The organism is Sphingomonas tabacisoli (genome assembly GCF_042678385.1).
Taxonomy (GTDB): Bacteria; Pseudomonadota; Alphaproteobacteria; order Sphingomonadales; family Sphingomonadaceae; genus Sphingomonas_B; species Sphingomonas_B tabacisoli.
Genome location: NZ_JBHUDY010000001.1, coordinates 540527 through 756104 on the forward strand (window position 1 = coordinate 540527; position 215578 = coordinate 756104).

At 64.9% G+C, this 215578-nt stretch carries 239 protein-coding genes, 4 tRNA genes and 2 pseudogenes (2 of these 245 cut by a window edge); 135 read left to right on the forward strand and 110 right to left on the reverse strand.

The features are described 5' to 3' along the window. The 3 genes from ACFSCW_RS03020 to ACFSCW_RS03030 form a co-directional block, all read right to left on the reverse strand. A protein-coding gene (locus ACFSCW_RS03020; protein ID WP_380886758.1) for a hypothetical protein crosses the window boundary here: on the reverse strand, positions 1–32 show its beginning. The gene continues 223 nt to the left of window position 1, outside the view; the window shows 32 of its 255 coding nt (coding positions 1–32); the start codon lies at positions 30–32; the stop codon falls past the left edge of the window. A 27-nt stretch (positions 33–59) separates the two neighbouring features. Next, entirely contained in the window at positions 60–1262 is a 1203-nt protein-coding gene (locus ACFSCW_RS03025) for a PEPxxWA-CTERM sorting domain-containing protein (protein ID WP_380886760.1), read from the reverse strand. 100 nt (positions 1263–1362) lie between these two features. Then, on the reverse strand, positions 1363–2739 hold the full coding sequence (locus ACFSCW_RS03030) for a helix-turn-helix domain-containing protein (protein ID WP_380886762.1): 1377 nt from the start codon (positions 2737–2739) through the stop codon (positions 1363–1365). Between the two features lie 197 nt (positions 2740–2936). Here ACFSCW_RS03030 and aceA point away from each other — a divergent pair, with 197 nt between their 5' ends. Next, positions 2937–4217, forward strand: a complete 1281-nt coding sequence (gene aceA / locus ACFSCW_RS03035) for an isocitrate lyase (RefSeq protein WP_380886764.1) — start codon at positions 2937–2939, stop codon at positions 4215–4217. Between the two features lie 188 nt (positions 4218–4405). After that, a complete protein-coding gene (locus tag ACFSCW_RS03040; RefSeq protein WP_380886767.1) occupies positions 4406–5683 on the forward strand; it encodes an MFS transporter in 1278 nt (425 codons plus the stop codon). Here the strand turns inward: ACFSCW_RS03040 and ACFSCW_RS03045 are convergent. From ACFSCW_RS03045 to ACFSCW_RS03060, 4 genes and pseudogenes are all read right to left on the reverse strand, one after another. Further along, a pseudogene (locus ACFSCW_RS03045) lies at positions 5680–5916 on the reverse strand (type II toxin-antitoxin system death-on-curing family toxin); the annotation flags it as partial. The gene ACFSCW_RS03040 and the pseudogene ACFSCW_RS03045 overlap by 4 nt on opposite strands. Before the next feature lie 143 nt (positions 5917–6059). Next, positions 6060–6287, reverse strand: coding sequence for an AbrB/MazE/SpoVT family DNA-binding domain-containing protein (locus tag ACFSCW_RS03050; RefSeq protein ID WP_380886770.1), 228 nt, complete (start codon positions 6285–6287; stop codon positions 6060–6062). Positions 6288–6353: 66 nt separating this feature from the next. After that, positions 6354–8675 carry an ATP-dependent Clp protease ATP-binding subunit ClpA gene (clpA, locus tag ACFSCW_RS03055; protein ID WP_380886772.1) on the reverse strand — a complete coding sequence of 774 codons (2322 nt, stop codon included), beginning with the start codon at positions 8673–8675 and terminating at the stop codon, positions 6354–6356. Positions 8676–8808: 133 nt separating this feature from the next. Then, positions 8809–9006, reverse strand: a complete 198-nt coding sequence (locus ACFSCW_RS03060; protein ID WP_380886775.1) for a DUF1192 domain-containing protein — start codon at positions 9004–9006, stop codon at positions 8809–8811. 88 nt (positions 9007–9094) lie between these two features. On the opposite strand from ACFSCW_RS03060, the gene ACFSCW_RS03065 reads away from it, so the two are divergent. The 7 genes from ACFSCW_RS03065 (at position 9095) to ACFSCW_RS03095 (ending at position 14899) form a co-directional block, all read left to right on the forward strand. After that, a complete protein-coding gene (locus ACFSCW_RS03065; protein WP_380886778.1) occupies positions 9095–10078 on the forward strand; it encodes an NAD(P)H-quinone oxidoreductase in 984 nt (327 codons plus the stop codon). A gap of 82 nt (positions 10079–10160) precedes the next feature. Continuing rightward, entirely contained in the window at positions 10161–10781 is a 621-nt protein-coding gene (locus ACFSCW_RS03070) for a glutathione S-transferase family protein (RefSeq protein WP_380886780.1), read from the forward strand. 68 nt (positions 10782–10849) lie between these two features. Continuing rightward, positions 10850–11713 carry a UDP-2,3-diacylglucosamine diphosphatase gene (locus ACFSCW_RS03075; protein WP_380886783.1) on the forward strand — a complete coding sequence of 288 codons (864 nt, stop codon included), beginning with the start codon at positions 10850–10852 and terminating at the stop codon, positions 11711–11713. After that, positions 11710–12732 (forward strand): glycosyltransferase family 4 protein, encoded by a 1023-nt coding sequence (locus ACFSCW_RS03080; RefSeq protein WP_380886785.1) that lies wholly within the window; start codon positions 11710–11712, stop codon positions 12730–12732. The genes ACFSCW_RS03075 and ACFSCW_RS03080 overlap by 4 nt, the downstream gene beginning before the upstream one ends. Positions 12733–12759: 27 nt before the next feature. Further along, positions 12760–13239 carry a (2Fe-2S)-binding protein gene (locus ACFSCW_RS03085; protein ID WP_380886786.1) on the forward strand — a complete coding sequence of 160 codons (480 nt, stop codon included), beginning with the start codon at positions 12760–12762 and terminating at the stop codon, positions 13237–13239. Between the two features lie 106 nt (positions 13240–13345). After that, the gene (locus ACFSCW_RS03090; protein WP_380886788.1) at positions 13346–14167 is read left to right on the forward strand and encodes an RcnB family protein; all 822 of its coding nucleotides are present in this window, start codon (positions 13346–13348) and stop codon (positions 14165–14167) included. A 63-nt stretch (positions 14168–14230) separates the two neighbouring features. After that, a complete protein-coding gene (locus ACFSCW_RS03095) occupies positions 14231–14899 on the forward strand; it encodes a prolyl hydroxylase family protein (RefSeq protein ID WP_380886789.1) in 669 nt (222 codons plus the stop codon). 141 nt (positions 14900–15040) lie between these two features. Here the strand turns inward: ACFSCW_RS03095 and ACFSCW_RS03100 are convergent, their stop codons facing one another. Continuing rightward, positions 15041–15523, reverse strand: coding sequence for an SspB family protein (locus tag ACFSCW_RS03100; protein ID WP_380886791.1), 483 nt, complete (start codon positions 15521–15523; stop codon positions 15041–15043). Between the two features lie 77 nt (positions 15524–15600). Between ACFSCW_RS03100 and hisB the strand changes: the two genes are divergently transcribed. The 8 genes from hisB to ACFSCW_RS03140 all read left to right on the forward strand — a co-directional run bounded on the left by hisB (position 15601) and on the right by ACFSCW_RS03140 (position 20885). Then, positions 15601–16194, forward strand: a complete 594-nt coding sequence (gene hisB / locus ACFSCW_RS03105) for an imidazoleglycerol-phosphate dehydratase HisB (RefSeq protein WP_380886793.1) — start codon at positions 15601–15603, stop codon at positions 16192–16194. Beyond that, the gene (hisH, locus tag ACFSCW_RS03110) at positions 16157–16795 is read left to right on the forward strand and encodes an imidazole glycerol phosphate synthase subunit HisH (RefSeq protein WP_380886795.1); all 639 of its coding nucleotides are present in this window, start codon (positions 16157–16159) and stop codon (positions 16793–16795) included. The genes hisB and hisH overlap by 38 nt, the downstream gene beginning before the upstream one ends. Then, positions 16792–17508 carry a 1-(5-phosphoribosyl)-5-[(5-phosphoribosylamino)methylideneamino]imidazole-4-carboxamide isomerase gene (hisA, locus tag ACFSCW_RS03115; protein WP_380886797.1) on the forward strand — a complete coding sequence of 239 codons (717 nt, stop codon included), beginning with the start codon at positions 16792–16794 and terminating at the stop codon, positions 17506–17508. The genes hisH and hisA overlap by 4 nt, the downstream gene beginning before the upstream one ends. After that, on the forward strand, positions 17505–18272 hold the full coding sequence (gene hisF, locus ACFSCW_RS03120; RefSeq protein ID WP_380886799.1) for an imidazole glycerol phosphate synthase subunit HisF: 768 nt from the start codon (positions 17505–17507) through the stop codon (positions 18270–18272). The genes hisA and hisF overlap by 4 nt, the downstream gene beginning before the upstream one ends. Beyond that, the gene (locus ACFSCW_RS03125; protein ID WP_380886801.1) at positions 18265–18609 is read left to right on the forward strand and encodes a phosphoribosyl-ATP diphosphatase; all 345 of its coding nucleotides are present in this window, start codon (positions 18265–18267) and stop codon (positions 18607–18609) included. The genes hisF and ACFSCW_RS03125 overlap by 8 nt, the downstream gene beginning before the upstream one ends. A 1-nt stretch (position 18610) precedes the next feature. Beyond that, positions 18611–18799, forward strand: a complete 189-nt coding sequence (locus ACFSCW_RS03130) for a hypothetical protein (RefSeq protein ID WP_380886803.1) — start codon at positions 18611–18613, stop codon at positions 18797–18799. A gap of 38 nt (positions 18800–18837) precedes the next feature. After that, positions 18838–19515: a guanylate kinase gene (gene gmk / locus ACFSCW_RS03135; RefSeq protein WP_380886805.1), complete on the forward strand. Its 678-nt coding sequence runs from the start codon at positions 18838–18840 to the stop codon at positions 19513–19515. Positions 19516–19646: 131 nt separating this feature from the next. After that, the gene (locus ACFSCW_RS03140; protein ID WP_380886807.1) at positions 19647–20885 is read left to right on the forward strand and encodes a putative DNA modification/repair radical SAM protein; all 1239 of its coding nucleotides are present in this window, start codon (positions 19647–19649) and stop codon (positions 20883–20885) included. Between the two features lie 153 nt (positions 20886–21038). On the opposite strand, the gene ACFSCW_RS03145 is transcribed toward ACFSCW_RS03140, so the two are convergent. The 7 genes from ACFSCW_RS03145 to ACFSCW_RS03175 form a co-directional block, all read right to left on the reverse strand. Continuing rightward, positions 21039–21545: a glycine zipper 2TM domain-containing protein gene (locus ACFSCW_RS03145; RefSeq protein ID WP_380886809.1), complete on the reverse strand. Its 507-nt coding sequence runs from the start codon at positions 21543–21545 to the stop codon at positions 21039–21041. A gap of 113 nt (positions 21546–21658) precedes the next feature. After that, positions 21659–22294 carry a hypothetical protein gene (locus ACFSCW_RS03150; RefSeq protein WP_380886811.1) on the reverse strand — a complete coding sequence of 212 codons (636 nt, stop codon included), beginning with the start codon at positions 22292–22294 and terminating at the stop codon, positions 21659–21661. Between the two features lie 74 nt (positions 22295–22368). After that, positions 22369–23427: a DNA replication/repair protein RecF gene (recF, locus tag ACFSCW_RS03155; RefSeq protein WP_380886813.1), complete on the reverse strand. Its 1059-nt coding sequence runs from the start codon at positions 23425–23427 to the stop codon at positions 22369–22371. 7 nt (positions 23428–23434) lie between these two features. Continuing rightward, entirely contained in the window at positions 23435–23788 is a 354-nt protein-coding gene (locus tag ACFSCW_RS03160) for a type II toxin-antitoxin system PemK/MazF family toxin (RefSeq protein WP_380886815.1), read from the reverse strand. Continuing rightward, positions 23757–23972 carry an AbrB/MazE/SpoVT family DNA-binding domain-containing protein gene (locus tag ACFSCW_RS03165; RefSeq protein ID WP_380886817.1) on the reverse strand — a complete coding sequence of 72 codons (216 nt, stop codon included), beginning with the start codon at positions 23970–23972 and terminating at the stop codon, positions 23757–23759. The genes ACFSCW_RS03160 and ACFSCW_RS03165 overlap by 32 nt, the downstream gene beginning before the upstream one ends. A 35-nt stretch (positions 23973–24007) precedes the next feature. Further along, positions 24008–24784 carry a Coq4 family protein gene (locus ACFSCW_RS03170; protein WP_380886819.1) on the reverse strand — a complete coding sequence of 259 codons (777 nt, stop codon included), beginning with the start codon at positions 24782–24784 and terminating at the stop codon, positions 24008–24010. Positions 24785–24822: 38 nt separating this feature from the next. Beyond that, positions 24823–25593, reverse strand: a complete 771-nt coding sequence (locus ACFSCW_RS03175; protein ID WP_380886821.1) for a Coq4 family protein — start codon at positions 25591–25593, stop codon at positions 24823–24825. An 85-nt stretch (positions 25594–25678) separates the two neighbouring features. On the opposite strand from ACFSCW_RS03175, the gene ACFSCW_RS03180 reads away from it, so the two are divergent. The 3 genes from ACFSCW_RS03180 to ACFSCW_RS03190 all read left to right on the forward strand — a co-directional run bounded on the left by ACFSCW_RS03180 (position 25679) and on the right by ACFSCW_RS03190 (position 30249). Then, positions 25679–26152: a hypothetical protein gene (locus ACFSCW_RS03180; protein WP_380886823.1), complete on the forward strand. Its 474-nt coding sequence runs from the start codon at positions 25679–25681 to the stop codon at positions 26150–26152. A gap of 66 nt (positions 26153–26218) precedes the next feature. After that, positions 26219–28462 carry a DNA topoisomerase IV subunit A gene (gene parC, locus ACFSCW_RS03185; RefSeq protein ID WP_380886825.1) on the forward strand — a complete coding sequence of 748 codons (2244 nt, stop codon included), beginning with the start codon at positions 26219–26221 and terminating at the stop codon, positions 28460–28462. Positions 28463–28515: 53 nt separating this feature from the next. Further along, positions 28516–30249 carry a putative bifunctional diguanylate cyclase/phosphodiesterase gene (locus tag ACFSCW_RS03190; RefSeq protein ID WP_380886827.1) on the forward strand — a complete coding sequence of 578 codons (1734 nt, stop codon included), beginning with the start codon at positions 28516–28518 and terminating at the stop codon, positions 30247–30249. Here the strand turns inward: ACFSCW_RS03190 and ACFSCW_RS03195 are convergent. The 4 genes from ACFSCW_RS03195 to ACFSCW_RS03210 all read right to left on the reverse strand — a co-directional run bounded on the left by ACFSCW_RS03195 (position 30210) and on the right by ACFSCW_RS03210 (position 33195). Next, positions 30210–31421 (reverse strand): CCA tRNA nucleotidyltransferase, encoded by a 1212-nt coding sequence (locus tag ACFSCW_RS03195; protein ID WP_380886829.1) that lies wholly within the window; start codon positions 31419–31421, stop codon positions 30210–30212. The genes ACFSCW_RS03190 and ACFSCW_RS03195 overlap by 40 nt on opposite strands. Next, on the reverse strand, positions 31414–32010 hold the full coding sequence (locus tag ACFSCW_RS03200) for a CoA pyrophosphatase (protein ID WP_380886831.1): 597 nt from the start codon (positions 32008–32010) through the stop codon (positions 31414–31416). The genes ACFSCW_RS03195 and ACFSCW_RS03200 overlap by 8 nt, the downstream gene beginning before the upstream one ends. Next, entirely contained in the window at positions 32007–32567 is a 561-nt protein-coding gene (locus ACFSCW_RS03205) for a DUF1285 domain-containing protein (RefSeq protein WP_380886833.1), read from the reverse strand. The genes ACFSCW_RS03200 and ACFSCW_RS03205 overlap by 4 nt, the downstream gene beginning before the upstream one ends. A 112-nt stretch (positions 32568–32679) precedes the next feature. Further along, positions 32680–33195 carry a GNAT family N-acetyltransferase gene (locus tag ACFSCW_RS03210; RefSeq protein ID WP_380886834.1) on the reverse strand — a complete coding sequence of 172 codons (516 nt, stop codon included), beginning with the start codon at positions 33193–33195 and terminating at the stop codon, positions 32680–32682. Between the two features lie 97 nt (positions 33196–33292). Here ACFSCW_RS03210 and ACFSCW_RS03215 point away from each other — a divergent pair, with 97 nt between their 5' ends. Both ACFSCW_RS03215 and ACFSCW_RS03220 read left to right on the forward strand, forming a co-directional pair. Continuing rightward, entirely contained in the window at positions 33293–33925 is a 633-nt protein-coding gene (locus tag ACFSCW_RS03215; RefSeq protein WP_380886836.1) for a glutathione S-transferase family protein, read from the forward strand. Next, positions 33883–34668, forward strand: a complete 786-nt coding sequence (locus tag ACFSCW_RS03220) for an SDR family oxidoreductase (protein WP_380886838.1) — start codon at positions 33883–33885, stop codon at positions 34666–34668. The genes ACFSCW_RS03215 and ACFSCW_RS03220 overlap by 43 nt, the downstream gene beginning before the upstream one ends. Here ACFSCW_RS03220 and ACFSCW_RS03225 read toward each other — a convergent pair. Continuing rightward, positions 34661–35008, reverse strand: a complete 348-nt coding sequence (locus ACFSCW_RS03225) for a c-type cytochrome (protein WP_380886840.1) — start codon at positions 35006–35008, stop codon at positions 34661–34663. The two genes, ACFSCW_RS03220 and ACFSCW_RS03225, sit on opposite strands and share 8 nt — an antisense overlap. Positions 35009–35197: 189 nt before the next feature. Between ACFSCW_RS03225 and ACFSCW_RS03230 the strand changes: the two genes are divergently transcribed. The 3 genes from ACFSCW_RS03230 to ACFSCW_RS03240 all read left to right on the forward strand — a co-directional run bounded on the left by ACFSCW_RS03230 (position 35198) and on the right by ACFSCW_RS03240 (position 37970). Next, a complete protein-coding gene (locus ACFSCW_RS03230) occupies positions 35198–35536 on the forward strand; it encodes a P-II family nitrogen regulator (RefSeq protein ID WP_380886842.1) in 339 nt (112 codons plus the stop codon). Next, a complete protein-coding gene (locus ACFSCW_RS03235; protein ID WP_380886844.1) occupies positions 35523–37001 on the forward strand; it encodes an ammonium transporter in 1479 nt (492 codons plus the stop codon). Before ACFSCW_RS03230 ends, ACFSCW_RS03235 begins: the two co-directional genes overlap by 14 nt. A 201-nt stretch (positions 37002–37202) precedes the next feature. Continuing rightward, positions 37203–37970, forward strand: a complete 768-nt coding sequence (locus ACFSCW_RS03240) for a TorF family putative porin (protein WP_380886846.1) — start codon at positions 37203–37205, stop codon at positions 37968–37970. A 59-nt stretch (positions 37971–38029) separates the two neighbouring features. Here the strand turns inward: ACFSCW_RS03240 and ACFSCW_RS03245 are convergent, their stop codons facing one another. After that, positions 38030–40360 (reverse strand): putative bifunctional diguanylate cyclase/phosphodiesterase, encoded by a 2331-nt coding sequence (locus tag ACFSCW_RS03245; protein WP_380886848.1) that lies wholly within the window; start codon positions 40358–40360, stop codon positions 38030–38032. Next, entirely contained in the window at positions 40357–40947 is a 591-nt protein-coding gene (locus ACFSCW_RS03250) for a methylamine utilization protein (RefSeq protein ID WP_380886849.1), read from the reverse strand. Before ACFSCW_RS03250 ends, ACFSCW_RS03245 begins: the two co-directional genes overlap by 4 nt. Positions 40948–41089: 142 nt before the next feature. Between ACFSCW_RS03250 and ACFSCW_RS03255 the strand changes: the two genes are divergently transcribed. Then, on the forward strand, positions 41090–42307 hold the full coding sequence (locus ACFSCW_RS03255) for a hypothetical protein (RefSeq protein WP_380886851.1): 1218 nt from the start codon (positions 41090–41092) through the stop codon (positions 42305–42307). Here ACFSCW_RS03255 and nagA read toward each other — a convergent pair. From nagA to ACFSCW_RS03270, 3 genes are all read right to left on the reverse strand, one after another. After that, on the reverse strand, positions 42297–43448 hold the full coding sequence (nagA, locus tag ACFSCW_RS03260) for an N-acetylglucosamine-6-phosphate deacetylase (protein ID WP_380886853.1): 1152 nt from the start codon (positions 43446–43448) through the stop codon (positions 42297–42299). The two genes, ACFSCW_RS03255 and nagA, sit on opposite strands and share 11 nt — an antisense overlap. Then, complete coding sequence (locus ACFSCW_RS03265; protein WP_380886855.1) at positions 43448–44455, reverse strand: SIS domain-containing protein; 1008 nt, start codon at positions 44453–44455, stop codon at positions 43448–43450. The genes nagA and ACFSCW_RS03265 overlap by 1 nt, the downstream gene beginning before the upstream one ends. A gap of 115 nt (positions 44456–44570) precedes the next feature. Then, positions 44571–45035 (reverse strand): PilZ domain-containing protein, encoded by a 465-nt coding sequence (locus ACFSCW_RS03270; RefSeq protein ID WP_380886857.1) that lies wholly within the window; start codon positions 45033–45035, stop codon positions 44571–44573. A gap of 515 nt (positions 45036–45550) precedes the next feature. Between ACFSCW_RS03270 and ACFSCW_RS03275 the strand changes: the two genes are divergently transcribed. The 13 genes from ACFSCW_RS03275 to ACFSCW_RS03335 all read left to right on the forward strand — a co-directional run bounded on the left by ACFSCW_RS03275 (position 45551) and on the right by ACFSCW_RS03335 (position 52511). Continuing rightward, the gene (locus ACFSCW_RS03275; RefSeq protein ID WP_380886859.1) at positions 45551–46846 is read left to right on the forward strand and encodes a tyrosine-type recombinase/integrase; all 1296 of its coding nucleotides are present in this window, start codon (positions 45551–45553) and stop codon (positions 46844–46846) included. A 90-nt stretch (positions 46847–46936) separates the two neighbouring features. Beyond that, positions 46937–47659, forward strand: coding sequence for a hypothetical protein (locus tag ACFSCW_RS03280; protein WP_380886861.1), 723 nt, complete (start codon positions 46937–46939; stop codon positions 47657–47659). A 113-nt stretch (positions 47660–47772) separates the two neighbouring features. Beyond that, on the forward strand, positions 47773–47979 hold the full coding sequence (locus tag ACFSCW_RS03285) for a hypothetical protein (RefSeq protein WP_380886863.1): 207 nt from the start codon (positions 47773–47775) through the stop codon (positions 47977–47979). Further along, on the forward strand, positions 47979–48203 hold the full coding sequence (locus tag ACFSCW_RS03290; RefSeq protein ID WP_380886865.1) for a hypothetical protein: 225 nt from the start codon (positions 47979–47981) through the stop codon (positions 48201–48203). Before ACFSCW_RS03285 ends, ACFSCW_RS03290 begins: the two co-directional genes overlap by 1 nt. Further along, positions 48196–48417 (forward strand): hypothetical protein, encoded by a 222-nt coding sequence (locus ACFSCW_RS03295; RefSeq protein WP_380886867.1) that lies wholly within the window; start codon positions 48196–48198, stop codon positions 48415–48417. Before ACFSCW_RS03290 ends, ACFSCW_RS03295 begins: the two co-directional genes overlap by 8 nt. Further along, positions 48414–48953 carry a hypothetical protein gene (locus ACFSCW_RS03300; RefSeq protein ID WP_380886869.1) on the forward strand — a complete coding sequence of 180 codons (540 nt, stop codon included), beginning with the start codon at positions 48414–48416 and terminating at the stop codon, positions 48951–48953. The genes ACFSCW_RS03295 and ACFSCW_RS03300 overlap by 4 nt, the downstream gene beginning before the upstream one ends. A 61-nt stretch (positions 48954–49014) precedes the next feature. Further along, positions 49015–49896, forward strand: a complete 882-nt coding sequence (locus tag ACFSCW_RS03305; protein ID WP_380886871.1) for an AAA family ATPase — start codon at positions 49015–49017, stop codon at positions 49894–49896. A 3-nt stretch (positions 49897–49899) separates the two neighbouring features. Next, positions 49900–50478 (forward strand): hypothetical protein, encoded by a 579-nt coding sequence (locus tag ACFSCW_RS03310; RefSeq protein ID WP_380886873.1) that lies wholly within the window; start codon positions 49900–49902, stop codon positions 50476–50478. Further along, complete coding sequence (locus ACFSCW_RS03315; protein WP_380886875.1) at positions 50475–50702, forward strand: hypothetical protein; 228 nt, start codon at positions 50475–50477, stop codon at positions 50700–50702. Before ACFSCW_RS03310 ends, ACFSCW_RS03315 begins: the two co-directional genes overlap by 4 nt. Further along, on the forward strand, positions 50699–50950 hold the full coding sequence (locus tag ACFSCW_RS03320) for a hypothetical protein (RefSeq protein WP_380886877.1): 252 nt from the start codon (positions 50699–50701) through the stop codon (positions 50948–50950). Before ACFSCW_RS03315 ends, ACFSCW_RS03320 begins: the two co-directional genes overlap by 4 nt. Continuing rightward, the gene (locus tag ACFSCW_RS03325) at positions 50937–51677 is read left to right on the forward strand and encodes a hypothetical protein (RefSeq protein WP_380886879.1); all 741 of its coding nucleotides are present in this window, start codon (positions 50937–50939) and stop codon (positions 51675–51677) included. Before ACFSCW_RS03320 ends, ACFSCW_RS03325 begins: the two co-directional genes overlap by 14 nt. After that, positions 51640–51858, forward strand: a complete 219-nt coding sequence (locus tag ACFSCW_RS03330; protein WP_380886881.1) for an HGGxSTG domain-containing protein — start codon at positions 51640–51642, stop codon at positions 51856–51858. Before ACFSCW_RS03325 ends, ACFSCW_RS03330 begins: the two co-directional genes overlap by 38 nt. A 170-nt stretch (positions 51859–52028) precedes the next feature. Continuing rightward, positions 52029–52511, forward strand: a complete 483-nt coding sequence (locus tag ACFSCW_RS03335; protein WP_380886883.1) for a replication/maintenance protein RepL — start codon at positions 52029–52031, stop codon at positions 52509–52511. A gap of 1037 nt (positions 52512–53548) precedes the next feature. Here ACFSCW_RS03335 and ACFSCW_RS03340 read toward each other — a convergent pair. After that, the gene (locus ACFSCW_RS03340; protein ID WP_380886885.1) at positions 53549–54394 is read right to left on the reverse strand and encodes a helix-turn-helix domain-containing protein; all 846 of its coding nucleotides are present in this window, start codon (positions 54392–54394) and stop codon (positions 53549–53551) included. 109 nt (positions 54395–54503) lie between these two features. On the opposite strand from ACFSCW_RS03340, the gene ACFSCW_RS03345 reads away from it, so the two are divergent. Next, positions 54504–54662 (forward strand): ribbon-helix-helix domain-containing protein, encoded by a 159-nt coding sequence (locus tag ACFSCW_RS03345; RefSeq protein WP_380886887.1) that lies wholly within the window; start codon positions 54504–54506, stop codon positions 54660–54662. A gap of 184 nt (positions 54663–54846) precedes the next feature. Here ACFSCW_RS03345 and ACFSCW_RS03350 read toward each other — a convergent pair whose 3' ends face one another. From ACFSCW_RS03350 to ACFSCW_RS03360, 3 genes are read right to left on the reverse strand one after another with little or no spacing between them, the layout of a single operon-like run. Further along, entirely contained in the window at positions 54847–55080 is a 234-nt protein-coding gene (locus tag ACFSCW_RS03350; protein WP_380886889.1) for a hypothetical protein, read from the reverse strand. Beyond that, positions 55070–55300, reverse strand: a complete 231-nt coding sequence (locus ACFSCW_RS03355) for a hypothetical protein (protein ID WP_380886891.1) — start codon at positions 55298–55300, stop codon at positions 55070–55072. Before ACFSCW_RS03355 ends, ACFSCW_RS03350 begins: the two co-directional genes overlap by 11 nt. A 45-nt stretch (positions 55301–55345) precedes the next feature. Beyond that, a complete protein-coding gene (locus ACFSCW_RS03360; RefSeq protein ID WP_380886893.1) occupies positions 55346–55864 on the reverse strand; it encodes a JAB domain-containing protein in 519 nt (172 codons plus the stop codon). A gap of 237 nt (positions 55865–56101) precedes the next feature. Between ACFSCW_RS03360 and ACFSCW_RS03365 the strand changes: the two genes are divergently transcribed. After that, positions 56102–56293: a hypothetical protein gene (locus tag ACFSCW_RS03365; protein ID WP_380886895.1), complete on the forward strand. Its 192-nt coding sequence runs from the start codon at positions 56102–56104 to the stop codon at positions 56291–56293. Positions 56294–57177: 884 nt separating this feature from the next. Continuing rightward, the gene (locus tag ACFSCW_RS03370) at positions 57178–58035 is read left to right on the forward strand and encodes a hypothetical protein (RefSeq protein WP_380886897.1); all 858 of its coding nucleotides are present in this window, start codon (positions 57178–57180) and stop codon (positions 58033–58035) included. A gap of 124 nt (positions 58036–58159) precedes the next feature. On the opposite strand, the gene ACFSCW_RS03375 is transcribed toward ACFSCW_RS03370, so the two are convergent. Further along, positions 58160–58522 carry a hypothetical protein gene (locus tag ACFSCW_RS03375; protein ID WP_380886899.1) on the reverse strand — a complete coding sequence of 121 codons (363 nt, stop codon included), beginning with the start codon at positions 58520–58522 and terminating at the stop codon, positions 58160–58162. 14 nt (positions 58523–58536) lie between these two features. After that, entirely contained in the window at positions 58537–59172 is a 636-nt protein-coding gene (locus ACFSCW_RS03380) for an SOS response-associated peptidase (protein ID WP_380886901.1), read from the reverse strand. A gap of 207 nt (positions 59173–59379) precedes the next feature. Here ACFSCW_RS03380 and ACFSCW_RS03385 point away from each other — a divergent pair, with 207 nt between their 5' ends. Then, positions 59380–59940, forward strand: a complete 561-nt coding sequence (locus tag ACFSCW_RS03385) for a PEPxxWA-CTERM sorting domain-containing protein (RefSeq protein ID WP_380886903.1) — start codon at positions 59380–59382, stop codon at positions 59938–59940. 258 nt (positions 59941–60198) lie between these two features. On the opposite strand, the gene ACFSCW_RS03390 is transcribed toward ACFSCW_RS03385, so the two are convergent. Genes ACFSCW_RS03390 through ACFSCW_RS03400 form a run of 3 tightly spaced genes read right to left on the reverse strand, consistent with a single transcriptional unit; the run spans position 60199 to position 61671 of the window. Continuing rightward, on the reverse strand, positions 60199–60720 hold the full coding sequence (locus tag ACFSCW_RS03390) for an SOS response-associated peptidase family protein (RefSeq protein WP_380886905.1): 522 nt from the start codon (positions 60718–60720) through the stop codon (positions 60199–60201). 16 nt (positions 60721–60736) lie between these two features. Further along, complete coding sequence (locus tag ACFSCW_RS03395; protein ID WP_380886907.1) at positions 60737–61060, reverse strand: hypothetical protein; 324 nt, start codon at positions 61058–61060, stop codon at positions 60737–60739. Continuing rightward, entirely contained in the window at positions 61057–61671 is a 615-nt protein-coding gene (locus tag ACFSCW_RS03400) for a hypothetical protein (RefSeq protein ID WP_380886909.1), read from the reverse strand. Before ACFSCW_RS03400 ends, ACFSCW_RS03395 begins: the two co-directional genes overlap by 4 nt. A 115-nt stretch (positions 61672–61786) precedes the next feature. On the opposite strand from ACFSCW_RS03400, the gene ACFSCW_RS03405 reads away from it, so the two are divergent. Further along, complete coding sequence (locus ACFSCW_RS03405; protein ID WP_380886911.1) at positions 61787–62188, forward strand: hypothetical protein; 402 nt, start codon at positions 61787–61789, stop codon at positions 62186–62188. Beyond that, a complete protein-coding gene (locus tag ACFSCW_RS03410; RefSeq protein WP_380886913.1) occupies positions 62178–64490 on the forward strand; it encodes a hypothetical protein in 2313 nt (770 codons plus the stop codon). The genes ACFSCW_RS03405 and ACFSCW_RS03410 overlap by 11 nt, the downstream gene beginning before the upstream one ends. On the opposite strand, the gene ACFSCW_RS03415 is transcribed toward ACFSCW_RS03410, so the two are convergent. The 3 genes and pseudogenes from ACFSCW_RS03415 to ACFSCW_RS03425 all read right to left on the reverse strand — a co-directional run bounded on the left by ACFSCW_RS03415 (position 64453) and on the right by ACFSCW_RS03425 (position 66372). Then, positions 64453–65100, reverse strand: coding sequence for a PEPxxWA-CTERM sorting domain-containing protein (locus ACFSCW_RS03415; protein ID WP_380886915.1), 648 nt, complete (start codon positions 65098–65100; stop codon positions 64453–64455). The two genes, ACFSCW_RS03410 and ACFSCW_RS03415, sit on opposite strands and share 38 nt — an antisense overlap. A 40-nt stretch (positions 65101–65140) precedes the next feature. After that, a pseudogene (locus ACFSCW_RS03420) lies at positions 65141–65251 on the reverse strand (PEPxxWA-CTERM sorting domain-containing protein); the annotation flags it as partial. Between the two features lie 509 nt (positions 65252–65760). Then, positions 65761–66372 (reverse strand): PEPxxWA-CTERM sorting domain-containing protein, encoded by a 612-nt coding sequence (locus ACFSCW_RS03425; RefSeq protein WP_380886917.1) that lies wholly within the window; start codon positions 66370–66372, stop codon positions 65761–65763. A 185-nt stretch (positions 66373–66557) separates the two neighbouring features. Here ACFSCW_RS03425 and ACFSCW_RS03430 point away from each other — a divergent pair, with 185 nt between their 5' ends. The 5 genes from ACFSCW_RS03430 to ACFSCW_RS03450 all read left to right on the forward strand — a co-directional run bounded on the left by ACFSCW_RS03430 (position 66558) and on the right by ACFSCW_RS03450 (position 73085). Further along, positions 66558–66701 (forward strand): ribbon-helix-helix protein, CopG family, encoded by a 144-nt coding sequence (locus tag ACFSCW_RS03430; protein ID WP_380886919.1) that lies wholly within the window; start codon positions 66558–66560, stop codon positions 66699–66701. Further along, entirely contained in the window at positions 66701–67132 is a 432-nt protein-coding gene (locus tag ACFSCW_RS03435; protein WP_380886921.1) for a hypothetical protein, read from the forward strand. Before ACFSCW_RS03430 ends, ACFSCW_RS03435 begins: the two co-directional genes overlap by 1 nt. Position 67133: 1 nt before the next feature. Continuing rightward, on the forward strand, positions 67134–67412 hold the full coding sequence (locus ACFSCW_RS03440) for a hypothetical protein (protein WP_380886923.1): 279 nt from the start codon (positions 67134–67136) through the stop codon (positions 67410–67412). Beyond that, complete coding sequence (locus tag ACFSCW_RS03445) at positions 67412–68584, forward strand: hypothetical protein (protein WP_380886925.1); 1173 nt, start codon at positions 67412–67414, stop codon at positions 68582–68584. Before ACFSCW_RS03440 ends, ACFSCW_RS03445 begins: the two co-directional genes overlap by 1 nt. Positions 68585–68648: 64 nt before the next feature. Continuing rightward, entirely contained in the window at positions 68649–73085 is a 4437-nt protein-coding gene (locus tag ACFSCW_RS03450; protein ID WP_380886927.1) for a hypothetical protein, read from the forward strand. Between the two features lie 87 nt (positions 73086–73172). Here ACFSCW_RS03450 and ACFSCW_RS03455 read toward each other — a convergent pair whose 3' ends face one another. Together ACFSCW_RS03455 and ACFSCW_RS03460 are read right to left on the reverse strand one after the other, a co-directional pair. After that, positions 73173–73562, reverse strand: a complete 390-nt coding sequence (locus tag ACFSCW_RS03455; RefSeq protein WP_380886929.1) for a hypothetical protein — start codon at positions 73560–73562, stop codon at positions 73173–73175. Next, positions 73562–74119: a Panacea domain-containing protein gene (locus ACFSCW_RS03460; RefSeq protein ID WP_380886931.1), complete on the reverse strand. Its 558-nt coding sequence runs from the start codon at positions 74117–74119 to the stop codon at positions 73562–73564. The genes ACFSCW_RS03455 and ACFSCW_RS03460 overlap by 1 nt, the downstream gene beginning before the upstream one ends. A gap of 277 nt (positions 74120–74396) precedes the next feature. On the opposite strand from ACFSCW_RS03460, the gene ACFSCW_RS03465 reads away from it, so the two are divergent. Next, positions 74397–74666, forward strand: a complete 270-nt coding sequence (locus tag ACFSCW_RS03465; protein ID WP_380886933.1) for a hypothetical protein — start codon at positions 74397–74399, stop codon at positions 74664–74666. A 60-nt stretch (positions 74667–74726) separates the two neighbouring features. Here the strand turns inward: ACFSCW_RS03465 and ACFSCW_RS03470 are convergent, their stop codons facing one another. Then, on the reverse strand, positions 74727–75047 hold the full coding sequence (locus tag ACFSCW_RS03470) for a hypothetical protein (protein ID WP_380886935.1): 321 nt from the start codon (positions 75045–75047) through the stop codon (positions 74727–74729). Positions 75048–75091: 44 nt separating this feature from the next. Here ACFSCW_RS03470 and ACFSCW_RS03475 point away from each other — a divergent pair, with 44 nt between their 5' ends. Beyond that, positions 75092–75217: a hypothetical protein gene (locus ACFSCW_RS03475; RefSeq protein WP_380886937.1), complete on the forward strand. Its 126-nt coding sequence runs from the start codon at positions 75092–75094 to the stop codon at positions 75215–75217. 86 nt (positions 75218–75303) lie between these two features. Here the strand turns inward: ACFSCW_RS03475 and ACFSCW_RS03480 are convergent, their stop codons facing one another. The 3 genes from ACFSCW_RS03480 to ACFSCW_RS03490 form a co-directional block, all read right to left on the reverse strand. Continuing rightward, entirely contained in the window at positions 75304–75963 is a 660-nt protein-coding gene (locus tag ACFSCW_RS03480; RefSeq protein ID WP_380886939.1) for a hypothetical protein, read from the reverse strand. Between the two features lie 119 nt (positions 75964–76082). Further along, positions 76083–76310, reverse strand: a complete 228-nt coding sequence (locus ACFSCW_RS03485) for a hypothetical protein (RefSeq protein ID WP_380886941.1) — start codon at positions 76308–76310, stop codon at positions 76083–76085. A gap of 132 nt (positions 76311–76442) precedes the next feature. After that, entirely contained in the window at positions 76443–76694 is a 252-nt protein-coding gene (locus ACFSCW_RS03490; RefSeq protein ID WP_380886943.1) for a hypothetical protein, read from the reverse strand. A 139-nt stretch (positions 76695–76833) separates the two neighbouring features. Here ACFSCW_RS03490 and ACFSCW_RS03495 point away from each other — a divergent pair, with 139 nt between their 5' ends. The 3 genes from ACFSCW_RS03495 to ACFSCW_RS03505 are packed head-to-tail and all read left to right on the forward strand — an operon-like array spanning position 76834 to position 77360. Next, positions 76834–77016, forward strand: a complete 183-nt coding sequence (locus ACFSCW_RS03495; protein WP_380889996.1) for a ribbon-helix-helix domain-containing protein — start codon at positions 76834–76836, stop codon at positions 77014–77016. After that, on the forward strand, positions 77013–77135 hold the full coding sequence (locus ACFSCW_RS03500; RefSeq protein ID WP_380886945.1) for a hypothetical protein: 123 nt from the start codon (positions 77013–77015) through the stop codon (positions 77133–77135). Before ACFSCW_RS03495 ends, ACFSCW_RS03500 begins: the two co-directional genes overlap by 4 nt. An 18-nt stretch (positions 77136–77153) precedes the next feature. Further along, positions 77154–77360, forward strand: a complete 207-nt coding sequence (locus ACFSCW_RS03505; protein WP_380886947.1) for a hypothetical protein — start codon at positions 77154–77156, stop codon at positions 77358–77360. A gap of 75 nt (positions 77361–77435) precedes the next feature. Here the strand turns inward: ACFSCW_RS03505 and ACFSCW_RS03510 are convergent, their stop codons facing one another. Then, positions 77436–78068, reverse strand: a complete 633-nt coding sequence (locus ACFSCW_RS03510) for a phosphatase PAP2 family protein (RefSeq protein WP_380886949.1) — start codon at positions 78066–78068, stop codon at positions 77436–77438. 39 nt (positions 78069–78107) lie between these two features. Here ACFSCW_RS03510 and ACFSCW_RS03515 point away from each other — a divergent pair, with 39 nt between their 5' ends. Next, positions 78108–78950, forward strand: a complete 843-nt coding sequence (locus tag ACFSCW_RS03515) for a DUF3800 domain-containing protein (protein ID WP_380886951.1) — start codon at positions 78108–78110, stop codon at positions 78948–78950. 486 nt (positions 78951–79436) lie between these two features. Here ACFSCW_RS03515 and ACFSCW_RS03520 read toward each other — a convergent pair. Then, positions 79437–79513: transfer RNA gene (locus tag ACFSCW_RS03520), tRNA-Arg, on the reverse strand. A gap of 56 nt (positions 79514–79569) precedes the next feature. Between ACFSCW_RS03520 and ACFSCW_RS03525 the strand changes: the two genes are divergently transcribed. Next, entirely contained in the window at positions 79570–80322 is a 753-nt protein-coding gene (locus ACFSCW_RS03525) for a queuosine precursor transporter (RefSeq protein WP_380886953.1), read from the forward strand. Here ACFSCW_RS03525 and purQ read toward each other — a convergent pair. The 8 genes from purQ to ACFSCW_RS03565 form a co-directional block, all read right to left on the reverse strand. Then, positions 80319–80987 (reverse strand): phosphoribosylformylglycinamidine synthase subunit PurQ, encoded by a 669-nt coding sequence (gene purQ, locus ACFSCW_RS03530; protein WP_380886955.1) that lies wholly within the window; start codon positions 80985–80987, stop codon positions 80319–80321. The genes ACFSCW_RS03525 and purQ overlap by 4 nt on opposite strands. A gap of 1 nt (position 80988) precedes the next feature. Beyond that, a complete protein-coding gene (gene purS / locus ACFSCW_RS03535) occupies positions 80989–81219 on the reverse strand; it encodes a phosphoribosylformylglycinamidine synthase subunit PurS (RefSeq protein ID WP_380886957.1) in 231 nt (76 codons plus the stop codon). 248 nt (positions 81220–81467) lie between these two features. After that, positions 81468–82799: a surface lipoprotein assembly modifier gene (locus ACFSCW_RS03540; RefSeq protein WP_380886959.1), complete on the reverse strand. Its 1332-nt coding sequence runs from the start codon at positions 82797–82799 to the stop codon at positions 81468–81470. Further along, positions 82799–83995: a transferrin-binding protein-like solute binding protein gene (locus ACFSCW_RS03545; RefSeq protein WP_380886961.1), complete on the reverse strand. Its 1197-nt coding sequence runs from the start codon at positions 83993–83995 to the stop codon at positions 82799–82801. The genes ACFSCW_RS03540 and ACFSCW_RS03545 overlap by 1 nt, the downstream gene beginning before the upstream one ends. Before the next feature lie 176 nt (positions 83996–84171). Continuing rightward, entirely contained in the window at positions 84172–84459 is a 288-nt protein-coding gene (locus tag ACFSCW_RS03550; RefSeq protein ID WP_380886963.1) for a hypothetical protein, read from the reverse strand. Between the two features lie 47 nt (positions 84460–84506). Continuing rightward, a complete protein-coding gene (purC, locus tag ACFSCW_RS03555; protein WP_380886965.1) occupies positions 84507–85286 on the reverse strand; it encodes a phosphoribosylaminoimidazolesuccinocarboxamide synthase in 780 nt (259 codons plus the stop codon). A gap of 121 nt (positions 85287–85407) precedes the next feature. Then, positions 85408–85926, reverse strand: coding sequence for a CAP domain-containing protein (locus ACFSCW_RS03560; RefSeq protein ID WP_380886967.1), 519 nt, complete (start codon positions 85924–85926; stop codon positions 85408–85410). Between the two features lie 50 nt (positions 85927–85976). Beyond that, on the reverse strand, positions 85977–86165 hold the full coding sequence (locus tag ACFSCW_RS03565; RefSeq protein ID WP_380886969.1) for a hypothetical protein: 189 nt from the start codon (positions 86163–86165) through the stop codon (positions 85977–85979). A gap of 115 nt (positions 86166–86280) precedes the next feature. Here ACFSCW_RS03565 and ACFSCW_RS03570 point away from each other — a divergent pair, with 115 nt between their 5' ends. Genes ACFSCW_RS03570 through phbB form a run of 4 tightly spaced genes read left to right on the forward strand, consistent with a single transcriptional unit; the run spans position 86281 to position 91217 of the window. Next, entirely contained in the window at positions 86281–87216 is a 936-nt protein-coding gene (locus tag ACFSCW_RS03570) for a LysR substrate-binding domain-containing protein (RefSeq protein ID WP_380886971.1), read from the forward strand. Positions 87217–87235: 19 nt separating this feature from the next. Next, on the forward strand, positions 87236–89458 hold the full coding sequence (locus ACFSCW_RS03575; protein ID WP_380886973.1) for a xanthine dehydrogenase family protein molybdopterin-binding subunit: 2223 nt from the start codon (positions 87236–87238) through the stop codon (positions 89456–89458). Next, on the forward strand, positions 89455–90462 hold the full coding sequence (hemH, locus tag ACFSCW_RS03580; protein WP_380886975.1) for a ferrochelatase: 1008 nt from the start codon (positions 89455–89457) through the stop codon (positions 90460–90462). Before ACFSCW_RS03575 ends, hemH begins: the two co-directional genes overlap by 4 nt. A gap of 32 nt (positions 90463–90494) precedes the next feature. After that, positions 90495–91217 carry an acetoacetyl-CoA reductase gene (gene phbB, locus ACFSCW_RS03585; protein WP_380886977.1) on the forward strand — a complete coding sequence of 241 codons (723 nt, stop codon included), beginning with the start codon at positions 90495–90497 and terminating at the stop codon, positions 91215–91217. Between the two features lie 36 nt (positions 91218–91253). On the opposite strand, the gene ACFSCW_RS03590 is transcribed toward phbB, so the two are convergent. Beyond that, positions 91254–91562, reverse strand: a complete 309-nt coding sequence (locus ACFSCW_RS03590; protein WP_380886979.1) for a hypothetical protein — start codon at positions 91560–91562, stop codon at positions 91254–91256. A 66-nt stretch (positions 91563–91628) separates the two neighbouring features. Here ACFSCW_RS03590 and ACFSCW_RS03595 point away from each other — a divergent pair, with 66 nt between their 5' ends. Continuing rightward, positions 91629–91910, forward strand: coding sequence for a ribbon-helix-helix domain-containing protein (locus ACFSCW_RS03595; protein WP_380886981.1), 282 nt, complete (start codon positions 91629–91631; stop codon positions 91908–91910). Here ACFSCW_RS03595 and ACFSCW_RS03600 read toward each other — a convergent pair. After that, on the reverse strand, positions 91907–92671 hold the full coding sequence (locus tag ACFSCW_RS03600) for a helix-turn-helix domain-containing protein (protein ID WP_380886983.1): 765 nt from the start codon (positions 92669–92671) through the stop codon (positions 91907–91909). The genes ACFSCW_RS03595 and ACFSCW_RS03600 overlap by 4 nt on opposite strands. Positions 92672–92815: 144 nt before the next feature. On the opposite strand from ACFSCW_RS03600, the gene ACFSCW_RS03605 reads away from it, so the two are divergent. Then, entirely contained in the window at positions 92816–94933 is a 2118-nt protein-coding gene (locus ACFSCW_RS03605; RefSeq protein WP_380886985.1) for a prolyl oligopeptidase family serine peptidase, read from the forward strand. Positions 94934–95007: 74 nt separating this feature from the next. Then, complete coding sequence (locus tag ACFSCW_RS03610; protein WP_380886987.1) at positions 95008–95508, forward strand: hypothetical protein; 501 nt, start codon at positions 95008–95010, stop codon at positions 95506–95508. Positions 95509–95639: 131 nt separating this feature from the next. Here the strand turns inward: ACFSCW_RS03610 and ACFSCW_RS03615 are convergent, their stop codons facing one another. Beyond that, a complete protein-coding gene (locus ACFSCW_RS03615; RefSeq protein ID WP_465270201.1) occupies positions 95640–95996 on the reverse strand; it encodes a GFA family protein in 357 nt (118 codons plus the stop codon). After that, positions 95993–98671 (reverse strand): aconitate hydratase AcnA, encoded by a 2679-nt coding sequence (gene acnA, locus ACFSCW_RS03620; protein WP_380886991.1) that lies wholly within the window; start codon positions 98669–98671, stop codon positions 95993–95995. Before acnA ends, ACFSCW_RS03615 begins: the two co-directional genes overlap by 4 nt. 175 nt (positions 98672–98846) lie before the next feature. Between acnA and ACFSCW_RS03625 the strand changes: the two genes are divergently transcribed. Together ACFSCW_RS03625 and ACFSCW_RS03630 are read left to right on the forward strand one after the other, a co-directional pair. Next, a complete protein-coding gene (locus ACFSCW_RS03625; protein WP_380886993.1) occupies positions 98847–101585 on the forward strand; it encodes a hybrid sensor histidine kinase/response regulator in 2739 nt (912 codons plus the stop codon). A 73-nt stretch (positions 101586–101658) separates the two neighbouring features. Continuing rightward, on the forward strand, positions 101659–101865 hold the full coding sequence (locus tag ACFSCW_RS03630) for a hypothetical protein (RefSeq protein WP_380886995.1): 207 nt from the start codon (positions 101659–101661) through the stop codon (positions 101863–101865). Positions 101866–101883: 18 nt separating this feature from the next. Here the strand turns inward: ACFSCW_RS03630 and glpK are convergent, their stop codons facing one another. After that, on the reverse strand, positions 101884–103347 hold the full coding sequence (glpK, locus tag ACFSCW_RS03635; RefSeq protein WP_380886997.1) for a glycerol kinase GlpK: 1464 nt from the start codon (positions 103345–103347) through the stop codon (positions 101884–101886). Between the two features lie 175 nt (positions 103348–103522). Between glpK and ACFSCW_RS03640 the strand changes: the two genes are divergently transcribed. From ACFSCW_RS03640 to ACFSCW_RS03650, 3 genes are all read left to right on the forward strand, one after another. Continuing rightward, positions 103523–104713: an AI-2E family transporter gene (locus tag ACFSCW_RS03640; RefSeq protein ID WP_380886999.1), complete on the forward strand. Its 1191-nt coding sequence runs from the start codon at positions 103523–103525 to the stop codon at positions 104711–104713. A 52-nt stretch (positions 104714–104765) separates the two neighbouring features. Next, positions 104766–104842: transfer RNA gene (locus ACFSCW_RS03645), tRNA-Asp, on the forward strand. Positions 104843–105128: 286 nt separating this feature from the next. Beyond that, positions 105129–105305, forward strand: coding sequence for a hypothetical protein (locus ACFSCW_RS03650; RefSeq protein ID WP_380887001.1), 177 nt, complete (start codon positions 105129–105131; stop codon positions 105303–105305). On the opposite strand, the gene ACFSCW_RS03655 is transcribed toward ACFSCW_RS03650, so the two are convergent. Both ACFSCW_RS03655 and ACFSCW_RS03660 read right to left on the reverse strand, forming a co-directional pair. Further along, entirely contained in the window at positions 105268–105480 is a 213-nt protein-coding gene (locus ACFSCW_RS03655; RefSeq protein WP_380887003.1) for a DUF2842 domain-containing protein, read from the reverse strand. The two genes, ACFSCW_RS03650 and ACFSCW_RS03655, sit on opposite strands and share 38 nt — an antisense overlap. Then, positions 105477–106046 carry a 5-formyltetrahydrofolate cyclo-ligase gene (locus ACFSCW_RS03660; protein WP_380887005.1) on the reverse strand — a complete coding sequence of 190 codons (570 nt, stop codon included), beginning with the start codon at positions 106044–106046 and terminating at the stop codon, positions 105477–105479. The genes ACFSCW_RS03655 and ACFSCW_RS03660 overlap by 4 nt, the downstream gene beginning before the upstream one ends. 119 nt (positions 106047–106165) lie before the next feature. Between ACFSCW_RS03660 and ACFSCW_RS03665 the strand changes: the two genes are divergently transcribed. The 3 genes from ACFSCW_RS03665 to ACFSCW_RS03675 all read left to right on the forward strand — a co-directional run bounded on the left by ACFSCW_RS03665 (position 106166) and on the right by ACFSCW_RS03675 (position 108745). Next, positions 106166–106402 (forward strand): acyl carrier protein, encoded by a 237-nt coding sequence (locus ACFSCW_RS03665; protein ID WP_380887007.1) that lies wholly within the window; start codon positions 106166–106168, stop codon positions 106400–106402. Between the two features lie 91 nt (positions 106403–106493). After that, positions 106494–107753, forward strand: coding sequence for a beta-ketoacyl-ACP synthase II (fabF, locus tag ACFSCW_RS03670; protein ID WP_380887009.1), 1260 nt, complete (start codon positions 106494–106496; stop codon positions 107751–107753). A gap of 17 nt (positions 107754–107770) precedes the next feature. After that, complete coding sequence (locus ACFSCW_RS03675) at positions 107771–108745, forward strand: quinone oxidoreductase family protein (protein WP_380887011.1); 975 nt, start codon at positions 107771–107773, stop codon at positions 108743–108745. Here ACFSCW_RS03675 and ACFSCW_RS03680 read toward each other — a convergent pair. After that, positions 108742–109191, reverse strand: coding sequence for a GFA family protein (locus ACFSCW_RS03680; protein ID WP_380887013.1), 450 nt, complete (start codon positions 109189–109191; stop codon positions 108742–108744). The two genes, ACFSCW_RS03675 and ACFSCW_RS03680, sit on opposite strands and share 4 nt — an antisense overlap. Positions 109192–109282: 91 nt before the next feature. Between ACFSCW_RS03680 and ACFSCW_RS03685 the strand changes: the two genes are divergently transcribed. From ACFSCW_RS03685 to ACFSCW_RS03695, 3 genes are all read left to right on the forward strand, one after another. Beyond that, on the forward strand, positions 109283–111796 hold the full coding sequence (locus ACFSCW_RS03685) for a penicillin-binding protein 1A (protein WP_380887015.1): 2514 nt from the start codon (positions 109283–109285) through the stop codon (positions 111794–111796). 104 nt (positions 111797–111900) lie between these two features. After that, a complete protein-coding gene (prfB, locus tag ACFSCW_RS03690; RefSeq protein ID WP_380887017.1) occupies positions 111901–113028 on the forward strand; it encodes a peptide chain release factor 2 in 1128 nt (375 codons plus the stop codon). Then, entirely contained in the window at positions 113025–113741 is a 717-nt protein-coding gene (locus ACFSCW_RS03695; protein WP_380887019.1) for a class I SAM-dependent methyltransferase, read from the forward strand. Before prfB ends, ACFSCW_RS03695 begins: the two co-directional genes overlap by 4 nt. Here ACFSCW_RS03695 and ACFSCW_RS03700 read toward each other — a convergent pair. Both ACFSCW_RS03700 and ACFSCW_RS03705 read right to left on the reverse strand, forming a co-directional pair. After that, complete coding sequence (locus ACFSCW_RS03700) at positions 113733–114131, reverse strand: JAB domain-containing protein (RefSeq protein ID WP_380887021.1); 399 nt, start codon at positions 114129–114131, stop codon at positions 113733–113735. The genes ACFSCW_RS03695 and ACFSCW_RS03700 overlap by 9 nt on opposite strands. A gap of 98 nt (positions 114132–114229) precedes the next feature. Next, complete coding sequence (locus tag ACFSCW_RS03705) at positions 114230–115783, reverse strand: MFS transporter (RefSeq protein ID WP_380887023.1); 1554 nt, start codon at positions 115781–115783, stop codon at positions 114230–114232. 110 nt (positions 115784–115893) lie between these two features. Between ACFSCW_RS03705 and ACFSCW_RS03710 the strand changes: the two genes are divergently transcribed. The 4 genes from ACFSCW_RS03710 (at position 115894) to ACFSCW_RS03725 (ending at position 119632) form a co-directional block, all read left to right on the forward strand. Further along, complete coding sequence (locus ACFSCW_RS03710) at positions 115894–116805, forward strand: bifunctional helix-turn-helix transcriptional regulator/GNAT family N-acetyltransferase (RefSeq protein ID WP_380887025.1); 912 nt, start codon at positions 115894–115896, stop codon at positions 116803–116805. Positions 116806–116851: 46 nt separating this feature from the next. Continuing rightward, positions 116852–117979: a tRNA guanosine(34) transglycosylase Tgt gene (gene tgt / locus ACFSCW_RS03715; protein WP_380887027.1), complete on the forward strand. Its 1128-nt coding sequence runs from the start codon at positions 116852–116854 to the stop codon at positions 117977–117979. A 67-nt stretch (positions 117980–118046) separates the two neighbouring features. Further along, a complete protein-coding gene (locus tag ACFSCW_RS03720; protein WP_380887029.1) occupies positions 118047–118628 on the forward strand; it encodes a PilZ domain-containing protein in 582 nt (193 codons plus the stop codon). Positions 118629–118726: 98 nt separating this feature from the next. Then, entirely contained in the window at positions 118727–119632 is a 906-nt protein-coding gene (locus ACFSCW_RS03725; protein ID WP_380887031.1) for a sulfotransferase domain-containing protein, read from the forward strand. Here the strand turns inward: ACFSCW_RS03725 and ACFSCW_RS03730 are convergent. Both ACFSCW_RS03730 and ACFSCW_RS03735 read right to left on the reverse strand, forming a co-directional pair. Continuing rightward, entirely contained in the window at positions 119629–120942 is a 1314-nt protein-coding gene (locus tag ACFSCW_RS03730) for a DEAD/DEAH box helicase (RefSeq protein WP_380887033.1), read from the reverse strand. The genes ACFSCW_RS03725 and ACFSCW_RS03730 overlap by 4 nt on opposite strands. An 83-nt stretch (positions 120943–121025) precedes the next feature. After that, positions 121026–121475, reverse strand: coding sequence for a hypothetical protein (locus tag ACFSCW_RS03735; protein WP_380887035.1), 450 nt, complete (start codon positions 121473–121475; stop codon positions 121026–121028). Positions 121476–121531: 56 nt separating this feature from the next. Between ACFSCW_RS03735 and ACFSCW_RS03740 the strand changes: the two genes are divergently transcribed. From ACFSCW_RS03740 to ACFSCW_RS03750, 3 genes are read left to right on the forward strand one after another with little or no spacing between them, the layout of a single operon-like run. Further along, positions 121532–122959 (forward strand): FAD-binding oxidoreductase, encoded by a 1428-nt coding sequence (locus tag ACFSCW_RS03740; protein WP_380889998.1) that lies wholly within the window; start codon positions 121532–121534, stop codon positions 122957–122959. A 49-nt stretch (positions 122960–123008) separates the two neighbouring features. Beyond that, positions 123009–123782 (forward strand): SapC family protein, encoded by a 774-nt coding sequence (locus ACFSCW_RS03745; protein ID WP_380887037.1) that lies wholly within the window; start codon positions 123009–123011, stop codon positions 123780–123782. Further along, complete coding sequence (locus tag ACFSCW_RS03750; RefSeq protein ID WP_380887039.1) at positions 123782–124375, forward strand: cytochrome b; 594 nt, start codon at positions 123782–123784, stop codon at positions 124373–124375. The genes ACFSCW_RS03745 and ACFSCW_RS03750 overlap by 1 nt, the downstream gene beginning before the upstream one ends. Before the next feature lie 133 nt (positions 124376–124508). On the opposite strand, the gene ACFSCW_RS03755 is transcribed toward ACFSCW_RS03750, so the two are convergent. Further along, positions 124509–125363 carry an N-formylglutamate amidohydrolase gene (locus ACFSCW_RS03755; protein ID WP_380887041.1) on the reverse strand — a complete coding sequence of 285 codons (855 nt, stop codon included), beginning with the start codon at positions 125361–125363 and terminating at the stop codon, positions 124509–124511. Positions 125364–125499: 136 nt separating this feature from the next. Here ACFSCW_RS03755 and cpdR point away from each other — a divergent pair, with 136 nt between their 5' ends. Together cpdR and ACFSCW_RS03765 are read left to right on the forward strand one after the other, a co-directional pair. Beyond that, positions 125500–125877: a cell cycle two-component system response regulator CpdR gene (cpdR, locus tag ACFSCW_RS03760; RefSeq protein WP_380887043.1), complete on the forward strand. Its 378-nt coding sequence runs from the start codon at positions 125500–125502 to the stop codon at positions 125875–125877. 44 nt (positions 125878–125921) lie between these two features. Further along, positions 125922–125996: transfer RNA gene (locus tag ACFSCW_RS03765), tRNA-Val, on the forward strand. A 302-nt stretch (positions 125997–126298) separates the two neighbouring features. On the opposite strand, the gene ACFSCW_RS03770 is transcribed toward ACFSCW_RS03765, so the two are convergent. Beyond that, positions 126299–126373: transfer RNA gene (locus ACFSCW_RS03770), tRNA-Glu, on the reverse strand. Between the two features lie 88 nt (positions 126374–126461). Then, positions 126462–128246: a single-stranded-DNA-specific exonuclease RecJ gene (recJ, locus tag ACFSCW_RS03775; RefSeq protein WP_380887045.1), complete on the reverse strand. Its 1785-nt coding sequence runs from the start codon at positions 128244–128246 to the stop codon at positions 126462–126464. 409 nt (positions 128247–128655) lie between these two features. Here recJ and ACFSCW_RS03780 point away from each other — a divergent pair, with 409 nt between their 5' ends. From ACFSCW_RS03780 to ACFSCW_RS03790, 3 genes are read left to right on the forward strand one after another with little or no spacing between them, the layout of a single operon-like run. Then, a complete protein-coding gene (locus tag ACFSCW_RS03780) occupies positions 128656–129390 on the forward strand; it encodes a hypothetical protein (RefSeq protein ID WP_380887047.1) in 735 nt (244 codons plus the stop codon). Continuing rightward, a complete protein-coding gene (locus ACFSCW_RS03785) occupies positions 129390–130565 on the forward strand; it encodes a M48 family metalloprotease (protein ID WP_380887049.1) in 1176 nt (391 codons plus the stop codon). Before ACFSCW_RS03780 ends, ACFSCW_RS03785 begins: the two co-directional genes overlap by 1 nt. Then, entirely contained in the window at positions 130562–131155 is a 594-nt protein-coding gene (locus ACFSCW_RS03790) for a hypothetical protein (RefSeq protein WP_380887051.1), read from the forward strand. The genes ACFSCW_RS03785 and ACFSCW_RS03790 overlap by 4 nt, the downstream gene beginning before the upstream one ends. Before the next feature lie 2 nt (positions 131156–131157). Here the strand turns inward: ACFSCW_RS03790 and ACFSCW_RS03795 are convergent, their stop codons facing one another. Beyond that, complete coding sequence (locus ACFSCW_RS03795) at positions 131158–131793, reverse strand: S24 family peptidase (protein ID WP_380887053.1); 636 nt, start codon at positions 131791–131793, stop codon at positions 131158–131160. Positions 131794–131891: 98 nt separating this feature from the next. Here ACFSCW_RS03795 and ACFSCW_RS03800 point away from each other — a divergent pair, with 98 nt between their 5' ends. The 4 genes from ACFSCW_RS03800 to ACFSCW_RS03815 all read left to right on the forward strand — a co-directional run bounded on the left by ACFSCW_RS03800 (position 131892) and on the right by ACFSCW_RS03815 (position 134574). Continuing rightward, the gene (locus ACFSCW_RS03800) at positions 131892–132059 is read left to right on the forward strand and encodes a hypothetical protein (protein WP_380887055.1); all 168 of its coding nucleotides are present in this window, start codon (positions 131892–131894) and stop codon (positions 132057–132059) included. After that, on the forward strand, positions 132056–132322 hold the full coding sequence (locus ACFSCW_RS03805) for a hypothetical protein (RefSeq protein WP_380887057.1): 267 nt from the start codon (positions 132056–132058) through the stop codon (positions 132320–132322). Before ACFSCW_RS03800 ends, ACFSCW_RS03805 begins: the two co-directional genes overlap by 4 nt. A gap of 81 nt (positions 132323–132403) precedes the next feature. Next, positions 132404–133381 carry a DNA topoisomerase IB gene (locus tag ACFSCW_RS03810; RefSeq protein WP_380890001.1) on the forward strand — a complete coding sequence of 326 codons (978 nt, stop codon included), beginning with the start codon at positions 132404–132406 and terminating at the stop codon, positions 133379–133381. Between the two features lie 53 nt (positions 133382–133434). Continuing rightward, positions 133435–134574 carry a mechanosensitive ion channel family protein gene (locus ACFSCW_RS03815; RefSeq protein WP_380887059.1) on the forward strand — a complete coding sequence of 380 codons (1140 nt, stop codon included), beginning with the start codon at positions 133435–133437 and terminating at the stop codon, positions 134572–134574. 107 nt (positions 134575–134681) lie between these two features. Here ACFSCW_RS03815 and ACFSCW_RS03820 read toward each other — a convergent pair whose 3' ends face one another. The 3 genes from ACFSCW_RS03820 to ACFSCW_RS03830 form a co-directional block, all read right to left on the reverse strand. Next, positions 134682–135161, reverse strand: a complete 480-nt coding sequence (locus ACFSCW_RS03820) for a hypothetical protein (protein WP_380887061.1) — start codon at positions 135159–135161, stop codon at positions 134682–134684. 185 nt (positions 135162–135346) lie between these two features. Continuing rightward, a complete protein-coding gene (locus ACFSCW_RS03825) occupies positions 135347–137905 on the reverse strand; it encodes an Rne/Rng family ribonuclease (RefSeq protein WP_380887063.1) in 2559 nt (852 codons plus the stop codon). A gap of 338 nt (positions 137906–138243) precedes the next feature. Then, on the reverse strand, positions 138244–139395 hold the full coding sequence (locus ACFSCW_RS03830; RefSeq protein ID WP_380887065.1) for an N-acetyltransferase: 1152 nt from the start codon (positions 139393–139395) through the stop codon (positions 138244–138246). Positions 139396–139483: 88 nt separating this feature from the next. On the opposite strand from ACFSCW_RS03830, the gene ACFSCW_RS03835 reads away from it, so the two are divergent. Beyond that, on the forward strand, positions 139484–140578 hold the full coding sequence (locus ACFSCW_RS03835) for a fatty acid desaturase family protein (RefSeq protein ID WP_380887067.1): 1095 nt from the start codon (positions 139484–139486) through the stop codon (positions 140576–140578). Here the strand turns inward: ACFSCW_RS03835 and ACFSCW_RS03840 are convergent. The 3 genes from ACFSCW_RS03840 to lptF are packed head-to-tail and all read right to left on the reverse strand — an operon-like array spanning position 140568 to position 144382. After that, the gene (locus tag ACFSCW_RS03840; RefSeq protein ID WP_380887069.1) at positions 140568–142082 is read right to left on the reverse strand and encodes a lipopolysaccharide biosynthesis protein; all 1515 of its coding nucleotides are present in this window, start codon (positions 142080–142082) and stop codon (positions 140568–140570) included. The genes ACFSCW_RS03835 and ACFSCW_RS03840 overlap by 11 nt on opposite strands. Continuing rightward, positions 142079–143173: an LPS export ABC transporter permease LptG gene (gene lptG / locus ACFSCW_RS03845; protein ID WP_380887071.1), complete on the reverse strand. Its 1095-nt coding sequence runs from the start codon at positions 143171–143173 to the stop codon at positions 142079–142081. Before lptG ends, ACFSCW_RS03840 begins: the two co-directional genes overlap by 4 nt. A 3-nt stretch (positions 143174–143176) precedes the next feature. Beyond that, a complete protein-coding gene (gene lptF, locus ACFSCW_RS03850; protein WP_380887073.1) occupies positions 143177–144382 on the reverse strand; it encodes an LPS export ABC transporter permease LptF in 1206 nt (401 codons plus the stop codon). Positions 144383–144494: 112 nt separating this feature from the next. Between lptF and ACFSCW_RS03855 the strand changes: the two genes are divergently transcribed. Genes ACFSCW_RS03855 through ACFSCW_RS03865 form a run of 3 tightly spaced genes read left to right on the forward strand, consistent with a single transcriptional unit; the run spans position 144495 to position 146854 of the window. Then, the gene (locus tag ACFSCW_RS03855; RefSeq protein ID WP_380887075.1) at positions 144495–144989 is read left to right on the forward strand and encodes a DUF2141 domain-containing protein; all 495 of its coding nucleotides are present in this window, start codon (positions 144495–144497) and stop codon (positions 144987–144989) included. Then, positions 144989–145951, forward strand: coding sequence for a diacylglycerol/lipid kinase family protein (locus tag ACFSCW_RS03860; protein WP_380887077.1), 963 nt, complete (start codon positions 144989–144991; stop codon positions 145949–145951). The genes ACFSCW_RS03855 and ACFSCW_RS03860 overlap by 1 nt, the downstream gene beginning before the upstream one ends. 12 nt (positions 145952–145963) lie before the next feature. After that, positions 145964–146854, forward strand: a complete 891-nt coding sequence (locus ACFSCW_RS03865; RefSeq protein ID WP_380887079.1) for a hypothetical protein — start codon at positions 145964–145966, stop codon at positions 146852–146854. Here the strand turns inward: ACFSCW_RS03865 and ACFSCW_RS03870 are convergent. The 3 genes from ACFSCW_RS03870 to ACFSCW_RS03880 are packed head-to-tail and all read right to left on the reverse strand — an operon-like array spanning position 146811 to position 150362. Next, the gene (locus tag ACFSCW_RS03870; RefSeq protein WP_380887081.1) at positions 146811–148808 is read right to left on the reverse strand and encodes an ATP-binding protein; all 1998 of its coding nucleotides are present in this window, start codon (positions 148806–148808) and stop codon (positions 146811–146813) included. The genes ACFSCW_RS03865 and ACFSCW_RS03870 overlap by 44 nt on opposite strands. A gap of 50 nt (positions 148809–148858) precedes the next feature. Further along, positions 148859–150115 carry a serine palmitoyltransferase gene (gene spt, locus ACFSCW_RS03875; protein WP_380887083.1) on the reverse strand — a complete coding sequence of 419 codons (1257 nt, stop codon included), beginning with the start codon at positions 150113–150115 and terminating at the stop codon, positions 148859–148861. Between the two features lie 4 nt (positions 150116–150119). After that, positions 150120–150362, reverse strand: a complete 243-nt coding sequence (locus ACFSCW_RS03880) for an acyl carrier protein (protein ID WP_380887085.1) — start codon at positions 150360–150362, stop codon at positions 150120–150122. A gap of 86 nt (positions 150363–150448) precedes the next feature. Between ACFSCW_RS03880 and ACFSCW_RS03885 the strand changes: the two genes are divergently transcribed. Then, positions 150449–150973 (forward strand): Pycsar system effector family protein, encoded by a 525-nt coding sequence (locus ACFSCW_RS03885; protein WP_380887087.1) that lies wholly within the window; start codon positions 150449–150451, stop codon positions 150971–150973. Here ACFSCW_RS03885 and ACFSCW_RS03890 read toward each other — a convergent pair. The 8 genes from ACFSCW_RS03890 to ACFSCW_RS03925 form a co-directional block, all read right to left on the reverse strand. After that, complete coding sequence (locus ACFSCW_RS03890; protein ID WP_380887089.1) at positions 150970–151881, reverse strand: SDR family oxidoreductase; 912 nt, start codon at positions 151879–151881, stop codon at positions 150970–150972. The two genes, ACFSCW_RS03885 and ACFSCW_RS03890, sit on opposite strands and share 4 nt — an antisense overlap. 3 nt (positions 151882–151884) lie before the next feature. After that, complete coding sequence (gene proB / locus ACFSCW_RS03895; protein WP_380887091.1) at positions 151885–152991, reverse strand: glutamate 5-kinase; 1107 nt, start codon at positions 152989–152991, stop codon at positions 151885–151887. A gap of 159 nt (positions 152992–153150) precedes the next feature. Further along, positions 153151–153741 carry a hypothetical protein gene (locus ACFSCW_RS03900; protein WP_380887093.1) on the reverse strand — a complete coding sequence of 197 codons (591 nt, stop codon included), beginning with the start codon at positions 153739–153741 and terminating at the stop codon, positions 153151–153153. A gap of 73 nt (positions 153742–153814) precedes the next feature. After that, positions 153815–154543, reverse strand: coding sequence for an EF-hand domain-containing protein (locus ACFSCW_RS03905; protein ID WP_380887095.1), 729 nt, complete (start codon positions 154541–154543; stop codon positions 153815–153817). Between the two features lie 160 nt (positions 154544–154703). Continuing rightward, positions 154704–155213 (reverse strand): hypothetical protein, encoded by a 510-nt coding sequence (locus ACFSCW_RS03910; RefSeq protein ID WP_380887097.1) that lies wholly within the window; start codon positions 155211–155213, stop codon positions 154704–154706. A 120-nt stretch (positions 155214–155333) separates the two neighbouring features. Beyond that, positions 155334–156332 (reverse strand): DUF2971 domain-containing protein, encoded by a 999-nt coding sequence (locus ACFSCW_RS03915; protein ID WP_380887098.1) that lies wholly within the window; start codon positions 156330–156332, stop codon positions 155334–155336. Between the two features lie 234 nt (positions 156333–156566). After that, on the reverse strand, positions 156567–157616 hold the full coding sequence (gene obgE / locus ACFSCW_RS03920) for a GTPase ObgE (RefSeq protein ID WP_380887100.1): 1050 nt from the start codon (positions 157614–157616) through the stop codon (positions 156567–156569). A gap of 134 nt (positions 157617–157750) precedes the next feature. Beyond that, positions 157751–158335, reverse strand: coding sequence for a TetR/AcrR family transcriptional regulator (locus tag ACFSCW_RS03925; protein ID WP_380887102.1), 585 nt, complete (start codon positions 158333–158335; stop codon positions 157751–157753). A 96-nt stretch (positions 158336–158431) separates the two neighbouring features. On the opposite strand from ACFSCW_RS03925, the gene ACFSCW_RS03930 reads away from it, so the two are divergent. After that, positions 158432–159286 carry a metal-dependent hydrolase gene (locus ACFSCW_RS03930; protein WP_380887104.1) on the forward strand — a complete coding sequence of 285 codons (855 nt, stop codon included), beginning with the start codon at positions 158432–158434 and terminating at the stop codon, positions 159284–159286. Positions 159287–159352: 66 nt separating this feature from the next. Here ACFSCW_RS03930 and ACFSCW_RS03935 read toward each other — a convergent pair whose 3' ends face one another. Continuing rightward, positions 159353–159553, reverse strand: coding sequence for a hypothetical protein (locus ACFSCW_RS03935; RefSeq protein WP_380887106.1), 201 nt, complete (start codon positions 159551–159553; stop codon positions 159353–159355). A gap of 166 nt (positions 159554–159719) precedes the next feature. Then, complete coding sequence (locus ACFSCW_RS03940) at positions 159720–160685, reverse strand: DUF5996 family protein (RefSeq protein ID WP_380887108.1); 966 nt, start codon at positions 160683–160685, stop codon at positions 159720–159722. A 56-nt stretch (positions 160686–160741) separates the two neighbouring features. On the opposite strand from ACFSCW_RS03940, the gene ACFSCW_RS03945 reads away from it, so the two are divergent. The 4 genes from ACFSCW_RS03945 to ACFSCW_RS03960 are packed head-to-tail and all read left to right on the forward strand — an operon-like array spanning position 160742 to position 164096. Beyond that, a complete protein-coding gene (locus tag ACFSCW_RS03945; RefSeq protein WP_380887110.1) occupies positions 160742–161926 on the forward strand; it encodes a zinc-dependent alcohol dehydrogenase in 1185 nt (394 codons plus the stop codon). After that, positions 161926–162561 carry a hypothetical protein gene (locus tag ACFSCW_RS03950; RefSeq protein ID WP_380887112.1) on the forward strand — a complete coding sequence of 212 codons (636 nt, stop codon included), beginning with the start codon at positions 161926–161928 and terminating at the stop codon, positions 162559–162561. Before ACFSCW_RS03945 ends, ACFSCW_RS03950 begins: the two co-directional genes overlap by 1 nt. Positions 162562–162604: 43 nt before the next feature. Beyond that, a complete protein-coding gene (locus tag ACFSCW_RS03955) occupies positions 162605–163384 on the forward strand; it encodes a hypothetical protein (protein WP_380887114.1) in 780 nt (259 codons plus the stop codon). Beyond that, a complete protein-coding gene (locus ACFSCW_RS03960; RefSeq protein ID WP_380887116.1) occupies positions 163371–164096 on the forward strand; it encodes a metallophosphoesterase family protein in 726 nt (241 codons plus the stop codon). Before ACFSCW_RS03955 ends, ACFSCW_RS03960 begins: the two co-directional genes overlap by 14 nt. Here ACFSCW_RS03960 and ACFSCW_RS03965 read toward each other — a convergent pair. The 6 genes from ACFSCW_RS03965 to ACFSCW_RS03990 form a co-directional block, all read right to left on the reverse strand. After that, positions 164075–164449, reverse strand: coding sequence for a Rieske (2Fe-2S) protein (locus ACFSCW_RS03965; protein ID WP_380887118.1), 375 nt, complete (start codon positions 164447–164449; stop codon positions 164075–164077). The two genes, ACFSCW_RS03960 and ACFSCW_RS03965, sit on opposite strands and share 22 nt — an antisense overlap. Beyond that, positions 164446–165456 carry a fumarylacetoacetate hydrolase family protein gene (locus tag ACFSCW_RS03970; RefSeq protein ID WP_380887120.1) on the reverse strand — a complete coding sequence of 337 codons (1011 nt, stop codon included), beginning with the start codon at positions 165454–165456 and terminating at the stop codon, positions 164446–164448. Before ACFSCW_RS03970 ends, ACFSCW_RS03965 begins: the two co-directional genes overlap by 4 nt. Next, positions 165453–165812, reverse strand: coding sequence for a cupin domain-containing protein (locus ACFSCW_RS03975; protein ID WP_380887122.1), 360 nt, complete (start codon positions 165810–165812; stop codon positions 165453–165455). Before ACFSCW_RS03975 ends, ACFSCW_RS03970 begins: the two co-directional genes overlap by 4 nt. Then, positions 165809–167113, reverse strand: coding sequence for a homogentisate 1,2-dioxygenase (gene hmgA, locus ACFSCW_RS03980; RefSeq protein ID WP_380887124.1), 1305 nt, complete (start codon positions 167111–167113; stop codon positions 165809–165811). Before hmgA ends, ACFSCW_RS03975 begins: the two co-directional genes overlap by 4 nt. A 112-nt stretch (positions 167114–167225) precedes the next feature. Continuing rightward, positions 167226–168272, reverse strand: coding sequence for a 4-hydroxyphenylpyruvate dioxygenase (hppD, locus tag ACFSCW_RS03985; RefSeq protein ID WP_380887126.1), 1047 nt, complete (start codon positions 168270–168272; stop codon positions 167226–167228). A gap of 49 nt (positions 168273–168321) precedes the next feature. After that, positions 168322–168756: a MarR family winged helix-turn-helix transcriptional regulator gene (locus ACFSCW_RS03990; protein ID WP_380887128.1), complete on the reverse strand. Its 435-nt coding sequence runs from the start codon at positions 168754–168756 to the stop codon at positions 168322–168324. A gap of 60 nt (positions 168757–168816) precedes the next feature. Here ACFSCW_RS03990 and ACFSCW_RS03995 point away from each other — a divergent pair, with 60 nt between their 5' ends. Beyond that, positions 168817–169812, forward strand: coding sequence for a proline iminopeptidase-family hydrolase (locus ACFSCW_RS03995; protein ID WP_380887130.1), 996 nt, complete (start codon positions 168817–168819; stop codon positions 169810–169812). A gap of 149 nt (positions 169813–169961) precedes the next feature. On the opposite strand, the gene ACFSCW_RS04000 is transcribed toward ACFSCW_RS03995, so the two are convergent. Both ACFSCW_RS04000 and ACFSCW_RS04005 read right to left on the reverse strand, forming a co-directional pair. Then, positions 169962–170396: a response regulator gene (locus ACFSCW_RS04000; RefSeq protein WP_380887132.1), complete on the reverse strand. Its 435-nt coding sequence runs from the start codon at positions 170394–170396 to the stop codon at positions 169962–169964. Positions 170397–170460: 64 nt separating this feature from the next. Next, positions 170461–171852, reverse strand: coding sequence for an MATE family efflux transporter (locus ACFSCW_RS04005; protein WP_380887134.1), 1392 nt, complete (start codon positions 171850–171852; stop codon positions 170461–170463). 143 nt (positions 171853–171995) lie between these two features. On the opposite strand from ACFSCW_RS04005, the gene ACFSCW_RS04010 reads away from it, so the two are divergent. From ACFSCW_RS04010 to ACFSCW_RS04110, 21 genes are all read left to right on the forward strand, one after another. Next, a complete protein-coding gene (locus ACFSCW_RS04010; RefSeq protein WP_380887136.1) occupies positions 171996–172955 on the forward strand; it encodes a cation diffusion facilitator family transporter in 960 nt (319 codons plus the stop codon). Positions 172956–173273: 318 nt separating this feature from the next. Further along, complete coding sequence (locus ACFSCW_RS04015) at positions 173274–174395, forward strand: phage portal protein (protein ID WP_380887138.1); 1122 nt, start codon at positions 173274–173276, stop codon at positions 174393–174395. A 106-nt stretch (positions 174396–174501) separates the two neighbouring features. Then, the gene (locus ACFSCW_RS04020; protein WP_380887140.1) at positions 174502–174810 is read left to right on the forward strand and encodes a DUF6127 family protein; all 309 of its coding nucleotides are present in this window, start codon (positions 174502–174504) and stop codon (positions 174808–174810) included. Next, positions 174807–175154: an HK97 family phage prohead protease gene (locus ACFSCW_RS04025; RefSeq protein WP_380887142.1), complete on the forward strand. Its 348-nt coding sequence runs from the start codon at positions 174807–174809 to the stop codon at positions 175152–175154. Before ACFSCW_RS04020 ends, ACFSCW_RS04025 begins: the two co-directional genes overlap by 4 nt. A 148-nt stretch (positions 175155–175302) precedes the next feature. Next, complete coding sequence (locus ACFSCW_RS04030) at positions 175303–176361, forward strand: phage major capsid protein (protein WP_380887144.1); 1059 nt, start codon at positions 175303–175305, stop codon at positions 176359–176361. A gap of 164 nt (positions 176362–176525) precedes the next feature. Then, positions 176526–176792, forward strand: a complete 267-nt coding sequence (locus ACFSCW_RS04035; RefSeq protein WP_380887146.1) for a spike base protein, RCAP_Rcc01079 family — start codon at positions 176526–176528, stop codon at positions 176790–176792. Continuing rightward, positions 176792–179176: a hypothetical protein gene (locus ACFSCW_RS04040; RefSeq protein WP_380887148.1), complete on the forward strand. Its 2385-nt coding sequence runs from the start codon at positions 176792–176794 to the stop codon at positions 179174–179176. Before ACFSCW_RS04035 ends, ACFSCW_RS04040 begins: the two co-directional genes overlap by 1 nt. An 85-nt stretch (positions 179177–179261) precedes the next feature. Next, positions 179262–179795: a head-tail connector protein gene (locus ACFSCW_RS04045; RefSeq protein ID WP_380890004.1), complete on the forward strand. Its 534-nt coding sequence runs from the start codon at positions 179262–179264 to the stop codon at positions 179793–179795. Beyond that, positions 179795–179998: a hypothetical protein gene (locus ACFSCW_RS04050; protein ID WP_380887150.1), complete on the forward strand. Its 204-nt coding sequence runs from the start codon at positions 179795–179797 to the stop codon at positions 179996–179998. The genes ACFSCW_RS04045 and ACFSCW_RS04050 overlap by 1 nt, the downstream gene beginning before the upstream one ends. Next, positions 179995–180390, forward strand: coding sequence for a DUF3168 domain-containing protein (locus ACFSCW_RS04055; protein ID WP_380887152.1), 396 nt, complete (start codon positions 179995–179997; stop codon positions 180388–180390). Before ACFSCW_RS04050 ends, ACFSCW_RS04055 begins: the two co-directional genes overlap by 4 nt. Continuing rightward, positions 180391–180798 carry a phage tail tube protein gene (locus ACFSCW_RS04060; RefSeq protein ID WP_380887154.1) on the forward strand — a complete coding sequence of 136 codons (408 nt, stop codon included), beginning with the start codon at positions 180391–180393 and terminating at the stop codon, positions 180796–180798. It begins immediately after the preceding gene. Beyond that, on the forward strand, positions 180795–181106 hold the full coding sequence (locus ACFSCW_RS04065) for a gene transfer agent family protein (RefSeq protein ID WP_380887156.1): 312 nt from the start codon (positions 180795–180797) through the stop codon (positions 181104–181106). Before ACFSCW_RS04060 ends, ACFSCW_RS04065 begins: the two co-directional genes overlap by 4 nt. Then, on the forward strand, positions 181106–181303 hold the full coding sequence (locus ACFSCW_RS04070; protein ID WP_380887158.1) for a phage tail assembly chaperone: 198 nt from the start codon (positions 181106–181108) through the stop codon (positions 181301–181303). The genes ACFSCW_RS04065 and ACFSCW_RS04070 overlap by 1 nt, the downstream gene beginning before the upstream one ends. After that, positions 181296–181820, forward strand: coding sequence for a tail tape measure protein (locus ACFSCW_RS04075; RefSeq protein WP_380887160.1), 525 nt, complete (start codon positions 181296–181298; stop codon positions 181818–181820). Before ACFSCW_RS04070 ends, ACFSCW_RS04075 begins: the two co-directional genes overlap by 8 nt. Continuing rightward, the gene (locus tag ACFSCW_RS04080) at positions 181821–184043 is read left to right on the forward strand and encodes a DUF2460 domain-containing protein (RefSeq protein WP_380887162.1); all 2223 of its coding nucleotides are present in this window, start codon (positions 181821–181823) and stop codon (positions 184041–184043) included. Continuing rightward, positions 184040–184852 (forward strand): DUF2163 domain-containing protein, encoded by an 813-nt coding sequence (locus tag ACFSCW_RS04085; protein ID WP_380887164.1) that lies wholly within the window; start codon positions 184040–184042, stop codon positions 184850–184852. The genes ACFSCW_RS04080 and ACFSCW_RS04085 overlap by 4 nt, the downstream gene beginning before the upstream one ends. Next, complete coding sequence (locus ACFSCW_RS04090; RefSeq protein ID WP_380887166.1) at positions 184849–185223, forward strand: peptidoglycan endopeptidase; 375 nt, start codon at positions 184849–184851, stop codon at positions 185221–185223. Before ACFSCW_RS04085 ends, ACFSCW_RS04090 begins: the two co-directional genes overlap by 4 nt. Positions 185224–185393: 170 nt before the next feature. Continuing rightward, positions 185394–187361 carry a phage tail protein gene (locus ACFSCW_RS04095; RefSeq protein WP_380887168.1) on the forward strand — a complete coding sequence of 656 codons (1968 nt, stop codon included), beginning with the start codon at positions 185394–185396 and terminating at the stop codon, positions 187359–187361. A gap of 11 nt (positions 187362–187372) precedes the next feature. After that, on the forward strand, positions 187373–187873 hold the full coding sequence (locus ACFSCW_RS04100; RefSeq protein WP_380887170.1) for a DUF2793 domain-containing protein: 501 nt from the start codon (positions 187373–187375) through the stop codon (positions 187871–187873). 149 nt (positions 187874–188022) lie between these two features. After that, positions 188023–189138: an OmpA family protein gene (locus ACFSCW_RS04105; protein ID WP_380887172.1), complete on the forward strand. Its 1116-nt coding sequence runs from the start codon at positions 188023–188025 to the stop codon at positions 189136–189138. Positions 189139–189357: 219 nt separating this feature from the next. Continuing rightward, positions 189358–189828: a superoxide dismutase family protein gene (locus ACFSCW_RS04110; protein WP_380887174.1), complete on the forward strand. Its 471-nt coding sequence runs from the start codon at positions 189358–189360 to the stop codon at positions 189826–189828. On the opposite strand, the gene ACFSCW_RS04115 is transcribed toward ACFSCW_RS04110, so the two are convergent. Next, entirely contained in the window at positions 189818–190405 is a 588-nt protein-coding gene (locus tag ACFSCW_RS04115) for a GNAT family N-acetyltransferase (protein WP_380887176.1), read from the reverse strand. The genes ACFSCW_RS04110 and ACFSCW_RS04115 overlap by 11 nt on opposite strands. 172 nt (positions 190406–190577) lie before the next feature. Here ACFSCW_RS04115 and ACFSCW_RS04120 point away from each other — a divergent pair, with 172 nt between their 5' ends. Then, positions 190578–190742 carry a Flp family type IVb pilin gene (locus ACFSCW_RS04120; RefSeq protein WP_380887178.1) on the forward strand — a complete coding sequence of 55 codons (165 nt, stop codon included), beginning with the start codon at positions 190578–190580 and terminating at the stop codon, positions 190740–190742. Positions 190743–190806: 64 nt separating this feature from the next. Here ACFSCW_RS04120 and hemF read toward each other — a convergent pair whose 3' ends face one another. After that, positions 190807–191646, reverse strand: coding sequence for an oxygen-dependent coproporphyrinogen oxidase (hemF, locus tag ACFSCW_RS04125; protein ID WP_380887180.1), 840 nt, complete (start codon positions 191644–191646; stop codon positions 190807–190809). Positions 191647–191659: 13 nt separating this feature from the next. Next, positions 191660–192109 (reverse strand): tRNA (cytidine(34)-2'-O)-methyltransferase, encoded by a 450-nt coding sequence (locus tag ACFSCW_RS04130; protein WP_380887182.1) that lies wholly within the window; start codon positions 192107–192109, stop codon positions 191660–191662. 179 nt (positions 192110–192288) lie between these two features. Between ACFSCW_RS04130 and petA the strand changes: the two genes are divergently transcribed. From petA to ACFSCW_RS04155, 5 genes are all read left to right on the forward strand, one after another. Beyond that, positions 192289–192867, forward strand: a complete 579-nt coding sequence (petA, locus tag ACFSCW_RS04135; protein WP_380887184.1) for a ubiquinol-cytochrome c reductase iron-sulfur subunit — start codon at positions 192289–192291, stop codon at positions 192865–192867. Beyond that, entirely contained in the window at positions 192864–194180 is a 1317-nt protein-coding gene (locus tag ACFSCW_RS04140; protein WP_380887186.1) for a cytochrome b, read from the forward strand. Before petA ends, ACFSCW_RS04140 begins: the two co-directional genes overlap by 4 nt. A 12-nt stretch (positions 194181–194192) precedes the next feature. Further along, positions 194193–195050, forward strand: a complete 858-nt coding sequence (locus tag ACFSCW_RS04145; RefSeq protein ID WP_380887188.1) for a cytochrome c1 — start codon at positions 194193–194195, stop codon at positions 195048–195050. After that, positions 195047–195583 carry an adenine phosphoribosyltransferase gene (locus ACFSCW_RS04150; protein ID WP_380887190.1) on the forward strand — a complete coding sequence of 179 codons (537 nt, stop codon included), beginning with the start codon at positions 195047–195049 and terminating at the stop codon, positions 195581–195583. The genes ACFSCW_RS04145 and ACFSCW_RS04150 overlap by 4 nt, the downstream gene beginning before the upstream one ends. Before the next feature lie 75 nt (positions 195584–195658). Then, positions 195659–197374 carry a GGDEF domain-containing protein gene (locus tag ACFSCW_RS04155; protein ID WP_380887192.1) on the forward strand — a complete coding sequence of 572 codons (1716 nt, stop codon included), beginning with the start codon at positions 195659–195661 and terminating at the stop codon, positions 197372–197374. Here ACFSCW_RS04155 and ACFSCW_RS04160 read toward each other — a convergent pair. Continuing rightward, the gene (locus ACFSCW_RS04160) at positions 197371–197577 is read right to left on the reverse strand and encodes a hypothetical protein (protein ID WP_380887194.1); all 207 of its coding nucleotides are present in this window, start codon (positions 197575–197577) and stop codon (positions 197371–197373) included. The two genes, ACFSCW_RS04155 and ACFSCW_RS04160, sit on opposite strands and share 4 nt — an antisense overlap. 214 nt (positions 197578–197791) lie before the next feature. Between ACFSCW_RS04160 and ACFSCW_RS04165 the strand changes: the two genes are divergently transcribed. After that, entirely contained in the window at positions 197792–198433 is a 642-nt protein-coding gene (locus ACFSCW_RS04165) for an esterase/lipase family protein (RefSeq protein WP_380887196.1), read from the forward strand. Here ACFSCW_RS04165 and ACFSCW_RS04170 read toward each other — a convergent pair. Both ACFSCW_RS04170 and ACFSCW_RS04175 read right to left on the reverse strand, forming a co-directional pair. Continuing rightward, on the reverse strand, positions 198425–198817 hold the full coding sequence (locus tag ACFSCW_RS04170) for an acyl-CoA thioesterase (protein WP_380887198.1): 393 nt from the start codon (positions 198815–198817) through the stop codon (positions 198425–198427). The genes ACFSCW_RS04165 and ACFSCW_RS04170 overlap by 9 nt on opposite strands. After that, positions 198814–200868, reverse strand: coding sequence for a S9 family peptidase (locus tag ACFSCW_RS04175; protein ID WP_380887199.1), 2055 nt, complete (start codon positions 200866–200868; stop codon positions 198814–198816). Before ACFSCW_RS04175 ends, ACFSCW_RS04170 begins: the two co-directional genes overlap by 4 nt. Before the next feature lie 85 nt (positions 200869–200953). On the opposite strand from ACFSCW_RS04175, the gene ACFSCW_RS04180 reads away from it, so the two are divergent. After that, positions 200954–202105: an acyl-CoA dehydrogenase family protein gene (locus tag ACFSCW_RS04180; protein WP_380887200.1), complete on the forward strand. Its 1152-nt coding sequence runs from the start codon at positions 200954–200956 to the stop codon at positions 202103–202105. Positions 202106–202147: 42 nt separating this feature from the next. Here ACFSCW_RS04180 and ACFSCW_RS04185 read toward each other — a convergent pair whose 3' ends face one another. Then, positions 202148–202471, reverse strand: coding sequence for a hypothetical protein (locus ACFSCW_RS04185; protein WP_380887202.1), 324 nt, complete (start codon positions 202469–202471; stop codon positions 202148–202150). 315 nt (positions 202472–202786) lie between these two features. Next, positions 202787–203500, reverse strand: coding sequence for an IS6 family transposase (locus ACFSCW_RS04190; RefSeq protein WP_380887203.1), 714 nt, complete (start codon positions 203498–203500; stop codon positions 202787–202789). A gap of 386 nt (positions 203501–203886) precedes the next feature. Between ACFSCW_RS04190 and ACFSCW_RS04195 the strand changes: the two genes are divergently transcribed. Further along, a complete protein-coding gene (locus ACFSCW_RS04195) occupies positions 203887–205218 on the forward strand; it encodes a sensor histidine kinase (RefSeq protein WP_380887205.1) in 1332 nt (443 codons plus the stop codon). Then, positions 205206–205772 (forward strand): response regulator transcription factor, encoded by a 567-nt coding sequence (locus tag ACFSCW_RS04200; RefSeq protein WP_380887207.1) that lies wholly within the window; start codon positions 205206–205208, stop codon positions 205770–205772. Before ACFSCW_RS04195 ends, ACFSCW_RS04200 begins: the two co-directional genes overlap by 13 nt. A 165-nt stretch (positions 205773–205937) precedes the next feature. Here the strand turns inward: ACFSCW_RS04200 and ACFSCW_RS04205 are convergent, their stop codons facing one another. From ACFSCW_RS04205 to ACFSCW_RS04215, 3 genes are all read right to left on the reverse strand, one after another. Beyond that, positions 205938–206882 carry a PEPxxWA-CTERM sorting domain-containing protein gene (locus ACFSCW_RS04205; RefSeq protein ID WP_380887209.1) on the reverse strand — a complete coding sequence of 315 codons (945 nt, stop codon included), beginning with the start codon at positions 206880–206882 and terminating at the stop codon, positions 205938–205940. Positions 206883–206943: 61 nt separating this feature from the next. Beyond that, positions 206944–207543, reverse strand: a complete 600-nt coding sequence (locus ACFSCW_RS04210; protein WP_380887211.1) for a PEPxxWA-CTERM sorting domain-containing protein — start codon at positions 207541–207543, stop codon at positions 206944–206946. A 442-nt stretch (positions 207544–207985) separates the two neighbouring features. Beyond that, on the reverse strand, positions 207986–209743 hold the full coding sequence (locus tag ACFSCW_RS04215) for a histidine kinase famiy protein (RefSeq protein ID WP_380887213.1): 1758 nt from the start codon (positions 209741–209743) through the stop codon (positions 207986–207988). A 392-nt stretch (positions 209744–210135) separates the two neighbouring features. Here ACFSCW_RS04215 and ACFSCW_RS04220 point away from each other — a divergent pair, with 392 nt between their 5' ends. Together ACFSCW_RS04220 and ACFSCW_RS04225 are read left to right on the forward strand one after the other, a co-directional pair. After that, positions 210136–212556, forward strand: coding sequence for a PAS domain-containing protein (locus tag ACFSCW_RS04220; protein WP_380887215.1), 2421 nt, complete (start codon positions 210136–210138; stop codon positions 212554–212556). Positions 212557–212812: 256 nt separating this feature from the next. Next, entirely contained in the window at positions 212813–213529 is a 717-nt protein-coding gene (locus ACFSCW_RS04225; protein ID WP_380887217.1) for an alpha/beta fold hydrolase, read from the forward strand. A 208-nt stretch (positions 213530–213737) separates the two neighbouring features. Here the strand turns inward: ACFSCW_RS04225 and epsC are convergent, their stop codons facing one another. The 3 genes from epsC to ACFSCW_RS04240 all read right to left on the reverse strand — a co-directional run. After that, positions 213738–214715: a serine O-acetyltransferase EpsC gene (epsC, locus tag ACFSCW_RS04230; protein ID WP_380887219.1), complete on the reverse strand. Its 978-nt coding sequence runs from the start codon at positions 214713–214715 to the stop codon at positions 213738–213740. Positions 214716–214791: 76 nt separating this feature from the next. After that, positions 214792–215064, reverse strand: a complete 273-nt coding sequence (locus ACFSCW_RS04235; protein WP_380887221.1) for a protein-tyrosine phosphatase family protein — start codon at positions 215062–215064, stop codon at positions 214792–214794. 56 nt (positions 215065–215120) lie between these two features. Next, positions 215121–215578, reverse strand: partial view of an NUDIX hydrolase gene (locus tag ACFSCW_RS04240; RefSeq protein ID WP_380887223.1) — the 3' portion only. It continues 247 nt past the right edge of the window; 458 of the gene's 705 nt are visible here — the last part of the coding sequence; its start codon lies beyond the right edge, outside the window — the gene reads right to left on this strand; the stop codon is at positions 215121–215123.

The following is a 215578-nucleotide window of genomic DNA, read 5'->3' on the forward strand; positions in this document are numbered from 1 at the left end:
TGAGCGGCAAACAACAACATGCTCAACAGCATAGCAGCCTCCCTGTTTTGCGAGAGAGCTTATCGAAAGCGCGCCTGATGTCCACTTGCTGCGGCCCGGCGCGGTCGCCGGCGAGACGCCGCACCCGCGATGCCAAAGCCCAGAATCATCAGCGCCCAGCTCGACGGCTCCGGCACCGCGTCCGTAACGGGGGTCAGCAGGACATCGAAGCGGACGCCATTCGCAAGGCCCCAGGCGACAATCTGGCGGCTGTCGTTAATGCCGAAAGCGCCTCGAAGGTCGAGCGGGCCGCCCGCGATGAGCTGGCCCAGATCGACCGGACCTTTATCGGCCAACCACAATACGGCATGACCCTCGTCGGTGCCTATACCAGTCACGGGATCGAAGACCGTGTGCGCGACGGAGCCGACTGCATCGCCGAACACGTTGATCGCGGTAAGGTCTCCACCGAAGTAGGTGTCGATAGCGGCGGTGCGGAGCAGCTTGCCGTCGCTGCCCCAGATCGCGAACAGGTTGGTGTCGACGAAGCCGCCATCGCTACCGATGCCGCTCGCCGACACGCTGCCGGCCGTCAGCCCGCTGTCGCTGATCGCGTTGGCATAGCCGTCATTGTAGAAATCGTTCGGCACGCCGCTCAGCCTTTCCAGCAGCGTCACACTCCCGTCCGCTTCCCAGCGGAAGGGCGAGGCGGCGCGGCCGAGCGCCGTTCCGACGGCCACGCCGGCATCGTTCAGACCGTTGATGGCCAAGCTACTCACGCCGGCTGCAGAGGAGAGCACTTCCAGCCCTTGAGCCTGGCTCCAGCGGAAGCCCTGCGTCATGATGCGATTGTTAGCATCGCGCGTGTTGAAGCGGCCGGCCACAATGCCCGCTGCATTCACGCCGGTGGCGACTGCGCTTTCACCTGCGGGGAGGGCGATGGGCGTCAGCGGCCCTTCCCCGAACCGGATGAACGGAATGCTCGTCGCTCCAGTCGCGCCAGTCCGCGCCTGGCCGGCAATGATGCCGTTTTCGGCAATGGCGGTCGCCGTCGAGCGTGTCCCGCCGAACCCGCCAAGCGCCTGATAGCTGCCCGCCGCAGTGCGCAAATAGGCCTGGTAGGTGCTGCCGTCACCGCTTCCACCAACCACATCGCCGTGATTGTTGATCCCGAAGCCCTGCATTGCGACGCCTTCGGGCGTTTGCAGCATGGTCGCGGTAAAGGTGATCGCCTGTGCGGGCGCTGCCGCCAACACGGCGAGCGCGAGAAGATAGGAACGCATGCAACAAACCCCCTGTTTTTCAGTCAGCTAGCGGCGACTGCAGCTCATAACAAGCCGTCGAAACACGGCGTTTCGTTTTGGGGCAGAACGCCGTCCGCTCTCAATCCTCGACGAAGCTGAACGCGCTCAGGCCGCGTTCACGCTCGTTGAACAGCAGGGCGCGGCCGGCGGGAGGGGCGCTGCGCTGGGGGCAGGCGGGGCGGGTGCATTGGCGGCAGCCAAGACCGATCGGCGTCGCCGTCCCGGTCAGGTCGAAACCGCGGGCAAGGGCAAGGCTGCCGGCGAGCTCGGCGGCCAGCCCCAGGCCGATCGCGAACTCGGCCGTCACTTCGCCGGCCCGGCGGCTCTGCGGGTGGACCGTCCGGGCGAACGTGAACCAGCGTTCTCCTGATTGAAGCTCGACCAAGTCGCGCTCGATCCGGCCCGGCCGGTCGAATGCCGCGTGCAGGCGCCACAAAGGGCAGCGTCCTTCCGCTTCCACCAGAGCCGCGCCACTCGCGCCGCCATAGCGCTTGCTCCATTGGCCGGCGCGGTCGATGCGGATCATGAAGAAGGGCAAGCCCCGCGCGCCGACGCGCTGCAAGGTTGTCAGCCGGTGCGCGACTTGCTCGTAACCCGCGCCGAACCGCCGCTGTAGCAATTCGACATCGTACCCGGTCCCCTCGCAAGCACGCAGGAAGCGGGCATAAGGCATCATTACCGCGGCGGCGAAATAGGAGGTGAGGTGGCGGCGGTAGAGCCGTTCCGCCGGCCGCTCGGCGAAGCCCGCGCCTTTCACGAGCGCCTCGATTTCCGTCCGTGCCTCGATCGCGCCCAACTGAAACGCTGCCTGGAAGGTCCGCGACGCCGGGTCGAGCATCTCGGACAGCTGGAGCTGCCGCGCATGCAGGTCCAATCGACGAAGCGCATCGGGTAGAACCTCCACCGGCAGCACGCGCAAGGTCAGGCTGTGCTTGACGCGCAGCCGCTCGGCGATCGCGGCATACAGGTCGCCCACGCTCATCCGAAGCTCGTCGGCCAGCCCTTCTGCGGTGGCGTCGAGGTCCGGGAAGTGATTGCGCCAGCGCTCGATCTCGCGGCGCACCGTCGCTATCGGGTCGTCGGACGGCGCAACCCCGCCGCCGCTGCCGCCGCGATCATAAGCGCGGGCAAACGCTTCCGCGCCACCGGGCGCTGCGGCCAGCCATTCCTCCAGTTCCGACCGGTCGATCTCCAGGTCGGCAAAGATCGGGTCGGCCAGCCGCCGCCGCATCGCGTCGGCTCCGCCGCCCGGCGCCGCGGCATTGAGGCTGCGCGGGTCGAAGTCGAACAGCTCGGTCAGCCGCACCAGAACCTGCGCGGTCAGTGGCCTTTGGTTGCGCTCGATCAGGTTCAGATAGCTGGGCGAAATGCCGAGCTGCTCCGCCATCGCAGCCTGGGCAAGCCCCGACTGCCGCCGGAGCTTTCGCACCTGATGTCCCGCGATCAGCTTTGCCACGCTGTCCTACACTCCATCACTATCGCCACGGTCGCTGAACCGACTCGGAGATCGTGTCAACAATTTACAACATTACGATCTGAGTTGAGGAGGCACAGGACAGCGACACCTTCTTCTCTGAGGCAGCGGGCTTGTTCATGACTTCAATTTCCTCAACTTCGAACACACAGATCGCTTGAAGTTGTAAAGGATTCGACATGACCGATTTCAGCCACCTCGTCGCCGCTCCCGAAGGCCGGTTCGACGGCATCCGTCGCACCTACACGGCGCAAGACGTCGAGAAGCTGCGCGGCTCGGTCCCGATCGAGCATACGCTCGCCCGCCGCGGCGCACTGAAGCTGTGGGAGCTGCTGAAGTCGGAACCCTACATCAACGCGCTCGGCGCCCTCAGCGGCAACCAGGCGATGCAGATGGTCCGCGCGGGGCTGAAGGCGATCTACCTCTCCGGCTGGCAAGTCGCGGCCGACGCCAACACCGCCGGCGCCATGTACCCCGATCAGTCGCTCTATCCCGCAAATGCGGGGCCGGAGCTCTGCCGCAAGATCAACCGCACGCTGCAGCGCGCCGACCAGATCGAGCATAGCGAAGGCGGCGTCACCCGCGACTGGTTCGCGCCCATCGTCGCCGACGCCGAAGCCGGCTTCGGCGGCCCGCTGAACTGCTTCGAGATCATGAAGGCCTATATCGAGGCGGGCGCGGCGGGCGTTCACTTCGAGGACCAGCTCGCTTCCGAAAAGAAGTGCGGTCACTTGGGCGGCAAGGTGCTGATCCCGACCCAGGCGCACATCCGCAACCTCAATGCGGCGCGGCTGGCGGCGGACGTCTGCGGCGTGCCGACCGTCCTCGTCGCCCGCACCGACGCGGAGAGCGCCAAGCTCATCACCTCCGACGTCGATGAGCGCGATCATGAGTTCCTGACGGGCGAGCGGACGCCGGAGGGTTTCTTCCGGCTACGGGATGGAACCGGAGTCGATCACTGCATCAAGCGGGGGATCGCCTTCGCCGAGCACGCCGATCTCTTGTGGTGGGAAACAAGCCACCCGAACCTGGAGGATGCGAAACGGTTCGCCGAGGCTGTGCAGAAAGCGCACCCGGGCAAGATGATGGCGTACAACTGCTCGCCCAGCTTCAACTGGGAAGCGAAGCTGGACAAGGACACGATCGCGAAGTTCCAGCGCGAGCTGGGCGCGATGGGCTACAAGTTCCAGTTCGTCACCCTGGCCGGCTTCCACCAGCTCAACCACGGCATGTTCGAGCTGGCGCGCGGCTACAAGGATCGCGGCATGGCGGCCTATTCGGAGCTGCAGCAGGCCGAGTTCGCGAGCGAGGCTGACGGCTACACCGCGACCCGCCACCAGCGCGAAGTCGGCACCGGCTATTTCGACCTGGTCGCGACCGCGGTGTCGGGCGGCGCGGCCAGCACCACTGCGCTCGCGGAAAGCACCGAAGCCGATCAGTTTAAGAAGGACGCGGCGTGACGCTCAACCCTCTCCCGCTTGGCGGGAGAGGGCGACTCGGCCCTGCGGGGCCGAGCGGGGAGAGGGTCCTGTGGTATGGGGCTCTTTCCCCTCTCCCCGCTCGCGCTCGCAAGCGCGAGTCGCCCTCTCCCCGAAAGGGAGAGGGTTTAGGCTGTCCCACACAGCTCAATCCTGCTTAGAAGGCGGGGATGCCAGCCCACCCGAACCGCCTTCGTTCCATCCTCGGCGGTTCGGCAGGCAATCTGGTCGAATGGTACGACTGGTACGCTTATTCGGCCTTCACGCTCTATTTCGCCCACGCCTTCTTCCCGAAAGGCGATCGCACCGCCCAGCTTTTGAGCGCAGCCGCCGTCTTCGCGGTCGGCTTTCTGATGCGGCCGATCGGCGGCTGGTTGATGGGCGTTTATGCCGATGCCAAGGGCCGCAAGGCGGGCCTGACGCTTTCGGTATCGCTGATGTGCGCCGGCTCCTTCGCGATCGCCGTAACGCCCACCTACGCGCAGATCGGCACGCTCGCGCCGCTGATCCTCGTGGTCGCCCGCATGGCGCAGGGACTGAGCCTTGGCGGCGAATATGGCGCCAGCGCCACCTACCTCTCCGAAATGGCGGGGCGGAAGCACCGCGGCTTCTGGTCGAGCTTCCAGTATGTGACGCTGATCGCCGGGCAGCTCACTGCGCTCGCGCTGCTGCTCGTGCTGCAATCGGTGCTGAGCGAAGCCGAGATCGACGCATGGGGCTGGCGCATCCCGTTCGCGATCGGCGGCGTGCTGGCCGTCGTCGTGTTCTGGATCCGCCGCCGGCTCGCCGAGACCGAGTCCTTCGAAAATGTCCGCCGCGAGGATTCGCCGCGCTCGACCGCGCTCGCCTTGTTCCGCGACCACCCGCGCGAGGCATTCACCGTCATGGCGCTGACGGCGGGCGGCACGCTCGCCTTCTACGCCTACTCGATCTACATGCAGAAATTCCTCGCCAACACCTCCAGCTTCAGCCGCGAGACAGCGAGCACGATCATGACCGCGGCGCTGCTCGTCTTCGCTCTCGTTCAGCCGCTCGCCGGCGCCCTCTCTGACCGGATCGGCCGCAAGCCGCTGATGGTCGGCTTCGGCATCGCAGGGCTGCTCTTCACCTGGCCGATCTTCACGACGCTCGAGACGGTGCGCGATCCCTGGATAGCCTTCGCGCTCGTGCTCGCCTCCCTGCTGATCGTCACCGGCTACACCTCGATCAACGCCGTGGTGAAGGCCGAGCTTTTCCCTGCCCACATCCGGGCGCTCGGCGTCGCGTTCCCGTACGCGCTCGCCAACACACTGTTCGGGGGCACGGCCGAATATGTCGCACTCTGGCTAAAGGACGCCGGGCTGGAACGGGGCTTCTACGCCTATGTCGCCGCGACGATCGGCCTGTCGCTCATCGTGTATCTTCGCATGCGCGACACCCGCGACCACAGCCGCATTGCGGAGGATTAGGCTAGGCGGGCCTGCAGCCACTCGGCAAATGCAGCCTCGGTCATATCGCCAGCCGCAAGCGCCAGCATGGCGTCGACGGCGTCCTGTGTCTCAAAAACGAGCCGCTGTTTGTTCAGTGCGAGGAACAGACGTGCCAACACCCAGGCCGTCCGCTTGTTGCCATCCAAAAACGGATGATTTCGTGCTAATCCAAATGCATAACTTGCCGACAAGGCGCTCGAGCGGAGTTCGCCGTAACTCCATTGATTGCGCGGCCCAGCAAGCGCGCTCTCCTAGAGCCCCGAGTCTCGTATGCCCGAGATTCCACCATGCTCGCGGATTTGTTCATCGTGAATGGCGAGCGCATGGTCGATCGCGATCCAACGCGGTTCCGCGTTCACTGCGCCAGGACGCGGAGAATGTCGGCATCTTCGCGCATTATTTGGCGAGCAAGGGCCATGACTTCGTCGGCCTCTCCCTCCTGTCCGACGAGCGCATAGCCGGAACCCGCCTCTTCTAAACGAAGCGTATCACCCAGTTCGGCGTGCAGGTGATCAAGCACTTCAGGCGGGAGCACCACGCCTGCCTCGTCACCAATCTTCACGATCTTCAGCAGCTTGCCCATGGGACGTTCATAGCAGAAGGGCGGCAACGGACAAATCCGTTACCGCCCTTTGCTCCGTTTCGGATGTTACGCCTTCACGTCCGCCTTGGGCTGGCCGCCCTTTTTCTTCGGCTTCTTGGGCGGGGCGGAGACCATCTCGAAGGCGAGGGCATCGTCCTTCAGATGGACCTTCACTTCGCCGCCGTGAACGAGCTTGCCGAACAGCAGCTCCTCGGCGAGCGGCTGCTTGACCTTCTCCTGGATCAGCCGGCCCATCGGGCGGGCGCCATAGAGCTTGTCGTAGCCCCGCGCGGTCAGCCACGCCTTGGCCTCGTCGTCGAGCTGGATGTGGACGTCACGGTCGGCAAGCTGCAGCTCGAGCTGCAGGATGAACTTGTCGACTACGCGAGCGACCACTTCCGGCGGCAGATAGCCGAACGGCACGATCGCATCGAGGCGGTTGCGGAATTCCGGCGTGAACATCCGCTTGACCGCTTCCTCGTCCTCGCCTTCGCGCGTGACGTTGCCGAAGCCGACCGCCTCGCGCGCCATGTCGCTGGCGCCCGCATTGGTGGTCATGATCAGGATGACGTTGCGGAAATCGACCGTCTTGCCGTGGTGGTCGGTCAGCTTGCCGTTATCCATCACCTGCAACAGGATGTTGAACAGGTCCGGATGCGCCTTCTCGATCTCGTCGAGCAGCAGCACCGAGTGCGGCTGCTGGTCGACGGCATCGGTCAGAAGCCCGCCCTGATCGTAGCCGACATAGCCCGGAGGCGCGCCGATCAGCCGGCTGACCGAATGGCGCTCCATGTATTCGGACATGTCGAAGCGCTGGAGCGGAATGCCCATGATCGAGGCGAGCTGACGGGCAACCTCAGTCTTGCCGACGCCGGTGGGGCCGGTGAACAGATAGTTGCCGATCGGCTTGTCGGGATCGCGGAGACCCGCACGGCTGAGCTTGATCGCGGACGAGAGCTTCTCGATCGCGATGTCCTGGCCGAACACGACGCGCTTCAGGTCGGTCTCGAGATTTTCGAGGCTCTTCTTGTCGTCGGACGAGACGGTCTTCGGCGGGATGCGCGCCATCGTCGCGATCACGGCCTCGATTTCCTTCGGCGTGATCGTCTTCTTGCGCTTGGCAGGCGGCACCAGCATCTGCATCGCGCCGACTTCGTCGATCACGTCGATCGCCTTGTCGGGCAGCTTGCGGTCGTTGATGTAGCGCGCCGACAGTTCCACCGCGGACTTGATCGCGTCCGGCGTGTACTTGACGGAGTGGTGGTTCTCGAACGCCGAGCGAAGGCCGGAGAGAATCTTGATCGTGTCCTCGACGGTCGGCTCGTTCACGTCGATCTTCTGGAAGCGCCGCAGCAGTGCACGGTCCTTCTCGAAGTGGTTGCGGAACTCCTTGTAGGTCGTGGAGCCGATGCAGCGGATCACGCCGCCCGACAGCGCCGGCTTCAGCAGGTTCGACGCGTCCATCGCGCCGCCCGAGGTCGCGCCGGCGCCGATCACGGTGTGAATCTCGTCGATGAACAGGATCGCGTGCGGCAGCTTCTCAAGCTCGCCGACGACCGCTTTCAGCCGCTCCTCGAAATCGCCGCGGTAGCGGGTGCCGGCAAGCAGCGCGCCCATGTCGAGCGCGTAGATCGTCGCGGGCTTCAGCACGTCGGGCACGTCGCCTTCGATGATCTTACGAGCGAGGCCTTCGGCGATCGCCGTCTTGCCGACGCCCGGGTCGCCCACATAGAGCGGGTTGTTCTTGGACCGGCGGCACAGGATCTGGATCGTGCGGTCGACTTCGGGGCCGCGGCCGATAAGGGGATCGACCTTGCCTTCCTTGGCCTTGGCGTTGAGATCGACGCAGAATTGCTTGAGTGCGCTCTCGCTCTTCTGCTTGCCGTCGGTCTTCTGGGCCTTTTCCTCTTCGGCGCCCTTCACTTCGCGAGCCTCGGGCGCGCCGGTGCTGCCCTTGCCGACGCCATGGCTGATGAAGCTGACTGCATCGAGGCGGCTCATGTCCTGCTGCTGGAGGAAATAGACGGCGTAGGATTCGCGTTCGGAGAACAATGCGACCAGCACGTTAGCGCCGGTCACTTCGTCGCGGCCGGACGACTGGACGTGCAGGATCGCGCGCTGGACGACGCGCTGGAAGCCGCTGGTCGGCGACGGATCGGTCTCGCCTTCGACGCGCAGCGCCTCCAGCTCGGTGTCGAGATAGTGAGTGACGGCGTCCTTGAGCTCGCCAAGATCGACGCCACACGCGACCATCACCTTCGACGCGTCCGCGTCGTCGGTCAGGGCCAGAAGAAGATGCTCGAGCGTCGCATATTCATGGCGACGGCTGGACGCCTGGGTCAGCGCCTTGTGCAGCGTGGTCTCGAGCGCGGGGGCAAAAGAGGGCATTCAGATTACTCCTGCGGCCCGGCGGATGCCGGGCACCGCTTCCAGTCCAATGTCGGAAGTGCCGATATGTTCATCAAGCCCATCATGGCCCTCCCCGCCAAACCCGGCTGTGTCGGAAGGCACCGGGCTCGGCTCATCGCTTGAATAACGCGTCGGCGCTTGCGCGATGGTTAACCGCGCGTTCGATCTTCGATTTCGCGCGGGCGATCTCCGCCTCCAGCACGGCGATCCGGCCGTGCAGTTCCTCGACGGACAGGGGGTCGAGATCCTGCTTGACGAGCAAAGTCAGCGGATCGCCGGGGGTCTTGGGAAGGATATCGTCCAAGTCCATGAGCGGAGAAGTTGACCCAAGTTGCTCCCGAGTCAATTAGCGCTGTCACGCAATTCTGGGGATGAGTGTGATCGATTTGCCGGAAACCATGATCGCGATCGACCCGGAAACGCCCGGCGGGCCCGAGGTGCTGCGGCCGGTGGAGCGCCCCGTTCCCAAGCCAGGACCGGGCGAAGTGCTGATCAAAGTGGCGGCCGCTGGCGTGAACCGCCCGGACGTGGTGCAGCGGATGGGCGGCTATCCGCCGCCGCCCGGCGCGCCGTCGATTCCGGGTCTGGAAGTGGCTGGGCAAGTGGTCGCGGCCAACGGGCTGGCGGAAGAGGCGCTGATCGGCCAGCCGGTTTGCGCTCTGATCGCGGGCGGCGGCTATGCCGAATATGCCGTCGCACCGGCAGGGTCGTGCCTGATCGTTCCCGAGGCCCTGTCGATGGTCGAAGCGGCGGCCATGCCGGAGACGTTGTTTACCGTCTGGGTCAACCTGTTCGAGCGGGCCTTCGTCGGCGACGGGGACATGGTTCTGCTGCACGGCGGCACCAGCGGCATCGGCACGATGGCGATTGCGCTGGGTAAATTGTTCGGCCTCAGGATGATTGTGACCTGCGGTTCGGATGAGAAATGTGAACGGGCGCGGGCGTTGGGCGCCGAGGTCGCGATCAACTACAAGACCCAGGACTTTGTCGAAGAGGTCAGGAAAGCGACCGACAGCAAAGGCGTGGCCGCGGTCATCGACATGGTCGGCGGCGACTATCTGCCGCGCAATCTCCGCTGTCTGGCCGAGGAAGGCCGTCACGTCTCGATCGCCGTCCAGCGCGGAGCGACCGCGGAGATTCCGATCTTCGACATCATGCGCAGGCGCCTGACCCTGACCGGCTCGACGCTACGTCCGCGCTCGGTCGAATTCAAGCAGCTCGTCGCCGACGAGCTCGACCGCATGGTGTGGCCGCAGGTCCGCGAAGGCCGGCTGAAACCGGTGATCGACGCGACCTTTCCGCTTGCCGAAGCGGCCCAGGCCCATGCCCGGATGGAGGCCGGCGACCACGTCGGGAAGATTGTGCTTACGGTCGGCGAATAAGCGGAGCTTATCGGCCATTCGTCGAAACTGATTGGCGTTCCCCGCCTCCTCCTGACAGCGGCGACGCGCAAGGGAGAGCGGAATGGACGGGCAGTTGATCCTTCACGAATATGCGCAGTCGGGAAATTGCTACAAAATCCGGCTGACCGCGGCCCACCTCGATATTCCGCTCATCCGGCGCGAATACGATATCATGCGAGGCGAGACCCGGACGTCGGCGTTCCTCGACAACGTCAATGCGAATGGCCGCATTCCGGTGCTGCAGGTCGGCGACCGGTTCCTGCCTGAAAGCAATGCCGCCTGCGTGTGGCTTGCCGACGGATCACACCTGATCCCGAATGATCGCTTCGCCCGCGCCGACATGCTGCACTGGATGTTCTGGGAACAGTATAATCACGAGCCCAACATCGCGACGCTGAAATTCTGGCGGCTGTTCGTCGGCGAGGACAAGCTGAACGACGTCCAGCGCGCGCAGCTTCCGGGAAAACAGGCGGCAGGCGAAGCGGCGCTGAAATTGATGGACGATCATCTGGCGCGCGAGCCCTGGCTGGTCGCCGGCGCCTTCGGTCTCGCCGACATCTGCCTCTACGCCTACACGCACACGGCGGAAGCCGGCGGCTTCCCTCTCGACGCCTATCCGAACGTGCGGCGCTGGTTCGCCGATGTGGCCGCGCAGCCCGGGTACATTGTCATGGACTCGTAACCTCCTGCGATTCTGACTGTCACAATTTGCGTTCATTAGGCTCGGGCGAGAACAGCAGGGGCTCGCACATGAACGCGATCACGCGCATTCCGCTCGAAGGCGATCTGTTTCACGCCTCGGGACCGTACCATCCAGAACCGGCAGTGACCGAGCGTCGCCGCTTCCGGACGATCTGGATTTCGGACATTCATCTCGGCACGCGCGGCTGCAACGCCAAGCTGCTGATCGACTTTCTCGACCATACCGACAGCGACACCATGTATCTGGTCGGCGACATCATCGACGGCTGGCGAATGAAAAAGCGCTTCTACTGGCCGGCGACGCACAACGATGTCGTCTGGCGGGTGATGAAGCGAGCGAAGCGCGGCACGCGCGTCGTCTATATCCCGGGCAATCACGACGAGATGTTCCGCCAGTTCACCGGCCTGAATTTCGGCGGCGTCGAAATCCGCCGCAAGGCGATCCACGAGACTGCGGATGGCCGCAAGCTGCTGGTGCTGCACGGCGACGAGTTCGATACGATCATGCTCGCCCATCGCTGGCTCGCCTTTGTCGGCGACGCTGCTTACGGGCTGCTGATGCGGCTGAACACGGTGGTGAACGCGGTGCGGCAGCGCATGGGCCTGCCCTATTGGTCGCTGTCGAAGACGGCGAAGCACAAGGTCAAGAACGCGGTCGAGTTCATCAGCCGGTTCGAAGAAGTGGTGGCGCACGAAGCCGGCACCCGCGGCGTCGACGGGGTGGTGTGCGGGCACATCCACACGGCGGAGATCCGGTCGATCGGCGGCGTCGAATATTTCAACGACGGCGACTGGGTCGAAGGCTGCACTGCGCTGGTCGAGCATTTCGACGGCCGCATGGAAGTGCTGCACTGGGCCGACGAGATCGCGGCGCGCGACGCGGCGGCACACGAACTGGCGGCTGCCGCGTGAGAATCGCGATCGTCACCGACGCCTGGTCCCCTCAGGTGAACGGCGTGGTCCGCACGCTTCAGGCGGTGCGCGCGGAGCTGGAGCGGATGGGGCATCAGGTGCTGGTGGTCTCGCCCGACCTCTACGGCTCGGTGCCGTGCCCGACCTATCCGGAGATTCGCCTGGCGATCGCCGGCTCGCGCTCGGTCGGCGGGCGGATCGCGGCGTTCGGGGCGGAAGCGGTGCACCTGGCGACCGAGGGGCCGCTGTGCCTCGCCGCGCGGCGCTGGTGCGTCCGGCATGGTCGGCCCTTCACCACCGCCTATCACACGCAATTCCCGGAATATATCGCCAAGCGGACCGGCCTGCCCGCCGAGTGGTTCTGGCGCTACATCCGCTGGTTCCATGCGCCGGCCGAAGCCATGCTGGTCTCGACGCCCTCGATCCGTCGCACGCTGCAGGCACATGGACTGACGAAGGTGAAGCCTTGGGGGCGTGGCGTCGATTTATCGGTTTTCTCGCCCGACGCCGAACCGCCGGCGCCGTTCGCCGAACTGCCGCGGCCCATCCAGCTTTATGTCGGGCGCATTGCGGTCGAGAAGAATCTCGATGCCTTCCTGTCGGCAAACCATCCCGGGTCGAAGGTCTTGGTGGGGGACGGGCCGGCGCGCGCCGAACTGGAGCAACGCTTCCCCGACGCCCATTTCCTCGGCGCCTTGTCGGGCCGCGCGCTCGCCGGTGCCTATGCGGGAGCGGACGTGTTCGTCTTCCCGAGCAAGACCGACACGTTCGGCCTGGTCATCATCGAGGCGCTGGCCTGTGGCACGCCGGTCGCCGGCTATCCGGTCAGCGGACCCGTCGACATACTGACGCCCGAAACTGGCGCGATGCGCGAGAATCTGGATGACGCCATCGCAGAAGCGCTAACTCGCGATCGCCGCATCTGCGCCGCCTATGGCCGGGGCTTTAGCTGGGCGGCAAGCGCGCATCAGTTTCTCGACGCGCTCGCGCCCGCGCCGCCACTCGCCTTGGCGGGCTAGCCGCCGCGCGCTAAGCGTGCGCGGTTCATGACGAAATTCACCGTCAACAACCAGCCGGTCGAATATCTGCTCGACCCCGAAACGCCTTTGCTGTGGGCGTTGCGCGACGCGTCCAATCTCACGGGCACCAAATATGGCTGCGGCACCGGCGAGTGCGGCGCCTGCATCGTCGACATCGACGGCGCGGCGGTGCCGAGCTGCCGCGTATCGATTGCCGCCTGCGAAGGTCGGTTCGTGACCACGATCGAGGGATTGTCGCGCGATCGCAGCCATCCGGTGCAGCAGGTCTTCGCCGCGCTGAACGTCAGCCAGTGCGGATATTGCATTCCCGGCATGGTGATGGCGGCGGCGGTGCTTTTGAAGCGCACGCCCGCGCCCACCGATGCGGATATCGACGCTGCGATCACCAATATCTGCCGCTGCGGCATCTATCCGCGGCTGCGCGAAGCGATCCGGCGCGCGGGACGCGTCGCTCAAGGCGAGATGCTGTCCGCATCCGAGGCTTAGCTTTCTGGAAGCTTTCAGCCCAGTTCAGCCACGACTCATCGACGAAGGCGCAAATGTGCTGCAACATCCGTGGCGCGTGGCTGCGGGGGGTGACGAGGAGAAAGTGATGCGCAAATTCATAGCGATGCTGCTCACTGCGGCCTCGCTGGCGACGCCGGCGATGGCCCAGCGTTGGCGCGACGGCGATAGCGGCAGGCAGGCCGCGCCGGAACGAACTGAACGCCAAGAGCACCGTCAGCAAGGCGGTCAGGATTGGCGCCAGCAGCGGCAGCAGCAGGCTCAGCAGCAGCAACCGGTGCAGCAGCAGCCGCGCCAGGAGTTCCGTCAGGAACAGCGCCGCGACTGGCAGAGCGGCCGTGCAGATCGGCAAGGCTTCCGACAGGACCGACAAGCTTGGCAGGGCGGTCAGGTTCAGAGTGGTGAACAGTATCGCCGCGACGACCGCCGTGACTGGCAGCAGAATCGGTCTGCGGACCGCGGAGACTGGCAGCGTAACCGCCAGGATTGGCAGCGCGACCGTTCGCAGGACCGCAACAACTGGCAGCGGAATAACAACAACTGGCAGGGCCGCAACGCCTGGCAGAACCGCGACGCCTATCGCTGGAGCAACAACGGAAGCTGGAACCGCGAATGGCGTCGCGATCCGCGTTACAACTTCCAAGACTGGCGCCAGCGCAACCGCAGTTCGTACCGTTTCCCGCGCTACGTTGCGCCGCGCGGCTGGGGCTACGGCTATAACCGCTTCTCGCTGGGCGTGTATCTGAGCGCACCGCTGTTCGCGCAGGATTACTGGATCAACGATCCGTTCGAATACAGCCTGCCGCCGGCCTACGGCCCCTACCGTTGGGTCCGCTACTATGACGACGCGTTGCTGATCGACATCCGCGACGGGCAGGTCGTCGACGCGATCTACGACTTCTTCTGGTAAGACGCGTGGGAGCCGGAGCAATCCGGCTCCCATTTTCTTGTACCGCTGCTATCCGGTGCGGCGATGAGTCCCGAAGAAATCGCGCTGCAGACTTCCCCGACTCGCGCCCGGATCGGCGCGGAAACCGGCGTCAGGCTCGCCGCGGCCGGCGTGCCCTCGGTCAAGAGCCCGAACCTCACGCTCTGGTATATCGAGAAGTTCCTGCTCGAGCCCGACTGCGCCTATCTGATCGAGCAAATCGACCGGAACCGCTACCGGTCGACGACCCTGTCCGACACGCCCGACGATAATTTCCGAACGAGCGAAAGCGGCAACCTCAACCGCTGGGACGAGCGCATCCGCGCCATCGACCTGCGCATCTGCGGATTGATGGGCATGGACGAGCGACAGGGCGAGACGCTGCAGGGCCAGCGCTATGCGCCGGGCCAGTATTTCCTGAACCACCATGACTTCTTCCACACGGACCAGGCCTATTGGCCGGATCAGGAAAAAGCGGGCGGCCAGCGCACCTGGACCGCGATGATCTATCTGAACCAGCCGGAAGCGGGCGGCGACACCGCGTTTCTGTCCGCCGGCCTCCGCGTTCCGCCGCGCGCGGGCATGCTGCTGATGTGGAATAACATGGACGCGAACGGCGCGCCCAACATCTATGCCTCGCACGAAGGTTCGAAGGTTGAGGCAGGCGTGAAGTATATCGTGACCAAGTGGTTCCGCGAGGGATTTTGGTGCTAGGGACGTTTCGCCGTCGCCCGCACCCATCCGTCCATCCCGAGCGAAGTCGAGGGACCAACTGCATTAGGGCGTGGAAGAAGTGCGTGCCTCGACTTCGCTCGGCATGGACGGCTTCCTGAGTGTCGCCTGGTTAGACGCCGCCTACTTCTTCCGGCCGAAATCGATGGTGACGACGTTGGAGCCGTCCTCGGCCGGCGTGACGGTCGGACCGTCATTCTCGGCCGGCTCGTGCGGTTCGGGGCCGCCTTCGTCGCCCTGCGCCTGGAACTGGAGCGCGAAATTGACCGCCGGATCGACGAAGCCGGTCACGGCGGCGAACGGAATCGAAAGCTTCGCCGGCACCTGGTTGAACGACAGGCCGACCTCGAAATGCTTCTCGGCGACCTTCAGGTCCCAGAATTTGTTCTGGAGGACGATCGTCATTTCGTCCGGGAAGCGCTCGGTCAGATGCTTGGGCATCTCGACGCCCGGATGCGCCGTCTTGAAGGTGATGTAGAAATGATGCTCGCCGGGGAGCCCACCCGAACGTTCGACCTCGCCCAGCACGCGGCCGACGACCGCGCGCAGCGCTTCCTGCACGATTTCGTCGTACGGAATCAGGCTGTCGGGCGGAGTCTCACTCATGCTTTTGACTCGTAACCTTCGGACGGGACGGGTCAAGCCATGTTGCATTGCGGGACAGTTGTTCGCATGGGAGCGCCATGCGCACGGCCACGGTGAACCGAAACACGGCTGAGACGAAGATCGCCGTAACCGTCAACCTCGACGGGACGGGAGCATATAATGTCGCCACCGGCATCGGCTTTCTCGATCACATGCTGGAGCAGCTTTCCCGCCATTCGCTGATCGATCTCGACGTCGCCGTGGAAGGCGACCTGCATATCGACCAGCACCACACGACCGAGGATTCGGCGCTGGCGATCGGCGATGCGATCTCGAAAGCTTTGGCGGATCGGCGCGGCATTATGCGCTACGGCACTGCCTATGCGCCGATGGACGAGGCGCTGACGCGCGCCGCCGTCGATATTTCGGGACGGCCGTTCCTGGTCTGGAAGCTGGAATTCACCCAGGAAAAGCTTGGAGAATGGGACACGGAACTGGTGGAGCACTGGTTCCAGTCGTTCGCCCAGAGCGCGGGGCTGACGCTTCACGTCGAGAATTTCTACGGCCGCAACAATCACCACCTGGTCGAAAGCGCGTTCAAGTCACTCGCCCGTGCGCTGCGCCAGGCGGTCGAGATAGATCCGCGCAAGGCCGATGCCGTTCCCAGCACCAAGGGGACTTTGGGTGGCTGAGCGAGTCGCGCTGATCGATTACGGCGCGGGCAATCTCCACTCGGTCTGGAACGCGCTGAAAGCGGCGGGCGCGGCGAACGTTGACGTGACCGCCGATCCGCAGGCGATCCGGACCGCTGATCGCATCGTCCTGCCGGGCGTCGGCGCCTTTGCCGCTGCCATGAATGCACTGTCGGATATTCCCGGCATGATTGAAGCCTTGAACGAAACCGTCGTCGAACACGGCCGGCCCTTTCTTGGCGTTTGCGTCGGCATGCAGTTGATGGCGGAAACCGGTGAGGAGCATGGCAGCACGCCCGGGCTGGGCTGGTGCCGGGGCAGGGTGCGCGCGATCGCGCCGCGCGAGGATTTGAAGGTGCCGCACATGGGCTGGAACGATGTCCGTCCGACCGGCTTGCACCCGCTGATCGCATCCGGCGAGGCCTATTTCCTGCACGGTTTCGCCTATGAAGGGTCCGACGTGCTCGCCGAGACCGATCACGGCGGACCAGTTGCCGCGGCGATCGGGCGGGACAACATGGCCGGGGTGCAATTCCATCCCGAAAAGAGCCAGCGCTACGGCCTCGCTTTGCTCGAACGCTTTCTGGAGTGGCGGCCATGATCGTTTTTCCTGCGATCGACCTGAAAGGCGGGCAGGTGGTGCGGTTGGCCGAGGGCGATATGGCGCGCGCGACCGTCTATGCCGACGACCCCGCGGCCCAAGCCGCGCAATTCGGGCAAGCTGGCGCCGAATGGCTCCACGTCGTCGATCTGGACGGCGCCTTTGCCGGATCGAGCGTGAACGGCGATGCGGTGCGGGCGATCGGCATGACGTTCGAGGGCAAGATTCAGCTTGGCGGCGGCATACGTTCTCGCGCGAGCATCGAACACTGGTTTCGGGTCGGCATCGACCGTGCGGTAATCGGTACCGCGGCGCTGACCGATCCCGAGTTGGTGAAGGGCGCGGCGCGGGACTTTCCGGGCCGGATCGTCGTCGCCGTCGATGCCCGGGACGGGATGATCGCGACGCAAGGTTGGGCGGACGTGTCCGATGTGCCGGTGCTCGATCTCGCCCGACGATTCGAGGACGCGGGTGTTGCGGCGCTGCTGTTCACCGATGTCGGGCGCGACGGGCTGCTCAAGGGCGTCAACGTCGAGGCGACCGCCGCGCTTGCCGACGAACAATTGCTGCCGGTCATCGCCAGCGGCGGCGTGGCGGGAATCGAAGACATTCGTGCGCTGAAGGACCACGCCAATATCGAAGGCGTGATCACCGGCCGCGCAATTTACGATGGCCGCCTCGACTTGGCCGAGGCCATTCGGGAAGCGGCATGACCGTTCGCGTCCGCGTCATTCCCTGCCTCGATGTGGCCAATGGCCGGGTGGTGAAGGGCGTCAACTTCGTCGACCTGGCCGACGCCGGCGATCCGGTCGAGCAGGCGCGGGCTTATGACGCTGCCGGAGCGGACGAACTCTGTTTTCTCGACATCACCGCCAGTCACGAGGCGCGGGGCACGATGGTCGATGTCGTCCGCCGGACGGCCGAGGTGTGCTTCATGCCGCTGACCGTCGGCGGCGGTGTGCGTTCGGTCGAGGATGCGCGGGCGCTGCTGCTCGCGGGCGCCGACAAGGTGGCGGTCAACTCCGCCGCCGTCGCACGGCCTGAAGTGGTCGCCGAGATCGCGGACAAGTTCGGCAGCCAGTGCGTCGTCGCTTCGGTCGATGCGCGGGCGGTCGATCGCGGGCGCTGGGAAGTGTTCACGCATGGCGGGCGGCGGGAAACCGGCATCGATGCGGTTTCGCACGCCGTACGGTTGGCCGAGCTTGGTGCGGGTGAGCTGCTGGTCACATCGATGGACCGGGATGGCACGCAGGGGGGCTATGACCTCGCGCTGACAAAGGCGATCGCCGATGCGGTGTCGGTGCCGGTGGTGGCGAGCGGCGGGGTTGGCGAACTTGACCATCTCGTGGAAGGTATACGGGAGGGCCATGCCTCAGCGGTGCTGGCCGCTTCGATCTTTCATTTCGGGCGCTATACGATCGCCGAGGCGCATAAGGCATTGAAAGAGGGTGGATTTCCGGTGCGAAGCCATGACTGACAATCGCCTGCTGCGCCTGACCGAGACGATCCGCAGCCGCCGGGGCGCGGACCCCGAAACCTCCTATGTGGCGCGGCTGTTTCACATGGGCCGCGAGCGGATCGCGCAGAAGCTCGGCGAGGAAGCGGTGGAAGCAGTGATCGCCGCCGCTACCGGCAATGCCGAGGCCTTGAAGGGCGAGGCGGCGGACCTGGTGTTTCACCTCGCGGTGCTGCTCGAAAGCATGGGCCTGAGCTTCGAGGACGTGCTGACCGAGCTCGAACGGCGCGAAGGCGTTTCCGGCCTTGCGGAGAAAGCGGCGCGGTCGGGCGTTGCTGCTCCTGACAAAGGAGACTGAAATGCTGGGCAAAGTGATCGGCGCGCTGGTCGGCGAGGAAATCGGCAAGCGCCACGGGCAGGGCGGCAAAGGCGCGGTGCTGGGCGTGATCGCGGCGGGCGCCATGCGCCGCCTCGGGCCCCTCGGCCTGGTGCTGGGCGGCGCTTATGTCGCCAAGAAAGCGTACGATCGGAGCCGCGAGAAGGCCTGACGCATTGACGCGAGGGCGACTCCACGCCACGAGCGGCCATGCTTCGCCCGACGACGCTTCTCGCTTCCCGCAACGACGATCCGCATAAATTCCGCCGCCGCGGTGTGCTGTTCGTGCTGTCTTCGCCGTCGGGCGCGGGCAAGTCTACCATCTCGCGCATGCTGTTGCAGGCCGATCCGCTGCTGCAGATGTCGGTCTCGGCCACGACGCGCGCGATCCGGCCGGGCGAGCAGGACGGTGTCGATTATCATTTCGTCGATCTGCCGCGCTTCAAGGAAATGGTCGCAGCCGGCGAGTTCCTGGAATGGGCGCACGTCTTCGGTCACCGCTACGGCACGCCGGCCAAGCCGGTCGACGAAATCCTTGCCTCGGGCAGCGACGTGCTGTTCGACATCGACTGGCAGGGCGCGCAACAGCTTCATCAGCTCGCCGGTGGCGACGTCGTGCGCGTGTTCATCCTGCCGCCCTCGATGGAGGAGCTGGAGCGCCGTCTTCGCGCGCGCAACACCGACAGCGACGAAGTGATCAACGCCCGCATGGCGCGCGCGGCGAGCGAGATCGGCCACTGGGACGGCTACGACTATGTGATCGTCAACGACGATGCCGCCAAATGCTTCGAGCAGGTCCGCACCATCCTGCAGGCCGAGCGCCTGAAGCGCAGCCGCCAGACCGGCCTGATCGGCTTCGTCCGCAAACTGACGACGCCGGAATCCTAGATTATCTTCGGCACCCCGGCCTCGAGCCGGGCCCCGCTGCCCCAAGTGAAAAAGAAGAAGCGGGATGCCGGATCAAGTCCGGCATGACGTATGTGCTTGTGTTCGAACGGGGTAGAACGTATCATGAACGTATGGCTCAGCTCGACATCCGGCGGAAGCTCGAGATTCTGGCGGACGCGGCGAAGTATGACGCGTCCTGTGCTTCGTCCGGCACGGCGAAGCGCGACAGCCGGGGCGGGAAAGGGCTGGGTTCGACCGAGGGCATGGGCATCTGTCACGCCTATGCGCCGGATGGGCGGTGCATTTCGCTGCTGAAGATCCTGCTGACGAATAGCTGCATCTTCGACTGCCATTATTGCATCAACCGCAAGAGCTCGAATGTTCGCCGTGCGCGCTTCACGGCGAAGGAAGTGGTCGATCTCACCCTCGCCTTCTACCGGCGCAATTATATCGAGGGGCTGTTCCTCTCCTCGGGCATTATTCGCAGCTCGAATTACACGATGGAGCAGATCGTCGAGGTCGCGCGGTCGCTGCGCGAGGACCATGACTTCCGCGGCTATATTCATTTGAAGACCATCCCGGATGCCGATCCCGAGCTGGTGCGGCTGGCGGGCCTTCATGCCGATCGCGTGTCGATCAATATCGAGCTGCCGACAGCGCGCGGATTGAAGCGGCTGGCGCCGGAGAAGGACGGGGACCGGATCGAGGCGGCGATGGCCGATGTCAAATCGGCGATCGACGAAGCGCAGGACGTGGCGAAGTTCAAGCATGCGCCGCGGCTCGCGCCTGCCGGCCAATCGACCCAGATGATCGTCGGCGCCGACAGCGCGACCGATGGCGATATCGTGCTGCGTGCCTCATCGCTCTACGGCAAATACAAGCTCCGGCGCGTCTATTACTCCGCCTTCAGCCCGATCCCCGACGCAAGCACGGTGCTGCCGCTCCAGCGTCCGCCGCTGATGCGCGAGCACCGGCTCTACCAGTCGGACTGGCTGATGCGCTTCTATGGCTTTCAACCGCAGGAAGTCGTGGCCGCAGCAAATGAGAGCGGGATGCTGCCGCTCGATATCGACCCGAAGCTCGCCTGGGCGCTGAAGCACCGCGACCGTTTCCCGGTAGACGTCAATCGCGCGCCGAAGGAGCTGTTGCTGCGTATTCCGGGATTGGGCGTGAAGGCAGTGAGCGCAATTCTGGCCAGCCGGCGATTGCGGCGGCTCCGCCTCGACGACATTGCGCGCCTGACCGTGTCGGTCGCCAGGCTCCGGCCGTTCATCGTGGCGGAGGACTGGCGACCCATATTGCTGGCCGATCGTGCCGACCTGAAGCCGCTGGTCGCGCCGAAGCGCGAGCAGCTTGAGCTGTTCGGCTAGAGTTGTCATGCCACCGTTGAAAAACCGTTCGGGCTGAGCCTGTCGAAGCCCTCCCTTATTCTTTCGGTGATTCAGAAAAGAAAGGGAGGGGCTTCGACAAGCTCAGCCCGAACGGAATGGGTGTTTCAGTGAAGCCGTGACAATCTATGGGCGTTAACGGCACTCGGGCGGCGTGCTGCCTTGCTCGACCGCGCGGCCGGCAAGCGCGCCCGCGCCGCCGCCGATGATCGTGCCGACCGCACGGTTGCGGCCGCCGTCCACGGCGCGTCCGAGCAGGGCGCCGGCGACGCCACCGATGATCGTGCCGACGGTGCCATCCTTGCGCTTGCAATAGGTCTGGCCGTCATTGCCGCGCCAGGTCGGGCCGTCATAGGCGCGCGAGGCCAGGCGCTCGCGCTCGGCTTCATAACGTGCGCGGGTGTCCTGATAGGCCTGGCGCTCGCGCTCGTAGATGTCGCGTTCACGGTCGAAGCGCGCCTGAGCGGCGTCGAAGCGGCGCTGCGCCGCATCCATGTCGGCCACCGAGCGATCGTCGTAATAGCGATCGTCGTAGCGGCGATCGTCGTAACGCGACGGGGGCGGAGGCACCGGCTGCGCGAGAGCCGCGGCCGACGGCAGCAGCGTCGAACCAAGCGCGGCGGCGAGAACAAATTTACGCATAAAACCCCTCCGTCTGAACCAGATGCGGGCGATTATAGGCCCGCTTGCCTGAACCGCAGGCAACAAAAAAGGCGAGGCCCGAAGGCCCCGCCTCTTCATTCGTCACGATCGCCTCAGCGGCAGTCGTCGCTGCGGTCGATCGCCCGGCCGGCGAGCGCACCTGCGCCACCGCCCAGGATCGCGCCGACCGCGTTGCCGCCGATCGCGGCGCCCAGCGCGGCACCGGCGACGCCGCCGACGATTGTACCGGTCGTGCCGTCGCTGCGGCGGCAATAGGTCCGGCCATCTTCGCCGACCCAGGTCCGTCCATTATAGGCGGACTGTTCGCTGACGCGGTTGCCGGCGCTGTCGCGGAGCACGCCGTAGCGGTCGCGGTAATAGCCGTTCGCGGCATAGCCGGCGCTCCCGGCCACCCAATAGCCGTTCCGGTCACGATACCAGCCATTGCGCTCGGCGCGGCTGGCGGTGACGAGACGGCCCTGGCGGTCACGCAGCGAACCGCGTGCGTCGACATAGAAGCCGTTCGAGTCGGCATAGCCATTTACGGCCGCTTCATTGACTCGGTTACCGTAACGATCGCGCAGCACGCCGTAGCGGTCGCGATAATAGCCATTGGCACCGTAATAACCGCTATTGTTGGTGCCGACATAGCCGGACCCATAGCTGCCGTAATACTGCGCCGCTGCTGGCGCAGACAGGCCGGTCAACGTCGTCGCCGTCAGGGCGAGGCTGGTTAGCAACTTACGCATGACTGTTCCTCCATTTCCCGTCGTCTAAACGGGCGTGGGGAACTCCGGTTTCATTAACCTGAGATAACAGTTGGTCAGCAGAAGCGAATCGTAGCGTTTTCAACGATTAAGCGTGTTGCGGCGGATGAGGCTTCGTCGAACAATGCAGCTTCGGTGCCTGTCATCCAGACCTGGCCGCCATGCTCCAGCCGCTCGAACAGCGCCGCGCGCCGGCGTGGGTCAAGGTGCGCCGCGACTTCGTCGAGCAGCAGGATTGGCGCGCGGCCGGTCCGCTCCGCCACCAGCCCGGCATGGGCAAGCACGATCCCGATCAGCAGCGCTTTCTGCTCGCCGGTCGAGCACAATTCGGCCGGCTGAGCTTTGGCAAGGTGCGTGACGCGCAGATCCTGCCGATGCGGCCCCTCGGGCGCGCGGCCCGCGGCCGCATCGCGGGCACGGTTGGCGGCGAGCGGCCACGGCGCCTCGGCATCCCAGCCGTCCAGGCTCAAGCCGGCGCGCGCGAACACGGTTTCGGGTTCTTCGGCGATCCGCTCGCCGAGCGCCGAGACCGTGCGCCGGCGTGCCTCGCCGATGGCGCGGCCATGCTCGGTCATCTGCGCTTCGAGCGCGGTCAGCCAGGCAGGGTCGGCCGGCTCGTCGGCGGTCAGCAAACGCGTCCGCGCACGCATCGCCGCCTCGTAGCGGGCGGCATGATGGGCGTGGGCCGGATCGAGCGCGAGCACCAGCCGGTCGAGAAAGCGGCGGCGTCCGCCGGCCGCCTCCGTGAACAGCCGGTCCATCGCGGGCGTCAGCCAGAGGATCGAAAGTCGTTCGGCAAGGGCATTGGCCGCAGCCGCAGCGCCATTGATGCGCACGATGCGACGTTCGGGCGCGCTCGCCACCGCTCCGACGCCGATCTCGACATCGTCGGTGAGCCGCGCGGCGATCGCGAACCCTCCCGGGCCGCCTTGCCGCGCCATTTCCGAGAGCGCCGCGCCGCGCAGCCCGCGGCCCGGCGCGAGCAGCGACACCGCCTCCAGCACATTGGTCTTCCCCGCGCCATTCTCGCCGGTCAGGATAACGAGGCCCGGTCCGGGCTCGATCAATGCATCGGCGTAGGAGCGGAAATCGGTGAGGGAGAGGCGGGCGATCAAAGCCCGGTCAGCCGAGTGAAGCGAGCAGCGTCTCGCGAACTTTCGCCAACGTCGTGTCGTCCAATCTTCCGATTAGGGACGCGCGGTGTGTTTCGATCGGCGCGATCTTTGCGGTGCGCACCTTGGACGGAATGAGAAGACCAAGCTTTTCGGAATCGGGAATGGCAATATCCCCGGGCCACAACTCACGTTCGGCGTTTGTGATCATCAGCGTCCACGTCAGAATTCCGTTCGGCCCAAGGGCAGTCCGGCTGACGACCAGCGCCGGCCTAGGCACCAGAACAGGCCGTTCGACATGCGGAAACGGCGCCCGGACGAGATCGCCTGCGCTAAAGATTGTCGTAGACGCTATCGAGTTCATCGGCCCATTCGGTAAAAGTCGCGAACGGGTTCTCGAAGGGATCCGCGGGATTGTATCTCTTGAGCTTCACTTCGCCGCCTTCGATTTCGTACCCGATGAAATCGCCGGGCTTAAGACCAAGCGCAAGTCGGATCGCCCGAGGGATCGTGGTTTGCGACTTCGCCGTGATGCGGCTGTGAATCATGGTCCGAAGGTAAGGATAATCCTTTCCTTCCGCAACTAAAGCCCGGTCAGGCCCTGCTCCGCGAGGCGCTTTTGGGCCTGGAGATAGCGGACCGGCTCCGGGATATCGAGGCGGCGGCGGGCCTGGTCGAGCGGCTCATGGAGGAGCTGCTCGTAATCTTCGCCGGACAGCCAGGCGGCGCGCTTGCCGTTGCGATAGCCTTCCCAAACGGCGCGGAAATAGGCGGTCTCGCCGGTGATCTTCAGCGACTTGAGCGCGGCGCCGCCCGAGATCACGGCCCAGCCGAGCCCGTCGGTCTGCGCATAGGAGAAAGCGATCAGGCAGGATTCACCCAGCGGTTCGTCGGCCTGGTAGCCGGTCAGCACGTGCCAGATGTCGTGGACGTCGCGCTCGCGCCGGCCGATCCAGCCATAGGGGTGCTCCATCTCATCTTCGAGATGCTGGGCCTCGGAAACGTCGGCCAGACCCATTGCGGTGTAGCCGGTGCGGCCGAGGAAATCGCGATAGGCGGCGCCGACCGTGCCCGGCTGGAAGCTGTCAAGAAAACCGGGCTCGCTGAAGCGCTCGGAGAGCTCGACGCGATGATAGGCGATGCGGCCGCCGCCGGGCGTGCGCAGCAGCTTGGCATATTGCTTGGCTGGCGTGTCGGCATTGAGCGCGCGCATGATGCGGAAGGCCTGCACCGTGTCGTCGCTGTTCGCGAGCAGGGCGCGGAGTGCGACCCAGGCCGTTTTCCAGTCGCGCTTCGACGACGTGCCATAGACGACCGGGGATTCGGTCGTGTCGGGCCGGGGAGGAGCAAGCGTCGCCATCGCCGCCAATTATGGTGCGCCGGGCGCTTGGGCAACAACTACAGGCCGGTTTTCCCCATTTCCGCAAGCGCCACCTGGAGCTGGCGGTAGCGGACGGGATCGGACAGGCCGAGGCGGCGGCGGGCCTGGTCGAGCGGCTCGTGCATCAGCTGCTCGTAATCCTCGCCGGAAAGCCAGGCGGCGCGCTTGCCGCTGCGATAGCCTTCGATCACGGCGCGGGCGAAGTCCCAGCTTCCGGTCACGCGCCGGGCCTTGAGCGACGCGCCGAGCGCGATCGCGGCCCAGCCGAGACCCTTCGTTTGCGCGTAGGAGAAGGCGACGAGGCAGGCTTCGCCGGCGGGCTCATCGGCCTGATAGCCGGTCAGCACGTGCCAGATGTCGTGCACGTCGCGCTCGCGGCGGCCGAACCAGGCATAGGGATGCTCGGCGTCGTGCGGCACATTGTCGGCCATCGACACTTCGGCAAGGCCGGCGGCGGAATAGCCGGTGCGGTTGAGGAAGTCGCGATAGGCGGCGCCGACCGTGCCGGGCTTGAAGCTCGCGATATAGGCCGGGTCGCTGAACAGCTTGGTCAGCTCCGTGCGCCGATAGGCGATGCGGCCGCCGCCGGGCCTGCCGAGCAGCTTGTGATAGTTGCGGGCGGCGGTGTCGGCATTCAGCGCGCGCATGATGCGGAAGACCTGAACGGTGTCGTTGCCGTTCTGGAGCAGCTTGCGGAGCGCGGTGAGCGCGCCTTTCCAGTCGCGGCGCGTGTTCGTGCCGGGGACGGGCAGGGGAGCCGCTTGCGGCTGGGCGATCGTTGCTGACATGAGTGTCAGTATATCGATTCGCGCACCATTGTGCAAGCGCCACCGGCATGAGACTGTGGCTCATTGAAACAGGGGAGTCGTCGTCATGCGTTTCCTGTTGATGGTGAGTGCTTTGGCTGTTGCCGCACCTGCTTTCGCGCAGCCTGCCGGCAAGGTCGCGCAGGACGCGGCGATGACGCCGGTCGAGGACGTGAACATCAAGAAAAAGGAGATTCCGGCGGTGCTGCTGTCGGCGGAGCAGGACCCCTATTCGGCGGAAAGCACGCGCAATTGCGCGCAGCTTTCGGTGGCGCTCGGCGAGCTGGATACGGTGCTGGGGCCAGACTTCGACTCAGGCGCCGCCGCGAAGAACGCGACGGCGAGCCGGGTCGCGAAGAGCGTGGTCGGAAGCTTCATTCCCTTCCGAGGCGTGATCCGCGAGGTCAGCGGCGCCGCGGGAGCGCAGCGCCGTTACGACGCGGCCGTCGACGCAGGGATCGCGCGCCGGGGCTATCTGCGCGGCATCGCCCGCACCAAAGGTTGTAAGCGCGCCCCGGCCGTGACTGCAGCGGCGAACTGACCTCATCCACAGATTCTGGAGGCCGGCGCGTTTGCCGGGGCGCGCCGGCTTGCTAACGAGTAGGCGATGACCGATCTTGCCGATCCGTTCGACGCCATTGCGGATGCGCCGTTCGATAGCGCGCTTTCCGAGCGCTATCTCGTCTATGCGCTGTCCACGATCACCGCCCGCTCGCTGCCCGACTTGCGCGACGGGCTGAAGCCGGTCCACCGGCGGCTGCTCTGGGCGATGCGGCTGCTGCGGCTCGACCCGGCGGCGGGCTACAAGAAATGCGCGCGCGTCGTCGGCGACGTGATCGGCAAATACCATCCGCACGGCGACCAGTCGGTCTATGACGCGATGGTCCGCCTCGCCCAGACCTTCGCGCTTCGCTACCCTCTCGTCGACGGGCAGGGCAATTTCGGCAACATCGACGGCGATAACGCTGCCGCCTACCGCTACACCGAGGCGCGGCTGACCCAGGTCGCGATCGACCTGATGGCCGGTCTCGACGAAGGCACGGTCGATTTCCGCCCCACCTATAATGGCGAGGAAGAAGAGCCGGAGATCATGCCCGGCCTGTTCCCGAACCTGCTCGCCAATGGCGCGAGCGGGATCGCGGTCGGCATGGCGACCAGCATTCCGCCGCACAACGCCGCCGAGCTGATCGACGCCGCGATGCTGCTGATCGACCAGCCGAATGCGGAGCCGGCGCAGCTCCTGGAGCATGTGAAGGGGCCGGACTTTCCGACCGGCGGCGTGATCGTCGACTCGCCGGCGGCGATCGCCGAGGCCTATGCGACGGGCAAAGGGGCGTTCCGCGCCCGTGCGCGCTGGACGAAGGAGGATACCGGCCGCGGCACCTGGGTGGCGGTGGTCAGCGAGATTCCGTACGGCGTGCAGAAGGGCAAGCTGATCGAGGAGATCGCCGCCCTCATCAACGACAAGAAGCTGCCGATCCTGGAGGACGTGCGCGACGAGTCCGATGCCGAAGTGCGGATCGTGCTGGAGCCGCGCAGCCGCACCGTCGATCCCGACATGCTGATGGACACGCTGTTCCGCCTGTCCGATCTCGAAGTCCGCGTGCCCTTGAACATGAACGTGCTCGACGCGCACCGCACGCCGCGCGTGCTGGGGCTGAAAGCCGTGCTGGAAGGCTGGCTGGCGCATCAGTTCGTCGTGCTCGTCCGCCGGTCCGAGCATCGGCTGGCGAAGATAGACGACCGCATCGAGCTGCTCGACGGCTATCTGATCGCCTATCTGAACCTCGACCGAGTGATCGAGATCATCCGCACCGAAGATGAACCAAAGCCGGTGATGATGGCGGAGTTCGCGCTGACCGACCGTCAGGCCGAGGCGATCCTCAACATGCGGCTGCGCAGCCTGCGCCGGTTGGAGGAAATGGAGATCAAGGGCGAGCGCGCGAAGCTCGACGAGGAGCGCGAGGGGCTGAAGGCGCTGCTCGCCAGCCCGGCGCGCCAGCGCACGCGGATGAAGCGCGACCTCGCGACGCTCCGCGAACGCTATGGCCCGGAGACGGCGCTCGGCGCGCGCCGCACGACGATCGAGGAAGCCGGCCCGGCGCGCGAATATGCGCGCGAGGCGATGATTGACCGGGAGCCGATCACGGTCGTGCTGTCCCAGCGCGGCTGGATACGCGCGCTCAAGGGACATGCTGACCTCGCCTCGGCGGAGACGATGAAGTTCAAGGAAGGCGATGGCCCGGCCTTCGCTTTCCACGCCCAGACGACCGACAAAATTCTGATCGCAGCCGAAAACGGCCGTTTCTACACGCTGGCTGGCGACAAGCTGCCCGGCGGGCGCGGCTTCGGCGAGCCGGTCGGGCTGATGATTGATCTCGACGGACAGGTCGGCGTGACGGCCTGCTTCGCGGCCGGCGCGGGCAGGCTGCTGCTGGCGTCGTCGGACGGGCGCGGGTTTATCGCCAAGATAGAGGACGCGGTCGCCGAGACCCGCAAGGGCAAGCAGCTCGTCAATTTGCGCCCCGGCGCGAAGCTCAAGGTCGTCCGCCGCGTGCCCGACGATGCGGACTATGTCGCGGTGGTCGGCGACAACCGCAAGCTGGTGCTGTTCCCGCTTTCCGAGCTCCCGGAAATGGGCCGTGGGCAGGGCGTCACACTGCAGCGCTATCGCGACGGAGGCCTGGCCGACGTTATTGCGCTGCGCTTTGCGGACGGCCTGAGCTGGTCGATGGGCGGAGAAAGCGGCCGCACGCGGACCGAAGCCGATCTTTCGCCGTGGCGCAGCGCGCGCGGGGCGGCGGGGCGCATGGCCCCGGTCGGATTTCCGCGCGACAATCGCTTCGGCTGATTGCCGTGCGGTGGTTAGGAGGCGTTTAACCACTCTTCTCTAGGGCGGATGCGATGCCGTCCCGCGCCTCAACATTGCGCAAGCTCGCACCGGTGCCGGAGCTTGTCTCCGATACGGCCGATCTGTCGCAGGAATTCTCGAAGCTGTTCGTGTCTGCGCGGCACCAGTTTCTCGAAGGGCTGCCGCTTCCGGGCGCTTTGATCAGCCTGCAGGATGGCGCGATGCACTGCATCGACTGCAATGCGGAGTTCCGGCGGCTCGGTCAGTCCGATGATGTGCCCATCCTCGACGACCCCGAGATCGGGACGCTGCTGAAAAGCTTTTTCGCCGGCAGCGACAAGATTTCCGACTATGAGTGGATAGACGGCAACCCGATCACGGGCCGAGAATACACGATCCGTCTGGCGCGGATGCAGCTCGTGCTCGCCGAAGCGCCGGCCTGTCTGGTGACCTTGATCGATCACACGGCGGAGCGCGCGGCGCAGAAGAGCCTCCGGCTGGAAATGTTCAACGACGCGCTGACCGGGTTGCCCAACCGCGCTGGATTCGGCGATCGGCTAGAGACTGCGCTCGAGACAGGCCCGACCGGCGCGACAGGCGTGCTCGTCGTCGATCTCACCCGCTTCAGCCGGATCAACGAATCGATCGGCGACGTCGCCGGCGACGAACTGCTCATCACCGTCGCACGACGGATGCTGTCGACGATGCGGGCCAGCGACGTGCTCGCCCGGATCGGCGGCAACGAATTCGGCATCATGGTCGCGATCAAGGATGGTCCCGAAGAACTGCTTGCGGTCGCCGAACGGATCAACGCGGTGCTGGTCGCGCCCTGCCGGCTATCCGATCTGGAAATCCGCATCGGCTGCGCGATCGGCGCCGCTGTTTACGACGGCGAGACCAGCGCCGACGAGCTCATCCGCCACGCGCAATTCGCGTTGAAGAGCGCCAAGGCAAAAAGCGGCATCGAGCTTTATCAGCCCGGCGCTTTCCACATCGCGCGACAGCAGTTTACGACAGAAACCAGCCTGAGACGGGCGATCGAAGCCAATCGGCTGACACTCGCCTTCCAACCGGTGATCGAACTGAACAGCGGGAAAGTGACCAGCTTCGAAGCGCTGGCGCGGTGGCGCGAGGAAGGCGTGGACATCCCTCCCTCGACCTTCATCCCGGTGGCCGAGGAATCGGGATTGATCGTGCCGCTCGGGCGTTGGGCATTGGATGAAGCAGCCCGGACATTGAAGCTATGGGACCGTGTGGCGGGCAGCGATGTCCCCGTGCGGATGGCCGTCAACGTATCGGCGATTCAGATCGCCCGCGACGATGTGCCGACGATGCTGCGGGAAGCGGTCGCCAGGCATGACGTGGCGGCCGAACGTCTGGTGCTGGAACTGACCGAAAGCGTGATCGTCGCCGATCCGGACAGGGCGGCGAAAGCGATGGAATCGATCCGCCAGATCGGTGCGACGATCGCGCTCGACGATTTCGGCACCGGCTATTCCAACCTTGCCTATCTGCAGCGCCTGCCGATCGACGTGCTGAAGATCGACCAGAGCTTCGTGACCGGCATGCTCGGCAACCGCGACAAGGTCGCGATCGTGCGCGCGGTGCTGTCGCTGGCCGAGGCGCTGGGGCTGCGGACCACGGCCGAGGGCGTCGAGACGCTGGAGCTGGCGCAGACGCTGGCGGCGCTCGGTTGCACCCGTGGGCAGGGATATTTCTATTCCGCGCCGCTGAGCGCGGAAGATGCCTATGCCTTCTGGGCGCGGAGCAATTCGCGCGCGACCTGATCGGCGAGTGTTTCCACTGCGCTTCGGTCGGGGAAGCCCGCAGCGATCCAGCGGTCCTCGACCATCTTCAGGCCCTTGGCAACGAGCGGGCCGGCGCTGAGGCCGCGTTCGACAAGCGCACCGCCGGAGATCGGGAGGCGTGGGGGCGTCCAGCCGGCCGCAGCCGCGGCCTGGTCCGGTTGCCCGGCGAGAAGCAGGCGGTCGACGGTGCCTTCGGTGCCGATTCGATAGGCCAGTTCCCGCGGCGGCTCGGAACGGGCGCTGACCGCCAGCGCCAGGCGCTTGCGGATCGCGTTCGACAGCTTGAGCCGTGCGGCGATCTCCTCCGCCTTTGCCGGGTCCTGAGGCAGCAACGCGGCGAGACGGCGCACCGCATCGCCCGGCAGCTCGACCGACCGCTCCGCCGCGATCAGCGCTTTCAGCCGCTCCAGGGCGTCGCCGCCGATCTCGGGCAGCACCGGCTTCAGTATGTCGCGCGCGAGCATATAGCCGATCGCCGGCGCGGGGTCGTCGCATCCCAGCAGCTTCAGCAGCTCGTCGGCGATCCGCTCGCGGCTGAGCGCCATCAGATCGTTCGCGCGCGCGGCGCAGGCGTCATAGGCGGCCGGCTCGGGTTCGCCGCGGCCGAAGCGCGCGTGGAAACGGAAGAAGCGCAGGATGCGCAGATGGTCCTCGGCGATGCGCTGGAGCGGTTCGCCGATGAAGCGGACGACGCCGGCGTGCAGGTCGGCAAGGCCGCCGAAATAGTCGAACACTTCGCCGGTCAGCGGATCGGCGGAGAGCGCGTTGATCGTAAAGTCGCGGCGGGCGGCGTCTTCCCGCCAGCTTTCGGTGAAGGCGACGGTGGCGCGCCGGCCGTCCGTCGAGACGTCGCGGCGCAGCGTCGTCACCTCGACCGGCTTGCCGCCGACGACCACGCCGACGGTGCCGTGGGCGATGCCGGAGGGGCTGCTCCATACGGTCAGTCCGGCGGCGCTCGCGCTTTCCTTGACGGCTTTGGGCAAGATTTGCGTGCCGATGTCGAGGTCGCCTGGCGCGACACCGGCCAGCGTGTCGCGCACCCAGCCGCCGATGTACCGGCTGCGTCCCTCGCCGAAGCCGATCGCCTCGCCCAGCCGGGCGAGTCCGTCGGCGTCCCAGCCGGCCGGGGGCACTGGCACCCGCTCAGTCATCGCGCAACCGATGCGCCAGATTGACGATCATCGCCGCCGTCGCGCCCCAGATCCGCCGGTCGCTCCACAGGATCTCGTAATAGCGGCGGCGCCGGCCCTGCCAATCGACCTCCACCTCCCTATGGTTTGTGGGATCAAGCAGGTAATCGAGCGGGGCTTCGAACCAGTCGGCGACTTCGGCTGCACTGAGCGCGAGCGGCAGGTCGGGCGGCACCACGCCGATGATCGGCGTCACTTCGAAGCCCGTGATGGTCACATAACGGTCCGCCGGCCCCACGACGCGCACCCGATCGCGGGGCAGCGCGATCTCCTCCTCGGCTTCTCGCAGCGCCGCGGCGATCGCGTCCTCGCCGGGATCGATGCAGCCGCCGGGGAAAGCGACCTGGCCGGCATGCTTGCGCAGCGTTTCGGTGCGCTGGGTGAGGATTACGCCCGGCTCGGTGCGGTCGGTGACGGCGACCAGCACCGCGGCGGGCGTGAGGTCAGTCACCGGCTCCAGAACGGCGTCGCGCATGTCGCTGTCGAGCGGCACCGGACCGCGCGCGGCACCGCGGTCCAGCCGTTCGCGCAAGTCGGCGACGAGACTCATGCGATGGGAAAGAAGGCGCCGTCGCTCCACAGGCCCGGCGGGTCTGCGCCTTCATCGAGTGCGGCGTTGGCGAGTTCGTAATAGACCGGGCGGGCGACCAAAGCCTCCATTCCCTTGCGGACCAGCAGATAGGGATGGGTGCCGTCTGCCTTGTTCTCGAATCGCAGCGGATGATCGGGGCCGGCGACGATCAGGTCGCCGGTGTTCAGGCGGAAGGCGAGGCGGCGCTGCTGGCCTTCGCCTTCGCTTTTCACTTCGACGGCGACAAACGGTGCGTCCTCGACCGCGATGTCGAGCTTCTCGGCCGGCGTGACGAGCACATAGGAGCCGTCCGCCTCGCGCCGCAGGATGGTCGAGAACAGCTTGACCATCGCCGGCCGGCCGATCGGCGAGCCCTGATGGAACCAGGTGCCGTCGCGCGCGATCCGCATCTCGCTGTCGCCGCAATGGGACGGGTTCCAGCTCTCGACCGGCGGCAGCTTCGCTTCAGCCGCGAGCTTGGCGATCTCGGCCAGCGACAATCCGGTCAGGTCGGGAGGTGGCGCGGCCATCGGCATGGTTTGGCTCTAGCGTGACTCATTAGGGCCGTCATGCCGAACTTGTTCGGCACAAGGGTGGGCGCGACGGATGCTGGCAACGGCGCGCCAGTCGATCGGAGCGGTTCGGACCTTATCCCGAAACAAGTTCGGGATGACGAATGGAGATGAGCTCGCCTTCCTTCGCCACTTCCCGCCGCACACGGGCGAGCAGGCGGCGCTGCTCGTACGGACCATCGATGCGCCAGCCGGCGGCCGGGGCGGCGGTGAAGCCGAAGCGCTCGTAATATTCGGGATCGCCGATCATCATCAGTGCGCCCGCACCGGCCGCATCCGCTGCCGCGAGCAGCGCCTGCATCAGCGCCTTGCCGATGCCGGCGTTCTGCACATCGGGCGCGACCGCCACCGGCCCCACCATCACGACCTGGTCGACGCCCTGCGCGGCGCGCAGCGCCACCGGCCAGCTTTGCAGCGTGCCGACGAGCCGCTCGCCTTCCCAGGCGGCGAAGCTCAGCGCCGGGATCGCGCTGGCGCCCTCGCGCAGCCGATAGGCCGTGCGCCCGCGTCGATCCGCACCGAAGGCGGCGTCGAGCAAGGCTTCGACGGCATTCGGGTCGGCTTTCGCAAGCGGGGTCAGGGTGACGGCCAACGATTCACTCCATGCGCCCGGGCATGGACGCCCGGAGCGCGGCGCTTTAGCGTCGATGGGACAGAATGAAAGCTGAATGTGAAGGGAGCGTTTCGCGGTGATTCTGTATGACGCGGTCTGGGCGCCCAATCCACGCCGGGTGCGGGTGTACCTGGCGGAAAAGGGGCTGACGATCGAACGACGCATGGTCGATCTGGCCGACGGCGAGAATCTGCGCGAGCCCTTTCTATCCGTGAACGATCGAGGCACCGTTCCGGTGCTGGAGCTCGACGATGGTCAGCGGATCCCCGATTCGGTTGCGATCTGCCGCTATCTGGAAGCGCTGCACCCGGATCCGCCGATGTTCGGCCGCACGCCCGAGGAGATCGGCCAGATCGAGGCCTGGACGCGCAAGATCGAGGCGGAGGGCTATGCCGGCGTCGTTTATGCTTTCCGCAATCGCAACAAGCATATGGTCGGCCGCGCGCTCTCCGGCCATTGGCCGCCGGTGCCGCAGTGCGCGGAACTGGTGATGCGCGGGCAAAATATGTGGAATTGGTTCGTCGAGATGATGGACGCGCGGCTGGAGGGCCGCGACTGGATCGCGACCGAGGCCTACAGCTTCGCCGATCTGACCGCACAGATCACGGTGGACTTCGCCAAGGCGACCCGGCTGTCCGACGGTGCGCTCCCGCCCGCGCTGGCCAAATGGCACGAGCGCGTATCGGCCCGGGCGAGCGCGGCGGCATGACGCCGGAATTCGGCAAGCCTCGCACCGCGATCGTCACCGGTGGCGCCCGGCGGATCGGGTGCGCTATTGCGCGAGCGCTCGCGGCGGACGGCTGGCACGTGCTGATCCATCATCATACGTCCGACGCTTCGGAGCTGGCGCGGGAGTTGGGCGGCTCTGCGGTGCAGGCCGATCTGGCCGATGCGGACGCGGCCCGGACCATCATTGCCGCTCTGGATGGTCTGCCGCCGCCCGCGCTGCTGGTGAACAGCGCGGCGGGATTCGATCTCGACCAGTTCGGCGACTTCGACGCCGGGCAATGGGATCGTCATCTGGCCGTGAACGCCCGGGCGCCGGCGCTGCTGACCCAGGCGTTTGCAAAGGCGGTGCCGGAGGGACAAGGCGCGCTGGTCGTCAACCTGCTCGACGCGAAGTTGGTGCAGCCGAATCCCGACTTTTTTACCTACACCGTGTCCAAAATGGCGCTCGCCGGGGCGATGGAACTGGCGGCGCGGGTGCTGGCCCGGCGCGGCATTCGGGTGTGCGGGATCGCGCCTTCGGTGACGCTCGTCTCCGGCCCGCAGACGCGAGAGAACTTCGAGGACGTGCACCGGCTCAACGCGCTCGGGCGCGGCGTGACGGTCGAGCAGATCGTCGAAGCGCTGCGCTTCATCATCGCGACACCGACGCTGACCGGCCAGACGATCGTGCTGGACGGCGGCCAGCGCTTCCTGCGGCTGGAACGCGACGTTCAGTTCATTTGATCGATTTCAGCCAGGCGATCAGCTTCGCCCGCTTGGTCGCGTCGGGCATGCCCGCATAGACCATCCGGTTGCCGGGCACCTTGGCCCGCGGGTTGGCGATATAGGCGTTGAGTTCGGCTTCGGACCACACGCCTTTCTGGGCTTTCATCGCGGGCGAATAGTTGAATCCGGGCACCGAAGCCTTGGGCCGGCCGACAATTTTGTAGAGCGTCGGCCCAAGCCGGTTCTGGTTCGGCGCAACGGTGTGGCACGCGGCGCATTGCGCAAAGCTCGGGTCCATCTGTGCACCCGCAGCACCAGCCCCGAGCACAATTCCGACCAATCCCAACAGCTTGCGCATGCGAGCCTCCACTCTTCCCAGAGATCGTGACTACCCGCTCCAACCTGAATGACAAGCAACAAATTGGTATCGCACGTTACCTTTTCCGCAACTGCGAAACAAAATACTTCGCAGTTGCACAATTTTTGTTGACGGGGTTGTAACCTGTGTGAAACAGTCCGGCCCCGGGTCAATCGGGGAGACACGGGCGTGAAACTTGTCACTGCCATCATTAAACCCTTCAAGCTGGATGAGGTGCGCGAAGCGCTGACCGCCCTAGGCGTGTCAGGGCTGACCGTGACCGAAGTCCAGGGCTTCGGCCGTCAGAAGGGTCAGAAGGAAATCTATCGCGGCGCCGAGTACGAAACCAACACGGTGCCCAAGATCAAGGTCGAGGTCGTGTGCCCGACGGGGCAAGCGGAACGGGTGGTCGAGGCGATTCAAACCGCCGCGCACACCGGCTCGATCGGCGACGGCAAGATTTTCGTCACGGAGGTCGGCCACGCCGTCCGCATCCGCACCGGGGAGACCGACGATGCGGCGATCTGAGACAATCATGGGGGCGCAGATGAAGTGGAAGTTCGGGCTCGCGGCGCTCGCCGCGGCTTTTGTCGCCATGCCCGCCTGGGCGCAGGAAGCGGCAAACGCCGCCGCAGCCGCGTCGCCCATCCCGGCCGCGACCGTGAACAAGGGCGACACCGCCTGGATGCTGACCTCGACGCTGCTGGTGCTGATGATGTCGGTGCCGGGGCTCGCGCTGTTCTATGGCGGCCTGGTCCGCACCAAGAACATGCTCTCGGTGCTGACGCAGGTGCTGATGATCGTGTGCATGGTCGCGGTGCTGTGGATCACCTATGGCTATTCGGAAGCTTTTACCGGCGGCAACGCCTTTTTCGGCGGCTTCTCCAAGGCGCTATTGATGGGCGTGGACGCCAACAGTCAGGCGGCGACCTTCTCCAACGGCGTCTATATTCCTGAATACGTCTATATCTGTTTCCAGATGACGTTCGCGTGCATCACCCCGGCGCTGTACGTCGGGTCTGTGGCGGAGCGCGTGAAGTTCTCGCCGCTGATGCTGTTCACGGCGCTGTGGGTCACGCTCGTCTATTTCCCGATCGCGCACATGGTCTGGTATTGGGGCGGTCCGGACGCGGTTGCCGCTGCCGCACTCAAGGGTGCCGACGCACTTTCTGCGCAGAATCTGGATGCGGGCTATCTGTTCCAGAAAGGCGCGCTCGACTTCGCCGGCGGCACCGTCGTGCACATCAATGCCGGTATCACCGGCCTGGTGATGTGCCTTCTGCTCGGCAAGCGCCGCGGGTTCCCCAAGGAGCCGATGCCGCCGCACTCGCTGACCATGACGATGATCGGCGCCAGCCTGTTGTGGGTCGGCTGGTTCGGCTTCAACGCCGGTTCGAACCTGGAATCGAACGGCGTGACCGGCGTTGCCTTCATCAACACCTTCGTCGCCACGGCCGCGGCCGGCCTGTCCTGGCTACTGACCGAGCAGGTGGTGCGCGGCAAGCCGTCGCTGCTGGGCGCAGCCTCGGGCGTCGTCGCAGGGCTGGTCGCGGTCACGCCGGCGTCGGGTTACGCCGGGCCGATGGGCTCGGTCGTGCTCGGGCTGATCGTCTCGCCGATCTGCTTCTTCTTCGTCTCCTGGGTGAAGTCGAAGTTCGCCTATGACGACTCGCTCGACGTGTTCGGCGTGCACTGCATCGGCGGTATCACCGGCGCGCTGCTGACGGGCATCCTGGATGCGCCTTATCTCGGTGGCCAGGGCATCGCCGACTATTCGACCAAGCCGGGCACGCTGGTTGCCGGGACTTACGACATGGCCGCCCAGCTCTGGATCCAGCTGCAGGGCGTGCTGGTGACGCTGCTCTGGTCCGGGATCGGCGCCGCGGTCATCTTCATCCTGATCGACAAGACCTGGGGCATGCGCGTCACGCCAGAGGTCGAGCTCGAAGGCCTCGACATCGCCGAGCACGGCGAGCGCGCCTACCATTATTGACGAGGTCCACCTGCGAGGGACTGACTGGGCCGGCGAGCAAACCTCGCCGGCCCTTCTTTTATGTTGCGGTGCAGCATTTTTCCTCTTGTGCACCGCGGCGACTTGCGTCAGATTTGTTTCACGGTCGTATTCGCATCCGCTCACGAGGCGCGGAGTGACCATCGCAGGCTGGACGTCGCGTCAACCCAAAGAGGGGACATCATGCGCACGTCATTTCAGGCCCTGGGGGCAGGGCTGCTACTCGTTTCCACCGCCGCTTTCGCGGAGGATGCCCCGCCACCCGATTTCACGATCACCGGCGGCGCCACCATCGCCAGCCAGTATCGTTTCCGCGGCATTTCGCAGTCGGACAACAAGCCGGTCGTGCAAGGCACGTTCACGGTCGCTCACTCGTCGGGCTTCTATGTCTCGACCTGGGGATCGAGCGCGACCGCCGGCAACAGCACCGTCAATATCGGCGGCACCGAGATCGACGTTTACGGCGGCTGGACGCATGGGCTCGGCAGCAGCGGCGTCACGATCGACGTCGGCGGCTATGGCTATATCTATCCGGGCGCGTCGGGACTCAATTATTACGAGATCTACGGCTCGCTCGCGAAGACCTTCGGTCCGGTGACGGCCAAGGCGGGCGTCTATTTTGCGCCGGACCAGAAGAACACGGTCAAGTCGAACACCTATGTCTATGGCGAGCTGTCGGGCACGATCCCGGGCACGCCGGTGATCCTGCACGGCCATCTTGGTCACACCGGCGGCGCGTTCGACTACACCAAGGACTATATCGACTATACCGTCGGCGCGTCCGTCAAGTGGAAGGCGTTGACCTTCGACCTGTCGCTGGTCGGCACCAACGTGAAGAAGAGCGATGCGCGCCGCGCGCCGTTCTTCGATCAGACCGGCACGCTCAATCCGGGCGAAACCTATCGGGCGGCGAAGCCAGTCGCCGTCGCGTCGGTGACGGCCTCCTTCTAACCCCGGGGGCATGCGCGCGGGGTCGAGCGGACCCCGCGCGCCTTGTGCCGGCAAGCCGTTCAGGCGGCGGCTGCGGTCTTCGCCAGCAGCTCGAGCGTATCCTCGGCCGCCACGGGGCAACTGAACAGATAGCCCTGAATGCTGCTGCAGCCGTGCCGCTGCAGCGTGGCGAGCTGCCTGTCTTCCTCGACGCCCTCGGCCGTGGTTTCCATGTGCAGCGCGTTGGCGAGGTCGATGATCGATTTGACGATCGCGACCGCGCTTTCGTCCGACGCGATCGAGTCGACGAAGCTCTTGTCGATCTTCAGCTTGTCGAAGGGGAAGCTGCGGAGATAGCTGAGCGACGAATAGCCGGTGCCGAAATCGTCGAGCGCGATGCGAACGCCGAGCTCACGCAAGCGATGCAGCAAGTCGACGATCGGCCCTTCGCCTTCGATAAACACCGATTCCGTGATTTCGATCTCCAGCCGCTTAGGCGGAAGGCCGGAGCGGGCGAGCGCCTGGAACACGATGTTGGCGAAGCCGCTGTTGCGGAACTGGATCGGCGACACGTTCACTGCGACCCGCACGTCATCGGGCCAGGCGATCGCCTGACGGCAAGCCTCGTGCATCGCCCATTCGCCGATGGCGACGATCAGGCCGGTCTCTTCTGCAACAGGCACGAATTCGGCGGGCGGGATCATGCCGCGTTCGGGATGGTCCCAGCGCAGTAGCGCTTCGAAGCAGCCGACCCGCTCCGTTTTCAGATCAAAGATCGGCTGGAAGTGGAGTCGGAATTGCCCCGTCGCCAGCGCCTCCCGCAAGTCGAGCTCCAGCTGACGCCGCTTGCGTGCCGCGGCGTCGAGTGCCGGTTCGAAGAAGCGGAACGTGCCGCGTCCATCCTGTTTGGCACGGTAGAGCGCGAGGTCGGCATTCTTCAGCAAGGCGTCGGCATCGGCGCCGTCGGAGGGGCCGATCGCAACGCCGATGCTGACGCCGCTTGCGATCTGGTGACCGTCGGCACGCATCGGCGCCTTCATCCGCTCGACGATACGCTGGGCGACGGTGCGGGCGCGGTCGATATGATCGGTCGACAGGATGATCGCGAACTCGTCGCCGCCCAGCCGCGCGACCACACCGTCCGGCGCTTCTTCCAGCAGCAGCGTCGCGACGATGCACAGCAGCGCATCGCCGACCGGGTGGCCGAGCGTATCGTTGACGCCCTTGAAGCCGTCGAGGTCGAGGCACAGCACCGCGACCTCGCGGCCATTATGCGGTTCGCGCGCCAGTGCGAGCTCGAGCTGCTCATGGAAAAAGCTGCGATTGGGCAGGCTGGTCAGCGCATCGTGAAAGGCCAGGTGGGTGATGCGATGCTCGCGCTCCACAATCCCGGCAGACATGCGGTTGAAGCTTTCGGCGAGGCGGCCGATCTCGTCGGTGCCGACCACTTCCACTTCATTGCGCGCGCCTTGCTCCAGCGCCTGGGCGGCGCGGTCGAGCGCGGCGATCGGTTCGGTGAGTTGCGCCGCGAGCTTCGAGCTGCCGCGGAGCACCAGAATCAGCCCGAGCAGCCCCGCCGAAGCGATGCCGAGCTGCAGCGCCCAATAGGATTCGAGCGCCGCGCTCCAGGGATAGGACAGCATCAGCGCGGCTTGCGCCTTGCCGTTCGGCCCGGGCAGCGGCTTGACCAGCGCGAAGGCGCGGCCGTCCGGCGTGTCGATGGCGACGGGAGAGTGGCCGACCGCCTGCATCGGCACGTCCAGATCGCTCGCCCCGCTGTGCCACACGCCTTCGCGGCCGCGGGTCAGGATCGACGCGGTGAGCGGGATTGCCGACAAGCGCTCCATCGCGCGCATCTGCAGCGCATCGAGCGGCAATACGAACACCACCGACCCGATCTGCACCGGCGCCATCACCGGCGAGACGACATAGCGCCAGACGCCGGCATGCCCGGCAACGACCGCTTCCCGGCGGTTGCCGGACAGATCCTGCGCCACCTGCGCCGCGGATGCCCGCAACGTCGGTGGCGCCTCGCCGATCACGCGGCCGTCGCTTTCTACGACCAACGCGTAGGGAACTCGGGCGCGCTGCTTGAGGCTGGCGAGCGCGGAATCGATCGTTGGCGCATCGCCGCTCGCCACCGCCGCGCGAAAGCCGAAGTCGCGCGCCAGAACGTCGGCGGAATCGCTCAACGAGCGCGCCTGAAGCTGCCACAGCCGGTCGTAAACGGCGCTGGATGTGGTCATCGCCGCGCGCACCGAGTTCCGTGCATGGCCCCAGATCATAACTTGGGCGACGGTGGCGACCCCGACCATGATCAGCGCGAATAGCAATGCGTAGCGCACCGCGAGTCGCGTCCGCAGCCGTGCGAACTGCCATTTCGGCAGCGCGGCCAGAACGCGTCCGATCACCGGCGGATCACCAATGTCGTCGTCAGTCCCCCGCCAGCAACGGTGCCCGGCTGGCTCAACATATTGCCCGGCGCGCGGACGCCGGGGTGCCAAACCGACAGCGTCACGGCGCCGGGCGGGACGTCGCGAAAGGCGGCATGGCCCTTTTCGTCGGTCTGAGCGGCCCAGGGCGTGTCGGAGACGACGACGAAGCCCGACATGGAATCATGGATGTTGCAGCCGAGCGCCACCACGCCCGGCTTATCGAATGTCACCGACCGCGCTTCTTCCTGCCCGTACAGCTTCAGCTCGAACCGCTTCGGCGCGGAGAAGGAATACACGTGGTGCCGGACCCGGTCGCGGTTGGGAAAGCTGACCGAGGCGCCGACCGGAACAATGAGGACATGAGGCTGGAAGGCGATATTCTTTTGCGCGACCACATAGGGGCCGGGCAGCCCGGCCGCGGCGTCCGGCATATGGGCGCTGCGCACCTGCACGACAGCGCCGGCGAGCGGCTTGCCGTCCGGACCGCGCACGTCGATCGAAACCGACGCCGCGTTGGCGGCGGCGGGCACGATCAGCATCAGGCTCGTCAGCAGCGCGCGCATCGCCGGCAGACTAGGGGCGAGGACGTTGTGATTTGGTAAAATAATCCGTTATTCTCAATGCAGTTAGCGCCCCGTTTACCCTGCTGCATTAAGCCTCGGAGCTATGTCCGCCCGGCTCGCGCCTCCCATTCTTGTGCTTGCGTTGCCCCTGGGAGCCGCGGCGGCGCAGAGCTATGACGAGAACCCGTCGGGCCATGCGCTTTACGTGCTGTTGGACGGCCGGTTGACGGCATCCGATGGTGAGCCTGCATGGTTGCCCGGTGGCTTCGGCAAGGCGCGCTTCGGCGGCGGCCAGAACGGTGACACCCGCTTCCGCGCCCGCCCAGTCGAGGCGAATGTCGTCTGGCAGCCACGCCTGACCTGGTCGCTCGACGCCACGATCGCCGTCACTGCGCAACAGGGCCAGGAACACCCTGTCGACCTGTCCGAAGCCTATTTGAGCTACCGTCACGATCCGGTCGGGCCCTGGCGCGCGTCGGCGCGGCTTGGCCTGATGTGGCCGCCGGTTTCGCTCGAACATTCCGGGCCGGCATGGTCGGTGACTGACACCATCAGCCCTTCAGCGATCAACGCCTGGATCGGCGAGGAAGTGAAGGCCGCGGCTGCCGAAGCGAGCCTGTCGCGCAAACTGGGCGAGGGGCGCGTGACCGGCACGGTCGCGCTGTTCGGCTTCAACGACACCGCCGGCACGTTGCTCGCCTTTCGCGGCTGGGCGCTGCACGACGAGAAAGCGACCGCCTTCGGGCAACAGCCGCTTCCGCCGCTCGACGCCTTCATGCAGACCGCGCAGGCGCCGAAGACCCGGCCGGTGATCGAGCTGGACAATCGCCCCGGCTTCTATGCCAAGCTCGGTTGGTCAGGGGCCAAGGCGAACGTGGCTGCCTTCTACTACGACAATCGCGGCGATCCCGAAGCGGTGGACGAGTATCTCCAATGGGGCTGGCGGACGCGCTTCGCCAACCTGTCGGTCCGCCTCGATCCTGATCCGAACACTACGATCCGCGCCCAGGCTATGACCGGCTCGACCAGGATGGGCTATTCGATGAACGGCCGCATCTGGGTGGACACGGGCTTCCGCTCCGCGTTCCTTATGGCGACGCGTCAGGTCGCGCACAGCGCCAATATTTCGGGCCGGATCGAGGCGTTCGGCACGCGCGGCCGCGGCAGCGTGCTTGGCAGCCAAACCAGCGAAGACGGCTGGGCCGGGACGCTCGCGGCGAAGCGCGGCTTCGGCGACCATGTGATGGTGCTTGCCGAGCTGCTCCATGTCGAAAGTCGCCGCGACGATCGCGCACGGATCGGGCTGGCGCCGAGGCAGCGGCAGACGGTGGCGCAACTGGCGGTGCGAGTCAGCCGCTAGGCGTCGCACGACTCGATCGCGACTCCGTGATCCAGGTGGATGCGACGCTCAGATCCGGCCGTAGCCGAACCAGCGATGCCGCCGCGCCCGCGCGGATATGGCCATAACGCTGTCCAAGCCCCAGAAACGCGGCCGGCACTGCCGAAGCCATAGCGAGTGCGGCGGTAAGCGGCTGGCCGAGCATCGTTACCGTGTTGGCGACGGCCCGCGCCATATCGAGGTCCGATCCGGCAAGCGTTCCGTCATCGTCGACGCAGACGCCGTCCACCACGCGGATGCGTTTCCCCTGCAGCACGAACTCCCTGGGGCCGCCGACCGTCGGCATCGCATCGGTTACCAACATGAGCGCTTCGGAGCCGCGCGCGCGGATCGCGACGCGCAGCGTGGCCGGGTCGACATGCCGGCCGTCGACGATGATCCCGGCGGTCACCCTGTCGCTGTCGAGGATGGCGCCGACCGTCCCCGCCTCCCGGCTGCCGAGTTGCGACATGGCATTGAACAGGTGCGTCGCGCCGCTCAGCCCGGCTTCGATTGCGGCGGACATCTGCGCATAGCTTGCGTTGGTGTGGCCCGCCGCAACGATCGCTCCGCGCGCGACAAGCGTTCGGATCATCTCCGGGCTGGTCATGTCCGGCGCCAGCGTGACCAGTGTGCGGCCGCGTTTCAGGCGGGTCAGCAGCGCGACGGCTTCGTGATCGAGCGGCCGGATCTTGTCGGCGCGATGGATGCCGCGCCGCTCAACGTTCAGGAACGGCCCTTCGATATGGATGCCCAGCACGCCGGGCACGCCGTGTTCTATCGCTTGGTCGACCGCCTCGATCGCACGGACAATGATCGGCAGATCGTCGCTGATCAGCGTCGGCAGGAAGCCGGTGGTGCCGAAGCGGCGATGCGCGGCGCCGATTGCAGCGATCGTCTCGATTGTCGGCGTGTCGTTGAACAGCACGCCGCCGCCGCCGTTCACCTGGGTGTCGATGAAGCCGGGTGCGAGGATATCGCCCTCAAGATCGACCGCTTCTCCTTCGGGCCGGGGGAGGTCCGGCACAACCGCTTCGATCATGCCGTGCTTCACGGACACGGCCATACCGTCGCGCAGCGCGCCCTCGATCAGGATCGGCCCGTTATGGAAGACCGTGCGCATCAGATCGTCTCGGTGACCTTGTTGAGATGGGGCGGCCGGTCGGGATCGAAGCCGCGCGCCACCGAAAGCCGCGCCGCGGCGGCGTAGAAGCTCTGGATCTGCAGGATCGGCGCGATCGCAGCGCTGCTCTCCACATGCGGCAGGCAGACGGCGCCCGGCACGTGGCCGCCGACTAGGAAGACGGGCGCGCCGCGTGCCGCGCAATCGGCCGCGAGCGTGTCGATGCCCTCGGCCGCTTCGTCGGGCTGGCGGAAGATCAACAGCGGGAAGTCGCGCCCCACCAGCGCCATCGGCCCGTGCCGAACCTCCGCCGTGCTGAACGCCTCGGCGTGCAGCCCGCATGTCTCCTTGAACTTGAGCGCGGCTTCCTGCGCGACGCCGAGCCCGAGTCCGCGGCCCAGAACATATAGACCGCGCACGTCTTGAAGCCCGTCGACCAGCGCCGTCCAGTCGCAATGCCAGCTGGACGCAAGCAGGCTCGGCAGGACGACGAGGTCGCGCTTCAGTTCGGCGGAACCAGACCATGCCGCGACAAGCTGCAAGAGTGCGGTGAGGCTCGCGATATAGGATTTGGTCGCGGCGACGCTCGTCTCCGGCCCGGCATGGAGCGGCAGCAGCCAGTCGGCGCTGGCCGCAAGCGGCGACCCGGCCGCGTTGACCAACGCCGCGACCGTCGCGCCGGCGCCTGCGGCCGCATCGACCAGCGCGAGCAGGTCCGGGCTCGCGCCCGACTGCGAGATCGCGAGGCAGAGGGCGCGCGACAGCTTCGGCTCGACGCCATAGACCGAGGCGGTCGAAGGCGCAGCCGATGCGACCGGGATACCGATCCGCGTTTCGATCAGATATTTGGCAAACGTCGCCGCATGATCGGAGCTGCCGCGCGCGCAGGTGAGCACGACGTCCGGCGGCGCATCCCGCAGTGCCGCGCCAAGACTGTCCGCCTGCACCGCATTGGCCGAAAGCAGCCGCGCCACCGCCTGAGGCGCTTCGGCGGCCTCAATGAACATCTGGGTCGTTTCGGCGACAATCACAGCTTGGTCAGTTCCGCGACGAAAGCATGGGCGTGAACCGGCGTTCTAGATGAAGCCGTCTTCATCCGCGACCGCGATGAACGCGTGGCGATCAGTTCCGCGAGATGATTCCCTGGCGACCGCGCTCGTGCTCGCCGACGTCCGTCCACCAATTGGGCAGATCGGATCGAAGGCGCATCGCGGGCGACCAGAGATGGCCCGCTTCGTGGCGCTCGCGAAGGATCGAAAGCCTGCTTTGGGGAAGCCATTCGACAAACGAGAATCCGACCAGGACGCGTCGGAACCAGACGACCTGGGCGGCGGGGATCAGGGTTTCGTCGAGCTGCACGAACAAGGTATCGCCGACCGCGACCGGTGCATCGGTCAAGCCGCTTATGCCGGAGACGGAGAGATCGCGCAGCCGCAGCAGATGGCGTTCGTTCGGCTGCGATTCGTTCAGGTCGCGCCATTTCGCGAACAGATACACTTCGCCGCCGATGAAGTTGAAGCGCTCGGTGCGCCGTCGTTCGATCCCTCGGGGCGCGTTGATTTGGCCGTTTCCGGTTTGCTGCTGCATCGTTCCGACTTCAAACCCCGCAGCCGGGTTCTGGCACAGATGGAAGGTTAAGTCCGTAAACATCATGGTTTACAGGCGGATATTCAGCCTGCCCGCGCCAGAAGGCAGGCAGGCGATCCGTTCGGTTCGCCACAATGCGCAAGATCAATAACTTGGCTCAATGGCTTGCACCCGAAACGACGTTAGGTATGCTTCACCGCAATTGGGGGAATAAAGCATGGTTTGGGTCGCTGGTATTTCGCTCACGTTGCTGGCCGTGTCGGCCATCTTGTTCGTGTTGGAAGGCCGTCAACGGACCTGATCCACATCGACAGCCCGGTTGGCGCGCCCGGCAGGATTCGAACCTGCGACCCCAAGCTTAGAAGTTTTGTGCTCGCCCGTTCGGTGAGTTTCGCGAACGTTCAGATAGCGACGGAAAACCGCCAAGCTTCACGGTCTGTTCTTTCGATCACGTTCCACTAGCGTTCCGAGCGTTTCCGCTGTATCGATTACGCAGCGATTACGCGGGACGGTTCATGCCAGCGCTTCGGATCATTAAGGAAGAGATTGATCGGCTGAAGCCCACACCGGGACGCGATGAATATTATTGGGAGTCCAGCAACAAGGGGCCGCTCGGCTTCGGCGTCCGTGTCACACCGCGAGGCGTGAAAAGCTTCGTCTACCAGTATAGATTGAAGGGGCAGGTCGCTCGCCGTCTCACGATCGGCAAGTACGGTGCGCTTACGCCAGAGGCCGCACGTAAGATTGCGGTCGATCACTCCCATGCCGTCGCGGCCGGCATCAATCCTCTGGAAGTCGCCCGCAAGAAGGCGAGGGACGCCACCACGTTGCGCTTCGACGATTACGTGGATCGGTTCGTCAAAGCTTATCTCAAAGCCGAATGGCCAGATTCTTGGGCTGACGCCGAGGCTAGGCTGAAGAACCACGTTGTTCCGAAAATCGGTTCCAAGCCGCTGCCGGAGATCACGAGCACCGACATCGGCGACGTGCTTGACCCTTTGCGCCCTCGAAAGGCGCTCGCACGGAACGTCTATGTTCTACTGAAGCTCCTCTTCGATTGGGCAGCCGCTCCGGAGCGCCGGGATATTGAGCGCTCACCGCTGGACGGCATGAAAGCACCTCCCGCGCCGAAAGCTCGCAAGCGTGTCCTGTCGCCAGACGAGATTGTGGCTGCGTGGAAAGGGAGCTTCAAACTTCCCCGTGAGGAGGGCCGCTTTGTCCGGTTGCTCTTCTGCACGCTCCAGCGGCGCAATGAGGTGGCGCGGCTGCCGTGGAAGGAGCTGACCAAGGAAGCTCAGCGCTGGCACATGGTCGGCGACCGAGCAAAGAACGAAGAAGATCATCTCGTCCATCTGAATGCGCTGGCCATGGCCGAATTTGACGCGCTTGGCTGGAAGCAGCGCGGACTGGTCTTTCCGTCATCGACGGGCGAAACGGCGATCAGCGGCTATTCGAAAATGAAGAAGCGGCTGGACGCAGCTATGCTGCTTTTCCTGCAGGAACTCGCCGATACGCGGGCGGCAGCGCTTGGCGAAGACCCCCATCCGGTGTCACTTGAGCGGTGGACGCTGCACGACATTCGACGGAGCGGGACAACCGCGTTGCAGGCGCTCGGGTTCCCCGTTGAGGTCACGGAGAAGGTCATCAATCACAAGTCCGGAGAGGTCTCGGGCATCAAGAAGGTGTATAATCTCTGGGCATACGAACCGGAGAAGCGGGCGGCGCTCAACGCCTGGGGCGATTATTTGCAGCGACTGGTCGAGGGTGCGGATGCGCCCATGGTAATTGCGCTCACTGAGAGGCGGGCGTGATGGTGACGCGGCTAGGGTAGCTCCCGAACGGCCGGTAACCGCACCGGTCTGCCGCGTCATTCATTCTGCGGGACGCCAGCGGAGGCGTTGATGATGAAGCTCAATTTTCTCCTCGCGGGAAATATAGGCAGGGTGGTCGAGATGGAGCAGGCCATCTGCCTTGCGCTGTATGATCGCCCGTCTGCCGATGCCGAGGTGTTCGTTCACGCCACAACCGGCGAAACTATGATTCGGATGCCTTGGAAAACGGAGGAAGAGGCGCAGCGAGCAACCCAACTCGGGGTCGTCGGCCGCGGGGCCATTCTGAAGGCTTTGCAAAACGCGTATCTTACCACGTACGTCCAAAATCCGCAGAGCGGCGCATATCATGTGGTGCCGCGCTGGTACTGGCGCGATCGGGATTTGATCGGATTAGAGGCAAGCTATTTGGGTAACGTGGATAACGCGACCGGCTTTGATATAACTATGGTTGGCCAGCCATTGGTGGTCCCGATGACTGAACTTGAGGACTGGAAAGAACAGGCCCGTCCGACGCGGGAGTTCGTGAGCAGTTTAAACCTGCCGACCGAGGCATCGCCAAATGAAAGTGCCCAAGCGCTGGCGGGCAACCCTCGGCCACCCAAGAGCCCGTCAAAAGACGCTTGCATGTCATTAGCAGCGACGTTGGACGACGAGGGAATTCCAATTCGGAGAGTAGGCGCGGAATTGATCGCTTCACGCTGGAATCTAGAACACGGGCCGGTTCCCAAAAAAGAGGCGGTAACAGTGCACATGACAGGCCAGCCGAAAGGCAGGCGGAGTAAAGCCGGTTAAATGTCGCGACTTGGAAACGTCATGACATTTGAAACCACGTGACGTTGCATTTCCGTTGTTATCAATGAGGTTCCGCTACGTCGCATTCGGCGACGTGCAAGCGGAGCCTACCGATGCACGAAGACACCCTGCTAACCACGGACGAGCTTGCTGCTCTCCGCAAAGTGCCCGCGAGCCGGCTGAATAAAGAGCGGCTGTTCGGGGGCGGCGTCCCTTTCATCAAAGATGGTCATCTGGTGCGCTATCGCTACGGCGATTATCGCGAATGGCTCGCTGCGAAGCAGCGCGTTACGTCCACATCGCAACTCGTGGCCGCATAATGCGTCGGGAAGGAACCCTGACGCTGGACAGGACAAATCAGCAAAAAGAAAGGGGCCGCCGCCAGCAGCCCCTTCCGTTCGCCAGCATTGCAGACCGGCTGGCTCTAAATAGCGCAGAAGAGCGCGAGCTTCAACGCCTCGGTGCCGTGCTGAATGCCTGGGTCGCGGAGTGGCGCTACCGCGAACGCCGCCGCGAGGGCTGGCAGGGCGGTTTCCGTGGCTGACATCCTCGCATTCGATCGCAGCCGGGTTCGCGCCCCACAGCATCAACAAGATGCGCTGGCATTACTGGCCTTCCCCGAACTGCTCAACGCGGCCGAAGTCGCTTTTGCTGAACGCATGGCCCGCAGCGTCCGCGTGCGGGAAACCGAGCGGCTCCGGCTGTTCGGGATCTGCGTGGAGATCGGCCGCGCCCGCTTTCGGGAGGACCGGCCATGAACCTGGCAGCCGAACTGAAAGCAGCCGCGAACCGCGTAGAGCAGCGTCATCTCGATCGCATGGCGGGGCTCGTGTCGGCTGAAGCGCTAGCAACGCTTCAGCACTACGATACCCACATTGCTGTCGCCGAAGTCGAGGAAGTGAGTGGCTTCTATGCCCCTATCGAGGGTGCGCCGCTGCACTTCATCACGCCGGTTCGTGTCGCGGGCGAGCTTATCGATCTGATCGCATGGCGTCCCGCTCGGCCCGACAAATGGCTTCTCCGTACCGGAGCGGCTTGGGCCTTGGGTGAGGATCACGCAATCGGCGACTGGGACGGTGCTCTCGATCTTCACGCTCGTCCGTTGGATTGGCTGCGAGCAGCCGGGAGCGGTCTGTGCGTCCTCGACTGGAACGCAGCCGATGTTCGCCAGCTCGCCAACGTTCAAACCGTCCGGGTCTCCAATCCGGCAGTAGGTCGCACGCTGATAACTGCGCTGTCGCGGCCGGCTCGGCTCCCAACAATCGAGACGATGGAGGCGCGCCTTGCCGCCTAAAGACTTCGCAGCCGCCCTCCGGGAGACTGGTCCGGGCGACGTTATCGACCTACCGCCGCGCATGCACGTGTACCAGCCGGTCTCCTTGCCCGACTTGCTGCAGCGAGACTTCCCACCGCGCGAGCTGCTGCTGACACCCTGGCTGCCTTGTCAGGGCATCGCGATGGTCTTTGCGCCTCGCGGCGCCGGCAAGACGCACTTCTCGCTTGGTGTCGCATACGCCGTGGCGTGCGGAGGCATTTACCTGACCTGGAAAGCTCCGGCTCCAAAGAAGGTGCTGATAATCGACGGTGAGATGCCCGGCGCCGCTCTTCAAGAACGGTGGGCATCAATCGTTCAAGCCAGTCCTATCGAGCCGCCCGCACCTGATCAGGTCCGTATTCTCGCCGCCGATCTCTTTCGGGATGGTCTCCCCGACCTCGCCTCAGTCGAGGGGCAGAAGGCCATCGAGCCGGCGATTGGCGATGCCGACCTGATCGTCGTGGACAACCTCTCCACGCTCGCCCGCAGCGGCAAGGAGAACGAGTCCGAAAGCTGGGGCATCATGCAGGCCTGGGCGCTGGAGATGCGCCGCAAGGGCAAAACGGTGCTGTTCGTCCACCATGCCGGCAAGGGCGGCGAACAACGCGGCACATCTAAGCGCGAAGACGTGATGGATTCGGTCGTGAAGCTGTCGCTGCCGAACGACTACTCGCCTGCCGATGGAGCCCGGTTTGTGGTCTCCTTCACGAAGTCCCGAGGATTTAGTGGCCCGGCAGCGGAAGCTTTCGAAGCATCGTTACGTGACGGGATGTGGACGACGCGCGCCCTCGAAGACGTGCGGACCACCCAAATCCTCGAACTTGCAGCGGAGGGCTTGAACCAGCGCGACATCGCTCAGGAAGTCGGCTGCTCAGCCGCGACCGTGAACCGTGTTCTGAAGCGCAACAAGGGAGAGGCCTGACCCATGTCGCTCCGTGATCTCGCTGCCCAGCGTTTGGCGCGCATAGATGAAACGCGCGCTGAAACGCCGCTGAAACAGATGAAACAGGCCGATGCTTGTTTCACGGACGCTGCTTCCTGTTTCAGCCTCGTGAAACACGGAAAGCCGCAGAAAACCGCCATTTCTGAGCCCTGTTTCACTGTTTCACTCCCTAGGGGCGAAACACATGAAACAAGCCCGGCAGAGGCCCGCGTGCTCCGCCAGTGGCGTGCTGGGCTGGCGTCGTTGTCGCCATACGACCCGCGGGCCGGCATTGCTCCTGACCGCTGGAATGCCCTCGTCAACGATGCAGCCGCACTGTTCAACGCCTGGGCATTGCAGGCGCTGAGGCTCGGCTGGACCGAGCGTGACCTGTTTGGCGTGCATCCGTCGCTGCGGCCTCATCATCAGGTGCTGAACGGGCTGGCGTGGCGCTGTGACGGCTTCCGCGTCATCGCGCTCACCGAACACTCGGCATCGCTGGAGGGGAAAGCGAGCCGCACGCCAAGTCGATACTTTCAGGGCGATGCGTCCGCACTGGTGCCGCTGTGGGCGCTGCAATGACGATCGGGAGCATAGCCGAAAGCCTGGTCCAGCTTGCCGCCGCCCACGAGCGGGACGGCTCGGACTGGAGTTGGCAGGCGCTCCGTCGCTTCGGCGAAAGCCTGCACGTGATCGGCGGGGCTGATCTGATGACCCGCGCTTACGATACTGCCGTCGAGCGGCACGGCTGGAACGCTCTGCCCGGCGTCAATCAATGCTGGGTGGGAATCGAGGGATGGGCATGAACCATGAACAGACAATCCGCGTGATGATCTGCAACACGCCCTTGGATGTCATACGGCGGACGATTGGCATCGTCCCCATTGAGGGCACGGTCGGCCTGATCGACTATGGAACGCGAGACCGTATTATCCGCCAGCGGGTGGGCCTATTTCGCAAGGGAGAATGGCGCAGCCAAACGGGAGCGGCGTTGAGCGAGCAGCCGACCCATTGGACATCGTTCTTTCCGGACAAGATAGATGTCGCGGCCTAATCAGCGCAAGCGCCGCCTGAAACCCGACAAGCCGCTCACGCCGGAGGTTTACAAGGCTTCTCTCGCTGCGGCTCGGGAGCGCTCGGTAAAGCGCCGTCACGGTCCCGTTGTTTCTGTCGAGCCAGGATCGTCCACATTGGCGCCACCGTTCGCCGACTGTGGCGAGGATTGGCATTACATCGTCGTCGATACGTTTGGCACGCGCTCGCACGCCGTCGCCTCGGTTTTCATCGACCAGCTTTCGAATCTCGTCTCATCTGATTGGGACGCTGAGAACCAGGAGTGGGTGCCCGATGCTGGCGAGCTGCAAACAATCCTGCATGTCGTTGCTGCTCATCGGCCCAAGGATGAAGCGCAGGCCGTCATCGCGGCGCAGATCGCTGCAACCCACATGCTGACGATGAAGGTCGCCGAGCGAGTCCATCGCTATCCCTGGGACGACAAGGCGGTCTCTTCATACACGAAGCTGGCCCGAACCTCGGCGGCACTCGCCGAAGCTATGGCCACGATTCAGGGGCGGAAGAAGGCCACGCGTCAGAAGATCACCGTCCGTCGCGAGAACCACATCCATTACCACGTAGGGGGTGGGGCCTCAGATGCCCGCCCAGTCCATGAACGGAGAAAGCCCGGTGTCCAAGAATTGCCCGCCGTTACTGACGAACGCGAAGCTGTGCGGGGCGAAGAATCGGATGGGCGGGTCGTGCCGTTGTCCCGCCGTGCGGGGTAAGGCCCGCTGCCGATTGCATGGCGGCCGATCGACCGGTGTGCGGGGTGAGGCGAATGGCGCATACCGGCATGGTGGGCGCACCAAGGAAGCGGAAGCGCTGCAGCGACGTGTGAGGAAGCTGCTCGCGCAGCTCAAGGAGCGCGGGTTCGAGGTCGATGACGCCGGCATGCCTTGCGGATAGTTAGATGCGCAACACCGCAGCGACGATGATGCTCAAACCGCTCACCGGCTGAAAAAACGGCAGAAAATCGCTTTTTTCCAGTCCCCTCGGGCGCCCTGGCTCCATCCGCGAACCACTGCGTACGTAGCGATTCAATCGAGTCAGATTTTGAAGCGTGTTATTGCGCTCACATGCAGCTTGGGATTGATCAGGATCAAGCAGACGCCAACAGCCGCATCACTGCTATCAGAGCGGCAGTGCTCCTCACCCGCTCGATGGAGTTATGGCGTAGGGAGAGGCTGGACCCAGAGACTGTGCTCATCAACCTCGCGGTGATCGCAATTACCTCCGAAAGGTTGATGCGCGGCGGGCTCGATCCCAAGCACAATTCCCTTGATGTCTATCTGCCTCTTGAGAAGCTTCAGGGGTGCAATGTCGCTTCGATCGCTGCTGCAACGGGACTCAACCGCGAGACTGTTCGGCGTCGTGTCAAAAGCCTGACGAGTGCCGGCTCGCTCATTCGCACAGCATCAGGAGACCTCGCGCTTCCGCCGGACAAGGTTCAGGAACGCTCGGCCCAAGAACTGGTGCGGCGCCAACTGGAAGCCTTGGTGCGGTTCGCTAACGAGAGCCTGCGCGATGGAGTCCTGATGCTCAGCGATGAGAAAGGCTGATTAGGTTGCCCTGCCGATAGTGCACATTTTGTGCTCTGTTCGGCTGGTCCGCAATCACTCGCCACGGCAGATGTGGGCCGATCTTGAACTCCGTCGCGCAGGTCGTTTCCTGAACCGATGGATTGGACCCCGCTTTAATACTTACCCCCTGGAGCGGGGTCCTTTTTCTTCGAAATAGCCTCAACCTATGACAGTTCCCTCCCCCGAAGCCGTGATTTTCGAGGTTGTGCAGTTGTGCACAAGAAGGGACTGTCCTTATGGCGAGTTCGGGTTTCAAGTTGGAGCCGAGGTTCACTTGTATCGCGACCCGTCCCAACACGAGCACCTCTGCGCTCTGACGTACGAGCGGACCAACGTCCGCGCGGAAGATTGCGTCTATTGGAAGAAGGCTCAGCCCGTTCGAATGCCTGAGAAGCATTAACGCGGCCAACGCCGTGTTCAATGCCATGGCGTTCGCAACGTCGGCTGACCACCCGTCGCCGATGTTGCTTGATCGGCGATCCAACCATTGCGGAAGCGAATCGATCGAGCCGACGAAAAAGGGGCACCAGCGAGGAGGAGGTGCCCCTGGTCGCATCGGCGTCCCCCGCCGTCCTGGGGAGCAGTCAGGCGAGGTCGCTCAACTCGACCAAGGTCGCCTTACCTGAAAGCCGCTCCACTGTCGCTAAACTGGGTCAGTGAGATTCCTGCTTGTGTCGCATGGCGCGCGGCCGGTTCACCGCAACGTGGTGAGCTGTAAAAGCAGGACCAATACCATCGCCGCCATGGCGACCAGCGGGCCGGGCTGGTGCATTGCCCATCGGAACCCGGTTTCTTCGCCTTGTGGCTGGCCCATGTCGGCCTCCGATCAAAGGCGCTCAGCGTCTCGGAAGAAAGCTTGTTCCATCTATTTCGGCGGCGTTTCGCGCAACCATGTTGAGAACGACGGCCCGGACCGAACAGGGGGACCGTCAGTCAGCCGCCGCTCTCGCAGATGAGCTAATCAGCTCGGCGTCGAAGCGTCAAACTCGAAGCTTGCGTGACCTACCAGCTCTTAATCACTCCGGTGCCGTCAGCCTTCGATACTCATCTGTAGGCACCTCCAGCACGGCAATATGGTCAAGGTTGTAGAACCCTTCTTGGTGGTATCCTTCGCATTCCAATCTGACGAAGCTGCCCGGCGATATGCCTGGGACGGCCAGCTCAAACGCCATCAGGCTTGAGCCGACCCATTCATCATAGAGGTGCATGTCAGGTTCGCGCGTTCCGTCTGCAAACACACAGGTAATCTGTTCGACTTCTGCTTCGGCCGTCTCCTCGCCTCCAACGGCCTCGTAGTGCTCTGCGAGAGCCTTGGTGAGCACCGGCCCAAAAATCGTCTGGCGCTCCTTGTTCTGATCCACAGCAAGATAGACTTCTGGGTGGGCATAGTAGGGCGTCATTCGCTCATCGTCGCTTGAAAGAGTCAGCCGCCGCACATGAGCGAGGTTCAGGAAGACCGACCTGTTGTTCATCGCGTCGAAGTGCAGATGACCGGGAGAGGAGCGATCGTTCAGTGCATCCATTTCGTGCATCAAAGTGAGGATGCGTTCCCGCTCCGTTAAGCTGATGGGGTATTCAAACTCCTGCCCCGCTGCGAACACCTCCAGCCCGCCATAAGGCTCCTCAGCGGAGATGATCGCCCATTCGCATTCTTTCCACTCGGTGGCCTCCGTCTCTTTGCCGAGAACGTGATCGACATCGCATTCGAAGAGAACGGCCAGGTCTCGCAGCACGACGGTGGGAATTGCCTCCCAGCCGCGTTCGTACTTGCTGATCTGCGTGGCCGGTATGCCCAGCTTTTCGGCGAGCTGGTCCAGCGACATGCCGCGCTTTGTGCGCAGGCTTTTGAGCTTCACGGGCATCGACGCGCCTTTCCCCTGAGACAGGTAGCGTATGCCTCATTCCTCAGTTACACAAGTTACACATAATGCTTTCGTTGCGCCTGTTGCGCACCGAGGGCATCGCTGCGGAATGGAGAAGAAGGACGTGCGGATTCAGCTCGTGATCTCGCCAAGCGAGGTTGAGGCGCTGGATGAGTGGCGCGCCCGCAATAAGGTTTGGTCGAGGTCGCAGGCGATTAGGGAGGCGATACGCCGGATGCTTGAAGATAAGTCGGACCCCCGCGATTAGGTCGCTCTTATTGGGTCGTAGGCGGTTTTGCCTCGGCCTCCGAGCCTTCAGCGAGCCGCTCGTAAATCTAGGCGATCTCTATCAGCGTGTCGCGTGTGGTTTTGTCCTGGGTCTGACAAGCAAGCCGTCTGCAATCCGCCGCTAGGAATCGATATTGGGCTGCGTGCCCCATCAGAGGCTTCGACTAGGCGGGGAAAGGCGCACGATCCTCATAGTCGTCTCGCGCCAGCGCTTCAGCCATTTCCGAAAGCGCCTGGTCGGCATCGGCGAAGAAAGCGCGTGAATAGCCGTCCTTATCGATCAACTCGACCGTGACCACGCCCTCCGCGTCTCTGTCGTGAATCTTGAGCTGCATCGTCTCGACGGTGCGAGGTCCCGATGTTTCGCGCGGACGCGGTGTGCTCTCGTCATTGTTCATCGCGGGCACCCTCCTCATCCGCCGGCGCCGTCACAAGTCTCAGCGTATGCCGATACTCACGCTTCGCGCGCTGATGTTCGAGGAACGCCTTGATACACCGGATCGCTTCGTCCTGAGCAGTGCGCGTAGCAGCATCGTGCATGGCCTGGTTGAGCTTGCCCAAGGCAGACCAGATCGCTTCTTCGTCATCATTCTCGAAATTGCGGGGCGATCCGGGCATGCCGTCATACCTCCCGAAACGTACCAAGGTTTGCAACGGGCGTGTTCACATCATGCCCCGGCGGAGCATGCTGACCCACCGATCTCCCGCAACAACGATGTGATCTAGCATTGTGATCTCGATGGCGCGGCACGTGCGCCAGGCTAGGCCAGTTAGGTGTACGTCATCACGGCTGGGCTCTGGGTCGCCGCTTGGATGATTGTGGCCAAATACTAGCCGTTGAGCGTTGAGCCCTAGGGCGCATTTGACGATCTGGCGAAGCACGACCGTGACCTGGGCGGCGGATTGGTCAGAATATATCTCTTCGCCCAACACCGCATTGTCGGGACAGAGATATATAACGCTCAGGTGTTCGACTGGCGAATGGCCGATCGTGCGACACAGGTAGCGCGCCGCGCCTTCAGGACAGTCGAGGCGTCTCCCAACAATGCCGCCGCCGGGTCGCCCATTTCGTTTTCCCCCCATCAAATCATAATGATACACTTTTGTTGGAAGCGCCATTTGGCGAATGGCCGTGAGCGAGCCAAACGCTGAGCGTGCCCGACCGACCCAAATCCGAGACATTCTCCGTAGTTGTGGCTGAGCTCCGCGACACCTTAATTGCCGCGCGCGCCGCGCTGGAGCGGCTGCACCTTGAGGCGTCTGCCGCACAACTCTCACAGGCGATCGATGTTCTTGAGCGAGAAGCCAAGTTAGACCGCACGGCCAGCCCTTTCGCCTAAGTATTGATGGGGCTTGCGGTTGACGCTCGTCAGTGGCGTCATAGGTCAGAGCGCATCCCGCGCTCGGGGAGAGAAACGCATGCTGAAGAAGCTTCTGATTGCCGCCTCGCTCGCTGCCCTCGCCGGATCGCCAGCCTTCTCCGCGCCATGTCGTGACGCAAAGGGCAAGTTCATCAAGTGCCCCGAGAAGGCGGCAGCTCCAGCGAAGCGCTGCAAGGATGCGAAGGGCAAGTTCGCGAAGTGCGGCACACCGGGCGCGAAGCCGGCCTGACGTGAAAATGGCCCGCCGGTCGGGTCCAAGCGCCGGCGGGCCGACACCTGCGCTCGACACAGGAGAACGACCGCAGATGGTCACGTAAGACGGTGCAATAGCGTGCCGACCTCAGCTTCCGGGCGACAGAACCCCGTCAAGGATTGCGCGGAGGAATGCCACCACTACCCAAACCGCGACCATGCCGAATAGCCGCTCTTCAGAATCATCATGCTCCATTGCGGATCTTAAGCCACTCTCCGCCCGGTGTAGGACAGCCTTTTCAGGGCATTCGTCGCCTGCGGCCGCACTGGAGAGTCCCGTATCGCTGCACCGCAAAGCCACCTTCTACTTGCGCGCACGACAAATCTCGCCCTCGTGCGCTGCAGAACGCCACCTCTCGCCAGTAGCGGTCGCGATCGATCGTGCGGCATTCGAGCGGCGCCGAACCAACAAGCCTCTGAAGATTAGCTGTGCTCGCGAACGGATCGCCGGGTGTGCATTGACGACCGGGGTTGCAATGGCCGGGCAGTTCGGGCGCGTCGATATGCGCCAAACGGACGCGAACAGGGCCGCAACGAATCGTATCGCCGTCGACGACGCGTGGGTTCGAACAGGTGAACGTGCTGGCGCCTCGCTCTTGGCCAGCCGAGTGCGTCGACCATGCCGCGCCGGCGCTCACAGCGGCCCCAACGATTAGAAGTGTGAAAACCTTACGCATGCACGTTTGATTAGCCCAGCCGCGCGAGAGTGGAAGAGGCGGCGTTGAACTCGCCGGTTTACGTCTTCTCGCCGCGCTGCCGGTTGCGCCTCACGATCCCGCGCACCGTATCTGCGCGACCTTCACTCGCTGCTTTCACAAGCTTCTGATTGGGCTCCTCAGTAACGCGTTCGGGGCTCGTGGCTTGGCGGTTTGGGCCGGCTGGCGTGCGCTTGGTCATGGCGGTGAAACGCACGAAAGCAAGCTTGGGACGCCGGTGTTGCGAGGCAAGCCGACACCATCCCTTAACCTCACCCGCGACTTGACTTTCGGTCGCGTTTCCAATCATTTCGCTCGCGGCGAATGTCTCGCCGATCTGAACGGGGGAATCTCCATGACTGCAAAGGTTCGCGTCCTTTCGGGCGCGATCGCGCTCGCCTGCGCGTCGTCCGCAATCGCTCAACAGACTGTCACCACTCCCAACCCGGCCGTCCCGGCAACTGTGCCCAGCGGACAGGTCGCCACTGCGGCGGCGCCCGTTGCTGCCGTTGCCGTGGCTCCGGCTGCGGCTCCCGTCGCTGCTACTCCGGCCGCGCTTCAGGCAGTCAAGGTTGCCGCGCCGACCGCTGGCAGCGCGATCCTTCCGGCGAACACGGAAGTGATGCTCCGGCTGGACGAGGAAGTGAACTCGAAGCGCAAGCGGGTAGGCGATACCTTCCGCCTCACCGTTCTGCAGGACGTCATGCTTGGCAACTTCGTCGTCATTCCGCGTGGCACGCCCGCCAGCGGGCAGATCAGCTATCGGACGGGCAAGGGTGCATTCGGCAAGTCCGCAAAGATGGAGATCACCATGAACTCCATAAATCTGAACGGACGCTCGATTCCGATTACAGGCAACTTCCGCCAGGAAGGCGAGGGCAACACCGGGGCCACTGTAGGCGTCGCTGTCGCCGCTGGCGTCTTCTCGGCCTTCGTGACCGGCAAGAGCGCGGTGTTCCAGAGCGGGCGCGAGTTCCGCGTCCAGACGCGCGAAGCCATTCCGGTCGTACTGCCCACAACGTGATTGAGCGCGGGCGCCTCGGGTCCAACTGATCGTGAGGCGCCCCCCTTCGCGGGTCCTTACTTCGAGGTTTGAAGGAGCTAAGCGGCTGGGAACCGCTTCTTTTGTTTTAGCACGGTAAAATCAGTCACTTGATTGTTACTGGTTCGGGTTCGCCGGCGGCAATATCTGCGGCTCCTTTGTGCCGCTTTACGGAGTCGACCCGGAAACCAACTTGCTCAGGACCGGCATCTTCGCGGAGGCCAGCCTGGATGCCCTTGAGGATCAGCTTGCGGCACCAATCTGCCATTTCGCGCTGCTCCTTCGGCGTCATGTCCGGCCGCGCTTTCGCAGCCATCACGCCGATGACCATGCAGAGACCTTTTTGCGCCAGCTCGGGATCGACAAACCCGCCCACATCCGTCCCGTCGCTGTCGAGTGTGACCATCGCTTGAACGACGCGCGTATAAATCTGGGTGACGTATTCTTCTTCGGACATCTCTGGCAGCATGATCGCTCCTTCGCTCAATTCGGGTTGGCGGCAGAGCGGCGAAACCACGGCTCCGCGGTTCGATCCATCGCCATGACCTCCGGCGGGAAACATCGGCCCTGAAACGCGCGAACATCATCGAGCGAACCATGCAGCCATTCGTCGAGTTCGTGCTCGTGAAGCAGCACGGGCATGCGGTTGTGAACGGGGCGGACCAGGTCGTTGCAGTCGGTCATCAGGCCCGAAAACACCGCACCCCACTCAGGGCTGTCTTTCCACATGCCCGCCCAGGCGAAGAGCGGCCGATCGGGAAGATTAAACCACGTCCGGGTCTTCGAACCCTTCTCGCCTTCCGCCTCGCAGAATCCGGACACCGGAATGATGCATCGGTGCTCCGGCTTGTGCGCAATGAAGCGCCACATATAGCCGTCCAGATCAGCGATGTTGTTCACCGGCTTCGGCTTGCTCTCCGGCTTCATGGTTTTCAGCCGGAGCGGGAATCCCCACGTCATTTGCTGCAGCACACGCTCACCCGCTTCCTCGCGCACGACCATTGCCGGAGCGCCGGGATAGACCTCGCCCGGTGCCGCATTGAAGTTGGCCGGCTTCCGCGCGCCGAACGCTGCCGCGACTTCGGCGCCGGTCGCTTTCACGGTGTAGAGATTGCACATTCCGCGAAGGTAGCAGCGGGGTTGGGCGGATCAATGTCCGCTTTCGACCCGTTGCGGACATTTCGTCGCCGCCGGCCGAAAGACCGCAACCAATCATTGGTTGGGCAATGCGTCAGAGAATTATTTGAAACCGGATCGGCAGGTCGGCCGTTGCGGGGCTGGCCTACCAGCCGGCGACAAGGGCTTGGGTCAAACAAGGGGATCACCATGCGATTTGGTATTTTGTGCGCTGTTGCGGCATCAGCCTTGGCAGCGCCGGTCAATGCGGCGCCGACCATCAATTTCGATGACGGCACCTATTCTTTCCAGTTCCAGAGCACCAAGTATCGCGTCTGGCGAAGTGGCCCATTGTTTACCGTCGCAACAGACCTCAGTGGTGACATTGCAAACGGCGCTGTGACGGGCAACGAGGTCCAGATCGCTTACCAAGCACCTGCGCAACTGATCAATCTCGCCAGCTTCGATGTCATGGGCACAGGAAGCCTGTTCCTGCAAATATTTGATCACCCGGCAGACGTTATTACTCAGCCGGGCACCACTTACCAGCTGACAGGCGCTTGGCAGACGATCACGGTTAATCCGTCCGTTCCCGGGTTTCTTTTCCGCCTTACCACGACGGATGGCAGCCGATTTTCCGCTGACAACTTCGTTTTCGGTGCATCGGTCGCGCCCGTTCCCGAGCCGGCATCCTGGGCTCTGATGATCGCCGGATTTGGACTTGCCGGCTCGGTCACGCGACGTCGCAAGTGGGTGCTTACCTCCGCTTGACCCGGCAAGTCCGCTAACCACCCATTGCGGACATTGCCGCCGAACTGGTCGTTTGCGCTGACAAAAAAGCCCCGCTCCAGGGGGTTTGGAAAGCGGGGCCGTAGTTTCATGCGCAGGTTACGTCCTGCGCATGAGCCCCTAGGATGTGGCGGATAGGGACGCCATGCCGTAGAAATACTCAGCCTATAACCGCAGCCTCTGGGTTGAAGCGATGGCGCGGCGGGTGCGGTAATCACCCACGCAAACATCCCGCTGGCGTCACCGGAACAGGTCCGTCTGCACCGCCGTTCGCCGACGCGATGTGCTGAACACCCGGAAGCTGCCGAGCGGGTAAGGCGCGAGAACCTCATCCTTCGGCTTCGTGCCCATCAGCCAATGATACCAGTCATCGGGCCGCACCACGGCGACGTGCCGGTCCTTATACGGCTCCAGATCCGGATAGGCGGGCACGGTGAACACCGCGAACGAAGCCGGCCAGCCGCTGCGCGCGGGGCGCCAGGTGCCCGCCAGGCAGAAGAACGGCTCGTCGGTAATCAGCGAGGCCGCATATTTGATCTCGCCGTCCTGCTTTAGCCCAAACTCGTTCGCGAGCACGAGGCACGGGTTGTCCACCGGCCAATGCTCGGCGCGAAGCAGGCACAGCGGCCGTCCGCCGGGTTTGACCGGAGCAAAGCCCCATGTCAGCTCAACTTCGCGCGCCTCGCCGTCGCGCCAGATCATGACGCGGCTGATCTTGCCGGGGCCGTCCAGATGCGGGTCGAAGTCGTGATCAAGATTCATCACAGTGCCTTTTCATTCATGATCGGTAACGCGAGACCATTTTCCGCCACTCGCGGTCGTCGGGCATCGGCAGCGGGTGTGTCACTTCGTCACGGGTCTTTTCGCACCTGGGCGGTTTCCGCGGCCGGCGGTCGAACTTGCACGCATTGCAGGTGAGGCGCTTCGGCACGTCCTGCAGCCGGTCGCTCCAATGCTTCCGCTCGAAGCGCCACCATAGCCCGGCGCCGCTGAACACCGCTGTGCGTCCGCAATCGCATGTGACGCGCACGTTCCACTTGTAGAGCGCCAGAAACTGGAGGTGCGTCAGGCGCGCGTCGTACCAGTCGCGGGTCTCGGTCATGCCGGCGCCCTCGCGGCATCGAGCAGCTCGCGATGCTCTTTGCTCAGTGGCGCATGCAGCCCGTCGTCGCGTCGCCAATAAGTGACGGCAGACCAGACAGCCTGCGCAAGCGCTTGATTGGGCGAGTCCGCCATTGCGTTGAGGAGAGGATCGGCACCCTGAAACGGAGCGCCGCTTACGACCTCGGCTTCCCAGCGCTTTCCCTTTCTCCGCACACGCCACGCAATGCGCTTTGCCGGGTCTTCCTCGGCAAGAGCGCGTAGGCACTGGATGACGGCGGGCTCGCCGGGCTCGGGAGCGTCGACACGCGACCAGCCATTGCCGAGCCGACGATAAAGCGGCCGGAGAACGACTTCGTTGGGTAGCGGGTTGGGCCGATCCGCGATCGGGACGAGCGCAACACTGATGTGGCGACATCGACAGCGACACACGAAGTGCTTCGGACTGATCGGCCACCGCACGCTCCAGTGCCGTGCCGAGAAATAGCTGCTCAGTTCATCTACAGCATACACGGCGGTGCGAGAGCACGCGTCGCAACGTACGGCGATGTCGTAGCCCGCCGCGCCGCATTCGGTGATCGCCGCACCCGTCCGGAAGCCGATGTTCTCCATTTCTTGCTATCGTGAACGCATAGCGAACGATTCGGCAACACCTTGTCTGACGCCGATTGACAATTTCGCTCTTTTGTGGTATCCAAGTACCCGTTGTTGGTTGCGGGGCGTATCAGTGAAACAGGTCGCATTTCGGCTCGATCAGAAGATGATCGACAAGGTGGCGGAGCGCATCGAGCGCGATGGCATCACGCTTTCCACATTCATGCGGAAGGCGCTGAAAGACGCGCTTGAGCACGATCCCGGCCTGCCACTGCCGGTGCTCAAGAACATCGTTCTTCACGAGGCGAGCGAGGAACAGGTTCTCGCCTTTCGGCAGGCGCTCACGAGCGCAATGGATGAGGCGTTCCAGCGCTTTTGCGGCCCGCGCGAGGAAGCGGCAATCGACGGCGCTCCCCTCTCTCAGGCGGATTGGCGGCTGGAGATCGGCGTAGCGTTTATCCGTGACGGCCAGCCGCCGACGCGAACCTTCGCGCGCGACCTCAGCACGAGCGAGGCGAGCGGTAATGACCGATAAGGTTCTCTTCCTCAAAGTCGCTGATAACGGCACGCCGTTTTCCAAGCCCTCCGATTGGAACGACAGCGCTAACACAATCATCTGCCTCGGCGCGGGTGCGGGCGGTGCTGCGTTCACAAGCTCTGGCGGCGGACAACCGGGTGCGGGCGGATCGTCAGGCGGTATCCATATCGCTACGAACGTCACGCTCTCATCGTCCACGCAGTTCACGGTTGGCGCGGGTGGGGTCGGTGGCTCGGCGTCCTCGACCGCAACCGGCGCGAACGGCGGCGCGGGCGGCAGCACCTTCTTCGGCGGCACGGCCCTTGCGACGGCGACGGTCGGTGCGCAGGGCGGCCAGGTCAACGCGTCCAACAGCTATCAGGCCGGCTCCGGCGGCTCGTCCTTCGGCACGGCTGGCGGCACCAAGACGACTGGCTCGGTTGGTGGCTTCATGGGCGGCGTCGGCTGGAATGGTTGCGGTGGTGGTGCTGGCGCCCCCGGCCCGAGCGGTGCAGGCGGCGCAGGTGGGTCTCCGGCCAACTCGGGAACATCGGGCGGTTCGGGTGGCGGCGGCGCTAATGGGGGCGCTGCTGGCACCGCTGCTGGTGCGGGAAGCAACCTCGGCGCAGCGGGCGGCAACAACCGCAGCTCGACGGGGGGCGGAACGGGCGGGGCGGCGAACACGGCGGGCGGTGCTGGAACCACTGGCGGCGGCGGTGGTGGCGGCGGCGCAACAAGCGGTGCCGGCGGTGCAGGGTCTCAGGACGGCATCTGGACCGCGACTGATGGCACCTACGCCGGTCAGACGGCTGGCCCCGGCTCTGGCGGCGGCGCTGGTGCATCAGCGAATGGCGGCGCGGCAGGAGGCTATGGCGCGGGCGGCGGTGGCTCCGTCAAGACGAGCGGCCTTGCGGGCGGTGCTGGCTCGGACGGCCTGATCGTTATCATCTACACGCCGATAACGGGCGGCGGCAGCGGGACGGTTCGCCGCTATTCCGCTATGAGCCTGGGCTGCGGCCGCCTTGGACTGGGCGGAGGTTACTACATTGGCGGCGGAGCGACTGGCTCTCTGGAGCCGACGTTCCGCTCGGCGCCTAGCTATCTGACCGGTATGCCGACACGCCCGACGCGCCCGCCAGCGCAGGGCGGCAGCGCGACAGTCACACCCGCCAACTTCGCTACCGTTCTGGCGGGTCTCGCCGGAACTGAAGGCACGCTTTATTGCCAAGGCGGAAATTACGGCAGCAGCTTCAACATAACGAAGGTTCCGGGCGGGGGCATGGTGCGACTGTGCGCCGCCGACCCGGCAAATCCGCCCTATTGGAGCTCGACCGCGACGATTGGCGGCACGCAGCCGTTCCAGTTCAACGGTGCCGGCAACCTATGGTTCGACGGCTGGGAGTTTCGCCAGCAGCTCGTCACTAACGAAGCCGACCCGGTGTGGCCCGGCTCGCGCATCGTTACGCTCTACGGCTGCTCGAATATGCGGTTTACTCGCTGTAGGCCGGTTGGCAGCATTGGTTCGAGCCGCAATATCGGCGGCGGCACCGCGTTTGCGCTCTACGGTTGCGACAACATCGCCTTCGATCGAAACACCTTCGGAGCCGATCTTGGTCATGGCTTCTGGCTTCAAAAGAGCGGCACCACGCGCTGCACCCGCATCTATACGGGCTTCAACACCGCGACCATGCTGGGCATAGATTTGCACGAGATGGGCAGCGTGGACGGCTTCATCAGCGAATACAACGTTCGCAATGAAAGCAAGTACGGCAAAGACGACTTCCATGCAGACGATCACCAGTGCTTCCAGACCGGCGGGGAGTTGGGGGTCCGAAACGTCTGGATCAGAAAGCACATCAGCATCGCCACGCTTGCGTCAGCCTATGTGGACGGCGTGAACAGCTCAGGTGTGCTAGTCAACGCGCAGCAGAATGTCTTTTGCACTGACGAGACCGATGCAAGCGCGTATCCCAATTGGGTAGTCGATGACTGCTGGCTCCTCGGCACCTCTAACCACGCTATCAACAACCAGGCCGGCCCGATCAACTGGACGGTACGAGGCAACCAGGTCATCCCGAGCAATCGCACCGACGCGATAAACAACAACATCATGCCGAAGATCGAGATGATTAAGCAGACCGGCGAAGCCGTGGACAATATCCTTATTCAGGACAACGTGACCGGTGTCGGAGCCATTCTTATCAGCAGCGGTGCAACCAACGTCACACAGTCAGGCAACACGACCATAGGCCGGCAGGACGACACCTATCTGACTAACGTGTTCAACACTGCGCTCGCCGAGAGGGCGCTCTATTATTGACGCGCCGTGTTGCGGCACCCGCCAGCCCGAAGCCCGCAATCATCATCGCCCACGATGCGGGTTCGGGAACGTCCGCAATCGAAACAAAATGGTCGATCGTGTAGTCGGCGCCTGTTGTTGTGTAATTCAGAAAGAATCGGCGAAGACTCAGTGTCGGGACACCAACGTCGGACGGCAAGACTGCTGCCGTGGTCCACGATGATGCTGTAAAATCATCAAAAAGCAGCGCGGCCGAGGCAAGCGTGAGGCCTGATGGAAGCGAGAAGGCAGTATAGGATCCCGGATCAAAGCGGATCGCGTCTTCCTGGTTTATGGTGTCGTTACCTACGAGGACATCATAGCCGCCGGGACTGGCGCCAAGGCCTCTCAGACTGAAGTCACTGCCCGCCGCTGAGAAGTAAGTGAGCGCGCGATATGCCGCGATGTGATTTGGATCGTAACCAGCGCCGAGCGGAACCTGTTCGCCAGCATCGTCATATCCGAGATAGCCGGCTACCGTCGCAGCGGGATTGTTGATGTTATGTCCGTCGAACTTGTAATTGTGGACAGTCGCCCCGGCTGGCGCAACTGCAGACACTGCCGCCACAGCGGCGAACATGACCCCCTTCATACGCTCAACTCCATTGCTTTCTTGTGTTCAAGGGTCGCCTTCACGCCGGCGCCGACGAGCGGCGGTTGGCGCGACATGCAGCGCCTGCGCAGCCAAAACCAATCAACATCATCGCCCAGGTGGCGGGTTCGGGCACTGTGGTAACGACCAAGTGCACGGTCATCGGACCCGTCGCGTGGAGGATGATGGCCTCGCCGTCCCTGTAGATTGACGAGCCGCGCCCACAGATTGCTCCTAAGGGCCCCGGTTGCGAACAATCGTTGTAGTTTTTCGGGACGGTATAGGTGAACACGTACTTGAGCGGAGATGAAACAGCCTTCGCTGTGTACGGCACAACGTTCTGATTGAGCACGGCGTCGAAGCCTGTCGCGGTGCGAACGAAGTCGGACACCAGCACAGAATTGGGGCCGGCGAGTCCCATGGTGGCGTCGGGGTCATCCCCAACAAGCGAGAACGTCCAGACGTGGGTGAGGCCATCCGGGATCAAGTCGTAGTCACCTGGGTTGAAGAACCCGATGAGGTTCGGTGTCGGGTAAGCGACGCAGCCTTCGGGCCGAGAGCACGATTGTATCAGCGCACCGGCACTCGCCGGAGCACCGATTGCAGCTGCGGCAATCGCAGCCAAGAATTGTTTCAGCATGGGCGATCTCTCCCCTGTTTTTACGCGATGACTGCCGGTGAATGCTTAGGCCCAACAGCTCGGCGCCGCCGTACCGCGCCTGCGGCCACGCCGAACCCAATCAACATCATTGCCCAGGTCGCCGGCTCGGGAACTGGCGCGAAAAGCTGCTCGCTGAAAAACAAGGTCACATCCACATTCCGGTTCGACCACGAAACGAACGTATCGTTGTGCCAGTAGTAAAAACTAGTTCCACAAACGCTCCCGACCGCTAGAGCAGGGTTGGCGCAGTCAAAGTAGTTTTTCGGTGCCTGAAAGACGATTTTTGTCAGCAGAGGCGCGGTGAACGTTTTGAAGGTATAATCGGAGGTCTGGATAAAGTCTGAAGTATATCCATCCACCGTCTTGTGGAAGACAACACCTTCTGCCTGATTAGGTCGTCCGATCCCCATTGTCAGGCCAGGATCAGAGCTTTGCAGTCGATATGTGTAGATGTGGGTCTGCCCGTCTGGCGGCAGAGTTGAGCTGAAATACTCAAAATCGCTCGTGTTAAACGAGCATCCGTTTGTGCAACCCGAGCCAGAGATTGCCGCCCCAGCAGGCGCACACGCGAAAACAGCCGCCAGGACGGCGGCAACCAACCCCCTAAGCATCGAACGGACTCCCTGTTTTCTGTCCCCGCTCTGCGAGGGAGAGTCTGCCTTTTCAGACCGTTAGACAAGCGGAACGGAAGTGAACGCGGGCCGGCGATTTGCCCCACTTTGGACCGTTTACCGGGGTTTACTTTACACGCGTTTTATGGTATCTGAATACCCGTTGTTCAGTTGCGGGGCTTACCATGCGTTATCACGGTGTTCCGGTCGCATTTCGGGTGCATCCCGATCTTGTCGCTGCGCTTCGGCAGAAGGCGGAAGAGCGCCGCATGTCGCCTTCGGAATATCTGCGAGAAGTCGTGCGCCGCGAAGTGCTGGAGGCGGCGTGATGGAAGCGCCTCCGGTCGTGATCGCCACTCCTGCCGAGCCGATCCCAAGCATGCTGTCGCTGTGCGCCCGTGGCGACAAGGTGGCGCAAGGGGCGCTTGCCGCTGAGCTGCTGGAGATGGGCGACAAGGGCATCATCCGCCCGCTCGAAGCCTGGGCGGGTGTCGAGCTGATGGCGCGGCTTGCTGCGTCTCATGGCGATCCGGTCGATGTTCGCGGGCTTGCTGCGATCCTCTGCCTGCGTGGCGACTGGGAAATGGATCAGGGCGACAAAGGCGTTGCAGAAAACCTCTACGCCGAAGCCGTCCAGATTTTCGACAAGCTGGCGGACGCTGGGGACGAGGAAGCGGCGCAGACCGTGTTACAGGCGGGCCGGGTTTTCCCGGTATCCGTCATGGAAAAGGCGCGTGGCGCCTCACTGATGGAGCTATGACATGGCGGACATCGATCCCGTGATCCTTGGCGCGGTGGACGCCAGCCTTCGCGAGCGCATCGACGCTGGCGAAACAGTGGACGATCTCGGCCGCAACATCTGGGTCGTTCGTGCCGGTATCATCTGCAAGCGCGCAGAGTTTTGCGACGACGAAGAGGCGCGCGGGTTCGGCCGCCAGGCATTGTCGTTGCTGAGGGATCGCGCGGCGGAAGGTGATGACGAAGCGGCAAAGGCTGCTGACCTGCTGATCGGGCGGGTTCCTGAATTGGGGGATGCTTAATGGCAGGCATGTTCGGTTCTACGGCGCGGCTGCGCGACAAGTCGCTGGCTGACCCCCAGCCCTACGTTCCGGGCTATGTCGATCCGAACCCGACGCGCACCTATGAACAGGCGCTTCAGGACTTTGGGATCACTGACCCGCTCGCCCGACTTGGCTTGCCCCGCGCCAACCCAGCACCTGTCGCTGCCGATGCTCCTGCCCCGTTTCAGCGGCAACCAAGCCTGCTTGGAGCCGGGATGGGCGACAATGCGACCTATCCGGGGCCAGCCTCACCTAACAGCGATCTGCCGTTCACCAACGCGCCGGAACTGTTTCAGCCGCGCACGGTAAACGGAATGATGGGGCGAGTCGCTACAGGCCCGGCTCTGGACATCCCGTCCAACATGTTCGCCGCGCACATTAAGCCGCACTTCTTCGACAAGGAAGGCACCGGAACAAAGATCATCCAAGGTCTCGGCGAACTTGGGTTAGCGTTTTCCGCAAGCCAGGGCGACCCGTGGGCGCTTTCCCAGCTTCGCCAGCGCGCACAGGCTGCGCAGGACCAGCGCGAGGAAGTGATCTGGTCTCGCCGTCATGCTCTGAAGCGCCAGGAAACGCTCGACGACGAGAAGCGCAAGCAGCTCGCGCCCCGCTATTTCTCGGGCAAGGAAGATCAGCTTTCCTACGATCCGTCTACGGGCAAGGTCACGACGATCTACGACGCGCCAAGCGATGCCGAGGGATATGCCCGAACGCTCGGTTATCAGCCGGGCACGCAAGAATGGCGCAACGCTGTCACCGATTACACGCTGAAGGCATACGGCCCGACCGCAGCCGGTGTGCGCTCCGATCTGCTCGACCAGCGCCTTGAGGGGCAGGTGAACCTGGAGGGCGTTCGGCAGGGCAACCGTGTCGCTCTGCGCGGCATGCCGACCTATGCGCAGACGCATCCGCGCCCTAGCGCTCACTCCGGCACTCAGGGTCCGCCCCGCACGACGGGCAACGTCTATGCGCCGATCCTCGCCAAGATGGCGCGTGGCGAGCCTCTGACGGCGGGCGAGCAGTCGGTCATCGGCATGTATGGCCGTAGTAATCGCGGCGGTGGCGGTCACTCGTCCAGCGGCCCGACCGCAACGGGTCCGGGCGGCAAGAAGGTTCAGTGGAATGGCTCGGCCTGGGTGCCGGTGAACTGAGGTGGCAAGCGCTCCCCCGCCGCCGCCTGGCTTCAGTCTCGATCCGCCTCGCCGCCCCCGTGGCATGTTCGGTTCTGCGGCCCCTACGGGCGCTGCCCATGATGGCGACACGTTTGCGCTCGACAACGGGACAAACGCGCGCCTGCTCGGCGTGGACGCTTTCGAGTTGCAGCAGCCGGGGATGCTCGGCAGCCGCTCCGTCCCCCTGGGCTCGCAGGCGCGGGACGCTCTGCTGCCTTTCGTGCAGCCGAGCCTGCTGCCGTTCAACCAGCCCGCCGTCACGCCCACTGGCGAGCAAACCTATGGTCGCCCCTTGGTGACGCTCAGCAAGGGCGGCACGGACGCGGGCGCTGAGATTATCGGGCAAGGTCTCGGCCTCGCGGCTCCTCAATATCTGCAAGGCTCGCCGCGCCTCACCGACTACATGGAAGCGGAGCGGCTTGCCCGGCTCAACCGTCGCGGTGCGTTCGCCGGCCAGTTCCAGGACCCGGCCGATTACCGGCATGGCGTCAAACCGGGGCCGTGGAACCCTGCTCAAGTGTCGCTCGACGGCAAGGGCACGGTGATCTTCGGGGATGATCCAACGCCGTTTCAGGGCCTGCGGCCGGAGATTGCTCAAGCCTATCTCAAGGTCGCGTCCGATCCGAGAAGCACGGCTTCGGACATCATCGGCTTTGCCAATAGCAATGGCTTCCGGCTCGATCCCAAGAACGTCGATGCGTTCCTGCGGGAGCGGAACAAGGGCCGGCCCGTGTCGTCAGAGCTTGCTTATGCGCAGGCGCCGCAGGTTATCACCGATCCGAAAGACGGCGCGGTGGGTGCGGCGGCTCGCGGGTTGGCTGATCCCTTCAACATGCTCGACGAGCTGGGCGGCGTCGTGGACACGCTCGGAGGGACGAATGGGCGGGAAAGCATCTGGAACAGCGATCGTCGCTTCGGTGACATCCTGTGGAACAACATCGACCAAAACCGGGCGATCCTCGCTTACGACGATGCAGAGCATCCCTATGCCCGCTTCGGTGGTCAGCTTGCCTCGGGCTTCACGATCCCTGCCGTGGGTGTTGAGGGTGTCGGCTTCAATGCCGCGCGCACGGCCCTCAGAGGCGGTGCCAGCCGCTTGTTCGCGGAAGAGGCGGCAAGGTCGGCCGTAGCAAAGCGCCTAGCCGGTATCGGCGCCGCAGAAGGCGGAGTTGCCGGTTTCGGTGCCGGTGAAGGCGGGCCGCTCGACCGCGCTCCGAATGCCGTGATTGGGGCCGGCATCGGGGCGGTGGCCGCTCCGGTACTGGGTGCGAGCCTGCCGTATGGCTCACGCGGTATCCGTTGGGTGCGCGATGCCGTGACGGGCAATCTGCGCCGCAAGGTTGAAGCAGGGCCGCTTGACGAAGTGCTGGCTGACGCTGCCGGTGAAGCGGGCAAGGCCGAGATAGACAACACGGTTCAGCCGCAAGCCTCGGCTGCGATGACGGACGAAACGCCCGTGCCGACGCTCACCGGGCGCGTCGTGGATCGCATCGACGTGAACGATGTTCCACCGCCGCCATCGGGGTTCGTGCTGGATCAGCCCATCGGCAGGCCCGGCAAGCTGCTCGACCGCCCGACGCCGGAAGCGATGGCGAACGCCGCGCGCTCGATGCGCCCCGAGGACGTGGTGCCGCTTCCGTCCAATGCAGTGCAATCGCATGATGAAGCGGCTGCGATCGGAGCCGGGCTTCGTCCCGAGATGGTCCCGCCGAACGAGCGAGCCATGCTCCCGCCTCAAGTCGGGCGCCGGTCCCGCAACCCGCTCGATCTCGTTGGCTTCATCCGCGCCAGCGGCGGTCTCAAGGATCATGCTGGCGAGCTGAACGCCTACGGGTTCACAAACGCGCCCCGCGATCTCGACTTTGCGCGTGACGAAGGGTTCCTGGGCAAGCTGATCAATCAGCGCGACGGCATGACCTTCGATCAGGCGACGGAAGCCGCAACCAGCGCGGGCTATTTCCGCGAGCGCCCGTCGATCAACGAGTTTCTGGACGCGCTTGCCGAGACCCATGCCGGTGGACCGGGCCGCCTGTTTCATCCCGACGATCTGGAAAGCATCGCCGCGCACAATGCCGCGCGTGACCAGCGGTTCGCGCTTGAACAGGCAAAGGCGGAAGGCAACCCGATCCACGAAGATCGGGGCCAGCCAATCACACAAGGCGACTTGGCGAACCTCGAACCGCCCGCGACCGCATATGAGGATTTGCCCACGGTCGGCGGCAAGGTCGGCAACATCGACCTGAGCCGCATCGAAAGCACGCAGGACATTCGCCGCGTTCTCCAGAACACAGAGACGCGTGTCGGCGGCTTCGATGCTGCGAAGCGTGGCAGGATCACGCATGCGGAGACGGAAGCGCTCGCGTCCGAGTTGGGCATGACGCCCGATGCATTGCTCAAGCGTCGCCGTGGGCAGGCGCTCAATGCTGAAGAGGCTCTGGCCGCTCGCCAGCTTCTGGCCAAGTCGGCCGACGAGATGGTCCGGCTCGCCCGCAAGGCACAGGGCGGTTCCGTCGAAGACCTGGCCGCGTTCCGCGAAGCATGGCTGCGCCACGTCGCCATCCAGGAGCATGTGACCGCCGCGACGGCGGAAGCTGGTCGGGCGCTCCAGCAGTTTCGCATGGCTGCGAAGTCGAAGGCCGTTTTCGGGCGTGTCCACCGCGCGCTGGTCGATGCCAGTGGCGGACGAGAAAGCCTTGAAGACGTGGCACAGCGCATCATCGACTTGCAGGAAGCGGGTGTCGGTCCCGGCGGTGTGACCCGCTTTGCCTCAAAGGCTGCCCAGCCCAAGTGGCGGGACAAGGTTGCCGAGCTTTACTACAACTTCCTGCTCTCGGGTCCGCAGACGCACATCGTCAACACCGTCTCCAACCTCGTCACCGCCTTTGGCCAGATCCCGGAACATGCCGTCGCTGCCGGACTTGGCCAGCTTCGCCGCGGTTCAGCGGATCGGGTGCTCGGATCGGAACTTGGTGCGCGTGCCTTCGGCATGATGCAGGGCGCGCGGGAGGGGCTGCGTGCCTTCCGCTACACGGTGAAGACGGGCGATGTGCCCGACGTGATGACGAAGGTGGAGGCGCGCACCGATCACGCGATCTCCGGGCTCAAGGGCGACATCATCCGCACGCCCACGCGGTTCCTTGCTGCCGAAGACGAGTTTTTCAAAGGCGTCGCTCGTCGCATGGAGCTGAACGGGCTCGCGGTGCGGAAAGCCCATGCTGAAGGGCTGAAAGGCGATGCGCTCGAAAGCCGCATCGCGGACCTGACTGCCAACCCTACCGACGACATGCTGGAGAAGGCGACGGCGCACGCCCGTTACGTCACGTTCCAGCAGCCGCTGCAAGGGCTGCCGCTGGCCGTGTCGAACGCGACCAAGCACTCGCTCATCGCGCGCTTTTTCATCCCATTCGTCCGCACGCCCTGGAACATCCTCAAATTTGGGGTTGAGCGCTCGCCCGCCGCGCCGATGCTGAAGGAGGTGCGCGAGAACTTCGCCGCCGGTGGCGCCCGCCGCGACCTCGCAGTCTCGAAAATGGCATTGGGAACCGGTCTCGGTCTGCTCGTCATGTCGATGGCAGAGCGCGGCCTGATTAGCGGTAATGGCCCGCTCGATGAGAACGCCCGCCGGCTGAAGATGGCGGATGGCTGGCAGCCTTACTCCATCCGCGTGGGCGATAGGTGGGTCGGCTATAACCGGCTCGATCCGATCTCGACGACAATCGGTGTCGCGGCGGACCTGGTGGACAAGCAGGGGCAGATGACGCCGAAGCAGGCGGAGATGTCTGCCGCGCTGCTTATCGCGTCGATCGTGCAGAACCTCTCCAGCAAGACCTGGCTTTCGGGGCTGTCGGATATTGCCGACACGCTGGAGCAGCCACAGCGCACGCTCCGGGGCACTGTGGGGCGCGCCGCCGGGAGCATCGCCGTCCCTGCCGTCGTCGCCCAGGTGGCACGCACCTTCGATCCGACCGTCCGCGATACGCGTGGGGAGAGCTTCGGCGGCGGGGTGGCGGACTCGATCAAGGCGAGGCTACCCATCCTCTCGGAGAGCCTGCCGGCGCGTCGCGACGTGTGGGGCAATGCGCTTCAGCGGGAAGCACTGGGCCCGAACATGGTCTCGCCGTTCCCGCTATCGACCGCGCGAAACGAGCCGCTCACCAGTGCCATGTTGCAATCTGGGGCTCGGATCGCGCCGCCTTCACGCACGGTGCATGGTGTCGAGCTCAACCCGCAGCAGTATTCCGATTATGCCGGCGCGGCCGGACAGGCGACGCGCACTGCATTGTTTCCGTTCGTCACGGCACCTGAGTTTCGCGGCCTCCCGCTGGAGGCGCAGCAGAAGGGCATCGCCAACCTGAAGGACGCTGCCCGCAAGGGTGTGCGGGAGCGCATGTTCGGGGCGGACAAGGCGAAAGGTGCGCCACCTCCTCCGCCGGGATTCATCATCGACCCGCCGCCGGCTGGGTTTGTGCTGGATCGGTAAGTCTTGGGCAGTTGGCCTTCATAAGAGGCGGCTGAGCGGTTTATTGCGGCAGGGCCGGTTAAACCGTTCATGAGGAATCGCGGGCGATTACGGGTTGGGCCACTTTGCTAGATAATCTTTGACGAACTTCGGGGTGAACCTGGATTCGCCGAAGCCATTTAGAATGCGCTGTGTCAGTTCTTCGGTGGCTTGACGCCCCACTTTGTAAACCCATCCGTCGACGAGCAACGTCAAGCGATTGGCAGGCTCCAGTCTTGCACTGCGATAAAGAACGTAGCTGTCCGCCGTAACGAACGGGTGGTCGCCTGGGGCAAGCAGGCACGCATCGTCGACGTGGCGTCCAGGCTTGGCTTTTGTAAAGTTCACGAGGAGATGCCGGCCAGAAAGGCATGCGTCCGTGGTGATTACAAATAAGTGGTCGCCGTCAGGCCCGGAAGGTATCAGCAGAGTGTCACGGCGCGCCGGCACATACGGCATTATGCAAAGGCTGCCTTTAGGGTCCTCTCGGCGAGCAAATCCGCCTCAAGCTCATTGGCATCCTGCTTGCCCAAGAACTTCAAGAGGCGATTGAACGGGATCGGATAAGACGAGCCGTTCGGATCTTCCCATTCCGGGCAGTTCGCGTGCGTCCAGTCCCGAATTTGCCACTTGGTCATGTGGCCGAACTCGGCCCACGTTTCCTCAAGAGTCTCGACTTCCGCATCGCTTAGCTGATCAAGTTGGTCCACATTGATGGGTTTGGTGATACCAACCGAATATGCAGCACGATCAGTTATAAACTCTTCCCAGTCCTCATTCGCCGCACGCATTCCGTTGATACAGTCGTAAGTGATCGAATTGACTGGTCCGTGATCCATCGAGACAAGGTTGTCCCATGTGATCGGAAAGTCGTATTTTTGAAGGTTTTTGCGATCAGCCAAATACAAAAGCTTTGTGAGCTTCAGGACCGGGATTGTGCCGCCTTGCTTGGCCGCAAAAAAGGCAGATACCTGCGCAGCCTTCCGCGCATTATACCAAGGCTGCATCTTGGGCATGCTGCGCAATTAGCACAGATGTGTGATTCATGCAACTGTATCTAAGCAGCCCGGCACCAAAATACGCCCACTTGCGCGAGACTGCGAGCGAATCGCGGCCATGCCGGCCTAGCCCACATCCGTTCGCGCCGCCCTCTCCATCGTCTGCCGGTACCGCCGATAGCGAACAGGTGGCATCCACAATGGCGACAAGTCTACTCGACTCTGCAGCTCTGCAGGCGCATCATCTCTGCCTCGCAACAGGGGAGAGTCGGAAATGCGCTCGATCGCTTTCGTATTGGCTCTGGTGGCGCTCGCGGGCACGGCTGATGCCCAGCGCTATACGCGTGGATATGTAACGCGGAACGGCACCTATGTGGCGCCGCACTACTCGACGACGCCGAACAGCACGCGCTGGGACAACTGGAGCACGCGCGGTAACGTCAATCCCTACACGGGCCAGGTCGGCACCAAGAACCCATATTCCAGCTATTCGGGATACAGCGGCTATTCGAGCACCTACTCGAACCCATACAGCGGCAGTAGCGACGACGACGATCCCAAATGACGTGAAGAGCCCCGCCTGACCTAAGCCAAGCGGGGCTCCCTCGCGCCGGGGGCGGCGGCGCTAAGGCTGGAAGGTAGAAACGCCGTCAGAGTGCACGCTGAACGGCCATTCTCTCAGATGCGCCAGCACGGCATCGCGCCCGCCCGGAACGGCTCGCAGTAGATCAGTCAGTTCCCGAAAGCGGCCATCGGTTTTCGCGCGCAGATACTCACATTCCTCCGGTCTGCGCCCAACACCCGGTTCCGGAAAGTAGGTGAGGATCCTGCCGTCGCTGTAGGCGTATAGGTCGCCTCCAAGGCCGGTAAATCGCTCGATCCAGGCTGCGGCGAAAAGGTCCAAGCCGACGCTGGCGGCGGGCGGCACAGTGGAGACGGCGCTCATAGCCCCGCCTCCTGATGAGCGCCCCAGCAGATTCTCCCATTGAGGTGGTCGAAGCAGGGGCCGCATCCATCGTCACGGGCCTCACATTGATCTTCTTCGGCCTCCACATCCGCGTCGCCGTCGATCTCATCCATGTGGTCGATCAGCCGCGCCACAAGCCGGTCCAGTAGCGGGCGAGGAAGGCTCGGGATGGTGGACAGCAACAAGTCGAGAGGGGCTGAAGCCCCTCCCGTTTGAAGTGCGTTGAGGGCCATGTTCACGTCCTCCCTGTCGCGAGCCGCTGCATGTCGGCCCGAACAATCCTGATAACCGTGTCGGCGTCGTGCGCGTCCTCGGCTTCAAGAATATCCAGCTTGGCGGCTAGGTCCGCAAAGCTGTCGGCCGGGTGGTGCAGGGCCTCATCGAGTAGATCGCCGCTCTCGTCCAACATGCGGTCGCTTTCGGCCTGAAGCTCCGCGACGCGGAATCGTCGCTCAAGTCTCTCCTCCTCCGCCTTGCGCTCCTCGTGCGCGGCGTGGATTGTCAGCATGGCGTCACGCCATTCCTTGTTCGCTCCCGTCCCAATCCGATCGCCAGCAGCGACACGGCGGGCCATGTCGGCAATCCAAGAGGTCTCCGTTGAGACCGTGTTGAATGACGCATGGTCGGAGCCCCAAAGCGCGGGCGACAGCTCGGGAAAGCTGCGATGCGGAATCTTCGCGAATGCCGCCCGCCACGCCTTAAACGCGGGGTTCAACCGCGTCGCGTCGAAGGCGTTCACCTGTTGGCATTTGCTCCGCCACGCGGTGATCTTCTCAGCTAGGCCGGAACTGATACCGCTTGCTGCCGGGACCTGCCCGGCAACGCCAAGCGCTGGCAGAGCAGCCAAGCCCGCTATGAGGGCGCGGCGGCTGGTGGTAGTCGTCTCTTTAGTCATGGCAGATAACTCCTGCTTTGATCAGGGTCCGGCCGCTGGAGTGAAGGCCTCGGCTGGACCCGTCCGCGCACTGCGCGCGGCTGGAACGGCGGAGCCGAAGCCCCGCCGCTCGTGCCGCCTCAGTTGCGATTGTGCAGGATGGCTTCGCTGACCTGCCACCATCCCCACGCGTAGCAGCGCCGAACCGTCACGGGCTCTCCGGTCTGGATGATGAAGTCGGGCTTATCCTCGCAGGTGCGGGGCTGCGTGCTGGCGTAAGCATGGCCGGCAAGGATTGCGCCCATCGGCGCGGAGGCGAAGCCGATAAGGGCCAGCACGTCCAAAAGCTGGCGAGTGCGATGCGTCATGATGCTTCCCCTCGGGGAACGCCGGAGCCGAAGCCCCGGCTGCCGTTCAGGCGAGGATTGCCGAAATGACCGTCAGAAAGACGATCAGTGCTGCTGCGGACGCGTTGATCGCGTCGGCGCGGTTGATGCGGCTCAGCATGCCTCGCCTCCGTTCTTCAGCCGAACGATCTTCTTGCGCTTGGGGAACGCGACCAGCTCGGCGCCGGGATCGTCGATCACCACTCCGGCGATCTTCGCCGCTTGGATCGCGGCCCAATCGTTCATGCTCGCCTTGCCCTTACCAACGAGGGCAATCAGGGCATGTGGCGTCATCATCAGCGTGACGCCGGGATACTCGACGGCGAATAGCTCGCCGCGCGAGGTGACGCTCGGGACGCTATCCAAATACAAAGCTGGCTGTGCTACAGGGGTCTTAGCCATAACTGCCTCCACTAAGGCTGTTGACGGTCAGAGCCGGGTGCAAGGTTGCCGCCTTGCCTCGGCTCGTCTTTTATGGCACACAGAAAATGTGTCGTCAATATCTGTGGGACAGAAAAAGCGCGGGCGTCCCGCTACTGGCGAAAGTCCGCGCGTTCCGGTTCGGCTTTCACCTGAGACGCTGGCTCGCCTCGATGCGTTTGCAGAAGCGGAGAGTCTGTCGCGGTCCGAAGCTATGCGTCGCTTGATCGAACGCGGACTGATGATGCCGCCCGAGAAGGCCGAGTGAGCGGCATTCCACCCGTAGTCTATTGGACCGTGACAGCGCTGTGCATAGGCGCGCTGGTCTGGACGATCTGGACGATCAGGCGAACCGGATGGACGCCTTGGGATGACGATGAAGCATAAGTCGGTGGAGAAGCCAGAGTGAGATGGTTCTACCTCGCGCTATGCTTCGCCGTGGCGGTGGCGTTCTGGCTCGGTTTTGGCATGCCGTTTTGGCAGGCTGCGATTATCGGCGCGATCTGCGGGGCTCTAGGTTGGATGCGCACGGCCTTGATGAGCGAAGTTTACGATCACATCGAAGAGCGTCGCGAGGCGCGGGAAGACCGGCGTAAGCGGACGGGTTTGTAAACTACATTCGCCCTGAAGATGTTAAACGGCCGCATCACGCTGGCTCAGCTCGATGGCGCGACAAAGGGGCCAGCTTTAAGCTGAATTCCGGCCGTCGCTCCCAGCAAACAATGCGGCAGCAGCCTTTTCCGCAGCAATCCCGATCAAGACACCGGCTGCTGTGTCGGTGACGAAGTGTTCGCATTCTGCAACGCGCGAGATCGCGGCGGCAGCGGCTAAGCCGTAGGCTGGCAACGCAGCGTTCGGATTGCTACGAGCCACCGACCGCGCGATCGCCACGGCTCCGGCAGTGTGACCTGAGGGAAAGGAGCTGACTTTCTTCGCGGGGTTGTGCCCCGGCTTCATTTCGTGGTGGCCATATTCCACAGCCGCCGGCGGGCGCGTTCGCACGATCGTATTCTTCAGCAGGTCTTTTAGCTGAATGCCGATCCAGTGTGCCGTCGCCGCTCGGGCCGCCAGACTCACGAGACGAGGTTCGCGGCGGATAAGGCCAGCAGCGGCGATGCCGGCAGCAAATGCAAACAGCGGCGGCTGGTCCGTCATTTTGCCCAGCACGCCCATAGCGCGAACCGGCAGGCTATTCTTATATCCCCAAGCGGCCTTGCTGACTTCGATGTCTGCCTTTTCCGCCTTCTTCAGTGCTTTGCGCTTGCCCATCGGCGGTCGAACGCTGGCAAGTGCGGGATTGATCCGCCAGCGCTCAAGCACGGATTCGACAACACTGGCGCCGGCGGGATAACTTCGCGTGTGGAACCCTTGCTATCCGTTTTCATAGATGAAGCTGGCGACCCAGGGGTCAAAGACGGGTTGTTTTATCGTAGGAAACGACACGAGTGGTTGTGCTTGGCTGCAGTCGTTGTGCGGCGGGCGCGAGCCACCAGCTCAGACGGCCCGGTCGGCTGGGTCAGGAATATTCGCGCACTTGCAGGGGTAAGACAGCGTCCCGACTTGCACTATGCCCGTGTCGCGAAGGAGCGACGACTGAGGATGTGCGCGGCTGTCGCGGATCTGCCTATCCGCGGCTTTGTGATCGCATCGCACAAATCGAACATGAGGGAGCATGTGAACCCTCGACTCGGCAAGCTGGAGCGGTCCGACCAGTTCTATAACTGGTGCATGCGTCTGCTGCTTGAGCGAGTCACGCGATGGGCGGCCACCTGGAGCCGGAAGGAAGGCCTTAGTCTCGCGCCGCTTGATGTGACTTTCGCCCGTCGGGGCGGCCACGATTATGAGCATATGTTCTCATACTTTGAGACGCTTAGAATGCAGGTTGCGGCCGGAACTCTGATCCTCAAGGCTGGCGGACTTGCCTGCCCGACGGTGGATCAAACTTACTGGAAGATCGACAGAGCGGAAAAGGTTGCGGGTTGCCAGCTAGCCGACACGATCGCCAGCGCGTTCTACCAAGCCGCAAACGCTTCGTCGCCGGCATTTGACGTAGCACCGGCCAAAGCTCTGTCGCCAATCATAGCGCGAGGAGCGGGGGGTGGCGCTGCCAATTTGGGAGTGACAGTGTGGCCGCTCCCCCATCAGGCGCCGGTCCCGATTGGAAGTCGTTCGATATTCGAGCACTTCGGCTATCGGTTTTAGGTTGGCGGGCCCCGGCCTCCGTTACGCTAGCTCGGCTGGTAGGTCGTCACTGCGAGGACGGCCGTCCGCCTAGTTCACTCGCCTTCATGGAGACGAGCTAAGAGGTTGCTCCGGCGTATCCCGCCGTCAGCAGAATCTCACAAATTAGTTGCTGATTCAAGGCTTTGCTAAGTGTTTGACCGGAATCGACTTTCCCAATTCGATCCTTCGCTTCGCGTCATGGAACTCGCGCGGGGGCTTAGACCGGGTCGACCCGTCGCGTCGTAGCCTCGGTTGCTTCGGAACTCCCGTTTCCTGGTTTTTCTGCGCGTGCAAACGTTGGGTATCGGGGCTCTTATATCGTCCTTATTTTCCCTATCGTCCCCGGGCCCTCGATCCCCACGTAAACCATCGCAATCGGGGCCGCGGATTACGTATCGATTACGTGACCCAAAACCGCAACCAAATACGAATTCGGCTAGATGCTCTAAGGTGTTGACTTTCTTGTGGCGCGCCCGGCAGGATTCGAACCTGCGACCCCAAGCTTAGAAGGCTCGTGCTCTATCCATCTGAGCTACGGGCGCGTGAACCCGCCATAGCCGGGATTGTGCGAGGGTAAAACGGCGATACGGTGCGCGCCATGAGCGAGGGGCAAGAGGGACCGATCCGCGCCGTCGACGCGCGGGCGTTGGCGGGGACGCATTTCCGCTATTTCGATTTTATGATGGCCGCGTTCGTCGCGATCATCCTACTGTCGAACGTGCTGGGCGCGGGAAAGGTGGCTCAGGTCTGGCTACCGGGGCTCGACCGTTACTGGCCGTTCGGCGCCGGCATCCTGTTCTTTCCGGTCTCCTATGTGCTCGGCGACGTGCTGACCGAAGTTTATGGATATGCCCGCGCGCGGCGGGTGATCTGGGCCGGCTTCGGGGCGCTTCTGTTCATGGCCTTCATGTCTTGGGTGGTGGTCGAACTGCCGCCCGCGCCGGAATGGAAGAACCAGGCGGCCTATGAGACGATCTTCGGGCAGGTGCCGCGGATCGTGTTTTCGTCGATGGCCGCCTTCTGGGCGGGCGAGTTCGTCAACTCCTTCGTGCTCGCCAAGATGAAAATCTGGACGAAGGGCCGGCATCTGTGGAGCCGCACCATCGGTTCGACGATCGCCGGCGAAGGCGTGGACAGCCTGATCTTCTATCCGCTCGCCTTCTGGGGCGCGGAAGGCTGGACGCCGGACCTGGTACTGAAAGTGCTCGTCACCCAATGGGTGCTGAAAGTGAGCTGGGAAGTGCTGCTGACGCCTGTCACCTACGCCGTGGTCGGTTTCCTGAAACGGCGCGAAGGCGTGGACGTGTTCGACGAAGGCACGAACTTCACGCCGTTTGCGGCGCGGGTCTAGGCCCCGACCGTCTCCAGCAGCCCCTCGAACAGGCGGCGGCCGTCGGTGCCGCCGTGGGCGGCTTCCACCTTGCGCTCGGGGTGGGGCATCATGCCGAGGACATTGCCCTGGGCGTTGAGGATGCCGGCGATGTTGCGGGCGGAGCCGTTGCAGGCCTCGGCATAGCGGAAGGCGACGCGGCCTTCGCCTTCGAGCCGGTCGAGCGTCGCGTCGTCGGCGAAATAATTGCCGTCGTGGTGAGCGACCGGGATCGTGATGGTCTCGCCGGCATCGTAGCGGCTGGTGAAGGCGGACTGGCTGTTCTCGACCGTCAGCGCCACATCGCGGCAGATGAAGTTGAGGCCTGCGTTGCGCATCAGCGCGCCGGGCAGAAGCCCCGCTTCGGTCAGCACCTGGAAGCCGTTGCAAACGCCCAGCACCGGCACGCCGCGCTCGGCGGCCTTCGCGACTGCGTCCATGATCGGGCTGCGCGCTGAGATGGCGCCGGTGCGGAGGTAATCGCCGTAGGAGAAGCCGCCGGGCAGGGCGACCAGACTGGTGCCGTCGGGAAGGTCGGTGTCGCGGTGCCAGACCATCGCCGGAGCGCGGCCGGTGACCTGCTCGATCGCGACGGCGAGGTCGCGGTCGCAGTTGGAGCCGGGAAAGACGATGACCGCGCTTTTCATGTCAGAGCCGCTCGATCCGGAAATTCTCGATGACCGTGTTGGCGAGGAGCCTGGTGCACATCGCCTCGATATCCGCGTCGGACGTGCCGTCCTTCAGGTCGAGCTCGATCAGCTTGCCCGCCCGAACGTCGTTGACGCCGCCAAAACCGAGGCCTTCGAGCGCGTGGTGGATCGCCTTGCCCTGCGGATCGAGGACACCGTTTTTGAGCGTGACAAAGATGCGGGCTTTCATGGGCGAGCACCTAGGCCGGGCGGGGCGCGGGAGCAAGAAGGAGCGAGGCGAAGTTGAGGAAATTGAGTTGGTGATTGATCTGCAAAGGTAACAAAGGTCACGGCACGTTCCGTGCAAATTGCGCCACCGAACCGATGGAACAACGGCGCGTGAAGTTTGCAGCGCAGACGATGTCAAAGAACCGGATGATTGTGGCACACCCGACGCCCTGTAGGACAGGCCTTCGATAAAGAGGCCGCCGCGACCGGTCAGAAATAATGGGCGAGCGCGAAACGGAAGCGATGCCGGTCCGAGGCGTAGAACGGATAGTTCGAGCCGTTGTGCGTGAACGTGTAGGTGATCGACGGCGAGAAGCCGAGAACGCGGATCGCCCGGCTGCCGAGATAGGCGCGGACATTGGCGCGGAAATCGTGGCGGTTGTCGGTTGAGAAGACCGCAATCGCGCCATCGTAACCCGCATAGGACAAGCCGCCGGACAGGCCGGCGTTGATCCCGTGCGGCAGCTCGCCGCCGATCCCGATGTTGAAGCCGGTTTCAGTGTTCGAAAAGGCTGGCGCCTTCAGCGATTCGCGGCGGACGAAGAGGCTCGCCGAGGCGACCATCGAGCGCATCACGACGCGCTCGTAAGTGCCGTAGGCGCCGTATTGCCAGCCGTCATAGCTGGTGCCGAAGCTCGATTCCGTGTGGCGGACGTCGAACTGAATGCCGACGCGCTGACCCTGGTCGAGGAACGAAGTGACGTTCGATTTCACGCCGACCTGCTGTTGCGCCGTCTTTCCGCCGAACCAGCGCTGCAGTCCGACCGCCTCGACCGAGAAAGTCGTCTTGGCGCTCAGCTTGAACTCCGGCCCGACCGCGAGCTGGATCATGTCGTCGTTGAAATCGCTGTGACCGTAATGGGTGAACTGACCGTCGGCATCGGCGAGCAGCGCGAGATGGTCGTTCTGCTTCAGCCTGAGGCCGCCCGAGAAGCTGGCGGTGAGGCCGAGGCCGGAGCGCGCGCGGGCATCGGGATTGAGCGTGAAAGGCAGGCGGTTGTTGGGGCTGACCAGCAGGTCGATCTGCTCGGCCGAGGTGGCGTTGTTGATGTTGGTGTCGGGGGCGAGGCCGAAATCGAACCGGAAATTCCACATACGCTGGTCGCGGATCACGCCGCGCGCGGAGCGGATCGTCGCCGCGATCTCGGGCGGCAGTTCCTTGTCCTGCGAAGCGAGGCGGAGGTGGTGATCGGCGGCAGCCTTGTCGCCTTGCATCATCAGTGCGCGGGCAAGCTCCAGCCGCACGCGCGTCTGCTTCGGGTCCTTGGCGAGGATGGCGCGGAACTGGGCGATTGCTTCCTTGGTGTCGCCGGTTTCCACCGCGACATAGCCGGCGAGAAAGCGGCGCTCGAGCTCCTTGCCGGGCACATTCTCCAGCGCGGCGATCAGCGGGCGCGCCGCATCGAACTGGCGCGCGTGGACCAGATTTTCGGCTGCGGCCAGGAGCTGGTCTCCGGTCAGCCGCGCCGAACAGTTGCCTGCCGTATCGCAAACTGCCTGAGGGCTCGCAGCGGCCGCCACCGCCAGGAGCGCTAGGAGCATTATTTTCCGCCGGTGAACGCGCCGATGATGTCGACTCGCTGGTCCGGGGTGCCGCCGACGATGCGGAAGCCGCCGCCCACTTCATCCGCCGCCGGGCCATAGAAGGCGCCGTCGATGCTGGAACCGGCGACGACCAGCGGCATCGCCGTGCCGCCTTGCGAGAAGGATGCGCTGTTGAACTGGCCGAGGAAGCCGCCCGCGCCGACAAGATCGACCCGGCCGGAGCCCGAAGCCGTGAAGGTCGCGCCCGCGCCCAGCGTCGCCACCTTCGAGGTGAAGGCGTCATATTGCGGGGCGAAGACGGTGCCGTTCACGTCCAGCGTGAAAGTGTTCGCGGCGAAATCGACCGTCGTCTTGGAGCGGCCTTCGACCCATTGGAAATAGGTCGGCGTGCCGGCGACCGTGTCGAGCAGCGGGTTATAGACCATGGTCGCGACCATCGGCCCGTTGAACGTCGCCGTGCCGATTTTCGGGACGGCGCTGTTGTCGGTGCGTTCGCCGTAAACGAAGGCGCCGCGTTCCAGCACGTTGTTCTGGACCGTCTTGGTGACGCCGTTCGCGGTTACGTCCTGCACCGAAGTCGAGTTGCGCACGTAGCCGGCGAAGGTGACGTATTTCGTCTCGGTGCCGGGCTTTTGATAGAAGAAGGTGCTGACGTCGTAGCTGCCGCCGTTGTCGCCGACCGGCACCATGTCGGTTTGCGCCGGGTCGAAGCGGATCGGCTGGACCGAGCCGCCGGCCTGCAGATACTGGATGCCGTTCGCGGAAAGCTGCGGCGTGCCGGTCTGCGGCTGGCGCGCGCCGCCGAAGGCGGTGCGGTGCAGCGGATCCTGGAAGCGCAGCGTCTGGTTCACGATCGCGTTCGCGTCCGCGATCTTCACTTCGAAGATGCCGTCACGCGGATTGTAATCGACCGAAATGCTGCTGTTGCGCGCCGTGGAGGCATTGCCGGCGTAGAGCTGTCCGCCTTGCGTGGAGGTGTTGCCCGCCGCAGGCGTAGTGGTGTTGTAGGCGTAATGCTGCACGCCGCCGATCGCCGAATAGGTCTTTTCGACCGTCGGGTTCACGAAGGTGTGATTGGATGTCGGCGTGGGGGTGCCGCCGGTGGGGACGGCGTTGCTGCCGACCGACTGCGCTCCCGCGCCTCCGCAGGCCGCGAGCGCGAGGAAGGGGAGCACGGAGACGAGGTTACGCATGAGCCGTCCTTCAGGTGAAGATCGGCATTGGCGATAAACGGGATTGGTTAAGGCCCGCTAAAACGCATCGGATTTTTCGGCGAAGCGAGGAATTCGGATTGCTGGCGTGGGCCCGGATGCGCGTGAGCCGCCGCCCGATCCGACCTAAGTTTCGGTCTCGACGCGGCGAGAAAACCTCACCGCATCAGCACGACCAGAGAGAGAATGAGCACCCAAGCAGCCAACATGGTATTGGAACCAGCGAAGCTTAGATTTGGCTCATCAACCGCGCCTTCGACCCCACGCCGGACCCGAAACTGATTGTAGTGGTCGGGCCACGCGATGCTCAGGCAGTTTTGAAACAATCCCCAGGCGCCTGGCAATATAAAGAGCGCAATTATCAAGAACTGCTCAATGTCTCCTTTGCCGGCCAATATGCCGAGCACCAGACAGTATGTCAGCGATAGCAGCGCCGAATGCTTCACCAGGATGAGTGTCCTGTCATTGCGAAAAAGCGTGGCGGCGCGCAGCCCTACCGCCCCCGCCGTTTCCGGTGGCTTTCGAGGTCGAGCACGGAATTCTCGCCGTCTTCGGGCAGCAGGCCGAGGCGGCGGGCGACTTCCTGATAGGCTTCGACTTCGCCGCCGAGGTCGCGGCGGAAGCGGTCCTTGTCGAGCTTTTCGTTCGTTTCCATGTCCCACAGCCGGCAGCCGTCGGGGCTGATCTCGTCCGCGAGAATGGTGCGGGCGTAGTCGTTATCCCAGATGCGGCCGAACTCCAGCTTGAAGTCGACCAGGCGGATGCCGATGCCGGCGAACAGCCCGCACATGAAGTCGTTCACACGGATCGCCATGTCGGTGATGTCGTGCATCTCGTCCTGGCTCGCCCAGCCGAAGCAGGCGATATGCTCTTCCGAGATCAGCGGGTCGCCGAGCGCGTCGTCCTTGTAATAATATTCGACGATCGTGCGGGGGAGCTGCGTGCCTTCCTCGATGCCCAACCGCTTGCTGAGCGTGCCGGCGGCGACGTTGCGGACCACGACCTCGATCGGAATTATCTCGACCTGGCGGATCAGCTGCTCGCGCATGTTGAGGCGGCGGATGAAATGGGTGGGCACGCCGATCTGCCCGAGCAGCGTGAAGATATGCTCCGAGATACGGTTGTTGAGCACGCCCTTGCCGCTGATCGTGCCCTTTTTCTGGGCGTTGAAGGCGGTCGCGTCGTCCTTGAAATACTGGATCAGCGTGCCGGGCTCGGGACCTTCGTAAAGGATCTTGGCCTTGCCTTCATAGATCTGGCGGCGGCGGGCCATATGCGGGCTCCTTGGGCGCTCTCGCGCCTTGAAAAGATTGCGCCCCGGAAGCGCGGACGCGCGCAGCCGAGGCGGGGGCCGCCCCTTTAACGCAAGCGCCGGAGAGTGGCAATCGACCGGCTCAAGCCGGCTGCTCGCCGATCACGTTGCCGGCGGCGGAATAACGGCAGACGAGAATCTCTTCCTTCGCGCCCTTAGCCACGGCGCAGCCGACGCGCTGCGTGTTGCGCCAGATGAGCTGGGTGTAGTGGCCGACCTTTTCGAAATCGCCGCTTTTGGACACCGCCGGGATCGGGCCGGGCGCATAGTCGGCTTTCTCGGCGATCCAGAGGCCGACCATTTCCTCGGGCGACCATGCGTCGGGCGTTCCGGCCCACAGGTTCTCGCCTTGCGGGTCGGCATCGGGATCGTCGGGGGAGTGTTGGAAGGCGCCGCGGGCGGCGAGGTTGTTCGCCCAGGCCTGGGCATCAGCGGCGAGCGTGTCGTCCCATGCGAGGGGTGGGACGCCTGCGGTCGCGCGCTCGCGGTTATGCGCGGCGAGCAGCCGGTCTTCGAGATTCGAGGTGCGGCCGATCGCGCCCGTCAGCAGCGGCGCCGACAGCGCGATCGCGAGACAAAGAAACGTCCGGCCCAGGGTCATGGGCCGGACGCATGCAGCCGAACAGGTAAAGGGGGCTCAGCATGATATGGTTAAACCGCCGTGAACCTTTTTCCGCGGGCGCCGCCGCGCCGCGCTTCCTGCTGCGACCAGGGGGCTGAATAGAGGCGGTCGTGCAGCCGGTCGAAGGCATAGCCGATCGAGCTGAACAGGCTGAAAACGCTGGCCGCGAGATCGTGGCGGAAGGCCTGGTAGATCCGGTCGTCATGTTCGTCGCGCATTGGAAGCTCCTGTCGGTGGGGGCTTTGGGGGCAGGAGCGTAGATGCTCGTTCCGGATGCGGAACGCCAACAAAGCGGTGGACCGGCCGCATAAGCTCAGCTTATAAGATCGGCTTATGCGCCGACTGCCGCCTCTCTCTGCCGTCCGGGTGTTCGAGGCCGCCGCGCGTCACCAGAATTTCACCACCGCCGGGTCCGAACTGGGGATGACCCAAGCGGCGGTGAGCTATCAGATCAAATTGTTGGAAGAGCGGCTGGGGACTCCCTTGTTCCGGCGCGAGAAAGGCCGCGTGGCGCTGAGCGAGACGGGACGGCGGATCGGGCCGCTGATCGCTAAGGCGTTCGACGATCTCGACAGCGCCTTCGGCCTTGCGCGCTCCAGCGGCGAAGCGGTGCTGACCGTCAGTTGCTCGACGACTTTCGGGCCGAACTGGCTGGCGCCGCGGATCGGTGCGTTCCAGATCAAGGTGCCCGACGTGGCGGTGCGGCTGCACACGTCCAACAGCCTGGTCGATTTCGCGCGCGATGATGTCGACGTGGCGATCCGGGGTGGCGGGGGCGACTGGCCGGGGCTTTGCTCCCATTTCCTGATGCGCATGCCGCTAAAGGCCTATGCCAGTCCTGCCTTTCTGGAGATCCATCCCTCGATCCGCACGCTCGAAGGCGTGATGCGTCATGCCCGGATCAGTCCCGACGACGATTGGTGGCAGGTCTGGCGCGATCAGGTCGGCGGCGAACCGTCGCCCGAAGCGCCACGCGGCATCCGGCTCGACACGCAGATCGGCGAAGGGCAGGCGGCGATGGCCGGGCTGGGGATCGCGTTGCTGAACCCGCTGCTGTGGCAGAACGAGGTCGCGGCGGGGCGGTTGATCGCCGTGCTGGAGGACGTCGCCTACGACCCCAGCGATTTCTGGCTGGTCTATCCCGAGCATCACCGCCACGCACGCAAGATCCGGCTGTTTCGCGACTGGATGTTGGAGACGGTTGCCGAAGAGGCGAAGCGGGGGCCGGAGGCTTTTTATCGGCGGGCGGAGGTTGGCGTTGCGGTCTAAGCGCGGCTAGACGCGGCTCATGCGCGCCCGCGATGTTTCGCTTCCTTATGTTTCGCGCCGGCGGCTGCTGGTCGCGGGCGGCGCGGGCGTCGGGCTGGTCGTCGCCTGGGCGGCATGGCCGCGCCGCTATGCGCCGAACCTGAGCGCCGGGCGTGGCGAGCATGTGTTCGACGCCTATCTGAAAATCGCCGAAGATGGGCGCGTGACCGTCGCCGTGCCGCAGGCCGAGACCGGTCAGGGCGTGTTCACGACCTTGCCGCAGATCGCCGCCGACGAACTGGGTGCGGACTGGAAGATGGTGGGCGTCGAGGCTGCGCCGATCAATCCGCTTTATGCCAATGGCGTGTTCGCAAAGGAGTTCGCCGGTGAGGTCGCGCCGAAGCTCGCCGGATTCGCAAACACGTTCGCGACGCGGACGGCGCTGATGGTGACGGCGGGATCGAGTTCGGTCAGGATGTACGAGCGGCAGTTGCGCGAAGCGGCTGCGGCGGCGCGCGCGCGGCTGTGCATGGTGGCGGCGAAGCGCTGGGGCGTGGACTGGGCGGCGTGCGAGGCGGACAATGGTTTCGTCACGCACGAGAACAAGCGCTTCCGCTTCGGCGACCTGGCCGCCGATGCCGCGGAGCTGGACGCGCCCGATACGCCGCCGCTGCGCATTGCGACCGACGAGCGGCTGTCGGGCAAGTCGGTGCCGCGCGTCGACACCCCGGCCAAGCTCGACGGGTCGGCGAACTTCACGGCCGATGTGCGGCTGCCGAACATGGTGTTCGCGGCGATCCGGCAAGGGCCGATCGGCGCGGCGCGCTATCTGGACGGCGACAAGCAGGCGGCGGGAAAGGTGCGTGGGCTTCTGCAGATCGTCGAGAGGCCCGACTGGGTCGCCGCCATCGCGCAGACGACCTGGGCGGCCGAACGGGCGCTGGAGCTGATGCGGCCGCGGTTCGAGACGCGCGGCGAACTGGTCGGCGACGAGGGAATCGCGCGGAGCCTGGCGGAAGCGCTGGACGCGGACGGCGAAACGGTCGTCAGCGTCGGCGATCTGGAGACGGCGTTCCAGCGCGCATCGGTGCAGCGTGCGCATTATGCCGTCGCGCCGGCCGCGCATGCGTCGCTGGAGCCGGTGACGGCGACGGCGTCCTGGTCCGACGGGGTGCTGACCTTATGGCTGCCGACGATCGCGCCCGAAGCTGCGCGCCAGGTAGTGGCGGAGGCGCTGGACCTGTCGGCGGCCCATGTGGTCGTGCACCCGATGCTGGTCGGCGGCGGGTTCGGGCGCGGAATCGGGGCCGAGGCAGCGGTGCAGGCGGGGCTGCTCAGCCGGATGCTGAAGCGGCCGGTGCAGCTCTGCTGGAGCCGGTCGGAGGATGTTCTGCGCGACCGGTTCCGCCCGGCTGCTGCCGCAGCGCTGACGGGCAAGATCGCCGGGGGCCGGATCGACGCGCTGCATGCGAAGATCGCCGCGCCGTCCTATGGGCATGAGCTGGCCGACGCGCTGCTTCAGGGTTCGTCGGTGGCCCGCAGCCTCGCCGAGCGCGGCAGCGACGGGTTTGCGGTGGCGGGCGCGGAGACGCCCTATGGCATCGCCCATTTGGCTGTCGAGCATCATGCCGCCGATCCGGGCGTGCCGGCCGGCTATTGGCGATCGGCGACGCACAGCTACACTTGCTTCTTCACCGAAAGCTTTGTCGACGAACTGGCGCGGGTGGCGGGCGTGGAGCCGTTCTCGTTCCGCATGGCGATGCTGGGCAAGCAGACCCGGCTGGCGCGGTGCCTGTCGACAGTCGCTGCGATGGGCGGCTGGCAGGGCGGCGACGTCGGCACGGGCCAGGGAATCGCGATCCACACCGCCTATGGCAGCCACATCGCCTTGCTGGTCGAGGCGCATGCCGACGGGGCGCGGGTGCGCTGCGACCGGATCGTTGCGGTCGCCGATGTCGGGCGGATGATCCATCCGGATATCGTTCGGCAGCAGATCGAAGGGGGGCTGATCTTCGGGCTTGCGGCGGCGCTCGGCTGCGCGCCCGGCTTCGACAAGGGGCTGACGCGCGCGCATCGGCTCGGCGAGCTGAACCTGCCGCGGCTGGCGGACAGTCCGGAGATCACCGTCGAACTGCTGCAGAGCAACGAAGAGCCGGGCGGCGTCAGCGAGCTGGCGGTGCCGCCGGTCGCGCCGGCGCTCGCCAACGCCCTTTACGCGGCGGCGGGGCATCGTTTCCGACAGCTTCCGATCCGGCTGGCATGACCAGACCGGAGGATCACCCACTAGCGCCGCATGGCCGGATCGGGGTGCTGCTGATCAATCTCGGCACGCCGGACGCGCCCGATGCGCCGGCGGTGCGGCGTTATCTGGCCGAGTTCCTGTCGGACCGGCGCGTGGTCGAGATTCCGCCGCTTGCGTGGCAGCCGATCCTGCGCGGCATCATCCTGCGCACCCGGCCCAAGAAGTCGGCGCACGCCTATCGGCTGGTGTGGACCGAACATGGCTCGCCGCTCGCACATTATACGCGGGCGAAGGCGGAGAGACTGTTGGGCGCGTTCGGGCCGGAGGTCACCGTCGATTGGGCGATGCGTTATGGGCGACCATCGATCGATGCACGGCTGAGGGCGCTGATGGACGCGGGATGCGACCGTATCCTGCTTGCGCCGATGTACCCGCAATATTGCGCGGCGACGACGGCGACGGCCAACGACAAGGCGTTCGAGGTGCTGTCGCGGATGCGCTGGCAGCCGGCGGCGCGGACACTGCCGCCTTATCACGACGACCCGGCCTATATCGCGGCGCTGAAAGCCTCGATCGAAGGCTCACTGGCCAAGCTCGATTTTACGCCGGAGCTGATCCTGGCGAGCTTCCACGGCATGCCGGAGCGGACGCTGAAGCTGGGCGATCCTTATCACTGCCACTGCCAAAAGACGGCGCGGCTGCTGGGCGAGGCCCTCGGGCGGGAAGTCCGGATTTCCTTCCAGTCCCGCTTCGGCCGGGCCAAGTGGCTGGAGCCCGCGACCGACGCAGTGCTGCGCGGTCTGCCGGGCGAAGCCGTCAAGAAGGTCGCGGTGGTCGCACCCGGCTTTTCGGTCGATTGCCTGGAGACGCTGGAAGAGCTGGCGATCCGCGGACGCGAGACGTTCCTGGAAAGCGGCGGCTCCGACTTCGCCTATCTGCCCTGCCTCAACGACAGCGAGGAAGGGCTGACGCTGCTGCGCGGCTTACTTGCGCGTGAACTTGCAGGGTGGATCGCCGCTTCGTAGGGTCTGCGGCAAACAAGCAGGGGAGAGGAAGCATGGCACGGGTAGCGGTGGTCACCGGCGGCACGCGCGGCATCGGCGAGGCGATCAGCCTGGCCCTGAAAGATGCCGGCATGACAGTCGCCGCCAATTATGCCGGCAACGACGAACGCGCGCGCGAATTCACCGAGCGCACCGGCATCAAGGCGTATAAATGGGACGTTTCGGACTATGACGCATGCGTCGCCGGCATCGCGCAGGTGGAAACCGAACTCGGCCCCGTCGACGTGCTGGTCAACAATGCCGGCATCACCCGCGACGGCACGATGAAGCGGATGAACCGCGCGGCCTGGGACGATGTGATCGACACCAACCTGGGCGGCTGCTTCAACATGGCGAAGGCGGTGTGGGACGGGATGAACACCCGGCGGTACGGCCGCATCGTCAATATCGGATCGATCAACGGGCAAGCCGGCCAATATGGCCAGGTCAACTATGCTGCGGCAAAGTCGGGCATCCACGGCTTCACCAAGGCGCTGGCACAGGAAGGCGCGCGCGCCGGCATCACCGTGAACGCGATCGCGCCGGGCTATATCGACACCGACATGGTCGCAGCGGTGCCGCCCGACGTGCTTGAAAAGATCGTCGCCAAGATTCCGGTCGGCCGGCTGGGCAAGGCCGAGGAAATCGCGCGGGGCGTGACGTTCCTGTGCGCCGAGGACGGCGGGTTCGTGACCGGCTCGACGCTCAGCATCAATGGCGGTCAGCACATGTATTGAGGTGTCGGGGGCGGCACTGGTCCGCCCCCGGCTATTTCAATCCATCGCGATGCGGTGACCCGCCTGGACGGGGCCGCGAAGCACGGTGGCTTCGGCCACGCGGCCTTCGATCCGCTCGACCCGGACATGGCCGGTTTCGACCCAGCGGAAGTGCGGGATTCGGCCCGGCGTGCCGACGGACGCGAGGCGGCGGACCGTATGCACCTTGCCTGGCGCAGAACGATCGCCGACACAGACCAGCGCCTTGCCGGCTTTCGCGTGAATGACGTTGCCGACGGCGCGGCAGCCGGCATGATCCGCGGGCGCAAGCGAAGCCAGAAGAGCGAGTGAAAGACCTGCGAGCACGATATTCTCCTTTTGCTATCGTGCCGCCCATCTACAGAATCGATCGGCCGTCTTGTGTTATGAATTGTGTCTGAGCCCGCGACGCCCTTTCATCCGCCAGTGAAGCGGTCGATGACGATTGCCGGTCATCCGACCTCGATCAGCCTGGAACCGGTCTTCTGGACGGCGCTGCAAGATGCGGCGAGGGAAGCCGACATTCCGCTTTCGGCGCTGGTGGCGCGCATCGACGCCGAGCGGATCGCCGCCCCCAATCCGTCGAACCTCGCCAGCGCGATCCGGGTCTGGCTTTTCGCGCGGGCTGATGCCGGTCCGTCAGCGGGTGCGCGCGCTTCGACCCAGATGCGCTAATCGATGTAATAGCCGACCACGCGCCAGCTTCCGTCCTCCAGCGCCAGGCTCAAAGTCTCCACCGCGTTTGGCTTGTTCGCGAAACTTGTCCGGTATTTGAGGACCTCGACACCATTCGGCGGGGCGGGGACGCTTTCCTGGCTGAGCAGCACCCGGGATCGTACGGCGCCGAGCGGAACCCGCGCCTTTTGCGACGTGGAGGCCCACAGCTCGGTCGTGTTCAAGCTTCTGAACGACGAGGCCGTCGCGGCCCAGCTTTCCTCCCACCGTCCTTGATCGACCAAGGCGAGCCAGCTCTGCGCCGATGCGGCCACCGCCGAATTGGCCGCTTGGGTGGAAGCAGCGCCGCCTTGAGGAGCGGGCGCGATCAGGGGCGACGCAACGAGCGCGAGAAGTCCAATGGCGAGTGACATGACGGCAGCTCCTGTTCCTATCCGGGCGAGCCGTCCCGCTCGTCCCGACCCATTCTCCGGGCCGCCATCCTGTCTCACCTCCAGGCGCCTCGTGGCGTCCCCGATTTGCTTGTCCACCAAGGAATCGGGGTCCGCCCCTTCCCACTCGAGCAGCAGGCGCGCGGCCTCGCGGCTGCTGGATACCGCAAGCTTGCGCCGCGCGTCGCGGAGCCGTTCGTTGATCGTATGCACCGAAAGACCGAGGTGCCGCGCTGTCGACTGGGCGTCGTGGCCGCGCACGATCAGGCGCAACGTCTGCTTTTCCTTCTCGGTCAGCGTTGCATAGCCATCTGGCGAATGTTCTCGCATCGCCGCATCGCCTACGGGCGGTCCGCGCAATCAGCCACCCTCAAAAAATTGTATCTCCGGTGCACGGCCCGTCAGGGTCACTCCGGGTCTGGCTTTTCGCGCGGGCGCGGGGCTAAGTCTCGCAAATCCAACCGGAGTGCCTAGATGCGCCTGCTCGCCGCCGCTTTTCTCCTTTCGACTGCAGCTTCCGCCCAGATGACCGCAACCGCCGTTTCGCCCGCCGCGCTCGCCTATCCGAAGACGGAGCGGCAGGCTCTTGTCGAAGATCATTTCGGCATCCAGGTCGCCGATCCCTATCGCTGGCTGGAGAACGACGTTCGCCAAGACGCGAAGGTGCGCGAGTGGGTGACGGCGGAGAATAACGTCACGCAGGCCTATTTGGCGACGCTTCCGGCGCGTGACGCGTTCAAGGCCCGGATCAAGGCGCTTTTCGATTACGAGCGGTTCGGCGTGCCGGCGAAGAAAGGCGGCCGCTATTTCTATCAGCACAATAGCGGGCTGCAGAACCAGTCGCCGCTCTATGTTCGCGACAGTGTGGACGGGCCGGCGCGGTTGCTGATCGACCCGAACCTTTGGGCCAAGGACGGCGCGACGGCGCTCGCGGAGTGGCTGCCTTCGGAAGACGGGCGGCACCTCGCCTATGCCGTGCAGGACGGGGGCACCGACTGGCGCACGATCAAGGTGATGGATGTCGCTACGGGCAAGGAGACCGGGGACGCGGTCGAATGGGCCAAGTTCACCGGCCTCGCCTGGGCGAAGGACGGCAGCGGCTTCTATTATTCGCGCTTTCCCAAGCCCCAGGGTCCGCAGTTTCAGGCGCTGAATGAGAACCACGTCGTCTATTTCCACAAGCTCGGCACGCCGCAGAGCGCCGACGCGAAAATCTATGCGACGCCCGATCATCCGAAGTGGAACAACACGGCCGAGACGAGCGACGACGGGCGCTGGCTGATCGTCACGTCGTCGGAAGGGACAGACGACCGTTACGAGATCACGGTCATCGACCTGAATGCGCCGGGCGCCAAGCCGCGCACTTTGTTCAAGGGGCTGGAGAATAATTGGCAGTTCGTCGGCAACAGCGGCGACACTTTCTATTTCCTGACCAATAAGGATGCGCCGCGGCAGCGGATCGTGGCCGTCGGCGCGGCGGGCACGCTGCGGGAGATCGTGCCGCAGGATTCGGCGACGCTGGAAGGCGCGTCGATGGTCGGGCCGGAGATCGTCGCGACCTATCTGGTCGACGCGAAGAGCGAAGTGCGGCGCTATGCGCTCGACGGGAAGCTGAAGGGGAAGCTGACGCTGCCGGGGATTGGCACCGCCGCCGGCTTCGACGGCAAGCCGGGCGATCCGGAGAGCTTCTTCTCCTTCACCAGCTTTGCGACGCCGACGACGATCTATCGCTATGACGCGCGGACCGGCGCGACATCGGTCTGGGCGCAGCCGAAGGTCGCGTTCAATCCGGACGATTACCGGGTCGAGCAGCGTTTCTACGCGTCGAAGGACGGGACGCGGGTGCCGATGTTCATCGTGCGCCGCAAGGACGTGACCGGGCCGGCGCCGACTTTGCTCTATGGCTATGGTGGATTCAACGTGTCGCTGCCGCCGAGCTTCTCTGCGGCGCGGCTTGCCTGGGTGCAGGCGGGCGGGGTGTTCGCGCTCGCCAACATTCGGGGCGGCGGCGAATATGGCAAGGAATGGCACGATGCCGGCCGGCTCGCGCACAAGCAGAACGTGTTCGACGATTTCATCGCCGCCGGCGAGTATCTCAAGAAGGAAGGGATCACCGGGCCGAACCAGCTTGCGGTGCAGGGTGGGTCGAACGGCGGGCTGCTGATCGGCGCGGTGGTCAACCAGCGTCCGGACCTGTTCGCGGCGGCGCTGCCGGCCGTGGGGGTGATGGACATGACCCGCTTCGACCGGTTCACCGCCGGGCGCTATTGGGTCGACGATTATGGCTATCCGTCGAAGGAAGCCGATTTCAAGACGCTCTGGGCCTATTCTCCGTATCACAATGTGAAGGGCGGGCGGGACTATCCGGCGGTTCTGGTGACGACCGCGGATACCGACGACCGCGTCGTTCCCGGGCACAGCTTCAAATATGCGGCAATGCTGCAGGCAAGCGATATCGGCGCGAAGCCGCATCTGATCCGCATCGAGACGCGCGCTGGCCATGGCTCCGGCAAGCCGACCGACAAGATCATCGAGGAAACCGCCGACCAATGGGCGTTCATCGCCAAGTGGACGGGGCTGACGCTCAAGTAAATCGTTCATCCGTCAGCCAGTTGGAACCGCTATAAAGCCCGGATCATTTTTTCGGGGGATTCGGAGTGGTTGTCATGAACAGACTGATGACGATGGCCGTGCTGGGGGCGACGCTGAGCGGGACCGCCGCTTCGGCGCAAGTGATCGACCCGCAGACGTCGCGCGACCTTGGCCGCGCGGTCGGGCAGGCGGCGGTGGCTGCGCAACAGGCGGCCGAAGAGGCGAAGATCGCTGCGCGTCAGGCGATGCGCGCCGCGCGCCAGGGCTTTGCCGAAGGCGCTACCGGTGCCGAACGTGGCGGCGGTTATGCCCGTCCGGCGATGATCGGCACCGAGGACGATGCCGTCGACGCCTGCGCGATGGCGGCCGAACAGCGCGGCTATGACCAGGGCGTGCGCGCCGTGGTCCGCGATATCCAGGGTGTCGATCGCCGGCCGGGCGGCTGGGACGTGGACGGCGTCGTCGAGGCGCGCCGCACCTGGCGCGAGCATCCGGACACATGGGGCTTCCGCTGCCAGGTCCGCGACGGCCAGATCGTCAACGTCGATCTCGGCCGCGACATCGCGTTTCGGTAGGATCCGTTACTGAGCGTCCATCCCGAGCGAAGTCGAGGGACGCATTTGATCTGTGACGGCATCAAACGGAAGTGCGTGCCTCGACTTCGCTCGGCATGGACGGGTCTAGGGCAACGTCATCCAAACGCCCGCTAAAGCGGCCAGCTCCGTCCATCGACCGGGCGGACTTCGGCTCCGTCCAGGAACGCGGCGTCGAACAGATTGGCGTTGAACCCCATCCGTTCGTGCGGAGGGTCACTGAGCGGCTGCCAATAAGCGGGGCAGCCGCACATCGCGCATCGCATCACTTCCAGAGACGGCTCGACGATATCGGCGCGGACATAGGAGTCGACGCGTCCGGCGATCGCGACTTCTTCCGAACCGAAATAGAAGCAGCGCCAGCCAAGCTTCGTGCAGGCGCTGCAGTTACACGCGTTGATATAGTCGGGCCTGCGCGGCACCGTGATGGTCACGGCGCCGCAAAGACAGGATCCCGTGGCGCCGCTCACGCCGCCGCGAGTTTTCTCAGCACGTAGGGCAGGATGCCGCCGTTGAGGAAATAATCGAGCTCGTTGACGGTATCGATCCGGCAGCGGGTCATGAACGTTTCGGTGCTGCCGTCCTTGCGAGTGAGCGTGACTTCGACGTCCTGGCGCGGGCGGAGACCGGCGACATTGTGGATCGTGAAGGTTTCGGAGCCGTCCAGCTTCAGCGTCGAGCGGTCGACGCCTTCGGCGAACTGCAGCGCGAGCACGCCCATGCCGATCAGGTTCGAGCGGTGGATGCGCTCGAAGCTCTCGGCGATCACGGCGCGGACGCCCAAGAGGTTGGTGCCCTTCGCCGCCCAGTCGCGCGACGAGCCGGTGCCGTATTCCTTGCCGGCGATCACGACGAGCGCGGTGCCGTCCGCCTTGTGGCGCATGGCCGCGTCGTAGATCGGCATGACCTCGCCGTTATAGTGGGTCATGCCGCCTTCGACGCCCGGCACCATCTCGTTGCGGATGCGGATGTTGGCGAAGGTGCCGCGCATCATCACGTCATGATTGCCGCGGCGCGCGCCGTAGCTGTTGAAGTCGGCGCGGCTGACCTGATGCTCCATCAGATATTTGCCGGCCGGGCTGTCGGCCTTGATCGAGCCCGCGGGCGAGATGTGGTCGGTGGTGATCGAATCGCCCAGGATCGCGAGCGGTTTCGCGTCGATAATGTCGCCGACCGGAGCCGGCGTCATCGACATGCCCTCGAAATAGGGCGGGTTCGCGACATAGGTCGAGCCGGCGCGCCAGGTGTAGGTGTCGGAGCCCTCGACGTTGATGCCGCGCCACTTCACGTCGCCCGCGAACACATTGGCGTAGCGGGTCTGGAACATGTCCCGCGTCACGTTCGCGTCCATCAGCGCGCGGACTTCGGCGTTGGTCGGCCAGATGTCCTTCAGATACACGTCCTCGCCATCCTTGCCCTTGGCGATCGGCGTGTTGATCATGTCCTCGGTAACGGTGCCCTTCAGCGCATAGGCGACGACCAGCGGCGGCGAGGCGAGGAAATTGGCGCGCACGTCGGGCGAGACGCGGCCTTCGAAATTGCGGTTGCCGGAGAGAACCGAGGCAGCGACGAGGTCGTTGTCGTTGATCGCCTTGCTGATCGGCGCGGGGAGAGGCCCCGAATTGCCGATGCAGGTCGTGCAGCCATAGCCGACCAGATTGAAGCCGATGGCGTCCAGGTCTTCGGTGAGGCCCGCCTTGGTGAGATAGTCGGTGACGACCTGGCTGCCCGGGGCGAGGCTGGTCTTGACCCAGGGCTTGCGATTCAGGCCCTTCTCGCGCGCCTTGCGGGCGACGAGGCCGGCAGCGACCAGCACCGACGGGTTGGACGTGTTGGTGCAGCTCGTGATCGCGGCGATGACGACGTCGCCATTCGCGATGCCGTGCTCCTCGCCCTCGACTGCATGGCGGGGATGGCTCTTCACATCGGCATAGGCGCCCGCGAGCGACTCGTTGAACACTTCGTCCACCTGGGTCAGCGGCACGCGGTCCTGCGGACGTTTCGGGCCGGCGAGCGAGGGTTGGACGGTCGACATGTCGAGCGACAGCGTGTCGGTGAACACCGGATCTGGCGTGTCGGCAGTGCGCCACATGCCCTGCGCCTTCGAATAGGCTTCGACCAGCGCGATCGTCTCGTCCGGACGGCCGGTGAGGCGCATGTACTCGAGCGTCTGCGTGTCGACCGGAAAGAAGCCGCAGGTCGCGCCATATTCGGGCGCCATGTTGGCGATCGTCGCGCGGTCGGCGAGCGACAGCGCGTCGAGGCCGGGCCCGTAGAACTCGACGAAGCGGCCGACCACGCCTTTGGCGCGCAGCATCTGGGTCACGGTCAGCACCAGGTCGGTCGCGGTGATGCCTTCGGCGAGCTCGCCGGTCAGCTTGAAGCCGACCACTTCGGGAATGAGCATCGAGACGGGCTGGCCGAGCATCGCCGCTTCCGCCTCGATACCGCCGACGCCCCAGCCGAGCACGCCCAAGCCGTTGACCATCGTCGTGTGGCTGTCGGTGCCGACCAGCGTGTCCGGATAGGCGACCGTTTCGCCATTCTCTCCCTGCGAGGACCAGACCGCGCGGGCGAGATACTCGAGATTCACCTGGTGGCAGATACCCGTGCCCGGGGGAACGACGCTGAAATTGTTGAGTGCCTTGGAGCCCCATTTCAGGAACTCGTAGCGTTCCATGTTGCGCTGATATTCGAGGTCGACGTTATCCTCGAACGCCTTGGGCGTGCCGAATTCGTCGACCATGACCGAGTGGTCGATGACCAGATCGACCGGGACCAGCGGATTGATCTTCTGCGCGTCGCCGCCAAGCTTGTTCATCGCGTCGCGCATCGCCGCCAGATCGACGACGCAGGGGACGCCGGTGAAGTCCTGCATCAGCACGCGCGCCGGGCGATACTGGATCTCGCGGTTGCTCTTCTGCTCTTTCTGCCAGTCGGCGAGCGCCTGGACATCCTCGACGGTGACGGTCACGCCGTCCTCGAAGCGCAGCAGGTTTTCGAGCAGCACTTTCATCGAGAAAGGCAGCTTGGCGACGTCGCCGATCTTCCCGGTCGCTTTCTCGATCGAATAATAAGCGTAGGTCTTGCCGCCCACATTCAGAGTGGAGCGAGTGCTGAGCGTGTCCTGGCCGACGGCGGTCATGGGATCCCCCTTTGTTAAGGTTGGCGGCGGCTCAAGCCACGCGAGCGGCCGCGACGGTTTGGAGGCGCTCTAGCAAGCCTCGCCCCGCACGAAAAGGGCGGGTTTGCTGGACTTGTGCGCGGTGAACGCTAGGCTGTCGTCGCGGGCAGGCAAGGCTTTGCAAACAGGAGACGAAGTGGCTGACGACGCGTCCCGGATGCCTGAGATCGACGCGGAAGCCGGGCGGCTGTCCGCGCTGCTGCAGGCGATCGGCGACGCCGCGCCCAACCTCATCTACGCCAAGGATCTCGAACGGCGGATGATCTACGTAAACCCGGCCACCGTGCAGGCGATCGGTCGGCCGGTCGAGCAGATCATAGGCCATTGCGAATCCGAATGGTCGAGCGACGGCGACGAGGCGCGCGAGATCGCCGCCATGGACGCTCGGGTTATGGCCAGCGGGGGCCAGGAAATCGTCGATGAAGTCTTCACGTCGGCGACCGGCCAGCAGCGAGTGTTCCGCACCGCCAAGACCGCGATGCGCGACGCCTCGGGCGCGGTGATCGGACTGGTGGGCGTCTCGACCGACGTCACATCGCTCCGGCGTTCGGAGGAAGCGCTGAGGGCGAACGAGGAGCGGATGCTTTTCGGCCTCGACGCGGCCCGGATGGCGGCGTGGGAATTCGACCTGCGCGACGGTAGCAGCCGCCGGTCGCAAAATGCGATGGCCTTGTTCGGCCTGCCCCCGGAAGGCACCAGCGACCTTTATGGCCTGGTTCACCCCGACGACGTCGACCGGCTGAAAGCGGCGCAGGCCCAGGCGGTCGCCGGCGGGGCCCCCTACGACGTCGAGTTCCGGCTGAAACATCCGGACGGGCGGATGCTTTGGGTGGCCGTTCGCGGCCAGCTCCAGCGGGACGAGACCGGTCGCCCGATCAATCTGGCCGGTGTGCTGATGGACATCACGGCGCGCAAGCACGCCGAGCTGGCGGCAGAGCGCAGCGCCGCCGAGTTCGAGGCGCTGGCCGAGAATGTCAGCCAACTCGCCTGGATGGCGGAGCCGGACGGCACCGTCACATGGTTCAACCGGCGCTGGTACGACTATACCGGCCTGCCGAGCGGGCTGGACAGGGACGCGAGAGTTGCCGCGGCGGTCCATCCCGAAGATCGCGAGCGCGTGATCGCGCATTGGTCGACCAGTTTTGGCACTGGCGTCCGGTGGGAAGACACGTTCCGGCTGAAACGCGCGGACGGCGAATATCGCTGGTTCCTGTCCAGGGCCGAGCCGATCCATGATGCGCGCGGCAAGATTGTTCGCTGGTTCGGTACCAACACCGACGTTACCGAGCAGATCGAGACGGCGGAGGCGCTCGCTCGTTCCGAGGCGCAGTTCCGCGCGATATCGGAAGCCATCCCCGGCATGCTGTTCGTGTCGAGCCCGACAGCGGGCAATCTGCACGTCAATGAGACGTTCTGCAGCTTCACCGGCCGAGCGCGCGAAGAGTTGCTCGGCGACAAATGGGTGGACGCGCTGCATCCCGACGATCAGGCGCGGGCGCGCGAGATCTGGGCCGGCGCACTCAAGGCTGAGACGATCTATATGGCGGAATATCGCTTCCGCCGGGCGGATGGCACCTTTCGCTGGCACCTCGTGCGCGCACTGCCGATGCGAGACGAAGCCGGGCGCGTGACCCAGTGGGTCGGCGCCTGCATCGACATCCACGAGCGGCACATGGCCGAGCAGGAACTGCAGCGGCGCGTCGACGAGGCGATCGTCGAGCGCGAACGGGCGCTGTTCCAGCTTCACGAGGCGCAGAAGCTGGAGACGATCGGTCAGCTGACCGGCGGCGTGGCGCACGATTTCAACAATCTGCTCACTCCGATCGTCGGCAGCCTCGACTTGCTGCGGCGGCGGCTGGAGGACGAGCGATCGGTGCGGCTGATCGACGGCGCGCTCGCGTCGGCCGAACGCGCACGCACCTTGATCCAGCGGCTCCTCGCCTTTGCACGCCGGCAGACGCTGCAGCCGCGGGCGGTCGATCCGGCGCATCTGGTGCAGGGCATGCGCGAGCTGATCCAGCGTTCGCTCGGGCCGCGCATCGATTTCGTGGCGGAAGTCGAGTCCGACCTGCCGGCGGCATTGGTCGATCCGAACCAGCTCGAGCTTGCCCTGCTCAACCTGTCGGTCAATGCGCGCGATGCGATGCCGCACGGGGGGCGGCTGGGCTGGCATGTCACGCAGGAGCAGGTGGCGGCGGACGAACATCCCGACCTCGCGCCGGGCAACTATATCCGTATCGCGGTCAGCGATACCGGCATCGGCATGGACGCCGACACGCTTGCGCGCGCGGTCGAACCGTTCTTTTCGACCAAGGCGGCGGGGCAAGGAACCGGGCTCGGTCTTTCCATGGTGCATGGACTAGCCGGTCAGTCGGGCGGCGCGTTCCGGCTCGAAAGCGCGCCGGGGCAAGGGACGCGCGCCACGCTGTGGCTCCCGATCGCGCTGGAGAAAACGACCGGCACTGTCGTGGAGCCCGAAGCCCGGACTGCCCCGCGGCGCGCGCGGCTGTTGCTTGTCGATGATGACGAGGAAGTGCGCTTCACCACTGCGGAGAGCCTGATCGAGCTCGGCTACGATGTCGTGTCCGCGGCATCGGCGCAGGAAGCGCTGGAAACGATCGGAGCGGGAATGAAGCCCGACCTGCTCGTCACCGATCATCTTATGCCCGACATGACCGGGGCCCAGCTCGCGATGGAACTGCGGCAACGGCTTCCGCGTCTGCCGGTGCTGATGGTCACCGGCTATGCCCAGCTCGGGCCGGAAGAGCTTGGCGATTTCGACGTGCTGCCAAAGCCTTACCGCCATGCCGAGCTGGCTTTGCGCGTCGCCGAATTGCTGGCCGAAGAGCCGGTGCTGCAACGCTCGCTGAGCTGATCCAGATTAGTCTTTCGGCCATGCACCCAGAAGCCAAATCGTGCGTTGTGAGCCGGCGCACGAGGAGGACGGCATGGCGAAGGCATTATCGCGTTTCACGATCGAGCGGGACGGGGACGAGTATCTGCTGCACATCGAGGACGAAGACGGCGACACGGTCGAGCTGACGGCGAGCTTCGAGCAGCTCGATCTGATCAGCGAGTCGCTGGAAGAGCATCTGGCTTTCGACGTCGACGATCCGGACCTGCTCGGCGACGATGAGGAGGAAGAGGAGGAGTAGGGGCCGCCCGACCGGGCGTCAGGTCTGCAGCACCGACTGCACCGCACGCGTCCAGCCGTCGAGCCGCACCTGGCGTTTGTGGGCGGCCAGCTCCGGCCGAAAAGCGTGCGTAGTGCCCCTGAGGGCGGCGGCTTCCTCCAGCGAGCCGAACAAGCCCGCACCGACACCGGCCAGCATTGCGGCGCCCATTGCGGTGGTTTCGACGAAGGCGGGGCGTTCGACCTCGATGCCCAGCATGTCGGCAAGGTCCTGGGCAAGCCAGTCATTGGCCGCCATGCCGCCGTCGATGCGGAGCCGCGTCCAATCGCAGCCATCACCTGCAAAGGCGGTCTTGAGATCGTGAGTCTGATGCGCCTGCGCTTCGAGTGCGGCGCGGACGACGTGCGCACGCTTGGCCGAAAAGCTGAGGCCCGTGATCGCCGCACGCGCGTCGGGCCGCCACCACGGCGCGCCCAGGCCCGATAGCGCGGGCACCAGATAGACGCCGCGATTGTCCGGCACCGAGCGGGCGACAGCCTCGCTCTCTCCCGCGCTTGCGAGCAGCCCAAGGTCGTCGCGCAGCCATTTGATCAGGCTGCCAGCGACGAACACGCTTCCTTCGAGCGCGTAATGACGCTGGCCGCCGAGCTGCCACGCGACCGTGGCGAGCAGACGATGACGCGAGGTTGGCAGCGTGGTGCCGGTCGCGGTCAGCACGAACGCGCCGGTGCCATAGGTCGCCTTGGTGTCTCCGGGCGAGAGACAGGCCTGGCCGATGGTCGCGGCCTGTTGGTCGCCGGCCAAGCCGCAGATCGGAATGGCCGTGCCGAACAGCCTGGTTTCGCCAAAGCGGCCGGCGCAATCGACGATTTCCGGCAGGATGGCGCGCGGCACGCCGAACAGCGCAAGCAGCCCGTCGTCCCAGCCACCGCTGCCGATCGCCATCAGCGCGGTGCGCGAGGCGTTGGTGGCGTCGGTGACGTGCAAGCCGTCGGTCAGCTTCCAGACCAGCCATGATTCGACGGTGCCGACGGCGAGCCGGTCGCCCGCTTCCTTCAATTGCGGCCAGTTGCGCAGCGCCCAGCCGATCTTCGAGGCTGAGAAATAGGGGTCGAGCAGGAGCCCAGTCTTGGCCTGGACGGTTGCTTCGTGACCCTGATCCTTCAGCTCCGCGCAAAAATCGGCCGTGCGCCGGTCCTGCCAGACGATCGCGCGGGACAGCGGCTCGCCCGTCGCCTTGTCCCAAAACACGACCGTTTCGCGCTGGTTGGTGATGCCGATCGCGGCGACCTTCTCCGCGCCGCCAGCCTTGGCGACCATCTCCTGCGCGCATTCGAGCGTGCGCGTCCAGATTTCAGCCGCGTCGTGCTCGACAAGTCCCGGCGCGGGATAATGCTGCGTCAGTTCGCGTTGCGCGGAGCCGAGGCATCGTCCGTCGAGCGCGAACAGCATCGCGCGGGTGGACGTCGTCCCTTCGTCGATCACGAGAATCGTTTCGGCCATATCTTCCCTCTCCCCGCCGGGGAGAGGGACGGCCGCGAAGCGGCCAGGGAGAGGGGCCGACACCCTGCGTGCCGGCTCTGCCCCTCTCCCGGTCTCGCTTCGCTCGCCCACCCTCTCCCCAGTGGGGAGAGGGTTGTCCCTAGCGACCCGGCTTTTTCTCGCGCATAAAGACCCGATGCGGGTGGAACAATCCGAACGGATCGAGCGGCGGCTGGAGCCGGCCTCGCTGGACCGCGCCCGCCGCACGCACGAGCCGACGCTGGAATATCAGCGCAACCGGTTGCTTGCGGGCCTGTGCCTGATGGCCGGCATCGGGTTGCTGCTGGGGGTGCCCTTCGCCCTGCGCGCCGGAGCCGAGTTTTTCCTGCCTGTAACCGCCGCGATGGTGATCGCGATCGCGCTCGTGCCGCTGCTCGAATGGCTGGAGCGGCGGCGCGTGCCGTCGGGGATCGCCGCGTTCCTGTGCCTTTTCCTGTTCCTGGTGATCGCGAACGCAGCGCTTGCGTCGATCGTGGTCCCGGCGACCGAGTGGTTTCGCGCCCTTCCCGAACGCATCCCGCAGATCCAGGCGAATCTGGCGCCGGTGATCGACTTCTATTCGAACCTGCAGAAATTCGTCGATGACACGGTGCAGATGCTCGCCAAGGGGCCGGTCGCCGCCGCCCAGGCCTCGGCGATCGCCGCGCCCAGCTCGATCATGGATTACGTGTCGTCGGCGCCGCATGCCGCGATCCAGCTCTTCTTCGGCATGCTGGTCGTCTATTTCTTCCTGAGCGGCTGGACCCGGCTCAGGGAGCGGACGATCACCAGCCGCGGCAGCTTCGGCGGCGCGCTGGCGACTGCGCGAGTGATCCAGAACGTGGTCGATTCGACCTCGGCCTATCTGGGCACGATCACCGTCATCAACGCCATCCTGGGTGCGCTGGTCGCGACTGCCTTGTGGCTGATGGGCATGCCGTCGCCGCTGATGTGGGGCGGCATCGTCGCGCTGTTGAATTACGTCCCCTATATCGGCCCGATCCTGGCGGCGATCCTACTGGCGCTCGGCGGGCTGATGACCTTTGCGGACGTGTGGGTGGCGCTGACCCCGGCTGCGATCCAGATCGGGCTGCATCTGGTCGAAGCGAACGCCGTTACGCCCGCCGTGCTCGGGCGGCGGTTGACGATCAACCCGCTGCTGATCCTGCTGTCGCTGAGCTTCTGGGCCTGGGTGTGGGGCACGCCCGGCGCATTACTCGCCGTGCCGCTGCTGATCATCATCCAGACGATTGCGCAGGCCGCGGGCAAGCCGGACATCGCCGGTTTCCTGTTCGAGGAAGGCACTCTGGTCGCGCCCGGACATGAGCCGGACGAAGGCGACGATTGAATCGTTGACAGGGGGCAAGCGCTCCCCTAACCGGCCCCTCCTCAACCGAAGCGCGGGTGTAGCTCAGTCGGTTAGAGCGCCGGCCTGTCACGCCGGAGGTCGCGGGTTCGAGCCCCGTCACTCGCGCCATTCTCCGCTTGCAAAAGAAACGCTATCGCGCAGCCAAGCATGGCTGCTTTGTGCCTTCTCAATCCGATCGGTAGAGAAGCTGCAGTCCCAAGCGGGCTCGCGGATTTTGAACTCAGCTTGCCCCGCGTCACCAAAGGCTAAAGCGAAGGAGGTCTTTATGCGTTACGCCTCGTTCTCCGCCCGGCCGAACCTGCCGATGCGTTGTTGTCGCTGTCGCTAAACCCAAGCGCAACCGAACCGACACACACCGACGCTAGGGGCGAATGCGCCCTGCTGGAGAGTATCCATGTCCGTGAAGACCGAAGCCGCGCCCCGCGCGATCGGCAGCTATTCCGTGTCCCTGCAACAAGCCGCCGCGGCGTTGTGGGACGGCAATTTCTGGGGCCGCGAGAAGATCAATCCCGAGCCGCCGCTGAAGCGCCCTCTCAGCGCCGCCAGCGCCCGGTCGCCATCCATCGCATGATCGGCATGGCCGGGAAAATCCAGACGATCCCGGACGCGGCGTAGATCAGGAGCTGGAGCGGCCCCCAGAGCGCACCGATCTCGGCGCTGAAGCTGGCGACGATCACTGCCCAGGCGGCGATCAGCGCCAGCACCAGGAAAATGCCGATCACATGGCGGGCGGACGAGTCGATCACGCGATCCACTCGCGTTCAGTGAGGACGGCGTCGAGCGGCACGTCCCAGGGATCGTCGGGCACAAAGTCGATTTCCTGGATGTGCCAGGCGACGCCTATCTTCACGGCGTCCGGGTAGCGGGCGAAGGCGCGGTCGTAGAAACCCGCGCCTTGCCCCAGCCTCTGCAGCCGCCGGTCGAAGCCGAGCAGGGGCGCCAGAAACAGGTCCGGCTCCACTTCGGGCGCATGGGCGATGTCGGGCTGCTCAATCCCGAACGGGCCGGGCAGCAGCGGGTCGCCCGGCGTCCATTCCAGGAAACGCATCGGCACGCTCGGCCGGTCGATGAAGGGAAGCGCGATCTTCTTGCCCGCATCCACAGCATAGACAAGCAGCGCGGAAGGATCGGCCTCGCTACCGACAGAGCGATAGCCGGCGATGCACTGCGACTGCCCGATGAGCATGCGGAGCGGAGTCGGGGGCGCACGGAACGCGAGCGTGCGCGCCACCGAATCGAGATCGGCCGAAAACGCATCGCGCCTTGCCCGCAGCTCGGCCCTGAGCCGCGCCTTTGCTTCGACCACTTCCATTCAGCGCGCCTTAAGCCTCACCCGCCTCGCTGCATAGCGCCGCCGAGTCCGCGCGGGGCTTGCCAGCGTTCAGGCGGCGGATTAAGCGCGGCTGCAAAGCTTAACCAGAAGGATACTCCATGAGCGAGACCGCCGACCGGGTGAAGAAGATCGTCGTCGAACATCTCGGCGTCGAAGCTGACAAGGTCACCGAGGACGCCAGCTTCATCGACGATCTGGGCGCGGACAGCCTCGACATCGTCGAGCTCGTCATGGCGTTCGAGGAAGAGTTCGGGGTCGAAATCCCGGACGACGCCGCGGAGAAGATCACGACCGTCAAGGACGCGATCAGCTACATCGACAGCAACAAGGGCTGAGCCCGCGGGCGGGATGTCCCGCCCGACTTGACCGAACGGCTCTCCAGCCCACATCCGGGCAGGGGAGCCGTTTCGCTTTAGGAGTTACTGCATGCGCCGTGTCGTCGTCACCGGAATCGGCCTCGTCACCCCGTTGGGCGGCGACGTCGAAACCAGCTGGTCGAATATCAAGGCATCGAAATCGGGCGCGGGCACGATCACGCGCTTCGACGCCAGCGACTATGTTTGCGACTATGCCTGCGAAGTGAAGCCGGCCGATCACGAATATGGCTTCGACCCCAACAAGCGCGTCGATCACAAGGTGCAGCGCCAGGTCGATCCGTTCATCATCTATGGCATCGACGCCGCCGGCCAGGCGCTGGAAGACGCCGGCCTGACGGACATGCCCGAAGAAGAGCGGCTGCGCACCGGCTGCTCGATCGGCGCGGGCATCGGCGGCCTGCCGGGCATCGAGAGCGAATCGCTGGTGCTGGAGCATAAGGGGCCGCGCCGCGTCAGCCCGCATTTCGTGCATGGGCGGCTCATCAACCTGATCTCCGGCCAGGTCTCGATCAAATACGGGCTGATGGGCCCGAACCACGCAGTGGTGACGGCCTGCTCGACCGGTGCGCACTCGATCGGCGATGCAGGCCGCATGATCCAGCTCGGCGACGCCGACGTGATGCTGGCGGGCGGCGCGGAAGGCGCGATTTGCCCGATCGGCATCGCCGGCTTCGCCCAGGCGCGCGCGCTTTCGACCAATTTCAAGGCCGAGCCGCAGCGCGGCAGCCGCCCCTATGACAAGGATCGCGACGGCTTCGTGATGGGCGAGGGCGCGGGCGTCGTCGTGCTCGAAGAATATGAGCGGGCGAAGAAGCGCGGCGCGAAAATCTATGGCGAGTTGATCGGCTATGGCATGTCAGGCGACGCCTATCACGTGACCGCGCCGCATCCCGAAGGCGCGGGCGCTTTCCGCGCGATGCAGGTCGCAATGCAGCGCTCCGGCCTCGATCTTGGCGACATCGACTATATCAACGCACACGGCACTTCGACCCCGCTGGGCGACGAACTGGAGCTGGGCGCGGTGCGGCGGCTGTTCGGCAACAACATCGCCAACCTGTCGATGTCGTCGACCAAGTCGGCGATCGGCCACCTGCTCGGCGGCGCCGGGGCGGTGGAGACGATCTTCTGCCTGCTCGCGATGCGCGACCAGATCGTGCCGCCGACGCTGAACCTCGACAACCCGAGCGAGGGCGTCGAGGGTGTCGACCTCGTCCCGCACGTCGCGAAGGAGCGCAAGGTAAAGGCGGTGCTGAACAACAGCTTCGGCTTTGGCGGCACCAACGCCAGTTTGGTGCTGAAGGCGATCTAACCGGAAAGGACCCGGCGATGGCGCGGGCGGCAGTGATCGAGCGGTCCGGCGGTCCGGACGTGATCGAATGGCGGGACGTGAGCCTGCCGCCGCCCGGTCCCGGCGAAGTCAGGCTGCGGCACACCGCCGTCGGGCTCAATTTCATCGACACCTATCATCGCGGCGGCATCTATCCGCTGACGTTCCCGTCCGGCTTGGGCGTCGAGGCGGCGGGTGTGGTCGAAGCCGTGGGCGAGGGGGTGACCGACTGGAAGCCGGGCGATCGTGCCGCGACGTTCGGTCCGGCGCTCGGCGCCTATGCTACGGAACGCAACGTCGCGGCGGCGAGCCTGTTGCCGATTCCCGAGGACGTTTCCGATGAAATCGCGGCCGCAGCGCTGCTGAAGGGATGCACGGCCGAGTTTCTCGTCGAGCGCTGCGCTCGCGTGGAAAGCGCCTGGCCGGTGCTGGTTCATGCTGCGGCCGGCGGCGTCGGACTAATCCTCGTCCAATGGCTGAGGGCGATCGGCGCACGCGTGATCGGTACCGTTTCTTCTGACGACAAGGCCAACCAAGCCCGCGAAGCCGGTGCGGACGAGATCGTCTTTTACACGCGAGAAGACACCGCAAAGCGGGTGCGCGAACTGACCGACGGTAAGGGCGTGCGGGTGGTGTTCGACGGCGTCGGCATGTCGACCTGGGAAGCATCGCTCGGATCGTTGCAGCCGCGCGGGCTGCTGGTCAGCTACGGCAATGCCGGCGGGCCGGTGACGGGCGTGAATCTTGGCATTCTGGCGCAGAAAGGCTCGCTGTTCGTCACGCGCCCGACCCTGTTCAGCTACTACGTGACGCCCGAGGAGCGGCGCGCCGGCGTTGCGCGGCTGTGGGAGATGATCCGTAGCGGCAAGGTCAGAATCGCGATCGGCCAGCGCTATCCGCTTGAGCAAGCGGCGCAGGCGCACCGCGATCTTGAGGGCCGCGCAACGACCGGCTCAACGATCCTTCTGCCCTAGAGCACTGCTTCCAGAATGCGGGCCGGGGTCCATCGGCCCGCGCGACGGTCGAGACGGGCATCGAGGCTTTCACCTTCAAAGTCGGACGGTTGAGCCGCCGCGAGGAACGCGTCGCGCTGCTGAAGGCAATCGACGCGGACGACGCCGTGCAAGCCGCCTTCCATCTCCGCGACCACTGCGGGCACGACGCCGCACGTTCCGCAGACCAGAAAATCGGCGGTGCCGGTGCCGAAGCGATAGCGATTGATCGGGCCGCCGATCCGCACCTCCAGCGTGCCGGCCGGATCGGAAGTCCAGGACGCGCCATGGGCGCGGCAGAAGCTGCACTGGCACGTCCGCGCGCCCAATTCGGCGGGGCTTTTAGCGGAGCGGAAGACCGTGCGGATCGCGCCGCAATGGCAGGCGCCCGGATAGCCGTCGGAAACATGATCCCAGTCGATCGGCATCTTCTCTCCTTTCGGCATCATACACGCGAAACCGGTTCGACCCGCATACCCGGTTTCAAAGCGCGCGAATCTTGCTAGAGCCTGCAGCCGGATGGAACAGTCTGAAACGGCGGGCTCGCGCTTTACCCTGAAGCGGTCGGGCAAATTTCGGGAAACGGTTCGGGATTTGTGGTCGCGGCGGGTGGTTCGGCTCGCCGCCTACGCGCTCGGGCTGTTGGTGCTTCTGTATGCCGTTGTCTGGCTGGTTTTTGCGCGCGACCTGCCCTCGGTCGACAAGCTGCGGACCTACGAGCCGCCGCTGCCGACCAACGTCCGTGCGATCGACGGCACGCCGGTTCATTCCTACGCCCGCGAGCGGCGCGTGCAGCTCGCCTATGCCGAGTTCCCACCGCTGCTGGTGCGCGCCTATATGTCGGCGGAGGACAAGAACTTCTTCCGCCACCACGGCGTCGATTATTTCGGCATCTTCCGCGCCGTCATCACCAACCTGACCCATAGCGGCCGCCCGATCGGAGCATCGACCATCACGCAGCAGGTCGCCAAGAACCTGCTGCTGGGCAACGAGCTCAGTTACAAGCGCAAGGTGCGAGAGGCGATCCTCGCCAACCGCATCGAATCTGCCCTGACCAAAGAGCAGATCATGGAGCTGTATCTCAACCAGATCTTCCTGGGCCGGAACGCCTATGGCGTGCAGGCGGCGAGCCGCGCCTATTTCGACAAGGACGTCGAGCAGCTGACGCTGCCGGAAATGGCGTATCTCGCCATCCTGCCCAAGGCGCCGAGCAACTACGATCCCGAACGCCACACCGACCGCGCGATGGAGCGCCGCAACTGGGTGCTCGGCGAAATGGAGCAGAATGGCTTCATCAGCGCCGAGCAGCGCGATCAAGCCCGCGCCACGCCGCTCGGCACGGTGCCGCGCCAGGGCACGCGCTTCGAAGCGAATGCGGGCTATTTCCTCGAGGAAGTGCGCCGCGAACTGATCCAGCGTTATGGCGAGAATGCGGAAGGCGGGCCGAACAGCCTTTACGCGGGCGGCCTATGGGTGCGGACTTCGCTGAACCCCCGTTTCCAGGAGCTGGCGGAGACCGCGTTGCGCGATGGCCTTGCGCGCTACGATCGCGGCAAGGGGTGGCACGGGCCGATCAAGAAGCTGTCGACCGATGGCAACTGGGCGCAGCGCCTTGCTGCAGCCAATCTCGGCGCCGGCTATCCGGATTGGCGGGTCGCGATCGTGCTGCAGAAAGCGGGCGGCGAGGCGACGATCGGCTTCCCGAGCGGCCAGACTGCATCGATGCCGGCCGGCGCTGCGTCCATGCCGGTTGCCGGACAAGGCGGCACCGCGTTCGACGCGCTTCAGCCGGGCGACGTGATCGTGGTGAAGCAGGAAGGATCGACCTGGACGCTTCGCACGATACCGGCAGTATCAGGGGCAATGGTCGTCGAGGACCCGAACAACGGCCGCATCATGGCGATGCAGGGCGGCTGGGACAGCCGGGTCCATACCTTCAACAACGCGACCCAGGCGCTTCGCCAGCCGGGATCGACGATCAAGCCGTTCGTCTATGCGTCGGCGCTCGACAACGGCATGACGCCTGCAACGATCCTCGTCGACGGGCCGTTCTGCGTTTATCAGTCGGCGCTGCTCGGCCAGAAATGCTTCCGCAACTTCTCTGGCGGCTATGCCGGTCCGCAAACGATGCGTTGGGGCATCGAGCAGTCGCGTAACTTGATGACGGTCCGCGCCGCGTCGCAGACCGGCATGGACAATGTCGTGAAGACGATCGCGCGGATGGGGATCGGCAATTACACGCCCTATCTGTCGATCGCGCTGGGTGCGGGCGAGACCACGCCGCTCAAGATGACCAACGCCTTCTCGCAGCTCGTCTCCTTGGGTCGCGAGCTGAAGCCGACGCTGATCGACTATGTGCAGGACCGGCACGGCAAGGTGATCTACCGCGCGGACGGCCGCTGCGCGCTGATGCGCAACTGCAACGCCAGGGATTGGGACGGCAAGGCGATGCCGCGCCCGCCGCTGCGCGGCCGGCAGTTGATGGATCCGATGACCGCCTATCAGGTCGTCCATATCCTTGAAGGCGTCGTCCAGCGCGGCACGGCGCAAACGCTGCGCGAGCTCAACCGGCCGATGATGGGCAAGACCGGCACGACGAGTGGCCCGACCAACGTCTGGTTCGTCGGCGGCACGCCGGACCTGATTTCCGGCACCTATATTGGTTACGACCAGCCGCGCTCGCTCGGCGGCTATGCCCAGGGCGGCACGCTGGCGGCGCCGATTTTCAAGCAGTTCGCCAAGGAAGCGCTGAAGGATATGCCGATCGTGCCGTTCCGTGCGGCGCCCGGCATTCGCATGGTCCGCATCGATCGACGATCCGGCAAGAAAGTGTTCGGCACGTTCCCGTCGCTGGACGATCCGAAGCCGGCAGTGATCTGGGAAGCGTTCAAGCCGGAAAGCGAGCCGCGCCGCACGATCCGCCGCGAGGAAATCGCTGCGCGCCCCAAGGAAAAGCTGCTGCCGCCCGACGTCGGCGTGCGCCAGGGCCCGCGCGACGCCGAGTTCCTTGAGCGCGAAGGCGGGATTTACTAGGGCCGCACGCATGTGCGGACCGTGTCCCGGCGAAGGCCGGGATCCAGTTCAAATAGAATGCCTGGACCCCGGCTTTCGCCGGGGAACAGTCCACGGAGAAGAAGATGCGCGCCGAAGCGCAAGCCCATGTCGATCAGATCAATGACGCGCTCGCGCTGTTGCGCCGATTCCTGGATTGGGACCGCGCGCTGCGCCGCCTCGACGAGCTGAACGCGAAGGTCGAGGATCAGTCGCTCTGGAACGACCCGAAACAGGCGCAGGCGGTGATGCGCGAGCGCCGGAGGCTGGACGAAGCGATTGCGGCCACTCGCGCGATCGAACGCGAGCGCGATGATACGGTCGAGCTGATGGAGATGGCCGAGGCCGAAGGCGACGAAGCGCTGGTCGACGAAGGCGTCGCGAGCCTCGCGGCGTTGGCCGAGCGGGCGGAGAAGGACAAGGTCGCGGCGTTGCTCGCCGGCGAAGCGGACGCCAACGACACCTATGTCGAAGTGAACGCCGGCGCGGGGGGCACCGAGAGCCAGGACTGGGCCGGCATGTTGCAGCGCATGTACACGCGATGGGCCGAACGCCACGGCATGAAGGTCGAGCTGATCGACTATCACGCCGGCGAGCAGGCCGGCATCAAGTCGGCGACTTTGCTGCTGAAGGGCGAGAACGCCTATGGCTATGCGAAGACGGAAAGCGGCGTGCACCGCCTCGTCCGGATCAGCCCCTATGATTCGAACGCGCGACGCCACACCAGCTTTGCCAGCGTCTGGGTCTACCCGGTGGTTGACGATGACATTGATATAGAGATCGTCGAGAGCGATCTGCGTATCGACACCTTCCGGGCATCCGGCGCCGGCGGGCAGCATATCAACACGACCGACTCTGCGGTGAGAATCACACACTTACCGACCGGCATCGTCGTCCAGTCGCAAAGCCAGCGATCGCAGCACAAGAACCGCGCCGAGGCCTATGGCCAGCTCCGCGCCAAGCTGTTCGAGCGCGAGCTGCAGCGGCGCGAAGCGGAAGCGAATGCGACCAACGCCAGCAAGACCGATATCGGCTGGGGGCACCAGATCCGGTCCTATGTGCTCCAGCCCTATCAGCTCGTGAAGGACCTGCGCACCGGCGTCACCTCGACCGCGCCGGGCGACGTGCTCGACGGCGACCTCGATGCCTTTATGGCGGCGGCGCTCAGCCAGCGCGTGACCGGCGAGAAGGTCGAGGTCGAGGACGTCGAATGATGCGCTTCGCACCCGCGATTGCGTTGATGCTGCTCGCCGGCTGCCAGATGCCGGCCGAGCAGAACGCCGCGGTCGCACGCGAGAAGCATTCGCCGTTCCCGAAAGCTCATCGCCCAGTCTCGCCGATCGTCTCCGCGCGCTGGTCCGACGAGGAAACCCGCGACCGGCTGAAGGAAGCCGAGGAAGTCATGGACCGAGCCGGCACGGCGCCGGGCATGACGGTCGCCGACATCGGCGCGGGCGAGGGGTATTACACGGTCCGGCTGGCGACGCGCGTCGGCCCGAAGGGCCGCGTGCTTGCGCAGGATATCGTGCCGGAAGTGCGCGATGCGCTGGCCGAGCGCGTCAATCGCGAACGGCTGGACAATGTGTCGGTCAAGCTCGGCGAGCCGGCCGATCCGAAGCTGCCGCCGAACAGCTTCGACCGCGTCTTCATGGTGCACATGTATCACGAGATCGGCGAGCCCTATGAGTTCCTATGGAACCTGCGCCCCGCGCTGAAGGCCGGCGGACAAGTGATCGTCGTCGACGCCGACCGGCCGACCCAGGCGCACGGCACGCCGCCGGCGCTGCTGCGCTGCGAGTTCGCGGCGGTCGGCTATCAGCTCGCCCGGATCGAACCGATGCCGAACGCGGGCGGCTATTTCGCGGCGTTCGAAGCGAAGGGGCCGCGCCCGGAGCCACGCTACATCAAGCCCTGTACCTCACAATAGTCCGCGGTCGCGGAACGACACGAAGCCTTTTGCAGCGAAGACGAGGTGGTCGAGCACGCCCACTTCCAGCGCCCGTGCGACGTGGATCAGCCGCCTTGTGACGTAAAGATCGTCCGAGCTCGGTGTCGGATCGCCGCTCGGATGGTTGTGCGCGAGGACGAGGCTTGCCGTGTCGAACTCGAGCGCGTCGCGGATGATCGTGCGGAGCGGCACATCGATCTGCCGGCCACGGCCGGGCGCGAGGCAAAGCGCGAGCAGGCGACGCTCACGATCGAGATGGGCGACGTAGAGATTTTCGTCCTGGGCGTCAGCAAGGCGCGGTGCGAACAAAGCGACGGCGTCATCGCGGCTGGCAATGATCTGGGGAAGCCGGCCGCGGACGCGCTGCATGGCCGCGCCCTATGGCCAGCCCCGCAGCCGATTTCCGCAACGCCATTATCCGGAACGGAGAGAAGGCTTGAAGTTTGGTCCGTTTCGGATGAACTGCCTCAGATGGCCTCGCCTGCCGCCCGGGCGCGCTCGCGCACCGAAGCCTCGGCCGCGGGCACGGCGCGCCAGGCCAGGGCAAGCAGGATCAGCGAGACCGGCCCCACCGCAAGCAGCGAGAGCACGCCGGTGCGGAGCTCGCCGGTCGCTTTCGACATGAATCCCGCGAAATAGGGTCCAAGAGCGAGGCCGACCAAAGCCGTGGCGATGAAGAAGGTCGCCGTCGCCGTGCCGCGCATCCGTGGCAGCACCAGGTCCTGCGTCGTCGCGCCTGCGGGGCCGAGCGCGGCGCTGGCGAGACCGCTCATGAAAAAGCTGGCGATGTAGAAGCCGACCGGGTTGCCGGTCGTGTAGGCGTAGATCAGGAACGGCACCGGCAGCAGCGTGCCTGCCATGATGACCGGGATGCGGCCCCAGGCGTGGCGCTGCTTCAGCCCGTCGGCGATGCGTCCGCCAAGCACGATGCCGAGGAAGCCGCCTGCCGCCGCGCCGCCACCAAGAAACAGCCCGACTTCGGTCTTGGGCTGGTGCAGCACGGTTTCGGCGTAGAGCGCGCCGAAAGCCGCGACGCCGTAGGACACGAACGAGATCAGGCCGTAGCCGAGCGACACGAACAGGAACGCCGGCGTTCCCCAGATGAGCTTGAACGTGGCGGGGTCGCGATCCCTGAGCGCGGCCGCCCATGAGAAGACCGCATAGGCGCCGCCACACACGGCGATCCATTGCGCCGCGTCACCGGTCGCCAAAGTCAGCAACCAGGTGGCGGCGGCCGCTACCGCGACGGCGACCAGATTGACCGCGAGCGCGCCTGCTCCGCGACGGGCTGCGCCGATCAGCGTCAGCGGCGGGATGATCGCGACCAGCTCGCCGAGGAAATCGCGGAACGGCTCACCCGAGGGCGCCATTGCCAGGCCGTCGGATTCGCCGCGGATCGGCTCGCGCAAAGTGGAGACGAGCAGCGCAAGGAGCAGCCCGGGCAGGCCCACCGCCATGAACGCGACCTGCCAGCCGACGAGCCCCCAATGGCCGCCTGGGAAGGACCGGTTCCAGCTATCGACGATCGCGCCGCCGATGAACAAGGACACGCCGCCGCCGATGAAGATGCCCGACGAATAGATCGCCAGCGCCGTCGCGCGCCGTTCGCGCGGGAAATAGTCGGAGATCAGCGAATAGGCGCAGGGCGATGCGGTTGCCTCGCCGACGCCGACGCCGATCCGCGCGGCAGTGAGCTGGAGGCCCGTGCGTGCGAGGCCGGAAAAAGCCGTCATCGCCGACCAGATCGCCAGCCCGATCGTGATCAGCCGCACCCGGTGCCAATTGTCCGCAAGCCGTCCGAGCGGAATGCCGAACAGCGAATAGAAGACGCCGAAGGCGGTGCCAAACAGGAAGCCGATATCGGCGTCGTTGAGACCCAGATCCTTTTTTACGTCCTTGGCAAGGATGCTGAGGATCTGCCGATCGATGAAGTTCAGCACATAGACGAGGAAGAGAATGCCCAGAACATAGTTCGCGTAACCGCGGCTATGGCGCGGCGCGCGTGCGGCAGTCGTGGCCAAGTCGATCGTTCCCTCTGCTGTGCGGCGCCTATGGCTAGCGGCTTTACTGCCGCTGCCAAGCGGTTTTGCGATTAGTTGACGAAAGCAACTAAGTGGCGCAAGCCGTCGAAATGGAAGATGCAATCGAGGCAATCCGGCGGTTCAACCGGTTCTACACGCGACTGGCGGGCGCTCTCGACGCGCGCTTTCTGGACACGGACCTGTCGCTGGTGGAGGCGCGTGTGCTGTATGAAATCGCGACGCGCGAAGCGCCGGTGGCGCGGGAAATCCAGGCGGAGCTGGGCGTCGACGCGGGCTATCTGAGCCGCATCGTCGGCAAGATGCAGAAGCGCGGCTGGATCAGCCGCGGGCGGGGCGGCGACGATGCGCGGCTGCGTCCGATCGCGCTGACTTCGGAGGGGCGAGCCGCTTTCGCGGCGCTCGACGACCGCCAGCGCGCACGGGTGGAGGACAGCATCGCCGGGCTTGGCGGCCCCGACCAATCCACGCTCGTCGCGGCGCTGGACACAACGCGGGCGTTGTTGAGCGGCGGTCAAGCCGACGACTATGCCATCCGACCGTTCCGAACCGGCGACATGGGAATGGTGACCGCTCGGCAGGCGATCCTGTATGCCGAAGGCTGGGGCTGGAATGCGCCGATGGAAGCGCTGCTCGGCGAAGTCACGTCCGGCTTCCTCAAAAACTTCAAACCGGATCGCGAGCAATGCTGGATCGCCGAGCGCGCCGGCGTGATGGCTGGGTCGATCTCCCTGGTCGACGCGGGAGGGGACGTCGCCCAGCTCCGGCTTCTCTATGTCGAGCCGTGGGCGCGGGGGCTGGGGATCGGCGAGGCACTGGTCCGGCGCTGCGTCGATTTCGCGAGCGATGCAGGCTATCGCGAGATCATGTTGTGGACGCACAGCGTGCTGACGAGTGCGCGGCGAATCTACGATGCGGTCGGCTTCCGCATTACCGAAGTCTCGACGCACACGGAGTTCGGCAAGCCCGAGCAGGGCGAGATCTGGCGAATGCCGCTTCGTTGACCTGCCGCCGCTCGACTCCGCGCGCAACGGTCGGCAAGGCGGCGCGATGTCTCGCTTCCAGTTCACGATCGCCGCGACTGACGGGCCTGCGCGCACCGGCATGATCCGGATGCTGCGCGGCGAAGTTCGCACGCCTGCCTTCATGCCGGTCGGCACCGCCGCCACCGTGAAGGCGATGAAGCCGGCCGATGTCCGCGGCACCGGCGCCGACATCATCCTGGGCAACACCTATCACCTGATGCTGCGGCCCGGCGCCGAGCGCGTGGCGCGGCTGGGCGGCCTGCACGCCTTCATGGGCTGGGAGCGGCCGATCCTGACCGACAGCGGCGGCTATCAGGTGATGAGCCTGTCGGAGCTCACCAAGCGCTCGGAGGAAGGCGTCGCGTTCAAGTCGCATCTCGATGGCGCGCGGCACATGATCTCGCCGGAGCGTTCAACGGAAATCCAGCGGCTGCTCGGATCGGACATCGTGATGGCGTTCGACGAGCTGGTGCCGACGACATCGACGCGCGACGTGCAGGCGGCGGCGATGGAGCGGTCGATGCGCTGGGCGCGTCGGTCGCGCGACGCGTTCCTGGGCGGCGGGGATCATGCCGAGCGCGCGGCGCAGTTCGGCATCCAGCAGGGCGCGCTGGATCGCGACTTGCGGCAGGTCTCGGCCGAGCGCCTGATCGAGATCGGCTTCGACGGTTATGCCGTGGGCGGCCTCGCGGTTGGCGAGGGGCAGGAAGCGATGTTCGGCGTGCTCGACTATGCGCCCGGCCAGCTTCCGGTGGACAGGCCGCGTTACCTGATGGGTGTCGGCAAGCCCGACGACATTGTCGGCGCGGTCGAGCGCGGCATCGACATGTTCGATTGCGTGCTGCCGACGCGCAGCGGCCGGACCGGTCAGGCCTTTACCGCCGATGGGCCGATCAACATCCGCAACGCGCGATTTGCCGAAGACCAGGGCCCACTCGATCCGGAATGCGGCTGCGCGGTCTGCGCAACCTGGAGCCGCGCCTATCTCCATCATCTCGTCCGCGCCGGCGAAATTCTCGGCGCGATGCTGATGACCGAGCATAATCTGAGCTTCTACCAGCAGCTCATGGACGGGCTGCGCACGGCGATCGCGGGCGGTCGGCTGGGTGCGTTCGGGGCGACGTTTCGGGAGCGATACAAAGGCGCTGCCTGACGCAACGCTTTTTCAAGCTTCCGCGGTTAAGGGAACGGCGATCGGGTCGAGAACGGCGAGAAGAACATTGTCCGCAGCCGCAACGGAAGAACTTCGGGAGAGCTCCCGCACCAACACCATGCTCTCGGCCGCGATCGAATTCGGCGGCACGGTGCAGAATGTGTTTGTTCGGAATCTCTCGGTCGCGGGCGCGATGGTCGAGGGCCGCGGCTTGCCGGAACAGGGCGAGCGCGTCGTGCTTCACCGTAGCGACTATCGCATCCCGGCAACGGTGATGTGGCGCGCCGAGGGGCGCTGCGGATTGTCCTTCACCCAACTGGTCTCGGTTCCGGACATGATCCGCCGCAAGGGCGCCCCCGCGCATCAGGGCCGAGTCGACGCGATCCAGCAGGCGCTTCGCCAGAACAAGGCAGTCCCCAGTTTCAACGAGACCGAAGCTCTGGTCGGCGCGGCCGCGGTCGGCAAGCGGCTGGCCGATGAAATCAGTTACGCGCTGCGGCTGACCGAGGCCGCGAACGAGGCGCTGGCCGACGATCCCGACGTGCTTGGTCGGCACGGCGTGGTGCTGCAGCAGATCGACGAGGTCGAGCAGCTCCTGCGCAAGATTGCCGACCGATTGGTCGCGGAGCGCGCGCAAGGCCGGTGCTGACCTGCAGCCTCGTCGCTGCATCCGAAACTCTCGTCGCGAAGCAACTGCCTTCCCGATCGGCCGCGCTATCGGCAGCATCGACTTGATGGGAGACAGTCATGCTTCAGCGCACAAGCTGGCCGCAAAAGACGCGGGAGCTGCACAACCACCATATGGACTCGACGGTCTGGAACGATTTTCCTTTCCGGAGCGACGATATCGTCATCGCGACTTACGCCAAGTCGGGAACGACATGGATGCAGCAGATCGTGTCGCAGTTGATCTTCGAAGGCGCCGAAGGGATTGACGTGGCGAGCCTGTCGCCCTGGCTCGACATGCGTGTGCTGCCACGCGCCGAAACGCTGGCGATGCTGGAGGCGCAGACGCATCGCCGCTTCATCAAGACGCACTTGCCGCTCGATGCGTTCGCCTTCGACCCCGACGCCAAATATCTCTACATCGCCCGCGACGGTCGGGACGTGGCGTGGAGCGCGCACAACCACTTCGCCAAAGTGAAGGACGAGTTCTACGACCTGCTGAACGACACGCCGGGCCGCGTCGGCCCGCCGATGCCGCGCTTGCCCGCCGATGTGCGCCAGTTCTTCATCGATTGGATGGAAGGCGATGGCGCGCCGCTCTGGTCGTTCTGGGAGAATGTGCGGACCTGGTGGCACGCGCGGCACTTGCCGAACGTCATGCTCGTCCACTTCGCCGACCTGAAAGCCGATCCGGAGCGGATGATCCGCGAGATCGCGGCCTTTCTAGAGATCGAGGTGGCGGACGCGCTCTGGCCGCGCATCCTGGAGCATTGCAGCTTCGACTATATGAAGCGCCATGCCGCGCATGTCGTGCCGCTGGGCGGCCAACCCTGGGAAGGCGGGGCGGGCACGTTCATTAACAAGGGGACGAACGGGCGCTGGCGCGATGTGCTCACCGCCGAAGATGTCAGCCGGTACGAGACGCTGGCGCTTGCGGAACTTGGTCCTCAGTGCGCCAACTGGCTCGCGAACGGCGGCCCGGCCTAGGCCAGCCCGACTTCCAGGAAGGCCGGGATCGGACCGTTCCAGCCTTCGTCCGGCGCTTCGGCGCGGACGGGGGAGGGGCGGCGCTCTTCGCGACGCGGGCGTTCCTCGCGCGCGGGGCGTTCCTGGCGCTCGGCACGCTCCTGCCGCTCGGGCCGTTTCCTCGGCTCGCGCACCGGTTTCGGGTCGGCCGCAGCTGTCGGCTTGCCGACGCGGACGATCGACTGGCCGGTCAGCTTCTCGATATTGGCGACGGCCTCGGCGTCTTCACTGGTGATCAGCGTGAACGCCTTGCCGGTCGCGCCGGCGCGGCCGGTGCGGCCGATGCGGTGGACATAGTCGTCGGGGTGCCAAGGCACGTCATAGTTGAAGACGTGGCTGACGCCCTTGATGTCGAGCCCGCGGGCGGCGACGTCGGAGGCGACGAGGATGTTGATTTCGCCGAGCTTGAACCGGTCGAGCTCGCGCAGGCGCTCCGGCTGCTCCATGTCGCCGTGGATCTGGCCGACCGCGAAGCCGTCGCGTTTCAGGCTGCTCGCCAGGTCGCGAACGGTCGTCTTGCGGTTGGCGAAAATGATCGCGGTGGCGACGTCGTCGACGCGGAGCAGGCCGCGCAACGTGTCGCGCTTGTCTCGCGAGGAGGTCTCGACCAGCCGCTGCTCGATCGAGGCATTGGCGGTGGCGGGGCGCGCGACTTCGACCGATTTCGGCTCGGTCAGGAATTTGTCGGCGAGCTTCTTGATCGGCGCCGGCATCGTCGCGGAGAACAGCAGGGTCTGCCGCTTTTTCGGCAGCTTGGTGCAGATTTCCTCGATGTCCGGGATGAACCCCATGTCGAGCATGCGATCGGCTTCGTCGATGACGAGCAATTCGCAGCCGGTCAGCAGGATATTGCCGCGGCCGAACAGGTCCATTAGCCGGCCCGGCGTCGCGATCAGCACGTCGACGCCTTTTTCGAGCGCCTTTTGCTGATCGCCCATTGAGACGCCGCCGATCAGCAGCGCCATCGAGAGCTTGTGGTATTTGCCGTATTTGTCGAAATTCTCGGCGACCTGAGCCGCCAGCTCGCGCGTCGGTTCCAAGATCAGCGAGCGCGGCATGCGCGCCCGGCTGCGGCCGTGGCCGAGGATGTCGATCATCGGCAGCACGAACGCGGCGGTCTTGCCGGTGCCGGTCTGAGCGATGCCAATCAGGTCGCGGCCCATCAGCACCGACGGGACTGCCTGGCGCTGAATCGGGGTCGGTTCCGTATAACCGGAATCGTTGACGGCTTTCAGAAGCTCGTCGGAAAGGCCGAGATCGGCAAAGCTCATCGAAATCCTGAAGAAAAGGGGCGGCGACAAGCCGCAACGCCCGCCGCGCGCGCTTGGGTTAACTGCCGTGCAAAGTCAAGAAATCACTTCTTCCGAAGCGGCACCAAGGCACGAAAACGATCGATTTCGCAGGAACCGCCCGATCGAACGCGGATGGAGTCTCGGCCTTCGCAGACTTTCCCGTCCGAACCCTGGCGAATGTAGAAGCCGGAGTAATAATCGAGCGGCGGGCAGTCGCCGGCGAGCTTGGCGCGCACGCGCTTGCCGCCTCTCAGCAGCAGATCGACGCCGTAATTGGAGATTTGTGCGCCGGCCAGTTCATCGGCGGCCACGCATTTGGGCCCGTCCTTTTCCTTGTACGGCACCGGGTCGGGCGGCAGCCGCACGCGGGAGGGCACGCGAATGATGAGCTGCTGGCGGATGGTGAGCTGGGCAAACAGAACCGTGCCGTCGCCGCTGCTCGCCAGCAGCAGCGCGACAATCGATCCGATCGTCACAGCAAGCACCCCATCGGCGGGCGATGACGCCCGCATATTGAACCGCCCATGAATTTCCCTTCGTGGGTAAGAGACTTATAAGCGCGGACGTGATGCGGGAAGAGTTTCTGAACGCGCTGGCCGCAGCGCTCGGGCCGAAAGGACTGACGCGCGATCCGGAGGCGATGGCCCCGTGGCTAAGCGACTGGCGCGGCCGCTATCACGGCGCGGCGCTCGCGCTGGCGAGCCCGCCCGGTACGGCCGAAGTCGCGTCGGTCATACGCCTGTGCGCCGCGCATCGCGTGCCGATTGTCCCGCAGGGTGGCAACACCTCCATGGTCGGCGGTGCGACGCCGGATTCGAGCGGCAATGCGTTGATCCTGTCGCTTCGGCGCATGAACCGCGTACGGAACATCGATGCCGAGGCGGGGCTTGCGGTTGCGGAAGCCGGCGTGATCCTGAGCGAGCTGCACGACGCGGCGCGCGAGCATGGCCTGCGCTTTCCGCTGTCGCTGGGCGCCAAGGGCTCGGCGACGATCGGCGGGCTGTGCGCGACCAATGCTGGGGGCACTCAAGTGCTGCGTTTCGGCACGATGCGGTCACTGGTGGCGGGGCTGGAGGCTGTGCTGCCCGACGGGTCGGTGCTGGACAGCCTCGCGGCGCTCAAAAAGGACAATCGCGGGCCGGACCTCAAGCAATTGCTGATTGGCGCGGAAGGCACGCTCGGCATCATCACTGCGGCAACGCTCCAGCTTGTGCCTCTACCCGAAGAGGTGGTGACCGGCTGGGTTGGCCTCTCTTCGCCGCACGACGCGCTGAGCCTGCTGCGCCGACTGGAAGGCGAGGGCTTTGCAGTCGAGAGTTTCGAACTGGTGCCGGCCCATTCCCTCGGCCTGGTGCTGGCGCACGTTCCCGGCACGCGTGCGCCCCTGCAAACCGCGCCGCCCTGGCACGCGCTGATCGAGATCGCCGGGGGGCATGGCGTGCGAGAATCCGTCGAAGCGGTGCTGAGTTGGGCGCTGGATGCCGGCCTCATCTCCGACGGCGCAATCGCCGAAAGTGAGATGCACGCAGCGGCGTTCTGGCGCATTCGCGAATCCATCTCGGAAGCGGAGCGCGCCGAGGGGCCCGCGGTGCAGCACGACATCGCTGTGCCGGTGGCGGCGATGCCGGATTTCATGCTGTCGGCCGCGGCCGAAGTCGAGCGCGCTTTCCCGGGCGTCAGCGCGGGCGCTTTTGGGCACTTGGGCGACGGCAATGTCCATTTCCACGTCCGCGCCCCGGCTGGGGCGGCCCCGGATTGGGCGACAACGGCGGGTAAGCCGATCAGCGCCTTCGTTTACGACCGGATCGTTGCGGTGGGCGGTTCGATCTCTGCCGAGCACGGCATCGGCCAGATGAAGCTGGACGCCTTTGCCCGGCTGACCGATCCGGCGCGGCTTAAGGCGCTCGCGTCGCTTAAGGCCGCGTTCGATCCGCTCGGCATCATGAATCCCGGCAAGCTGGTGCCAAGTCTTGCCTCGGAAGCCGCCGCACCATAGAGCCGCGAGCCAACGGGCGGACGCCCAAGGCATTTTTTCGGAGTTTTTCATGGCGAGCGTGCCCCAGGCCACCGGCCTTCCCATTCTTTACAACGACCTTGTTCCGCTCTCGTCGGAACAGCACGCCACCTGGGGCACCAAGGCGCTGAGCGGCGCGACGTTCCTGAAGAACGTGCACGCCGTGCCGGTCATCGTCGACGAGTTCGTGCAGGTGCAGCGCACTTTCCCGATCATCTTCGCCGATGCCGAGAACCCGGTACCGCTGGCGCTGATGGGCCTGAACGAAGGCGTGAACGTGTTCCTGGACGAGGAAGGCAAGTTCACCCAGCCGGTCTATGTGCCGGCCTATATCCGCCGCTATCCGTTCATGCTTGCCCAGCTCGGGCCGAACCAGGAAGAGCTGTCGCTCTGCTTCGACCCCACCTCGGGCGCGGTCGGGCCGGACGGCGATGCGGTCAAGCTTTTCGAGAACGGCCAGCCGACGCAGGGCACGCGCGACATCCTGAACTTTTGCGAATCGTTCGAGCAGGGCGCCCAGCGCACCGGCGGGTTCGTCAAGGAACTGCAGGATCTCGACCTGCTGATGGACGGCGAAGTCTCGATCCAGGCGGAAGGCGCTGCGCAGCCGCACATCTATCGCGGCTTCAAGATGGTCAATGAAGAGAAGCTTCGGGACCTGCGCGGCGATCAATTGCGCAAGATGACGCAGAACGGCATGCTGACGCTGATCATGGCGCACCTCTTCTCGCTCGATCTGATGCGCGATGTCTACGGCCGCCAGGCTGCCCAGGGCAAAGTGCCGCCGGTGGGCGTCGCCGCCTGATGCAGCGGCCGCAGGAGCCCGGTGCGACCCGCTCCCGCTATTCCAGCGGGGCGATCCTGTTTCACTGGGTGATCGCGGCCCTGATCATCATCAATATCTCGCTCGCGCTGGTCACCGACGGCTGGCACGGGCCGGCGCGCGCGTTCGCCATCCAGACCCACAAGGCGACGGGCCTGACCATTCTGGTGCTGAGCATCTTGCGGCTGGTTTGGCGGCTGGTTCACCGGCCGCCGCCCTTTCCGTCCGGAATCAGGCGCGTGGAAGCGGTCGGTGCGCGAATCGTCCATTGGCTGTTCTATGTGCTGATGGTCGTGATGCCGCTGACCGGATGGGCGATGATCTCGGCCGCCGCTACGCGAAAGCCGTTCAGTTGGTACGGGCTGTTCGGGCTGCCTTATCTGCCCGTCCAGGGCAACAAGGCGCTGGGCGGCTCGATGCACGAAGCGCATGAGATTCTGGGCTATGTGATGATCGCGCTGATCGTGCTGCACGTCGCGGCGGCGCTGAAGCACCATTTCCTCGACAATACGCGACTGATCGCGCGAATGTGGCCGGCCGCCGCGCCAGCCCCTAGTTTTTCCGAAAAGGCTTGAAACCCTTTTCCCCTTCACTAATTTAGCATGTGACGCCCGGGAGTTCCCCCCCTTTCTCCCCGGTGTCATCACGCCTTCGGGCGTGTTCCTCCCTGAACCTTGGCCGCTCCGTGCATTGCACGGGGCGGTTTTTTCATTCCGCTGCCAGAGGCAGGCCGCTGTCGAGCGCCGCGGCGCCGAGATCGGCGATCAGTTCCCGCACAAACCCTTGGCTGAAGGCGAGTTTTTCGGGGTCGCACTGGTCGAGCGAGGCATTGAGATACAGCGCGCGATCCAGCTCTACCTGAACGGCGTGCACGCCTTTCGCCGGGGCGCCGTGCCGTTCGACGACATGGCCGCCGGCGTAAGGACTGTTTTCCCGCCAGCTCAGCCCGAAGCGAGCACAGGTCGCGCCGATTCGCGCAGTGATCCAGGGTGCCGCGCTATGACCGAACCGGTTGCCGATAACGACCTGCGGCGAGTCCGCTTCGCCGGTCCGGCCCAGCGGCGGCATCGAATGGAGATCGACCAGAATCGCCACGCCGTAGTTCCGCGCCACGTCGTTGAGCTGTGCCGCCAACATGGCGTGATAGGGGCGGTGATGCTCGGAGATTCGCTGCTCGACTTCGCGCAGGGACAGGCGTCCGCGCCAGATTTCACCGACACCGGTCAGCCGGCGCGGGATCAGGCCAAGGCCGCTGCGCACCTTCGGCGTCATCATCAGCCGCGACGCGACCGCGCCTTCGACGAGGCCGGGGTCGATCTCCGCTTCATGCCGGTTGAGGTCGATCCAGGCGCGCGGCGCGAGGGCAATCACCGTCGGCGCGCCGGCATCCGCGGCGACGGCATCCACGAACCGGTCCTCCAGCGCGATCAGCCTTTCGGCCGGCGGCCGCAGCTTCGCGCGATGCTCGGGCGTGTAGAGCCGGCCGGCATGCGGCACCGACAGGATGACCGGGCCGCCAAGATCGGCGCCGGTCAATTCGAAGGCGGGATTCGGAAGCGCCATCGCCGTCATTGCTAGGGACGGCGTCGCACGGCGGCAACGTTTTGGCGCAGCGCCTAGAAAAAATTAATCATCTCGCGCATAACTCGCACCGCGGATTGCTTCTCGTGCGTTGGGAAGCGGCGCGATGAGGCTGTCAATGATCCGAATTCTGCTGGCCGAAGACGATACGGCGATGCGCCAGTACCTGGAGCGCGCGCTGGAGCGGGCCGGCTATTCGGTGACGTCTGTCGATCGCGGCACGGCGGCGCTGCCGCTGATCGAGCAGGAACGATTCGACCTGCTGCTGACCGACATCGTGATGCCGGAAATGGACGGCATCGAGCTTGCCCAGCGCGCCGGCGCGATTGCGCCGGACATGCGCGTGATGTTCATCACCGGCTTTGCGGCGGTGACGCTGAAGGCGGGGAAGGCCGTGCCGCAAGCCAAGGTTCTCTCCAAGCCGTTCCACCTGCGCGACCTGGTGCTGGAAGTGGACCGGCTGTTCGACATCGGCAGCGCCAGCGGCCTCAACTGACGGCTTGCAAGCCCTGGGCGGCTCCGTTACAGGCCGCCCTCCGTGGGCGCGTAGCTCAGTGGTAGAGCACTGTGTTGACATCGCAGGGGTCGCAAGTTCAATCCTTGCCGCGCCCACCACTATCCTTCTGAGAAGGCGCTAGAAATCTGATCGGGTAGAATATACCCGATCAGATTTCCGGTGGCGATCCCGGTGAACCGTGGCGTAACTCCGGTGTAAATCGCTGTTTTAACGCGAATTCCGTCTTGAGATGACAGGCCGCTAAATGCGTGCGCTGCCTTTCCGGCGCGGGTGCTGGAGCAGATTGGCGTCAGCTGGTCTCAGCTTCGGTTCGGCCGAGGCTGTCACCGGGGGGAAAATCGTTCCCTATCGGGGGGAAACCGCTCGCCGCACCCTCAAGAAAACCTAATATTTTCAAGGGTGGTGACCCCTACGGGAATCGAACCCGTGTTTCAGCCGTGAAAGGGCCGCGTCCTAACCGCTAGACGAAGGGGCCATAAAGCGTGGTCCGCGCGCCCTATTGAATCAGGGCGTGCCGGTCAAGCGGATCGGCGGCGGCCGCTGGATAGTCCGGCTGGTAGTCTTCAACCGCACCAGGCGGCGTCGTCGAGATGGAGCTCGGCCTTGGGCGTGCTGCCCCAGTCGTCGAGCTTGGGGCGGCCGGCGACCCAGAGCTTGCGGTCCTTCGGTGCACCGAGCAGCGCTTGCCCAAGCTCGCCATCGGCGGCGCGGAAGGCGACCGCCTTGAGGCTCGCGCCATCGTCGCCCGAAAGGATCGCGCGGACATGGCCGTTGCCGACGACATCAGCCTTGATAACGCGCACCGGTCCGGCGGCGATGCGCGGGGCGGCCCAGCCGACGCCGTAAGGACCAGCCTGCTCCAACGAGTCGACAAGCTCCGGGGTCAGTCCGCGTGGGCTGAGCGAGGCGTCGAGCTGCAGCGCGCGCTGCGACGCGGCTCGCGCAACATCCTCGGCGAGCCGCTCTTCGAGAAAAGCGCGGAATGCGTCTATGCGGTCGGCGGCGACGGTGAGGCCGGCCGCCATCGCATGGCCGCCGCCCGCGATCAGCAGGCCGGCATCCTTTGCGGCCAGCACCGCTGCGCCGAGATCGACGCCGGCGATCGACCGGCCGGAGCCTTTGCCCGTGCCGGTCTCGTCGATGGCGATCACGATCGCCGGTCGGCCGAGCTTTTCCTTCAGTCGGCCGGCGACGATGCCGATGACGCCTGGGTGCCAGCCATGGCCAGCGGCGATGTGCACGGCAGGCTCGCTGGCCGTTTGACACGCTGCTTCGGCCGCTTGCTGGACTTCGGCCTCGATTGCGCGGCGTTCTTCATTCAGCCGGTCGAGCTCGGCGGCGATTTCCCGCGCCTCGGCCGCGTCCTCGGTGGTGAGCAGGCGCACCCCGAGGTCGGACTTCCCGACGCGGCCGCCGGCGTTGATCCGCGGGCCGAAGGCGAAGCCGAGATCGTGGCAGAGCGGCGCGCGGGTCAGTCGAGCAGCTTCAGCCAGCGCAGCCAGGCCGATATTGCGGCGGCCGGCCATGACCTTCAGGCCCTGGGCGACGAATGCGCGGTTGAGGCCGCGGAGCTGCGCGACGTCGGCGACCGTGCCCAGCGCAACCAGGTCCAGCAGATCGATCAGTTTCGGTTCGGGGCGATCGGCGAAGAAGCTCCGGCTGCGCAGCTCGCGCAGCAGTGCGGCGCCGAGCAGAAATGCAACGCCCACTGCGGCAAGATGGCCGTGCGTTGCGCCTTCGCCTTCGTCGAGGCGATTGGGGTTCACCAACGCATAGGCCGCCGGCAGCTCGGCGGCGCATTTGTGGTGGTCGACGACGATCACCTCGGCGCCCGCGGCGCGCGCCATGTCGAGCGCCTCGAATGCCTGGGCACCGCAATCGACCGTGACGATCAGCCGCGTGCCGCCGCCGGCGATCCGCACCAGCGCTTCGCCCGACGGGCCGTAGCCTTCCATCAGTCGGTCGGGGATGTAGGCGGCCGGGCGAAGGCCGAGCTGGCGGAGCAGGCGGATCAGCAGCGCTGCCGAGGTTGCGCCGTCGACATCATAGTCGCCGAAGATGGTGACCGGTTCGCCCGCCTGCACGGCGTCGGCGACACGGGCGGCGGCCTTGTCCATGTCGCGGAAGATCGATGGATCGGGCATGAAGCCACGGATTGTTGGCGCGCGGTGGGCCTCAATCGCGTCGCGGGCGCAGCCGCGGGTGAGGAGCAGGCGCGTCACCAGATCGTCGGGCGCGAACCCGGCGTCGAGCCCGTCCGCCGGCAGCCCGCGCCAATGCCAGGGCTGGCCCAACATGGAGCGCTTCACGCCCAGCGCCAGCCGCGGCTCGGAAGTGATGAAGTTCATGCCCGCTCTTCTCCGGCCCAAGCTTTGAATCACCTGGAGTCCGAGGACAAGGGCGAACGCTTCTTCACCCACAGCTTCGTGAGTTCAGGAATCTCGCTGACGCATATCAAAGCGACCGGAACGCCATCTTGCCCCGTTCGGTTGAGTGTCCGCTGAACGGCAGGAAACCGGCCGATTCCGGTTTACATCATCGATCTGCCGAATCTAGCACGCGGGGCTTGCTTTCAAGTGAGGCGGGGCCGAACGACCGTTTGAGCAGCAGGGTCGCACCGCCATTTGCCAACGAGGCGTAACCGGGCGGCAGCTTAAGCAATCATTAGCCATCAAAGCCCCGAGAATGGCGCAAAATCTGTCTTGCGTGCCGTGATCCGTCCCGTTTAGCTTCCGCGTACGAACAGGGGGCAAAATCATGAAATCATTGTGCGCGCTGGCGTTCGCCTGCGCTTTTGTTGCGGCCGCTCCGGCGCTGGCTCAGGAAAAGGCGGCGACCAAACCGGGTTTTGCGCTACCGGCCGGAAAGCCGATCCGCATCCTGGTGTTTCGCCCGGACGTGAAGGTCGGATCCCAATCGGCGGGGGGCGTGGTCACCAACAATGCCGAATGGACGAGCAGCGCCCGCAAGTTTCTCGCGGACGCGTTGGTGGCGGCGAAGCCGGGCGGGGCAAGCGATGTCGTGTTCATGCCTGAACTGGAAGGCGAGAACGCTGTGCTTCTCTCCGAGTATCGGGCGCTGTTTCGCGGCGTCGCCGATACTGTGCTTCAGCATCGGCTATTCAAGGGCAATCGTCTGCCCAGCAAGGTGACCGGGTTCGAGTTTACGCTGGGCCCCGACGTGTCGCGACTCGCCGCGCTCGGCGGAGGCGATTACGGCCTCTTCATTACCACGAACGATGCATATGGCTCGGCTGGCCGCAAGATGCTGCAGCTCTTCGCAGCCGGTATTGCAGGGGTGGGCGTGAGTTCCGGCGTCCATACCGGTTATGCCGGTCTCGTCGATCTGAAGACCGGCGATCTGGTCTGGATGAACGCCGATTTCAAAATGGGCGGAGACGTCCGTGATGCCGAAGGCGCCGCGAGGCGCGTTTCACAGTTGATCGAGGACTTCCCGCAGCCCGGAGGTGCGGCGGCGGCGGGAGGTCAGTGATGCGCGCTCGCCTGTTGGCGGCAATGTTGTGCGGCCTCGCTGTGCCCTCGCCGTCCGCCGGCAAGGAGTCTCAGCCCATCGGATCGCCCGCCGCGGCCGATTACAAGCCGGTTGGTACGGACGAACAGGGGCTGTGGCTGCAGTTCGAGGAGCTGGAACGACAAATCAAAACGTCAAAGCTGTTGGTGAAAGACACCAACGCAAATGCGTATGTCCGTCACATTCTGTGCCGAATTGTCGGTGACGAAAATTGCGCCCGGGTCAGACTCTACATCGTTCGCAATCCCATTCCGAATGCCAGTATGGCGCCAAACGGCTTTATGGTTATCCACACCGGAATGTTGTTGCGCGTTCAGGATGAGGCCGAACTCGCCGCAGTCATTGGTCACGAATTTGGCCATTTCGAACGTCGCCATAGCTTGGCCCGACTGAAGAGCCTCCGGAATACAGCCAGCTGGGTCAACTGGATAACGGTTCTTGCCATAGGAGCTGGATCGTCCGTGAACGTCGGGCCGACCCTATGGGCAAGCCACTTCAGCTATCAACGTGATCACGAGCGCGAGGCAGACCTGGACGGACTGGCTCTGATCGGGCGGGCCGGATATCGGACGGCCTGCGCCAGCGAAGTGTGGGCGCACATGCGGGAAGAAGAAGACGCAAGGGCTGCGGCATTGGGTGTCCGTACGACCAAGGACGCCTATCGCGGCCCATTCTCAACGCACCCGATGGACGTCGAGCGCATGACATATCTGAAGGCGGCCGCAGATAAGGTCGGGGCCGATAACAGTTATGTCGGGACAAGTGAGCTTCGCGTAGCTCTGTCGAATATATGGCCGATGCTAATCGAGGATCAGATCAAGCTGAACGATTTCGGTACGAGCGAATTCCTGCTTAAAAACCTCGCGCATGACAATTGGTCAGGCCAACTCCTCTACGCGCGCGGAGAGCTTTACAGATTTCGGGGGAAGGCGGGCGACTTTGAGCAAGCAGCCGCCTTCTATCGCGAGGCGACCGCAAAAGCCGACGCCCCGGCCGGTGCATGGCGCGGGCTGGGGCTGGCACTTGCCCGAACCGGAGACGCGGTGGGGGCCAAGACGGCCATCGACGAATATCTGAAACATAACCCGGACGCATCCGACAAGGCGATGCTTTCGATGATTGGGGGATCGCGATGAACAAGCATGTGCTCGGTGTTGTGCTGGCCGCGTCCGTTGTGGCCGCGCCGCTCTACGCGAAATGGACGTTGATGCCGGCGACGGCGCGGGTCTCCGTGGCCAATAGCGCGATGACTGTCGTTCCAGGTCAGGGTTGGAACATGACTTCCGTCCGTCCGTCGAAAAAGGGCGAGACATGGAGCTTCGACGGGCCGATCCTTGATCAGGTCGAGTTTGTCGGAGGCGTCGCGAACGGCGAGCCGCTCGCCAAGGAGCGCGACAAGAAGCGGCAGCCTTTGCCGAAGTTCGGCAGCGCAATGTTGGCGCCGGATGTCGCTCAGGCGTACGAGCAGACCCAGCGCATCCTGACCGGATCGCCCGATTTCGCGATCGATTCCATGGAGCCGGCCAGCTTCGCGGGACATCCGGGTTTCCGGTTCGCCTATCACTTCACCAAGCCCGACGAGGAGCTGACTCGGAAAGGCGAGGCGCGGGGAGCGATCGTCGGCGGCAAGCTTTACATGATCAGCTACACGGCGGCTGCGCTGCACTATTTCGACGCGCATCTCGCCAAGGCGCAGGCGATCATGGACAGCGCCAAGCTGAACTGAGGTTATCGCAGCCGCCGTCCTGCCCAGACCACGCGGCCGATCACGTCCAAGCGGGAGAGGTCGAGGGTGGGCCAGCTTGTATAGGCGGGGTTGTCGCTCTTGACTGAGACCCGCCTGCGGGCGCGGTCGACGATCAGGCGTTTGACGTTGAGCGCGCCGTCGAGGCGGAGGACGTAGATGCCGTCGCGGACATTGGCGCCCGCATCGCTCAGATCGACGAGGATGTCGTCGCCGTCGGCGAGGGTGGGCGACATCGAATCGCCGGTTACCTGAATCACTGAAAGCTGGGCCGGATCGAGCTTCAGCCCGCGCAGCCAGCTCGGGTCGAAGCGCATGCGGGCGCGGGCGCGTTCGTCATGGGCGAAGGCGCCGTGGCCAGCCGAGGCCTGTACATCGAGGACGGAGACCGAGATCAGTTCCTCGCCTTCATCCTCGCGGCCGCCGAGCAGGGCTTCGCTGACGCCGAAATAGCGGGCGAGAGTGCGACGGTCTTCCTCGTCGAGTTTCTTTGGGACGCCGCGTTTGATGAACTGCTGAATATAAGCGGGGTTGCGATTGAGCAGGCGCGAGAGCGAGGCGTAATCCTCCCGCCTCTCCCGGATCAGTGCGTCGAGCGCAGCGCGGGCTTCGCCGTCCATGCCAAATCCATAGCATAGGAATTCTCCTAGACAAATAGGAAATTACCTATGAAATAGGAAAACTCCTATCGAGCTTGAGTCGGGGAGGGGAGTGGCGGATGTTATGGAAAGTAGAGCGTTTTCTGAAAAGCAGCGGGATGTCGCCGACGGCGTTCGGGCGCCAGGTGGCGCGCGACCCGCGGCTGGTGCACGACATGCGGCGCGGGCGCGAGGTCGGCACGCGGCTGATGCAGCGCATCGAGTCGTTCATCGGAAGCAGCCGGTGAGACGCGCTGATCCGCATCGGGCGCTGATCCGCGTGCTGACCGCGCGCTATCCCGGCCTGCTGGTGCTCGCCAGCCGGTCGGAGCCCTGGGCGAGCGTGACGTTCACCGGGGCGCGGCACGAGCTGACGTGCCAAGGCGCGCCCGACCCGACCGGCATCGACGAAGCGGAGCTGGCGCTGCCGGGGCATATCGTCGCCGACGTGCAGGTGACGCGATCCGGCGGGCGGATTTCGATCGAGGCGCTGACGATCGAGGCGGTCTGACCGGAACATGCTGTGCCGCCACGCATTCCTGCCCGCGTGGCCGATCTCAGCACTGCGCATCTCACTTTTGTCGACGACGAGATGCCGGGGATCACGCGAAGGCGGTTCGGCCGCGCCTGGGGCTATTTCGCGCCCGACGGCAAACGCATCACCGACCGCGACGAGATCGACCGGCTGAACGGCGTCGGCCTGCCGCCCGCCTATGCGAACGCCTGGTTCTGCCCCGACCCCACGGGGCATATCCAGGCGATCGGCTATGACGAGCGCGGCCGGAAGCAATATCGCTATCACCCCGATTTCCGGGCGGCGCAGGAAGCGGCGAAATATGATCGCTGCCCCGCCTTCGGTCATCTGCTGCCGCGATTGCGCGCGGAGGTCGAGAAGGACCTGGCCCGGTCGGGGCTGAGCAAGGAAAAGGCCTGCGCCGCCGTGGTGAGGCTGCTCGACCTTTCGAAAGTGCGGATCGGCAACGAGGCCTATGCGCAGGAGAACAAGAGCTTCGGCGCGACCACGCTGCGCAAGCGGCACGCAGCCGTGAAAGGCGGTGCGCTGAAGCTCGAGTTCCGCGCCAAGTCCGGAAAGATGCGGCGGCTGACGATCAGCGACCGGTCGCTGCTGCGCTTCGTCAATAAGATGCAGGATCTGCCGGGCCAGCATCTGTTCCGCTGGTGCGACGAAGCCGGCGAGCTGCATCCGGTCACGTCGACCGACGTCAACCAGTATATCAAGGACGCGATGCAGGCGGACTTCACCGCCAAGCATTTCCGCACCTGGGGAGCGAGCGTGATCGCCTATCGCGTGCTGTTCGACACGCATGGGGACGTCTCGCTGAAGCAGATGCTCGAAATCGTTTCGGACGAACTGGGCAACACTCCGTCGATTGCGCGGAAATCCTATGTCCACCCGGCGTTGATCGATCTCGCCAAATCCGGCGCGCACTGGGATTCGAACATGAAATTGCCGCGTTCGATGCGTTATCTCGATCGTTACGAGCGCGGTCTGATTGCATTTCTCGGACAGCTCGACGAGGCTCGGGCCGAGCAGCGCGACGCCGCCTGATCCATAACGGAGTAAGACCCATCGCTACCCAAAGCCCCGCCGGAGCCATCGACATGGCCGGCCGGCAACTGACCGAACTCACCACGGCCACCGCGGTCTGGCTGCAGCAGCATTTCCTGGAAATCCTGATCGGGCTGGCCGCCGGCACGCTGATCGTGATGGCGCTGTACGCGATCCGGGGGCTGGGCGCGCGGCTGTGCCGGCGCGACCGGACTGGCACAGGCTGGGCGACGATCTTCGGCCGCGCGATCGACAAGACCGGCAACCTGTTCATCATCGCGACGGCCGCCAAGCTGGTCGACGGCTACGCCCAGCCGCCGCTGGTGCTGCAGCAGACGATCGACTTCGTATTCGTGATCGCGAGCGTGATTCAGGTCGCGGTCTGGGTGCGCGAGATCATCCTGGGTTTCGTCGAGCATCGCACCTCGGCCGGCGATCACGACACGCTGGGCAGCGCGATGGGGATCATCCGGCTGCTGGTGACGGTCGCGCTATTCGCGATCGCGGCAATCGTGATCCTGGACAATCTGGGCGTGAACGTGACGGGGCTGGTCGCCGGCCTGGGCATCGGCGGCATCGCGATCGGCCTCGCCGCGCAAGGCATTTTCGCCGACCTGTTCGCGGCGCTTTCGATCCTGTTCGACCGGCCGTTCCGCCGCGGGGATTCGATCGCCTACGACCAGACCAACGCGACCGTCGAGGCGATCGGCCTCAAATCGACGCGGCTGCGCTCGGTCACCGGCGAGCAGCGGGTGATTTCCAACAAGAACCTGCTGGACAAGGAAATCCGCAACAACAGCCGCGTCGCCCATCGCCGCGGCGAATTCACGTTGGGCGTGGTCTCGCAGCTCGATCCGGCGCGGGCGGACAAGCTGCCGGCGCTTCTGCGCGAGATCGTGGAGAGTGCGGGGCAGCAGTTCGTCCGGGCCGGCTTTGTCGGCTTCGGCGCGAGCACGCTGGACTTCGAAGTCGAATGGGATGTCGAGAGCCCCGACATGCAGGCTTACCACGATGCCCGGCACCGGGTCGGCATGGCCATTCTGAAGCGGTTCGCCGAAGAAAAGATCGACTTTGCCTATCCCAGCCAGACGCCGTTCACGGCGGCGCCCGATGGAAGACTGATCATGCCTTATCCCGACGTGCAGCCGGTCAAGGACGTTTCCCCCGCGCCGCCCCACGACCCGAAGGGATAGGGTCCTGGGGCCCGCCTCCCTGCGGGTCGGGGAGAGGAGAGGCGGTTGCCGGCCGGGGCAGGCCGGGCAAGGCGCTTCCGGGGAAGCTTAGGTGTGTACTTACATCCTCAGGCGGCGAGGAGCTCGGGAGCCATCGCCTCGACCATGCCACGCCAGTTGGCGACGGTGACGCAGTCGAGATATTGGCGCTGCATTTCGGGCGTCAGCACCTCGATCATCTGGCAGCCGTCGATCCAGATCTCGATAACGCCGAATTTGCCGCCGCGACTGCAATATTTGGCGCGCCAGCCCTCGCGGGCGGCGATGGCGTAAATGTCTTCCATGGAGCGGTCCGTGGACATCGCGAAGTGCACGGCGCTGCCGCGCGGACGGTCCGCCATCGTGCCGACCGCATCGCTGTCGGTTTCGGTGAGCGTGGTGCCGCGCGGATAGACTTCGATCATCGTGCCGTTGTCGGCGCCGTGAAACGCCATCCAGGAGCCAAAGCCGACCGGCGGGAAAGGAAGGGCAGTGCCGCCCCAGATTTCCGCCAGCACTTCCGCGGTGCGCTTAGCGTCATCGGCTTCGATCGACAGGTGAAACAACATTCTCGTCTCCGGTTGAACGCGGTGCCGGCCCGATAGGGCGGCGGTTCCGGGACGCGCTGTGCCACTGCGCATAGGAAGGCGCAGTCATGGTTCGACCAAGGGCGAAAGGCCGTCGTCGGAGCGGCGGAGGTGACGTTTCGTGCGACGAAGGTGCCCTCTCCCGCAAGCGGGAGAGGGATAAGAGCTCAGAACTTGCCGGTGATGGTGCGCTGCCACCAGCCCTTGCGGGCCGGCTGGTCGTTGGCAGCCTCGACCGGTTCGGGAGCGGCGACGGGCTCGGCCGGCTTCTCGAGCGCGACGGGAGCGGCCGCGGGCGTTTCCTCGGCAGGCGTAGCATCCGCCTTTTTGCGGCGCGTGCGCTTCGGCTTTGCTTCGGCTTCCGGTTCGACGGGAGCCGCTTCGGCAGCCGTTTCGACCGCGGCGTCGGCCTTGCGGCGGCGCGTGCGCTTCGGCGCGGCTTCGGCCGGCGGCGTTTCCGCGGCTGGAGCCTCGGCTTCGGCCGGAGCAGCCACGGCGTCGTCGGCCTTCTTGCGTGAGCGGCGGCGCTTCGGCGCTTCCTCCGCGATCGGTTCCGGCTGAGTCTCGGGCTCCGGCTCGGGCGCGGCTTCGACCGTTTCGGCGGTCTCCGTGGCGGTCAGCGCTGCTTCGGCAAAGCCCTGTTCCTCGCCACCGCGCCGGCGCCGTCCGCCGCGACGGCCCCGACGGCCGCGACGACGACGGCCTTCGCCGTCCTCGTGCGCGGCGGCTTCAACGGTGCCGGGCTGCTCGACGGTGTCTTCGGCATCGATGGCTTCAGCCTCGACGTCGCCCACCGGCTCGCCGCTCTGCACTTCGCCGTCCTGTTCGCGCCCGCGGCCGCCACGACGGCGCCGCCGGCGACGACGGCCGCCGCCTTCGCCACGCTCCGCGCGATCGCCGCCTTCGGAGCGTTCCTCGCGCTCCTCGGCTTCGACCTCTTCCTCTTCGTCCTCGTCGACGATCGTATCGTCATCGTCGAAGGCGATCTGCGGCGGCTCGAAGCGCGGCGCATGGGCGGGCGGCGGGCCGCTGGCCTCGACCGCCATGCGCGCGCCCTCGATCTCGCCCGAGGGCGTCACTTCGATGCGGACGCCGTAGCGGTCCTCGATCTCGGCGAGCTCGGCCCGCTTGTGGTTGAGCAGGTAGAAGCAGGCTTCCGAGCTGGCGCGGAGCAGCAGCAGCGAGCCGCGGCCGCGCGCCGCTTCGTCTTCCAGCAAGCGCAGGGCCGACAGACCCGCGGACGACGCGGTGCGGACGAAGCCCGAGCCTTCGCAATGCGGGCAGGGGCGCGTGGATGCCTCGAGCACGCCGGTGCGCAAGCGCTGGCGGCTCATTTCCATCAGCCCGAAGCTGGAGATGCGGCCGACCTGGATGCGCGCGCGATCGTTGGCGAGCGCGCCCTTCATCGCCTTCTCGACCTTCCGGACGTTGGAGCCGTTTTCCATGTCGATGAAGTCGATGACGACCAGGCCCGCCATGTCGCGCAGGCGGAGCTGACGGGCGATTTCCTGCGCGGCTTCGAGATTGGTCGCGACCGCGGTCTGCTCGATACCGTGCTCGCGGGTCGAGCGGCCGGAGTTGATGTCGATCGAAACCAGAGCTTCGGTCGGGTTGATGACCAGATAGCCGCCCGATTTGAGCTGCACGACCGGCTGGTACATCTGGCTGAGCTGGTCCTCGACGCCGAAGCGCTGGAAAAGCGGCACCGGATCGGCATAGCCCTGGATGCGGCGCACATGGCTGGGCATCAACAGCTTCATGAAGGAGCGCGCGGCGCGATAGCCTTCCTCGCCCTCCACGATCACTTCGTCGATGTCGCGATTGTAGATGTCGCGGATCGCGCGCTTGATCAGATCGCTGTCGCCGTAGATCAGCGCGGGCGCGGAGGCGCTCAGCGTGTTCTCGCGGATCGTGTCCCACAGTCGCGCGAGATAATCGAAGTCGCGCTTGATCTCGGTCTTGGTGCGGGAAAGGCCGGCGGTGCGGACGATGCAACCCATCGTGCGCGGCAGCTTCAGCTCCGCCATGATCGACTTCAGCCGCTTGCGGTCGGAGGCGTTCGAGATCTTCCGCGAAATGCCGCCGCCCTGAGCGGTGTTCGGCATCAGCACGCAATAGCGGCCGGCCAGCGACAGATAGGTGGTGAGCGCCGCGCCCTTGTTGCCGCGCTCTTCCTTGACGACCTGGACCAGCAGCACCTGACGCCTACGGATGACGTCCTGAATCTTGTAGCGGCGGCGCAGGCGCATGCGGCGCTCGCGCAGGGATTCGACGGCTTCGTCGTGCGAGCCGTTGCCGTTGCCATGGACGGATTCGGGGCGCGGTGCATCCTCGTGCTCGTCGCCATGATCGTCGTCCGCTTCGGCATCGCCTTCGCCTGCCTCGTCGTGATCCTCTTCGGCTTCCTCGCGCGCGCGGAGGCGCTCTTCTTCTTCGGCGTGCTCAGCTTCTTCGCGGAGCAGCGCCTCGCGATCCTCCTTCGGGATCTGATAGTAATCGGGATGGATTTCGCTGAAGGCCAGGAAGCCGTGGCGATTGCCGCCATAATCGACGAATGCCGCCTGGAGCGACGGTTCGACCCTGGTAACCTTGGCGAGATAGATATTGCCTTTGAGCTGCTTTCGCTCGGCAGATTCGAAATCAAACTCCTCGATGCGGTTTCCCTTGACGACGGCAACGCGGGTCTCTTCCCGGTGCCGCGCGTCGATCAGCATGCGCGTTGTCATTTATTGTTCTCCGGACGCGGCCGCGGCTCCATGAGCGGCATGCGGCTGCGCGATCTGTAAAAATGGGCGTGGGCGCGGCCCCTGTCCGCGTTTCGCCCGATTGCCTGGACATAGAAAAAAGCGCTTCTGCTGCAGCGGCATGCCGGGGTGAAAAGCCCGAACCAAGGGTCCGCGGGGCGCAATCGACGGCGAAGGCCGTGCGATGCGGGACGCGGAAAGAATGCCTCATTGCAACATCAACCTGTGGGACCGGCGCGTGTAGCGGCCGATCGTAATGCGCCGAACGAATATAGGTGCTCGGCAGGCGACTGCTAGCATCGGCTTGGTCCGGGGGCAAGTTAGAGCTGTTTCTGATAGATTCGGTAGAGCTTGTTGACCTTGCTCTCGATCGTGTCGGCGATCGCGACCATTCCCTGATTGTCTTCGAGGATCCAGCCGATCTCGCCGCGGGAAGCGCCGTAATGCGCGACGGCAGCGCGGCGCGAATATTCGATCATCATGAAAGCGAGCTGACTAGCGAGGCGGGAGGTCTGGAGGCGCTTCACCACGCCCATCAGCGGCACGCGCATCGTCCGCGCTTTCGGCTTTCGCAGCCAAAGCAGCAGCTTGGCCCAGCCGAACGGCAGCAGCGAACCATTAAGTGGCTTCAGCGGTTCGTTGAGATCGGGAAGGGTGATCATGAAGGCGACCGGCTCGCCCTCAACCTCGGCGATGTAGATCAGGTCCTCGAACACGATCGGTTTGAGCTTCTTGCCGACTTCCTCGACCTCCGGGTCGGTCAGGGGCACGAACCCCCAATTGTCGGACCAGGCGTCGTTCAGGATGCGCAGGATGATCGCCGCCTCTTCGGCGAAGCGGGACTTGTCCACCTTGCGGATGTTGATGCGGGCGTTCTTCTCGCCGGCAGCGACGATGCGCTGCACGAGCGGCGGAAAGCCCTTGGTCACGTCCAGGTCGTAAGTGACGACGTCCTTGGCCCCGGCATAGCCGAGCGCCTCGATCCACGCGCGATAGCGCGCATCCTGATGGCCCATCATCACCGTCGGCGGATGGTCGTGGCCTTGGATCAGCAAGCCCGGCTCTTCCCAGATCGAGGCGCTGACGGGGCCCAGTGCCTTGGTCATCCCTTTGGAACGCAGCCAGTCCTCGGCGGTGGCGATCAGCGCCTTGCCGGTCGCCTCGTCATCGGCGTCGAAATAGCCCCAGAAACCGGTGCCTGGACCGAAGCCCTGCTCGGGCGGCTGTTCGAGTGCGAGCAAGTCGATATGGGCGGAAATGCGGCCGACGAGCGTGCCGTCGCGCTTCGCCAGGAAGAGCTGCTGCTCGGCATGGGTCAGCCAGGCGTTCTTCCCCGGCGTTATCATGTCGACGGCCTCGCCTTTCAGCGGCGGCACCCAATTCGGATCGTTCGCGTAATGCTTGAAGGCGTACTCGACAAAGGCCTTGCGACCGGCCTGGTCGTTGACGGAGACGATCTGGATATCGGACATGGGCTGCGTAAGTGACGCGGGAAAGCGCCGCGCGCCAGTCCTTTGTTTGCCACGCTTGCGCCACTATGTTGGGCAAGTGGGCCAACCAATGACGACGACTTTGACCTTTGACGCGACTCCGGCCGCGGATGCGCCAACGCCCAAGCGGCGCATCGCCGATGATACGGCGCTGCTGAAGGCGGCGGCGGAGCTGACGCGCGAGTACAGCACCGCCAATCCGCGGATTTATTGGACGGATTTTCTCGCCTCTGCGGGAATCGGCTATGCGGCGCTGGTCGCGACAATCCTGGCGGGGTCGGTCGGCTGGGCGATCGCGTTCGGCGTGGTCGCGGTGCTCGCGCTCTATCGCGCGGAGAGCTTCATCCACGAACTGACGCACATGAAGCATTCGACGGTGCCGGGCTTTCGCGCGGGCTGGAACGCGCTGATCGGCGTGCCGATGATGGTGCCGTCCTTCATGTACGAAGGCGTCCACAATCTGCACCACGCGCGCACACGGTATGGAACGGTCGACGATCCCGAATATCTGCCGCTGGCGCTGATGAAGCCCTGGACGTTGCCGGCCTTCATCCTGATCGCGGCGCTGGCGCCGATCGGACTCATCATCCGCTATGCCGTGCTGGCGCCTCTGTCGCTCCTCTCGCCGAAGCTGCGCGAGGCGGTCGTCGCCCGCTATTCGGGGCTGGTGATCAATCCGGAATTCCGCCGCCGTTCGCCCGAGGGCGAAGCGAAGGCGCTGTGGACCAAGCAGGAAATCGCCGCGAGTCTTTGGGCGATCGCGTTGGTCGCTCTGGTCGCGACCGGGGTGCTGCCGCTGCGTGCGTTCCTGATCATGATGGGCATCGCCTCGGCGGTCGCGGTGCTGAACCAGGTGCGGACCCTTGTCGCGCATCTGTGGGAGAACGAAGGCGAGCCGATGACGGTGACCGCCCAATATCTGGACAGCGTCAACGTGCCGCCGCCTGCCTTGCTGCCGGGCCTGTGGGCGCCGGTGGGCTTGCGCTACCACGCGCTGCACCATCTGCTGCCGAGCGTGCCCTATCACAATCTGGGGATCGCCCACCGCCGGCTGTGCGCGGTGCTCGATCCGGCATCGCCTTACTTTAAGGCGAACTACAAAGGGCTGCCGGGGCTGATGTGGAAGATCGGGCTGAGCTCGATCACGCGTGGCGCTAAGCGCTGACCAGTTTTATTCGCCGCCCGGTCTTGCCGAGCGCCTGACGGTCGGGGAGCGCCAGGCCGACACGGAGCGTCGCCCAGAGCGCAGGCCAGAAGAGCAGCAACAACCCGACCGCGCGCACCGGCGCTCCGAAAGGACGTAGGGCGCTTCCCACAATCCACAGCACCGCGGACAGCAGCAGGGCGGTGAGCAGGGCGCGCATTGCAGCCGCGTCGAACGCGACGATGCCATCGGCAAGGCGAAGCTCGACGGTCGCGGCCCATGCGATCAGCACGGTACCGGCACTGACGGCCCAAGCCATGCCGGTCGCGCCTTGGGTCGGCACCAGCACCGCGCCGAGCACCGCCCAGGCGCCCAATCCGATCGCGCTGTTGAGGAGCGGCAAGATGCGGTGGCCGGTCATCTCCACGACCGGTGTCGCCGGACCGACCACAGCTTCGGCGGCGCGGCCGAGCACGAGGATCACGAGCAGCGGCAGCGCCGCCGCCGTCTCGGGCGCGAACAGGCTCAGGATATCGGACGCGATCAGCATCAGCAGCGCCGACAGGGGCACGACGAACACGATCGAGAGCCGCGTCGCGAATCCGTAGAGCGCGGCGACGCCGGCGCGGTCGTGCGCGGCCTGCGCGGCGGCGAGCGGGGCCAGCACATACTGGAACGCCTGGCGCACGATCAGCGGCACCGACGAGACCTTGCGCGCGATGCCGAACAGGCCAGCGGCCGTCGCGCCGCGCGCGGCGGGGAAGGCGAGGTTGAGCAGGATCGCCGGCAAGTCGTTGAACAGGCGCCGACTGATCGCGGAGGGTAGCAACGCGAAACCTGTCTTTAGCAACTCGCGCCGGAGGCGAGGCGATGCGGGGGCGGTGAGCAACAGCCGGGCATCGTAATAGCGGCCGAGCAGGCGCGCGGAGAGCAGAGCGGTCAGGAATAGCGATGCGAGGTGCGCGAGCAGCAGGCCGAGGCTGTGGGCTCCGAGTGCGAAGAAGCCCACTGCGAAGATGAGCCGGGCGACTTGCTCCCAGAAGATGCGCAGCCGGATTTCCGGGCCAAAAGCGCGGCGTGCGCGAGCGGCGGAGGTCGAGACCTCGACGAACGTCCAGAGTGGCAATGCCCAGGCGAAAATTGCGATCGCGAGCGGGAGCTGCGCCTGATCTTTGGGGGCGGCGGAGAGCGTCGCCGCCAATGGCTCCGCGAAGATCGTCGCGGCCAGCGCCAGCATGGCTGCGGGGATGACGGAAACGAGCAGCGCGAACCGGACGGAGGCGTGCGCGTCCTCCTCGCTTTCGGTGGGGACGATCCGCTGCAGCGCCTGGGTCATCGACAGGTCGATGATGTTCTCGACGATGTTCACCGCCGCCCAAAGCACCGTGTAGATGCCATAGGTCGCGATTCCGAACAGCCATGTATAAGCGGGCTGGGAAACGACTTCAATCAGGGCGCCCAATCGGGCCAGTGCGGCCAGTCCAGCGCCACGGGCGACGTCGCGGTTGGTGACGGCTCCGCTCACTCCTCGGTTCGCACCAACACGGTCTCACCGATCAGCAGGAACAAAAGGAACGGCGCCCAGGCCGAGAGCAAGGGCGGGTAGGCGCCGAGATTGCCCATCGCGAGCGAGAAATTGTCGGCGACGAAATAGGCGAAGCCCAGCCCCATGCCGATCACCGCGCGCACGAACAATTTACCCGAGCGCGCGAGCCCGAAGCCGGCGACCGCGCCCAGGAGAGGCATCAGCACGGCGCTCAAGGGTCCCGAAATCTTGTGCCACAGGCTCGCCTCGAGCGACTTGGTCGGGCGGCCGGCGGCCTTCAGGTCCTCGACAGCCTGGCGAAGTTGAATGAATGACAGGCCATCCGCGTCGATATTGGCGAGGGTGAAGCGATCGGGGCTGACGCCGCGTGCTGCCATGACAGTGCCGAGCTCTTTCTCGGTGCCGGTGCCCACGTCGAACCTTCGCGCGCCAGTCAACCGCCACGCGCCGTCTATGTATTGGCCTTCCTTGGCTTCGATAATCTGGGACAGCGTGTTGCCGGTGCGATCGTAGATAGCGATGCCTTCCAGCCGTGTGTCGCGGCCGCGGCCGATCGCGCGCTCGGCACGGATCAGGTCCTCGCCGTTTCGCACCCACAGGTTGGAGAGCACCGTGCTGCTTTTGGGCAAGGGGCCGTAATTGGCCTTTTGCCACGCGGTGAGCGTCGCGGTTGAGCGCGCCACCACGCGTTCGTTGAAAACGAAGGAAATGCCCGCAACGAACAGACCCGCCACGATCAGTGGCGCCAGGATCTGGTGCGCCGAGAGACCCGACGCCTTCATCGAGATGACTTCGCTGTTCTGGTTCAAGGTGATCAGCGTGATCAGCGTGCCGAGCAGCACCGAAAAGGGTAGAAACCGCGCGACGATCTGGGGCACGCGCAGGCCGACATAGGTCCAGAGCTGCGGCTCGCCATTGCCGGGATAGCCGAGGATGCGATCGGACTCGCCGAGCAGGTCGAGCATCGTCAGGATCAGCACCAGCCCGGCAAGCACCGCGAACGAGCGCACCAGGAACATGCGCGCCGTGTAGAGCGTAACGGTCCGCGACGGGAAGAATTGCAACTGCACGGCTTAGGCGAGCCTTTCCCGCTTGCGGCGATCAAGCCGAAACCAGCGGCGCACGGCGGTGAAGGCCTTGCTGAAGACGCGCTCGAGCCCACCAATCGGCTGGCCGCCGGGCACATAGGCGAGCTGGTAGTAGAGCCAGCCGACCAGCGCCGCGAACAGGAGGAACGGCACCCATAAGGCGATCAACGGGTCGATGCGGCCGAGCGAGCCCATGCCCTGCGCATATTCGTTCACCTTGTGATAGGTGACGACGATCACGATCGAGAGGAACACGCCGAGCGCCGAGGTCGACCGCTTGGGCGGCACCGCGAGCGCCACCGCGAGCAGCGGCAGCAGGAACATCGAGACGACCTCGACGATCCGGAAGTGAAAATTGGCGCGGCTTTCGTTGCGCTGCGCGGGCGTGGTGTGGGAATTGCTGCCGATGCGGACCAGCTCCGGAATGGTCAGCTCGCGCTCCTTGCCGCCGCGGCTGCGGAAGCGTTCGACCTTGGGCAGATCGATCGGCAGGTCGTGCGAGGTGAAGCTCAGCACGCGCGGCGTGACGAAGCCGGGCTCGTTGTGGACCAGCGTGCCGTTCTTCAGCCGGAAGATGATCACGTCGGGATCGTCGGTGCGCAGGAAGCTGCCTTTTTCGGCGGTGACGGCCAACGTGCGATCGCCCTTGCTTTCGGCGCGAACGAAGATGCCCGACAGGTCGGCGCCCCGATTGTGGCTCTGTTCGATCCGCACCGTCATCTGCTGGCCGAGCGTCGTGAACTCGCCGACTTTGATCGAGGCGCCGAGCGCGCCCGACCGCAGCTCGAACTGCAGCCCCTCATAGGCGTAGCGCGCCTTGGGCTGGATGAAGCCGACAATCGCGAGGTTCAGGATCGCCAGCGCGATCGTGAACAGATACGGCACCAGCAGCAGCCGGCCATAGCCGAGCCCTACCGCACGCAGCACGTCGAGCTCGGACGAAGTCGCGAGCCGCCGGAAAGCGAGCAGGATGCCAAGCATCAGCCCGATCGGAATGCCCAGCGACAGATATTCGGGCAAAAGGTTCGCGAGCATGCGGAAAACGACGCTGACCGGTCCGCCCTCCTGCGCGACGAAGTCGAACAGCCGCAGCATCTTGTCGAGCACGAGCAACATCGCCGCGATCACGAGCGTCGAGAAGAGCGGAACGGCGATCAGCCGGGCAAGGTATCGGTCAACAGCGGATAACATCTTCGAATTCTAGACGCCCTGCGACCATGTTTTGGCCGCAAAGCTCCACCAGATGCCAGTGTCAAGGTGGCGGTGCGGCGTGTCCGCTATAGCCGCGGATGTAGAGATGGTCATGAAGAAAGTTGCGGTTGCTTTTCTGGCCGCCTTCGGCGCGGCGGCATGGAGCGTTCCGGCATCGGCGATGTTCGGCGATGCGGATGCCTGCGCGCGCGGCGAAAGCGCGTTGCTGGTTCGCGTCGACGGCTTCAAGGAGCGGCAGGGGACGCTGCGTGTGCAGGTCTATGGCTCCAACCCCGCCGACTTCCTCGCCAAGGGCAAGAAGCTGAAGCGCGTCGACGTGCCGGTCGCCAAGGCCGGACGCATGGACGTGTGCGTGGCACTTCCGGGCCCGGGCAATTATGCAGTCGCGGTGCGGCACGATCAGGACGGCAACGGCCGCTCCGGCTGGTCGGACGGCGGCGGCTTTTCGCGCAACCCGCATATTTCGCTGCTGCACCTGAAGCCCAGCTATAACGACGTGGTGATCCAGGTCGGACGTGGCGTGAGGCCGGTGGACGTCACGCTGCAATATCGCAGCGGGCTGTCTATCGGACCTGTGCGCGGCTGATGGCCTGCGTCGCGCTCCTTTCCAATCCACGCTCCACGGGCAACCGCGCCCTTTTGCCGCGCGTCCGCGCCTACTGCGCTCGTCACCCCGACGTATTCCATTACGAAGTGGAAGAGATCGGCCAGATTCCGGACGCGATGCGCACCATAGCGCGGGTGAGCCCTAAGGTCATCGTGATCAACGGCGGCGACGGATCGGTGCAGGCGGCGCTGACCGAGCTGCATGGCGGCCGCCATTTCGGCGAGACGCCGCCGCCGGTCGCGGTGCTGCCGAACGGCAAAACCAACCTGATCGCGCTCGATCTGGGCGCGCAGGGCGATCCGCTAGAAGCGCTCGAGAAGATCGTCGAACTCGCCCAGTCCGACCTGGACGCGCATATCGTCCGCCGCGAGCTGATCGCGCTTTCCGACGGCTATGACAGCCGGCCGGTGCTCGGCATGTTCCTGGGCGGCGCGGGGCTGGCCGATTCGATCCTGTTCTGCCGGAACAAAATCTATCCGCTGGGACTGCCGAACGGGCTCAGCCATCTCCTGACCGCGCTGGCGGTAATCATGTCGGTCGTGCTCGGAATCCGGGCCGCATTCTTGCCGCCGCGGCCGTCGCCCGTCAGCGTGTCACTGAAGCGCGGCGGGCAATTCTCGGGTCGTTTCACCTTGCTGATCGTGACCACGCTCGAACGGCTGCTGCTCGGAAGCAAGGCCGAGGGTGCTGGCGGACGGCTGAAGCTGATGGCGGTCGAGCAGGGATCGGGCACGCTGTTCCGCGCGGTGTTCGCAAGCATCCGCGGACGGCTGGGCCGCAACCGGCTGCAGGGTGTGCATATAGAGCAGGGCGACGAAATCGAGATCGCCGGCGAACGGTCGAACGTGATCTTGGACGGCGAGCTGTTCCAGACAAGCGCCGACAAGCCGATCGTGCTGCGCACCACCGCACCGGTTCCGTTCCTGAAGCTCGCAGCATAAGTTCCGGCCCGCATGGGCGACCTCCAAGACCTGATCGCGGCCGAACTCGCGCAGCCTGTCGATGCGCGCGTGCGCCAGGCGGCTGGAACGATCGCGGCAGCGCATCCGGGCGCCCGCGCGGTGCTCTTCTACGGGTCGTGCCTCAGGACCGGCGAGATCGACGGGCAAATGCTCGATTTCTATCTGATCGTTAGCGACTATCGACAAGCATACGGAAAGCGCTGGCTGGCCTGGGCGAACCAGATGATCCCGCCGAACGTCTTTCCGTTCGAACGAAACGGCGTCGCCGCCAAATATGCGGTGTTGAGCGAAGACCACTTGCGCAGGGAGTGCAGCGTGGCGGCGCGCAGCCCATCGGTTTGGGCACGCTTCGCCCAGCCGGTTCGCCTCGTCTGGGCTGCCGACGACAACGCACGCACGACCGTGAGGCAGGCTGTCGCCAGCGCCCCTTCCACGTTCCTTGAGCTTGTTCGGCCTACCATGACAAACCGCCAGGCCACCGACGTACTCCAAATCTGGCGTGAGGGATTCACTCTCACCTACGGCTCGGAACTGAGAGCGGAACGAAGTGGTCGACCAGACGCGATCGTTGACCAAGAGCCGGCACGTTATGCGAAAGTGGCGAACCTCCTCGGTTTTCCACGATCCGACGACGATGATGCGCGAGCGCGGCAGAGTGCCATAGAGGCCTGGCGACAACACCAGAGGCGCGGCAAGCGCCTAACACTTCTCCGCTTAGCCAAAGCGAGCCTGACCTTTGCCGGAGGAGTTGATTACCTCGCCTGGAAGATCAACCGGCATGCGGACGCGGGCATTGTCGTGAAGCCGTGGCAGCGGCGCTGGCCGCTGCTCGGCGCGCTCATTCTGCTGCCGCGGCTGCTTCGAAGGGGGGCGGTCCGCTAGTCTTGGCGAGCGCGGCCTGAACCGCATTGGACAAGGCGCCGATCGTGAACGGCTTGCGCAGCACGTCGTGCCCGCCGAACGCCGCCGCTTCGTCGATCTCGCCGGCATAGCCGGTCACGAACAAGACCCCCAGATGCGGGTGACGCGGCTGAAGCGATGCGATCAGTTCGGGGCCGGTGGTGCCGGGCATGACCACGTCCGACAGGATCAGCCGGACATCCGAGTGCGCGTCGATCAACGCTTCCGCTTCGTCCGGCGAGGCGCAGGCGATCGGGCTGTGCCCCAGTTCCGCCAGCGCCTCGACGGTCGCGTTCAGCACGCGCGGATCGTCCTCGACCACCAGGATCGTCGCATGTTCCTCGCGGTGGGAATGGCCTGAGAAACCGGTCTCGCTTGCCGGCGACACGATACGCTGGGCGCCGGTGAAGCGCGGCAGCAGTAGCGTCACGGTCGTGCCGAAACCCGGCTGCGAGGTAATGATGATCTCGCCCATCGACTGGCGAACGAAGCCGAAAATCTGGCTCAGGCCCAGGCCGGTGCCCTTGCCGACGGGTTTGGTCGTGAAGAATGGCTCGAACACCCGGTCGAGCACCGACTGCTCCATGCCGCAGCCGGTGTCGGCGACGGAGATTGCGAGATAATCGCCCGCGCGCATGTCGCCGAGCTCGCCGGGCGATAGTGTGCGCATGCCGGTGGCAAGCGTCAGCGTGCCTTCGCCGTCCATCGCATCGCGCGCGTTCACGGCGAGGTTCAACAGCGCGTTTTCGAGCTGGTGGCGATCGACCCACACGCTCCAATCCTCGCTATCGAAGCGTGTGCGCACTGAGATGCGCTCGCCCAGCGTGCGGTCGAGCAGATCGTGCATGCCATCGATCAGGGAATCGGGCGAGACGGCTTCGGGGAGCAGCGGCTCGGCGCGGGCGAAGGCAAGCAGGCGCCGGGTGAGCGCAGCGGCGCGGCTGGCGCCTTCCATCGCGTTTTCGATGTGCCGGCCGGCCTCCGCGGAGCCATCGGCCATGCGGCGCTTGGCGAGTTCCAGCCCGCCGATCACCACCGCGAGCATATTGTTGAAATCGTGCGCGATGCCGCCAGTGAGCTGGCCGACCGCATCCATCTTCTGGGCCTGACGGAGCTGAGCTTCCGCCGCCGCGCGATCCGCCGCCTCGGCCAGTAATGCTTCGTTGGCGAGGCGAAGCTCCCGCGTGCGGTCGGCAACCGCTTCTTCCAGCTCCTGTGCGCGACGCGCGACGTCATCGGCGTCCTTTCGAGCCGTGCGTCGTTCCGCCATCGCCTGGATAACGGTGAAGCCCAGGAAGGCCGCACCGGTCAGCAGAATGACGGCGAAGGACAGAAGCAGGCTCGCCGCCCAATTGGACTGATCGAGCGTATCGTTCGCGTCCTTGATGCGCGCGCCGAGCGTGCGGTTTTCGAGCGCGATGATCTGCTCGACCGTGTCGTTCAGTTCCTTGACGCTCGCGACCTTGCCGGCCTTGTCGAAGATAGCGAGGCCATTGATCTTCTGGTCATAGCGCGTGCGAAGCGCTGCGCCCGACAGCATGTGGCCGCGCTCGTCATAATAATGGCGAAGCTTGGCGGCGAGGCGTGCCTGTTCCGGATTGTCGCGCGTCACCTCCCGCAGACGGTTGATCGCGAAGCCCGCGCGGCGCCATTCGTCGACATAGACGCGGCCAAATTCCGGCTGGAGATTGACGACGTAGCGGCCGAGCGAAAGCTCTGCATCGGCCATCGTGCTCTGCAACGTGCGGACGAGGATCATCACCTCGAAGCTGTGCCGCTGCGCCGCAAGCGCCTGGTCGCGCTGCCGATTGGAGTTGGTAACGAGAACGGTGAGGGCGATAAGACCGATCGCTGCGACGAGCGCGAGCGCGATCGCAAGCGCGCGCCGCACGCTGATCGAGCCTTGCTCGTTATCCTGGCCTAATCCCGCAACCATCCCCACGCCGCCTGTAACAAAGCGTGGTTAACGGTTTCTGTCCAGCGCAGTCAGGCGATCACGCCCATCGACCGGCCAGCCTGTGCGAACATGGCGATGATCTGCTCGACTTGCTCCGGCGTATGCTCGGCGCAGAGCGAGCAGCGGAGCAGATACATGCCGGCCGGAGTCGCGGGCGGGCGCGCCATGTTGACGTAAAGGCCGAGCTCCAACAGCGCCTGCCATATGCCCACCGCCTGTTCCTGTGTCGGCAGCAGCACGGCGATGATCGCCGATTGCGGCGTTTCGGTGCCGAGCCTGAAGCCAAGCTCGGTCAGGCCGTTATGCACGCGCCGGGCGTTCTCCCACAGGTGCTGGCGCTTGTTGTGGGCGTGACGAAGCTTGCGGATCGACGTCGCCGCGGTCGCGACCACCGAAGGCGGCAGCGAAGCCGTGAAGATATAGGGGCGGCAGGCAAGGCGGATCGCTTCGAACTTCGGGTGGTTCGACACGCAGAAGCCGCCGACCGTGCCGACCGATTTGGAGAAGGTGCCGACGATGAAGTCGACATCGCCTTCGCAGCCCTGATCCTCGTAAACGCCGCGGCCGTTGGGGCCGTAAAAGCCCATCGAATGGGCTTCGTCGGAAAGCACCATCGCGCCATGCTTCTTGGCGACCGCGACCATGTCCTTCAGCGGCGCGATGTCGCCCAGCATCGAATAGACGCCCTCGAGCACCACCAGTTTGCCCGCCTCCTTGGGCAGGCGGCCGAGCCTTTTGTCGAGATCGGCGATGTCGTTGTGGCGGAAGCGGACGATTTCGGCATAGCCCTGCTTGCAGCCGTCGTAGATCGAGGCGTGGCTGTCGGCATCGAGGATCACATACTCGCCCTTGCCAACCAGCGTGGAGATCATGCCGAGATTGGCCATGTAGCCGGTCGAGAAGACGATCGCGCCGGTGGTGCCGTAGAATTCCCTAAGCGCTTCCTCGACCTCCATATGATCGCGGAAGGTGCCGTTCAACATGCGGCTGCCGTTGGTGCCGGAGCCGAACTGGTCTAGCGCGTCCTTGCCGGCCTGGATCACGTCCGGATCGAAGGTCATGCCCATGTAATTGTACGTGCCGAGCAGGATCGTCTTCTTGCCCTTGATGACGGCCTCGGTGGGCGACAGCACCTGCTCCATCACGATCGCGAAGGGATCGCGGACGCCGCTGTCGAGTAACGCCTGGCGCTCGGCGATCAGGCCGTCGAACTTCGACATCAGGTCGCGCTCGGGCGCGACCGTCTCGACGGTGGGGGCGTCGGCGGTCTGGAGGCTGTCGGTCATCGGCTCAGCCCTGGAGCTTGCCGACCGCGTCGACCAGCTGGCCGACGGTTTCGATTTCCGCCTGCATGTTCATCGTGATGATGATGTCGAACTCGTCCTCGACGGCAGCGACGAAGTCCATCACGGTCAGGCTGTCCCATTCGAGATCGCCGGCGAACGTGGTCGTGTCGGTGAGCGCCACGCCCTTTTTGTTGAACGGCTCAATCAGGCGGTGGACGATTGTTTCAATTTCTTGACGGTCGGACATGAGCGGTCCCTAATGCGGTTGGGCGCGCCTTGCCAAGCGATTGCGGCTGAAGGGTGGCAGCCCCAAGACACGATGAAGGGGGATTTGTGCAGTACCAGCCCGAGCCAAAACGCTACGCACCCGACGCCATTCACCTGATCCGAACCACCCAGCAAATCCAGGTCCAGCTTTCCGCGATGGCCGATGCCAAGGCCAGCATCCTGATGGGCGCGACGTTCGTCGTGTTCACCATTACGTTGAACCAAACGTCCAAGGGATGGGTGGCGCCCGAAATGCTGGTGCTGGCGGGATTCGCGATGATGTCGGCGGCGCTGGCGGTGATGGCGGTGCTGCCGGCCGTGAAGCCGAAGGCCGGCGCGCCGCTGAACCTGCTGTTTTTCGGGTCTTTTACCCAGCTCGACCAGGAAGATTATATCGAGCGGCTGGTCGACGAGCTGCGCGACGAGGAAAGCGTTTATCGGACGATGGCACGGGACATCTACCAGAACGGATCGGTGCTGCGCTGGAAGAAATACCGTTACCTTGCGCTATCGTACCGGACCTTCCTGACCGGCATGCTGCTGACCGTGCTGACCTTTGCGGTCGATCGGCTGCACCTCATTCACCTCTAGAGCCAGCCGGCGGCCTTGTAGGCGACGGCGGTGGCCTTCAGGCCGGCATTGGTCTCGATGTGCGGGCGCCAGAGATCGACAGGCGGTCGGCGATGGGCGACCCAGTCGGGATGGCTGAAATAGCTGGCGCGATCGGGGGTGAGCTTGGCGCGGCGCCCACGGATCAGGCGGTCGAGGCGGCCGCCGAGGCTGAGCAGCGGGCGTGGGACCGAGAGCGTCGCGACGTGCTTGCGGCCGACTGCGGCGCCGATCGCTTCGGCGAAGAGCTTGTGCGTCCAGCCCTTTTCGTAGCCATCGTCGGGTTCGTAGGTGTCGCCGAGCGTCTCGTCGTGCTTGACGAGGGTGAGCAGGAAGCGGCTGAGGTCGCTGACTTCGATCACCGACAATTTGCCCGAGGGCGGCAGCAGCATCAGGCCGCGCTTCGCCATCTTGAACAGCGCCAGCGTTTCCTTGTCGCCGGGGCCGTAGACGGCGGGCGGGCGGACGATGGTCCATGCGAGGCCGCTGGCACCGACGACCTGTTCGGACCGCGCCTTCGACCAGCCATAGTCCGACAAGTCCGGCTCGCGCGCTGCCATCGAGCTGACATGGATGAAGCGTTGCACGCCGGCGGCCTTGGCGGCCTCCACCATGTTCAGCGTGCCGAAGACATTGTCGGTCTGGAAGCCCGCCCGGTCCTGCGCGTTGATCGCGCCGGCGACGTGGATCACCGCATCGGCGCCGACCGCGAGGCGGACAAGCGATTCCGGATCCTCCAGGGAGCCGTGCACCCACTGGATCTTGGCGGTGGAGGGCAGCGGCTTGCGAGTGAGCGCGCGCACCGGATGGCCGCGCATCGCCGCGTGGCGGACGAGCGTCGTCCCGACAAAGCCGGTGCCGCCGGTGATCGCGAGAGTGGGAAGAGCCATGATCTAAAGGAGAACCAGGTAGTTACGATGGACGAGCGCGGAGCGGGGCGCATAGCCGAGGATTTCGGCCTGCGCATCCGTCTTCGTGCCCAAGATCCGCGCTGCATCGTCGGAGTCGTACTCGGATAGCCCGCGCGCGACGGGACGGTCCGAAGACACGATGTCCACCACATCGCCGCGCGCGAACCGCCCCTCGACGGAAGTCGCGCCGGCCGCGAGCAGGCTGGAGCCGGCGCGCAGGGCCTTGAGTGCCCCGGCGTCGATCGCGACCTTGCCGCGGACGGTGAGGCGGCCGGCGAGCCAGGCCTTGCGGGGCGACGCGCCGCGCTGGGGCAGGAACAGGGTGCCGCCGGGATCGCGCAAGGGATTGTCGCGCTTGCCCGAGGCGATGACGAGCGCGATGCCGGCAGCGGTCGCGATCTGCGCTGCCTGCAGCTTCGAGCGCATGCCGCCCGATCCCATGCCGGAGCCGGAGCCCGCGCCGGCGAAGGACAGGATCGTGGCGTCGATCGTCTCCACCCGTTCGATCAGGCGAGCGGCGGGGTGGGTGTTGGGATCGGCGTCGTAGAGGCCTTCCACGTCGGACAGCAGCACCACCTGATCCGCCCCCGCCGCCTGACCGACCCGGGCGGCGAGCCGGTCGTTATCGCCGAAGCGGATTTCCGCGGTGGCGACGGAGTCGTTCTCGTTGATCACCGGCACCACGCCCAACGACAGCAGCCGGTCGAGCGTGGCGGCGGCGTTCAGATAGCGGCGGCGGTCCTCCAGATCGTCCAAGGTCAGCAGCATCTGCGCGGCGGTGAGGCCGTGCGCGCCGAGCACTTCCGCCCAGACCTGGCTGAGCGCGATCTGGCCCGTCGCTGCAGCGGCCTGCGCATCCTCCAGGCTGGCCCGGCCACCCTTGGGAAGCCCCAGCCGCCGGGCGCCAAGCGCGATCGCGCCCGAGGAGACGACCGCCACCTGCTGCCCCTGGGCCACCCGCGCCGCGATGTCGGCGGCGATCCCGGCCAGCCATTCCCGCCGCACGCCACCCGAAGGATCGACCAGCAGCGCCGACCCGATCTTGACGATCAGGCGCTGGGGGCTGGGAGCAGGCGAGGACGTCGGCACGCGGGCGCCGTAGCGCGGCAAGCGCGCGACGCCAATGCAGGAGCGCGCGGGCCCTTACGTTCACAAACTTCCAGGGGTGCGCCGCCTTTTTCATGAACTTATGCGGGATTTTCCTTTCCGGGCAGAGACTTGGCCGAAATTGAAACATGGCGGAAACGGTCAAAAAGCCACGATTCGCACCGCATCGGCGCGTTGCTTCGCGATCTTCGCTTCGATTTCGGCGCGCTGGCGGGCGCATTCTTCCTCGAACGCCTTTTGCGCGGCTTCCTCGGCGGCGCGCTGCTCGTCGCGCTTGCGATCCTCGTCGCGCCAGAAATGGCGGAGCTTTCGCCGCTGCCGGCGCTCCTCCTGCACTTCGTAGCTGTCGCGCCCGCGCCCGGAGAGCAGAGCGATGGCGAGATTGTCGAAATAGCGGAACTCCATGCGGACGATCTGCCCGCGCCTGACGATGGGCACCCAGGCGCCGTGCATCGCGCGATCGATGACGTTCTCGCGGGTCGCGTCCATGCCCATCATCGCCGCCATGTCCCAGGCGTCGGCGAAGCTTTCAGCGCCTTCCTTGTCCAACAACGCATATGCGCCGCGCGCCGACATCCCCACCTGCCGCGCCGCCGCCGACACGCTGCCGCACCGCGCCAGCGCATCGATGAACTGACGCTGGCGATCGGGCGTCCAGCCCCTGCGACGTTTGCGCAGGAGCGGGACGGGCGTGAAGGGGATGGATTCCTGCTGGTCCGAGGGGTCCGGCATTGCGTTCTCCTGCTTATGGGCAATGAGAACGTATCACGAACAAGCAGGTGTAGGACAGGGCCTTCGCGTGTCGCTATTCGCCCGGGCGCCCGCGCCGGCCGTAGCCGCCGCGTCCGGCGCCTGCGCCGCGGCCGGGGGCGCCTTGCGGGTCGAAGCCTTCGCCCAGCTCGTCGATCGTCAGCTCGCCGTCATGGTTGGCGTCGGCGGCGTCGAAGCGCTTGCGTTCGTAGGCGAGCAGCTCCTCCAGCGATACGCCGGCATCGTAATTGGTGTTGGCGTTGACGAGCACCGGGGCGCTGAGCGGCTCGATGAAGCGCGCGAGGCGACGGTCCTCAGGATCGTTGCCAAGCTCCGGCCCGATCTCTTCGGGGACCATCGCGCCGCGCACACCGGTCGATTGCGCGTCCGACAGTGCAGCGGAGCCCATCGCCCGCTGCCAGGCCGCGAATTCGTCGAGATCGATCCGGCCATCATGGTTGCGGTCGATCCGTTCGAAGCGCGCGCGGATCGCCGCTTCCCGCCGCGCCTCGATCACGGCGTGCAGCTCGTCGAGCGTCACCATGCCGTCGTGATTGGCGTCGGCCGCGCGGAACATGGCGGTGACGATCTCGTCCAGCCGCTTCCGCTTCAAAGGCTTGGGCGGCCGCGGCGCCATCCGCTCGCCGCCGGGGCCGCCGCCGAACCCGCCATGCCGGCCCTGGCCGCCGCCGCGCCCGCCACCGCCGCCCCCCGGCGGCCCCATTTGCGCGCCCGCCGCCGAACAGAGCAGCACACCCACGACCAACACCGCGGTTCGACGCATCGCCACTCCCTTTCTCGGCGGAGAATTGGGGTGGTCATTATCGGGGTGTTTCTGAACGGCGTGTTGCTCGGTGGGGGGCGAGAAATCACCTAGCAAGGTATGCCGGGACCAACGCGATTGTGGCACGAAAGATGTGTCTACGATGGTTATGTTCCGAGGCTCATTCGTATTTATTTACTGCCTGCCATCTCCAGGCCGATGGTTGGACGGCCGCCCAGCGATCTGACTCCATCATCTCGTCGATGTTTTTGAGCTTGAGATCAATTTCCGCCAAAGTGGGAGCTATCTGGTTACGCGTAAGAGTCTTCTCGTCCGAGGCATTGACGATAAAGGCCCAGCTTTCTGGCGATCCGCTGTTGTATTTTGCGCGAGCAGCAGCGCCCATGTTTTGTTCGAGCCACTCGTCAATCTTCTCGTCTTCGCAGCGATAGGAGTTTTGCACCTCAAGCGCTTCATCGCGGTTTTCTGAGCGAGCGAGTCTGCCCTTGTAGTCGTAGAGAGTGGCGAAGATGGGCCTTAGACCTCGCTGGCGCAAAGCCTCCATATGGCTCGACGGGCCTCGTGATACGAACCAGTAAGCAAGCACATAAATCGCCAACCCCGCAAGCAACGCCCAACCAGTGAGCTCGTAATCGATGTGGTCGACACGAGCTACGATCCACACCTTCACGGCTCCTGGATCAATGCTTGCCCATAGTCCGAGCAAACCGACTATAACGGCTATAACTTTGGCTGGTCCGTGACGCAGACCGCTTAGTATGACTTTGCGCATCGTACTTGCCGCATAAGACTACTGACGGAGTGGGATACCAGTGATGAGAACTTTCTTTTCGGCATCTGGCACTTCCAACCGGGTGAGTTCTGCCACGAATGCCTGAGCTATGGCGTAAGCGTCCTGAGTGGGGCCTATAAGAATTCGGTCTACAATCGCAGGAATTGTTGCTCCGTTGAAACCCTCGTCCGGATAGTCACGAAAGGGAATCGCGTAGACGCGTTGAGGCACTCCGTTGAGGCACATGATCTCTGTGGGGATGCGTTCCAGTTGGCGCTCATCCAAGTCTCCAGCCCGTTGCAAGATTGTCGGCGTATAGATAATTCGCCATTCACGCTCTTCCATGAAGGATGGATGTTTTGTCGATAGCACTGCCACTCGAAAGGCGTGCTCGACTAGGTTGTGGAACCATTGGCCACCGAACGTTCTCAATTCGCTAAAGATGCCCTCAACTCGATTTACGACGTCCTTGAACGCTGTCGCAAACTCAGCGGGCGAAGCATACATTACCGGGCTGGTGTAAGCTTGTAGGGCATTAGTTGGGCTTACAAATGGCGTATTGTTCATGACAAATGCGATGCCATTGCGTTGCGCATATGCTCGCCACATCGAAAGTCGTCCGAACTCGTCTTCGTGACCTATTTCATGCTCAGAGATCGAGGTGAGGTAAGTTTCATGCCTCAAATCGTTTGCGAACGAGCTAAAGTTATTTTGAAAAATACTAGGTAGGTCGGTCTGAACCTCTTTCATCATGGCCTGCAAACGCAAACCGTCTGGGCCGGCATACGAGGCGTCTAAACACCGCATTCCGTATTCGATCTCTGAGAAGTCGTTCATCAGCGTGGCATTGCGCAACAGCATCCGGCCGGACTGAAGAATCTTGAGGCCGCTTTCGGCGCTTGTGTAGTGCACGAAACGCACATGTTCCCGTTCAACACGTTCCTGTGCTTCGTGAGCGAAGGGCATGAACGAACGCGCGAACCGCGCCATAGTAGCATCGAGTGCTTCCTGATCCATATACAGCTATTAGTCGCCGCGGGAGCAGAGCATTGCAACCGGAGTCCTACTCACCGGAGCTACTGGCGTGCCCGCGGAGCCCCTAATCGGTTACCACTCGATCGTATCCTCGCCTTCGTCGTCCGCGACGTTATGGTCTGGCCCGAACGTGTAGTCGAGGGGCGCTGGCACGGACTCATCACGGGCGCCCCTCGACTACGCTCGGGACGAGCGGGGTGGGGTGTTCGATAACCCCTAAACCGGCGACCACTCGATTGCGTCCTCGCCTTCGTCGTCCGCGCCGACGGCGCTGGCTTCGGGGCCGATCGCTTCGAGGAGCTTGTCGAGGGCCCAGTCGACGCCGACGCCGCTGGCGCCGGAGATCGGGATGACGCTCTCGCCGCTCGCTTCCTCCAGCTCGGCGGAGAGGGCGGCGATCAGTTCGTCGTCGAGCGTGTCGATCTTGTTGAGCGCGACCACGACGGGCTTGTCGGCGAGGCCGGCGCCATAGGCTTCGAGCTCGTCGCGGACGACGCGGTAGCTGCTCGCCACATCCTCGTCATTGGCGTCGACCAGGTGGAGGAGCACGCGGCAGCGCTCGATATGACCCAGGAAGCGGTCGCCGATGCCGGCGCCTTCGGCCGCGCCCTCGATCAGGCCGGGGATGTCGGCGATCACGAACTCGCGGCCCTTGTGGCGGACCACGCCGAGCTGGGGGCGGGTGGTGGTGAAGGCGTATTCGCCGACCTTTGCCCGGGCATTGGTCACGGCGTTGATGAAGGTGGACTTGCCGGCGTTGGGCAGGCCGACCAGCCCGGCGTCGGCCAGCAGCTTCAGGCGCAGCCACACCCAGGCTTCCTCGCCCGGCCAGCCGGTGCCGTGCTGGCGCGGTGCGCGGTTGGTCGACGTCTTGTAGCTGGCGTTGCCGCGGCCGCCGTCGCCGCCCTTCAGGAAGACGATGCGCTCGCCGACCTTGGTGAGGTCAGCGAGGAGCGTGCGGTCTTCGTCGTCGGCGAGGATCTGGGTTCCGACCGGCACCTTGATGACGAGGTCCTTGCCGCCGGCGCCGGTGCGGTTGCTGCCGGCGCCGCCAGTGCCGCGGGGCGCGCGGAAATGCTGAGTGTAGCGAAAGTCGATGAGGGTGTTGAGGCCGGCGACCGCTTCGAACACGATGTCGCCGCCCTTGCCGCCGTCGCCGCCGTCAGGTCCGCCATATTCGATGAACTTTTCGCGGCGAAAGCTGACCGCGCCCGGGCCGCCGAAGCCGGAGCGGATGAAAATCTTCGCCTGATCCAAGAAATGCATGGGGGCGCAGATAGGGGGTTGGGGCGGCGGGGGCTAGTCCACGCTCGGTCCTAACTAAATCCGTTCGCTTCGAGCGCAGTCGAGAAGCGCGCTCGACGTCACACTCGTTTCTCGACTTCGCTCGAAACGAACGGTTACTTGTTTGCGTCCTCGGAGTGCCGCGCCATCAGCTTGGCGGTGGCCAGCTCACGGGCGGTGTCGCGGGGGAGGTCGAGGGCGCTCGCCATTGCTTCGCCGAGCAGCGCGTCGCCCATCGCGGAGAGCACGAGGTCGAGGGTGTCGCGGCGCATGTCTTCGTCGTGCGCGGTGCCGTCGCTGAGCTCGTCCATCAGGCGGTGGATCGCCTGGAGGATGGGGTCGAGCGCATCCTCGTTGCCGCTGAGGATCGCCCAGGAGGCAAGCGCGCCGCCGCCCTTTTCGAAAGCGTCGAAGGTCATGTCGACGACCGCGCGCCGCGAGCCCTGGCCGGCACGGACCTTCAGCACCGCCTCGCCGATCTGCCGGGTGATGCGCTCGGCCATCGTCTCGGACAGCGCCTTTTGCAGCCCGGCGGCCGAGCCGAAATGGTGGAGCAGGTTGGCGTGGGTCCGGCCCATGCGCGCGGCGACCGCTTTCAAGGTCACCGCCTGCGGACCGGCCTCGACCAGCAAGTCGCGCGCGGCGGCGAGGGCTGCGGAACGGCTGGCTTCGGGCGACAGGCGGCGTTTGGCGAGCGACATGGCTTTCTCTCTACGCCCGGCGTGCGTTCGAGGCTAGCCTGAGTTATTGACAATCGTGTCAGTATGTGTTTTCGTGAGGCTGAGGAGACTCGGTTCATGCAGATTGCTGCGAAGACGCCTGCTGATTTGACGATCACGCCGCGCGACCGGCGCTTCGGGCGTAAGCTGAAGCAGGGGCGCTGGTGGCATGGCGGCGACCCGATCGCGACCGCGTGGCACAATGCGCTGTCGATCACCTTCCCGCGCGGCGAGGCGTTCTTCATCGAAAGCGTGAAGGCGTTCCGCGACGGCGCGCCGCCCAAGCTGGAGGCCGAGATCAAGGCCTTCACGATGCAGGAAGTCATGCACAGCCGCGAGCATGTCGCGTTCAACAAGCGCGTCGTGGATGCCGGCTATGACATCGCGCACCTGGAGCAGGTGGTGGTCGATTCGCTGGAGCTGACCAAGGGGCGGCCGCAGATCCTGAATCTCGCCGTCACGATGGCGCTGGAGCATTACACCGCGATGCTGGCGCAGATGATGCTGAAGCATCCGCGCTATTGGACCGGCGTCGACGCCGAGACCAAGGCGATGTGGCAGTGGCATGCGATCGAGGAGATCGAGCACAAGGGCGTCGCGTACGACACTTGGGCCCACGCGACCAAGGGGTGGTCGCGGTGGAGGCGCTGGAAAGTGAAGAGCATCATGATGCTGCTCGTCACCTACCGGTTCTGGACCAAGCGCTGGGAAGGGACGCTGGAGCTGCTGGCGCAGGACGGGATCGAGGGCGCGGGCGCAAAGGCGCGGCTGCTCTGGTATCTGGTGGGAAGCCCGGGGCCCGTGCGGCACATCCTGCCGGCGTGGCTCGCCTATTTCCTGCCCGGCTTCCATCCGTGGAATCACGACGACCGCGCGCTGATCGCCAAGGCTGGCAGCGCCTATCCCGATGCGCGGCTTCCGGCTGCGGCGTAGCGCGCAAACAAAAAACGCCGGCGGCTCGAAGGAGACGCCGGCGTTTTCGTATCAGTGTCCGAAAGACTACGGGCTGTTCGGCTCGTCGCTGCTGTCGGCAACGAAATAGATCGCCGCGACAACCGCCGCGAACACCAGCACGCCAACCAGCGCGCCGCCGCCGAACAGGTTCTCGCCCTTGGCCGAAGCGCTGGTGCGCGCCGCCGACGCGACCGACAGCTTCGACGCGCTGCTCTGCGCGAGCGCCGGAGCCGAAACCAGGCTCATGGCTGCGGCAGCAGCAATCAAACCACGCTTGAACATTCTTGCCTCCCTGAACGGCACAAATTGAGTATGGTGAGCGAAGGGATCGCGCACTCGGCACCGTGTCTAGCCGATCCGAAGACGATGACAAGCGGGGCCGCGCCGTTTCTCAGCCACTGTTGTGATTTTGCTACACTTGTCCGGCGCCCGGAACCGGCCGCGGTTTGCCGGGCGCGCCGAAATCGCATTCCAGGCGCGCGCGGTCCCAAGCTGCTGAATTTGCAGCAGCTTCGTAAGTCGCCTGCAGAAAGTCGAGCAGCGTCTTTTCGGGGTTGGGCGAGTCGCGGATCGCATCGTAATCGAGCAGGAACTCGCCCAGCGCATCGTCGAAGCGGCCCGGCGCTGGGACCGGCGCGATGCGGAAGCCGGGCGGCTCGGGATAGGCATAGGAATAAAATGCGGCGCGCGGATAGGCATCGCTGCCCGGCCAGAAACCGGCGCTCGACACTTCGTGCGAATAGGCTTCCTGCGTAACCCGATCGGGAAGGCCAGGCACGCCACCGGGGTGGAGCGGGGCAGCGCGGCCGGAGAAACGCGTCACGGCGAGATCGAAGCTGCCCCAGAAGAAGTGGACCGGGCTTGCCTTGCCGAGAAAGCCGGTGCGGAAGCGTTTGAAGAGGGCGTCCGCGAAGAGAAGCGCCCGCCAGAAGCGATTGACTGCATCCGCATCGTAGCTGCGGTGCTGCCGGTCTTGGTCGAGCGGGATCGGATCGGGGACTTCGTTCGGCAGCACATGAATTCGCGTCGCGCGTCCGGCGCGATCGAGCAGGGCCATGGTTTGGGCGAAGAAGTCCGCGACGGGCATCGCCGCGAGCGGAAAGCCTTCGTCGAACCCGTCATCGGTGCGGCAGTGCAGGCAGTGGGCTAGGAAATCGAACTCCAGTTCGAACGCGCCGGCCTCATGCGGGATGGTGCCGGTGCCGAGGCCGCGCGACGTCACGTAAAGCGGCACATGCCAGCCATGATTGAGCCAAGGCGTCTGCGTCAGCCGGACCTTGCCGACCACCTGAGTCCAGAGTTGAAGCGTGAGCGCGGTGTCCCGCCACTGATCCCAGTTAAGTTCCGGCAATTTCTTCATTTCGGCTGCGCTTTTCATTGCAACACCCTCCGCCTCGTCACGTTGAGCGGCCACACGACGACGGGAGACCCAACATGAAGGCGCTGGTCTGGCACGGCAAGCAGGACGTTCGCTACGAAACAATGCCCGATCCCGAAATCGAGGATGGGCGGGACGCGATCATCAAGGTGACGAGCTGCGCGATCTGCGGATCGGACCTGCACCTGTTCCACAACTTCATGCCGGGCATGATGCCGGGCGACATCCTGGGCCACGAGACGATGGGCGAGGTCGTCGAAGTCGGCAAGGACAACAAGGCGCTGAAGCCTGGAGACCGGGTCGCCATTCCCTTCCAGATCACTTGCGGCGAATGCGAGCAGTGCCGCAAAGGCAATTTCTCGGTTTGCGAACGGACGAACCGCAAGGCCAAGCTGGCCGAGGCGGCGTTTGGGCGGACGACCGCCGGGCTGTTCGGCTATACGCACCTGACTGGAGGCTATGCCGGCGGGCAGGCCGAATATCTGCGCGTGCCCTTCGCAGACCACACGCACATCAAGGTGCCTGACTCGATCCCTGACGAGCAGGCGCTGTTCCTGACCGACATTCTGCCGACCGGATGGCAGGCGGCGGTCTGGTGCGACATCGAGCCGACCGACACGGTCGCGATCTGGGGCGCCGGGCCGGTCGGCCAGATGGCGATCAGGAGTGCGATCCTGCTGGGCGCGAAACAGGTCGTGTCGATCGACTTCCTGCCTGAGCGGCTGAGCATGGCCGCCGCCGCCGGCGCGATCACGATCAATCCGGGCGAGGAAAGCGTGAAGGAGCGGCTCGACGCGCTCACCGACGGCAAGGGGCCCGAAAAGTGCATCGACGCTGTCGGCATGGAATCGCATTCGCAGATCTTGCCCGAGCACCTTTACGACCGGACCAAGCAGACGTTCATGCTCGAGACCGACCGGCCGCACGTGCTGCGCGAGATGATCCTGCTGTGCCGGGCGGGCGGCATCCTGTCGGTGCCGGGCGTCTATGGCGGCGTGCTCGACAAGATTCCGTTCGGCGCGCTGATGAACAAGGGCCTGACGCTGAGGACCGGCCAGACCCATGTGAAACGCTGGACGGACGAGCTGATCGAGCTGATCGAGGACGGTGCGCTCGATCCGAGCTTCGTCGTGACGCACAAGGCGCCGCTTTCCGAGGGGCCGTCCATGTATCCCAAGTTCGAGAGCCGGAAGGACAACTGCATCAAGGTGATGCTGAAGCCAGAGATGGAGGCGGCGTAATGGCGTTCAAATATGGCAGCGACAGCTCGCTGAGCGGGTCCGATGCGCTGGTGCGCGGGATCGGTCTGTTTGCCCTGGGACTTGGCGTGGCGGAGCTGGTCTCGCCGGGCCGGTTCACCAAGATGTTCGGGCTGGAAGGCAAGGAGAATCTGGTGCGCGCCTATGGCCTGCGCGAGATCGGGTCCGGCATCGGCACGTTGTCGATCAACCCCACGCCGGCGCTTTGGGCGCGGACGGCGGGTGACGTGCTTGATCTGGCCACCGTCGCGCTCGGCACCCGCAGCGGCAATCAGGAGCAGAAGCGCAACGCTTGGCTGGGCATCGGCGCGGCCGCGGGCTTTGCCGCGCTGGACGCGTTTGCCGCGACCATGATGGCGAAGCGCGGCGGCGAGCGTCCGCCGCCAGCGGACTATAGCGACCGTTCGGGGCTGCCCAAGGGGGTGGAGGCGTCGCGCGGCTATTATCAACAGAAGCCCGAGCGCGGGCCGGCGGTGGCGCAGCATGATGCGCGGAAGGACAAGGTCCATTCGAGCGACACCGCGACGGGTTCGAAACGCCGGAGCGCAAGCGATCCGGCGCGGACCGAGACGGACGCGGGACAGGCGCCCATCCCTGCGGGCATGTCTGTTAGCTGAGACGGGCAAGGGAACGGCGCCGGCCAAGCGCCGTTCCCTCTCCATGGCTGCAACCGACGCGCTTAATTCGACCGAACTGAAAATCCCGCCGGAGCGCGAGGATTTCTATGCGGAATGCCTGAAGCTGCTGGCGCGGTCCGGGCATCCGTTCCTGCTGTCGGGCACGTTTGCGCTGTCCTGCTACACCGGCATCGTGCGGCCGACCAAGGATGTCGATGTCTTCGCAAAGCCGAGCGACGCGCTCAAGATCCTCGCCTATTTCCAGGAGCAGGGCGTGCCGGTCGAGATGGTCGACGAGCGCTGGCTGGCGCGGATCACGCGCGGCGAGCTGTTCATGGACGTGATCTTTTCGATCCCCACATCGGGCACGCCGATCAGCGACGACTGGTTCAAGGCTGCGCCCAAGGCGGAGGTGTACGACACGGTCGTGCGTCTGGTGCCGCCGACCGAGTTCATCGTGTCCAAGATTTTCGTGCAGGACCGGTATCGGTACGACGGCGCGGACGTCGCCCACGTGATCCTGATGAAGCATGAGGAGATCGACTGGCGGCGGCTGCTCGATCAGCTCGAGCTGTATTGGGAAGTGCTGCTGATGGCGCTGCTCAACTTCCGCTTCGTCTATCCGAGCGAACGCGAGCTGGTGCCGAAATGGCTGATGGACGAACTGCTGGAGCGGCTGGCCGCGCAGCGGGCGATGCCCGGGCCGGGCGTGAAGGTGTGCCGCGGGCGCATCTTTTCGCCGCGCGACTATCAGATCGACGTGACCGAATGGGGCTTTTCCGAAGCCTTCGGCAATCTCGAGGAGCGTTATGAGCACCACTGAGCCGATCACCATCGCCGCGATCGGCGACCTGCACGTGACCGAAACCGCGAGCCGGCCCTATGCCGAGCTGTTCAAGGAAATGTCCGGGCACGCCGATGTGATCGTGCTTGCCGGCGACCTCACCAATTTCGGCAAGACCAGGGAAGCCGAAATCCTGGCCGAGGACATACGCTGTGCGACCAAGCCGGTGATCGGCGTGCTCGGCAATCACGACCATGAGTGCGGCCAGCCGGAGCGGGTCGCCGAGATCCTGCACCAGGCGGGGATGATCATCCTCGACGAGCAGGCGGTTGAGATCGAGGGCGTCGGCTTTGCGGGGGTGAAGGGATTCCTGGGCGGCTTCGGGCGGGGCGAGCTGGCGCCGTTCGGGGAAGGGCCGCTGAAGGCGATCGTCGACGAGGCCAATAACGAGGCGCGTAAGCTGGAGAATGGGTTGCGGTCGCTCAGGACCGAACGGTCGGTGGCGGTGCTGCATTATGCGCCGATCCCGCAGACGCTAGAGGGCGAGCCGATCGAGATTTTTCCCTGGCTTGGCTCGGCGCGACTGGCGGATGCGATCGACCGGTTCGACCATGTGAAGCTGGTCGTGCACGGGCACGCGCATCATGGGGCCTATGAAGGACGGACGATGCGGGGGACGCCGGTGTATAATGTGGCGCAGTTCGTGGTCCGGCCGAAGTTCGACCGGCCCTATGCGCTGTTCACCGTCTGAGCGGTTTTGACGAGGCCGTTCACGAGCTCGACCGGCCAGGGGCGAAGGCGTTGTCCGACGCATGGGCCGCCGACGCAGAGGCCGTCTTCCGGGCGGAAAAGGGCGCCGTGCCAGTCGCATTCAATCAGGGTTGCGTCGTTGGTCAGGTAGTCGTCGAGCTGCTTCGCGAGCGGCAGGCCCATGTGCGGGCAGGCGTCGACATAGCCGGCCACCGTCTTGCCGCGGCGAACGACGAAGCCGTGGAAATAGCGCTCGCCGATCTGCAGCACGAAGTTGCGCGCGCCGGGATCGGGGAGATCGGCGAGGGCGCAGAGGGTGACGCCGTGTGGTGTGGCGGTGAGGCGGTCGCTCATGCGACCGGAACGACCTCCTGCTCGATCACGCCGAAGATGCTGTGGTGGTGTTCGTCCTGGCAGTCGATGCGGACGCGGTCGCCGTGGCGGAGGAAGGGCGTGACCGGCTTGCCGCCCTGGATCGTCTCGATCATTCGGATTTCGGCGATGCAGCTATAGCCGAGGCCGCCCTCGGCCACCGGCTTGCCTGGGCCGCCGTCCGCGCCCTTGTTCGAGACGGTGCCGGAGCCGACGATCGAGCCGGCGACGAGGCTGCGGGTCTTGGCGACATGGGCGACGAGGGTGCCGAAATCGAACGTCATGTCGACGCCGGCATCGGCCTTGCCGAACGGTTGGCCGTTGAGCTCGACCAGCAGCGGGCGGTGGAGCTTGCCGTCTTTCCACGCGCCGCCCAGCTCGTCGGGCGTTACCAGCACGGGCGATAGCGTGGAGGCGGGTTTGGACTGGAAGAAGCCGAAGCCCTTGGCGAGCTCGCCGGGGATGAGGTTGCGGAGCGACACGTCGTTGACGAGGCCGACCAGGCGGATCGCGGCGAGGCATTCCTCGCGCGTCGCGCCCTGCGGCACGTCGCCCGTGACGACGCAGACTTCGCCTTCCATGTCGCAGCCCCAGGCTTCGTCCTTGAGCGGGATCGGATCGCGGGGGGCGAGGAAGCTGTCGGACGCGCCCTGGTACATCAGCGGGTCGGTCCAGAAGCTTTCCGGCATTTCGGCGCCGCGCGCTTTCCGCACCAGCTCGACATGGTTCACGTAAGCCGAGCCGTCAGCCCATTGGTAAGCGCGGGGGAGCGGTGCTGCAGCGCGACGCTCGTGGAAGCGCTCGAGCGGGATTGCTTCATGTTCGAGGTCGGTCGCCAGCAATTCGAGTTTCGGCGCGACATGGTCCCAATCGTCGAGCGCCGCCTGCATCGTGCGGGCGATGTGCGTCGCATCGGCATACCAATGGAGGTCGCGCGAGACGACGACGAGGCGGCCGTCACGACCGGATTTCAACGATGCCAGCTTCAAATCGTCACTCCCGAAGGCGCCGTGAACTCGGACGAGGGCGCGTCGCCGGTGTTGATGACTTCGGAGGGTTCGAAGATCAGCACTTCGGCTTCTTCGTCGCTTGCGGTGCGGTGTTCAACCCCGCGCGGTACGACGATCATCTCGCCGGGGCCAAGCGTGACGACATGATCGCGGAATTCGACGCGGAACGCGCCTTTCCAGCACAGGAACATTTCCTCGGCGTGGGCATGGGCGTGCCATGGGAAAGTGCCCTTGGTTTTCACCAGCCGGACGTCCTGCCCATTGAGCTGCGCGACGATCTTCGGCCGCCAATGCTCGGCGAAAGCGGCAAACTTTTCCTCGATGCTGACCTTCATTCGATCCGCGCCTTTGGGAAGCCTTGCCAGCAGGAATCGTAATCCGGCTGGGCGTGATCGCGAGCGTGTTCCGTCAGGCGATATGGCCAGCAGGTTTCGACCATGAAGGCCATCGTGCCGTCGATCTTGTGGGGTTTCAGCTCCGCTTCGCTCGCGCCGCGCCAGCTTGCGACGTCGGGGCCATGGCCGGACATCAGGTTGTGCAAGGAGAGACCGCCGGGCTGAAAGCCTTCGGCCTTGGCGTCATAGGCGCCGGTAATCAGGCCCATCGCTTCGGACATGATGTTGCGGTGGAACCAGGGCGGGCGGAACGTGTCTTCCGCCACCATCCAGCGCGGGGGGAAGATGACGAAGTCGGCGTTGGCGCGGCCGGGCACGTCGCTGGGCGAGGTCAGCACGGTGAAGATCGACGGGTCGGGATGGTCGAAGCTGACCGTGTTCATCGTGTTGAAGCGCGACAGGTCGTAGCGGAACGGCGCGAGATTGCCGTGCCAGGCGACGACGTCGAGGGGGGAATGGTCGAGATTGGTGGTCCAGAGGCTGCCCAGATATTTCTGGACGAGCTCGAACGGCTGGTCGCGATCCTCGAACCAAGCGGCGGGCGTCTCGAAATCGCGCGGATTGGCGAGGCCGTTGGCGCCGATCGGCCCGAGATCGGGGAGGCGGAACATCGCGCCGTGGTTCTCGGCGATATAGCCGCGGGCTTGTCCATCCGGCAGCAACGCACGGAAGCGGACGCCGCGCGGGATCAGCGCGACCTGACCGGGCGCGACTTCGATGCGGCCGAGTTCGGTGAGCAGGTCGAGCCGGCCGGCCTGGGGGATGAAGAGCAGTTCGCCATCGGCATCGACGAAGGCACGGCGGTCCATGTGCTTGTCGGCGGCATAGACGTGGACGGCGACGCCTTCTAGATCGGCGGGGTCGCGGTTGGCGAGCATCGTTGTGATGCCGTCGATCAGGTCGGTGCCGGCGGGGCTGGCGGTGATCGGGTCCCAGCGCAGGCGGTTGGGGGGCAGCGGCTCATTGACGGTGCCGGGGGCGAAGCGTTTGGCGCCTTGGTAGCGCGTGTAGGGCGGGTGCTCGGCGGAGGGGCGCAGGCGGTAGAGCCAGGAACGGCGGTTCTCGTGGCGCGGTGCGGTGAAGGCGGTGCCGGAGAGTTGTTCGGCGTAGAGGCCGAATGGGGGCTTTTGCGGGGAGTTGCGGCCGACGGGGAGCGCGCCGGGGACGGCTTCGGTGGCGTGGTGGTTGCCGAAGCCGGGGGTGTAGGGCGCGGTGGCGGCAATTTGATTCTGAATGTTCATACCAATCCCGTTCGCTTCGAGCGAAGTCGAGAAGCGGAGCATGACGTTACGCGCGTTTCTCGACTTCGCTCGAAACGAACGGACACTATATCATCCCGCTTCGCCCATCATCCTACTCCACCGGTTCTTCGACCTTGATCACGCCGCGTCTGATCTGGTCGAGTTCGATGCTTTCGAACAGGGCCTGGAAATTGCCGTTGCCGAAGCCTTCGTTGCCCTTGCGCTGGATGATCTCGAAGAAGATCGGGCCGAACATGTTTTCGGTGAAGATCTGGAGGAGGATGCCTTCGCCGGTCTCGACGCTGCCGTCGATCAGGATGCGGTTCTTGCGGAGGCGTTCGAGGTCCTCGCCGTGGCCGGGGACGCGCTTGTCGACCAGTTCGTAATAGGTCTCGATCGTGTCCTGCAGCTTGACGCCGCGAGCGCGGAGGCGCTCGACCGTATCGTAGATGTCGGGCGTGGTGAGGGCGAGGTGCTGGATGCCTTCGCCATGATATTCGCGGATGAATTCCTCGATCTGGCTCTTGTCGTCCTGGCTCTCGTTCAAGGGGATGCGGATCGCCTTATCGGGCGCGATCATCGCCTGGCTGAACAGCCCGGTCGCCTGGCCCTTGATGTCGAAATATTTCTGTTCCTCGAAGCCGAACAATTCCTTGTAGAACTCCGACCAGACCCGCATCTGGCCGCGCCGGACATTGTGGGTGAGGTGGTCGAGCAGGTCGAGGCCGACATTGTTCTTCGCCTCGGCCTCGCGCCAGCCCGGGAACTCCGCCCAGTCGGAATACAGGTCCACGCCGTCCTTGATGAAATAGAGGTAGGAGCCGCCGATCCCCATGATAACGGTGTCGTCTTCCTCGGTGCGCTTGGCGCCGTGGGCGAGCGCCCATTTCATCGCGGCTTCCGGATCGGCGACGCGGAAGGCCATCGCGCTCGCCGACGGGCCATGCTCGCCTCGGAACGCGGCGACGCGACCGGCATCGTCGCGGTTCAGCATCAGGTTGATGCGGCCCTGCTTGTAGCGCGTGATGTTCTTGCGCGGGTGGCGGTGGGTGGGCACGAAGCCGAGCTGCTCGAACTGCCGCGCCATCGCTTCCGGATCGGGCGAGGTGAATTCGACGAATTCGAAGCCGTTCAGGCCAAGCGGGTTGTCGGCGCTCATTCTTCTCGCTCCTGAGTCGGGATGCGAAAGTCGTAACAGATGTTACCAATCAACGCAACGCCTGGCTGGCCGCCTTCAGTTTGGCGAGGGTCTTTTTGAGCTGCTCGATTTCGCGCTCGCCAAGCTTGTTCAGCAGCCGCTCTTCCAGCTCCAGCGCTTTGGGCGCGATCTGCTGATAAAGCGCGCGGCCTTCGCCGCTGAGCGTCAGCGCGTGGCTGCGTTTGTCGGTGCCGTGCGGCACCCGCGTGACAAGCCCGCGCGCGACGAGCGCCTGGGCAGCGCGGCTGACCGTCATCTTGTCCATTTCGGTGCGGGCGACGAGCGCCTGCTGGCTGACGCCATCGGCTTCGGCAAGGATCGTGATCAGCCGCCATTCGGGAATGCGCAGGCCGAACAGCGTTTCATAGGCCCGCGCGATGGCGCTGCTCACGGCATTCGAGGTGACCGAAAGTTGATAGGGCAGGAACGTGTCGAGACGCAGCATGGCGCATCCTTATGGACCGGACGACGCGCATGTGGAACAGTGCAGGCGAGGGGGCAGGGCATGCGGCTTTCACGGCGTTCGATGCTGGCGGGAATGGCGGGGGCGGTGGTGGCGCCGGCCGTCATGGCCAAGGGCTACAAGCCGCTGCCGCAGCCCGATCCGAAGCTGTGGCACATCGACGACGAGCCGGTGCTGACCGGGCAGGCGCCCGGGCCGAACGGCGGCGTCTATTACCGGGTTTATGGCCAGTTCGGGCGCACGCCGGTGATCACGCTGCACGGCGGACCGGCGGCGGGCGAGACCTACATGCGGCCTTATGTCGGCCTTGCGACCGACCGGCAGGTGGTGACCTACGACCAGAGCGGGTGCGGCAAGTCGGCGCGGCCGGAGGATCTGAGCCTTTATACGCTTGATCGCTATGTGGCGGAGCTGGAGGCGCTGAGGGCGCATCTAGCGTTCGAGAAGGTCGTGCTGCTAGGGCATAGCTGGGGCGGGGTTCTGGCGCCGGCCTATGCGGCGGCGCATCCGGAACGCGTTGCGGGGCTGGTGCTGGCGGGGACCGGCGTGCGCTGGCTGGATTTCCAGGAAGCGGCCGAGCGCTGGCTGCTGGAGTTCGGGCCCGATGCGCGCGCGACGATCGACCGGGCCGAGAAGAGCGGAGCGATGGACGATCCCGCCTATCAGAAGCTGATCCAGGCCTATTACGCGCGGCATCTGTGCCGGCTCGATCCCTACCCCGACTGGTTCAACCGGATCGGTGAGGAGATCGGGCGCAACCCGGTCTATGCGCATCTGAACGGACCGACCGAATTCCAATTCACCGGAACGTTCGCGTCAATCGACAACACGCGTGCGTTGCGTGGGGTTCGCGTGCCGACGCTGATTACCTGCGGCGAATATGACGAAGGGCCGCCCTGGATTGCCCGGCGCATCCAGAAGCTGGTGAGACGCTCGAAGCTGGTCGCGTTCGACGAGCTTTCGCACATGAGTCATGTCGAGGACCCGGCGCGAGTGGTCGGCGCGACGGGGGCTTTTTTGAGGGCCGCGCGGTTGTAGAATCTGTCACACCGACCCTGAAACACCGTTCGGGCTGAGCTTGTCGAAGCCCTTTCTTCTTGTTTCGGCGTTTCAGAATAGAAAGGGAGGGCTTCGACAGGCTCAGCCCGAACGGGGTCAGGATTCAATGAAGCTCTAACAAACTCCCGCTACTCGGCGGCGCGGGCGGCTTCGAGGGCGGTGCGGTCTTCGGGGTCGAGGCGGGCCTGGCGGTGGGCGGCGTCTTTCACGAGCTGGATCAGGCGATCCTTTTCGCGCACTGCGTTCGCCTTGTTGAAGCAACCCGCGGCGCCCATCAGCAGGCATTGCGCGCGGGTCTGCTCGCCGCGGGCGGCGTGGCTGGACAGCATGATGACGGGGGTGCCGCGATTTTTCCGCACGTCGGCAAGATATTCGATACCGTTGCGGCCGGGCATTTCGATATCGAGCGTGATGACGTCGACAAGCAGATCGTCGAGCATGCGATCGGCCTCGTCCGCGCTTGCGGCGAGTCCGGCGACGCGGATTTCCGGGTCGCTCTCCAGCACCTGCCGCATCATCGCGCGGATGGTCACCGAGTCATCGACGACAAGAACCCGAACCAAAGCCTGTCCCAAATCCTCCGAAACTGCTGATTTGCTTATAGTCTTCTAAAGCTTACCGGACCGTTCACGCGATTTGCGGGACCAGTCCGAGCCGGCCGCGCCGAAGCCAGCGGCCGAGCATCATCACTGAGACTACTGCCAATCCGAGAGCAAGGCCAATCCAGATGCCGACGCCATGCCAGCGAAGCCCAAAGCCGAGCCACAGCGCGGTGCCCATGCCGACGACCCAATAGCCGAAGGCGGCGAAGACCATCGGCAGGGTGGTGTCCTGCAGGCCGCGGAGCATGCCGGCGCCGACCGACTGGGCGCCGTCGAACACCTGAAAGAAGGCGGCGACGTAGAGGAACGATACCGCGAGCGGGATCACCGCACGGTTTTCGGGCAGGGCCTCGTCGAGGAAGATGCCGACCAGGCCGTGCGGGACGGCGAACATTACGACCGCCATGCAGGCCATGAACGCGACGCCCATCACGAACGCCGTCCAGCCGGCCCGGGCGATGCCGAGGGGATCGCGGCGGCCATAGGCGAGGCCCACGCGGACGGTGACGGCCTGGCTGAGCCCAAGCGGGACCATGAAGGTGAGCGAGGCGATCTGGATCGCGATCGCATGCGCGGCGAGCGAGGTCGTGCCGATCAGGCCCATCAGGAAGACGGCGGCGTTGAACACCGTGACCTCGAGCGAGAGCGTGAGCGCGATCGGCAGGCCGAGCCGCCAGACTTCGCGATAACGCTGCCAGTCCGCACGCCAGAAGCGGCCGAACAGTCGGTAGCGGCGGAAGCGCGGGTGGGTGGTCACCACCACCGCCATGCCGAGGAACATCAGCGTCTGCGTGATCGCGCTGCCGAGGCCGGCGCCGAACAGGCCAAGCCGGGGAAGGCCGAATGCGCCGAAGATCAGCGCGTAATTGAGGAGTGCGTTGGTGATGACGCCGGCGACGCTGACCATCAATGCCCAAGCTGGCTGCTCCAGAGCGGCGACATAGGCGCGCAGCACGAGGTAGCAGAGCGCCGGCAGATAGCCGAACATCAGCGGGCGGACGAAATGGGCTGCGTTGGCGGAAAGCGCGGGGTCTTGCCCGAGCAGGCGGAGGATCGGCTCGGCGTGCCAGAGGATCGCCCAGACCGGCAGGCTGAGCGTGATCGCCGCCCACATCGCCTGGCGGACGGTGCGCCGCGTTTCGCGGACGCTGTGCCGTCGCGCGCCCAATTGCTTCGCCATGATCGGCGAGGCGGCCATCACCAGCCCCATGCCGAAGATCAGGAAGGCGATGAACAGGTTGACGCCGATCGATGCGGCGGCGAGCTCGCGCGCGCCAAGCCAGCCGAGCAGCACGACGTCGGTCGCGTTGATCGCCGACTGCGCCAGATTCGTCAGGATGAGCGGCCCCGCCAGTTGCGCGGTCGCAACCGTTTCTTCTCGCCACGGATGGGCTTTGGAGGGCGTTGGCGCGTGCATAGGTCAGCCGGCCCGGATAGCCGAAGCAGGCGGGCGAAGCGAGGATTAGTTCTTCCGATACCGCACGCGCCCGGGACTGGCGGAGCGGGGACGGGTCGCGCTATCGAGGCCCCGAATAACGATTGAACGGGTTCATGCGATCGATGGCTGACGGGCACGCACATCACGACCATTCGGGGCATGGCCATGGGCATCATTATGGCCACGGTCATCACGGGCACAGCCATGCGCCGGCGAGCTTCGGGCGCGCGTTTCTGATCGGGACGGTTCTGAACACCGGCTTCGTCGTGGTCGAGGCGATCTACGGCATCGCCGCCAACTCGGTCGCGCTACTGGCCGATGCGGGGCATAATCTTTCCGACGTTTTGGGGTTGCTGATCGCGTGGGGCGCGGCGACGCTCTCCGCGCGGGCGCCGAGCACGCACTACACCTATGGCTTTCGGCGGACCTCGATCCTCGCGGCGTTGGTGAACGCGCTGATGCTGCTGATCGCGATTGCCGCCATTGCCTGGGAAGCGGTCGGGCGGCTGGCGGACCCGCAGCCGATCCAGACCGACACGGTGATGCTGGTCGCCGGGATCGGCATTGCCGTGAATGCGGGGACGGCGTGGCTGTTCGCGAGCGGGCGGAAAAGCGACATCAACATCCGCGGCGCCTATCTGCACATGCTTTCCGACGCCGCGGTGTCGCTGGGCGTGGTGATTGCCGGATTGCTGATCGGCGTGACCGGCTGGCTGTGGCTCGACCCGGTTACCAGCCTTGCGATCGTGGTGATGATCTTCCTCGGCACCTGGCGGTTGCTGCGGGATTCGGTCGCGATGTCGCTGGATCGTGTGCCCGAGGGCATTTCGCCGGACGAAGTCGAAGCCGCGCTGGTCGCATTGCCGGGCGTCACCAAGGTGCACGACCTGCACATCTGGTCGATGAGCACGACCGAGACGGCCCTGACCGCCCATCTGGAAATGCCGGGCGGCTGTCCGGGCGACGCGTTCCTGCATGACACCTGCCTGGCACTGCGGGAGCGGTTCCACATTCACCATTCGACCTTGCAGATCGAGCGCGAAGCGGCGTCATGCGCGCTGGAGCCGGCGCATGTGGTTTAATGCCGAGCCCACAGAGCCGGCGAAGGAAGCTGGTTGAGCGTAGGCCGACGGAGAAGCGGAAATGATTGACTGGATTATCGCGCTGCTGCCGTTTCGGGTGTGGCTAGCTGGCGTGGCAATCATCGCGATTCTGGTTGGCCTGATATTCCTCCTGCTCTGACCTGCGCATGCTGTGTGCAGAATATCACAGCAGGAGATAACCATATCGGTACAAAATGCTTGACATCGTGACGCTGTTCTGGCACTAACAGGACACGCTGAAGAAATGTGAGTCGGGCGGATCGGCCTGGCGGCTTCGGCCCTTCCGGAAGGATCGGCATGAAATGGTTCGGGAAGAAAGCCGGGCGCGGGAGCGCGCGGCCGGCGCTGACGCGCGGGTTCGGCATGACGTTCGGGGCGGGCGAGTGGCCGCGATCCTATGAAGCGCAAGTGCGCGACGCCTATGCGCTGAACCCGATCGCCCAACGCGCGGTGCGGCTGGTGGCGGAAAGCATCGGCTCGGCGCCAATCAGCTGCTCCGAGCCGGACGTGGCGCGGCTGATCGCGGCGCAATCGGGTGGGCAGGGGCTGATCGAGACGGTCGCTTCGCACCTGCTGCTGCATGGCAATGGCTATGTCGAGCTGTTGGCCGATCCCCAGGGACGCGTGGCCGAACTGTACGCTCTGCGGCCGGATCGGGTATCGATCGAGGCGGACGCGCGGGGATGGCCGGGGGCCTATTTGTACCGCGTCGGTGAAGTTACGCAGCGGATCGAGGCGGAGCGGCTGGTGCATGTCCGCGCCTTCCACCCGACCGACGATCATTATGGGCTTGGCTGCCTGGGCGCTGCGGCGGGAGCGGTCGCGATCCATAATGCGGCGACGCGCTGGAACAAGGGGCTGCTCGACAATGCGGCGCGGCCGAGCGGAGCGCTGGTTTACGAGCCGAAGGATGGGTCGGTGCTTTCGGTCGAGCAGTTCGAACGGCTGAAGACCGAGCTGGAGGGCAATTTCCAGGGCGCGAGCCATGCCGGGCGGCCGATGCTGCTCGACGGCGGGCTCCGATGGCAGGCGATGAGCCTGACGCCGGCGGACATGGATTTCGTTTCGCTGAAGGCGACGGCGGCGCGGGAGATCGCGCTGGCCTTTGGCGTGCCGCCGATGCTGCTCGGGCTGCCGGGTGACAACACCTACGCCAATTATCGCGAGGCGAACCGGTCGCTGTGGCGGCTGACGATCCTGCCGCTGGCGGGGAAGATTTTCGGTGCTTTGGCGCAGGGGCTTTCGTCTTGGTGGCCGGACGTGACGATCGGCGTGGATGTCGACCGGGTGCCGGAGCTGAGCGAGGATCGCGAGCGGCTGTGGGCGATGGTGAGCGGGGCGGACTGGCTGACGCCTGAGGAGAAGCGGGCGGCGGTCAATATGCCCTCGCCCCTTCGGGGAGAGGGTGGCCGAGCATAGCGAGGCCGGGAGAGGGGCAGAGTCGGCACGCAGGGTGACAGCCCCTCTCCCTGGCTGCTTCGCAGCCGTCCCTCTCCCCAGTGGGGAGAGGGTTGAAGGAGTTTCCATGACCGAGGACAATATGCTCGCCTCGCTGCTGTCGCAGGCGGAGGCGGAAGGGGCTTCGCGCGCGACGTTGCGCGGGGTGGTCGAGGAAGCGGCGGAGCTGGGCGCGCGGCGAGCGCTGGCTTCGCTGGGGCTGGAGGATGCGAGCGCGGCTGCGGACATGCGGGAGTTGCGGAGCCTGCTCGGCGCGTGGCGTGACGCCAAGAAGTCAGCCGTGCAGGCGGTCGCAGGGTGGTTCGTGCGGCTGGTGCTGGCGCTGGTCGTCGTCGGGATCGCGGTGAAGACCGGGCTGTGGGAGCGGCTGGGGTGACGCGGTTCGCGGGCTATGCGGCCGTGTTCGACCATGCGGATCGGGGCGGGGACGTGATCCGGGCGGGGGCGTTTGCGTCCGCGGCGGGCGGCGTGCCTTTGCTTTGGGAGCATGGCGGTCGCGTGGGATCGGTCGAGCGGATTGCGGAAGACGGTCGCGGGCTGCGCGTGATCGGGGCGGCGGAGAAGGCGGTCGCGCCCGGGATGGGGCTGTCGATCGGATACCGGGTGCGCGCAGCGCGCGATCTGGCGCGGGGGCGGGAGCTGCTTGATCTCGAACTGATCGAGGTCAGCCTCGTCCGGCTGCCGATGCAGCCGCTGGCGCGGGTGATTGCGGTGGAATGAAGAGAAATCCTCCCCGGGACGGGGAGGTGGCAGCCCGCTGGGCTGACGGAGGGGGTCCGGTCATCCGCGACATGGCTCCGGGCCCCCTCCACCGTCCTTCGGACGGTCCCCCTCCCCGTCCCGGGGAGGATCTAAACAGGAGAAAGCGATGGAACAGGTGACGGGCTCGCTCGAGGCGAGTTTCGATGGTGTTGCGCATGCGCCGGCGGTGGAGCGGCCGGCGCTCAGTGGGGCGCGGGTGTCGGGCGGGCGCGAGGCGTTTGTCGACGGGTATCTGCGGCGTGGCTCAGAGATCGAGCTGAAGAGCTTTTCGGGCGCGGTCTCCGGCGACGGCGGCTATGCGGTGCCGAAGGAGCTGGACGCGATCGTGGATCGAACCCTGACGGCGATCTCGCCGATCCGACGGATCGCCAATGTGGTTCGCGTGGGATCAGCGGGTTACAAGAAACTGGTGACGACGGGCGGCACGCCTTCGGGCTGGGCTTCGGAGACGGGCGCGCGGGCGGAGACGAACACGCCGACGTTCAAGGAAATCGCTCCGGCAATGGGCGAGCTGTTCGCCAATCCGGCGGCGAGCCAGGCGATGCTGGACGATGCCGCGTTCGACGTCGAGAGCTGGCTGGCGGGCGAGATCGCGACGGAGTTCGCGCGGGCCGAAGGCGCGGCGTTCATTTCGGGCGACGGCGTCAACAAGCCGAGGGGCTTCCTGACCGGCACGCCGACCAACGAGGCGGACGGGGTGCGGGCGTTCGGCACGCTGCAGTATCTGGCGACGGGCGTGGCGGGCGGCTTTCCTGCATCCTCGCCGCAGGACAAGCTCATCGACCTGATCCAGTCGCTGCGCACGCCCTATCGCCAGGGTGCTGCGTTCGTGATGAACTCGGCGACGCTGGCGCGCATCCGCAAGTTCAAGACGGCGGACGGTGCGTTCCTGTGGCAGCCGGCGATGGCGAGCGGTCAGCCGGATTCCTTGCTCGGTTATCCGGTGATCGAGGCGGAGGACATGCCGGACGTCGCGACCGACAGTTTCTCGATCGCGTTCGGTAATTTCCGTGCCGGCTATCTGATCGCGGAGCGTCAGGAGACGACAATCCTGCGCGATCCGTTCACGCACAAGCCGTTCGTGCATTTCTATGCGGTCAAGCGGATCGGCGGCGCGGTGATGAACAGCGAGGCGATCAAGCTGCTGAAGTTCGGGGTGAGCTGATCGGCGGAGCCCCTCTCCCGCTCGCGGGAGAGGGACGGCCGCGCAGCGGCCCGGGTGAGGGCCACCTTCTGTACCACAGGACCCTCACCCCGCTCGGCCCCGCAGGGCCGAGTCGCCCTCTCCCGCGGTGCGGGAGAGGGGCTTTGTCTTCAAAGGAGAACAACATGGCGGACCCATTTTCGGGGCTGGTCGATGGCGTGTCGGCGCCGGCGACGCGGGGCGTGGCGGTGGCGCCGCATGACAGCAATGCGCTGGCCGATATTCCCAAGGCGCTGTTCGTGGGCGTGGCCGGCGATCTGGTTGCGCGCGGGTTGAACGACACGGCGGACGTGACGTTCAAGAATCTGGCGGCGGGATCGGTGTTGCCGTTCCGGGCGAAGTTCGTGCGGGCGACGGGCACGACCGCCGCCTCGATCGTGGCGCTCTACTGATGGCGAGCCTTGGTTTCGGCATCGACCTGGCGCTGAAGCGGCGCGATGCCGGCGCCGCTGTGCCGGCGTCGGCGATCGCGTCGCTGCAGGTACTGCCGGCGAACGGCTTGCAGGCGGTGGACGGCGCCGATGCCGCGGACGCGAACGGCTGGGTCGCGAAGGTCGTGCTGCCGGATGACGGCGTGTCGACTTTCGACCCAACCAGGATCGTGCTGACGGTCAGCGATCCGGGGTTCGATGCCAGTGGCGCAGCGACGACCGTGGTCCGCACGATCCGCGGCACGGCGGTCCTGCGCAAGCAGTATCCGAACCAGACACAGCGGCTGAACAGCGCGAGCGGAGGCGTGCGGACCGTGCATTTCGCGCTGGATGACGATGTGTATCAAGGCTCGACCCTGGTCTCGGGACAGGCGCTGGCGGGCTATTACGGGGCGGCTGCGAGCGGTGCGATCGGCGGCATGTCGAACGGCTCGACGCGAGCCTATCCGAAGCCGCTCTTCGCCTGGGTGAACATGCATCATGAGCGGGCGACCGGCGGCAGCTATGCCGTCGAGGGCGTGGCGTTTCACCGGCATGCGATGAACGGGCGACAGGTTGCGTGTGTGCAGTATCAGGCGCGGGATGCGCAGGCGGTGGCGAACCTTTCGGCGACCGTCTCGGCGTCCGTGCCGCAGCTTTCGACGATCCAGACCAAGGGGCAGATCGCCGAGGTGTATGCGGCGAGCGTGTCGCTGGCCAATCTGGCGCAGGCCGATCTGTGCCGGGTCAACGCGAAGGTCTATCCGTGGCTGGGCGATGCGACGGCGGTGCTCGATCTGCTGACGGACGGCGTCAGCGTGTCGGGCGACGCGACGACGATCAACCCGCAGACGCCGCTTCGCTTCCTGAACGACAAGACCGGCGGCTATGGCGGCGCCTGCGCGATCGTGAAGCCGGGCGGGACCGCGACGGGATCGGGCAAAGTGGCGGCGGGCTATGGCGGGCTGGGGGCGACGGCGGCCGATGCCTATCCGACGATTGCGGCTGCGCTGACGGCGCTCCAGTCTTACAATCAGGCGAACAAGGGACATACCGACCCGGCGGGCGGGACGATCTATTTGAGCGAGGATGCGGCGGGCGCGGGCGCGACGCATGGTGTCGGCAACACCAGTGCGTCGGCTGCGGGCAAGTGCTGGGTCGAGATCGTGAAGGACCCGGGCGCGACGGGCACGGTGAAGGCACAGTTGGCGGGCGCGAACGTGGCGCAGGCGTCGATGCTGCGCTGGGGCTGCCCGTTCGAGATCAACGCCGGCAATTTTAACGGCGGATCGGGCAATACTGGCAACACCTGGGTGGCGTTTCGGGGCAATGCGATCAATGCAGTCGCGAGCACCTCGGCGCCGTTCAACTATGGGTTCGCGCACAGCTATTTCGAGAATGTGACGATGACCGGCGGCGCGAACATGCCGCTGCCGTTCTTCGGCTTTGGCGGCACGGCGCGGATTCAGGTGCGGTGCGTCGGGCTGTTGTTCGAGGACATGCCGGCGGTGCTGGCGAACCGTTATGCGATCCAGCCGTTCACGCTGATCGGCTGCCGCTTCGCCAACGGCTTCTTCGACGACGGCAATTGGAGCGTGAACTGGGATAGCTGCGACGGCGGCGTCATCTGCAACACCCAGTTCCTGAAGACGCAGGCGGCATGCGTGCTGGCGAGCGGGGCGCTGCCCGGCGGCTATGCTCGCGGCTTCGCGCTGGTGCAGAACGTCATCGAGCGGACCAACACAGCGAGCAGCCCGGCGCTGCAGCTTGGCGCGGACGGGACGACGCAGGCGTTCACGAACTTCGTCGAGTTTCACAACACGCTGCCGGGCGCGGGCGGGGCGGGCGCCAATATCGGCCGCACCAACCGGGCCTATGCGGACGTGGCCGGCGCGGCGGGCGTGCTGAAGCGCATCACCAGCCGGTTCAACGTCTGGTACGACTGCAACATCAAAACCGACACGTTCACCACGAACACGACGGCCTCCGGTCGCACCGGCAACTGGCGATCGCGCTATCATGTCGGCGACCGGGGGAATGTCTCCGTGCTGGGCGACGACCAGGGTTTTGCGGTCAGTGCGAGCGGCACGACGTGGCTGGGCGAGGTCTGGCCGGGCGACGGCAAGGCTTCGGCGGCGTCGATCGGTTTCGTCAACAACGCGGCGGGCACGAGCGGCGCGGGCGACTATCGGGTTACCGGCGGCAGCAACGATGCCTATGGCCGCGTGGCGGGATCGTCCAGCAGCGGCGTGACCATCGGTGGCGCGGCCGTGCCGCTGGCGGCGCTCCGGTTCGACATCGCGGGTGTGGCCCGGAAGACGGACGGGAACGGCGCTGCGGGCGCTTACGAGCGGACCGACATCTGAGCCGGGCGGCTCGCTGAGGAGCTTCGACAATGCAGACGAGGGAACTGGCCGTGCGCGGCCGGGCGGGGAGGCGCGCGTGCTGACGATGACGGCATTTGAGGCGGACGATCTCGCGGCGGCGCGGGATGACGCAAAAGCTTATGCGCGCGTGGCGCAGAGCGGCGAGGATGGGCTGATCGAGCAGCTCGCGGCGACAAGCCTGTTGCTGTGCGAGGCGTTTTGCGGGCGGATCGGGCTGGCGCGGGAGGCGGTGGAGGTTCTGCCTGCCTGCGCCGAGTGGCGGAAGCTTTCGGCGCGGCCGGTTCGGGCGATCACATCGGTCGAGGGACTGCCCGCGGAGGGCGCTGCGTTCGTGCTCCCGGTCGACGCCTATGCGATCGACATCGACACTGACGGGACGGGCTGGATCCGGACCAGCGCACCGGGCGCGGCTGGGCGAGTTCGGGTGACCTATGATGCGGGACTGGCGAGCGGTTGGGCAACGCTGCCGGAGACGCTTCGGCAGGGCGTCGTGCGGCTGACGGCACATCTTTACGCGCATCGCGACGATCCGAACGAAGGCGCGCCGCCGGCTGCGGTCGCGGCGCTGTGGCGGCCGTGGCGGCAGGTGGGGCTGTGATGCTGGAGGCGCTTGAGGCGCGGGCCGAGGCGGTCGGCGCGCGGGCCGTGGCACGGGCGAAGCGGCGGCTGGTCGCGGAGTTCGGCGAGCCGGGAATCGACGTGGCTGAGACGGAGCGCGGCGTCGTCCTGTCGGGTCGCGGCCTTTGGCTGCGCTTGCTGGCGAGCGGTCGGCTGCGCTGGATCGGAGGGCTATTGCGATGAGCTTCGAAGCGGCGCTGCAAGACGCTGTGCTGGCGGCGCTCGCCGCCGAGCCGGTGATCTCGGCGCAGGCGAACGGCGTGTTTCTGGAACGTCCGGTGCGGGCGAGCACGCCGTATCTGGTCGTGGGCGACATGCTGAGCGCCGACTGGAGCGCGAAGGGACTCGCCGGGCGCGAGGTGCGGCTGCTGATCCGCGTGCATGACGCGGGCGAGAACTGGGCGCCGACGGTGGCGCTGCAAGGTGCTGTCGGCGCAGCCATCGAAGGGCTGCCGCGGGAGATCGGCGGCTACCGATTGGGCGCGATCACGCTGCTGCGTGCCCGAACGGTGCGCGACGGAGCGACGGGCTGGCTGGGCACGGTCGAATATCGAATTCGTGGAATGGAGGGCTGAATGGCGATCGAGCGGGGAAGCGCGTTTCTGCTGAAGGTGGGCGACGGGGCGACGCCGCCGGTTTATGCGACCGTTGCCGGGCTGCGGACGACGCAGCTCAGCGTCAACGGCGAGGCGGTGGTGGTGACCCACAAGGGATCGGGCGGCTGGCGGGAGCTGCTGTCCGGCGCGGGGGTGCGGTCGGTCTCGGTCTCGGGCGCGGGCGTGTTCACCGGATCGGCGGCGGAGACGCGGCTGAAGACGAATGCGCTGGCGGGGATGCTCGACGATTACGAGCTGAGCTTTGAAAGCGGCGAACGGATGCGGGGCAAGTTCCTGGTCTCGCGGCTAGACTATGCCGGCGATTTCAACGGCGAGCGCAGCTACACGCTGAGTCTGGAAAGCTCCGGCGAAGTGGTGAGCCTGTGAGCCAGGCGAACCCGGTGCGGGGCGAGGCGGCGTTGCGGGTGAATGGTGTCGCGCTGGTGCTGCGGCCGACCTTTGCGGCGCTGGTTGCGGCGGAGGAGGAGCTTGGGCCGCTGTTTGCACTCGTTGAACGAGCAGCGGCGGGTGGGCTGAAGCTGTCCGAAATGGCGGCGCTGTTCTGGCATTGCCTGCACGGCAGGCCAGACGGGCTGACGCGCGAGGCGTTTTCGGAAGGTGTCGCGTCCGGCGGGCTGGCTGCGGCGACGCCGGCGCTGAAAGTGCTGTTGCGGCAGGTGCTGCAAGGGCGCTGATGGACGCGTGTTTTGCAGCGAGCGCATCGCGGCTGGCGGGGCTTGCAGGGGCAGTGCTCGGCTGGTGGCCGGGCGAGTTCTGGGACGCGACGCCGGCTGAGCTGGCCGCTGTGTTTTCCGCGCTGAACCCGGCTGCCGAAGCGCCGGTGGGAACAGACGTGCTTGCGCATTTGCAGGAGCAATTTCCCGATGGATGAAGAGATCGAGCGGCTGGTCGTGTCGGTGCGTGCCGACACGCAGGGCTTTGCGCGCGACGTGCAGACGATGCGAGGCGAACTGGACGGGCCGTTCGGCGCCGGCGTGGATCGGGCGGGACGGGCGCTGGAGGCCGGGCTCGCGCGGGCGATCCGAACGGGCAAGCTGGGTTTCGAGGACCTCGGCCGGATCGCGCAATCGGTGCTGAGCTCGATTGCGGCGAGCGCGGTACGCGCCGGCGTGCATTCGATCCTGTCGGGCATCGGCGGGGTGCTAGGCCTGCCTGGCCGCGCGACCGGCGGGCCGGTGTCGCCGGGACGGGCCTATGTTGTCGGCGAGCGCGGGCCGGAACTGTTTGTGCCAAGTTCGGCGGGGCAGGTAGCGGCGTCCTCCGAGCCTTCGCGCGAGGTGCGCGTGACGGTGAATGTCAATGCGCCGGCGGGAGCGGACGGCGCGCAGGCGTTGGTGCGATCCTCGCGGCAAGTGGCCCGCGCGGTTCGTCGCGCGATGGAGGATTGAGTGGGGTTCTGGCTGGCGCGCGAGCGCACGGTTCAGGAGACCGGCTTCGTCAAGCGCTTCGATCCGCGGTTCTGGACCGTCAATTTCCCGCGGCCGATGATGGCGTCGGTGGTGACGACCGCGCCGGATTCGCTGCGGGTCGATGCGGTGTTCTACCGGAAGAACGATTTGGCCGGCCTGATCTGGGCGTCGGAGGATCGGTACGATCATCCGCTGCTCGCTTACGAGACGGCGCGCGATTATCGGCGGTGCGTGTTGTCGTTTCGCTGGCGATCGGCGGGCGTGCTGCCGCTCGATGCCGTGAATGGGCCGACGCTGACCATCGAAGGGCGGGACGAGTCCGGGACGGCGCGGTCCTGGTATGTCCGGCTGTGGAACTACGCCGTTGGGACGCCCGAGGATGCAGCGATCACGCTCGATTTCGCGACGCTGCAGGCGGGGTTTTCTCTGCCCGGCGAGGCGGTCTGGGCGGGCGATGTCGACCGGATGTTCGTGTCGCTGGCGCCGCCCGGATATGATGAGGCTGGCGGCGATCTCGATGCGCCGGCCGAGGGTTGGGCCGAGCTGACCGAGCTGCGCTGCGACGGGTCGGGCTCGGTGCTTAAGATCGGCGACGTGATGATGCCGCCGCACACGCTCCGGATCGCGACCGGATATGACGACGCCTACAACGTCACGCCGGCGCGGCTGCTGCGCAGCATGGTGCAGCTCGGCTACCGTGAGCTGATCAACCACTATGTCGGGATGAGCCATTATTTCCGGCTAACGGGCGGGTTGGCCGGGCTGGACGGCGGGGCTTTGAATGCGCCCTGTGCGGCGTGGCATCGCGACTTCGCCGCGCGCGCAAAGGCGCTTGGGTATGAGCTGATCTTGTCGCTGTCCTACGAGCTGCTCGACCAGCATTGTCCGGAGGCGTGGAAGCAGCGGGCGACGGACGGCAGCCCGGCGCTGACCGGCTGGGCGCCGCCGTCGACTTTGCTGTCGCCGGCGAATGGCGAGGCGATGGCTTATCTGCAGGCCGTCGCCGTCGCGTTTTGTGGAATTGCGGACGATGCAGGTTTGCGCGTGCGCTTTCAGGTGGGCGAGCCCTGGTGGTGGGTCGCGCCGGACGGGTCGCTGTGCGTGCACGATGCGGCCGCAGTCGCCGCGAATGGCGGCGTGGCGCCGAACGATGTGCAGGCGGGCGCGATGCTCGCCGCATCGACGGCAGCATTGACCGGCGCCGTCGAGGCAGCGGCGCCCGATGCGGAGACCTTGCTGCTGGTTTACCTGCCGACCGTACGGGGCAGGGAGGCGGCTCTGGTTCCGACCGGCTGGGCCGCGCCGGCTTTCGATGTGCTGCAGCTCGAGGATTATGAATGGGTCACGGCCGGCAATCGCGCCGCCAGTCTGCGGGGTGCGGCCGAGATCGGGACGCGGCTCGGCTATGCCGCGGATCGGCAGCATTATCTCGGTGGGTTCGTGCTTCGGCCCGAGGACAGTGCCGACTGGGCGGAGATCGCCGATGCGATCGAGCGAGCACGCGGGCGCGGCGTCGCAGAAGCGTTCGTCTGGGCGCTGCCGCAAGTGATCCGCGACGGCTTCACATGGTTTGACGAGGAGGAGCGAGTGGACACGTTTGCCGATGTGAGCTTTCCGATCGCGATCGGCCGAGAGGCGAGCGTCGAGGCGGCGACCTCGACCGCGATTGCTGCCGGCGCGGGCGGGCGCGAGCAGCGCAACGCCGAATGGGCGGAAGCGCGGCTGAAGTTCGACGCGGGGCCGGGCGTGCGGTCGGAAGCCGATCTGGGCGCGTTGATCGCCTTCTTCCGGGCGCGGCGCGGGCCGGCGCAGGCGTTCCGCTTTCGCGATCCGTTCGACGACAGCTCGAGCGGCACGACCGGAACGCCGGGTGCGACGGATCAATTGCTGGGCATCGGCGATGGGACGCGGACGGATTTCCCGCTGGCGAAGGATTATGGAGGCGTGGCGCGGCGGATCACCCGACCGGCCACTGGGACGGTCCGGGTTGCGGTGGCGGGCAGCGAGACGAGCGCATTTACGCTGGCCGAAGCCGGCGTGGTCAGCTTCGATGCGCCCCCTCCGGCAGGCGCGACGGTGACCGCCGGGTTTCGTTTCGATGTGGCCGTGCGGTTCGAGCAGGACCGGATCGAGGTCAATCGCGCTACCTTCCTGGCCGGAGAAGCAGTGAGCGTGCCGCTGATCGAAGTGCGTGAGGGATGAGCGCTTTCCTCCAACGCGAGCTGACGGGCTTCGCATTTTGCTGGCGGATCGAACGGCGCGACGGCGTGGCGCTGGGCTTCACCGCCCACGACCGCGATCTGATTGTCGACGGGTTCAGATACCGATCCGCGCCGGGAATCGCGCCATCATCGATCGAGGACCGGGATCCACTCGAGTCCGATGCGTTGGAGGTGGCCGGGGCGCTCACCGCAGATGCGATCAGTGAAGCCGATCTGCGTGCGGGGCGGTGGAACGGGGCCGGCGTGAGGCTGCTGGCCGTGGATTGGCAGGATCCGTCTCAATCGCTGGAGCTGTTGCGGGGCGAGCTTGGCTCCGTCTCCTTGCAGCGCGGGACCTTCTCGGCCGAGCTGCACGGACCGGGCGTGCTGCTTGAGCGGCCGATCTTGGAAGTCACTTCGCCGCTTTGCCGCGCAGAGCTGGGCGACAAGAGGTGCCGCGTCGACCTCGCTGGACGGCGGACAATTGCGGCCGTCGTGGCGGGCGACGGCGACACAGTCACGCTCGACCGGATCGAGCCGGTTTCCAACGGATGGGGTGGCGGGCGCCTGCGCTGGCTGGATGGCCGCAATGGCGGGTTGAGCGCTCTGATCCTAGCAAGCAGCGGCGCGACGCTCACACTGAGCGACGCGCCGCCATTCGAGGTGGCGGCGGGCGCCCGTGTGGAAGTGACCGAAGGTTGCGACAAGCGGTTTGCGACTTGCCGCGACCGCTTTGCCAACCACGCCAATTTTCGGGGCGAGCCGCATTTGCCGGGCATCGACCTGCTGACTCGTTATCCGGGCGAATGAGCGACATTGCACGCGCCGCTCAGGCGCTGGCTGGTGCGCGTTTCCGGCTGCATGGCCGATCGGCTGAGACGGGGTTGGACTGCGTCGGCGTGGCGGCTCTTGCGACCGGCGTGAGGGCGCCGACCGGTTATCCGTTGCGCGGAATGGCGACCGCTACGGCAGTCGACTGGATCGAGGGAGCCGGGTTCCGTGCTGTCGATAGCGGCGGGCCCGGCGATCTCATGCTGCTGCGGACAGGGCCGGGGCAACTGCACCTGGCGGTGAAGACCGAGCGGGGATTCGTGCACGCCGATGCCGGGCTGCGGCGCGTCGTCGAGCGGCCGGGTGCGCCGGAATGGGAGATATTGGGGATATGGCGACGCTTGTCTTGACGGCGGTCGGCTCGGTGTTCGGCCCGATCGGCGGTGCGGTCGGCGCCTTGATCGGGCAGAGCATCGATAATCGCCTCTTCAAACCGAAGGGCCGCGAGGGTCCAAGGCTGCAGGATCTTCGGGTCCAGACCTCCAGCTATGGTTCGGCAATTCCGAAGCTATTCGGGACGATGCGGGTGGCGGGCACGGTGATCTGGGCGACCGATCTGGTGGAGCACCGGTCGAAGCAGGGCGGCAGTAAGGGGCGGCCATCGACAACGACCTACAGCTATACCGCTTCGTTCGCGGTGCTTCTTTCGGCGAGACCGATCCGTTCGGTGGGACGCATCTGGGCGGACGGCAATCTGCTGCGCGGTGCGGGCGGGGACTGGAAGGCTGAAACCGGATTCCGCGTTCATCTGGGCGGCGAGGATCAGGACGACGATCCCCTCATTGCGTCTGCAGAGGGTACGCTGGGGACGCCCGCCTATCGTGGCGGCGCTTATGTCGTCTTCGAGAATCTCGCTTTGGGGGCGTTCGGCAATCGGATTCCGTCGCTTACATTCGAGGTCGAGGCCGATGTGGAATCGGTTCCTGTCTGTTCGATGCTGCAGGAACTGAGCGCGGGCACCGTGATCGGCGAAAGCGGCCCGGTTCTGGGCGGCTTAGCAGTAAGCGCCGAGACAATGCGCGGCCTGATCGAGGAACTGCGCCAAGCCTTGCCGACTGATCTGCGGGCAGAGGGCGGCCGACTGCACGTAGCGGATGTCGCGATGGAGCCCGTTGCGCTCTCTGCCACCGAGTTGGGCGAGGATCGGAGCGAGGCGCTTCCGGGCGCGGCCGCCCTGCCGCAAACGCTCGAACTCGGTTATTATGACCGTTCACGCGATTTTCAGGCCGGCGTGCAGAGCGCACGCCGACCGGATGGACGACGGACCGAGCGGGTCCAGCTAGCGGCCGTGTTGGACGCAGATGTAGCGCGCGGCCTTGCCGAAGCAGCGCTCGCGCGCCTTCATCGGGAGCAAGGCAAGCAATCGGTCCGATGCGGGTGGGCGCGGTTAGGTCTGGCGCCGGGAAGCACCGTGCGGCTGCCGGATAGCGCCGATCTGTGGCAGGTCGCGAGCCGCACGGTTCAAAGGGATGGCGTGAGCCTGGAGCTGAGGCGCACGCAGACCGGGAGTGCCGTTTCATTTCCTTCCGATGCCGGGCGAAATATGCCTGCTGCGGATCGGGTTCATGGACCGACGATCGTTCACCTGCTCGATCTGCCAAGTCTCACGCCGGAACCGGCCAACACGCCGCGGCTCTACATTGCCGCCGCCGGCCCGTCGCCGGGGTGGCGAAAAGCCGGCTTGATGGTCAGCCTCGACGCCGGCGCGAGCTGGGAGGCGATCGGGCAAACTGCGCCTCCGGCAGTGATTGGAAATACGACCTCCGTTCTTAATGCTGCGGGGGAAGCCTTGATCGATGAGGCGCATCGGGTTGATGTTCAACTTCTCCACGATCAGATGCTTCTCGAGGACGCCGATCCGGATCGACTTGTTGCCGGGGCGAACTTGGCACTGCTCGGCGATGAACTGATCCAGTTCGGAAGCGCGGAGCCGCTTGGCGAGGGGCGCTGGCGCCTATCGCAGATCGTTCGCGCGCGGCGGGGAACGGCCTGGGCGGCTTCTGCGCATTCCATTGGCGAGCGCTTCGTCCTCATCGATCCGGACACATTGGCGATCTACGAACCACCGCTGAGCGCGACCGGAACCACCGTTCGGCTACTCGCGTCCGGCATCGGCGACGAGACGCCGGCGGAAACGGCCGCCAACGCGATCGGCGAAGCGCTGCGTCCACCTGCGCCCGTCCATCCTACGTTTGCGCGTCGGTCGGACGGCGGGTTTGACCTGCGCTGGATCCGCAGCAGCCGTGCAGGCTGGGAGTGGCTCGACGGCGCCGATGCTCCGCTCGCGGAAGACCAGGAACGTTATCGGCTGACCATCCGGCGCGCTGACGGAGTAGAGCGCGCTTACGAACTCGCCCAAGCGAGTTTTCTCTATGGTGTTTCAGACGCGATCGACGATGCGACTGTCGGCGCGTCGGTTCTGGTCGACGTGGTTCAGCTCGGCAGCCGTAGCGTGTCTCGCGCCGCAACTCTCCCTCTCATCTTCTAGGAGACATTCCCGTGAGCCTCGAAAGCCCAAGGCTGCACCTTCCGCTAATCTCTGCAGGGCAAGCTCAGAAGGAACTGACGCATAATGAGGCGCTGACCCTTATCGATATAGGGCTTGCTGCTGCAGTCGAGAGCGCCGGTGTGGACGCGCCACCTTCGACGCCAACGCCCGGTCAATGCTGGATCATAGGCAGTGCGCCTACCGGTGTGTGGCTTGGGCAGCCCCATGCGCTTGCCTGCTGGACCGAGGCGGGCTGGCGTTTTCTCCCTGCTGTCGAGGGCCTTTCGGTGTGGGTGAAGGACCAACAGCTCTGGGCGGTTCGGGAAGGCTCGACGTGGATGATCGGACGTCTTCGGGGGAGCCGCATAAATTTGGAAGGCTTGCAGGTTGTCGGGCCGCAGCAGCCTTCCGTCGCCGTACCGTCGGGCGGCGCGGTGATCGATGCCGAGGCGCGAGCTGCGATCGCGGCGATCCTCTCCAGGCTCACGGAGCATGGTCTGATCGCCGCCTAAAGACCCGTTTCCAAACCGAACCGATCCGCAGAAAAGCGTCATACCTGTGGCACTTGTGCAACAGTTTGAGGAATTGCGGGCTTGCACCGAAACAATGCAGCCGATAGTGAGTTTTCGCTGTCCGAGTGACACCAAGAAAGGGGATTTCTATGCGGAAGCTTGCCATTACGATGGCGCTGGCCTCCACGGCGATCGCCTCGCCCGCGTTGGCGCGAGACAAGTCGTGGTACATCGGAGCCGAAGGCGGCGCGATGATCGTGGAGGACATTACCTTCAACCTGGCCCGCGGCACGCAGGTCGGTACGGGTACCGTCAATCACAAATACGGCTACGACGTCGACGGTATTGTCGGCTACGACTTTGGCGTATTCCGTCTCGAAGCCGAGGTGGGCTACAAGCGGGCCCGCGTCGATAGCTATGAAAGCACGCTGACCACGCCTGCTGGCACCGGATTCTTGCCTGGCAACGTCCTGTACGATGCCGGCGGTACGTCTTCCGCTTTGAGTTTCATGCTCAACGGTCTGCTCGATTTCGGCGACGAAACCGGCATTTCCGGCTACATCGGCGGCGGCGCCGGTGTCGCTCGCGTGAAGTTCAGCAACTATCGGCTGAACCAGCATTCGACGTTCCTCGACGATTCCGACACGCGTTTTGCGTGGCAGGGTATCGCCGGTGTGCGTGCACCGCTGACGGACAATATCGATGTCGGCCTGAAGTATCGCTTCTTCAACGCTTCGCGTCTGCGCTTGGTCGGGACGACGGGCGATGCGGTCTCCGGCCGGTTCCGGTCGCACAGCCTGCTCGGCAGTGTGATCTACAACTTCGGCGCTGCGCCGCCGCCGCCGCCGCCTCCCCCGCCGCCGCCGCCGCCGGCTCCGCCGCCCCCGCCGCCTCCGCCGCCTCCGGCTGTGGTGTGCACGCCGGGACCGTATATCGTGTTCTTCGAATGGGATAAGTCGGACATCACGCCGGAAGCGGCGTCGATCCTCGACAATGCGATCTCGGCCTATCAGAACTGCGGCAACGCCCAGGTCATGCTGGCCGGCTATACCGATACGTCGGGTACGCCGCGCTACAACCTCGGCCTGTCTCAGCGCCGTGCGGACTCGGTGAAGGCTTACATGAGCAGCCACGGCATTGCCGATGGCGTGATCACGACCCAGGCCTTTGGTGAGACCAACCTGCGCGTCCAGACCGCGGACGGTGTCCGCGAGCTGCAGAACCGCCGTGTGGAAATCACCTACGGACCGGGCTCGGGCATGTAAGCCTGACCTTCAGGTCAATGATTGGGGCCGGTCGGAAACGACCGGCCCTTTTCTTTGCGTTAAGCTCCCGCAAGCGTCGGCACGAGACGCCAAGATATCGAGATGCGCCGATGACTTGCGGTTGCGCTTCGAGCTTCGTACGCGTGCCGCCCTCATTGGGAGGTGCCGATGCCGCGTCTTGCCGCAATTGCTGCCATATCTTCAGTCCTCGGTGGCTGCATGACCGCGAAGACCGTGAATACCGTCACCGATTATGCTGCTCACGCAGATCTGCAAGGTTCCGACGGCATCTCAAGGGGCCGGGTGCTAATCGGCGAGGCGGGCGGGCCATCCGTCGCCGTCCTTGTCCAAGCCGAAGGCCTGCCCGCCGGCACCCACGGTATCCACATCCACACGGTTGGACGGTGCGATGCACCTGATTTCCAGACTGCGGGCGGGCATTGGAATCCGACGGGCAAGCAGCATGGCCGTGACAATCCAATGGGTGCGCATGAAGGCGACCTGCCAAACATCGAGATTGGCGCGGACGGACGCGGCAATGCCGATTTCACCGTCGCCGGCGCGACGCTGGCCGCGCTGCTCGACGCCGATGGCGCGGCAATCGTCATTCACGCCAGCGCCGACGATTATCGGACCGATCCCAGCGGCAACAGCGGCGCGCGGATTGCGTGCGGCGTGATCAGCCGCTGAACAGCGGGATTTGCGGCGCCGCATCCCGCGGTAAAAACCCCGTCAGGCGCGGGTCGGGAAAGATCTCCACGGCGCGCGCAAAAGCCGTGAAGCCTTGCGCGCGATAGAAGCCGAGCGCGGACGGGTGATCGAGCGTGCAGGTGTGCACCCAAACCCGGGACACGCCCGCTGCCCATGCCATTGCCAGCGCCCGCGCCATCAGCCAGCGGCCGTGCCCGCGGCCGGCAAGTTCCGGGACCAATCCGAAATAGGCGAGTTCGCATTCGCCGTCTGTGCGAAAGTCGAGTTCCAGCATTCCGACCTCGATGCCGGTGCGATCGACGACGGCGAAGATGCGCACGAGTTCGTCGCTGACGATTCTCGCGAGTTCATTGTCGGGCATCACGAGCCGGGAAAACCATAGCCAGGGCTCTCCGATACGTCGAAACAGGGCGCGATAGCGGCCAAGGTCCGGCGCCTCCCAGCGTATCAAGCGGAGGTCCGACTCCGGCATAGGTTTGAGCTTTGGGCGCGCCCGCATTTCAAGCGAGGTCACGACGGCCGCGATATGGTCCGAAGGGATGGGCTTAAGCGTCACGCAATGGGCCTAGCCAAGCACTGGCAAGCCAGCAACGGGCGCCATTCGAGTGGTAAGGATGCCTTTAACGCCTTTCGCTATCCAGCTTTAAGACTCCTTCAACCCTCCCACGCTTATCAGGGTCTCGGCTGAACGGCCTGAGCAGGTTGAGTAGAGCGTAAGGAGATTTTCAATGCAGTTCGTCCGCAAGATGATTCGCAACAACAAGGGTGCAACCGCGATCGAGTACGGCCTGATCGCCGCCCTGATTGCCGTTGCCGCCATCACTGCCATGACCAGCCTGGGTCAGAAGGTCGGCAAGACCTTCAACAACGTCTCGGCGAGCATGGTGCAGTAAGCACGATCGCAAGATCAAAACGGACAAGGGCGGCGAGGAAACTCGCCGCCCTTTTTCGTTTGCGTCACTCCCAAATCGCGACGGGCGGCAGACTCATAAGGATTGCGTCGATGTTGCCGCCGGTCTTCAGGCCGAACAGCGTTCCCCGATCATAGACCAGGTTGAACTCGGCATAACGGCCGCGCCATGCGAGCTGGGCATGCTTGTCGGCTTCGTTCCATGATTCGTGCATGCGGCGGCGCACGATCTGGGGATAGATGTGGAGGAATGCCTCTCCGACATCGCGGGTGAAGGCCAAATCCGCCTCGAAATCGCCTTCCAGATGGTCGTAGAAAATGCCGCCCACGCCGCGATGCACGCCGCGGTGCGGAATGTAGAAATAGTCGTCCGCCCATTTCTTGAAGCGGGGATAATACTCCGGCGAGTGCGCGTCGCAGGCCTGTTTCAGCCGTGCGTGGAAATCCGCGGTGTCCTCGTCGCGGGGCAGGGGTGGGTTCAGGTCGGCGCCGCCGCCGAACCATTGCTTTGTGGTGCGCAGGAAGCGCGTGTTCATGTGAACCGCCGGTACATGCGGGTTCGCCATGTGCGCGACCAGGCTGATGCCGGTCGCGAAGAAGCGAGGATCGTCGCCCGCGCCGTGAATCGACTTGGCGAATTCGCCTTCCAAGCGGCCGCCCACGGTCGAGACGTTGACGCCGACCTTCTCGAACACCTTGCCTTTCATCACGCCGCGCACGCCGCCGCCGCCCGGCGAACCGTCGGGATCGCTGCGATTCCAGGGCGTGTATTCGAAGCGCGCGTCCGACCCGGCCACGCGCTCGATCGCTTCGAACGCAGAGCAGATGCGGTCGCGCAGCGCCTCGAACCAGTTGCGCGCGGCGGTTTGCTGTTCGTCCAATTCCAATGTTCGACTCCGTTCAGGCCGGCAACTGGTGCGTTTGCCGGAGCGCCTCGGCCAAGGCCACCGCGGCGGCGACCGAGACATTCAGCGACCGCAATTCCGGTGCGATCGGGATGCGAACGGTTGCGGCCGCCGTTTCATGAACGTGTTGCGGCGCGCCGGCGCTTTCGCTTCCCATCAACAGCACATCGCCCGGTTCGAAAGCGAAATCCCAGAGATCGTGCGTACCCCTCGAGGTCAGCAGGATCAGCCGTGAGCTTTGCGCCGCCCGGAAACTCTCCCAGTCGGCATGGCGCGTGAAGGCGACATGGTCGAAATAATCCATGCCCGCGCGCCGCACGCGCTTGTCGTCCCAGGGAAAGCCCATCGGCTCGATCAGGTCGAGTGGGACGCCGAAACAGGCGCAACTGCGCATGATCGCGCCGACGTTGCCGGGGATATCGGGCTGGAACAGGGCGAGGCGCATCGCGTGCCCGTAAAGAGGCCAAACAGAATATTTGCAACCGCCGCATTCGGCGCTATCAGCGCGCCAACCGTGCCGGACCGTCCGCGCACGGCCGTGAGTGCTTTGGCCGAAGAGGGTGGGGGAGCCCCGGCGCAACGCTCGCATCGATAGGTTCGGGGTTTTTTCAGACAAGGCAGATGATGGCCACAGTCGAGCATCAGCATCGCGAAGAGGCATTGGCCGAAGATCAGGGTCACCGCCGGCGCGATTTCATCAACATTGCGGCAGTGAGCTTCGCCGGAGTCGGCGCCGCGGCGGTCATCGTTCCGGTGATCAGCCAAATGAATCCGTCGGCCGACGTGCTGGCGCTGGCGACCAGCGAAGTCGACCTGTCGGCGATCAAGCCGGGCCAGGCGATCAAGACGATCTACCGCAAGCAGCCGCTGTTCGTGCGCCATCTGACGCCGCAGGAAATCGCGGCGGTGAACGCGGTGCCGACCGGCAGCCTGCGCGATCCGCAGACGCTCGCCGAGCGCACCAAGCCGGGCAAGCAGGAATGGCTCGTCACCATGGGCGTGTGCACTCATCTGGGTTGTGTGCCGCTCGGCGCTGGCGAGGGCGAGAATCGCGGACCGTTCGGCGGCTATTTCTGCCCCTGCCACGGCTCGGCCTATGACGCCGCTGCGCGCATCCGCCAGGGCCCGGCGCCCAAGAATCTCGAAGTGCCGGACTATGTCTTCCGGTCGGATACCAAGATCGAAGTCGGAGCGAAGGCATGAGCTTTCCCTGGGCCCAGCATTACGAACCCAAGCACCCGTTCATGCGCTACATGGACGAGCGGCTGCCGCTGCCGCGGCTCGTCTATAACGCGATCGGCGGCGGCTACCCGGTTCCGCGCAACCTGAATTATTTCTGGAACTTCGGCGTGCTGGCGGGCCTTGCGCTCGTCCTGCAGATTCTGACCGGCGTCATCCTTGCGATGCACTACGCCGCCAACGGCGCGGTCGCCTTCCATTCCGTCGAGCACATCATGCGCGACGTGAACTGGGGCTGGATGCTGCGCTACATGCATGCGAACGGCGCCAGCTTCTTCTTCATCGTGGTGTACATCCACATTTTCCGCGGCCTTTATTACGGATCGTACAAGGCGCCGCGCGAGATGGTGTGGATCCTTGGCCTCGTCATCTTCCTGCTGATGATGGCGACCGCGTTCATGGGCTATGTGCTCCCCTGGGGCCAGATGAGCTTCTGGGGCGCCAAGGTCATCACCAGCCTGTTCGGCGCGATCCCGCTTGTCGGGCAGACAGTGCAGATCTGGCTGCTCGGCGGTTATGCGCCGGACGATGCCGCGCTCAACCGCTTCTTCTCGCTTCACTATCTGCTGCCGTTCGTGATTGCTGGCGTGGTGATCCTGAAGATCTGGGCGCTGCATATTCCGGGCTCGTCCAACCCGACCGGCGTCGAGGTGAAGGACTCGCAGGACACGGTGCCGTTCCACCCGTATTACACGGCGAAGGACGGCTTCGGCGTCGCGATCTTCCTGCTGCTCTACGTCGCGATGGTGTTCTTCGCGCCGAATTATCTCGGCCACCCGGACAACTATATCGAGGCGAATCCGCTCTCGACCCCCGCGCTGATCGTGCCGGAATGGTATTTCTGGCCCTTCTACGCGATGCTCCGCGCGTTCACGGTGGACTTCATCCTGCCGGCGAAGCTGTGGGGCGTGCTGGCGATGTTCAGCTCGATCCTGCTGCTGTTCTTCCTGACCTGGATCGACCGCTCTCCGGTCCGCTCGACCAACTATCGTCCCATCTACAAGATCTTCTTCTGGATCTTGATGCTGGACCTGGTGGTGCTCGGCTATTGCGGTGGCAGCCACGCGGAAGAGCCGTATCTGATGATCTCGCAGATCGCGACAATGTACTATTTCGCGCACTTCCTGATCATCCTGCCGATCGTTTCCGCCATCGAGCGTCCGAAGCCGCTGCCCAACTCGATCTCCGAATCCGTGCTGCACGGCGAGGAGAAGGAATCGGCGCCGTTCGGAGCCGGCGGCGTAGCGCCCGGCGCCCAGCCGCAGCCCGCGGAATAAGAGGTCTAATCCATGGTTCGGATTATCGGATTTTTCGTCGGGCTCGGCTTCTGCCTCGTCCTTGCGATCGCCTTCTTCACGGGCGCCTACAACCAGATCACCAACCCGCCCGCCGAGACGGCCGAGAAGGAGTTCCATCTCCATCCGAAGGAGCTCCATCTCGCGAGCAACGGTCCGCTCGGCAAATTCGACCGGCAACAGCTCCAGCGCGGCTTCCAGGTTTACAAGGAAGTCTGCTCGGCCTGCCACTCGCTGAAGTTCGTCGCTTTCCGCGACCTGCGCGATCTCGGCTATAGCGAAGCCGAAGTGAAGGCGATCGCCGACCAGTGGGTCGTGCAGCAGCCGTCGATCAACCCGGAGACGGGCGAGCCGACCACGCGCAAGTCGGTGCCTGCGGATCACTTCCCGTCGCCGTTCGCGAACGAAGTCGCGGCGCGCGCAGCGAACAACAACGCTCTGCCGCCCGACCTGTCGCTGATCACGAAGGCGCGCGAGGATGGCCCGGCCTATGTGCACTCGCTGCTGACCGGTTATCGCGACCAGCCGGCGGAGTTGCTGAAGAAGTTTCCGGGCGCGAAGACGCCGAACGGACTGCATTACAACCCCTACTTTGCGAACCTGAACATCGCGATGCCGCCGCCGCTCGTGAGCGACGGGCAGGTGACCTATGCCGATGGCACCAAGGCGACCGTCGACCAGATGGCGCAGGACGTCGCGGCGTTCCTGACCTGGACGGCCGAGCCGAAGCTTGAGCGCCGTCACGGTATCGGCGTTGCGGCCTTTATCTTCCTGCTGGTGTTCTCGGTACTGACCTACATGGCGTACCAGAATATCTGGGCCAGCAAGAAACGCGTGCTCGCGCACGGATGAGCCCGGACGAGCTGAAAGCGCTCGTCCGGACCATCCCGGACTTTCCGAAGCCGGGCATTCAGTTCCGGGATATCACCACGCTCTTGATCGACGGCCGCGGCTTTGCTGCGGCCGTCGACGCGTTGGTGGAACTGGCGCGACCCTATGGCGCGGACCTGATTGCCGGCATCGAGGCGCGCGGGTTTATTTTTTCAGGACCGGTCGCGCGCGCGCTCGGCGCCGGGCTGCTGCCCGTCCGCAAGCCGGGCAAGCTGCCGGGGCCGCGGATCGGCGTCGACTATGCGCTGGAATACGGCACGGATCGGCTGGAAATCCACGAAGGCGCGTGCGTGCCCGGCCACCGTGTGCTGCTGGTCGATGACCTCATCGCGACCGGCGGCACGGCCAGCGCCACGATCCGCCTGTTGCGCGAGTCTGGCGCGACCGTGCCAGCAGCCCTGTTCGTGATCGATCTGCCCGATCTCGGCGGCGCGGATTTGCTGCGTGAACAGGGCGTCGAGCCGCACGCCCTGATGGCGTTTCCCGGCCATTAACTGCCATTCTCATCGGTTCTGAGGGCAGGGTTAACCTTCCTTCAGTGTTTGCCGGGTTAGGCCGATAGAGTGAACTTGGTCGACCTCCGGAATGTGCGCGGCTGGATTGCAGCCGGTGCGCTGTTCATCGCGATGTTGGTCGTCCTTGCCGGCCCCTCTTACGCGGCGGCGCCCGTTCGGCTTGAAGAGCATTGCCGGATCGGGGCCCCTGCGGACACGGCCATAGCGGAGATTTCGAAGCGCCTCGACCGCTGCGCCGCGCCTGCTCCAAAAGGATATTTCGGCACGTTGTGGGTCGCCTATGATCGGCTTCCCGACTTCACCCCGCTGAAAAAAACTTGGCGGCTGATTCTGGACAACAACCGGGCCGATGCGGTGGATGTCTGGATGATCGGGTCGGACGGGAAGGCCGACCATTGGACGTTCGACCCAAACGCGTCCGATCGCGAATGGGCCGCGGCCAACTACATGTCCATGCTGGTCACGCCGGAGCGGCCGGTCAGCCGCATTCTGGTCCGCCTGATCAATGCGCGCAGCCACAGCTACGTCCGGGCGCCGCAGATCGCTCGTGCCAGGGATTTTGCGCCGCTCGAACGCGACCAGGCGGCGATCTACGGAATCGGCGTCGGCATGCTGGCGCTGACGATCCTGTTTCACCTGAGCCTGTTCTTCGCGATGCGGCGGCGGTTCCAGTTGATCTATTGCGCCCATGTCGGGTTGCTGGTCGTCTATGGTCTTTCCTATTCGGGCCTGATTCACATCTTCGCGCCGAGCCTCGGCGCGGCCGCGATCTCCAATATCCTCGCATTCGCGATGGCCGCGGGCACCGCGACCGGCATCTCCTTCATCATCGAGTTTCTTGGGGCCAGCACGCCGCGCTGGCTGCGCCGCTGGGCCGGCTTTGCCGCACTCGGCTCGCTGACCGGTGCGGTCGGCCTGTTGCTCGTGCCGGACCGCCTCAGCTATCCGGCGTTTCTCGCCGCCAATCTGCTCGCGATGCACACGATCCTGCTGACCACGGCCATTCTGGCGCGCGCCTGCGTGCGTCGTGTGCCGATGGCCAGCACCATCGCGCTCGGCTGGGTGCTGCCGATCGGAGTGTCACTCCTGTATCCGGCCCGGACGTTCGGACTGATTGGCGCCGAGACTATTCCGGACGGTTTGATGATGTTCGCAACGACGATCGAATGCCTTATCCTGTCGCTGCCGGTCGCCGCCCGTATCCGCAATCTCAGGATGGAGCATGAGCGCGCGCATGAGCGGCATGTGATGCTCGAGCGCCAGGCCCAGACCGACGCGCTGACCGGCCTCGCCAACCGGCGTGGCTTCGGCGATGCGCTGGCCCGGATCGGCGTCGCCCAGGCGGACCCCGCGCCGCTTGCGCTGCTCGTCATCGACATCGACCATTTCAAGCGCGTCAACGATCAGCATGGTCACGCCACGGGCGACGCGATCCTGCGGCACGTCGCCGGACATGTGGCGCGTGTCGCCGGATCGGGCGCGATCGTCGCGCGCTATGGCGGCGAGGAATTCGTGGTGGCGCTCCGCAATTATGATCTGATGCGCGCCGGAACGCTTGCCGAGCGCATCCGCAACAGCATCGGCGTCACGTTCGACATGGAGCCGGACCTGCCCCGCGTGACGATCAGCATCGGCGTCGCAGCAGGCGGCAGCGACGAGATCGAGATCCTTCTCGCCGACGCCGATTGCGCGCTTTACCGGGCCAAGAACGAAGGCCGGAACAAGGTGATGCTGGCCGACGGTCCGCTGGTCTACGCGGCCGCCGCCTAGGCTTCGGCGGCGGGCGGCGTCCGACCGCGCATACTCGAACGAACAGGGACATGCAGCACGTTCGCGCGGGTGCGGACGGCTTCCTGCGACCGGTTCATGGCGCGCGCGACTTCGGGCAGCAACTGGCCCTCGGCAAAGCGGCGGCGCAGTTCCTCGTCAGCGGCCTCGTCCCACCGCGCTCCGTGATGTTCGCGTTTCACCATGTGTATCATCGCGTTCCCTATCGTGGAGCGCGCCTTTACGGGTCCGCCGCTGAATGCGTTTGGAATAAGCCATTTAGCTGACAGCAATGTTCGCATTGTCGGCGACTGCATCCGATCCGCTGCCGGGGCGTTTGCGAGCGTAACGCGATTGTCATAAGCTGGACGGATGGCCTCGACCGCTTCAACTGCCGCTTTGTCGCCTCCCGGATGGGGGATGCTGGCGCGCGAGCTGCGGTCCGCGGTCGATCCGCGGCGGTTGTTCGTACCGCGCGAGGCCGTGACGCCGGGGATTGGCTGCAACCGCCCGGTGCTCGTCATCCCCGGCTTTCTTGCTTCCGACGGTTCGACGCGGCCGCTGCGGCTGGCACTGAAAGAAGCCGGATTTCGGGCGCACGGCTGGAAGCGCGGGCGCAATTTCGGCCTCGACCGGTCCGTGTTCGACGTGATCGACGCGCGTGTTCGGCATATCGCCCGCGGCGCGCCGGTGTCGATCGTCGGCTGGAGCCTCGGCGGCCTGATCGCGCGCGAATACGCCAAGCTTCACCCGGAGCGGATCGACAAGGTGGTGACGCTCGGCTCGCCCATCTCCGGCGATCCGCGGCAGAACAACAATGTGTGGCGGCTTTACGAACTGGTCGCGGGCCACGCAGTCGACGCGCCGCCGGTCGCCTGCACGCTCGACGAAAAGCCGGCGGTCGAGACGATCGCGATCTGGTCCGCGCGGGATGGCATCGTCGCTCCGCACGGGGCTTGCGCCGCCGATTGCTGCGATCGCTCGATCGAGATCACCTGCGGTCATATCGAGATGGTGTATGCGCCGGAGGCGATCCGGGCCGTGATCGACGCGCTAAGCTAGGAAAGGCGCCGCGACCTCTTTCGGCACGCGCAGCACGCGCCCGCTCGCGCGGTCGACGATCGCCCAGGTCGTTTTTGCGCGAACCTTGATCTTGCCGTCCGGCCCGATGAAGGCGACATGCCGGTCGAAGCGCGCGCCCTTGGGCGGCTCCTCGATCCATGTGCGGGCCGTCACCGTTTCGCCCGGACCGACATTGCCGAGATAGTCGATCTCGTGCCGCACCACGACCCAGATGTAGGCCTCAACATGCGCCGAATCGGCGATGGCCAACCAGTGCGCCGTGGCGATATCCTGAATCCAGCGCACCCACACGGCATTGTTGACGTGGCCGAGCTCGTCGATGTCCTCCGGCCGGGGCGTGATGGCGAGCTCGAACGGCGTCATGCCGTCAGACCGAGCTGCCAGAGCAGGAACGCGAATTCCTCCGCTGTTTCCCGCAAGCTCTCGAACCGGCCCGACTTGCCGCCATGTCCTGCGCCCATGTTGGTCTTCAGCAGCAGCAGATTATCGTCGGTCTTGGCGGTGCGCAGCCTGGCGACCCACTTGGCCGGCTCCCAATAGGTGACGCGCGGATCGTTCAGGCCCGCGGTGACCAGCAGCGGCGGATAGGCTTGCGCCGTCACATTGTCGTAGGGCGAATAGCTGCGGATCAGTTCGAACGCTGCCTTGTCCTCAATCGGATTGCCCCATTCCGGCCACTCGCCGGGCGTGAGCGGCAAGGTCGGGTCCAGCATCGTGTTCAGCACGTCGACGAAGGGCACGTGCGCCGCGACGGCGCCCCAAAGCTCGGGCGCTTCGTTGATCACGGCGCCCATCAACTCGCCGCCCGCCGAGCCCCCCGCGATCGCGATCCGCCCCGCTTGCGTATAACCCAGGTCAACGAGTCCCTGGGCCACGTCGATGAAATCGTGGAAGGTATTGGTGCGCTTCTCCAGCTTTCCGTCCAGATACCATTGCTGGCCGAGATCGTCGCCGCCGCGGATGTGGGCGATCGCGAACGCCATGCCGCGGTCGAGCAGGCTCAGCCGCGAGGTGGAGAAGCCGGGCTCGATCGCCAGGCCATAGGCGCCATAGCCGTATAGGTAGAGCGGGCCGGGCCGCTGGAAGTCGCGCTTGTACACGATCGAAACCGGAACCCTGGTGCCGTCGCGTGCGGGAATCTCCAGCCGCTCGGTCGCGTATTGGCTGGCATCGTAGCCGGACGGGATTTCCTGCACCTTCAGGACCGTGCGCTCGCCGGTCGCGAGGTCGTAGTCGAGCACCGATCCGGGCGTGACCATCGACTCGTAGGAAAGGCGAAGCTTCGCCACGTCATATTCGGGATTGTCGTCCAGCCCGGCCGAATAGCTCGCCTCCGGAAAATCGATCTGCTTGCCCGGGCCGCCCGCATAATCGTGCAGGTAGATGCGATCGAGCCCGTGCTCGCGCCCCTCGATCACGAACAGGCTGGCGAAAGTGCTGACATCGGTCAGGTAGAAATCCGCCGAGGGGGCAATGAGCTCGCTCCACTCCCCCGGCCGCGCGACAGGCGCCGTCACCACCCGGAAATTGGTGTGGGTGTCGTTGGTGCGGATGAAGAGCGTGCCGTCATGTTCTTCGACGTCGTACTCGCGGCCGGGCTGGCGCGGCGCGACCATCGCCGGTTCGGCGAACGGATTGTCGAACGGCAACAGCCGCACCTCGCTCGTCACATGGTCGCCGGTGCTGATCAGGATGTAACGCTGCGACTGAGTGAGGCCGAGGCCGACCTGAAAACCTTCGTCCGCTTCGCGATAGAGCTCGATATCTTCCGCCACCGCGCTGCCCAGTCGATGCAGCTTGGCGACGTCGATTCGCCAATGCTCATTGACGAGGCCGTAGAGCAGGTTCTTGCCGTCGCCGGAGAACAGGAACGCGCCCAGCGTGCCTTCGATCACGTCCGGCAGCAGCTCGCCCGTCTCGAGATCCTTGACCCGGATCGTGAACCGTTCCGAACCATTGTCGTCGACGCCATAGGCGAGCAGCCGCCCGTCCGGGCTCACGTCCATACCCCCGAGCCGGAAATACTCCTTCCCTTCCGCGAGCGCCGGCTCGTCGAGGATCAGTGCAGCTTCGCCGCCAGCGACCGGCGAACGCCACCATTTCCGATATTGCGCGCCTTCATCGAACGATCGCCAGTAGAGCCAGTCGCCGTCCTTTTGCGGCACCGACTGGTCGGCTTCCTTGATCCGCCCACGCATTTCCTTGAACAGCGTGTCGACGAGGCCCTGATGCGGCGCCATCGCCGCTTCGAAATAGGCGTTCTCGGCGCTCAGATAGGCAAGGATTTCCGTGTCGGTGACTTCCGGATAGCCGGGGTCGCGCAGCCACGCGTACGGATCCTCGATCGTGATCCCATGATGCGTGCTGGAGTGGGGGCGACGCGCCGCGACCGGCGGCGGAGGAAGCATGGTCATGCTGCGCGGTTAGCGGCAGGATCGCGCGAGGAAAAGCGCCCGCGGCATTGACCGCTGTCGCAGAATTCGGGGAGAGCTTGATCGCATGGACTTGGACACTTTCGAAATGCTGCGCACGGCTGTTCGCCGCTTTGTCGACGAGCGGCTGATTCCGGCGGAGGATGCGGTTGAGGACACCGACGCCGTCCCAGCCGAGATCGTCGACGAAATGCGGCATCTGGGCTTGTTCGGCATCTCGGTGCCGGAGGAATATGGCGGGCTCGGCTGCACCATGGCCGAGGAAGCCGCAATCATCCGCGAGCTGACGCGTGCGTCGCTGTCGTTCCGTTCGGTGATCGGCACGACCGTCGGCATCGGCAGCCAGGGGATCATGATCGACGGGACCGAGGCGCAGAAACGCGAATGGCTGCCGCGTCTTGCAGCGGGCGAGGCGATCGCCAGCTTCGCCTTGACCGAGCCCGAGGCAGGGTCCGACGCCGCGTCGCTGCGCACATCGGCAGTGCTGGAGGGCGGCCATTATCGCATCAACGGCACCAAGCGCTTCATCACCAACGCGCCGCGCGCCTCCGTCTTCACGCTGATGGCGCGCACCGATCCCGAGACCAGAGGCGCGGGCGGCATCTCGGCGTTCATCATCCCGGCAGACACGCCCGGCATAGCGCTTGGCAAGGCCGATAAGAAAATGGGCCAGAAAGGCTCCGTCACTTGCGACGTGATCCTTGAAGACGTGCTGGTGCCTGCCGACGCGATCATCGGCGGCGTGCCCGGGCAGGGGTTCAAGACCGCCATGAAAGTGCTCGACCGCGGCCGCATTCATATGGGGGCGGTCTCGCTCGGTATGATGGACCGGCTGATCGAGATGAGCGCCTGCTACGCCAGCGAGCGCCGTCAGTTCGGCGTGCCGATCGGCGAGCATCAGCTCGTCCAGGGCATGCTTGCCGACATGAAATGCGACCAGCTCGCAACCGAGGCTCTGTTGGAGAAAGTCGCCGCGCGCTTCGATGCGGGCGAAAAGACGCCGCTCGAAGCCGCCGCGCTCAAATATCTCGCGACCGAAGCGGTCGGGAGGGTCGCCGATCGCGCCGTCCAGATCCATGGCGGCGCTGGTTATATGGCCGAATACAAGGTTGAGCGCTTCTACCGCGATGTGCGCTTGCTCCGCATCTACGAGGGGACCTCGCAGATTCAGCAGACGATTATCGCCAAACAGATGTTGCGCGCGACCTCCTGGGCGTAGCGGCCCTGCTCCGCGCACGGAGCAGGGCTCGAAAGCGGGTGCTTACCAGCAGCGACGCACGCGCTGATGATGGCGCCAGACCCAGGTGCAGCGACGATGATTGCGCCAGCCGTAATGCCGGCGGTCATTGTTCCAGCCGACGTGGCGACGCATGCCGCGATCGTCGCGCCAGTTTCGGTCGTCGCGGCGGTCGTCGCGCCAGTTGCGATCGTCGCGATTGTCTCGGCGAATGCTTTCGTCGCGCCTCATGCCGCCGCCTTGGCGGACGTCTTCATGATAACCGTTTTGCGGCGGCTGAGCGGAAGCGGCGGAGCCCGCTCCAGCGATCGACAGGCCCATCAGGGCGGCCAGGACGAGGCTTTTCATCATCTTCTCCCGTTGCACGTCCGAAAGGAACGACTTGCGCCGCGGAAAGGGTCCAGCGCTACAGGACATAAAAAGGCCCCGCTCCAGGGGTGCAGAGCGGGGCCGAGCAGGGAGTCTAGCGTACCGGCAGGGGGTCATCTGCCGTCGGAAACAGCTTATCGCGGCAAGCTGTCGCCGAACTATGTCGGCAACACCGGAAAAGTGTCGCGATTTGTCGCTGATGGCCGGTGACACCCGAAAGGGCAAATGGCGGTGCTGTCAGTCTAATGCGAACAAGTCTCCGCGGCTGACAGCTCTGGCTTTGTAGGCCGGATCTCAGGCCATGACGCAGCGCCACTCGGCGAGAGCCGCCGAGCGCCGTTCCTTGTAGGTCTGTCGGTCGGTGAGGTGTCGTTCCTGGGCGAAGTGATTGTGAACCTGGGCGTGCACGCTGCTGAATTTCTGCAACGTCTTCATCTGGCGAAAGCGCTGCATGACCTGCTCGCGTCGTCGGAAGGGCAGGTGTGAGCTCTCGGCCCGGTTGTCCTCCCAGAGGTCGACATCCTGCTTGTCGGCATTGCCGAGCTCGGTCATCGCCGCAGTGTAGGAGCGCAGGCCGTCGGTGACGACACGCTCGGGCTTGCCGTACCGCTTCATCGCTTTCCGGATGAAGGTGAGCGCCGCCTTCTTGTCACGGGTCCTGGAGGCATAGCTCTCCAGCACCTCGCCTTCATGGTCGATCGCGCGCCAGAGATAGTGCATCTCGCCGCCGATCTTCACGTAGATCTCGTCCAGATGCCAACGCCACTGCCTGAACCCACGCATCCGCGACGCCCGCTGCTTCCGGATCTCGGCCGCGAACAGCGGGCCGAAGCGATTCCACCAGCGCCGCACTGTCTCGTGGCAGATGTCGATGCCACGCTCGTGAAGCAGGTCTTCCACGTTCCGCAGCGACAGCGGGTACTTCACGTACATCATCACCACGAGCCGGATCACCTCGGGCGACGAGTTGAAGTAGCGGAACGGATTGCGGGCAGGGGAGGGCGCCATGGCCGCGGGTTAACGGTCGGCCGTTACCGGCGGATAATTTGCTCTGACAAGCCCACTGTAGGCGTTTGGGTGGTGCGCGGTGCAAGCTTGCGCATCGTCTGGCTTCATAGACTTTCGATGCGCTACGCTGAGGGTGGCAGGCTTAAGGGGCTTCCGCCACCCCCTGTATGTCGCGGAAGCCCCGGCCCACCGGCGGCGGACCGCCGCGCCGGTGGAGAACTTGTTGGCCGCTCGATCACGAGCCGCCGCCGCCCAAACTACGCAGAGCGGATCCCGTCAGCCATTAGGCCGGATGGCCTAGCAGGCTCCCGGTCAAAGACGACAAGCCTCTGGGTTGACAGCAAATCGTGAGGTCCGGATAGTTTGCCGAAAGGGGTCGCCAACACGTGCAGGACGCTATTCAGCGCCGGATCCTGGCCAGCGAAACGCGGGCCGAGCTGAAAGGTAGCCTCGTCGCCTGGATCGGGCTGACGGTCGTCACCGCGTTCGCTGCGACCGAGTTCGCAACAGTGGCCGGCGCCGGCTTCGACTGGTGGCTGGCCGCAATGGCCGTCTTCCTCGCCGGCTGGCTGATTGCCTGGGCCCGCTTTGTGCTGAAGCCTCCACGCGACCAGGCCATCCTGGAGCGCTGGATTCCAGGCGCCAAGGCCGGAATGACGCTATGCAACATCGCGACAGCGGGCAGCGTGTGGGTGTTCCTCCCCGTGTCCGGGCCCGAGCTGCGGGCGCTGATGATCGTGCTGTATGCCTGGTACCTGATCGTCCAGTTCGCGGCCGCGACCGAGGCGACGCAGGTGCTGCGCAGCGCCGTGCTGCTGGTGCTTGGATCGCTGACCGCATGGCTGCTGATCGAACGACCACCCTATTTCCTGCCGCTTTCGCTGTTCCTGCCGCTGTTCGGCGCGACTTTGATCGCGATTCGCCGGTTCGTCCGGCAGGCGGTCGTCAAGGAAACGGCCGCGCGAGCCGCAGCCGAGGAGGCGAGGCGCGAGCTCGATGCCGCGCTTGCCGTCGTTGCGCGCGAGCGCGATGCCAAGACCCAGTTCATCCGCGCCGCATCCCACGATCTGCAGCAGCCGCTCCAGGCCGCCGCCTTGTTCCTCGACCGGGTGCGGCCGGGAGGACGGGCGGCGGAGCAGCTTCCTTTGCTGGGCGGGCTGCGTCAGGCCCTGACTGGGGCGCGGTCGCTGGTCGCATCGATGTTGGAGCATCTGAAGCTGGAAGGCGGCGCGATCCGGCCGCAGATCGCCGAGGTCACGGCCGGCGATGTATTCGACCGCGTGCTGCTGACCCAGGAGCTCGCGGCTGCGGCGGCTGGTATTCGGATCAAGCTGGCCGGCGCGTCGGTCGGCTTTTCGGCCGATCCTGCGCTGCTGGCGCGCGCGATCGAAAATCTAGTGGCCAATGCGATCCGTCATTCGGGCGGGCGGCGCATCCTGCTGGGCGCCCGGCGGCGCGAAGGGGAGGCCTGGTTCTGGGTGGTCGACGACGGGCGCGGGCTGGGCACGGCCGACGAGGCGCGAATCTTTCAGCCGTTCGAGCAGGGCGCGCATGTAGGCGAAACCGGCGGGTTCGGTCTGGGGCTCGCTTCCACGCAGGGACTCGTGGGCCTGATGGGCGGACGATGCGGCGTGCGCTCGGGCCTGACGCGCGGTGCGGCGTTCTATATACGCTTGCCAGTCGCCGCGCTCGAAGAGGCAGTGCGTTGCGCGGCCTGATTTGCGACGATCATCCGCTGATGCGGCAGGCGATGCTGGCGACGCTGAAGGCGCGCTGGCCAGGCACGGCACTCGACGAAGCCGATAGCTATCCGGCTGCGTGGCACCAGGCTCGATCTGGACCCGATTTCTGCGTCGTCGATCTGGCGATGCCGGGCGCGGCGCCGCTGGAAGGTATCAGCCGTTTGAAGGCGGCGGCGCCAGATGCTGTGCTGTTGGTCATCACCGGGCTCACCGACGAGGCACTGCTGCAGAGCATCGCGGCGTGCGGCGTGGCGGCGCTGCTGCCCAAGACACTGGAGAGCAGCGCGATGCTCGATGCGGTCGAGCGCATTGTGCCTGGGCTGAGCGCTACTGCCGCGCCCACGCTGGCTCCGCGCCAGCGAGAAGTGCTGGGCTTGATGGGAGCGGGGCTGAGCAACAAGGAAATTGCGCTTCGGCTCGGTCTTTCGCCGGCCACGGTGAAGATCCACGTCGCGCGGGTGATAGAAAACCTGGCAGCCGCTAACCGCACCGACGCAGTGTCGCGCGCCCAACGGGCGGGGATGATCTAGGCGAGTTCGCCGGTGTCGTTGGGCGAAGGGGACATAAGCCGTTTTCCGGCGACTCCAATTCACGCGGCAGTTTCGGGCACCTGTGCCAACCCCGCGGCGACATCAGCAATGACGAGTAAGGGCCCCGGCGGTATTCAGCGCTGGCACTCCGAGCGGCGCACGCAGCTAAGCACTGACGCGAGGTGCCTGCACACGCCGCCGGGCCGCCGCGCCAAGCATTGCAAAGCCGCCGACCATCATGGCCCACGTTGCAGGTTCCGGCACGGCGGCCGTTAAGTTGGTCTGCAGGCCGCGGATCGTCTCCTCGCCCAGCCCTGGGTCGAGCTGTGTCGTAAGAGTATGCGAAGCGTCGATGAAGCCGCCACGATTGGTGAAGAGACTGAGGTTCGAATAAGCGACGATCTTCTGAGCAGACTTCAACGTGATCGGCCCGCCACCGCATGACACTGTCGAGGCGCTGACGCTGAAGGCGCCCCCTGGAGCAGTCAGATCCGAATACGCCCAGCCCAACAGCCCAGGCACGTCGCCGCAGGTCGCGCCGTAGGCGACGTTCACTGCGCCGGTGCTTGGGTCGATGAAGTTGTCGATAAAGGCCTTCTCGTCATAGATGGCAAGATAGAGCGCCGCGATCCCACCATTCGGTAGAAGGCCGTTGTCGGGGCTCACGGTTGAATCGTCGATCGTCAGCGTCGCCTGTAGGCCGAAAGCGGAATCCACCTTGCCGTTGTATGTGAAGCTGGTGAACCCGGCCGCGCTGCCATTCACGCGCGCATCGTTGGGAGCGGCATATGAGGCGGCGTGCAAGGTGGGCAGATAAAGGCCGCCGCCATTCAGCTCGGCGGAGCCACTGGCGTAGGAGCCTTTTTGCGGAATGGCGCGGGTTTCGACAAAGCCGCTGGATGCTGTGGTCCGATAAAGACCGCCGTCGGTCTGAAAGGGGATCAGCCGGTTGCTGCCTGGGCATTCGGCTGCTGGACCGGCGCCGCCGCAGGTGCGCTCGCTGGCGAGTGTCTGAACGCCGTATACGCCTGCCCGGGCGGCCGACATCGGAGTTAGTGCGGAAGCAGCGGCGAATGCAGTCACTGCCGCCAAGGTCAACTTGATGCTCATACAACCCCCTTTTGAAAGCAACTGTTTCCACGAGCAGCGCTATAGTCTGCTCGGGACCAACTTAGACGTAGCGAACCTGAGCGCTGCGGCGTCGGCGAGAGGCCGCGCCGGCGAACGCAAAGCCACCAAGCATCATTGCCCATGTCGCGGGCTCCGGCACCCCCGGTCCTGCCACGTCGAAATTCACCGTCGCGGGTGCGGTCCGCGCGTCAAACGTGCCGCTGTAGAGCAGGGCATCGGCGGCATTCCGGATCTCGACATTGTAGATGTTGCGTCCGGTCGCAAGAACGACACGCCCAAACAGGGTGAGACTAGACAGGCTTTGCGGAGCCGCAAACGTTAACTGCGCAAACTCGTTGGGACCTGTACCGGCCGAGTGGTAGAGGTCATCCTGATCATCAACCACGCCATCGACGAGGTTCTGCGGACCGTAATAGTTCGGATCCGAGTTTGGATAGTTGCTGAACGCCGAGGTCGCAGCAGTTGGAGCTACGTTAGCGTCATTATAGTCCTTTGCGACCAACTCGGCGATCTGTAAGTAATCATTTGCCGGACCGGTGATCCGGATGGTCTTGGCGTCCACGATGGTTGCGGCTTGTGCATGATAGCCCGTGCACGAAAAGCACATTGCAAGTGCAGCTGATACAAGCTTGATTTTCATATAACCCCCTAGGAACGCACAGAAAAACGAATCAGTCGTGTCATCGTCGTGACCCGATTAATGTCAGTGCGGGGGCGAATTAGACATTAGGCCGAATGGCCTAATCCTGTCTCAAATCAGCACGATGCGTCCTTTGGAAGGTCATCCTCGACCATGTGCGGAATGGGTCTGTCGCGCCCATGTTTGCGCGCCTCGTCTCAATCTCGGCTTAGCGCCCTCGAAGTGGTCGTTGGGAGGGCACCGCGGCGACCGCAAAAGCACTCGTTTGTTCCTGCTGCATTCGAACGTTCACAGTCGAGGGCTAGCGGACATTCGCGACGATCTCGCTCCGATCGTTGCAGCGCGCGTCACTTTGACACGATGGGCCGCCCCATCTGAGCTCGTATGTTTCCATCAAACCGGTGCACAGGGCATCCTTCTACCGCGGCGGTTCAACCAAACGTCAGGCTTCCGCCTGGCCAAAGTCCGACGGACGGCGCCGGTCGGGCGTCATGCCCTTGTTGGCAAGTGCTTGACCCACCCGATCGAGCAATTCGGCTCGCCTATACGGCTTGCCGAGCACATCTTTGCTCGGACGGTCGGGGCCGTAAACGACTAGCTCCTCGTTATAACCCGTCGTCATGAGGATGGGCAGTTCGGGCGCAATTCGCTCGATCTCATCGGCAAGCACCATGCCATTCATCCCGCCAGGCATCACGAGGTCGGTGAACAGCAAATCAAAGGTGCCTTGATCGGCACCGCGGAAGATGGAGAGCGCCTCGTCTCCGTTCCGTGCTGCCGTGACCGTATATCCGGCACCGGTTAGAATTTCCCTCGCAAGGTCCAGCACGTCGTCACTGTCCTCGACCACCAGAATATGTTCGGAGCCGGTGGTGCCTGCCCCCGATGAAGCGGCTCGTGGCGCCGGCGCTTCCTTTTCCTCGATTTGCAGGTGCGAAACAGGGAAGATGAGGCGCAGCGTGGATCCCGTTCCCGGCGTGCTTTCGATTTCAAGTCTACCGCGGGATTGCTGAACAAAACCGGTGACCATCGCGAGTCCGAGACCGGTGCCCTTGCCTTCGCGCTTCGTCGTGAAAAATGGCTCGGTCGCACGTTCAACGACATGCCCGGGCATGCCTTCGCCATCGTCGGCGACTTCGACAAAGACATAGTCGCCCGGAGACAGCTCCCGTGCAGCCGCGTCTCCGTTGAGCCGGAGGTTGCCCGTCCTGACGGTTAGCTTGCCGCCCCGAGGCATGGCATCCTTGGCGTTGTTCACGATGTTCAGGATCGCCATCTCGAACTGATCGACATCGATCATCGCCTTCGGCAGCCGGCGCTTCAGATGGAAGTCCAGCTCGATCGCGGACCCGATCGAGCTCTCGATCATCTCCGCAAAATCATGGACGAGCTGAGAGAGATCTGCAGGCTTTGGGTCCAGCCGCGTTTTGCGCGCAAATGCCAGCAGCTGGCGTGTTAGCCGAGCGCCACGATCCGCTGCGGATCGTGCCTTTGCGACATATGTCTTAAGGCGCTCACCCTCGATCTGCGACTCTAGCAGCTCAAGGTTGCCGTTCACCACCTGCAGCAGATTGTTGAAGTCGTGCGCGAGACCGGCAGTGAGTTGTCCGATCGCCTCCATCTTCTGAGCCTGTCGAAATGCCTGCTCGGTATTGCGGCGGCGCGTCACATCGAGCTGGCTTGCGAACTGGTAGACCATCTTTCCCGACTGGTCGAAGACCGGACCGATAAAGACCGCATTCCAGAATGGCGTGCCATCTCGGCGATAGTTCAGGATTTCGGTCGCGACGGAGCGCCCTTCCTTCACCGCGTCGCGCAGCTCAGCCACGGTCTCCCGATCCGTCTGCGCGCCCTGAAGAAATCGGCAGTTCCGGCCGAGGATTTCGCTCTCCTCATAGCCGGTCAGGTCAAGAAAGGCCTTGTTCGCAAACGCGATCGGGTTGTCGGGCAGGTTCGGATCCGTGAGGATCATCGGCATCCGAGTCATCTCGATCGCGGCGAAGAAGACGTTATCCCGCCGCTCTAGACCCGTTTCGGAAATGGTGCTTTCGCGCCAATGATTCATTCCCTTGCGACCGAGAGGCTCGCCGGCGCCGACATCAACGGCGCCCTGGGATGGCGTGCCACTGCTTTGGCCGCCACCTTCCACATCGTCCTTCGGACCAGGGTTGGCAGGCGCGGACCGAAATTCCTCACTCATCAGGCTCGATGACTTCCTCTGCTTGGATCGCCCACCCCGCTGAACTCGACAAAACGAAGCTTGTCCAAGAGCGTTCCGGGGGTGAAACGGAAGGGGGCTGCGGTGTCAGGATCGCGCGCTTAGCAGGCGTCGGCGGTCCATTCTGTCCGATTCCCGACATTGCGTCCCGAAACAGATCACCCGCGCGCAAATGGGCATTTTGGACGGAGGGCAGCAATGGGTCTCAGTGACCTACTTTGCAATCTGCGTTAAGAACGCTACCTTACGAAACGCTCCGGCACGATGGTGGTCGCTCCGGCATCCGTCAGGAGACCAGCATCGAACAGCGGCACATCTTAATCGCGGAAAGTCCTGCCGATCCCCGAACCGAGTTCCTTGCCGGAGGCGGTGAGATGGGTGCGCGGATTCGCGAATTCGACTGGTCCGCTACGGCGATGGGGTCGCCCGAGCTTTGGCCGCAGTCATTGCGGTCGGCGCTGTCGATCTGCCTGCACTCCAGCTTCCCAACATGCATATATTGGGGTCCAGAGCTGCGCCTCCTTTACAACGATGCCTGGTCGCCGATCCCGGCGGAGCGCCATCCTTGGGCGCTCGGGCAGCCTGCAGAGGCAGTTTGGACGGACATCTGGCAGGTCGTCGGGCCGCAGTTCATGCGCGTCTTCACGACGGGTGAGGGCTTCTCGACATTTGATCAGATGCTGCCGATGGAACGCGGCGGCATCGTACGAGAGACTTACTGGAATTACAGTCTTACCCCTATCCGCGGCGAAGACGGCGTTGTTGTCGGCGTGTTCAACCAGGGGCACGAGACAACCGACCGCGTTCTGGCTGAGCGTAGATCGGTAGAAGAGCGTGAACGCCTGGGGCGCATGTTCGACCAAGCTCCGGGCTTCATGGCGATGCTTCGTGGCCCCGATCATGTGTTTGAGCTGGCCAATGCGGCCTATCTGCGGTTGATCGGCCAGCGCGACGTCATTGGCCGGCGCGTCCGCGACGCGCTGCCCGAAGTCGACGGTCAAGGGTATTTCGAGACGCTCGACAATGTTTACGCCACCGGCGAAGCATTTGCCGGAACCGCACTGCCAGTAGAGCTTCGGCGAACGCCTGACGGTCCGACAGAACGCCGCTTCGTCGATCTCATCTATCAGCCAATTACGGACGTCGCCGGAAGAATATCAGGGATCTTCGTTCAGGGCACGGACGTGACCGAACGCGTCGCCGCCGAAAGCGGCCTCCGGGAAAGCGAGGCTCGCTTTCGTGAGCTTATCGAGCATGCGCCAGATAAGATGTGGGTCAATGAGCCCAATGGATCGGTCGCTTATTTCAACGCGGCGTGGCGGGAATATACCGGCCATCCCGTGACCCCTGAGGGGCTGTCCTGGACAGAGGCATTTCACCCCCAGGATCGCGCGCTGCTCTTGAAGCAAAGGACTCAGGCCATCGCGGCCGGTGTCCCCTATATCGTTGAGGCCCGGATGCGACGGGTCATTGATGGATCATGGCGCTGGCACGTATGCCGAGTGGCTCCTATTCGCCGGGACGGAGCAATCTTTGCTTGGGCGGGGATGGCCGCCGACATCGATGATGTGCGCAGCGCCCAACATGCACTCGCCAATTTGAACAAGACTCTGGAAACTCGCGTCGCAGAACGCACCGCCGAGCTCGAAGCGGCGCACGAACAGCTGCGGCACGCTCAAAAGATGGAGGCAATAGGCCAGCTCACGGGCGGACTTGCTCACGACCTCAACAACATGTTGACTGTCGTGACCGGCAATCTCGACATGGCACGGATACACCTTGCCGGTGAAGATGAAGCGCGGGTGCAGCGTGCGATCGCGAACGCGACGCGCGGTGCCGAAAGCGCAGGCTCGTTGACACGGCGGCTGCTTGCATTCGCGCGACGACAGCCGCTTAACCCTCAAACTCTCGATACTGCTAACCTCGTGGGCGGAATGACGGATCTGCTCATGCGGGCCTTGGGAGAGACCGTACAACTGCGTGTGACGTCTCGTCGCCCATCAAGCCCTATCCACGTCGACGCACATCAGCTCGAAAATGCGATCGTCAATCTGGCCGTAAATGCTCGCGACGCGATGCCCGCCGGTGGCGAGCTTGAGATCACCATTGATGAAGTCGCCCTCGGCAGCCCCGAGGCGAAGCAGCTCGATCTCCCAAGCGGAGACTACATCGAAATTGCGATTGCGGACACCGGGAGTGGCATGTCGGAAGATGTTCTCGCGCGTGTTTTTGAGCCGTTCTTCACGACCAAAGAGCAGGGCAAAGGCACCGGGCTTGGCCTCAGCATGGTCTATGGCTTCACCAAGCAGAGCGGCGGCTCGGTTTCGGTGGACAGCCGGCTCGGGGCGGGCACCACAGTGCGTTTGTTGTTTCCACGCGTTTCGGAACCGACGCTGCGCATCGCACCGGCCGATCTCACTGCTGATGCTCATGGCGGCTCGGAGAGCGTTCTTCTCGTCGAAGACCAGGACGACGTCGCAGAGCTGGCGACAAGCATTCTCAGGGAGGCCGGCTATCGGGTTGAACGCGTAGCGACGGGGGAGGAGGCTCTAGGCCGGCTCCGTGATTTCGCGGACCTCGATCTGATATTCACTGATGTTGTGATGCCTGGCGGCGTCAGCGGTATTGCCCTCGCGAAAGCTGCGCGAGAGCGACTTCCGAAAGCAAAGGTGCTTCTAACGAGCGGCTATTCGACGGAGCCACTGGAACTCGCCGGCGACTTCTCGTTCCTCTCCAAGCCTTATCGCCGACCGGATCTGTTGGCAAAGGTGCGCGCGGTACTCGACGGGGGCTAGGCCATTCAAGCCTTGCTCGGGACTGACTTGCGTCCGCTTTGGGACGAAAGCAACGTTACCGCCGGCCAGTGCGATCGTCCACTACGCGCCTTATTATCGGGCATTCAGCGCGGTCCAATGCGAACCTTGAAGCGGTCAATGATTAGCGCGTCAGGTTCCAGCCTCCAGCGTGCGGCCTCGGCCTCGCGTGAACCCGTGCGGATTGCCCGCGGGTGCATGCATGATATCAAGCCACGGGGAACGGGGGAGATGAAGGATGGCGACTTTCGTCCTGGTGCACGGTGCCTGGCACGGCAGTTGGTGTTGGACGCGCGTAAGGCGCGCTCTGCTTGATCAAGGGCATCAGGTATTTACTCCCACGCTCAGTGGCGTCGGAGAGCAAAGCCACGCGCTATCCCCCGACATCAATCTTCAGCGGCACGTTGACGATGTCGCCAACCTAATTCGTTGGGAAGAACTCGATTCGGTGATCCTCTGCGGCCATTCTTATGGCGGATGCGTGATCAGCGGCGTCGCCGAGGTGCTGCCCGATCGCATCGCAGCTTTGGCCTATCTCGATGCCTTCTTGCTGGAAGATGGCGAATGCCTCCACGACCTGCTCCCCGTCGAGCACCGCGAACTGCAACTCAGTCTTGCGAACGAGTTTGGGGAAGGCTGGCGTGTGCCGCCGATTCCGGCCGAGGTGTTCGCTGTCAATGCACAGGATCGGGGTTGGGTGGACCAGCAGTGCACACCGCAGCCGCTGGCCACCTTCCAGCAGCGTATTCAATTGAAAGGCGGTGTGTCGCCCATTTTGCGAAACCACTTCATCTATGCGTCGGGGTGGGAAGGAACGCCGTTTGGCATCTCCTATGAACGCGCGAAGAACCGCGGGTGGACGACGAGCGAGATTGCATGCGGGCACGACGTGATGCTGGACCGCCCCGAGGCTCTCACGTCAGAGTTGATCGCACTAGCAAGCGCCGCCAGCTGATCAGCCGTTTGGCTGCTGCTAGCACTCGATTGACCTAAACGGGATCGCTGGCCACGATCGATCAGCGAACGGTTCAGCCTGGCAGTTAGGCGCCTCAATATCGGTCGTTCAACGAGGTCGCACATGGCTCCAATACCGGACGTTCTGACATGGATTGCTCGCCTTCGAGCGCAGAAGCCACACAGCTCCGAATAGGCGACTAGGCGGCTCAGATCGACGGCGCGACGCGCCACTCCTCGATGTGCGGTTCGGCGCCCGGTGATCTGGTTTCGGCGCGGCTGCTGGCGATGGTCAAGGTGGTATAGGCGGGCACATCCTTGGTTACCCAGACGTTTCCGCCCAGCACTGCTCCCTTGCCGATCGTTACCCGGCCGAGCACCGTGGCGCCCGCATAGATTACAACATCGTCCTCAATGATGGGGTGACGGGCCGGGTCGGCCAATATCGCACCGTGGGCGTCCGTCGCGAAACTTTTCGCGCCGAGAGTCACTGCTTGATATAGACGCACATTGTTGCCGATGATCGCAGTTTCCCCAATCACGACTCCTGTACCATGATCGATGAAGAAGCCGCGCCCAATCGTGGCTCCGGGGTGGATGTCAATACCGGTGCGGGAATGCGCGATCTCGGCGATGATCCGCGCCACAAGCGGCGCGCCCAGTTGGAAAAGTTCATGCGCCAGGCGATGATGGATCACCGCAATGAGGCACGGATAGCAAAGCAGCACTTCATCGACGCTGCGTGCCGCAGGGTCCCCGTCATAAGCCGCCTCGACATCCGTATCGAGCAGCTCGCGCAGCGCGGGCAGGCGCGCAGCGAACTGCGTCACAATATTCTCTACGGCGACATCGGTGGCCGGGCTCGATTTATCGGCAAGCGAATAGTTCAGTTCGAGCCGGATTTGCGCCGCGAGCTGGGACAAGGCGGTTTCGAGTGTCGCCTCGACGAACCTGTCCTCCGCCGCCAACGTCACTTCAGGTGGCCCCAGACGGAGCGGGAACAGCGCGGCGGCGAGCAGTCCAACGATGCGATCAAGCGAACGGCGCGATGGGAAGCCCTGCGTGCCATATTCCGCATGCCGATCATGGCGCGTGCGCCACTTTTCACGAGCATCGCGCAGTCCGGCAATGGCCGCCGAAGTGTCCCAAGGCTCATGGACCCGTTCGCTCGAATTCTGCTCGGTCATTGTTTCTCCCGAACGGGGATGTAACGGGTCACGCGCCGGCTTCCAGCAGCCGAATCTTGCAGACTAACAGTCTTCACTATCTGCCACTGGGCGCTTGATAATCGATGCTCGGTACCGAGACATCGCGAATCGGCAGGTGCAGCCAGTCCATGCGACGGCTACGAACGGCATCGCCGAGCCCGCTGACGCGGAGCGTGTTGAGCTCATGGGCCTCGACGAGAGTGACCACGGCAGCGGCGCCCGACTCGGCGATCGCCTGGACGTCGACATCAAGGTCACGGTCCCATGCGCCGGTCGCCGCCGCGGGCTGTTTCTCGCCCGGGCAGAAGGTGATGCCGATACGGCCCATGCCATCGCCGGCTGAGACTTGGGCGATCTCCAGTGGGTGAGAGAGGCTGGTTCGCACTATTGGGTGACTTTCAGGCGATAGAGCTCCGCAGGCCGGAAGCGGTGGCCGCTTTCCTGGCGGCCGGTCGGCTCCAACCGGCCGGTGCCGAGCATGCGCGTACGGAACGCCGGCTTGTTGAGCGGGCGGCCCAGAATGACCTCGTGGACTTCCTGAAGCTCGCGCAGCGTGAACTCTTGTGGCAGCAGCGCAAAGGCGACGTCGGACCAGTCGAGCTTAGCGCGCAGTCGATCAACGGCGGTGGCGACGATCTGTCCGTGATCGAACGGGAGAGTGAGCCGGACACCGTCGTTCGTGAACACTCCCGCGCCGCCGTCGGTAAAGTTGACTGTGGCGAGGTCGCGGTGATCGGGATCGATATGACCAAGCGCCGAATGGGGCAACAGTGCGAAATAGGCGACGCTGATTACGCGCATGCGCGGATCACGTTTGACGTCCCCAAAGGTGTAGAGCTGCT

Coding starts and splice junctions, on each gene's coding strand:
- ACFSCW_RS03785 (WP_380887049.1), top strand. CDS start 129,390: ATGCGCGCTCGCCTGTTGGCGGCAATGTTGTGCGGCCTCGCTGTGCCC.
- ACFSCW_RS03735 (WP_380887035.1), bottom strand. CDS start 121,475: ATGCGGGCGTCATCGCCCGCCGATGGGGTGCTTGCTGTGACGATCGGA.
- ACFSCW_RS04045 (WP_380890004.1), top strand. CDS start 179,262: ATGACGGCATTTGAGGCGGACGATCTCGCGGCGGCGCGGGATGACGCA.
- ACFSCW_RS03280 (WP_380886861.1), top strand. CDS start 46,937: ATGATGAAGCTCAATTTTCTCCTCGCGGGAAATATAGGCAGGGTGGTC.
- ACFSCW_RS04090 (WP_380887166.1), top strand. CDS start 184,849: ATGAGCGACATTGCACGCGCCGCTCAGGCGCTGGCTGGTGCGCGTTTC.
- ACFSCW_RS03675 (WP_380887011.1), top strand. CDS start 107,771: ATGGCGCGGGCGGCAGTGATCGAGCGGTCCGGCGGTCCGGACGTGATC.
- ACFSCW_RS03455 (WP_380886929.1), bottom strand. CDS start 73,562: ATGCCGTATGTGCCGGCGCGCCGTGACACTCTGCTGATACCTTCCGGG.
- ACFSCW_RS03395 (WP_380886907.1), bottom strand. CDS start 61,060: ATGACCGAGACCCGCGACTGGTACGACGCGCGCCTGACGCACCTCCAG.
- ACFSCW_RS03180 (WP_380886823.1), top strand. CDS start 25,679: ATGCGTTTCCTGTTGATGGTGAGTGCTTTGGCTGTTGCCGCACCTGCT.
- ACFSCW_RS03480 (WP_380886939.1), bottom strand. CDS start 75,963: ATGACTAAAGAGACGACTACCACCAGCCGCCGCGCCCTCATAGCGGGC.
- glpK (WP_380886997.1), bottom strand. CDS start 103,347: ATGGCCGAAACGATTCTCGTGATCGACGAAGGGACGACGTCCACCCGC.
- ACFSCW_RS03485 (WP_380886941.1), bottom strand. CDS start 76,310: ATGACGCATCGCACTCGCCAGCTTTTGGACGTGCTGGCCCTTATCGGC.
- ACFSCW_RS03660 (WP_380887005.1), bottom strand. CDS start 106,046: ATGGAAGTGGTCGAAGCAAAGGCGCGGCTCAGGGCCGAGCTGCGGGCA.
- ACFSCW_RS03340 (WP_380886885.1), bottom strand. CDS start 54,394: ATGCCCGTGAAGCTCAAAAGCCTGCGCACAAAGCGCGGCATGTCGCTG.
- ACFSCW_RS04070 (WP_380887158.1), top strand. CDS start 181,106: ATGGACGCGTGTTTTGCAGCGAGCGCATCGCGGCTGGCGGGGCTTGCA.
- ACFSCW_RS03855 (WP_380887075.1), top strand. CDS start 144,495: ATGAAGAAAGTTGCGGTTGCTTTTCTGGCCGCCTTCGGCGCGGCGGCA.
- ACFSCW_RS04085 (WP_380887164.1), top strand. CDS start 184,040: ATGAGCGCTTTCCTCCAACGCGAGCTGACGGGCTTCGCATTTTGCTGG.
- aceA (WP_380886764.1), top strand. CDS start 2,937: ATGACCGATTTCAGCCACCTCGTCGCCGCTCCCGAAGGCCGGTTCGAC.
- ACFSCW_RS03540 (WP_380886959.1), bottom strand. CDS start 82,799: ATGCTCCTAGCGCTCCTGGCGGTGGCGGCCGCTGCGAGCCCTCAGGCA.
- ACFSCW_RS03250 (WP_380886849.1), bottom strand. CDS start 40,947: ATGCGCGCGCTGCTGACGAGCCTGATGCTGATCGTGCCCGCCGCCGCC.
- phbB (WP_380886977.1), top strand. CDS start 90,495: ATGGCACGGGTAGCGGTGGTCACCGGCGGCACGCGCGGCATCGGCGAG.
- ACFSCW_RS03165 (WP_380886817.1), bottom strand. CDS start 23,972: ATGATTCACAGCCGCATCACGGCGAAGTCGCAAACCACGATCCCTCGG.
- ACFSCW_RS03290 (WP_380886865.1), top strand. CDS start 47,979: ATGCGTCGGGAAGGAACCCTGACGCTGGACAGGACAAATCAGCAAAAA.
- ACFSCW_RS04055 (WP_380887152.1), top strand. CDS start 179,995: ATGAGCTTCGAAGCGGCGCTGCAAGACGCTGTGCTGGCGGCGCTCGCC.
- ACFSCW_RS03820 (WP_380887061.1), bottom strand. CDS start 135,161: ATGTTGTTTCACCTGTCGATCGAAGCCGATGACGCTAAGCGCACCGCG.
- ACFSCW_RS04030 (WP_380887144.1), top strand. CDS start 175,303: ATGGAACAGGTGACGGGCTCGCTCGAGGCGAGTTTCGATGGTGTTGCG.
- recJ (WP_380887045.1), bottom strand. CDS start 128,246: ATGAACTTCATCACTTCCGAGCCGCGGCTGGCGCTGGGCGTGAAGCGC.
- ACFSCW_RS03275 (WP_380886859.1), top strand. CDS start 45,551: ATGCCAGCGCTTCGGATCATTAAGGAAGAGATTGATCGGCTGAAGCCC.
- ACFSCW_RS04175 (WP_380887199.1), bottom strand. CDS start 200,868: ATGACCATGCTTCCTCCGCCGCCGGTCGCGGCGCGTCGCCCCCACTCC.
- ACFSCW_RS04020 (WP_380887140.1), top strand. CDS start 174,502: ATGACCGAGGACAATATGCTCGCCTCGCTGCTGTCGCAGGCGGAGGCG.
- ACFSCW_RS03650 (WP_380887001.1), top strand. CDS start 105,129: ATGTCCGTGAAGACCGAAGCCGCGCCCCGCGCGATCGGCAGCTATTCC.
- clpA (WP_380886772.1), bottom strand. CDS start 8,675: ATGCCCTCTTTTGCCCCCGCGCTCGAGACCACGCTGCACAAGGCGCTG.
- ACFSCW_RS03960 (WP_380887116.1), top strand. CDS start 163,371: ATGAGCACCACTGAGCCGATCACCATCGCCGCGATCGGCGACCTGCAC.
- hmgA (WP_380887124.1), bottom strand. CDS start 167,113: ATGAACATTCAGAATCAAATTGCCGCCACCGCGCCCTACACCCCCGGC.
- epsC (WP_380887219.1), bottom strand. CDS start 214,715: ATGACCGAGCAGAATTCGAGCGAACGGGTCCATGAGCCTTGGGACACT.
- ACFSCW_RS03345 (WP_380886887.1), top strand. CDS start 54,504: ATGGAGAAGAAGGACGTGCGGATTCAGCTCGTGATCTCGCCAAGCGAG.
- ACFSCW_RS03815 (WP_380887059.1), top strand. CDS start 133,435: ATGGCCGGCCGGCAACTGACCGAACTCACCACGGCCACCGCGGTCTGG.
- ACFSCW_RS03065 (WP_380886778.1), top strand. CDS start 9,095: ATGATCGCGATCGACCCGGAAACGCCCGGCGGGCCCGAGGTGCTGCGG.
- ACFSCW_RS03525 (WP_380886953.1), top strand. CDS start 79,570: ATGAGCGAGGGGCAAGAGGGACCGATCCGCGCCGTCGACGCGCGGGCG.
- ACFSCW_RS03925 (WP_380887102.1), bottom strand. CDS start 158,335: ATGTCGCTCGCCAAACGCCGCCTGTCGCCCGAAGCCAGCCGTTCCGCA.
- ACFSCW_RS03695 (WP_380887019.1), top strand. CDS start 113,025: ATGATGCGCTTCGCACCCGCGATTGCGTTGATGCTGCTCGCCGGCTGC.
- ACFSCW_RS03835 (WP_380887067.1), top strand. CDS start 139,484: ATGACGACGACTTTGACCTTTGACGCGACTCCGGCCGCGGATGCGCCA.
- ACFSCW_RS03325 (WP_380886879.1), top strand. CDS start 50,937: ATGTCGCGGCCTAATCAGCGCAAGCGCCGCCTGAAACCCGACAAGCCG.
- ACFSCW_RS03320 (WP_380886877.1), top strand. CDS start 50,699: ATGAACCATGAACAGACAATCCGCGTGATGATCTGCAACACGCCCTTG.
- ACFSCW_RS03915 (WP_380887098.1), bottom strand. CDS start 156,332: ATGGATCAGGAAGCACTCGATGCTACTATGGCGCGGTTCGCGCGTTCG.
- ACFSCW_RS04040 (WP_380887148.1), top strand. CDS start 176,792: ATGGCGAGCCTTGGTTTCGGCATCGACCTGGCGCTGAAGCGGCGCGAT.
- ACFSCW_RS03565 (WP_380886969.1), bottom strand. CDS start 86,165: ATGCGCGACGAACATGACGACCGGATCTACCAGGCCTTCCGCCACGAT.
- ACFSCW_RS04095 (WP_380887168.1), top strand. CDS start 185,394: ATGCGGGTGGCGGGCACGGTGATCTGGGCGACCGATCTGGTGGAGCAC.
- ACFSCW_RS03445 (WP_380886925.1), top strand. CDS start 67,412: ATGGCAGGCATGTTCGGTTCTACGGCGCGGCTGCGCGACAAGTCGCTG.
- ACFSCW_RS03225 (WP_380886840.1), bottom strand. CDS start 35,008: ATGCGCAAGCTGTTGGGATTGGTCGGAATTGTGCTCGGGGCTGGTGCT.
- ACFSCW_RS03610 (WP_380886987.1), top strand. CDS start 95,008: ATGAACAGACTGATGACGATGGCCGTGCTGGGGGCGACGCTGAGCGGG.
- prfB (WP_380887017.1), top strand. CDS start 111,901: ATGCGCGCCGAAGCGCAAGCCCATGTCGATCAGATCAATGACGCGCTC.
- ACFSCW_RS03390 (WP_380886905.1), bottom strand. CDS start 60,720: ATGAATCTTGATCACGACTTCGACCCGCATCTGGACGGCCCCGGCAAG.
- ACFSCW_RS03425 (WP_380886917.1), bottom strand. CDS start 66,372: ATGCTTAGGGGGTTGGTTGCCGCCGTCCTGGCGGCTGTTTTCGCGTGT.
- ACFSCW_RS03410 (WP_380886913.1), top strand. CDS start 62,178: ATGACCGATAAGGTTCTCTTCCTCAAAGTCGCTGATAACGGCACGCCG.
- fabF (WP_380887009.1), top strand. CDS start 106,494: ATGCGCCGTGTCGTCGTCACCGGAATCGGCCTCGTCACCCCGTTGGGC.
- hisF (WP_380886799.1), top strand. CDS start 17,505: ATGACCGTTCGCGTCCGCGTCATTCCCTGCCTCGATGTGGCCAATGGC.
- hisA (WP_380886797.1), top strand. CDS start 16,792: ATGATCGTTTTTCCTGCGATCGACCTGAAAGGCGGGCAGGTGGTGCGG.
- ACFSCW_RS04235 (WP_380887221.1), bottom strand. CDS start 215,064: ATGGGCCGTATCGGCATCACCTTCTGCCCGGGCGAGAAACAGCCCGCG.
- ACFSCW_RS04110 (WP_380887174.1), top strand. CDS start 189,358: ATGACCGCGAAGACCGTGAATACCGTCACCGATTATGCTGCTCACGCA.
- nagA (WP_380886853.1), bottom strand. CDS start 43,448: ATGCGCACGGTCTTCCATAACGGGCCGATCCTGATCGAGGGCGCGCTG.
- ACFSCW_RS03145 (WP_380886809.1), bottom strand. CDS start 21,545: ATGCGTAAATTTGTTCTCGCCGCCGCGCTTGGTTCGACGCTGCTGCCG.
- ACFSCW_RS03890 (WP_380887089.1), bottom strand. CDS start 151,881: ATGGCTCTTCCCACTCTCGCGATCACCGGCGGCACCGGCTTTGTCGGG.
- ACFSCW_RS03235 (WP_380886844.1), top strand. CDS start 35,523: ATGCGGCGATCTGAGACAATCATGGGGGCGCAGATGAAGTGGAAGTTC.
- ACFSCW_RS04180 (WP_380887200.1), top strand. CDS start 200,954: ATGGACTTGGACACTTTCGAAATGCTGCGCACGGCTGTTCGCCGCTTT.
- ACFSCW_RS03685 (WP_380887015.1), top strand. CDS start 109,283: ATGGAACAGTCTGAAACGGCGGGCTCGCGCTTTACCCTGAAGCGGTCG.
- ACFSCW_RS03780 (WP_380887047.1), top strand. CDS start 128,656: ATGAAATCATTGTGCGCGCTGGCGTTCGCCTGCGCTTTTGTTGCGGCC.
- ACFSCW_RS03605 (WP_380886985.1), top strand. CDS start 92,816: ATGCGCCTGCTCGCCGCCGCTTTTCTCCTTTCGACTGCAGCTTCCGCC.
- ACFSCW_RS03240 (WP_380886846.1), top strand. CDS start 37,203: ATGCGCACGTCATTTCAGGCCCTGGGGGCAGGGCTGCTACTCGTTTCC.
- ACFSCW_RS03220 (WP_380886838.1), top strand. CDS start 33,883: ATGGCACGAGCGCGTATCGGCCCGGGCGAGCGCGGCGGCATGACGCCG.
- ACFSCW_RS03085 (WP_380886786.1), top strand. CDS start 12,760: ATGACGAAATTCACCGTCAACAACCAGCCGGTCGAATATCTGCTCGAC.
- acnA (WP_380886991.1), bottom strand. CDS start 98,671: ATGACCGCCGTCGGCCAGGACACGCTCAGCACTCGCTCCACTCTGAAT.
- ACFSCW_RS03315 (WP_380886875.1), top strand. CDS start 50,475: ATGACGATCGGGAGCATAGCCGAAAGCCTGGTCCAGCTTGCCGCCGCC.
- hisH (WP_380886795.1), top strand. CDS start 16,157: ATGCCGTTCCCAGCACCAAGGGGACTTTGGGTGGCTGAGCGAGTCGCG.
- ACFSCW_RS03375 (WP_380886899.1), bottom strand. CDS start 58,522: ATGCTGCCAGAGATGTCCGAAGAAGAATACGTCACCCAGATTTATACG.
- ACFSCW_RS03830 (WP_380887065.1), bottom strand. CDS start 139,395: ATGTCCGATATCCAGATCGTCTCCGTCAACGACCAGGCCGGTCGCAAG.
- ACFSCW_RS04140 (WP_380887186.1), top strand. CDS start 192,864: ATGAGCTTTCCCTGGGCCCAGCATTACGAACCCAAGCACCCGTTCATG.
- ACFSCW_RS04160 (WP_380887194.1), bottom strand. CDS start 197,577: ATGGTGAAACGCGAACATCACGGAGCGCGGTGGGACGAGGCCGCTGAC.
- ACFSCW_RS03825 (WP_380887063.1), bottom strand. CDS start 137,905: ATGACAACGCGCATGCTGATCGACGCGCGGCACCGGGAAGAGACCCGC.
- ACFSCW_RS04060 (WP_380887154.1), top strand. CDS start 180,391: ATGGCGATCGAGCGGGGAAGCGCGTTTCTGCTGAAGGTGGGCGACGGG.
- ACFSCW_RS04130 (WP_380887182.1), bottom strand. CDS start 192,109: ATGCGCCTCGCCCTGTTCCAGCCCGATATCCCCGGCAACGTCGGCGCG.
- cpdR (WP_380887043.1), top strand. CDS start 125,500: ATGATCCGAATTCTGCTGGCCGAAGACGATACGGCGATGCGCCAGTAC.
- ACFSCW_RS03905 (WP_380887095.1), bottom strand. CDS start 154,543: ATGCGTCGAACCGCGGTGTTGGTCGTGGGTGTGCTGCTCTGTTCGGCG.
- ACFSCW_RS04205 (WP_380887209.1), bottom strand. CDS start 206,882: ATGAGCATCAAGTTGACCTTGGCGGCAGTGACTGCATTCGCCGCTGCT.
- ACFSCW_RS04015 (WP_380887138.1), top strand. CDS start 173,274: ATGAAATGGTTCGGGAAGAAAGCCGGGCGCGGGAGCGCGCGGCCGGCG.
- ACFSCW_RS03130 (WP_380886803.1), top strand. CDS start 18,611: ATGCTGGGCAAAGTGATCGGCGCGCTGGTCGGCGAGGAAATCGGCAAG.
- ACFSCW_RS03385 (WP_380886903.1), top strand. CDS start 59,380: ATGCGATTTGGTATTTTGTGCGCTGTTGCGGCATCAGCCTTGGCAGCG.
- ACFSCW_RS03800 (WP_380887055.1), top strand. CDS start 131,892: ATGTTATGGAAAGTAGAGCGTTTTCTGAAAAGCAGCGGGATGTCGCCG.
- spt (WP_380887083.1), bottom strand. CDS start 150,115: ATGACCGACAGCCTCCAGACCGCCGACGCCCCCACCGTCGAGACGGTC.
- ACFSCW_RS03575 (WP_380886973.1), top strand. CDS start 87,236: ATGCGCGCCCGCGATGTTTCGCTTCCTTATGTTTCGCGCCGGCGGCTG.
- ACFSCW_RS03880 (WP_380887085.1), bottom strand. CDS start 150,362: ATGTCCGACCGTCAAGAAATTGAAACAATCGTCCACCGCCTGATTGAG.
- obgE (WP_380887100.1), bottom strand. CDS start 157,616: ATGCATTTCTTGGATCAGGCGAAGATTTTCATCCGCTCCGGCTTCGGC.
- ACFSCW_RS03195 (WP_380886829.1), bottom strand. CDS start 31,421: ATGACTGAGCGGGTGCCAGTGCCCCCGGCCGGCTGGGACGCCGACGGA.
- ACFSCW_RS03730 (WP_380887033.1), bottom strand. CDS start 120,942: ATGAGCTTTGCCGATCTCGGCCTTTCCGACGAGCTTCTGAAAGCCGTC.
- ACFSCW_RS03140 (WP_380886807.1), top strand. CDS start 19,647: ATGGCTCAGCTCGACATCCGGCGGAAGCTCGAGATTCTGGCGGACGCG.
- purC (WP_380886965.1), bottom strand. CDS start 85,286: ATGGCCCGCCGCCGCCAGATCTATGAAGGCAAGGCCAAGATCCTTTAC.
- ACFSCW_RS03335 (WP_380886883.1), top strand. CDS start 52,029: ATGCAGCTTGGGATTGATCAGGATCAAGCAGACGCCAACAGCCGCATC.
- purS (WP_380886957.1), bottom strand. CDS start 81,219: ATGAAAGCCCGCATCTTTGTCACGCTCAAAAACGGTGTCCTCGATCCG.
- ACFSCW_RS03095 (WP_380886789.1), top strand. CDS start 14,231: ATGAGTCCCGAAGAAATCGCGCTGCAGACTTCCCCGACTCGCGCCCGG.
- ACFSCW_RS03965 (WP_380887118.1), bottom strand. CDS start 164,449: ATGAGCGACCGCCTCACCGCCACACCACACGGCGTCACCCTCTGCGCC.
- ACFSCW_RS03265 (WP_380886855.1), bottom strand. CDS start 44,455: ATGTTCATTGAGGCCGCCGAAGCGCCTCAGGCGGTGGCGCGGCTGCTT.
- ACFSCW_RS03380 (WP_380886901.1), bottom strand. CDS start 59,172: ATGTGCAATCTCTACACCGTGAAAGCGACCGGCGCCGAAGTCGCGGCA.
- ACFSCW_RS03870 (WP_380887081.1), bottom strand. CDS start 148,808: ATGGTTGCGGGATTAGGCCAGGATAACGAGCAAGGCTCGATCAGCGTG.
- ACFSCW_RS03680 (WP_380887013.1), bottom strand. CDS start 109,191: ATGCCGATCGACTGGGATCATGTTTCCGACGGCTATCCGGGCGCCTGC.
- ACFSCW_RS03740 (WP_380889998.1), top strand. CDS start 121,532: ATGCGGGAAGAGTTTCTGAACGCGCTGGCCGCAGCGCTCGGGCCGAAA.
- ACFSCW_RS03330 (WP_380886881.1), top strand. CDS start 51,640: ATGGGCGGGTCGTGCCGTTGTCCCGCCGTGCGGGGTAAGGCCCGCTGC.
- ACFSCW_RS03365 (WP_380886895.1), top strand. CDS start 56,102: ATGCTGAAGAAGCTTCTGATTGCCGCCTCGCTCGCTGCCCTCGCCGGA.
- ACFSCW_RS03400 (WP_380886909.1), bottom strand. CDS start 61,671: ATGGAGAACATCGGCTTCCGGACGGGTGCGGCGATCACCGAATGCGGC.
- ACFSCW_RS04210 (WP_380887211.1), bottom strand. CDS start 207,543: ATGAAAATCAAGCTTGTATCAGCTGCACTTGCAATGTGCTTTTCGTGC.
- ACFSCW_RS03025 (WP_380886760.1), bottom strand. CDS start 1,262: ATGCGTTCCTATCTTCTCGCGCTCGCCGTGTTGGCGGCAGCGCCCGCA.
- ACFSCW_RS03270 (WP_380886857.1), bottom strand. CDS start 45,035: ATGCAGCAGCAAACCGGAAACGGCCAAATCAACGCGCCCCGAGGGATC.
- ACFSCW_RS04105 (WP_380887172.1), top strand. CDS start 188,023: ATGCGGAAGCTTGCCATTACGATGGCGCTGGCCTCCACGGCGATCGCC.
- ACFSCW_RS03100 (WP_380886791.1), bottom strand. CDS start 15,523: ATGAGTGAGACTCCGCCCGACAGCCTGATTCCGTACGACGAAATCGTG.
- purQ (WP_380886955.1), bottom strand. CDS start 80,987: ATGAAAAGCGCGGTCATCGTCTTTCCCGGCTCCAACTGCGACCGCGAC.
- ACFSCW_RS04225 (WP_380887217.1), top strand. CDS start 212,813: ATGGCGACTTTCGTCCTGGTGCACGGTGCCTGGCACGGCAGTTGGTGT.
- hemH (WP_380886975.1), top strand. CDS start 89,455: ATGACCAGACCGGAGGATCACCCACTAGCGCCGCATGGCCGGATCGGG.
- ACFSCW_RS04165 (WP_380887196.1), top strand. CDS start 197,792: ATGCTGGCGCGCGAGCTGCGGTCCGCGGTCGATCCGCGGCGGTTGTTC.
- ACFSCW_RS03070 (WP_380886780.1), top strand. CDS start 10,161: ATGGACGGGCAGTTGATCCTTCACGAATATGCGCAGTCGGGAAATTGC.
- ACFSCW_RS03545 (WP_380886961.1), bottom strand. CDS start 83,995: ATGCGTAACCTCGTCTCCGTGCTCCCCTTCCTCGCGCTCGCGGCCTGC.
- ACFSCW_RS03955 (WP_380887114.1), top strand. CDS start 162,605: ATGGCTGCAACCGACGCGCTTAATTCGACCGAACTGAAAATCCCGCCG.
- ACFSCW_RS03435 (WP_380886921.1), top strand. CDS start 66,701: ATGGAAGCGCCTCCGGTCGTGATCGCCACTCCTGCCGAGCCGATCCCA.
- ACFSCW_RS03460 (WP_380886931.1), bottom strand. CDS start 74,119: ATGCCCAAGATGCAGCCTTGGTATAATGCGCGGAAGGCTGCGCAGGTA.
- ACFSCW_RS03355 (WP_380886891.1), bottom strand. CDS start 55,300: ATGCCCGGATCGCCCCGCAATTTCGAGAATGATGACGAAGAAGCGATC.
- ACFSCW_RS03150 (WP_380886811.1), bottom strand. CDS start 22,294: ATGCGTAAGTTGCTAACCAGCCTCGCCCTGACGGCGACGACGTTGACC.
- ACFSCW_RS03205 (WP_380886833.1), bottom strand. CDS start 32,567: ATGCCGATGGCCGCGCCACCTCCCGACCTGACCGGATTGTCGCTGGCC.
- ACFSCW_RS03175 (WP_380886821.1), bottom strand. CDS start 25,593: ATGTCAGCAACGATCGCCCAGCCGCAAGCGGCTCCCCTGCCCGTCCCC.
- ACFSCW_RS03795 (WP_380887053.1), bottom strand. CDS start 131,793: ATGGACGGCGAAGCCCGCGCTGCGCTCGACGCACTGATCCGGGAGAGG.
- ACFSCW_RS04145 (WP_380887188.1), top strand. CDS start 194,193: ATGGTTCGGATTATCGGATTTTTCGTCGGGCTCGGCTTCTGCCTCGTC.
- ACFSCW_RS03995 (WP_380887130.1), top strand. CDS start 168,817: ATGCGGCTTTCACGGCGTTCGATGCTGGCGGGAATGGCGGGGGCGGTG.
- ACFSCW_RS03745 (WP_380887037.1), top strand. CDS start 123,009: ATGGCGAGCGTGCCCCAGGCCACCGGCCTTCCCATTCTTTACAACGAC.
- ACFSCW_RS03430 (WP_380886919.1), top strand. CDS start 66,558: ATGCGTTATCACGGTGTTCCGGTCGCATTTCGGGTGCATCCCGATCTT.
- ACFSCW_RS03200 (WP_380886831.1), bottom strand. CDS start 32,010: ATGAGTCTCGTCGCCGACTTGCGCGAACGGCTGGACCGCGGTGCCGCG.
- parC (WP_380886825.1), top strand. CDS start 26,219: ATGACCGATCTTGCCGATCCGTTCGACGCCATTGCGGATGCGCCGTTC.
- ACFSCW_RS03945 (WP_380887110.1), top strand. CDS start 160,742: ATGAAGGCGCTGGTCTGGCACGGCAAGCAGGACGTTCGCTACGAAACA.
- ACFSCW_RS03040 (WP_380886767.1), top strand. CDS start 4,406: ATGCCAGCCCACCCGAACCGCCTTCGTTCCATCCTCGGCGGTTCGGCA.
- ACFSCW_RS03725 (WP_380887031.1), top strand. CDS start 118,727: ATGCTTCAGCGCACAAGCTGGCCGCAAAAGACGCGGGAGCTGCACAAC.
- ACFSCW_RS04170 (WP_380887198.1), bottom strand. CDS start 198,817: ATGACGCCGTTCGAGCTCGCCATCACGCCCCGGCCGGAGGACATCGAC.
- ACFSCW_RS03450 (WP_380886927.1), top strand. CDS start 68,649: ATGTTCGGTTCTGCGGCCCCTACGGGCGCTGCCCATGATGGCGACACG.
- ACFSCW_RS03160 (WP_380886815.1), bottom strand. CDS start 23,788: ATGAACTCGATAGCGTCTACGACAATCTTTAGCGCAGGCGATCTCGTC.
- ACFSCW_RS03300 (WP_380886869.1), top strand. CDS start 48,414: ATGAACCTGGCAGCCGAACTGAAAGCAGCCGCGAACCGCGTAGAGCAG.
- ACFSCW_RS03125 (WP_380886801.1), top strand. CDS start 18,265: ATGACTGACAATCGCCTGCTGCGCCTGACCGAGACGATCCGCAGCCGC.
- ACFSCW_RS03075 (WP_380886783.1), top strand. CDS start 10,850: ATGAACGCGATCACGCGCATTCCGCTCGAAGGCGATCTGTTTCACGCC.
- ACFSCW_RS03560 (WP_380886967.1), bottom strand. CDS start 85,926: ATGACCCTGGGCCGGACGTTTCTTTGTCTCGCGATCGCGCTGTCGGCG.
- ACFSCW_RS03750 (WP_380887039.1), top strand. CDS start 123,782: ATGCAGCGGCCGCAGGAGCCCGGTGCGACCCGCTCCCGCTATTCCAGC.
- ACFSCW_RS03865 (WP_380887079.1), top strand. CDS start 145,964: ATGGGCGACCTCCAAGACCTGATCGCGGCCGAACTCGCGCAGCCTGTC.
- ACFSCW_RS03360 (WP_380886893.1), bottom strand. CDS start 55,864: ATGTCTCGGATTTGGGTCGGTCGGGCACGCTCAGCGTTTGGCTCGCTC.
- ACFSCW_RS03190 (WP_380886827.1), top strand. CDS start 28,516: ATGCCGTCCCGCGCCTCAACATTGCGCAAGCTCGCACCGGTGCCGGAG.
- ACFSCW_RS04005 (WP_380887134.1), bottom strand. CDS start 171,852: ATGCACGCGCCAACGCCCTCCAAAGCCCATCCGTGGCGAGAAGAAACG.
- ACFSCW_RS03600 (WP_380886983.1), bottom strand. CDS start 92,671: ATGCGAGAACATTCGCCAGATGGCTATGCAACGCTGACCGAGAAGGAA.
- ACFSCW_RS03940 (WP_380887108.1), bottom strand. CDS start 160,685: ATGAAAAGCGCAGCCGAAATGAAGAAATTGCCGGAACTTAACTGGGAT.
- ACFSCW_RS03285 (WP_380886863.1), top strand. CDS start 47,773: ATGCACGAAGACACCCTGCTAACCACGGACGAGCTTGCTGCTCTCCGC.
- ACFSCW_RS03990 (WP_380887128.1), bottom strand. CDS start 168,756: ATGCTGCGTCTCGACACGTTCCTGCCCTATCAACTTTCGGTCACCTCG.
- ACFSCW_RS03790 (WP_380887051.1), top strand. CDS start 130,562: ATGAACAAGCATGTGCTCGGTGTTGTGCTGGCCGCGTCCGTTGTGGCC.
- ACFSCW_RS03950 (WP_380887112.1), top strand. CDS start 161,926: ATGGCGTTCAAATATGGCAGCGACAGCTCGCTGAGCGGGTCCGATGCG.
- ACFSCW_RS03570 (WP_380886971.1), top strand. CDS start 86,281: ATGCGCCGACTGCCGCCTCTCTCTGCCGTCCGGGTGTTCGAGGCCGCC.
- ACFSCW_RS03170 (WP_380886819.1), bottom strand. CDS start 24,784: ATGGCGACGCTTGCTCCTCCCCGGCCCGACACGACCGAATCCCCGGTC.
- ACFSCW_RS03640 (WP_380886999.1), top strand. CDS start 103,523: ATGCGGGTGGAACAATCCGAACGGATCGAGCGGCGGCTGGAGCCGGCC.
- ACFSCW_RS03440 (WP_380886923.1), top strand. CDS start 67,134: ATGGCGGACATCGATCCCGTGATCCTTGGCGCGGTGGACGCCAGCCTT.
- ACFSCW_RS03060 (WP_380886775.1), bottom strand. CDS start 9,006: ATGGACTTGGACGATATCCTTCCCAAGACCCCCGGCGATCCGCTGACT.
- ACFSCW_RS04220 (WP_380887215.1), top strand. CDS start 210,136: ATGGGTGCGCGGATTCGCGAATTCGACTGGTCCGCTACGGCGATGGGG.
- ACFSCW_RS03630 (WP_380886995.1), top strand. CDS start 101,659: ATGGCGAAGGCATTATCGCGTTTCACGATCGAGCGGGACGGGGACGAG.
- ACFSCW_RS03900 (WP_380887093.1), bottom strand. CDS start 153,741: ATGCCGGACCCCTCGGACCAGCAGGAATCCATCCCCTTCACGCCCGTC.
- ACFSCW_RS03935 (WP_380887106.1), bottom strand. CDS start 159,553: ATGAGCCTGGTTTCGGCTCCGGCGCTCGCGCAGAGCAGCGCGTCGAAG.
- ACFSCW_RS03975 (WP_380887122.1), bottom strand. CDS start 165,812: ATGAAGGTCAGCATCGAGGAAAAGTTTGCCGCTTTCGCCGAGCATTGG.
- ACFSCW_RS03710 (WP_380887025.1), top strand. CDS start 115,894: ATGGAAGATGCAATCGAGGCAATCCGGCGGTTCAACCGGTTCTACACG.
- ACFSCW_RS03305 (WP_380886871.1), top strand. CDS start 49,015: ATGCACGTGTACCAGCCGGTCTCCTTGCCCGACTTGCTGCAGCGAGAC.
- ACFSCW_RS04010 (WP_380887136.1), top strand. CDS start 171,996: ATGGCTGACGGGCACGCACATCACGACCATTCGGGGCATGGCCATGGG.
- ACFSCW_RS04190 (WP_380887203.1), bottom strand. CDS start 203,500: ATGGCGCCCTCCCCTGCCCGCAATCCGTTCCGCTACTTCAACTCGTCG.
- ACFSCW_RS03090 (WP_380886788.1), top strand. CDS start 13,346: ATGCGCAAATTCATAGCGATGCTGCTCACTGCGGCCTCGCTGGCGACG.
- ACFSCW_RS03860 (WP_380887077.1), top strand. CDS start 144,989: ATGGCCTGCGTCGCGCTCCTTTCCAATCCACGCTCCACGGGCAACCGC.
- gmk (WP_380886805.1), top strand. CDS start 18,838: ATGCTTCGCCCGACGACGCTTCTCGCTTCCCGCAACGACGATCCGCAT.
- ACFSCW_RS03310 (WP_380886873.1), top strand. CDS start 49,900: ATGTCGCTCCGTGATCTCGCTGCCCAGCGTTTGGCGCGCATAGATGAA.
- tgt (WP_380887027.1), top strand. CDS start 116,852: ATGTCTCGCTTCCAGTTCACGATCGCCGCGACTGACGGGCCTGCGCGC.
- hppD (WP_380887126.1), bottom strand. CDS start 168,272: ATGAGCGCCGACAACCCGCTTGGCCTGAACGGCTTCGAATTCGTCGAA.
- ACFSCW_RS03350 (WP_380886889.1), bottom strand. CDS start 55,080: ATGAACAATGACGAGAGCACACCGCGTCCGCGCGAAACATCGGGACCT.
- ACFSCW_RS04120 (WP_380887178.1), top strand. CDS start 190,578: ATGCAGTTCGTCCGCAAGATGATTCGCAACAACAAGGGTGCAACCGCG.
- ACFSCW_RS04050 (WP_380887150.1), top strand. CDS start 179,795: ATGCTGGAGGCGCTTGAGGCGCGGGCCGAGGCGGTCGGCGCGCGGGCC.
- ACFSCW_RS03700 (WP_380887021.1), bottom strand. CDS start 114,131: ATGCAGCGCGTCCGCGGCCGGCTTCCCCAGATCATTGCCAGCCGCGAT.
- ACFSCW_RS04035 (WP_380887146.1), top strand. CDS start 176,526: ATGGCGGACCCATTTTCGGGGCTGGTCGATGGCGTGTCGGCGCCGGCG.
- lptF (WP_380887073.1), bottom strand. CDS start 144,382: ATGTTATCCGCTGTTGACCGATACCTTGCCCGGCTGATCGCCGTTCCG.
- ACFSCW_RS04075 (WP_380887160.1), top strand. CDS start 181,296: ATGGATGAAGAGATCGAGCGGCTGGTCGTGTCGGTGCGTGCCGACACG.
- ACFSCW_RS04150 (WP_380887190.1), top strand. CDS start 195,047: ATGAGCCCGGACGAGCTGAAAGCGCTCGTCCGGACCATCCCGGACTTT.
- ACFSCW_RS04215 (WP_380887213.1), bottom strand. CDS start 209,743: ATGAGTGAGGAATTTCGGTCCGCGCCTGCCAACCCTGGTCCGAAGGAC.
- ACFSCW_RS03470 (WP_380886935.1), bottom strand. CDS start 75,047: ATGAGCGCCGTCTCCACTGTGCCGCCCGCCGCCAGCGTCGGCTTGGAC.
- ACFSCW_RS03930 (WP_380887104.1), top strand. CDS start 158,432: ATGCAGATTGCTGCGAAGACGCCTGCTGATTTGACGATCACGCCGCGC.
- ACFSCW_RS03755 (WP_380887041.1), bottom strand. CDS start 125,363: ATGGCGCTTCCGAATCCCGCCTTCGAATTGACCGGCGCCGATCTTGGC.
- petA (WP_380887184.1), top strand. CDS start 192,289: ATGGCCACAGTCGAGCATCAGCATCGCGAAGAGGCATTGGCCGAAGAT.
- ACFSCW_RS03810 (WP_380890001.1), top strand. CDS start 132,404: ATGCCGGGGATCACGCGAAGGCGGTTCGGCCGCGCCTGGGGCTATTTC.
- ACFSCW_RS03415 (WP_380886915.1), bottom strand. CDS start 65,100: ATGAAGGGGGTCATGTTCGCCGCTGTGGCGGCAGTGTCTGCAGTTGCG.
- ACFSCW_RS03050 (WP_380886770.1), bottom strand. CDS start 6,287: ATGGGCAAGCTGCTGAAGATCGTGAAGATTGGTGACGAGGCAGGCGTG.
- hisB (WP_380886793.1), top strand. CDS start 15,601: ATGCGCACGGCCACGGTGAACCGAAACACGGCTGAGACGAAGATCGCC.
- ACFSCW_RS04185 (WP_380887202.1), bottom strand. CDS start 202,471: ATGAAAAGCCTCGTCCTGGCCGCCCTGATGGGCCTGTCGATCGCTGGA.
- ACFSCW_RS03665 (WP_380887007.1), top strand. CDS start 106,166: ATGAGCGAGACCGCCGACCGGGTGAAGAAGATCGTCGTCGAACATCTC.